The 230,686-nt window shown below is 60.2% G+C and carries 196 protein-coding genes, 4 tRNA genes, 1 pseudogene and 1 riboswitch (1 of these 202 only partly in view); of the genes and pseudogenes, 86 read left to right on the top strand and 115 right to left on the bottom strand.

Annotated elements, in window-relative coordinates:
• Positions 1-83: 83 nt before the first annotated feature.
• The 3 genes from Q0V31_RS09240 to Q0V31_RS09230 all read right to left on the bottom strand — a co-directional run bounded on the left by Q0V31_RS09240 (position 84) and on the right by Q0V31_RS09230 (position 4,187).
• Complete coding sequence (locus Q0V31_RS09240; protein ID WP_298191000.1) at positions 84-2,294, bottom strand: TonB-dependent siderophore receptor; 2,211 nt, start codon at positions 2,292-2,294, stop codon at positions 84-86.
• Between the two features lie 100 nt (positions 2,295-2,394).
• Complete coding sequence (locus tag Q0V31_RS09235) at positions 2,395-3,501, bottom strand: alpha-hydroxy acid oxidase (RefSeq protein WP_298190998.1); 1,107 nt, start codon at positions 3,499-3,501, stop codon at positions 2,395-2,397.
• Between the two features lie 5 nt (positions 3,502-3,506).
• Complete coding sequence (locus tag Q0V31_RS09230; protein WP_298187205.1) at positions 3,507-4,187, bottom strand: Fe2+-dependent dioxygenase; 681 nt, start codon at positions 4,185-4,187, stop codon at positions 3,507-3,509.
• Positions 4,188-4,469: 282 nt separating this feature from the next.
• On the opposite strand from Q0V31_RS09230, the gene Q0V31_RS09225 reads away from it, so the two are divergent.
• Positions 4,470-6,590 (top strand): TonB-dependent siderophore receptor, encoded by a 2,121-nt coding sequence (locus tag Q0V31_RS09225; protein ID WP_298187203.1) that lies wholly within the window; start codon positions 4,470-4,472, stop codon positions 6,588-6,590.
• Between the two features lie 134 nt (positions 6,591-6,724).
• On the opposite strand, the gene Q0V31_RS09220 is transcribed toward Q0V31_RS09225, so the two are convergent.
• Entirely contained in the window at positions 6,725-8,113 is a 1,389-nt protein-coding gene (locus Q0V31_RS09220) for an NAD(P)/FAD-dependent oxidoreductase (RefSeq protein ID WP_298187201.1), read from the bottom strand.
• A 340-nt stretch (positions 8,114-8,453) separates the two neighbouring features.
• Positions 8,454-9,617 carry a type III PLP-dependent enzyme gene (locus Q0V31_RS09215; RefSeq protein WP_298187198.1) on the bottom strand — a complete coding sequence of 388 codons (1,164 nt, stop codon included), beginning with the start codon at positions 9,615-9,617 and terminating at the stop codon, positions 8,454-8,456.
• A gap of 464 nt (positions 9,618-10,081) precedes the next feature.
• Between Q0V31_RS09215 and Q0V31_RS09210 the strand changes: the two genes are divergently transcribed.
• Positions 10,082-11,665, top strand: a complete 1,584-nt coding sequence (locus Q0V31_RS09210) for a peptide chain release factor 3 (RefSeq protein ID WP_298187197.1) — start codon at positions 10,082-10,084, stop codon at positions 11,663-11,665.
• 86 nt (positions 11,666-11,751) lie between these two features.
• The gene (locus tag Q0V31_RS09205; RefSeq protein ID WP_298187194.1) at positions 11,752-12,546 is read left to right on the top strand and encodes a TatD family hydrolase; all 795 of its coding nucleotides are present in this window, start codon (positions 11,752-11,754) and stop codon (positions 12,544-12,546) included.
• 69 nt (positions 12,547-12,615) lie between these two features.
• On the opposite strand, the gene Q0V31_RS09200 is transcribed toward Q0V31_RS09205, so the two are convergent.
• Positions 12,616-14,646 (bottom strand): methyl-accepting chemotaxis protein, encoded by a 2,031-nt coding sequence (locus Q0V31_RS09200; protein WP_298187192.1) that lies wholly within the window; start codon positions 14,644-14,646, stop codon positions 12,616-12,618.
• A 222-nt stretch (positions 14,647-14,868) separates the two neighbouring features.
• On the opposite strand from Q0V31_RS09200, the gene Q0V31_RS09195 reads away from it, so the two are divergent.
• Positions 14,869-15,780 carry an ROK family protein gene (locus tag Q0V31_RS09195; protein WP_298187189.1) on the top strand — a complete coding sequence of 304 codons (912 nt, stop codon included), beginning with the start codon at positions 14,869-14,871 and terminating at the stop codon, positions 15,778-15,780.
• 123 nt (positions 15,781-15,903) lie between these two features.
• Here Q0V31_RS09195 and ampE read toward each other — a convergent pair whose 3' ends face one another.
• The 3 genes from ampE to Q0V31_RS09180 all read right to left on the bottom strand — a co-directional run bounded on the left by ampE (position 15,904) and on the right by Q0V31_RS09180 (position 19,759).
• Positions 15,904-16,740 carry a regulatory signaling modulator protein AmpE gene (ampE, locus tag Q0V31_RS09190; protein WP_298187186.1) on the bottom strand — a complete coding sequence of 279 codons (837 nt, stop codon included), beginning with the start codon at positions 16,738-16,740 and terminating at the stop codon, positions 15,904-15,906.
• Positions 16,737-17,300: a 1,6-anhydro-N-acetylmuramyl-L-alanine amidase AmpD gene (gene ampD / locus Q0V31_RS09185; protein ID WP_298187134.1), complete on the bottom strand. Its 564-nt coding sequence runs from the start codon at positions 17,298-17,300 to the stop codon at positions 16,737-16,739. Before ampD ends, ampE begins: the two co-directional genes overlap by 4 nt.
• A 143-nt stretch (positions 17,301-17,443) precedes the next feature.
• Complete coding sequence (locus tag Q0V31_RS09180; RefSeq protein WP_298187132.1) at positions 17,444-19,759, bottom strand: DUF1631 domain-containing protein; 2,316 nt, start codon at positions 19,757-19,759, stop codon at positions 17,444-17,446.
• Between the two features lie 360 nt (positions 19,760-20,119).
• On the opposite strand from Q0V31_RS09180, the gene nadC reads away from it, so the two are divergent.
• Entirely contained in the window at positions 20,120-20,968 is an 849-nt protein-coding gene (gene nadC / locus Q0V31_RS09175) for a carboxylating nicotinate-nucleotide diphosphorylase (RefSeq protein WP_298187131.1), read from the top strand.
• Positions 20,969-21,036: 68 nt separating this feature from the next.
• Here nadC and Q0V31_RS09170 read toward each other — a convergent pair whose 3' ends face one another.
• On the bottom strand, positions 21,037-22,722 hold the full coding sequence (locus Q0V31_RS09170) for an O-antigen ligase family protein (RefSeq protein ID WP_298187129.1): 1,686 nt from the start codon (positions 22,720-22,722) through the stop codon (positions 21,037-21,039).
• Positions 22,723-22,880: 158 nt separating this feature from the next.
• Positions 22,881-23,285 (bottom strand): prepilin-type N-terminal cleavage/methylation domain-containing protein, encoded by a 405-nt coding sequence (locus Q0V31_RS09165; RefSeq protein WP_298187126.1) that lies wholly within the window; start codon positions 23,283-23,285, stop codon positions 22,881-22,883.
• Positions 23,286-23,507: 222 nt separating this feature from the next.
• Between Q0V31_RS09165 and pilB the strand changes: the two genes are divergently transcribed.
• The 5 genes from pilB to yacG all read left to right on the top strand — a co-directional run bounded on the left by pilB (position 23,508) and on the right by yacG (position 28,351).
• Positions 23,508-25,211: a type IV-A pilus assembly ATPase PilB gene (gene pilB / locus Q0V31_RS09160; protein ID WP_298187123.1), complete on the top strand. Its 1,704-nt coding sequence runs from the start codon at positions 23,508-23,510 to the stop codon at positions 25,209-25,211.
• 3 nt (positions 25,212-25,214) lie between these two features.
• Positions 25,215-26,432: a type II secretion system F family protein gene (locus tag Q0V31_RS09155; RefSeq protein ID WP_298187121.1), complete on the top strand. Its 1,218-nt coding sequence runs from the start codon at positions 25,215-25,217 to the stop codon at positions 26,430-26,432.
• A 3-nt stretch (positions 26,433-26,435) separates the two neighbouring features.
• Positions 26,436-27,305: an A24 family peptidase gene (locus tag Q0V31_RS09150; protein ID WP_298187120.1), complete on the top strand. Its 870-nt coding sequence runs from the start codon at positions 26,436-26,438 to the stop codon at positions 27,303-27,305.
• 234 nt (positions 27,306-27,539) lie between these two features.
• Positions 27,540-28,154: a dephospho-CoA kinase gene (gene coaE / locus Q0V31_RS09145; protein ID WP_298187119.1), complete on the top strand. Its 615-nt coding sequence runs from the start codon at positions 27,540-27,542 to the stop codon at positions 28,152-28,154.
• Complete coding sequence (gene yacG / locus Q0V31_RS09140) at positions 28,151-28,351, top strand: DNA gyrase inhibitor YacG (RefSeq protein ID WP_298187117.1); 201 nt, start codon at positions 28,151-28,153, stop codon at positions 28,349-28,351. The genes coaE and yacG overlap by 4 nt, the downstream gene beginning before the upstream one ends.
• A gap of 6 nt (positions 28,352-28,357) precedes the next feature.
• On the opposite strand, the pseudogene Q0V31_RS09135 reads toward yacG, so the two are convergent.
• Both Q0V31_RS09135 and Q0V31_RS09130 read right to left on the bottom strand, forming a co-directional pair.
• Positions 28,358-28,570 (bottom strand): annotated as a pseudogene (locus Q0V31_RS09135) (hypothetical protein); the annotation flags it as partial.
• Positions 28,571-28,607: 37 nt separating this feature from the next.
• Positions 28,608-29,297 carry an energy-coupling factor ABC transporter permease gene (locus Q0V31_RS09130; RefSeq protein WP_298187115.1) on the bottom strand — a complete coding sequence of 230 codons (690 nt, stop codon included), beginning with the start codon at positions 29,295-29,297 and terminating at the stop codon, positions 28,608-28,610.
• A gap of 143 nt (positions 29,298-29,440) precedes the next feature.
• Between Q0V31_RS09130 and Q0V31_RS09125 the strand changes: the two genes are divergently transcribed.
• The 4 genes from Q0V31_RS09125 to Q0V31_RS09110 all read left to right on the top strand — a co-directional run bounded on the left by Q0V31_RS09125 (position 29,441) and on the right by Q0V31_RS09110 (position 32,181).
• Complete coding sequence (locus Q0V31_RS09125; protein WP_298187113.1) at positions 29,441-30,070, top strand: DUF1780 domain-containing protein; 630 nt, start codon at positions 29,441-29,443, stop codon at positions 30,068-30,070.
• The gene (locus Q0V31_RS09120; protein WP_298187111.1) at positions 30,067-30,558 is read left to right on the top strand and encodes an MOSC domain-containing protein; all 492 of its coding nucleotides are present in this window, start codon (positions 30,067-30,069) and stop codon (positions 30,556-30,558) included. Before Q0V31_RS09125 ends, Q0V31_RS09120 begins: the two co-directional genes overlap by 4 nt.
• Before the next feature lie 84 nt (positions 30,559-30,642).
• Positions 30,643-30,816, top strand: coding sequence for a DUF3094 family protein (locus Q0V31_RS09115; protein WP_298187110.1), 174 nt, complete (start codon positions 30,643-30,645; stop codon positions 30,814-30,816).
• A gap of 63 nt (positions 30,817-30,879) precedes the next feature.
• Complete coding sequence (locus tag Q0V31_RS09110) at positions 30,880-32,181, top strand: NAD(P)/FAD-dependent oxidoreductase (RefSeq protein WP_298187109.1); 1,302 nt, start codon at positions 30,880-30,882, stop codon at positions 32,179-32,181.
• Positions 32,182-32,301: 120 nt separating this feature from the next.
• Here Q0V31_RS09110 and Q0V31_RS09105 read toward each other — a convergent pair.
• The 3 genes from Q0V31_RS09105 to Q0V31_RS09095 form a co-directional block, all read right to left on the bottom strand.
• Positions 32,302-32,377, bottom strand: a tRNA-Lys gene (locus Q0V31_RS09105).
• Between the two features lie 5 nt (positions 32,378-32,382).
• Positions 32,383-32,459: transfer RNA gene (locus tag Q0V31_RS09100), tRNA-Pro, on the bottom strand.
• A 9-nt stretch (positions 32,460-32,468) separates the two neighbouring features.
• Positions 32,469-32,544: transfer RNA gene (locus tag Q0V31_RS09095), tRNA-Asn, on the bottom strand.
• A gap of 213 nt (positions 32,545-32,757) precedes the next feature.
• On the opposite strand from Q0V31_RS09095, the gene Q0V31_RS09090 reads away from it, so the two are divergent.
• Positions 32,758-35,127: a DUF1631 domain-containing protein gene (locus Q0V31_RS09090; protein ID WP_298187107.1), complete on the top strand. Its 2,370-nt coding sequence runs from the start codon at positions 32,758-32,760 to the stop codon at positions 35,125-35,127.
• 9 nt (positions 35,128-35,136) lie between these two features.
• Positions 35,137-35,472 carry a PilZ domain-containing protein gene (locus Q0V31_RS09085; protein ID WP_298187105.1) on the top strand — a complete coding sequence of 112 codons (336 nt, stop codon included), beginning with the start codon at positions 35,137-35,139 and terminating at the stop codon, positions 35,470-35,472.
• A gap of 80 nt (positions 35,473-35,552) precedes the next feature.
• Here Q0V31_RS09085 and clpB read toward each other — a convergent pair whose 3' ends face one another.
• The 3 genes from clpB to rluD form a co-directional block, all read right to left on the bottom strand.
• On the bottom strand, positions 35,553-38,117 hold the full coding sequence (gene clpB, locus Q0V31_RS09080; protein WP_298187102.1) for an ATP-dependent chaperone ClpB: 2,565 nt from the start codon (positions 38,115-38,117) through the stop codon (positions 35,553-35,555).
• A gap of 167 nt (positions 38,118-38,284) precedes the next feature.
• The gene (pgeF, locus tag Q0V31_RS09075; protein WP_298187097.1) at positions 38,285-39,010 is read right to left on the bottom strand and encodes a peptidoglycan editing factor PgeF; all 726 of its coding nucleotides are present in this window, start codon (positions 39,008-39,010) and stop codon (positions 38,285-38,287) included.
• 4 nt (positions 39,011-39,014) lie between these two features.
• Positions 39,015-39,989, bottom strand: coding sequence for a 23S rRNA pseudouridine(1911/1915/1917) synthase RluD (rluD, locus tag Q0V31_RS09070; RefSeq protein ID WP_298187095.1), 975 nt, complete (start codon positions 39,987-39,989; stop codon positions 39,015-39,017).
• Positions 39,990-40,147: 158 nt separating this feature from the next.
• Here rluD and Q0V31_RS09065 point away from each other — a divergent pair, with 158 nt between their 5' ends.
• The 4 genes from Q0V31_RS09065 to Q0V31_RS09050 all read left to right on the top strand — a co-directional run bounded on the left by Q0V31_RS09065 (position 40,148) and on the right by Q0V31_RS09050 (position 44,630).
• Positions 40,148-41,128: an outer membrane protein assembly factor BamD gene (locus tag Q0V31_RS09065; protein ID WP_298187093.1), complete on the top strand. Its 981-nt coding sequence runs from the start codon at positions 40,148-40,150 to the stop codon at positions 41,126-41,128.
• Between the two features lie 337 nt (positions 41,129-41,465).
• Positions 41,466-41,711 (top strand): PP0621 family protein, encoded by a 246-nt coding sequence (locus Q0V31_RS09060; protein WP_298187091.1) that lies wholly within the window; start codon positions 41,466-41,468, stop codon positions 41,709-41,711.
• Positions 41,701-43,290, top strand: a complete 1,590-nt coding sequence (locus Q0V31_RS09055) for an ATP-binding protein (RefSeq protein WP_298187088.1) — start codon at positions 41,701-41,703, stop codon at positions 43,288-43,290. The genes Q0V31_RS09060 and Q0V31_RS09055 overlap by 11 nt, the downstream gene beginning before the upstream one ends.
• Before the next feature lie 2 nt (positions 43,291-43,292).
• Entirely contained in the window at positions 43,293-44,630 is a 1,338-nt protein-coding gene (locus tag Q0V31_RS09050; RefSeq protein WP_298187086.1) for a sigma-54 dependent transcriptional regulator, read from the top strand.
• A 62-nt stretch (positions 44,631-44,692) separates the two neighbouring features.
• On the opposite strand, the gene thiO is transcribed toward Q0V31_RS09050, so the two are convergent.
• Positions 44,693-45,793: a glycine oxidase ThiO gene (gene thiO, locus Q0V31_RS09045; RefSeq protein ID WP_298187083.1), complete on the bottom strand. Its 1,101-nt coding sequence runs from the start codon at positions 45,791-45,793 to the stop codon at positions 44,693-44,695.
• A gap of 89 nt (positions 45,794-45,882) precedes the next feature.
• Between thiO and Q0V31_RS09040 the strand changes: the two genes are divergently transcribed.
• From Q0V31_RS09040 to Q0V31_RS09010, 7 genes are all read left to right on the top strand, one after another.
• Positions 45,883-46,386 (top strand): GspH/FimT family pseudopilin, encoded by a 504-nt coding sequence (locus Q0V31_RS09040; RefSeq protein ID WP_298187080.1) that lies wholly within the window; start codon positions 45,883-45,885, stop codon positions 46,384-46,386.
• 139 nt (positions 46,387-46,525) lie between these two features.
• Positions 46,526-47,035 (top strand): GspH/FimT family pseudopilin, encoded by a 510-nt coding sequence (locus Q0V31_RS09035; protein ID WP_298187076.1) that lies wholly within the window; start codon positions 46,526-46,528, stop codon positions 47,033-47,035.
• Positions 47,036-47,046: 11 nt separating this feature from the next.
• Entirely contained in the window at positions 47,047-47,565 is a 519-nt protein-coding gene (pilV, locus tag Q0V31_RS09030) for a type IV pilus modification protein PilV (RefSeq protein WP_298187074.1), read from the top strand.
• A complete protein-coding gene (locus Q0V31_RS09025) occupies positions 47,562-48,368 on the top strand; it encodes a PilW family protein (protein WP_298187071.1) in 807 nt (268 codons plus the stop codon). Before pilV ends, Q0V31_RS09025 begins: the two co-directional genes overlap by 4 nt.
• The gene (locus tag Q0V31_RS09020) at positions 48,365-49,018 is read left to right on the top strand and encodes a PilX N-terminal domain-containing pilus assembly protein (protein WP_298187069.1); all 654 of its coding nucleotides are present in this window, start codon (positions 48,365-48,367) and stop codon (positions 49,016-49,018) included. Before Q0V31_RS09025 ends, Q0V31_RS09020 begins: the two co-directional genes overlap by 4 nt.
• A 24-nt stretch (positions 49,019-49,042) precedes the next feature.
• Entirely contained in the window at positions 49,043-52,831 is a 3,789-nt protein-coding gene (locus tag Q0V31_RS09015; RefSeq protein WP_298187067.1) for a PilC/PilY family type IV pilus protein, read from the top strand.
• Between the two features lie 29 nt (positions 52,832-52,860).
• The gene (locus tag Q0V31_RS09010) at positions 52,861-53,259 is read left to right on the top strand and encodes a type IV pilin protein (RefSeq protein WP_298187064.1); all 399 of its coding nucleotides are present in this window, start codon (positions 52,861-52,863) and stop codon (positions 53,257-53,259) included.
• A gap of 105 nt (positions 53,260-53,364) precedes the next feature.
• Here Q0V31_RS09010 and ispH read toward each other — a convergent pair whose 3' ends face one another.
• The 6 genes from ispH to murJ all read right to left on the bottom strand — a co-directional run bounded on the left by ispH (position 53,365) and on the right by murJ (position 60,889).
• Positions 53,365-54,312, bottom strand: coding sequence for a 4-hydroxy-3-methylbut-2-enyl diphosphate reductase (gene ispH, locus Q0V31_RS09005; RefSeq protein WP_298187062.1), 948 nt, complete (start codon positions 54,310-54,312; stop codon positions 53,365-53,367).
• Positions 54,313-54,514: 202 nt separating this feature from the next.
• On the bottom strand, positions 54,515-54,955 hold the full coding sequence (locus Q0V31_RS09000) for a peptidylprolyl isomerase (protein ID WP_298190996.1): 441 nt from the start codon (positions 54,953-54,955) through the stop codon (positions 54,515-54,517).
• Between the two features lie 4 nt (positions 54,956-54,959).
• Positions 54,960-55,469, bottom strand: a complete 510-nt coding sequence (lspA, locus tag Q0V31_RS08995; RefSeq protein ID WP_298190994.1) for a signal peptidase II — start codon at positions 55,467-55,469, stop codon at positions 54,960-54,962.
• Positions 55,470-55,476: 7 nt separating this feature from the next.
• On the bottom strand, positions 55,477-58,308 hold the full coding sequence (gene ileS / locus Q0V31_RS08990; RefSeq protein WP_298187060.1) for an isoleucine--tRNA ligase: 2,832 nt from the start codon (positions 58,306-58,308) through the stop codon (positions 55,477-55,479).
• Between the two features lie 33 nt (positions 58,309-58,341).
• On the bottom strand, positions 58,342-59,268 hold the full coding sequence (gene ribF, locus Q0V31_RS08985) for a bifunctional riboflavin kinase/FAD synthetase (RefSeq protein WP_298187058.1): 927 nt from the start codon (positions 59,266-59,268) through the stop codon (positions 58,342-58,344).
• Between the two features lie 76 nt (positions 59,269-59,344).
• The gene (gene murJ, locus Q0V31_RS08980; RefSeq protein WP_298187056.1) at positions 59,345-60,889 is read right to left on the bottom strand and encodes a murein biosynthesis integral membrane protein MurJ; all 1,545 of its coding nucleotides are present in this window, start codon (positions 60,887-60,889) and stop codon (positions 59,345-59,347) included.
• A 195-nt stretch (positions 60,890-61,084) separates the two neighbouring features.
• Between murJ and rpsT the strand changes: the two genes are divergently transcribed.
• A complete protein-coding gene (gene rpsT, locus Q0V31_RS08975) occupies positions 61,085-61,363 on the top strand; it encodes a 30S ribosomal protein S20 (protein WP_298187054.1) in 279 nt (92 codons plus the stop codon).
• A 148-nt stretch (positions 61,364-61,511) separates the two neighbouring features.
• Here rpsT and Q0V31_RS08970 read toward each other — a convergent pair whose 3' ends face one another.
• From Q0V31_RS08970 to rplU, 5 genes are all read right to left on the bottom strand, one after another.
• Positions 61,512-61,976: a CreA family protein gene (locus Q0V31_RS08970; RefSeq protein WP_298187051.1), complete on the bottom strand. Its 465-nt coding sequence runs from the start codon at positions 61,974-61,976 to the stop codon at positions 61,512-61,514.
• Between the two features lie 10 nt (positions 61,977-61,986).
• Positions 61,987-63,105: a glutamate 5-kinase gene (gene proB, locus Q0V31_RS08965; protein ID WP_298187048.1), complete on the bottom strand. Its 1,119-nt coding sequence runs from the start codon at positions 63,103-63,105 to the stop codon at positions 61,987-61,989.
• 69 nt (positions 63,106-63,174) lie between these two features.
• Positions 63,175-64,398, bottom strand: coding sequence for an Obg family GTPase CgtA (gene cgtA / locus Q0V31_RS08960; protein WP_298187046.1), 1,224 nt, complete (start codon positions 64,396-64,398; stop codon positions 63,175-63,177).
• A gap of 175 nt (positions 64,399-64,573) precedes the next feature.
• Positions 64,574-64,831 carry a 50S ribosomal protein L27 gene (rpmA, locus tag Q0V31_RS08955; RefSeq protein ID WP_003176049.1) on the bottom strand — a complete coding sequence of 86 codons (258 nt, stop codon included), beginning with the start codon at positions 64,829-64,831 and terminating at the stop codon, positions 64,574-64,576.
• Between the two features lie 39 nt (positions 64,832-64,870).
• On the bottom strand, positions 64,871-65,182 hold the full coding sequence (gene rplU / locus Q0V31_RS08950; protein WP_298187039.1) for a 50S ribosomal protein L21: 312 nt from the start codon (positions 65,180-65,182) through the stop codon (positions 64,871-64,873).
• A 259-nt stretch (positions 65,183-65,441) separates the two neighbouring features.
• Between rplU and Q0V31_RS08945 the strand changes: the two genes are divergently transcribed.
• Both Q0V31_RS08945 and Q0V31_RS08940 read left to right on the top strand, forming a co-directional pair.
• Positions 65,442-66,410, top strand: a complete 969-nt coding sequence (locus Q0V31_RS08945; protein ID WP_298187037.1) for a polyprenyl synthetase family protein — start codon at positions 65,442-65,444, stop codon at positions 66,408-66,410.
• Positions 66,411-66,554: 144 nt separating this feature from the next.
• Positions 66,555-66,782, top strand: a complete 228-nt coding sequence (locus Q0V31_RS08940) for a hypothetical protein (RefSeq protein ID WP_298187034.1) — start codon at positions 66,555-66,557, stop codon at positions 66,780-66,782.
• A 105-nt stretch (positions 66,783-66,887) separates the two neighbouring features.
• Here Q0V31_RS08940 and Q0V31_RS08935 read toward each other — a convergent pair whose 3' ends face one another.
• From Q0V31_RS08935 to ettA, 8 genes are all read right to left on the bottom strand, one after another.
• Positions 66,888-67,505, bottom strand: a complete 618-nt coding sequence (locus Q0V31_RS08935) for an FKBP-type peptidyl-prolyl cis-trans isomerase (RefSeq protein ID WP_298187032.1) — start codon at positions 67,503-67,505, stop codon at positions 66,888-66,890.
• Between the two features lie 80 nt (positions 67,506-67,585).
• Positions 67,586-67,714 carry a DUF2256 domain-containing protein gene (locus Q0V31_RS08930; protein ID WP_298187030.1) on the bottom strand — a complete coding sequence of 43 codons (129 nt, stop codon included), beginning with the start codon at positions 67,712-67,714 and terminating at the stop codon, positions 67,586-67,588.
• Complete coding sequence (locus Q0V31_RS08925; RefSeq protein ID WP_298187027.1) at positions 67,711-69,246, bottom strand: cryptochrome/photolyase family protein; 1,536 nt, start codon at positions 69,244-69,246, stop codon at positions 67,711-67,713. The genes Q0V31_RS08930 and Q0V31_RS08925 overlap by 4 nt, the downstream gene beginning before the upstream one ends.
• A 12-nt stretch (positions 69,247-69,258) precedes the next feature.
• Positions 69,259-69,564, bottom strand: a complete 306-nt coding sequence (locus Q0V31_RS08920) for a DUF6482 family protein (RefSeq protein WP_298187025.1) — start codon at positions 69,562-69,564, stop codon at positions 69,259-69,261.
• Between the two features lie 140 nt (positions 69,565-69,704).
• A complete protein-coding gene (locus Q0V31_RS08915) occupies positions 69,705-70,193 on the bottom strand; it encodes a TIGR00645 family protein (RefSeq protein WP_298187022.1) in 489 nt (162 codons plus the stop codon).
• Between the two features lie 202 nt (positions 70,194-70,395).
• On the bottom strand, positions 70,396-70,737 hold the full coding sequence (locus tag Q0V31_RS08910; RefSeq protein ID WP_298187020.1) for a hypothetical protein: 342 nt from the start codon (positions 70,735-70,737) through the stop codon (positions 70,396-70,398).
• A gap of 198 nt (positions 70,738-70,935) precedes the next feature.
• Positions 70,936-73,398 (bottom strand): AAA family ATPase, encoded by a 2,463-nt coding sequence (locus Q0V31_RS08905; RefSeq protein ID WP_298187017.1) that lies wholly within the window; start codon positions 73,396-73,398, stop codon positions 70,936-70,938.
• Positions 73,399-73,595: 197 nt separating this feature from the next.
• A complete protein-coding gene (gene ettA / locus Q0V31_RS08900) occupies positions 73,596-75,263 on the bottom strand; it encodes an energy-dependent translational throttle protein EttA (RefSeq protein WP_136663178.1) in 1,668 nt (555 codons plus the stop codon).
• Positions 75,264-75,610: 347 nt separating this feature from the next.
• On the opposite strand from ettA, the gene Q0V31_RS08895 reads away from it, so the two are divergent.
• The 5 genes from Q0V31_RS08895 (at position 75,611) to Q0V31_RS08875 (ending at position 84,121) form a co-directional block, all read left to right on the top strand.
• Entirely contained in the window at positions 75,611-79,798 is a 4,188-nt protein-coding gene (locus tag Q0V31_RS08895) for an EAL domain-containing protein (protein ID WP_298187011.1), read from the top strand.
• Positions 79,799-79,922: 124 nt separating this feature from the next.
• On the top strand, positions 79,923-81,176 hold the full coding sequence (gene glyA, locus Q0V31_RS08890; RefSeq protein WP_298187009.1) for a serine hydroxymethyltransferase: 1,254 nt from the start codon (positions 79,923-79,925) through the stop codon (positions 81,174-81,176).
• 374 nt (positions 81,177-81,550) lie between these two features.
• Positions 81,551-82,348 carry a transporter substrate-binding domain-containing protein gene (locus Q0V31_RS08885; RefSeq protein WP_298187007.1) on the top strand — a complete coding sequence of 266 codons (798 nt, stop codon included), beginning with the start codon at positions 81,551-81,553 and terminating at the stop codon, positions 82,346-82,348.
• Positions 82,349-82,491: 143 nt separating this feature from the next.
• Entirely contained in the window at positions 82,492-83,376 is an 885-nt protein-coding gene (locus tag Q0V31_RS08880; RefSeq protein WP_298187004.1) for an ABC transporter permease subunit, read from the top strand.
• 19 nt (positions 83,377-83,395) lie between these two features.
• Positions 83,396-84,121: an amino acid ABC transporter ATP-binding protein gene (locus tag Q0V31_RS08875; RefSeq protein WP_298190992.1), complete on the top strand. Its 726-nt coding sequence runs from the start codon at positions 83,396-83,398 to the stop codon at positions 84,119-84,121.
• Between the two features lie 152 nt (positions 84,122-84,273).
• Here Q0V31_RS08875 and Q0V31_RS08870 read toward each other — a convergent pair whose 3' ends face one another.
• The 4 genes from Q0V31_RS08870 to Q0V31_RS08855 form a co-directional block, all read right to left on the bottom strand.
• On the bottom strand, positions 84,274-84,417 hold the full coding sequence (locus Q0V31_RS08870; RefSeq protein WP_090249480.1) for a DUF2474 domain-containing protein: 144 nt from the start codon (positions 84,415-84,417) through the stop codon (positions 84,274-84,276).
• A 210-nt stretch (positions 84,418-84,627) separates the two neighbouring features.
• The gene (cydB, locus tag Q0V31_RS08865; protein WP_298187001.1) at positions 84,628-85,635 is read right to left on the bottom strand and encodes a cytochrome d ubiquinol oxidase subunit II; all 1,008 of its coding nucleotides are present in this window, start codon (positions 85,633-85,635) and stop codon (positions 84,628-84,630) included.
• A 2-nt stretch (positions 85,636-85,637) separates the two neighbouring features.
• Positions 85,638-87,077, bottom strand: a complete 1,440-nt coding sequence (locus Q0V31_RS08860) for a cytochrome ubiquinol oxidase subunit I (RefSeq protein WP_298186998.1) — start codon at positions 87,075-87,077, stop codon at positions 85,638-85,640.
• 228 nt (positions 87,078-87,305) lie between these two features.
• The gene (locus Q0V31_RS08855) at positions 87,306-87,860 is read right to left on the bottom strand and encodes a DJ-1 family glyoxalase III (protein WP_298186994.1); all 555 of its coding nucleotides are present in this window, start codon (positions 87,858-87,860) and stop codon (positions 87,306-87,308) included.
• Positions 87,861-88,046: 186 nt separating this feature from the next.
• Between Q0V31_RS08855 and Q0V31_RS08850 the strand changes: the two genes are divergently transcribed.
• Together Q0V31_RS08850 and trmA are read left to right on the top strand one after the other, a co-directional pair.
• Entirely contained in the window at positions 88,047-89,339 is a 1,293-nt protein-coding gene (locus Q0V31_RS08850) for an NCS2 family permease (RefSeq protein ID WP_298186992.1), read from the top strand.
• A gap of 54 nt (positions 89,340-89,393) precedes the next feature.
• The gene (gene trmA / locus Q0V31_RS08845) at positions 89,394-90,482 is read left to right on the top strand and encodes a tRNA (uridine(54)-C5)-methyltransferase TrmA (RefSeq protein ID WP_298186990.1); all 1,089 of its coding nucleotides are present in this window, start codon (positions 89,394-89,396) and stop codon (positions 90,480-90,482) included.
• A 2-nt stretch (positions 90,483-90,484) separates the two neighbouring features.
• Here trmA and Q0V31_RS08840 read toward each other — a convergent pair whose 3' ends face one another.
• A complete protein-coding gene (locus Q0V31_RS08840) occupies positions 90,485-90,871 on the bottom strand; it encodes a DUF4345 domain-containing protein (RefSeq protein ID WP_298186988.1) in 387 nt (128 codons plus the stop codon).
• A 127-nt stretch (positions 90,872-90,998) separates the two neighbouring features.
• On the opposite strand from Q0V31_RS08840, the gene Q0V31_RS08835 reads away from it, so the two are divergent.
• Positions 90,999-91,433 carry a DUF411 domain-containing protein gene (locus Q0V31_RS08835; protein ID WP_298186986.1) on the top strand — a complete coding sequence of 145 codons (435 nt, stop codon included), beginning with the start codon at positions 90,999-91,001 and terminating at the stop codon, positions 91,431-91,433.
• A 55-nt stretch (positions 91,434-91,488) separates the two neighbouring features.
• Positions 91,489-92,361, top strand: coding sequence for a neutral zinc metallopeptidase (locus Q0V31_RS08830; RefSeq protein WP_298186984.1), 873 nt, complete (start codon positions 91,489-91,491; stop codon positions 92,359-92,361).
• A gap of 85 nt (positions 92,362-92,446) precedes the next feature.
• Here the strand turns inward: Q0V31_RS08830 and Q0V31_RS08825 are convergent, their stop codons facing one another.
• A complete protein-coding gene (locus tag Q0V31_RS08825) occupies positions 92,447-93,334 on the bottom strand; it encodes a PA4780 family RIO1-like protein kinase (RefSeq protein ID WP_298186981.1) in 888 nt (295 codons plus the stop codon).
• Positions 93,335-93,648: 314 nt separating this feature from the next.
• On the opposite strand from Q0V31_RS08825, the gene ada reads away from it, so the two are divergent.
• The gene (gene ada, locus Q0V31_RS08820; RefSeq protein ID WP_298186978.1) at positions 93,649-94,677 is read left to right on the top strand and encodes a bifunctional DNA-binding transcriptional regulator/O6-methylguanine-DNA methyltransferase Ada; all 1,029 of its coding nucleotides are present in this window, start codon (positions 93,649-93,651) and stop codon (positions 94,675-94,677) included.
• A 270-nt stretch (positions 94,678-94,947) separates the two neighbouring features.
• Here the strand turns inward: ada and speA are convergent, their stop codons facing one another.
• The 4 genes from speA to Q0V31_RS08800 form a co-directional block, all read right to left on the bottom strand.
• The gene (gene speA, locus Q0V31_RS08815; RefSeq protein WP_298186976.1) at positions 94,948-96,861 is read right to left on the bottom strand and encodes an arginine decarboxylase; all 1,914 of its coding nucleotides are present in this window, start codon (positions 96,859-96,861) and stop codon (positions 94,948-94,950) included.
• A 125-nt stretch (positions 96,862-96,986) separates the two neighbouring features.
• Positions 96,987-97,358: a translation initiation factor Sui1 gene (locus tag Q0V31_RS08810; RefSeq protein ID WP_298190990.1), complete on the bottom strand. Its 372-nt coding sequence runs from the start codon at positions 97,356-97,358 to the stop codon at positions 96,987-96,989.
• A gap of 418 nt (positions 97,359-97,776) precedes the next feature.
• Positions 97,777-98,313: an NUDIX hydrolase gene (locus Q0V31_RS08805; RefSeq protein WP_298186973.1), complete on the bottom strand. Its 537-nt coding sequence runs from the start codon at positions 98,311-98,313 to the stop codon at positions 97,777-97,779.
• Between the two features lie 3 nt (positions 98,314-98,316).
• Entirely contained in the window at positions 98,317-99,390 is a 1,074-nt protein-coding gene (locus Q0V31_RS08800; protein WP_298186971.1) for a DUF2333 family protein, read from the bottom strand.
• Positions 99,391-99,711: 321 nt separating this feature from the next.
• Here Q0V31_RS08800 and Q0V31_RS08795 point away from each other — a divergent pair, with 321 nt between their 5' ends.
• The 24 genes from Q0V31_RS08795 (at position 99,712) to ureC (ending at position 128,586) form a co-directional block, all read left to right on the top strand.
• Complete coding sequence (locus Q0V31_RS08795; protein ID WP_298186969.1) at positions 99,712-101,331, top strand: PleD family two-component system response regulator; 1,620 nt, start codon at positions 99,712-99,714, stop codon at positions 101,329-101,331.
• Between the two features lie 169 nt (positions 101,332-101,500).
• Positions 101,501-103,465, top strand: a complete 1,965-nt coding sequence (locus tag Q0V31_RS08790; RefSeq protein ID WP_298186967.1) for a methyl-accepting chemotaxis protein — start codon at positions 101,501-101,503, stop codon at positions 103,463-103,465.
• 117 nt (positions 103,466-103,582) lie between these two features.
• A complete protein-coding gene (locus tag Q0V31_RS08785; RefSeq protein ID WP_298186966.1) occupies positions 103,583-105,352 on the top strand; it encodes a protein-disulfide reductase DsbD in 1,770 nt (589 codons plus the stop codon).
• A gap of 120 nt (positions 105,353-105,472) precedes the next feature.
• Complete coding sequence (aroQ, locus tag Q0V31_RS08780; protein ID WP_090240152.1) at positions 105,473-105,922, top strand: type II 3-dehydroquinate dehydratase; 450 nt, start codon at positions 105,473-105,475, stop codon at positions 105,920-105,922.
• A gap of 22 nt (positions 105,923-105,944) precedes the next feature.
• Complete coding sequence (gene accB / locus Q0V31_RS08775; protein WP_298186961.1) at positions 105,945-106,409, top strand: acetyl-CoA carboxylase biotin carboxyl carrier protein; 465 nt, start codon at positions 105,945-105,947, stop codon at positions 106,407-106,409.
• 17 nt (positions 106,410-106,426) lie between these two features.
• Positions 106,427-107,776, top strand: a complete 1,350-nt coding sequence (gene accC / locus Q0V31_RS08770; RefSeq protein WP_298186959.1) for an acetyl-CoA carboxylase biotin carboxylase subunit — start codon at positions 106,427-106,429, stop codon at positions 107,774-107,776.
• A gap of 211 nt (positions 107,777-107,987) precedes the next feature.
• A complete protein-coding gene (prmA, locus tag Q0V31_RS08765; protein WP_298186957.1) occupies positions 107,988-108,866 on the top strand; it encodes a 50S ribosomal protein L11 methyltransferase in 879 nt (292 codons plus the stop codon).
• Between the two features lie 90 nt (positions 108,867-108,956).
• Complete coding sequence (locus tag Q0V31_RS08760) at positions 108,957-110,249, top strand: DUF3426 domain-containing protein (RefSeq protein ID WP_298186954.1); 1,293 nt, start codon at positions 108,957-108,959, stop codon at positions 110,247-110,249.
• A gap of 179 nt (positions 110,250-110,428) precedes the next feature.
• Positions 110,429-111,427, top strand: a complete 999-nt coding sequence (gene dusB / locus Q0V31_RS08755; protein ID WP_298186951.1) for a tRNA dihydrouridine synthase DusB — start codon at positions 110,429-110,431, stop codon at positions 111,425-111,427.
• Positions 111,424-111,744, top strand: a complete 321-nt coding sequence (fis, locus tag Q0V31_RS08750) for a DNA-binding transcriptional regulator Fis (RefSeq protein WP_298186949.1) — start codon at positions 111,424-111,426, stop codon at positions 111,742-111,744. Before dusB ends, fis begins: the two co-directional genes overlap by 4 nt.
• A gap of 74 nt (positions 111,745-111,818) precedes the next feature.
• Positions 111,819-113,423, top strand: coding sequence for a bifunctional phosphoribosylaminoimidazolecarboxamide formyltransferase/IMP cyclohydrolase (gene purH, locus Q0V31_RS08745; RefSeq protein ID WP_298186946.1), 1,605 nt, complete (start codon positions 111,819-111,821; stop codon positions 113,421-113,423).
• Positions 113,424-113,672: 249 nt separating this feature from the next.
• The gene (gene purD, locus Q0V31_RS08740) at positions 113,673-114,962 is read left to right on the top strand and encodes a phosphoribosylamine--glycine ligase (protein ID WP_298186943.1); all 1,290 of its coding nucleotides are present in this window, start codon (positions 113,673-113,675) and stop codon (positions 114,960-114,962) included.
• Between the two features lie 149 nt (positions 114,963-115,111).
• Complete coding sequence (locus Q0V31_RS08735; protein WP_298190988.1) at positions 115,112-117,844, top strand: hybrid sensor histidine kinase/response regulator; 2,733 nt, start codon at positions 115,112-115,114, stop codon at positions 117,842-117,844.
• A gap of 75 nt (positions 117,845-117,919) precedes the next feature.
• A complete protein-coding gene (locus Q0V31_RS08730; RefSeq protein WP_298186940.1) occupies positions 117,920-118,516 on the top strand; it encodes a MarC family protein in 597 nt (198 codons plus the stop codon).
• A 381-nt stretch (positions 118,517-118,897) separates the two neighbouring features.
• Complete coding sequence (gene urtA / locus Q0V31_RS08725) at positions 118,898-120,163, top strand: urea ABC transporter substrate-binding protein (protein WP_298186938.1); 1,266 nt, start codon at positions 118,898-118,900, stop codon at positions 120,161-120,163.
• Between the two features lie 141 nt (positions 120,164-120,304).
• Positions 120,305-121,876, top strand: a complete 1,572-nt coding sequence (gene urtB / locus Q0V31_RS08720; RefSeq protein WP_298186935.1) for an urea ABC transporter permease subunit UrtB — start codon at positions 120,305-120,307, stop codon at positions 121,874-121,876.
• On the top strand, positions 121,876-122,967 hold the full coding sequence (gene urtC / locus Q0V31_RS08715) for an urea ABC transporter permease subunit UrtC (RefSeq protein ID WP_298186933.1): 1,092 nt from the start codon (positions 121,876-121,878) through the stop codon (positions 122,965-122,967). The genes urtB and urtC overlap by 1 nt, the downstream gene beginning before the upstream one ends.
• Entirely contained in the window at positions 122,967-123,818 is an 852-nt protein-coding gene (urtD, locus tag Q0V31_RS08710; protein WP_298186931.1) for an urea ABC transporter ATP-binding protein UrtD, read from the top strand. Before urtC ends, urtD begins: the two co-directional genes overlap by 1 nt.
• 115 nt (positions 123,819-123,933) lie before the next feature.
• Entirely contained in the window at positions 123,934-124,632 is a 699-nt protein-coding gene (urtE, locus tag Q0V31_RS08705; protein WP_298186930.1) for an urea ABC transporter ATP-binding subunit UrtE, read from the top strand.
• 94 nt (positions 124,633-124,726) lie between these two features.
• The gene (locus tag Q0V31_RS08700; RefSeq protein ID WP_298186928.1) at positions 124,727-125,566 is read left to right on the top strand and encodes an urease accessory protein UreD; all 840 of its coding nucleotides are present in this window, start codon (positions 124,727-124,729) and stop codon (positions 125,564-125,566) included.
• A gap of 94 nt (positions 125,567-125,660) precedes the next feature.
• Positions 125,661-125,963, top strand: a complete 303-nt coding sequence (ureA, locus tag Q0V31_RS08695; protein ID WP_298186926.1) for an urease subunit gamma — start codon at positions 125,661-125,663, stop codon at positions 125,961-125,963.
• Complete coding sequence (locus tag Q0V31_RS08690; protein WP_298190986.1) at positions 125,963-126,466, top strand: GNAT family N-acetyltransferase; 504 nt, start codon at positions 125,963-125,965, stop codon at positions 126,464-126,466. The genes ureA and Q0V31_RS08690 overlap by 1 nt, the downstream gene beginning before the upstream one ends.
• Positions 126,467-126,470: 4 nt before the next feature.
• Positions 126,471-126,776 carry an urease subunit beta gene (locus Q0V31_RS08685; RefSeq protein ID WP_298186924.1) on the top strand — a complete coding sequence of 102 codons (306 nt, stop codon included), beginning with the start codon at positions 126,471-126,473 and terminating at the stop codon, positions 126,774-126,776.
• Between the two features lie 109 nt (positions 126,777-126,885).
• A complete protein-coding gene (gene ureC / locus Q0V31_RS08680) occupies positions 126,886-128,586 on the top strand; it encodes an urease subunit alpha (RefSeq protein WP_298186921.1) in 1,701 nt (566 codons plus the stop codon).
• A gap of 45 nt (positions 128,587-128,631) precedes the next feature.
• Here ureC and Q0V31_RS08675 read toward each other — a convergent pair whose 3' ends face one another.
• The 6 genes from Q0V31_RS08675 to Q0V31_RS08650 all read right to left on the bottom strand — a co-directional run bounded on the left by Q0V31_RS08675 (position 128,632) and on the right by Q0V31_RS08650 (position 133,045).
• Positions 128,632-129,519, bottom strand: a complete 888-nt coding sequence (locus Q0V31_RS08675) for an AEC family transporter (RefSeq protein WP_298186918.1) — start codon at positions 129,517-129,519, stop codon at positions 128,632-128,634.
• A gap of 139 nt (positions 129,520-129,658) precedes the next feature.
• Positions 129,659-129,925 (bottom strand): DksA/TraR family C4-type zinc finger protein, encoded by a 267-nt coding sequence (locus Q0V31_RS08670; protein WP_298186915.1) that lies wholly within the window; start codon positions 129,923-129,925, stop codon positions 129,659-129,661.
• An 80-nt stretch (positions 129,926-130,005) separates the two neighbouring features.
• Complete coding sequence (locus Q0V31_RS08665) at positions 130,006-130,869, bottom strand: oxaloacetate decarboxylase (protein WP_298186913.1); 864 nt, start codon at positions 130,867-130,869, stop codon at positions 130,006-130,008.
• 90 nt (positions 130,870-130,959) lie between these two features.
• Positions 130,960-131,715, bottom strand: coding sequence for a transporter substrate-binding domain-containing protein (locus Q0V31_RS08660; protein WP_298186911.1), 756 nt, complete (start codon positions 131,713-131,715; stop codon positions 130,960-130,962).
• A 90-nt stretch (positions 131,716-131,805) separates the two neighbouring features.
• A complete protein-coding gene (locus tag Q0V31_RS08655; RefSeq protein WP_298186908.1) occupies positions 131,806-132,753 on the bottom strand; it encodes a substrate-binding domain-containing protein in 948 nt (315 codons plus the stop codon).
• A 76-nt stretch (positions 132,754-132,829) separates the two neighbouring features.
• Positions 132,830-133,045, bottom strand: a complete 216-nt coding sequence (locus Q0V31_RS08650) for a hypothetical protein (RefSeq protein WP_298186906.1) — start codon at positions 133,043-133,045, stop codon at positions 132,830-132,832.
• On the opposite strand from Q0V31_RS08650, the gene Q0V31_RS08645 reads away from it, so the two are divergent.
• The 3 genes from Q0V31_RS08645 (at position 133,044) to Q0V31_RS08635 (ending at position 135,641) form a co-directional block, all read left to right on the top strand.
• Positions 133,044-133,772 carry a VC0807 family protein gene (locus Q0V31_RS08645; protein ID WP_298186903.1) on the top strand — a complete coding sequence of 243 codons (729 nt, stop codon included), beginning with the start codon at positions 133,044-133,046 and terminating at the stop codon, positions 133,770-133,772. The two genes, Q0V31_RS08650 and Q0V31_RS08645, sit on opposite strands and share 2 nt — an antisense overlap.
• A 27-nt stretch (positions 133,773-133,799) precedes the next feature.
• A complete protein-coding gene (locus Q0V31_RS08640) occupies positions 133,800-134,252 on the top strand; it encodes a YqaA family protein (protein ID WP_298186900.1) in 453 nt (150 codons plus the stop codon).
• A 123-nt stretch (positions 134,253-134,375) separates the two neighbouring features.
• Entirely contained in the window at positions 134,376-135,641 is a 1,266-nt protein-coding gene (locus Q0V31_RS08635) for an Hsp70 family protein (RefSeq protein ID WP_298186897.1), read from the top strand.
• A gap of 237 nt (positions 135,642-135,878) precedes the next feature.
• On the opposite strand, the gene Q0V31_RS08630 is transcribed toward Q0V31_RS08635, so the two are convergent.
• The gene (locus tag Q0V31_RS08630) at positions 135,879-138,191 is read right to left on the bottom strand and encodes a YgiQ family radical SAM protein (RefSeq protein WP_298190984.1); all 2,313 of its coding nucleotides are present in this window, start codon (positions 138,189-138,191) and stop codon (positions 135,879-135,881) included.
• Between the two features lie 201 nt (positions 138,192-138,392).
• On the opposite strand from Q0V31_RS08630, the gene Q0V31_RS08625 reads away from it, so the two are divergent.
• Complete coding sequence (locus tag Q0V31_RS08625; RefSeq protein WP_298186895.1) at positions 138,393-140,303, top strand: diguanylate cyclase; 1,911 nt, start codon at positions 138,393-138,395, stop codon at positions 140,301-140,303.
• On the opposite strand, the gene alr is transcribed toward Q0V31_RS08625, so the two are convergent.
• From alr to rnr, 8 genes are all read right to left on the bottom strand, one after another.
• A complete protein-coding gene (gene alr / locus Q0V31_RS08620) occupies positions 140,295-141,383 on the bottom strand; it encodes an alanine racemase (RefSeq protein WP_298186893.1) in 1,089 nt (362 codons plus the stop codon). The genes Q0V31_RS08625 and alr overlap by 9 nt on opposite strands.
• 100 nt (positions 141,384-141,483) lie before the next feature.
• The gene (gene dnaB / locus Q0V31_RS08615; protein ID WP_298186891.1) at positions 141,484-142,878 is read right to left on the bottom strand and encodes a replicative DNA helicase; all 1,395 of its coding nucleotides are present in this window, start codon (positions 142,876-142,878) and stop codon (positions 141,484-141,486) included.
• A gap of 115 nt (positions 142,879-142,993) precedes the next feature.
• Entirely contained in the window at positions 142,994-143,440 is a 447-nt protein-coding gene (gene rplI, locus Q0V31_RS08610) for a 50S ribosomal protein L9 (RefSeq protein WP_298186889.1), read from the bottom strand.
• A gap of 21 nt (positions 143,441-143,461) precedes the next feature.
• The gene (locus Q0V31_RS08605; protein WP_298186886.1) at positions 143,462-144,355 is read right to left on the bottom strand and encodes a hypothetical protein; all 894 of its coding nucleotides are present in this window, start codon (positions 144,353-144,355) and stop codon (positions 143,462-143,464) included.
• 36 nt (positions 144,356-144,391) lie between these two features.
• The gene (gene rpsR, locus Q0V31_RS08600; protein WP_069519637.1) at positions 144,392-144,622 is read right to left on the bottom strand and encodes a 30S ribosomal protein S18; all 231 of its coding nucleotides are present in this window, start codon (positions 144,620-144,622) and stop codon (positions 144,392-144,394) included.
• Positions 144,623-144,650: 28 nt separating this feature from the next.
• Entirely contained in the window at positions 144,651-145,073 is a 423-nt protein-coding gene (rpsF, locus tag Q0V31_RS08595) for a 30S ribosomal protein S6 (protein WP_298186881.1), read from the bottom strand.
• 249 nt (positions 145,074-145,322) lie between these two features.
• On the bottom strand, positions 145,323-146,078 hold the full coding sequence (gene rlmB / locus Q0V31_RS08590) for a 23S rRNA (guanosine(2251)-2'-O)-methyltransferase RlmB (RefSeq protein WP_298186878.1): 756 nt from the start codon (positions 146,076-146,078) through the stop codon (positions 145,323-145,325).
• Positions 146,075-148,612 carry a ribonuclease R gene (gene rnr / locus Q0V31_RS08585; protein ID WP_298186876.1) on the bottom strand — a complete coding sequence of 846 codons (2,538 nt, stop codon included), beginning with the start codon at positions 148,610-148,612 and terminating at the stop codon, positions 146,075-146,077. Before rnr ends, rlmB begins: the two co-directional genes overlap by 4 nt.
• Positions 148,613-148,827: 215 nt before the next feature.
• Between rnr and Q0V31_RS08580 the strand changes: the two genes are divergently transcribed.
• Positions 148,828-148,914, top strand: a tRNA-Leu gene (locus Q0V31_RS08580).
• Between the two features lie 104 nt (positions 148,915-149,018).
• On the opposite strand, the gene Q0V31_RS08575 is transcribed toward Q0V31_RS08580, so the two are convergent.
• The 13 genes from Q0V31_RS08575 to Q0V31_RS08515 all read right to left on the bottom strand — a co-directional run bounded on the left by Q0V31_RS08575 (position 149,019) and on the right by Q0V31_RS08515 (position 164,037).
• The gene (locus Q0V31_RS08575; protein WP_298186873.1) at positions 149,019-150,953 is read right to left on the bottom strand and encodes a methyl-accepting chemotaxis protein; all 1,935 of its coding nucleotides are present in this window, start codon (positions 150,951-150,953) and stop codon (positions 149,019-149,021) included.
• A 136-nt stretch (positions 150,954-151,089) separates the two neighbouring features.
• Positions 151,090-152,385 (bottom strand): adenylosuccinate synthase, encoded by a 1,296-nt coding sequence (locus Q0V31_RS08570; protein ID WP_298186871.1) that lies wholly within the window; start codon positions 152,383-152,385, stop codon positions 151,090-151,092.
• 64 nt (positions 152,386-152,449) lie between these two features.
• Entirely contained in the window at positions 152,450-153,637 is a 1,188-nt protein-coding gene (locus Q0V31_RS08565; protein WP_298186868.1) for an ATP phosphoribosyltransferase regulatory subunit, read from the bottom strand.
• 37 nt (positions 153,638-153,674) lie between these two features.
• Positions 153,675-153,860 carry a DUF2065 family protein gene (locus tag Q0V31_RS08560; protein WP_298186865.1) on the bottom strand — a complete coding sequence of 62 codons (186 nt, stop codon included), beginning with the start codon at positions 153,858-153,860 and terminating at the stop codon, positions 153,675-153,677.
• A 100-nt stretch (positions 153,861-153,960) separates the two neighbouring features.
• Positions 153,961-154,830, bottom strand: a complete 870-nt coding sequence (gene hflC / locus Q0V31_RS08555) for a protease modulator HflC (protein WP_274087237.1) — start codon at positions 154,828-154,830, stop codon at positions 153,961-153,963.
• Entirely contained in the window at positions 154,830-155,984 is a 1,155-nt protein-coding gene (hflK, locus tag Q0V31_RS08550) for an FtsH protease activity modulator HflK (protein ID WP_298186860.1), read from the bottom strand. The genes hflC and hflK overlap by 1 nt, the downstream gene beginning before the upstream one ends.
• Before the next feature lie 96 nt (positions 155,985-156,080).
• The gene (gene hflX, locus Q0V31_RS08545; protein WP_298186857.1) at positions 156,081-157,382 is read right to left on the bottom strand and encodes a ribosome rescue GTPase HflX; all 1,302 of its coding nucleotides are present in this window, start codon (positions 157,380-157,382) and stop codon (positions 156,081-156,083) included.
• Between the two features lie 14 nt (positions 157,383-157,396).
• Positions 157,397-157,657, bottom strand: coding sequence for an RNA chaperone Hfq (gene hfq / locus Q0V31_RS08540; RefSeq protein ID WP_274087234.1), 261 nt, complete (start codon positions 157,655-157,657; stop codon positions 157,397-157,399).
• Between the two features lie 100 nt (positions 157,658-157,757).
• On the bottom strand, positions 157,758-158,735 hold the full coding sequence (gene miaA / locus Q0V31_RS08535; protein WP_298186849.1) for a tRNA (adenosine(37)-N6)-dimethylallyltransferase MiaA: 978 nt from the start codon (positions 158,733-158,735) through the stop codon (positions 157,758-157,760).
• 35 nt (positions 158,736-158,770) lie between these two features.
• A complete protein-coding gene (gene mutL / locus Q0V31_RS08530; protein WP_298186847.1) occupies positions 158,771-160,648 on the bottom strand; it encodes a DNA mismatch repair endonuclease MutL in 1,878 nt (625 codons plus the stop codon).
• Positions 160,645-162,063, bottom strand: coding sequence for an N-acetylmuramoyl-L-alanine amidase (locus tag Q0V31_RS08525; RefSeq protein WP_298186845.1), 1,419 nt, complete (start codon positions 162,061-162,063; stop codon positions 160,645-160,647). Before Q0V31_RS08525 ends, mutL begins: the two co-directional genes overlap by 4 nt.
• Positions 162,064-162,082: 19 nt before the next feature.
• Entirely contained in the window at positions 162,083-162,550 is a 468-nt protein-coding gene (gene tsaE / locus Q0V31_RS08520; protein WP_298186843.1) for a tRNA (adenosine(37)-N6)-threonylcarbamoyltransferase complex ATPase subunit type 1 TsaE, read from the bottom strand.
• Complete coding sequence (locus tag Q0V31_RS08515) at positions 162,538-164,037, bottom strand: NAD(P)H-hydrate dehydratase (RefSeq protein ID WP_298186840.1); 1,500 nt, start codon at positions 164,035-164,037, stop codon at positions 162,538-162,540. Before Q0V31_RS08515 ends, tsaE begins: the two co-directional genes overlap by 13 nt.
• 60 nt (positions 164,038-164,097) lie before the next feature.
• Here Q0V31_RS08515 and queG point away from each other — a divergent pair, with 60 nt between their 5' ends.
• On the top strand, positions 164,098-165,159 hold the full coding sequence (gene queG, locus Q0V31_RS08510) for a tRNA epoxyqueuosine(34) reductase QueG (RefSeq protein ID WP_298186837.1): 1,062 nt from the start codon (positions 164,098-164,100) through the stop codon (positions 165,157-165,159).
• Positions 165,160-165,212: 53 nt separating this feature from the next.
• Here queG and orn read toward each other — a convergent pair whose 3' ends face one another.
• Positions 165,213-165,755 carry an oligoribonuclease gene (orn, locus tag Q0V31_RS08505; RefSeq protein WP_298186834.1) on the bottom strand — a complete coding sequence of 181 codons (543 nt, stop codon included), beginning with the start codon at positions 165,753-165,755 and terminating at the stop codon, positions 165,213-165,215.
• A 125-nt stretch (positions 165,756-165,880) separates the two neighbouring features.
• Entirely contained in the window at positions 165,881-166,654 is a 774-nt protein-coding gene (locus Q0V31_RS08500; RefSeq protein WP_298186831.1) for a class I SAM-dependent methyltransferase, read from the bottom strand.
• Between the two features lie 115 nt (positions 166,655-166,769).
• Between Q0V31_RS08500 and rsgA the strand changes: the two genes are divergently transcribed.
• Positions 166,770-167,801, top strand: a complete 1,032-nt coding sequence (rsgA, locus tag Q0V31_RS08495) for a small ribosomal subunit biogenesis GTPase RsgA (RefSeq protein WP_298186829.1) — start codon at positions 166,770-166,772, stop codon at positions 167,799-167,801.
• 122 nt (positions 167,802-167,923) lie between these two features.
• On the opposite strand, the gene motB is transcribed toward rsgA, so the two are convergent.
• The gene (motB, locus tag Q0V31_RS08490) at positions 167,924-168,937 is read right to left on the bottom strand and encodes a flagellar motor protein MotB (protein WP_298186826.1); all 1,014 of its coding nucleotides are present in this window, start codon (positions 168,935-168,937) and stop codon (positions 167,924-167,926) included.
• Between the two features lie 8 nt (positions 168,938-168,945).
• Entirely contained in the window at positions 168,946-169,797 is an 852-nt protein-coding gene (gene motA / locus Q0V31_RS08485; RefSeq protein WP_298186823.1) for a flagellar motor stator protein MotA, read from the bottom strand.
• Positions 169,798-169,917: 120 nt separating this feature from the next.
• Here motA and Q0V31_RS08480 point away from each other — a divergent pair, with 120 nt between their 5' ends.
• The 5 genes from Q0V31_RS08480 (at position 169,918) to Q0V31_RS08460 (ending at position 177,362) form a co-directional block, all read left to right on the top strand.
• On the top strand, positions 169,918-171,432 hold the full coding sequence (locus Q0V31_RS08480) for an HDOD domain-containing protein (RefSeq protein WP_298186820.1): 1,515 nt from the start codon (positions 169,918-169,920) through the stop codon (positions 171,430-171,432).
• Positions 171,433-171,477: 45 nt separating this feature from the next.
• Positions 171,478-172,293, top strand: coding sequence for a rhodanese-like domain-containing protein (locus tag Q0V31_RS08475; protein WP_298186818.1), 816 nt, complete (start codon positions 171,478-171,480; stop codon positions 172,291-172,293).
• Positions 172,294-172,331: 38 nt separating this feature from the next.
• Positions 172,332-173,192: an archaetidylserine decarboxylase gene (gene asd / locus Q0V31_RS08470; protein WP_298186815.1), complete on the top strand. Its 861-nt coding sequence runs from the start codon at positions 172,332-172,334 to the stop codon at positions 173,190-173,192.
• A gap of 231 nt (positions 173,193-173,423) precedes the next feature.
• Positions 173,424-175,229: a molecular chaperone gene (locus Q0V31_RS08465; RefSeq protein ID WP_298186813.1), complete on the top strand. Its 1,806-nt coding sequence runs from the start codon at positions 173,424-173,426 to the stop codon at positions 175,227-175,229.
• Between the two features lie 63 nt (positions 175,230-175,292).
• On the top strand, positions 175,293-177,362 hold the full coding sequence (locus Q0V31_RS08460) for an EAL domain-containing protein (RefSeq protein WP_298186810.1): 2,070 nt from the start codon (positions 175,293-175,295) through the stop codon (positions 177,360-177,362).
• Positions 177,363-177,415: 53 nt separating this feature from the next.
• On the opposite strand, the gene serB is transcribed toward Q0V31_RS08460, so the two are convergent.
• The gene (gene serB, locus Q0V31_RS08455) at positions 177,416-178,630 is read right to left on the bottom strand and encodes a phosphoserine phosphatase SerB (RefSeq protein ID WP_298186808.1); all 1,215 of its coding nucleotides are present in this window, start codon (positions 178,628-178,630) and stop codon (positions 177,416-177,418) included.
• A gap of 174 nt (positions 178,631-178,804) precedes the next feature.
• On the opposite strand from serB, the gene Q0V31_RS08450 reads away from it, so the two are divergent.
• Positions 178,805-180,343 (top strand): AhpA/YtjB family protein, encoded by a 1,539-nt coding sequence (locus Q0V31_RS08450; protein ID WP_298186805.1) that lies wholly within the window; start codon positions 178,805-178,807, stop codon positions 180,341-180,343.
• 42 nt (positions 180,344-180,385) lie between these two features.
• Here the strand turns inward: Q0V31_RS08450 and Q0V31_RS08445 are convergent, their stop codons facing one another.
• The 11 genes from Q0V31_RS08445 to thiC form a co-directional block, all read right to left on the bottom strand.
• The gene (locus tag Q0V31_RS08445; RefSeq protein ID WP_298186803.1) at positions 180,386-181,090 is read right to left on the bottom strand and encodes an ABC-type transport auxiliary lipoprotein family protein; all 705 of its coding nucleotides are present in this window, start codon (positions 181,088-181,090) and stop codon (positions 180,386-180,388) included.
• 155 nt (positions 181,091-181,245) lie between these two features.
• Positions 181,246-183,504 carry a DNA topoisomerase IV subunit A gene (parC, locus tag Q0V31_RS08440; RefSeq protein WP_298186800.1) on the bottom strand — a complete coding sequence of 753 codons (2,259 nt, stop codon included), beginning with the start codon at positions 183,502-183,504 and terminating at the stop codon, positions 181,246-181,248.
• A gap of 7 nt (positions 183,505-183,511) precedes the next feature.
• Entirely contained in the window at positions 183,512-184,036 is a 525-nt protein-coding gene (locus Q0V31_RS08435) for a TIGR02281 family clan AA aspartic protease (protein ID WP_298186797.1), read from the bottom strand.
• Entirely contained in the window at positions 184,033-185,019 is a 987-nt protein-coding gene (locus tag Q0V31_RS08430) for an esterase-like activity of phytase family protein (RefSeq protein WP_298190982.1), read from the bottom strand. Before Q0V31_RS08430 ends, Q0V31_RS08435 begins: the two co-directional genes overlap by 4 nt.
• Positions 185,016-186,920 carry a DNA topoisomerase IV subunit B gene (gene parE, locus Q0V31_RS08425; RefSeq protein ID WP_298186794.1) on the bottom strand — a complete coding sequence of 635 codons (1,905 nt, stop codon included), beginning with the start codon at positions 186,918-186,920 and terminating at the stop codon, positions 185,016-185,018. The genes Q0V31_RS08430 and parE overlap by 4 nt, the downstream gene beginning before the upstream one ends.
• 15 nt (positions 186,921-186,935) lie before the next feature.
• A complete protein-coding gene (locus Q0V31_RS08420) occupies positions 186,936-187,547 on the bottom strand; it encodes a YqiA/YcfP family alpha/beta fold hydrolase (RefSeq protein ID WP_298186791.1) in 612 nt (203 codons plus the stop codon).
• A 66-nt stretch (positions 187,548-187,613) separates the two neighbouring features.
• Positions 187,614-188,435 (bottom strand): 3',5'-cyclic-AMP phosphodiesterase, encoded by an 822-nt coding sequence (gene cpdA, locus Q0V31_RS08415; protein WP_298186789.1) that lies wholly within the window; start codon positions 188,433-188,435, stop codon positions 187,614-187,616.
• A 136-nt stretch (positions 188,436-188,571) separates the two neighbouring features.
• Complete coding sequence (locus Q0V31_RS08410) at positions 188,572-189,024, bottom strand: DUF1249 domain-containing protein (protein ID WP_298186787.1); 453 nt, start codon at positions 189,022-189,024, stop codon at positions 188,572-188,574.
• On the bottom strand, positions 189,015-189,617 hold the full coding sequence (locus Q0V31_RS08405) for an NUDIX domain-containing protein (protein ID WP_298186785.1): 603 nt from the start codon (positions 189,615-189,617) through the stop codon (positions 189,015-189,017). The genes Q0V31_RS08410 and Q0V31_RS08405 overlap by 10 nt, the downstream gene beginning before the upstream one ends.
• 164 nt (positions 189,618-189,781) lie before the next feature.
• Positions 189,782-191,074, bottom strand: a complete 1,293-nt coding sequence (gene cytX / locus Q0V31_RS08400; RefSeq protein ID WP_298190980.1) for a putative hydroxymethylpyrimidine transporter CytX — start codon at positions 191,072-191,074, stop codon at positions 189,782-189,784.
• A gap of 73 nt (positions 191,075-191,147) precedes the next feature.
• On the bottom strand, positions 191,148-193,040 hold the full coding sequence (gene thiC, locus Q0V31_RS08395; protein WP_298186782.1) for a phosphomethylpyrimidine synthase ThiC: 1,893 nt from the start codon (positions 193,038-193,040) through the stop codon (positions 191,148-191,150).
• A gap of 94 nt (positions 193,041-193,134) precedes the next feature.
• A riboswitch (TPP riboswitch) is annotated at positions 193,135-193,241 on the bottom strand.
• 216 nt (positions 193,242-193,457) lie between these two features.
• Between thiC and Q0V31_RS08390 the strand changes: the two genes are divergently transcribed.
• Positions 193,458-194,897 (top strand): TolC family outer membrane protein, encoded by a 1,440-nt coding sequence (locus tag Q0V31_RS08390; RefSeq protein WP_298186779.1) that lies wholly within the window; start codon positions 193,458-193,460, stop codon positions 194,895-194,897.
• Between the two features lie 80 nt (positions 194,898-194,977).
• On the opposite strand, the gene waaA is transcribed toward Q0V31_RS08390, so the two are convergent.
• Together waaA and Q0V31_RS08380 are read right to left on the bottom strand one after the other, a co-directional pair.
• A complete protein-coding gene (gene waaA / locus Q0V31_RS08385; RefSeq protein WP_298186777.1) occupies positions 194,978-196,261 on the bottom strand; it encodes a lipid IV(A) 3-deoxy-D-manno-octulosonic acid transferase in 1,284 nt (427 codons plus the stop codon).
• A gap of 43 nt (positions 196,262-196,304) precedes the next feature.
• A complete protein-coding gene (locus tag Q0V31_RS08380; protein ID WP_298186774.1) occupies positions 196,305-197,189 on the bottom strand; it encodes a LysR family transcriptional regulator in 885 nt (294 codons plus the stop codon).
• An 84-nt stretch (positions 197,190-197,273) separates the two neighbouring features.
• On the opposite strand from Q0V31_RS08380, the gene Q0V31_RS08375 reads away from it, so the two are divergent.
• The 4 genes from Q0V31_RS08375 to Q0V31_RS08360 all read left to right on the top strand — a co-directional run bounded on the left by Q0V31_RS08375 (position 197,274) and on the right by Q0V31_RS08360 (position 200,647).
• Positions 197,274-197,606: a multidrug efflux SMR transporter gene (locus Q0V31_RS08375; protein ID WP_298186772.1), complete on the top strand. Its 333-nt coding sequence runs from the start codon at positions 197,274-197,276 to the stop codon at positions 197,604-197,606.
• 53 nt (positions 197,607-197,659) lie between these two features.
• Positions 197,660-198,832, top strand: a complete 1,173-nt coding sequence (locus tag Q0V31_RS08370) for an FAD-dependent oxidoreductase (protein WP_298186769.1) — start codon at positions 197,660-197,662, stop codon at positions 198,830-198,832.
• Entirely contained in the window at positions 198,832-199,647 is an 816-nt protein-coding gene (locus Q0V31_RS08365) for an aldo/keto reductase (RefSeq protein WP_298186766.1), read from the top strand. The genes Q0V31_RS08370 and Q0V31_RS08365 overlap by 1 nt, the downstream gene beginning before the upstream one ends.
• Positions 199,648-199,708: 61 nt before the next feature.
• Entirely contained in the window at positions 199,709-200,647 is a 939-nt protein-coding gene (locus Q0V31_RS08360; RefSeq protein ID WP_298186763.1) for a metal ABC transporter ATPase, read from the top strand.
• Between the two features lie 21 nt (positions 200,648-200,668).
• On the opposite strand, the gene hldE is transcribed toward Q0V31_RS08360, so the two are convergent.
• From hldE to msbA, 4 genes are all read right to left on the bottom strand, one after another.
• The gene (gene hldE / locus Q0V31_RS08355; protein WP_298186761.1) at positions 200,669-202,090 is read right to left on the bottom strand and encodes a bifunctional D-glycero-beta-D-manno-heptose-7-phosphate kinase/D-glycero-beta-D-manno-heptose 1-phosphate adenylyltransferase HldE; all 1,422 of its coding nucleotides are present in this window, start codon (positions 202,088-202,090) and stop codon (positions 200,669-200,671) included.
• A gap of 65 nt (positions 202,091-202,155) precedes the next feature.
• A complete protein-coding gene (locus Q0V31_RS08350; protein WP_298186756.1) occupies positions 202,156-203,556 on the bottom strand; it encodes a PIG-L family deacetylase in 1,401 nt (466 codons plus the stop codon).
• 2 nt (positions 203,557-203,558) lie between these two features.
• The gene (locus Q0V31_RS08345) at positions 203,559-204,455 is read right to left on the bottom strand and encodes a GNAT family N-acetyltransferase (RefSeq protein ID WP_298186754.1); all 897 of its coding nucleotides are present in this window, start codon (positions 204,453-204,455) and stop codon (positions 203,559-203,561) included.
• A complete protein-coding gene (msbA, locus tag Q0V31_RS08340; protein ID WP_298186752.1) occupies positions 204,455-206,275 on the bottom strand; it encodes a lipid A export permease/ATP-binding protein MsbA in 1,821 nt (606 codons plus the stop codon). The genes Q0V31_RS08345 and msbA overlap by 1 nt, the downstream gene beginning before the upstream one ends.
• A 187-nt stretch (positions 206,276-206,462) precedes the next feature.
• Between msbA and Q0V31_RS08335 the strand changes: the two genes are divergently transcribed.
• A complete protein-coding gene (locus Q0V31_RS08335) occupies positions 206,463-207,650 on the top strand; it encodes an O-antigen ligase family protein (protein WP_298186749.1) in 1,188 nt (395 codons plus the stop codon).
• Entirely contained in the window at positions 207,650-208,285 is a 636-nt protein-coding gene (locus Q0V31_RS08330; protein ID WP_298186747.1) for a lipopolysaccharide kinase InaA family protein, read from the top strand. Before Q0V31_RS08335 ends, Q0V31_RS08330 begins: the two co-directional genes overlap by 1 nt.
• 12 nt (positions 208,286-208,297) lie before the next feature.
• On the opposite strand, the gene Q0V31_RS08325 is transcribed toward Q0V31_RS08330, so the two are convergent.
• From Q0V31_RS08325 to glnE, 15 genes are all read right to left on the bottom strand, one after another.
• Entirely contained in the window at positions 208,298-208,927 is a 630-nt protein-coding gene (locus Q0V31_RS08325) for a CatB-related O-acetyltransferase (RefSeq protein WP_298186744.1), read from the bottom strand.
• A gap of 6 nt (positions 208,928-208,933) precedes the next feature.
• Positions 208,934-209,818 (bottom strand): glycosyltransferase, encoded by an 885-nt coding sequence (locus Q0V31_RS08320; RefSeq protein WP_298186742.1) that lies wholly within the window; start codon positions 209,816-209,818, stop codon positions 208,934-208,936.
• Complete coding sequence (locus Q0V31_RS08315; protein ID WP_298186738.1) at positions 209,815-210,966, bottom strand: glycosyltransferase; 1,152 nt, start codon at positions 210,964-210,966, stop codon at positions 209,815-209,817. The genes Q0V31_RS08320 and Q0V31_RS08315 overlap by 4 nt, the downstream gene beginning before the upstream one ends.
• Complete coding sequence (locus tag Q0V31_RS08310) at positions 210,963-211,844, bottom strand: DUF6625 family protein (RefSeq protein WP_298186735.1); 882 nt, start codon at positions 211,842-211,844, stop codon at positions 210,963-210,965. Before Q0V31_RS08310 ends, Q0V31_RS08315 begins: the two co-directional genes overlap by 4 nt.
• Before the next feature lie 54 nt (positions 211,845-211,898).
• Entirely contained in the window at positions 211,899-213,029 is a 1,131-nt protein-coding gene (locus Q0V31_RS08305; protein WP_298186731.1) for a glycosyltransferase, read from the bottom strand.
• A complete protein-coding gene (locus tag Q0V31_RS08300; RefSeq protein ID WP_298186729.1) occupies positions 213,016-214,770 on the bottom strand; it encodes a carbamoyltransferase in 1,755 nt (584 codons plus the stop codon). The genes Q0V31_RS08305 and Q0V31_RS08300 overlap by 14 nt, the downstream gene beginning before the upstream one ends.
• A 13-nt stretch (positions 214,771-214,783) precedes the next feature.
• Positions 214,784-216,244, bottom strand: coding sequence for a lipopolysaccharide kinase InaA family protein (locus Q0V31_RS08295; RefSeq protein WP_298186726.1), 1,461 nt, complete (start codon positions 216,242-216,244; stop codon positions 214,784-214,786).
• A complete protein-coding gene (locus Q0V31_RS08290) occupies positions 216,244-216,987 on the bottom strand; it encodes a lipopolysaccharide kinase InaA family protein (protein ID WP_298186723.1) in 744 nt (247 codons plus the stop codon). The genes Q0V31_RS08295 and Q0V31_RS08290 overlap by 1 nt, the downstream gene beginning before the upstream one ends.
• The gene (locus Q0V31_RS08285; RefSeq protein WP_298186719.1) at positions 216,984-217,718 is read right to left on the bottom strand and encodes a lipopolysaccharide kinase InaA family protein; all 735 of its coding nucleotides are present in this window, start codon (positions 217,716-217,718) and stop codon (positions 216,984-216,986) included. Before Q0V31_RS08285 ends, Q0V31_RS08290 begins: the two co-directional genes overlap by 4 nt.
• Positions 217,718-218,524: a lipopolysaccharide core heptose(I) kinase RfaP gene (gene rfaP, locus Q0V31_RS08280; RefSeq protein WP_298186717.1), complete on the bottom strand. Its 807-nt coding sequence runs from the start codon at positions 218,522-218,524 to the stop codon at positions 217,718-217,720. The genes Q0V31_RS08285 and rfaP overlap by 1 nt, the downstream gene beginning before the upstream one ends.
• Positions 218,521-219,642, bottom strand: coding sequence for a glycosyltransferase family 4 protein (locus Q0V31_RS08275; protein WP_298186714.1), 1,122 nt, complete (start codon positions 219,640-219,642; stop codon positions 218,521-218,523). The genes rfaP and Q0V31_RS08275 overlap by 4 nt, the downstream gene beginning before the upstream one ends.
• Positions 219,642-220,643, bottom strand: coding sequence for a lipopolysaccharide heptosyltransferase I (waaC, locus tag Q0V31_RS08270; protein WP_298186711.1), 1,002 nt, complete (start codon positions 220,641-220,643; stop codon positions 219,642-219,644). The genes Q0V31_RS08275 and waaC overlap by 1 nt, the downstream gene beginning before the upstream one ends.
• Before the next feature lies 1 nt (position 220,644).
• Entirely contained in the window at positions 220,645-221,679 is a 1,035-nt protein-coding gene (waaF, locus tag Q0V31_RS08265; RefSeq protein WP_298186709.1) for a lipopolysaccharide heptosyltransferase II, read from the bottom strand.
• Positions 221,680-221,789: 110 nt separating this feature from the next.
• Complete coding sequence (locus tag Q0V31_RS08260; protein ID WP_298186707.1) at positions 221,790-222,713, bottom strand: branched-chain amino acid transaminase; 924 nt, start codon at positions 222,711-222,713, stop codon at positions 221,790-221,792.
• 70 nt (positions 222,714-222,783) lie between these two features.
• Entirely contained in the window at positions 222,784-225,729 is a 2,946-nt protein-coding gene (gene glnE, locus Q0V31_RS08255; protein WP_298186705.1) for a bifunctional [glutamate--ammonia ligase]-adenylyl-L-tyrosine phosphorylase/[glutamate--ammonia-ligase] adenylyltransferase, read from the bottom strand.
• A gap of 266 nt (positions 225,730-225,995) precedes the next feature.
• Here glnE and aceE point away from each other — a divergent pair, with 266 nt between their 5' ends.
• Both aceE and aceF read left to right on the top strand, forming a co-directional pair.
• Positions 225,996-228,641: a pyruvate dehydrogenase (acetyl-transferring), homodimeric type gene (aceE, locus tag Q0V31_RS08250; RefSeq protein WP_298186703.1), complete on the top strand. Its 2,646-nt coding sequence runs from the start codon at positions 225,996-225,998 to the stop codon at positions 228,639-228,641.
• Between the two features lie 11 nt (positions 228,642-228,652).
• Positions 228,653-230,329, top strand: a complete 1,677-nt coding sequence (aceF, locus tag Q0V31_RS08245) for a dihydrolipoyllysine-residue acetyltransferase (protein WP_298186701.1) — start codon at positions 228,653-228,655, stop codon at positions 230,327-230,329.
• A gap of 97 nt (positions 230,330-230,426) precedes the next feature.
• Here aceF and Q0V31_RS08240 read toward each other — a convergent pair whose 3' ends face one another.
• Positions 230,427-230,686, bottom strand: partial view of a hypothetical protein gene (locus Q0V31_RS08240; protein WP_298186698.1) — the final stretch only. It continues 271 nt past the right edge of the window; only the last 260 of its 531 coding nucleotides appear in the window; the start codon falls outside the window, past its right edge; the stop codon is at positions 230,427-230,429.

The following is a 230,686-nucleotide window of genomic DNA, read 5'->3' as shown; positions in this document are numbered from 1 at the left end:
TCTTTACCTCACGCAGCTGTTGAACGAAAAAACCCCGCACACAGCGGAGCAGGGTTTCTCGTTAAACCAGCAAGGCGAGGTAACTAGAAGCGGTAAGTGGCCGACAGCACGGCCGAACGTGCATCGCCATATTCGATGGCTGAAGAACGAGTATTAAGACCAACGTTCTGCCGCACGCTCTGCACATAGTCCTTGTCGAACAGGTTATTCATGTTCAGCTGCAGGTCGAGCTCCTGATTAACCTTGTAGCCGACCATCGCGTTATGCACCCAGTAGGCATCCAGCTTGGCGTTATCGCTGGAGGTCACGTTGCGCTCACTGGCGTAACGCGCACCGTAGCCGACGCGCCAGCCTGCAGGCAGCTCATAGGTGCTCCACAGATTGAATGAGCGCGGCGGGGTATTACCCAATGCCTGGCCTTCTTTGGCGATACCGGCGGCAGTATCCGCCGCCTTGAGGGTTTCACTGTCAAGGAAGGTGTAGTTGGCGTAGACGTTCCACTGCTCGCTAATACGCCCGCTTACACCCAGCTCAACCCCTTGCACGCGCTGCTCACCGGCCAGTTCGGTTGAGCCATCGGCCATGGTTTCACGGGCATTGGTCTTCTCTACGCGAAACAGCGCTGCATCCAACTGCAAGCGGTTGTCCAGCAGCTCCCACTTGGTGCCCAACTCCCAGCTTTTGTTCTCTTCGGGGGCCAACTCGGCGGCGGCGGCGTTCAACGAGCCGGAAGACGCCAAAGCTTCTGCAGCCGGGTTAAAGGAGGTGCCGTATGCCAGGTAGATGCGGCCATTTTCAGCTGGCTTATAGACCACTCCAGCACGCCCACTGAGCTCCTTGTCACGCGAGCTCAGGCGCGTTGTCGTACCAGCGGGCAGCGCGGTGTTCTTCGAATCACCCTTAATCCAGTCATAACGCAAACCCAGGCTTAAGTCCCACTGCTGATTCAGAGCAATGGTGTCGAATGCATAGACGGCCTGGTTCTCAAGCTCGGTCGAGGTTTCGGCCGTGCGGGTCTTGCTGGTCGCCCCAGCGTAATAACCCGGCGGGTTGCCTAGGTCGTAATCCTTGCCGGTAAAGTTGAGCGCGTGATTGTAGGTATTGCGGTAGTAATCCTCACGCGACACCTCGACGCCCGTCACCAGGGTATGGCTCAGGCCCAAGGTATCGAAATACGCGGTCAGGTTGGTCTGGTTGATCCACATCTCGCTGGTCACATCACGGCCATACGCCTGCGGGCCAGCGGGAACATAACGGCCGGCGGAAACGCCAGTAAGGTTAACGTGGGCGGCGGAAATCACCGTATCTCGCTCAACACGGCTGTAACGGCTGAGGTTCTGCAAGCGCAGACTGTCGCTGAAATCGTGCTCGAATTTGACCGTGAAGGCATCGGTCTGGATCTCTTCCTTATCCAAGTTTTTCCAGCCGAAATAAGCATCACGCTCAACCCCGGCGACACGCTTGCCATCGAAGGCCGGCACGCCGTAGTCAGGCATGTTGTTATCGTTTTGATGCAAGTAGCTCAAGGTCAGGCGCGTCGAGTCACTCAACCCCAACAACAGCGAAGGCGCAATGCCCCAGCGCTCACGATCGATCTGCTCGCGGCTCGGTACATCATTCTCATGGGCCATCAGGTTGAGACGAAATGCGCTGCCGGTGCCGACTTCATCCAGAGTCTGGTTAGTGTCCAGCGTCAGGCGGTGGTAGTTATCGGTGCCTAAGCTCGCGCCGATCTCAGTGAAATCGCGCTGGCGTGGCTGCTTGCTGACCTGATTGATGCTGCCGCCAGTGGCGCCCGAGCCGCCAAAAACCGAGTTGGGGCCTTTGATGACCTCGACCGCTTCGATATTGAAGGTGTCGGTACGGTTGTTCTGCGAGCTGTCGCGCAGGCCGTCGATCTGCATATTGGCGTTGGCACTGAAGCCACGGATGTTGATGCTGTCACCCGAGCCGCCACCGCCCTCACCGGCGTTGAAGGTGATGCCGGAAACGTTAGCCAGCACCTGCTTCATGCTCAGCGCCTGCTGCTCTCTGAGCAGCGCCTGCGGCACCACGGTGATGGTCTGCGGGGTATCAAGCAAAGGAACGGCGTACTTGGCGGAGGACGAGGCATCGGTTTTGTAATCTTCGGCCTGCTGGCCCTTGACCGTTACGCTGCCCAGCTCAACCGGCGTCTTGGCTTGCTGCGGTGCCTGCTCAGCAGCCATACCAGCACCCGCCCAAGAGGCGACGGCCAGACCGATGGCCGAAGCCAGAAGACGACGCTGCGGCAAGTTGCCAGCTTGTTTATGCATACCCATGAGAACCACCCCCAGATCAAAACGAGGCGTGATTCTATTTGATAATCATTATCAATCAATAGGTATTTACACTTTTATTCGTAATTAGCTCCATTTAATGCGCACTGACCCGCACACACTCCCCACCAATACTGGCCAGATCGCGACACCCGGTTAGCGCCATGGCAACCTCCAGTTCGGCACGCAGCAGTTGCACCACATGCGCCACCCCACTGGCTCCGGCCGTGGCCAATCCATAGACATAAGGCCTGCCTACCAGCACGGCGTCGGCACCCAGGGCCAGCGCCTTGAACACATCGGTGCCACGGCGTATACCGCCATCCAGCAACAGCGGTACGCGCCCCTGTACTGCAGCGGCAATCTCCGCCAACACCTCGATGGTTGCAGGCTGACCATCCAGGGTACGGCCGCCGTGGTTGGAGACGATGATGCCGTCGACCCCTTCGGCCAGCGCACGCTGCGCATCCTCCGCCGTCATCACGCCCTTGAGCAGAATCGGCAGGCGCGTCAGCGAGCGCAGCCACTGCACATCCGCCCAACCGGGCGCGGCCGCTAATAACGCACCGCCGAGCAACAAGCCACCGCTGGGCTCGGCACTCTCACGCAGTGACTGCATCCCGCGCAGGTTGACCGCCTCGATACCCTCCGGCAAACAGAAGCCCACCCGCTGCTCGCGATTGCGCATCCCGTTTACCGGCGCATCCACGGTTAGCACCAGCGCCTGATAACCGGCAGCTTCGGCGCGCTTGACCAGCGCCTGGGTGAAGGCCCGATCCGGCTGGATATACAGCTGAAACCACAGCGGATTGTGCGCCTGTTCGGCGACCGCTTCCAGGCTCACGCTGGCCTGGGTGCTAAGCACCATACCAGCCTGCACGGCCGAAGCCGCCAGCACCGTGGCCAGTTCGCCATCGGCATGGGCGAGCTGTTGATACGCCACCGGCGCGAGGAAAATCGGGTGGGCAAACGCTTGGCCGAATAGGCTCAAGTGAGTGTTGCCGCCACTCAGGTCGGCCAGCACACGCGTACGCAAACGAATGTGCCGAAACGCGGCCTGGTTGTCGGCCAAGGTCAGCTCATCGGCCGCGCCGCCAGCCATATAAGCCCAGGCCTGGGCACTCATACGCTGACGCGCCAAGGGCTCGTAGTCCGCCACGGCAGCAATACTCGGCGGGATCTGCGTCAGTTTCGCCAGGGGCAAGGTGCTCAAGTGTTGGCCCAATGGCGCAGCAGGTTGTGATAAACGCCGGTCAACCGCGCCAACTCGGCGCTGTCCGGCACCTGCTGAGTCAACGCCTGGATCGCCTTATCCAGCTCCAGCAACATGCTGCGCTGGTTGTCTTCACGCACCAGGCTCTGAATCCAGAAAAACGCCGCATAGCGCACACCACGAGTCACCGGCTCAACCCGGTGCAAACTGCTGCCGGGATACAGCACCAGATGCCCCGCCGGTAACTTCACCCGGTGACTGCCGTAGTTGTCTTCGATCACCAACTCGCCGCCGTCGTACTCATCTGGCTCGCTGAAAAACAACGTGGCCGACAGGTCGCTGCGCACCCTTTGTGGCGTACCCGGCACACTGAAAATCGAGTTATCAATATGGTTGCCATAGCGGCCACCACCGCTGTAGCGGTTGAAACGCGGCGGCAATACCTTGAGCGGCAGAGCGGCGGAGACAAACTGCGGATGACTGCCCAAGCGCTGCACGATGAAGTCACCGACCTGCACTGCCAGCGGATCATCCTGAGCCAGCTGCTGATTAGCCTTGGCTTTGGCGGCCTGATGACCTGCCGTACCCCGTCCATCCTGCCAGCTGGCCTGCTCGAAGGCCTGACGGCATTGCGCCACCTGCTCAGGCGTTAGTACATCGGCAATGCTCAGCATCATATTTACGCCCTCCTCGCCGGCCGTCTCAAACGGCCCAGCCAATCAAATGCAAATGATTCTAAATAGCTGAAGCGCACTATGACAGTGCCGCCTGCCAGGAGATTTAATTTAGCCCCAGCAAACACTGCTGCCGGGAACGCATAGCAGAAGATGCGAATGGCGAAGATGGCGTGAACACGAGCCCATTTCAGCGGCGTGCTAACAAGCAAACTTTACAATCAATTTACATTAACCAATAGCAATGCTTATCATTAATAACATTCTATTGTTTGGAGTTGCTCGGTGACCGCCTCACGCTTAAACCCACTCTACCTAGCCCTGCTGGGCGCTTTCGCCGCGCCAGCAGCACTCGCCGACTCGAACAGCGCCCTGGAGATTCCAGCCGCCACCGTTACCGGGCAGCAACAGCAAAACGGCTACAAACCCAGTCGCAGCACCAGCGCGATGAAGATCGACGCACCGCTGCGCGACATTCCGCAGACGGTCAATGTCATCCCGCAGAGCGTAATCAAGGATCAGGGCGCACAGTCGATGGAAGACGTGTTGAAGAACGTGCCTGGCGTGGGCCTGTCCAACGGCGACGGCCAGCGCGACCAGGTCACCATCCGCGGCTTCAGCGCCATCGGCGACCAGTACATCGACGGCATCCGTGACGACGCGCTGTACTACCGCGACCTGTCGAATATCGAGCGAGTGGAAGTGATCAAGGGCCCAGCCGCGGTGCTCTACGGCCGAGGCTCTTCGGGCGGCCTGATCAACAGCGTGAGCAAGCGCCCAACCTTCGCCCCGGTGCAGGAAGTTGGCGTTTCGGTCGACAGCGAAGGCAAGAAGCGCACCCAGTTCGATGCCGGCTGGGCCGACCAGGAGCACGGTGACAAAGCCCTGCGCGTGACCGGCGCAGTGGAAGACAGCGACGGCTTTCGCGACGACGCCTTCCTTGAGCGCAAGGCCCTGGCCGCGTCGAGTTACTTCAAACTGTCCGATGACCTGGAGCTCAACCTGGGCGCCAGCTACCTGTACGACAAGCGCCTGATCGACTTCGGCATTCCGGCGCTAAACGGCCGCCCGGTGGATGTCGACCGTGAGACCCGCTTCGGCTCCGCCGACCCGGACCAAGACTACACCCGCAGCGAGGTGTTCTCCTTCAGCGCCGGCCTCGAGTACCAGATCAACGACGACTTCAGCCTGTCCAACACCAGCCGTTACTACCACTACGACCTGGATCGCAATAACACCCTGGCGCACACCGATGCCAAGCGCTTCGTCACTGCGGCCAACGGCGAGCTGCTAGTCAAACTGCGCCGCGGCAACGTGCAGCGCAAGGAAGATGGCTGGTTCAACCAGACCGAACTGAAGCAGCAGGCGCAGATTGCCGGTATGCAGCACAGCCTGCTCTATGGGGTAGAACTGGGTCGGCAGAACAAGCACCAGACAGTTTTCAGCCAGAGCGACGTGGCACGGGTGCCGGTGTTCCGCGATGGCTTGGTCGACGTGCCGTTCCAGGCCGCGCAAATGACCTCCAAAGGGCTTAACACCCAGGACACCGCCGGCTTCTACGTGCAGGATCTGGTCGAGCTGGCGCCGCAGTGGAAGGCCCTGCTCGGCGTGCGTTACGACGTGTTCGACCAGGCCTTCGCTGACGACCTGAGCGGCCAAGATATCTCGCGCACCGACCGCACCTGGAGCCCACGGGTCGGCCTGGTCTACCAGCCGGACCAAATTCAGTCCTATTACGTCTCGGTGAGTCGCTCCTACCAGCCGTCAGGCGAAACCTTCCCGCTGAATAACTCGATCAAAGACCTGGAGCCAGAGCAGACCACCAACTATGAGCTGGGTGGCAAATGGGACCTGCTCGATCAGCGCCTGTCGCTCACCGCCTCGGTGTTCCGCCTTGAGCGCACCGACATGAAGACCAGCGATCCAGCCAACCCAGGCCAGACGATCCTCGCCGGCGAGCAGCGCACCGATGGTTTCGAAGCGACCCTAAGCGGCCAGCTCAGCGACAAGTGGCAGGTGTATGGCGGCTACGCCTATCTGGACGCCGAAATCACCAAGTCCACCAGCTTCACCAATGGCGTGGCTAACCAGGGCCAAACGCCCACCCTGACCCCACGCAATAGCGCCAACCTGTGGCTGGTACGCTCACTGAATCAGCAGTGGCGTGTCGGCATGGGCGCCAACTATGTCGACGAGCGTTATACCGCTCTGGACAACGCCACCGTTATGCCCAGCTACACCACCTACGATGCGGCGTTGCTGTACAACCAGCCACAGTGGGACGCAGCCCTGCGCCTGCGTAACGTGTTCGACAAGGAGTATTACGCCTCGGCCCACGGTTCGGTGGACCTGATCACCCCCGGCGCGCCACGCAGCCTGGAGCTGAGCGCCAACTACCGCTTCTGATCTGCGCGCCCACACCGCCGCGGCTTTGCACCTGCGGCGGTGTGGGCAATCAGCGCACGCTGGTTGGGCTCGTCATGTCGACGACCCGGCCAACGTCTTCCCCTCATGCATGGCGCACGATGGCGCGCCAGGACTCAGACGCTGACCTGTTCCTCAGGCTCTGCCACACCATCGGCATAGTCATGGCTGAGGAAGTGCTCCAGCGAATCATCGAGAATCTCCAGCCAAGGGGCTGGCAATTCAGGGGCTGCGGTGCCCGTGACGGTCGAGGTATAGCACTGGTTGCGATAGCCCATGATGTCGAGCTTCTTGTCCTGCTTCCAGCGCTTGAACAGCTCGCCTTGAGCCTCAACGGCAAACTCGGGGTAGTCGGTCGGCTGCAACAGGTCGCGCACATAAGCCGCCTGGAAATCGATTTCCGCACTGGCATTTTCCAGCGCTTCTTCGCGGCTCAGCCAATCGTGCATATCCGCCTGCATCGTTGCGGCATCCGGCAAGGGAATGCGCCCGAGCATGACATCGCGGGCATACCAGGCCTGAGCATCGAACATGTTGAAGGTGAAGTACTGATCCTGCATACCGAGGTAGATCAAGCGCGGATTGCTCTCCCAGAACAGGCCCTTGTACAGGCTCTGCGGGTACAGACGGTTGTGCGTCTGCAGGCGCAGGTCATCCGGCAGGAAGGGGAAGCTGTGCTGGTAACCGGTACACAAAATGATCGCATCCACCGCCTTGCTGCTGCCATCACTGAAATGCGCCACGTTGTCTTCCAGACGCTCCAGCAGCGGCACTTCGGTCATACCCGCGGGCCAGTCGTAACCCAGAGGGCTTGAGCGGTAGCTGAAGGTCACCGACTTCGCGCCGTACTTGTGGCACTGCGTACCGATGTCTTCGGCCGAGTAACTGCTACCGACCAGCAGCAGGTCTTTGTCCTTGAACTCCAGCGCATCGCGGAAATCATGGGCATGCAGAACTCGCCCGGGGAAGCGCTCGATGCCTGGAAAGTACGGCACATTTGGCGTGGAGAAGTGACCAGTGGCGACCACCACGAAATCAAACTCTTCGGTGCGCAGTTGATCTTCGCGGTGATCCATTACCGTCACGCTGAATTTCTGCGTTTGTTCGTCGAAGTTGACCCAGCGCACGGCCGTTTCAAAGCGGATGTACTGACGCACATCTTTGCGCTCGATACGCCCCATGATGTAATTCTTCAGCACTTCACGCGGCGGATAGGAGGGAATCGCGCGACCGAAGTGCTCATCGAAGGAGTAGTCGGCGAACTCAAGGCACTCTTTCGGGCCGTTGGACCAGAGGTAGCGGTACATGCTGCCATGCACCGGCTCACCGTGTTTATCCAGGCCAGTACGCCAGGTGTAATTCCACATGCCGCCGAGGTCATTCTGCTTCTCGAAGCAGACGATTTCAGGCATTTCTTCATGCTCGGCAAGCTGGGCGGAAACAAAAGATCGAAGTTGAGCGAGCCCGCTAGGACCGGCCCCAAGAATAGCGATTTTCAGGGACAAATCTATCTCCTCTCAAGCTGAATGACCTTTTTACCCTAACGCGATAAGCGTGCCAGCAGCAAACTTGATCCCTGAAGTTGACTCCCAACAACCGCTTTTTCCGTGCAAAGTCACGCCACAAGCAAACGGCGCACACGCCCACCTCATAGGCGATCACAGCCGACGTGAACCGCAGGGAGGCAATGAAATATATTTATACAAAAGGCCATGTTGAGCGCCCCAGCACACGCCTGCGCGGGGCGTTGAGAGCGCCTGCTCCGCGAGCTTGGCCACAGCGAAAATCCCGCGGGCAGAAACCAAAAACCCCGCCGAAGCGGGGTTTTAGCAGCGCAATAGCGCCTTACAAGTAGAAGGCCTTCAACGGCGGGAAGCCATTGAACTCCACGGCGCTGTAGCTGGTGGTGTAAGCACCGGTGGAGAGCCAGTAGACACGGTCGCCAATTGCCAGATTGAGCGGCAGGCCGTACTTGTAGTTCTCGTACATGATGTCGGCGCTGTCGCAGGTCGGGCCGGCGATCACCACCTCTTCCATCTCACCCTTCTTCTCGGTGTAGATCGGGAACTTGATCGCCTCGCCCATGGTTTCAATCAGACCGCTGAACAGGCCCACATCGACATACACCCAACGCTCCACTGCGGTGCGCGACTTACGCGCCACCAGCACCACTTCACTGACCAGGATGCCGGCGTTGGCAATCAGCGAGCGGCCCGGCTCCAGGATGATTTCCGGCAGGTCGTCACCGAAGTCTTCTTTAAGGAAGCGGATGATTTCCTCGGCATAGGTTTCCAGGCTGTTGGTACGGGTGATGTAGTTGGCCGGGAAGCCGCCACCCATGTTGATCAGCTTGAGGGTAATGCCGTCTTCTTCTTTCAGACGCTCGAAGATCACTTTGACCTTAGCGATCGCCGCGTCCCACACGGAAATATCACGCTGCTGCGAGCCAACGTGGAACGAGATGCCATAAGGCACCAGGCCCAGGTCGCGGGCGAGAATCAGCAGATCCATGGCCATGTCGGTCTGGCAGCCGAACTTGCGCGACAGCGGCCAGTCCGCGGTAGTCGAGCCTTCAGTGAGGATACGCACATAGATTTTCGAGCCCGGTGCGGCCTTGGCAATGTTGCGCAGGTCGGCTTCCGAGTCGGTGGAGAACAGCCGCACGCCCTTCTCGTAGAAGTAACGGATGTCCTTGGATTTCTTGATGGTGTTGCCATAGCTAATGCGGTCTGGCGTTACACCACGGCTCAAGACCTTATCCAGCTCATAGATCGAGGCGATGTCGAAGCTGGAGCCTTTGTCCTTGAGCAGGTCGATAATCTCGACGGCTGGGTTGGCCTTGACGGCGTAATAGATGCTGGCGAACTCGAAACCGGCGCGCAGGTCGTCATAGGCCTGGCTGATAATTGCGGTATCGATCACCACAAACGGGGTTTCCTGAGTATCAGCAAACGTCTTCATGCGCTGAAAGGTGGCGGGGGCGTAATAATCTTCGACCTTGATCGACATGCTCGACTCCAAATGGCAAAACCAGAAACACAATGATTCGGGCAGCTAAACCGGGCACAGGTTCAACTGAGTTTCAGGGGGCGGCCGCGAACGGCCCGGAACGTCTGATCAGTTTCCCCACTTTGGTTCGCCTACTTCCCAAGGCATGTCGCCGAGTATCGGGATCGATCTCTCGTCGTCAGTACTTGAGCCGGATGGATCGTTGCCAGCATGGACGTTCGGGCGCGAACTTTAGGGCCATGGGAAGCTTAGATCAATCAAAAATGCCGCGCTTTTGACCTGCATTGCCGCCTTATTGATTGATCGTTTTATATTCAAAACAAAACGTCATGGAATGCTGCACAAAGCGCGAAAGCCTGGCGGTTTTATCCGTTGACTACAGGCCGCCGCGCTCGCGGGCGTTTACCGTTATAATCGCCGCCTTTTTTGACAAACCGACTATTCAGTCGACGGGTTCCCGCACAATGACCATCCAGGCCGCCGAAGTCGCCAAACGCCGCACGTTCGCGATCATTTCTCACCCCGACGCCGGTAAAACCACCATTACCGAAAAGCTCTTGCTGATGGGCAAGGCGATTTCTGTCGCAGGCACGGTGAAGTCGCGCAAGTCCGACCGCCACGCCACCTCGGACTGGATGGAAATGGAAAAGCAGCGCGGCATCTCCATCACCACCTCGGTGATGCAGTTCCCCTACCGCGATCACATGATCAACCTGCTCGACACCCCCGGTCACGAAGACTTCTCGGAAGACACCTACCGCACCCTGACCGCGGTGGACAGCGCACTGATGGTGCTCGACGGCGGTAAAGGCGTTGAGCCACGCACCATTGCCCTGATGGACGTGTGCCGCCTGCGCGACACGCCGATTGTCAGCTTCGTCAACAAGCTCGACCGCGACATTCGCGACCCGATCGAGCTGCTCGACGAGATCGAAGCCGTACTGAAAATCAAAGCCGCGCCGATTACCTGGCCGATTGGCTGCTACCGCGACTTCAAGGGTGTTTACCACCTGGCCGACGACTACATCATCGTCTACACCGCCGGCCACGGCCATGAGCGCACCGAAACCAAGATCATCGAGAAGCTCGACTCCGACGAGGCCCGCGCCCACCTGGGCGATGAGTACGAGCGCTTTATCGAACAGCTGGAGCTGGTGCAGGCCGCTTGCCATGAGTTCGATCAAGACGAATTTATGAACGGCCAACTGACCCCGGTGTTCTTCGGCACCGCGCTGGGTAACTTTGGTGTCGATCACGTGCTCGACGCCGTGGTCGACTGGGCACCACGCCCGCTGGCCCGTGTCGCCAATGAGCGCACCGTGGAGCCAGTGGAAGAAAAATTCAGCGGCTTCGTGTTCAAAATCCAGGCGAACATGGACCCCAAGCACCGCGACCGTATTGCCTTTATGCGTATCTGCTCGGGCAAATACAGCCAGGGCATGAAGATGCGCCATGTGCGCACCGGCAAAGACCTGCGCATTGGCGACGCCCTGACCTTCTTCTCCAGCGAGCGGGAAATGCTCGTGGAAGCCTACGCCGGCGACATTATCGGCCTGCACAACCACGGCACCATCCAGATCGGCGACACCTTCACCGAAGGTGAAGCGCTGGGCTTTACCGGCATCCCACACTTCGCTCCGGAGCTGTTCCGCCGCGTGCGCCTGAAAGACCCGCTGAAATCCAAGCAGCTGCGTCAGGGCCTGCAGCAACTGGCCGAGGAAGGCGCGACCCAGGTGTTCTTCCCCGAGCGCAGCAACGACATCATCCTCGGCGCGGTCGGTGTGCTGCAGTTCGACGTGGTCGCCAGCCGCCTAAAGGAAGAATACAAAGTCGAGTGCGGCTACGAGCCGATCACCGTCTGGTCGGCGCGCTGGATCGAGTGCAGCGACAAGAAGAAGCTAGAGGAATTCTGCAACAAAGCGGTAGAAAACCTCGCCCTCGATGGCGGCGGCCACCTCACCTACCTGGCGCCAACGCGGGTCAACCTGGCGCTGATGGAAGAGCGCTGGCCAGACGTGAAATTCCGCGCCACCCGCGAACACCACTAAGCCGAAGTCCGCCTTACCTCTTGCCGTAGCAACAAGAGGTAAGGCGCCAACTGGCGCAATAACGACAAATCGTCGATGCTCTGCCCATGCGCCTGATCGACACCCACACTCATCTGGATTTCCCCGACTTCGATGCCGATCGCGGCGCGCTGTTGCGCCGCTGTCGCGACCTCGGCGTCGAGCGCCTGGTGGTGCTTGGCGTGCATCAGTCCAACTGGCAGCGCCTGTGGGATCTGGCGCTGGCTGAAGATGACGTTTACGCCGCCTTCGGCCTGCACCCGGTGTACCTGGACGAACACCAACCCGCGCATGTGGATGCTCTGCGCGACTGGCTAGCACGCTGTGCCGGGCATCCCAAGCTGTGCGCGGTGGGTGAGTTCGGCCTGGATTATTTTCTTGAACAACTCGATCGCGAGCGTCAGCAACAGCTGTTTGAAGCCCAGCTCACCCTGGCCATTGAGTTCGAGCTACCCGCCCTGCTCCACGTGCGCCGCGCCCATGCCGCAACCATTGCCACGCTGAAACGCCTTAAGCCCTCACGGGGCGGCATCATCCACGCCTTTGCGGGCAGCTACGAGGAAGCCCGCGAATACCTCAAGCTCGGCTTCAAACTCGGCCTCGGTGGCGCGCCAACCTGGCCACAAGCACTACGTCTGCGCAAAGTGCTGGCACAGCTGCCGCTGGAGGCCATCGTGCTGGAAACCGACTCGCCGGACATGGCCCCAGCCATGTACCCCAACCAGCGCAACAGCCCGGAACATCTACCAGACATCTGCACTGCACTGGCCGAACTGCGCGGTATCAGTGCTGAACAACTGGCCAGCGCCAGCAGCCGCAACGCAGCCGAGCTGTTTGGCTGGGAGAATGGCGTAACGCCCTAAAGCTGCGGCCCGAGAGACGAAAACGACAAGGCCCAGCAAATGCTGGGCCTTGGCGTTACGGCAGAACGCTTAAACGCGGAACGCGCTAATCAACTGCTTCAAGCGCGCGACCAACCCAGACAGCTCGCGACTGGCCTGCTCGGTCTGGCTAGCGCCTTCGGCAGTGCGCTCACCGGCCTGGCTGATTTCGACAATGTTCTGGTCGATATCCTGCGCCACAGCCGTCTGCTCTTCGGCAGCAGTGGCGATCTGCTGGTTCTGGTCGACAATCATGCCCACGGCCCCAAGGATATTCTCCAGCGCCTGCTGCACCTTGCCCGACTCATTGACCGTGCTGTCAGCCATCTTGTGGCTGGAGCTCATCGACTTGACCGCCGCACCGACGCCACTTTGCAGCTTGCTAATCATCGCCTCGATTTCTTCGGTGGACTGCTGAGTGCGCTTGGCCAGGTTGCGCACCTCATCGGCCACCACGGCAAAACCGCGGCCCTGCTCACCAGCACGCGCGGCTTCAATGGCCGCGTTGAGCGCGAGCAAGTTGGTCTGCTCGGCGATGCCCTTGATCACATCCAGCACCTGGCTGATCGACGCGCTATCGCTGGCCAACTTGTTGATCACTGCTACCGACTGATCAATTTCCCCAGCCAGACGCTGAATGCTGCCAACTTGCGATTCGACCAGGGCGCGGCCACTGACCGTTTCATCATTCACACTCTGTGCGCTGCCCACCGCCGCCGCCGCACTGCTGGCGACCTCTTGGGCGGTTGCCGACATCTGGTTCATGGCCGTGGCCACCTGGTCGATCTGCCCACGCTGCCCAGCGACAGCCTGGTTACTTTCCCCGGAGATTTGCTGCACACGCTCGGCCTGACGCTCAACCTCGACCACCGTCTGCCCCACACGCTCGATCAACTGGTGAATCTTGCTCACCGTTTCATTGAACACCTGGCCCAGCTCACCCAGCTCATCCTTGCTTTGCGCCTTGAAGCTGACGGTCATATCGCCCGCCGCCACCTGGTTCATCACCTGACCGAGGCTCTTCAGGGTGGCGCGAATCGACACATAAAAGCCGCTGTAGAGGTAAACGATCAGCAGGAACACCACCAGCAGAGCGACCACCAACAACACCATCTGTACGCGGTTCTCTTCCAAGCGCAGCTGCAACTGCCGATCGAGAAACACCAACACGGCGCTATTGAGCTGGTAGGTTTGCTCCATGGCGGCGCTGACATCGTTGTAGAACTGCGCCCAGGGCATATCCAGGCTGTCGGCGATAACCACCTTGTCCTCAAACAGCACCGCCATGCTCTTCAGCGTGCCCAGGCTGCTCTCGCTCTGGCTCGACAACGCGGCACGCGCTTCAGGGCTAGTATTGAGCGAGGCCTGAAGATTTAGACCGTACTCGGCATGCAGCTTTTCCAGCTCCAGTAGCAGGTCGTCGAACGCCGTACTGGCTGACGAGTTGAGGAAGCCCTGCCCCAGCGAGTAAGCCCCCATAGCGCGGCCTTCGCTGAGCGCCGCAGTTACTTTGAGCGTATCCGCCGAAATCAGCTCGACCATCTGCCGCACAGCGGCTTGACGGTCTTGGCTCAAGCCTGCCTGGCTGGCGACCAATTTGATAAACACTTGGGAGGAACCCAGCAGCTTTTCCGCCAGGACACTCTTGCCCTGCAAGGACGTCTCGCGCTGCACCGCCGCCAATGCGGCAATCAAGCCATCACGCGCGCTATTAAACTCCTCGACCTGCTCCGCATCACGCACCACCGCGACCATGCCTTGTATGGCACTGGCGATAGTTTCGTGGAGCTTGCTCTGGCGCGCCTCCAGATCACCCGCCTGCCCAGACTGGCCGATCACCGAGTTGATCTCGATGAGGTCGACATAATCTTCAAGGTTGCGCCGCAGCGTCAGGCTTTCGCCAAGCAGGTCAATACTTTCGAGCGCGGCTTGAGTGCTGACGAATTGACGATAGGAGTCACGCACCAGGTAGAAGTTGGTGACCAGCATGGGCAGAAAGAACAGCACACTGATCAAGCTGAACTTCATGCCGAAGCTGAGGCGATTCATTAGCGCGATGGCCGGATACAGCGCGGTCTTCACAAGACGTCTCCTGTTCTAATTATTGTTGTTGTGTCAGGTCCCAAACAGGCTGCTCAGCATGGCTAATGGCCGCCTAGATGTCCCTTAATGCTCGACCTGCGGCGCTTGGATCAACCGGCCAGATACCGCCCGATTGGCGAGACCAATGTCACAAAATTGCCGCCGAGCATGGCGCCATGTATACCTCTTATCGACTTCAACCTCTGTAACTTAAGGTTAATGATGCACACACCGCTGAAGCTGGGCATTGATTTGGGTGGCAGCAAAGTCGAAATCATTGCCCTGTATGACGGCCGCCAGCTCTTACGCCGCCGCGCTCCAACGCCACAAGGCGACTACCTGCAAACCGTCGAGCTGATCGCCCGCTTAGTTGAGGAGTGCGAGCACGAGTTGGGAAGGCGCGGCAGCGTCGGGGTCGGCATTCCCGGTACACGCTCCCCCGACCACGGGCGGATCAAGAATGCCAACTCCCAATGTTTAATTGGCGAGGATTTGCAGGGCGATCTTGAGCAGCGTTTAAACCGCCCGGTGCGCCTGGCCAATGATGCCGACTGCTTTGCCCTCTCAGAAGCCTGCGATGGCGCCGGGGCGGGAGCCGCTAGCGTTTTTGGGGTAATTCTCGGCACCGGAGTCGGTGGCGGGCTGGTTGTGCATCAGCAACTGCTCAGCGGGCCGAATGGCATCGCCGGTGAATGGGGGCATAACCCCCTGCCCTGGCGGCGTAATGAGGACGGCCCGAGCCGGCGCTGTTATTGCGGTAAGGATGACTGCATCGAAACCTTTTTAAGCGGGCCGGGCTGGGCTGCGCGCAGCAACCTCGGCCTGGATGCGAGCGCCCTCGCGCGCGCGGCTCAAGCCGGCGAGCCGGCCGCGCAGCAGGCGCTTGGGCGTTATTGCGAGCAACTGGCGCGCGGCCTTGCGGCGGTGATCAACCTGATTGACCCACACGTCATTGTCCTGGGTGGCGGGCTGTCCAACAGCAGCGCGCTCTACTCCGAGGTCATCCCGCTGCTACCACGCTACGTGTTCTCCGATCAGGTCAATACGCGCCTGCTACAAGCCCGCCACGGCGACTCCAGCGGCGTGCGCGGCGCGGCATGGCTGTGGAACGACGACCTCAAGTCTGGGTATTAAATACCCGTGACCGCCGGCTTTCGTAGGGTGGGTTAGCGGCCCTAGTGCCCGGCAATTGCCACGCAAACTGGACGCCGCAGGCATCGCACAACCCTCCCGCACGGCTCAATACATAAGAGGGCCTTATATAAGCAGGATCCACACGGCAAACCCCGCATACCAAAACACCGCCGCACGCACCAACAACTGCCATAGCCCGTCCAGGCTGCTGACACCGGCTTCACCAATCACCGGCGCGGGCGTCTCGCCAGCCGCCCGCGCGGTGTTGATGACCAGCTGCGCGGCGCTGATATCCCAGCTGAGCAGCTCATGCAGCAGCGCCCGGCTGACCCCGGCAAAGTTACCGACTAACGCAAAGCTCGCGGCCAGCACACGCACTGGCAGCCAGTCGCAGCCATGACGCAGCTGTACGGCGGCCTCACGCAACGCCGGGACAGTGGCATGCTCGCTGCTCAAGGCGACCAACCGATAACCCAGCGCCGCCACAGGCCCCAGCAGCGCATACCAGAAGATCACCGCAAAAAAGCTCTGGTAGGCCTGCCACACCAAATGCCCCTGCACGCTTTGCAACAGCGCACTCTCATCGTCCGCCTCCAACGCCAGGTCGCGCCGAGCCACCAGATACGCCGCCTCGGCATCACCACGGCGCCAGCTGTCACGAAACGGCCCGAGTGCCGCCAGCAGATCACCGCGCCCCAGGCTGTAAATCACCACCAGCAAATGCACCGGCAACGCCAGCCAGCCGTATGCCACAGGCTCTAACAACAACAGCATCAGCCCCATCAGCAACAGCGGCAGTAGCACGAGCAACGCCAAGGCCAACCAGGGCCGTTCAGCCCACTTCGGCTTGCCCTCCAGCGCCGTCAATAACTGCAACCAAGGGCCGTCGTGTTGAATACGCTTACGCCAGGCCGAGAATTTTTCGACCCAAAGCACCAGCAGTAGCACCAGAAAATTCATTTCAGCTCCTTGTCTTGCTGCAATGCCAGGCGCACAGCCTGCCAGTCGAATGCCGGGCCGGGATCGGTCTTGCGCCCGGGGGCGATATCACTATGCCCACAAATGCGTTCCAGAGTGATGGCTGGGTAGGCCGCCTGCAGCTGCTGAACCAACTCGACCAGCGCCACATACTGCTGCGCAGTGAACGGCAGATCATCGGTGCCTTCAAGCTCAATCCCTAAGGAAAAATCATTGCAGTTTTCCCGCTCGGCAAAGCGTGATTGCCCTGCATGCCAGGCGCGCTCATTGCAGGAGACGAATTGGCTGACGACACCATCACGCTCGATAAAGAAATGCGCGGACACCTGTAGGCTGGCGATGCTGGCGAAATAAGGGTGTTCGTCAGGGTCCAGGCGATTCTGAAAAAACGCCTGGACCTTGCCCGTGCCGAACTGTCCGGGCGGCAAGCTGATGTTATGAATCACCAACAACGAAACCTCACCCAGCGGCCGCTGATTGAAGTTCGGGGACGGGCAGTGCTGAATGCCGTCGCACCAGCCACTGGAAGGGTCCAGCTGCATACAAGCTCCTTGATCGAACGGCCACTCTAGTGCAGCGTCGCCCGCAGGCCAAGACCACACCGCCGAGGCCAATAACCGTGCAGACGCAAAAACGCCGCCAAGGCAGGGCCCAAGCGGCGTTATTGTTACCCGTCAGCGCCTAATCAGGTGCCCTTGAGTTTACGCAGGTTGCCAATCACCGACTCCAGCGCCCGATCAAACAGCAGCGCGTCATCCAGCAAGCGAATGGCCTTGCGGCGGAACTCTACAGCCAGGCCCATGCGCGTTTTCTCCAGCACCTTCATGCCGGTGCGGTTGACGAAGATGTATTTGCCGGTTGGCTTGATCACCGCTGCCAGTTTGCAACGCAGCTTATGCTCTTCATCTTCCTGAAACTCGAGCCAACTGCCGACCCGCAGATTATCAACCAGCAGCAGCGACTCATCATCGTCAGGCAAGCTGGTTTCTGGCTCTGCGACGCGCAGCTCGCCTGGCGCCAGCAGGATGATCTCCTCAACTACCTCGACCATCGCCGGCTCTGCAACGGCCTCTGCAGGCGGCAGTTCCAGCAATGGCAGGTCAATCCCGACCTCAGCCAGCGCCGCGCGTTGCTGGTCATCAATTTCAGCAAGAGCAGGCACATCGGCCTGCGCGCCTTCCTCCACCAGGCTGCGCTTGAAGCGCTGGAAGGCCTGTACATGCAAGGCCTCCAGTTGGCTGAAAAACTCACCGGTGGCGAACGGATCAAACGCCGCGCTGGCCATGCCTTCTCGCAGCGCCTTGAGCAACCCCGGCACCATCTCCAGCAGGCGCATGCGCGCTTGCGGCTCTTCGTGGTGCTCAACGCTCCAGACCAAGTCATCCATAGTGGCCAAGGCGGCCTGCCACTGGGCTGACTCAACGCCGTGCTTCAAGCACATGAGCATCAGCACCTTGCTCCAGGCCTCCTGCAGCAAGCGCACCACCACCTCTGGCAGGGTCTTACCGAGCAAACGCGCATTCAACGCCTGCTCCACCTCACGCCGCGCCAACGCGGCCTTGGCGCTGCCCTCTTCGGCATCGCGGGTACGCTGCTCCAGCAGCTCGCTACGCCGACGCTCGGCACCGGTAAAAGCCAGAAACTCAGCCAACAGCTCGGAGAAAATCAGCGGGTCGTCAACAAAGTCATTGAGCAAGCGCTGCACCACCTGCTCAATCTTCTGATACAGGCTGTCGCGCTGCGCATCATCCTGCTCGCCCCACCCCAGAGCAGCCGAGGCAATTTCATTGAGCAAGCGCCGGGCCGGATGACTGCCACGGCTGAAGAAGGTTTTGTCGATCACCGCTACTTTCAGCATCGGGATCTGCAAGCGGCCGATCAACGCCTTGAGCGAGTCCGGCAACGTACGGTCATCAAGAATGAACTCGAACAGCATCGACACCAGGTTGATGACATCTTCATCAACCTCACCGACCACTCGCGCCTTGCCGGCTTTGGCACTGGCACGGGTGAGCAGGCCTTCAAGCTGCTCACGCAGATCAAAGTCGTCACTGACCTGTACCGGCGTACGCTGCTGCATGTGCGAGAGCAGGCGCATCAGGTCACTGCGGGAAATCGGCATGGCATCCGCTGGCCGCTTACGCGTCGGCACTGCCGTATCGCGCACCTGCGAAAGCAGCTCCTGCAGCGCCCCGAAGACTTCCTGCACACTCTCATCAGCAAACTCAGGCGACAACTCAGCCGCCGCATCCGAACCGGCACCGCCCGCTTGAGCATTGGCGCGCGACGGGTTACGCCGCGCCGGTGCGGACTTCAGCTCAGGCAGCACACCCGCAGCAATCAATGCCTGGTTAGCGTCGGCATACAACTGATCGAGATCACTAAGCACATACTTCTCAAACAGTTTGAGGATGATCAGCTTGACCTTGATCTCCACGCCCAGGCTGCTGCAGGCATCCAGAAACAACTCGCAGAGACTGGTCGGGCCAACCGGGTTGCTCTTGTCATCCAGCTTCTTGCTGACCATGGCGTTGAAGCGTGTAGTCAGATGGCTCAGCGCCGTTGCGTCACGACTGATGACCTTGGCCACCATCGAGTCCAGCGCCACCGACTCTTCCAGCGCATCGTTTTGCACCAACGACAGGGTGTCAAAGGTCACCGCATCCAAGGGTGCGGGCTTGCCGATTTCGTATTGGTTAAGGGTGGCGAAGGCTTCAAAGACCTTCTGCAGAAAGCCTCGTTCGATATTTTTGCGCTTCAAGCGCAGGTCGCGCATCGCCTCAAAGAAGGCATTCTGCTCGGCATTGCTGGTGGCACGGTCGGCCATCTCGAACAATGTATCGTCGGCATTATCAAACAGCGCCTGCAACGCCGCTTTCAGCTGTTGCGCCGCTTTGTCACGTACATTTGTCAGCGCCACAGGCAGTCTTCCTACCGGTGAAGTGGGCGATTGCTCAGGGGCCGCCTTGCTCAGACGCACCACATTCGCATCAGTCTTCATTGCGAGTCTCCTGCAGACTGCCCCTCTTGGGCTAACCGATCTGCACAGCGATCAACTGAGCGTCATCCGTAACGTCAAAGGCCTGGCGTCAACAATTATAAAATGTAAAGTCATTATAGGGATGCGCACGCGCATACCAAGCTGACTTTTCACCCAGACATGACCCAGGTCACAGATGCAGCGCCGCAACCTCCGAACGGTTAGCCGGATGCGACCAACGCCGCAAACTAGGCCGAGCAGACGCACAACTCACGAACAATCAATCAGCATAGCCCCACAGCTACCGGTGAACAGCCGTAAGCACTGCGCAAACGGCCAGCAATCCCTATAATCGGCGCATTCTGCTGACCGGAGCCCACCATGCCTAACCTCATCCTCGCCGACCTCACCAACGAAATAGAGGCCAACGTGCGCCGCGCACTGGCAGAGGATATCGGCAGCAGCGACATCACCGCGCAGTTGATACCCGCCGAACGCTTAGCACACGCCAAGGTCATCACCCGTGAGTCCGCCATCATCTGCGGCACGGCCTGGGTCGATGCGGTATTCCGCCAACTCGACCCGCGTGTCGCGGTGCATTGGCACATCCAGGACGGCCAACGCGCCGAACCCAACCAGGTTCTATTTGAACTGGAAGGCCCCGCCCGCGCCCTGCTCAGTGGCGAGCGCAGCGCGCTAAACTTCCTGCAAACCCTCTCTGCCGTCTCCACTCGCTGCCAACACTATGCGGATCTGGTGCAAGGCACCGCAGTGAAATTGCTCGACACCCGCAAAACCCTGCCCGGCCTGCGCCTGGCGCAAAAATACGCCGTCACCCAGGGCGGCTGCCACAACCACCGCATCGGCCTGTACGACGCCTTCCTTATTAAAGAAAACCACATCGCCGCCTGCGGCGGCATCGCCCAAGCCATAACCGCCGCCCACAAAATTGCCCCCGGCAAGCCAGTGGAAGTCGAAGTGGAAAGCTTGCAGGAGCTGCGCGAGGCACTGGATGCCGGAGCCGACATCATCATGCTTGACGAGTTGAGCTTGGATGAAATGCGTGAGGCTGTTGCCATCAGCCAAGGCCAAGCCAAGCTGGAAGCCTCGGGCGGTGTTAATGAAAGCACATTGCGGGCGATTGCCGAGACGGGCGTGGATTATGTGTCGATTGGCGCGCTGACCAAGGATGTAAAGGCGGTTGATTTGTCGATGCGACTAAGCCTGTAAATCTAATAATTTTCGGGCGGAGCCACGCAATAGGGTTTTCTCTACGAACTAGATAACCTTAGGCCGTCCTAAAAACGTGGCAATAGAGCCATCACATCAGCCAAGACCGGATGATGCTCTTGCATGAGCTGCAATTCGGCAATGCGCTCTTTATAGCGATGGTCCCCGTACAAACCACGCAAAATTAACAGTTGATCTCGAGCAGCCTCAGAATGACCATTAAGCGCCAACGCTTGGGCGTAGCGAAAAAGACTAGGGGGATTAGGATAACGACGCGAGACCCTGCGCATCCACTCCAAGTCGCGAGAACTCATACCCTCAGTAGGAGAAGTACGAGCATAACGAATAAGCTCTCGCAATTGACTCAAGACAACCACATCAGGAGCAACCCGCTCAGCTTTGAGGTTTCCGACTCTCGCATTTTCAAAACGCAGCAGCTGAGTGCTTACTTCAACAATTCGATATTCGCACCAAACCCAAAAAAACAACCCACCCAAGAAACTCATTAAAGCAGCCAACAGCAAACGAGGAAACTTAATTTCATGTGTCGCGCACTGCTCCCCCTGAACCGAGCCGAGCAAAACACCAAGCGGCAATAAAAAATAAGCATACTCTAAGGGAAACTCTAACATAGCATGCACCAACATAAAGCCTGCAGCTATAAGCGAGAACAAACTTTCAACTGTTCGGGCCCGCACTCCTAAACAAAACAACCAAATAGCAACAAATACAACAATCCCCCCACCCAATACCGGACCATTCCACAACAGCAAATCAAGTATAATGTTATGACTATGCTCAGTCATGATCGGAAGCGGATAGGCTAAAGTGACATCGACCTGAGCCATACCTATTTGGTTCCAACCATATCCCCAAAACGGCCCCTGCAAAACAGCAAACCACAACTGCCCCCATATACCTAAACGCTCTAATGCTTGGGCACGCTGACTTAAACCCTCACCTGAAAGAAAAAGCCACTCTGAGATGTGTGGTAGCAACAGCACAAAAAGTGCATATACACCCACCCAAAACAGCAGCGCACGCAAAGTCAAACGAAACTTGAAGGCGAGAGACTTCCAGGCCCAAAATGCACTAACAACCATAATAGCCACCCATGGTGTTCGCGACAAAGTTAAGGCCACCCCAAAAAATAAAAAGCCCGCTAGCAGACTCGCAACAACAGAACCAAGCGAATACCTCTCATAAAGATACAAAGTACCGGCACACCCCAAACAAAGAAGTGTAGCAAGGTTATTGGGCTGCATAAGATTGGCAAAAGGCCTGCCACCCGAGGGTAAATCCACCATCCAAACACTCCCCGGAAGCTGAAGCCATTGCCGAAGAGCGATCCATATAGAAACAATGGATCCGAAAACAAACAACCCAGCAAATATACGAGCAAGGAACTCGCTCAAACCGGGACTCTGCGCCAAATTATAACCAACCAAAAGCATTAAAGAAAAAGCAAACAAATACAAAGAAGCGACCCAAGCATCGCCAAAAAACAATATCAAGCCCATTGAATACTGAAAAAGCGGAATGAATGCCAAAAGAAAAAAAACAACGAAACTTGGTCTAATATGCACAGGCGCAAACAAAACCGAAGATAAAAAAAATAAACCTGCAAAGAAACTAAAAAACTCCTGATAAGCAGACAACCAAGGACTGTAGTGATTAGGTAAAAGCCAAGCCAAGAGCAACATAGTGCCCGCGACCAATAAAACTAACCGCCGCCACCTCTCGCAAGCCAACATAAACACTCCCGTAAAAAACAGCCCAGAGCTGCATTTACTTACTAAAAATACAGCGAAAAATAAAAACGCCCTGCAATTGCAGGGCGCTGGAGTTAAGACCAAGACACTAGCAGTGGCAATTGAAAATCATATCCCAGCCACCAAAAGCATCCTAACCATTAACGGCAAGAACCAGGCATCCACTTTGTCGGTGTACCAGTACAAGCCCACTGACTGATAGTGTTACCCGAGATAGTTGGGGTAAGTGTAATTGTAGCTGTCTCGCTGAGACCCGTACTTGTAGCAGTCACAACACCCGAAGTTGCATTTACAGCCAAAGTACCAACATATTTAGTCGCAGTGAAACTGTTCGCGCAAGTATCCAAGTTGGAAGCCCCTGTAGACTGAACAATTTCAGTCACACATGTACGCGCAGAGCTAGCAGCCAATACAACCTCAGAAACTTTTGCTTTGTTGGTGTAATCCTGATAAGCCGGCAGCGCAACTGCAGCCAAAATACCGATAATCGCAACCACGATCATCAATTCAATCAAGGTAAAGCCTTTCTGCATTTGAGCTTTCATAGAAGCATCTCCTTAGTGTGTATAGGTCGACGACCTAAACCTTACAATGCAGCTCGCATGCCAACTTCCCATACCGCCGTAATCTGGGTTCTCGGATAAGCACGCGGGTCAGCCACCATCACTCCGCCGGCACTAACTGCCGTTTTTTGTCACCTCGCCCTGTTGTATTTGGCACGCATTAGGCATCTAGGCTATAAGGCATGCATAGTTATGGAGCCTGTGATGAACGATAGCGTGTCCCTTACCGGCCTGGCCCGGCAGATGGTGTTGGCGGAACTGCTGGATGAAAGAGCCGCGCAGCAGGCGCAAGCCCAGGCGCAGCGCAACAAGCTGTCGCTGGTCACCTACTTGGTACAAAACAAACTGGTTAAAAGCCGTGTACTGGCCGAGCTGGCCAGCGATCAGTTCGGCGTGTCTTTTGTCGACCTAAATGCCCTCGATAAAGAAAGCCTGCCTAAAGATCTGGTGACCGAAAAGCTGGTGCGCCAGCACCGCGTGCTGCCGTTATGGCGTCGCGGCAACAAGCTGTTTGTCGCGGTCTCCGACCCCACCAACCACCAAGCTATTACCGACATTCAATTCAGCACCGGGATGAACACCGAAGCCATTTTGGTTGAGGATGACAAGCTCGGCGAGGCCATCGATAAGTTTTTCGACTCCGCCGCCAGCGGCATGGAAGACCTGGCCGACATCGACCTCGACAGCCTGGATGTCGAGGCAGTTAATGACGAAACCGAAGCGGCGGGCGACGGCAATTCGGCCGACGATGCCCCAGTGGTGCGTTTCGTCAACAAAATGCTGCTGGATGCGATTAAAAAAGGCTCATCCGACCTGCACTTCGAGCCATACGAGAAAACTTACCGCGTGCGCTTTCGCACCGACGGCATCCTGCAGGAGATCGCGCGACCGCCGATCCAGCTTTCACCACGCATCTCCGCGCGCTTGAAAGTGATGGCCGGCCTGGATATTTCCGAGCGGCGCAAGCCGCAGGACGGGCGTATCAAGATGCGTATCTCGAAAACCAAATCCATCGACTTTCGCGTCAGCACCTGCCCAACGCTGTGGGGCGAGAAAATCGTGATGCGGATTCTTGACTCCGCCAGCGCACAAATGGGCATCGACGCTTTGGGTTATGAGGAGTCGCAAAAAGAGCTGTACATGACGGCGCTCAAGCAGCCGCAGGGCATGATTCTGGTGACTGGCCCAACCGGCTCCGGCAAAACCGTATCGTTGTATACCGGCTTGAACATCCTCAATACCGTTGACGTGAACATTTCCACCGCCGAAGACCCGGTGGAAATCAACCTGGAAGGCATCAACCAGGTCAACGTCAACCCCAAGCAGGGCATGGACTTCACCGCCGCACTGAAGTCCTTCCTGCGTCAGGACCCGGACATCATCATGGTCGGCGAGATTCGTGACCTGGATACCGCCTCCATCGCCATCAAGGCTGCGCAAACCGGGCACATGGTGATGTCGACGCTGCACACTAACAGCGCGGCGGAAACCTTGACCCGCCTTCGCAATATGGGTGTGCCGTCGTTCAACATCGCCACCTCGGTCAACCTGATCATCGCCCAGCGTCTTGCGCGCAAGCTGTGCAGTACCTGTAAGAAAGAAATCCAGATCCCCCGCGAAGCCCTACTTGAGGAAGGTTTCCCGGCTGACAAGATCGGCACCTTCAAGACTTACGAGCCCGTCGGCTGTGAAAATTGTAATGGCGGTTACAAAGGCCGTGTCGGGATTTATGAAGTGGTTAAAAACACGCCGGCGCTGCAGCGGATTATCATGGAGGAAGGCAACTCGATTGATATCTCCATCCAGATGCGCAAAGACGGCTTTAATGATCTGCGAACTTCAGCTTTGCTGAAGGCCATGCAGGGCGTGACCAGCCTCGCTGAAGTGAACCGCGTAACAAAGGACTAACCGATGGCCGTTAAAGCACTAAAAACCAGCACCTTTGCCTGGGAAGGCACCAATAAGCAGGGTGCCAAAATAAAAGGTGAAGTCAGCGGCCAAAACCCCGCATTGGTAAAGGCACAACTGCGCAAGCAGGGCATCAACCCAACCAAAGTCCGTAAAAAATCGATGTCCCTGCTCAGCGCAGGGAAAAAGATCAAACCAATGGACATCGCGCTGTTTGCCCGGCAAATGGCGACGATGATGAAGGCTGGTGTACCCCTGCTGCAGTCGTTTGAAATTATCGCAGAGGGCGTTGACAACCCGAATATGCGCAAGCTGATTGATGACATCAAACAGCATGTGGCGGCGGGTAATAGTTTTGCTGCTTCGCTGCGCACACGCCCAGAGCATTTTGATGACCTGTTCTGCAACCTGGTAGATGCAGGCGAGCAAGCCGGCGCACTGGAAGACCTACTGGACCGAGTAGCAACCTACAAAGAAAAGACCGAAGCGCTTAAAGCTAAAATCAAAAAAGCCATGAACTACCCCATCGCAGTAGTGCTGGTGGCGGTGATTGTTTCAGCTATTTTGTTGATCAAAGTAGTGCCGCAATTCGAATCTGTATTTGCCAACTTTGGCGCTGAGCTACCTGCCTTTACTCAGTTTGTAATCGGCATTTCCCAAGCCTTGCAAGAGTGGTGGTTTATCATCCTGATTGGTTTTTTCGCCGCAGGTTTTTCTTTTGTTGAGGCAAAAAAGCGCTCAGAGAAACTCCGTAACTGGCTCGACCGCACAGCCCTCAAAGCCCCGATTGTTGGCGACATCATTTATAAATCATCAGTGGCTCGCTACGCCCGTACCCTGGCAACCACCTTTGCCGCCGGCGTGCCACTTGTGGAAGCCTTGGACTCAGTCGCCGGAGCAACCGGTAATATCGTATTCAAGAATGCCGTGAATAAAATCAAACAGGATGTTAGCGCCGGTATGCAGCTGAACTTCTCCATGCGCAGCACGGAAGTCTTCCCCTCGATGGCCATCCAAATGACCGCCATCGGCGAAGAGTCCGGCGCACTGGACATGATGCTGGATAAAGTCGCCAGTTATTACGAGGCTGAGGTCGACAATGCCGTCGATGGTTTGACCGCCCTGATGGAGCCGCTAATTATGTCGGTACTCGGCGTACTGGTCGGCGGTCTGATCATTGCCATGTACTTGCCTATTTTCCAACTGGGTGCTGTTGTTTAACCTATGTCAGTCATCGATTTTTTGGCCAGCCATGTGCTGGCCTTTGTTTTATGCGCGCTACTCATTGGCTTACTGGTCGGTAGTTTTCTCAACGTAGTAATTTTCCGCCTGCCGAAAATGATGCAGCGCGACTGGCGCGAGCAAGCGCGTGAGATATTAGAGCTGCCTGGCGAGCCTGAAACAGCCACATTCAACCTGGTACTGCCCAACTCGCAATGCCCGCACTGCGCCCACGAAATAAAGCCTTGGGAGAATATCCCGGTTATTAGCTATCTGTTTCTGCGCGGCAAATGCTCCAGCTGTAAAGCACCTATCAGCCTGCGTTACCCGCTGATTGAGCTGACCTGCGGCTTGCTCTCGGCCTATATCGCCTGGCACTTCGGCTTCACCTGGCAGGCCGGGGCGATGCTGCTGTTGACCTGGGGTTTGTTGGCGATGAGCCTGATCGACGCCGACCACCAGTTACTGCCGGACTCACTGGTGCTACCGCTACTCTGGCTCGGTTTAATTGCCAATAGCTTTGGCCTGTTTACCAGCCTGGAAGATGCACTCTGGGGCGCGGTTGCTGGCTACCTAAGCCTGTGGTCGGTGTACTGGCTGTTCAAGCTGATCACCGGCAAGGAAGGCATGGGCTATGGCGACTTCAAGCTGCTGGCCATGCTCGGCGCGTGGGGCGGCTGGCAAGTTTTACCGCTGACAATTTTGCTGTCTTCGCTCGTCGGCGCGGTACTTGGGCTAATCATGTTGCGCCTGCGCAACGCCGAAACCAGCACACCGATCCCCTTCGGCCCTTACTTGGCAATTGCTGGCTGGATTGCTTTGCTCTGGGGCGAGCGGATCACCTCCAGCTACCTGCAGATTGCTGGTTTCTAATTGTAGGGTCACTCATAGCACCCGCACCGCAGATGGGTTACGGCGCAACTAGCTACGCACCAGCAGATCACCTGCCACCATGCGCCTAACCCATCCTACGAAGCATCGCGTACAACAGGCACCTAAGCAGGGCGGACGATTCAACATAAACGACAGCGTTGCCCGCGCGGTTCGCCACCAGCAAGGTGCCTGCACTACAATCGCGTCTTCGAATGACCGACGCGAGCACGCACCTTGAGCACAAAACCCTGGATTCTTGGCCTTACCGGCGGCATCGGCAGCGGCAAGAGTGCTGTCGCCCAGCACTTTATCGATTTGGGTGTGCACCTAGTGGACGCCGATCATGCGGCGCGCTGGGTGGTCGAACCTGGCAAGCCGGCGCTCGCCAAGATAGTCGAGCACTTCGGCGCGGAGGTCTTGCAGGCCGATGGCCAGCTGGATCGCCCGGCGCTGCGCCAGCGAATTTTCGCCGATGCAGCCGAGCGGCGCTGGCTTGAAGCTTTACTGCACCCGTTGATCGCACAGGAGATCAGCCAGTACCTGGCGCGTGCAGAATCCCCCTACGCCATTCTGGTGTCACCACTACTGGTTGAGTCAGGCCAGTACAAACTAGCCCAGCGCATACTCGTCGTGGATGCGCCCGAGCATCTGCAAATAGCGCGCACCATCGCCCGCGACCAGAGCTCAAGCGAACAGGTGCAGGCCATCCTCAAGGCCCAAGCCAGCCGTGAAGAGCGCCTGAGCCACGCACACGATGTGTTGCTCAATGATCAAGACCTACACGAGCTAAAAGCCGAAGTGGAACGATTGCATACCTTTTATCTGAGCCTACGCGGAGGCCAAGCATGAGCACCCCAACCTTAGTCACCTGCCCCACCTGCAGCGCCCCCGTCGAGTGGGGCCCGCAAAGCCCGAGCCGGCCCTTCTGCTCTGAGCGCTGCAAGCTGATTGACCTTGGCGCATGGGCCTCGGAAGAGCACGCGATCGCTGGCAATCCACTTGAAGACGATTTGTTTTCTGGTGAACTGCCGCCGCGCGAACATTGACCGCCAGGGCCGCATAAAGCTGTACTCACGCTCGCCATCTAAGTTATCGGCGAGAAACTGCAGCTCTGCGGCTAGATCTGTCGCACTGCGCGTGACCCGATTACGTTCGATAGCCGCGTTGAGCAACGCCCGCAACGCTAGCGCCTGATCAAAACCCTGCACCTCAATACCCTGCAAACTTTGCTCGATCACTTGCCTTGCCCACTGATGTACGCCCATCTCACGCCCTCCTGACTGCTAGAGGAACGATGCGCTATTAGCGTGGCAGATCATCATCCTTCCAGGGCGCGGCCAGATAGCGCGTGCGGTTGAAGGTTTCCAGCCAGTCCGGGTAAAACACCACCAGCGCTGTGACCAGCAGGCCATTGATAAAGGCCTCGGGAAAAATCACCAGCCAGAGGTAGCCGATAAAGTCCTCCAACCAGGGCGGCATCGGAAACAATCCATCCAGCCAGAGCAGCGTCAAGGCCGCGACAATACACAGCAATACCGCCAGCGCCGCGGCGAAAAAACCACTGCAGAAGATGTAGACGAACAGGTTGCGCGGCTGCCTTCTCTCGACCCAGAGCGCGCAGACCTCGGTCACCCAGACGGGAATCACCACCAGCAGCACACCATTGACGCCGAGCGCAGCAAAGTCCTGCCGGCCCAGCGCCAGCAAACCCAGCTGAGCAATCAACCCCACCAGCATGGCCAGCGGCCAATCCAGCAACAGGGTGACCGCCGTCATGCCAATAATCTGGTAAGACAGGCCCGAGTCGAAATCACGGCGTATCAGCCACAGCACAAACAACGCCAACGCCGTGCCACCGAGCAGATGCTGGCGCCGCACATCACTGCACAGCTCAACCCAAGGCGTGCGCCAGAGGGCCCAGCACAATAGCGGCAGATAGATCAGCCACCCAACTACCTGGCTGGTGGAAGACAGCAAGTGCGCGGCAATCATCCAGAACAAACTCCCCGTGATCGTGATGCTGCAAGCAGTCTACAACCGCTGCCACAGCGCACGCCCAACCTGACGATAAAAAGCCTGTAGCAAGCGCCGCAGAGGGCTACCAACAAACCAGCTGTGCAGGCTAAGCTGAAGCCATGGATGATTCAGATTACCTGCGCCTGCTCACGCACCAGGCCGAACAAGCTAACGCCTTTCTCTCCAACGCGCGCAAATGGGAACGCGAGCGCTGGGTTTGCCAGCGCCTGCTGCAGGCATTAAATGTCGGCCACCGCCTGGATGAGTTCAGCGCCGCGGGCCATGAACCACCGGACGTATTGTTCCGCGACGCCAGCTTTGAAGTGTTCTTCGTGCTCGACGAAGGCCGTCGCCTGAATGATGAGTGGCGCGCCGAACTGGAACGACGGCGCAGTGCGTTTTCCCTAAGCCAACTGGTGCGCCGTGAAGCCAAGCCTAGGCGCATCGCCGCAGCTGATCTGCAACAGCGACTGACGCCAACCCTGCGCAAGAAAGCCCACAACTATACGGAGCGCGGCCTCGACTTGGGCGAGCTGGACCTGCTCGCCTACGTCAACCTGAAACGCGCCACACCAGACTTCAATAGCCACTTTCCGCCACCAACCGAGTTTCTCCGCCAGGGCTGGCGCTCACTGTCACTGGTGGGGCCCACCTTTGCCCGCGTGCTGTTCGCCCACCCAGACGCGCCAGATTTTCTGCGCAACAACCTCGGCCGCACCGTGCTGTTTGATATAGGCATAAGCCTGTGAGCCCTCTGCACGAACTGCTCGCCGCCGTGCCGCAACAAGGTAGCGTGCGCTGGATTGGCGTACGCCCGGCCGCACGCACAGCGATGCTCGAGCTGGATGCTGTCGAAGCGCGTCGAGAAGCCGGGCTGACCGGCGACCACAGCCGCCCCGGCCCGCACAATGCCAGACAGGTGACACTGATCCAGTGGGAACATCTGGCCGTGATCAGCGCCTTGATGGGCCGCCCTGCCGACAACCCAATTACCGCGTATGAACTGCGGCGCAATATCGCCATCAGCGGCATCAACCTGTTCAGCCTCAAAGGCCGGCGCTTTCGTCTCGGTCAGGCAATCCTGGAAACCACCGGCTGGTGCCAACCCTGCGCGCGCCTGGAAGAACGCCTGGGCCGCGGTACGTTCCAGGCCATGCGCGGCCACGGCGGAATTACTGCGCGCGTACTGCAAGGCGGCATTATTCGCCTGAATGATACCCTGCGCGTTGAGCCTTGATAGGCCGCACGGCTAGAATGCCGAGCACCGCAGCCGGCAATCGACTTTACACATTGCCAACCAGCCCCATTATTCGAGGCACACATGTCCAGTCGCCTGAACCCTGATGATCAAAAACGTGTCGAGCAGTACCTCAGCGCTCCACAGCATCAGGTCGAGCGCCAGCCGTTCAAGGTTTGGCGACTGCTACTGATCATTATGATTGTCGTGATTGGCCTGGGCCTGCTGAGCCGTCTTCTGAGTCGACTGGTGCTATGAGCTGCTTTGCGCTCGCCCACGTCGCCTCACCGCCTTTTCTTAAAAGCCTTGTGAGCGTGTCGAATGACTCATCAAATTGTAATTGTCGGCGGCGGTGCCGGCGGACTGGAGCTTGCTACCCGCCTAGGTAGAACCCTGGGTAAACGCGGCAAAGCCAAGATCACCCTGGTCGATGCCAACCTGACGCACATCTGGAAGCCACTGCTGCACGAAGTCGCCGCCGGCTCACTGAACTCCTCGGGCGACGAGCTGAACTACGTGGCCCAGGCCAAGTGGAATCACTTCGAGTTCCAACTGGGGCGCATGTGCGGCCTCAACCGCACGAGCAAACGCATCAGCTTATCCGCCACTCTGGATGAGCACGCCCAGGTATTGGTGCCCGCTCGCGAGCTGAGCTACGACAGCCTGGTCATCGCCGTGGGCAGCACAACCAATGACTTCGGCACCGCCGGTGCGGCCGAGCACTGCCTGTTCCTCGACACCCGCGAGCAGGCCGAGCGTTTCCACCATCAACTACTCAACCACTACCTGCGCGCCCACGCCAGTCAGAGCGCAACCACTGAGCTGATCAACATCGCCATTGTCGGGGCCGGCGCCACCGGCGTTGAACTGGCTGCCGAGCTACACCATGCGGCACGCGAGCTGGCGGCTTATGGCCTGGATCAGATCAGCCCCGAGAACATGCGCATCACCCTGATCGAAGCCGGGCCGCGCGTGCTACCCGCACTGCCGGAGCGCATCAGCCAACCGGTACACAAAACCCTGGAGAAACTCGGCGTCACCGTACTGACCGGCGCTGCTGTCAGCCAGGCCACCCATGACGCACTGCATACCGCGCAGGGCCAGGTGATCCCCGCCACGCTGAAAGTCTGGGCGGCGGGCATTCGTGCACCTGACTTCCTCAAAGCACTGGATGGCCTGGAAAGTAACCGCATCAACCAACTAAACGTACGGCTGACCCTGCAAACCACCCTGGACGATAATATTTTCGCCTTCGGTGACTGTGCCGCCTGCCCACAACCCGACAGCGAAGGACGCAACGTCCCGCCGCGCGCGCAAGCGGCACACCAGCAGGCGTCTTTGCTGAGCAAATCGCTGAAGCGGCGCATTGAGGGCAAGCCTCTAGCAGAATACCGTTACCGCGATTACGGCTCGCTGATTTCGCTGTCGAGCTTTTCCGCGGTTGGCAACCTGATGGGCAACCTGACCGGCAGCGTCATGCTCGAAGGCTGGCTGGCCAGGATGTTCTATGTGTCGCTCTACCGCATGCACCAGATCGCCCTGTATGGCGTAACCCGCACATTACTGATGATGCTCGGCGACCGCATCGGCCGCAGCACCGAGCCACGCCTGAAACTGCATTAACGCCCTGCGCGGACAAGGCCAAGCCTTGTCCGCCGCCACACAGCCTAGTGACACGGCATAAATCGCAGGCAATAAAAAACCCGCACTAGGCGGGTTTTTTACTTTCAAGCTTGCTTGAAATGGTGGGTCGTGTGGGATTCGAACCTACGACCAATTGGTTAAAAGCCAACTGCTCTACCAACTGAGCTAACGACCCAAAAATGGTCGGGGTAGGGGGATTCGAACTCCCGACATCCTGCTCCCAAAGCAGGCGCGCTACCGGACTGCGCTATACCCCGATGAAAGATTGGCTCCGCGACCAGGACTCGAACCTGGGACCCAATGATTAACAGTCATTTGCTCTACCGACTGAGCTATCGCGGAACTACTTGCTTCCTTTCTCAGAAAAACCGAACCGCTTGTTAATTCGTTTCGCTTGTCTGAGGCGCGCCATTTTACGGTTTATCGCGAAGCTGTCAACCCCTAAAATTGCTTTTAGTACAATGATTTGCAGCTGCGTGATGGGCTGCTATATCTTCCTTATGTCTGTGTTCAATGCAGGACGCATCTGCCGTAAGGCCTCAGCCAGGAAAGTCGATGAGTAACCAGGGCACACCACCAACCCCACCCGCTTCCATGCAGACCCTTGCCAGCCGCGGCATCCAGCCGCGCTTCGGTGAACTGGTGCAAAGCTGCCGCAAGCTGGTGATGAATCGTTTAGCCGAACACCTGACGGGAGTCTTCGCGCAGGTCGACGACACACTATTTGAGTGCGCCGAAAAAGCCGAGAACAATCAGGTGCAAACGCTGTTCTTCGACAACATGCGCGAGATCCGCAGGCAGCGCCCACAAATAGAGCGCAGTTATCACCAGCAGATTGCGCAGAATTTCTCCGACTTCCTCGACGGCAAACTCAAGCCAGCACCCAGCGCCAGCGAGTTGGACGTCGAGCAGCTGGCCCTGGTGCAGAACGAGGATTATGAAGAGAGCCTGCAAGTAACCAATATGGTCAGCCGGGTCAAGGCACGCTGCGCGCAACCGCTATTTGCCTTGGAGCAACGTCTGGCCTTGCTGAATAACGGCCAGAAACTGAGCGAAGACATCAACCCTTTCGGCCCGCAGATGATTGCCCAGGCCTTCCGTGACGCCTTGTCGCCCTGCCCATTCCCTCTGCGTATAAAGGTCATCCTCTACACGCTGTTTGACTCGCATGTCATGCAAAGCCTGGACAGCATCTATACCGCACTCAATCAGCGCCTGGTCGATGCGGGCGTGCTGCCTAACCTCAAGTACACCGCGCAGCGCAACCGCCAACCTGCGCGGCAGAAGACGTCGCCGGCGACTACACCAGCCGAACAACCGACGGAGAGCAGCGCCAGTAGTAACAGTGACAGCAGAAAAACCAGCAGCAGCGTTACCGGGCAACCTGCCGGGCAACAGCATAACGCCGGCAACACCGACCTCAGCGGCCCGCCGCCCAGCGACCCACAGGAGTTGCTGGGCAGCCTGACCGCCCTGCTCGGCGAACATCGCCAGCGCGACATTAATGCGCCCCTGCTCGGCGGCACCCGCAGCATTGCCAGCTTCACCTCACCCGAGGCGACCAGCACCTACAGCGCATCCGCTCTGCTGGACGCACTCAACCGCATGCAGCAACACTCGGCCAGCGACCTGTCGCAGCGCCTGCATCGCCCACAGCCAGTAGAAGGCCTGAAAGCCGACCTGCAGCAGCAGCTGGAGGCCCACAGCGAGCTTCCCGGCCAGCAGAAGGTTTCCGACGAAGAAGCTGATGTGATCGACCTGGTTGGCATGCTGTTCGACTTTATTCTCGACGACGACAACCTGCCCGGCACCTGCAAGACCACGCTCTCGCACCTGCACACCCCCTATCTAAAGGTGGCGCTGCAGGACAAGGCGCTGTTTACCCAGCACCACCACCCTGCCCGCCGCCTGCTCAACAGCATGGCCCAGGCCGGCGTGCTATATGGCGGCGAAGGGGATGAGCGCGGCCTGCTGGCCAAGATGCAGTGGGTGGTCGAGCGGGTCATTAATGATTTCGCTGGTGACCTGCAGCTGTTTGAAGGCTTGCTAGATGAATTCAACGAATTCGTCGGCACCCTCAAACACAAGGTCGAATTGCGCGAGCGTCGCGCAGTAGAAGCCGCCAAAGGCCGCGACAAGCTGCTCGGCGCTCGCCAGCATGCGGTCGATGTCATCGCCAATAGCCTGAACAACCGACAGCCGCCGAGCATCATCCACAACTTCCTCGAACTGACCTGGGCCGATGTGCTGGTATTCGTGTTACTGCGCAATGGCGAGCGCAGCCCCGAATGGCAGCGCGCCTGCGAGGCGGCCGAGCAGCTGGCCTGGAGCGGCACGGTGCTCGACGAGGCTGGGCGCGAGCGCTTGCAGAAGCTGCGCGTGCCACTGCTCGAAGATCTGCGCAAAGGCCTGGAGCTGCTCGGCGGCTACCACGAGGACGGCATTCGCCGCCTGCTACAGGACCTGGTCGCCTGCCAGCATGCTGTGCAAGCCAGGCAACCGCAGGTGGCCGCCAAGCTCAAACCCAGCCTGCCAGAAAGCCCCCTGGCCGCCATGCTCGGTGAAGACGCTGCCCTGGCCACCCTGGCGCCGCGCCAGTCAACACTCTCCACACGCGCTCAAGCACTGGCTAAAGAGCTGGGCCATATCGAGTTCGGCACCTGGTTCGAATTCGTCACGGGCGAGCAAGTCCGTACGCACAAGCTCTCGTGGTTCAGCCCAACCACCCGCAACTACATGTTTGTCGACCAAAGCGGTCAGCGCGTGGCAATCAAGCCACTCACTCAGCTGGCCACTGAAATGGAACAAGGGCTGGCGCGCATCGTCACCTCCGATCGAGGCGCACCACTGGTGGACCGCGCCCTTACCGCTATTTACCGCGTGCTGCAGCGTTTTACCGGGCGCGCGGCTGAGTCTGAAGAATAAGGAACTCGCATGAATGACGAACGTCGCCTGCATAGCCGGCATAACGCCGACGTGCAGCTGGAGGTCTTTGATTTGCACTCAGACCAACGCCTGGGGCGGATTGTCGACCTCTCCGCCGATGGCTTTATGCTATTCAGTGACGCACCACTGGTTGCCGACGAACTGGTGGAATGCCGCATCGTCAGCGAGCAGCTGATTGGTGGCGTGTGTGAAATAACCCTGGGTGCCGACTGCCTATGGAGCCGCCCCGCGGCTGACGGCCAACACTGCTGGGCGGGCTTTCATATCATTGACCTGGCCGAGGACCAGGCAGCCGCATTGGAAGTTTTGCTTCAACACATGTAACCCACGCAAAAAACACCCCGGTCAGCGCGAACTGTACCGGGGTGTTTTTTATTGCGCGGCGTTAATACGACTAGCCACGATCAGTCGAAGACAATCTCGTCACCCTCAACCCGCCCGGTCACGCGACTGCCCGGCGCAAACTTGCCCGCCAGAATCAATTGTGCCAAGGGGTTCTCGATCCAGCGCTGCACGGCACGCTTGAGCGGGCGCGCGCCGTACACCGGGTCGTAACCCACGGCAATCAGCTTATCCAGCGCCTCGTCCGACAGCTCCAGATTCAGCTCGCGCTCAGTCAAACGTTCCCGCAAACGCCCCAACTGGATTTGCGCAATGCCGGCAATCTGATCACGGGCCAGCGGCTCGAACATCACCACCTCATCAATGCGGTTGATAAACTCCGGACGGAAGTGCGTGCTGACCGCATCCATTACGGCGGCACGCTGCGCCTCGCGATCACCGAGCAACTCCTGAATCTGCACGGAGCCAAGGTTAGAGGTCATCACGATAACGGTGTTCTTGAAGTCCACGGTGCGGCCGTGGCTATCGGTCAGGCGGCCGTCTTCCAACACTTGCAGCAGCACGTTGAACACATCCGGGTGGGCCTTCTCCACCTCATCCAACAGGATTACTGAATACGGTTTACGGCGCACCGCCTCCGTCAGGTAACCGCCCTCTTCGTAGCCCACATAACCCGGCGGCGCACCGATCAGCCGCGCCACGGAATGCTTCTCCATAAACTCGGACATATCGATACGCACCAGCGCCTCTTCGGTGTCGAAGAGGAACTCAGCCAGCGCCTTACACAACTCGGTTTTACCAACCCCGGTCGGGCCGAGAAACAGGAACGAGCCGCTCGGCCGGTTAGGGTCGGACAGCCCGGCGCGGGAACGGCGCACCGCGTTGGCCACGGCCACCACGGCTTCATCCTGCCCAATCACGCGCTGATGCAGCAGGCCTTCCATTTTCAGCAGCTTGTCGCGCTCGCCCTCAAGCATCTTGCTCACTGGAATGCCGGTCCACTTCGACACCACCTCGGCAATCTCTTCCTCGGTGACCTTGCTGCGCAGCAGTTGATTGTCCTTTTTACCGTGCTGATCAACCATTTGCAGACTGCGCTCAAGGTCGGGAATAACGCTGTACTGCAATTTGGCCATTTGCTCCAGGTCACTCTTGCGCCGCGCCGCCTCCAGCTCCTGGCGGGCCTGCTCAATTTTCTGCTGGATTTGCGCCGAGCCTTGTACCTCGGCCTTTTCCGACTTCCAGATCTCCTCCAGATCGGCGTACTCACGCTCCAGGCGAGCAATGTCCTCCTTGAGCTTCTCCAGGCGCTTCAAGGCCGCCTCATCATCTTCCTTCTTCAACGCCTGACGCTCGACCTTGAGCTGAATCAGGCGGCGCTCGAGACGATCAAGCACTTCAGGCTTGGAGTCGATTTCCATGCGAATACGACTGGCCGCCTCATCAATCAGGTCGATGGCCTTGTCCGGCAACTGGCGGTCGGTGATGTAGCGATGCGAGAGCTTGGCCGCGGCGATAATCGCGCCGTCGGTAATGGCCACCTTGTGGTGCACCTCGTAGCGCTCCTTGAGGCCACGCAGAATGGCGATGGTGTCCTCTTCGCTCGGCTCATCGATCAGCACTTTCTGGAAGCGCCGCTCCAGGGCAGCGTCCTTCTCAATGTACTGGCGGTACTCGTTGAGCGTGGTCGCACCCACGCAGTGCAACTCGCCACGGGCCAGGGCGGGCTTAAGCATATTGCCGGCATCCATGGAGCCTTCGCCCTTACCGGCGCCGACCATGGTGTGCAGCTCGTCGATAAACAGAATGACCCGCCCTTCCTGCTTGCCCAGCTCGTTGAGCACCGCCTTGAGGCGCTCTTCGAACTCGCCTCGGAACTTGGCACCGGCGATCAGCGCGCCCATATCCAGCGACAACACGCGTTTGTCCTTCAAGCCATCCGGCACTTCACCATTGACGATGCGCTGGGCCAGGCCCTCGGCAATCGCGGTTTTACCCACGCCCGGCTCACCGATCAGCACCGGGTTGTTCTTGGTGCGACGCTGCAACACCTGGATGGCGCGACGGATTTCATCATCACGGCCGATCACCGGATCCAGCTTGCCATCCTCGGCGCGCTTGGTCAGGTCGACGGTGTACTTATCCAGCGCCTGGCGGTTTTCTTCGACGTTGGGGTCATTCACCGCATCGCCGCCGCGCAGGTTAGCCACTGCGTTCTCCAGCGCCTTACGGCTGACGCCCTGACCAAGCAGCAGTTTGCCCAGCTTGGTGCTGTCATCCATCGCGGCCAGCAACACCAGCTCACTGGAGATGAACTGATCACCCTTCTGCTGCGACAGGCGGTCGGCCTGATTGAGCAGACGGGCCAAGTCCTGGGACAGATTGACGTCGCCAGAGGGGTTCTGAATCTTGCCCAGCTGGTCCAGCTCTTTACCCAACGCCAGACGCAGGCTATTAACGTCGAAACCAACCTGCATCAGCAGCGGCTTGATGGAGCCGCCCTGCTGTTCGAGCAGCGCCTGCATCAGGTGCAGCGGCTCAATGGCCGCATGATCAAGGCCCACGGCCAGAGATTGCGCATCGGATAGCGCGAGTTGCAACTTGCTGGTTAAACGATCAATTCGCATAAACAATCACCCTCGTAGTGATGGCAGGCCGGCGCACTGAGTCGCACCTAAACAGAAAGCCTGCGAGATGAAGAGTAGATGAGGTCGATTGTGCGAGTTTCAAGCCAGGCGGCGTTGATGGAGATCAGTAAAGCGTGAGCCCGCGCGATCTGCGTGGGCTCGAGAACTCAGCTACCCAGCCAGATCAGGCTGGCAAAGCGCCCGGTTTGCGCCGAACGGCGATAGGAGAAGAAACGCGGGTCGCTAACGGTACAGAAATCGCCGCCGTACACGGCTTCGACGCCGCAGGCAGCCAGACGAATGCGCGCCAACTGATAGATATCGGCCATAAACTTACCCGGATTGACGCTCGGCTGGAATGCTGCCGCCGCCTGCGCATGCTGACTGACAAAGGCGTCACGCACTTCCGCCCCCACCTCGAAGGCCTGCGGCCCAATCGCCGGTCCCAACCAGACCAACACCTGATCAGCCGGCACGGCGAGCTCATCCAGGGTGGCCTCCAGCACACCGCCAGCCAGCCCACGCCAACCGGCATGCGCGGCTGCCACGCGCGTACCGGCGCGATCACAGAACAACGCTGGCAAACAATCTGCGGTCATCACCGTGCATGCAACGCCTGGCGTGCTGGTCCAACTGGCGTCGGCCTCAAGCACTGCCGCTGGATTGGCCTCAACCGCAGCAACGCCATGCACCTGCTGCAACCACGCCGGCTTGCAACCCAGCAGGCTGACCAGGCGCTGACGGTTTTTCGCGACCGCCTGCGGGTCATCGCCGACATGCTCACCCAGGTTAAGCGTGTCATACGGCGTAAGACTGACACCGCCGCTACGGGTGGTGACACAGGCGTTTACTTTAGCCGGCGCTGGCCATTGCGGCATCAGCCAATCGTGCATGGGGTCACCCAATAAATGCTTCACGATCCTGACGCAACAGCGTCAGCAACCAGACGAAGTCATCCGGCAACGGCGACTGCCATTTCATCCGCTCACCGGTAATTGGATGATCCAACTCGAGGAAGCGCGCATGCAACGCCTGACGCGGGAACTCTTTGAGGGTCTGCACCATGCTCGGGTTGGCGGCGGGCGGAATACGGAAACGCCCGCCGTAGACCGGATCCCCAACCAGCGGATAACCGATATGGCTCATGTGCACGCGGATTTGGTGAGTGCGCCCGGTTTCCAGCTTGACCCGCGCATGGGTGTGCGAGCGATAGCGTTCCAGCACCCGGTAATGGCTGACCGCCGGCTTGCCGCCGTCACTCACAGCCATGCGCTGACGCTGCGAGGAGCTACGACCGATCGGGGCGTTGATCTTGCCGCCGGAGGTGATCACACCAATCACGATGCACTCGTAGATGCGGCTGACCGAGCGCTTCTGCAGCTGATCAACCAGACGGGTCTGCGCTTCAATGGTCTTGGCCACCACCATCAGGCCGGTGGTGTCTTTATCCAAACGGTGCACGATGCCCGCGCGCGGCACGTTGATGATGTCCGGCACGTGGTGCAACAAGGCGTTGAGCAAGGTGCCATCGGCATGCCCGGCAGCCGGGTGCACCACCAGCCCGGCAGGCTTGTCGATGACCAGAATCTGCTCGTCTTCGTAGACGATGTTCAGTGGGATGTCTTGGGCAACCCACTCACCCTGGGCTTCCTGCTCGGCCTTGAGCGCCAGTAGCGAGCCGCCGTGGACGATGTCGCGCGGGCGCAACACCGCACCATCGACGGTCAGCAGACCCTCTTTGATCCAGGCAGACAGACGCGAACGTGAGTGCTCGGCGAACAGGAGTGCGGCGACTTGGTCGAGGCGTTGACCGCCCATGTCATAGGGCACCTCGGCGTTCAGTTCAATAATCTGCTTATTAATAGAGGGCATGCTCGGCAACGGCGGGAAAGTCTGAAAGGTCTAGCCTTTGGTTTCGGCTACACGCTTGTGGTTAAATACGGCGTCTTTGCCCCAGGGGTACCGGGGGCGCTCATCATAACAGGACGGCTTTGCTCAAGACAGCCGCCGTCACAGGGACGCAAGCCGCCATGCAAGTGAAACACCTGCTGCTGATCGCAATCCTCGCCCTCACCGCCGCCTGCTCGTCGAAAGAAGTGGTCGACGAAAACCTCAGCGAGGCCGAACTCTACCAGCAGGCACAAGCCGACCTGGACAATAGTAGTTACACCGCTGCGGTGGCTAAGCTCAAGGCGCTGGAATCGCGCTACCCGTTCGGCCGCTACGCCGAGCAGGCTCAGCTGGAACTGATTTACGCCTACTATAAGAACGTTGAACCGGAAGCGGCAAAATCCGCCGCTGATCGCTTTATTCGCCTGCACCCACAGCACGCCAACGTCGATTACGCCTACTACCTGAAGGGGCTTGCCTCGTTCGACCAGGACCGTGGCCTGATTGCCCGCTTCGTGCCGCTGGACATGACCAAGCGCGACCCTGGTGCCGCCCGCGATTCTTACAACGAGTTTGCCCAGCTCACCAGCCGTTACCCGAGCAGCCGCTACGCCCCAGACGCCAAGCAGCGCATGATTTACCTGCGCAACCTGCTGGCCGCCTACGAAATCCACGTAGCGCACTATTACCTGACCCGCAACGCCTACGTCGCAGCCGCCAACCGCGGCCGCTATGTGGTGGAAAACTTCCAGGAAACCCCGGCAGTCGGCGACGGCCTCGCGGTCATGACCGAAGCCTACCAGCGCCTGACCCTGGACGACCTGGCGGCCACCAGCCTGGAAGCCCTCAAGCTTAACTACCCAGACCACCCAAGCCTGGTCGACGGCCAATTCGTACCGCGCGAAGAAGAAGCCGATACGCGTTCCTGGATGGCCAAAGCCACCCTCGGTCTGATCGAAACCGATACGCCGCTGCCACCAGGCGAAACCCGCGCCAGCCAAGACGTCATCCGCCAGTACGAAGATGCCGAAGAGCTGATCCCGGATGAACTGAAAGCCGACGCCACTGAAGCGCCAAGCCGCTCTTGGTTCAGCTACCTGACGTTCGGCCTGTTCGACTGAGCAAGCGCAACACCCCCAAAGGGAGGCCTCGGCCTCCCTTTTTAGTGCCTGATTTTTATTGCCTGCGCTGCCGGGAGTGATAACTCGCTGCCCCGCGCCCATCAGCACAAGACCTGCTGCCAACCTAGCCAGCGACGGCGTAACTCGCCCGACAACGCGGCGTGCACCTAGGCCGAAACATCGCTCGGTATTGAGCCGATAGCGCTCCGCCGCACAACCGAGCACCGCCCGCAGAAACCGGCCGACACGCATAACCACGCCTGGATCACTGCTTGAGCGCTGGGCGCATGCCGGTGGGTTAGCTAAACTGCCCGCCTGCCAATATGAAGAGAGCACCATGGGCCTTTTCCGCTTGCTGTTCTGGATTGCCATCATTGCCGCCGCCTTCTGGCTGTGGCGCCGCTTTATCCGCTCAACATCGGCGCGCCCCAAAACGCCTAAAGAGGCGCAAAAGCCAGCACCCATGGTGCGCTGCCAACACTGCGGCATCCATGTGCCCCGCGATCACGCCTTGGCTAAAGGCGAAGCCTGGTTCTGCAGTCAGGCCCACCTAGAGCAAGGCTCAAAATCCAGTGGCCACTGACTTCGCCTTGAGCGGAGAGCAAAGCTGGCGGATTCTGCGGCTCTACCACCTGTACCGCCTGATTATCGGCATTGCCTTGGCGTTGCTGGTCTCCAGCAATGTACACACCGAGCTGCTGGACATGGCGCAGCCGGCGCTTTTCCGTAGCGGCAGCTGGCTGTACCTCGCGCTCAACGTTGTGATCATCGCCACCGTGCGCCGCCCCAAACGCCTGGCGCAGGTATTCAGTCTGGCCTTGGTCGATGTGATTCTGCTCTCCGCGCTCTTCTATGCGGCCGGCGGGACGCCTAGCGGTATCGGCAACCTGCTGATTGTCGCCGTGGCCATCGCCAACATCCTCTTGCGCGGGCGTATCGGCCTGCTGATTGCTGCCGTAGCGGCAATTGGCATGATCTACCTGACGTTCTACCTCAGTCTCAGCCGGCCGGCGGCTTCAGCCCAGTACGTGCAGGTTGGCGCGTTCGGCGCACTGTGCTTCGCGGCCGCGCTGTTTGTGCAAGGCCTGACCCGCCGCCTGCAAGTCAGCGAAAACCTCGCCGAGCAGCGCGCCGCCGACGTCGCCAACCTGGAAGCCCTCAACGCGCTGATCCTGCAACGCATGCGCACGGGCATTCTGGTACTCGATGAATTACACCGCGTACTGCTGGCCAACCAAGGTGCCAACAGCCTGCTAGGACACAGCGATCTAACCGGAAAGATACTCGACCCACATTGCCCGCAACTGATCACGCGCATGCAGCAATGGGCGCACAACCCCAGCTTGCGCCCCGTCAGCATCCAAGCCACACCTGATGGCCGGGTGCTGCAGCCGAGCTTTATCGCCCTGCAACGCGACACGCATAAACACACCCTGATCTTCCTCGATGACATCTCGCAAATCGCCCAGCAGGCGCAACAGCTCAAGCTCGCCTCGCTGGGCCGCCTGACCGCCGGCATCGCCCACGAGATTCGCAATCCGCTAGGCGCCATCAGCCACGCGGCTCAGCTGCTGCAAGAGTCGGATGAGCTGCACGGGCACGACCTGCGCCTGGCACAGATCATTCAGGATCATTCGCGACGCATGAACCTGGTGATCGAGAATGTTCTGCAACTCTCGCGTCGCCGCCAGGCCGAGCCGCAATTGCTTGACCTGAAATACTGGCTGCACCGGTTTGCCAGCGAGTTCCGTAGCAGCGCCGCGCCGAACCAAACGCTGCACCTGGAAACCAGCAACGGCAGCATCCAGACCCGCATGGACCCACACCAACTCACCCAGGTACTCAGCAATCTGGTGGAGAACGGCCTGCGCTACAGCGCCAAGAAGCACAAACAGGGGCAGGTGTGGCTAAAACTGTTCCGCGACCCGGACAGCGAACTCCCCATTCTCGAAATACTCGACGACGGCCCTGGTGTTGCCGAGGAGCAACTGCATCACCTGTTCGAACCCTTTTACACCACGGAGAACAAAGGCACCGGCCTGGGCCTGTACCTTTCCCGCGAGCTGTGCGAAAGCAACCAGGCCCGCCTCGATTACAAACCTCGCGACGGCGGCGGCAGCTGCCTACGTATCACCTTCGCCCACCCGCGCAAACTGAGCTGACCATGACCCGCCAGAGAGCCCTGATCGTCGATGACGAACCCGATATTCGCGAACTCCTGGAAATCACCCTGGGACGCATGAAGCTCGACACCCGCAGCGCACGCAACGTCAAGGAAGCGCGCGAATGGCTGGCCAAGGAGCCCTTCGACCTCTGCCTGACCGACATGCGCCTGCCTGACGGCACCGGACTGGAACTGGTGCAGCACATCCTGCAACGCCACCCGCAAGTACCGGTGGCGATGATCACCGCCTACGGCAGCCTGGATACCGCCATTAATGCACTAAAAGCCGGCGCCTTCGACTTTCTGACCAAGCCAGTCGACCTCGGCCGCCTGCGCGAACTGGTCGCTGCCGCCTTGCGCCTGCGCAGCGCCGATGGCGAAGCGCCGCCGGTCGACAGCCGCCTGCTCGGCGACTCGCCGCCAATGCAGACCTTACGCAAACAGATTCTCAAGCTCGCCCGCAGTCAGGCCCCGGTGTATATCAGCGGCGAGTCGGGCAGCGGCAAGGAACTAGTGGCGCGACTGATCCACGAGCAGGGCTCGCGCAGCGAGCAACCTTTCGTACCGGTCAACTGCGGCGCGATCCCGACCGAGCTGATGGAAAGCGAATTCTTCGGCCACAAGAAAGGCAGCTTCACCGGCGCTATCGAAGACAAGCAGGGGTTATTTCAGGCCGCCAACGGCGGCACACTGTTCCTTGACGAGGTGGCCGACCTGCCACTGCCGATGCAGGTCAAATTGCTGCGGGCGATTCAGGAAAAGGCCGTGCGAGCGGTTGGTGGACAACAGGAACAAGTCGTCGACGTGCGCATTCTCTGCGCCACCCACAAAGACCTCGCGGGTGAAGTCGCCACCGAACGCTTCCGCCAAGACCTCTACTACCGCCTCAACGTCATCGAGTTGCGCGTACCTGCGCTACGCGAGCGTCGCGAAGACATCGCCCTGCTCACCGACAGCATGCTCAAGCGCTTAGCCGAAGGTACCGGCCTCAGCGCGGCCAAGCTGGATGAGGACGCACTGGAAAAGCTCAAGAGTTACCGCTTTCCAGGCAACGTCCGCGAGCTGGAGAACATGCTCGAGCGTGCCTATACCCTGTGCGAAGACGACCGCATCTCCGCCAGCGACCTGCGCCTGGCCGACTGCAGCCCCAGCAGTGAAAATGGTGAAACCAGCCTCGCGCAGATCGACAACCTGGAAGACCACCTGGAAGCCATCGAGCGCAAGCTGATCATGCAGGCCCTGGAAGAAACCCGCTGGAACCGCACCGCCGCCGCGCAGCGCCTGGGCCTGAGCTTCCGCTCAATGCGCTACCGCTTAAAGAAGCTGGGCATCGACTGACACCATGAGCCGCAGCGCATGAACTGGGCTTTAGCTACGAAAAGCTAAAGTCCAGCAAGCACTCACCCCGCCAGCCCCAGCCGCCCTGCCGGCGCATAAGGAGTAGGGTCCACAATCGACTCACGCCCCAGCATCAGATCGGCCAGTAATTGGCAGGACGCCGGCGCCAGCACCAAACCATTACGGTAGTGCCCACAATTCAGCCACAGCCCAGCATGCCCAGGCACCGGCCCGATATATGGAATGCCCTCAGGCGAGCCAGGCCGCAGCCCCGCCCAATGCCCTACCCGCTCGGCATCGGCCAATGCTGGCAACAAATCAACCGCCGAGGCCTGCAAGCTGGCCAAGGCATCCTCGGTCGGAGTTTTGTCGAAGCCTGCATGCTCAAGCGTGCTGCCAACCAAAATATGGCCATCACGCCGCGGAATTGCATAGCGCCCCCTGGCCAGCACCATGGCCGGCAGAAAGTCCTCGGCGCACTTGTACAAAATCATCTGCCCCTTGACCGGCACCACCGGTAACTCAATGCCCAGAGTTTTCATCAGCTCACCACTCCAGGCACCGGCTGTGAGCACCACCCGATCGGCCTGCATATCACCCTGCGCCGTATGCACACCGGTGATGCGCCCTCCCTCGCGGATAAAACCACTGACCGCACACCGCTCATGCAGAGTGACATTCGGCATCTGCTGCAGCGCCGCACGCAAGGCCTTGACCAAGCGCGGATTGCGCACATTGGCCACGTTCGCCATTTGCAGCGCACGGCCAAAACCCGCTGTCAACGCCGGCACCGCACGCTGCACACTGGCCATATCAACCGACTGCAGCGCCCGCCCTTCTCGCTGCGCCCAAGCCAGCGCCTCAACCTCATCGTCAAGATCCAGCCAGTACAACCCGGTGACATACACCTCGGGATCAATCTGCGTCTGCGCCAGCAACTGCTCGGCCAAGCGCGGATAAAAATCCTGCGACCAATGCGCCAGAGCCGTCACCGCCGGGCTGTAACGCCAAGGATAAAGCGGCGAAACAATACCGCCACCGGCCCAGGAGGATTCACGACCTGCCTCTCCTGCCTCGACGAGCCCAACCACCTTCCCGGCGACTGCCAATTGCATGGCCGACAGCAAACCGATCACCCCTCCTCCGACAACCAGAACATCCATCACATTCGCCACCTTAAAACTTGCCGCATTTAACAACAGCGTCTAAACAAAAAGAGGCCAGGAAGGCCGACACAATAAGAAGGAATAAAATGAGAAAATCATATCAGTCTGGATTAACACTCGTTGAACTGACACTGACCCTTGCCGTGCTTTCTATCGCGGCCTCCATCGCACTACCCGAACTAAACCAACTCGTGGTCAGCAATCGCAATCAAGCCGCCATGCATGAGCTTCACGCCCTTCTGCAGCAAGCACGCAGCCAAGCGGTAACCCGCAAGCGCACGCTGGAGCTATGCCCAAGCCTCGACGGTTTAAAATGCAGCTCCAATTGGATGCATCCCAGGTTGCTAAGAGTCCGTAGCAGCGGCCAGCCTCTTAGTCACACATCTGCTCATGCGGGTAGCGGCGAGCTTCGCTGGGCCGGCTTTAGCGGCAGCATCCGCTTTTACAACACGGGTATCAGCCCTATCAGCAACGGACGTTTTTTTATTTGTGAAGAAAAGGTCATCAGCCAGCAACTGATCATCAACAAACAAGGACGAATTCGCTGGGGCAGCAAACTGGAAAACCAGCAAGAAAGCACCCGCTGCTAACACCCGAATGTGATGCGGCGCACGCCAATGAAAGCACTGCGGCCAGTCATCCGCGACATTATGCCGGCCATCCCAGCGCAGCAGACAAGCGCTGCTCGGCAAGCCATGCTTATCCTCACAAGACCGATTGGAGTTCAGCATGTCTGCTGCAGGCCGCACACAAGGTTTCACGCTCGTAGAACTGATGATCACAATGGCATTGCTGGCCATCATGGCAATGATCGCGGTGCCCAGTTTCACTCAATTCACTATCAACAATCGGCTGCAGGCCAAAGCTGAGGAGCTGAAAAGCTTCCTGCAAGCTGCCCGCACCGAAGCGGTGGTCAAGCGAGCCGTTATTACGCTGAAGGCCAAAGATGCTGATAAGTGGATCGCTGTGCGCCCCAGCAAAGACTCTAATGCCTCGATAAGAACCTTAGAAATCAACCCGACCGAAGCCAAACTCGCTGCCGCCAACGCCTCAGGCAGCGCCGTTAATGAGCTTACCTACTACGCCAACGGCGTGGTCAAAGCTCCGGTCAACTTCACCATTTGTCATGACAAAAAAACTGAGAGTGGCTATCAGGTCAGCGTCGCCGCCAACGGCAGCATTCACCTCGCCCCACGCGGCAAGCAAAAAGACAACGCAGCCCTCGCCAAGTGCGAATAAAGGAGACGCCCTTGAACAAGCACAACGGCTTCAGCTTGATAGAAGTGCTGGTCACGCTGGTATTGGTGACCGTCGGCATCCTTGGCATGGTCACCATGCAAAGCCGCAGTATTCAGTACACCCAAGAAGCCGTGCAGCGTAATGCAGCGGTTGAGCTAACAGTCCAACTCACCGAGATACTGCGCAGCAACCCCGACGCGCTCTTTTATAAGGAAGACGGTAAAGCATTCAGCCCAGCCTACGCAGAGCCCAGTGCTGCTGACTGCAAAGCCCCCAACACAGCACAAAAAAAACGTGACTGCTGGCTTGAGCGTGTGCAGAAGACCCTACCCGGCGCAGCCGGCTTACTCAGCAACAGCTTTTACATCTGCAAGAGCTTTAGCAGCAGCGCAGTAAAAAAACCTAACTGCGAAGCAAACGGTCCGATCACCGAGATCCAGCTGGCCTGGACCGTCAAACCCGACAGTTGCCCGGACGTCAGGGCTCCCGACAATACCACCTGCATCTATCGCACTCGGATCGAGCTATGAAGACCTACCTACACCATCGAGCCCGACAAACAGGCCTGTCAATGATCGAACTGCTGATTGCTCTTGCCATTAGCTCGTTCTTGATTATTGGTATCACCCAGATCTACATCGACAACAAACGTAATTACGCCTTCCAGCAGTCGCAAGGCGAAATCCAGGAAGGCAACCGCTTTATCAGCCTTATATTTGACAGCTACTTAAACAAGGCCGGTTACAGTCGCGAACCCTACCTTGGTAATGAGCAGGTATTCACCGCTCAGGCCAGCACGGACTACTGCGAAGCGTTCAAAAGTGGTCAAACGGTAACCAAAGCAAAAAAAGGCTCCGGTGTCTGCATTCGCTATAGCCAAGTACGAAGCGAGGAGCTGGATTGCGCGGGTAATAAAACCGCCACGTTCGACGACAGCAATCCTTTTTTAAAGTCAGCACCCGTGGTAACGGCCGCACTGTACGTCGCGAATCAAAGCTTGCGCTGCCAAAGCGGCAATACCGATGCAGAGTTGATGACTGGTTTATCCGGCCTACGCCTGGAGTTTGGCATTAACCCGACCAGCGAAACCATCGTTACTCAAACGCTTTCGGCGGCCGACTGGGACAACAGTAAGGGCCAGATACTGCAAGTGCGCTACGAGGCGTTAGTAGCATCCACTAATAACCAGCGCGGCAAGGGCGACTCGGCGGTACTCGACCACTGGCTCAAGCAAGCCAGCGCTGCGGAAAAAGCGCTGATTCAAGGTGCAGACACCGGCCAGCTGTACCAAATCGCTAGCAACACGGTCACCTTGAGGAACCTCACGCCATGAACCCACGTTTTCCGCAACAACAACGCGGAGTCACCCTGCTTGTTGCCTTGGTCATGCTACTGGTACTAACAGTACTGACCGTCACCAACATGCGCGAAGTGACCCTAGAAACCCGCATGACGGCCAACCGTATGGAAAGCCTAAGCCTGAACAATGCGGCTGAATCAGCCTTACGCGAAGGTGAAGCGCGTTTTTTCAACGCCCTGCGCCTCAGCACCAAACCTGAACCTAATAAAAATTACTGCAAAAAGTCAGTTAAATATAACCGTGTAACCATGTACCCATGCATCGTGGAAATTGAGAAACAAACGGACGGCACTTATGCAGGTAAGATGCGCAACTATGTGCTCGACCCTATTGCCACGGTTAATACGCACATGAGCTGGACCGGTGCCAAAACAGATACAGCGGATAACGACACCTACATTGCCTGGATGCCCTATCGCGGCACGTCCAGCGAGAAATCCGCCGAAGCCACTTTCCCCGCTTACTGGAATACCGCCGAAATGCCGGTAGAAGGTCTCAATGCCAATTATGGCGACGAACTTATCGGCCGCGGTGTTTATTACTACCTCGTCAGCGGCCAAGCCAAGGATGAACTAGCCTTGCAAACTACGATAGCCAAATACTACCCAGGCCCCAGCAACTAAGCTGCCACGCACCGGAGCACTGATATGAAGACCTCATTATATTCCCTGCGCAGTTTAGTTTTTTGCTGTGCTACCAGTAGTCTGTTAGCGGCTGCACTGGATGTACAAGCGGCCATTTCACAAAGCCCACTTAACTTAACTATCGGCGTACCACCGAACCTTATATTAACGCTGGACGACTCAGGCAGTATGGATAGAGCGTACGTACCCGATTCCATACCGGGCGGCTCATCTACCCGCAGGTACAAGTCCGCCTATTACAACCCAATGTATTACAACCCTGCGACTACATACCAAGTCCCGCCGAAATTTAATTTAGATGGCACACTCGCCGCCGATCTCAGCACTTCATTTTCCAAGGCCTGGCTAAATGGCTTTAAAACCTCTAGAGGCGAGGTCAATCTTAGCAACAGCTTCCGCGCAACCACAACATACGATACAAACAGCAAGTCACAGAGCAACGCAGACAACCCAGAACCTGAATTCTTTTTAAGCGCTCGGTATGATGGGAGCATTTCGAACGGAAGCTCATCCCCAACACTAAACTTTAAAAGTGTAAGTTTCAAAATCAACAGAATCAATAACAACACATGCACAGTCACAGTAGAAAAACCACAACCGTATCCAGAGATCAACTGCAGCCGCTCAGATAATAGATATACACTGACCATCTCTGACAGTAGAGATAAAGATGTTCCTGCATACTACTATGTTTACGATGACTCACTTGCTAACTGCCCTACAGACATCACCACACGCAAAGACGATGACAACTGCTACCGGAAAGTTGACGTATCAAGCTCGTCAGGGCAACTTCGCCCAACAGATGCGGCCTCAGGCACTGATGAACGCTCAAACTTTGCCATCTGGTACTCGTTCTATCGCACACGCTCTTTGGCCACTGTAAGCGCCGCCAGTATTGCTTTCGCCGACCTTGCCTCATCCACTCGAATTACTTGGCAAGCACTAAATACTTGCAACTCATTAAATACCTCAAGCAGTTGCCTAGGTAAAGACAACCGCTTCCGCGAATACAATAGCGCGCAGCGTGGCCGGCTTTTTGACTGGATGCAGTCAATGACGTTCAACAACGGCACCCCCCTTCGCGTAGCGCTAGATGAGGCGGGAAAATTTCTAAAAAACAACAATTCACCCGCTTGGGATAAGTTCCCTAACGAAACGGGCAACACAGCAAAAAACAAGTACGCATGCCGCCCCAGTTATCACATTTTAATGACAGACGGCGTATGGAACGGCAATGACGGGAGCCCGTCTGGACGTAGATCAGACACTACCAATTTTAACCTTCCTGATGGCGTTAACTATACTGGACAGCGCAGACCCTATACTGACTCTGCCAATAACACGCTGGCAGACCTAGCCTTTCACTACTGGGCAACCGACCTTAACAGCGACCTTGAAAACAACTTAAAGCCTTATTACAAAGACAAGTCGGGTACCGACACAGACAAGTACTGGAACCCGCAAAACAACCCTGCCACGTGGCAGAATATGGCCAACTTCACCATTGGCCTCGGCTTAACAGCATCGCTTAATCAAGCCGGCCTATCGTGGAACAGTACCGACGGCACATTTGCGAGCCCTGGCTATGTGAATATTTCCAATGGCACGCAGAACTGGCCAAAAGCGGAATCGAACAGTGATAACAACGTGTATGACCTCTGGCACGCGGCCATCAACTCAAGAGGCGACTTTTTCAGTGCGGACAGCCCCGAATCGGTGGTGCAAGCCTTTGCCGATATCATGTCGCGTATTGCCGATCGTAAATCCACTGCTGCCAAGCCAGCGATCAACTCAGGTCAGGTGGTGGTCGATGAAAATGATCCAAATAATAGCAAGCTCGTAACATCGTCCTACCAGACCTCCTATGCTAGCGACGAAAACTGGCTGGGTAACTTGGTGCGCACGAATAAAGAATGGACCGAACTGCCAGCCGGTTCGGGTAAGTTTGAATTGGCACTTAAGGAGAAGTGGAGCGCCAAGGACAAAATGCCCGCTGCGGACGCTCGAAACATTAAGATAAAAAGCACGGGCAGTGGCGGCCTGCAGCCCTTTACCTGGGCCAATGCCGGTAATAAAGACACATCAGGTACATTGGCAAACCTGCTTAGCAAAGACCCAGAAAACGGCAACACCAGCGACAGTAAAGGCGAAGCCCGCCTTAACTACCTACGTGGCGTGCGCACTGGTGAAGGCGCAACATTCCGCTCGCGCAGCGGTATATTGGGCGACTTACTCGCCTCAAGCCCCGCGGTAGTGTCAGGGGGACGCTATCTGGTTGGCGTGGCTAACCGCTTAGAAGGCAATGACACCTACACCAACTTCAAAGAGTCGCAAGCAACTCGTACCCCGCGCGTTTATGTCGGCGGTAACGACGGCATGCTGCATGGCTTTAATGCTGAGACAGGCGTCGAAGAGTTTGCCTTTATTCCAAGCGCGGTATTCCCCAAGCTGAACAAGTTGACCGGAAAGAACTACAGCCACGAGTTTTATGTGGATGGCTCTCCTGTCGTTGCCGATATTTATGATGGCAGCAAATGGCGCACCATTCTGGTCGGCACTCTGCGAGCAGGCGGCAAGTCTATCTTTGCCTTGGACATCACCACACCGGGAAGCGAGAAGCTGTTGTGGGAATTTGATGACAGTAAAATCACCTCCACAGTAAAAATGGGCAACAGTTTCTCCCAGCCCACCATCGCCCGCCTGCACAACGGCCGCTGGGCCGTGGTGTTCGGCAATGGTTATGAGGCGAGCAACCATACCAATGGCAAAGCCGCCTTGTTTATCGTGGATGCGGTTGAGGGCACTCTGGAAAAGAGCTTGGAAGTCACAGGCACCAATGGCATTGCCAATGGCCTGTCCACTCCACGCCTGGCCGACAACAATGGCGACAGCGTGGCCGACTACGCTTATGCCGGCGACCTGCAGGGCAACCTGTGGCGCTTTGACCTACTACCAAGCGCACGCAACGCAGACAACCCACTGGCGCGCTCTGCAACTGAAACCCGCGGCACTGTTAGCCAGTACCAAGTCGCTTACGGCGGCAAGCCGATGTTCTCCGCCGTAGCCTCGAATACGGCGCAAACACCACAACCCATTACTGCACCACCCACGCTTGTTCGCCACCCAACCGGCGTAGGCCATCTGGTTATCTTCGCCACAGGCAAGTACTTCGAAGACACCGACAAGGACGGTAACAAGAACATCGCCCAGACCGTTTACGGTATATGGGATGAGAAGAGCCGTGGCGAAATAAAAGGCACTACCAGCGCACTCGGTATTAGCCGCGCCAAGCTGGTTGAGCAGACCATCGGCAGCCAAGTGACCGCTACCGACTCGAAAGCTCGTAACACCGCTGCACGCATCATTTCGCAGAACGCTATTCCCTGGGGGGATGGAAAGAAAGGCTGGCTACTCGACCTACAGCAGGGCGGCACACTTGATGGCGAAATGGTCATCGAGCCGATGTTCAATATTGGCCAAAGCGTGTACTTCCAGTCACTCGTGCCCAATGACGACCCCTGCGCTGACGGTGCCAAATACTGGACTTACGGCCTTAACGCGTTTACCGGTGGTAAAACGCCTTACAACGCCTTCGATATGCAGCAAGTAAAACCTGATGGCACCACAGCGATTGTTTCGGCGATCAAACAAGATGGCGAAGGTGGCTTGACGGTGACTGACACCCCAGACGGCCTGCAAATCTGTACTGGCCAAGGCTGTGAGGGCATCAAGCCACCGCCAAATATCAATGAGCGCAACTCCTGGCGCCGTGTGGAGGAAACAGAGTGAGAATTGCCATGCCAGCACCGAGCAGAAAAATGCAGGGCTTTACCCTGATCGAGATGATGATAGTCGTGGCTATCATCGGCATCCTGGCAGCAGTGGCCTACCCAAGCTATGCCGAGTATGTAAAGCGTGGTAATCGCAGCGAAGGCCAGGCGCTGCTTAGTGATATCGCAGCCGCACAAGAACGCTATTACTCACAAAACAACCGCTACATCACGGCAACTGGAGACATTGCCAAACTCAACGCCAGCACCACATCCACCACCAGTAAATACACCCTGGCGGTGAGCAGCGTGGCCAGCGACGGCGGCTACACCCTTACGGCCACCCCACAGTTCAGCGATACTGATTGCGGCAACCTGACCCTAAATGCCCTCGGCGCGAGAGGACGTACAGGCACGAAAAAAACCAGAGACGAGTGCTGGCGCTAAAACAAAAAAGCCCAATCAACTGATTGGGCTTTTTTATCTGTCACTGTTTGATGCTTAACTGGGCTCAGGCGCTTTACCTGATAAAGGCGCCCCTCTCATCTCAACTTACTGGCGAGCAATAACCCGCAACTCTTTCGGCATCGAAAAGGTTACATTCTCCGGCCTTCCTGCCAGCTCCTGCGCATTACTCGCGCCCCACACCCCAAGCTGCTTAATCACGCCCTGCACCAGTACTTCGGGGGCAGATGCGCCGGCAGTAATACCGATGCCGCTAACGCCCGAAAACCATTCCTGCTTGAGGTCTTCCGCCCCATCGATCAGGTAGGCGGGTGTGCCCATGCGTTCGGCCAGCTCGCGCAGGCGGTTGGAGTTTGAGCTGTTGGGGCTGCCAACGACCAACAACACATCGCACTCAGCAGCGAGCTGCTTGACGGCATCCTGACGGTTTTGCGTGGCGTAGCAGATGTCGTCCTTACGTGGGCCACCGATGGCGGGGTATTTGCTGCGCAGGGCATCGATCACCTTGCTGGTATCGTCCATCGACAGGGTGGTCTGGGTAACGAAGGCCAGAGCCTGCGGGTTGCGCACCTGCAGTGCCGCCACGTCCGTTTCGTCTTCGACCAGGTAGATGGTGCCGCCGTTGCTGGCGTCGTATTGGCCCATGGTACCTTCGACTTCCGGGTGACCTTCGTGGCCGATCAGGATGCACTCGCGCCCCTCACGGCTGTAGCGCACCACCTCCATATGCACCTTGGTCACCAGTGGGCAGGTGGCATCGAAGACTTTCAGGCCACGCCGCTCAGCCTCGTTGCGCACCGCCTGGGAGACGCCGTGGGCGCTGAAGATGACAATCACATCATCCGGCACCTGGTCCAACTCTTCGACAAAGACCGCACCACGCGAACGCAGGTCTTCCACCACAAACTTGTTGTGCACCACTTCGTGACGCACATAGATGGGCGGGCCGAAGACTTCCAGCGCGCGGTTGACGATCTCGATGGCGCGGTCGACGCCGGCACAGAAACCACGAGGGTTGGCGAGTTTGATATGCATGCTGGTGATCTCGACGCGCGTAAACGAAAGTTGTCGCAGGTTGGGTTAGCGGTATATCGCAGCATGATCCACGAATGCCGCGCAGCCAAACAGCACAGTACCCAACATACCAAGCATGGTGGGTTACGGCGCGCTAAACAACCGGCTCCGGGCTCAAACCGCGCCTGTGCGCCTAACCCACCCTACGAAAATATTGCACTGATCAGAGCGCTTTGACCTCGATGATTTCCACATCAAAGCTCAGCGCCTTGCCGGCCAGCGGGTGATTAAAATCGATGGTGACCTGGCTGTCGTCAAAGGCTTTGACCACCCCAGGCAGCTCGGCATTGGCGGCATCATTGAAAATCACCAGCAGGCCTTCCGACAGCTCCATGTCCTGGAACTGACTCCGCGGCATCACTTGGACGTTTTGCGGATTACCTTGACCGAAGCCCTGCTCCGGGCTGATCTCCAGGCTGCGTTTGTCGCCCGCCTTGAGCCCGTAGATGGCCTGTTCGAAGCCCGGCAGCAGGTTGCCGTCACCGACCTTGAAGGTCGCGGGTTTTTTATCGAAAGTGCTATCGACCACATCGCCGTTGTCCAGCTTGAGGGCGAAATGCAGGGTCACTTCCTTGTCCGGGCCAATTCGCTGCTCTTGGGTGATAGGGTCAGTCATGGGCTGCGTCTCCGGACTTCTCGCCTTTAAACATATCCAGTGCCAACAGGATGGCACCGCCAGTAATCGCCATATCGGCCACGTTGAAGGCCGGGAAATACCATTGCTGGTGCCAGTGCAGCAAGATGAAGTCGACCACATGGCCAAACACCACCCGGTCGACCAAGTTACCCAGCGCGCCACCCAGCACCAGCGCCAGCGCTAGCGCTAGCCAGGTTTCACCGGGCTTGAGACGTTTGAGCCACACCACCAGCACCACGCTGACCACCAGGGCGATTGCAGCGAAGAACCAGCGCTGCCAGCCCGCCGCATCCGCCAGGAAACTGAAGGCCGCGCCGGTGTTGTAGGCCAGGGTCCAGCTGAAGTAATCGGGGATGATCACAATCTGCTGGTACATGGTCAGGCTGTTGTCGAAGTAAAACTTGCTCGCCTGATCGACCACAAACACCAACAGGCTCAGCCACAACCACGCCAAATGCCCGAAACGGCTGGCTTTAGGCAGGCCGTTGTTAAGCATAGTGACGAACCTCGCCAGCGCCTTCGATATTGTCCACGCAACGACCGCAGATTTCCGGATGCGCCGGCTTCACGCCGACATCCTCACGGTGGTGCCAGCAGCGCGCGCACTTGGCGTGAGCGGACTTGAGCACTTTCAATTTGAGGCCGGCCACTTCGGTTACAACTGCATCGCCTGGCGCCGCACTGAACGGCGCCAAGCTGGCGGTGGAGGTGATCAGCACGAAACGCAGCTCGTTGCCGAGCTTGTTCAGATCTGCAATCAAGCTGTCTTCGGCATACAAGGTGACTTCGGCCTGCAGGTTGCCGCCGATGGCCTTGGCCGCGCGCAGGTTTTCCATCTCCTTGTTCACCGCGACCTTGACCGCCATGACCCGCTCCCAGAACTCGCGGCTCAGTTCGAAGTCCTGCGGCAGCTCGCTCAGGCCCTGGTACCAGCCATTGAGCATCACCGACTCATTGCGCTCGCCCGGCAGGTACTGCCAAAACTCGTCGGCGGTGAAGGACAACACCGGGGCGATCCAGCGCACCAGGGCTTCAGCGATGTGGTACAGCGCACTCTGACAGGAGCGACGCGCCACGCTGTCGGCGGCGGTGGTGTACTGACGGTCTTTGATGATGTCGAGGTAGAAGCCACCCAGTTCCTGCACGCAGAAGTTGTGCACCTTCTGGTAGACGTTCCAGAAGCGGTAGCTGTCGTAGGCCTCTTCAATTTCGCGCTGCAGCAGCAGCGCACGATCGACTGCCCAACGGTCCAGCGCCAACATCTCATCGACCGGCAGCAGATGCTGCGCTGGGTCGAAACCGCTGAGGTTGGACAGCAGGAAGCGCGCGGTATTACGGATACGCCGGTAAGAATCGGCGCTGCGCTGCAGGATGACCTTGGACACGGCCATTTCACCGGAGTAGTCGGTGGACGACACCCACAGGCGCAGAATATCGGCACCCAGGCTGTCGTTGACTTCCTGCGGTGCGACCACGTTACCCATCGACTTGGACATCTTGCGGCCGTTCTCGTCGACTACAAAACCATGGGTCAGCAGCTCTTTGTACGGCGCATGGCCGTCGATCGCCGCACCGGTCAGCAAGGAGGAATGGAACCAGCCGCGATGCTGGTCGGAACCTTCCAGGTACAGATCAGCGCGCGGGCCGCTGTCGTGGCCCATCGGGTGCGAGCCACGCATTACGTGCCGGTGGGTGGTGCCCGAGTCAAACCAGACGTCCAAGGTGTCGCTGATTTTGTCGTAGTCGGCGGCTTCATCACCCAGCAACTCGGCAGCGTCGAGCTTGAACCAGGCTTCGATGCCCTCTTGCTCAACGCGCTGAGCGACTTCTTCCATCAGCTCGGCGGTGCGCGGGTGCAGCTCACCCGACGCCTTGTGCAGGAAGAACGGGATCGGCACGCCCCAGTTACGCTGACGCGAGATGCACCAGTCCGGACGCCCGGCAATCATGCTGTGCAAGCGCGCCTGGCCCCAAGCTGGAACGAACTCGGTCTGCTCGATGGCGCTCAATGCACGCTCGCGCAGGGTGTTGCCTTCGTGAGGCTGCTTGTCCATGCCAACGAACCACTGCGCCGTCGCGCGGTAAATCAGCGGCGTTTTGTGCCGCCAGCAGTGCATGTAGCTGTGCTGGATGGCTTCGTGCTTGAGCAGCGCGCCGACTTCTTCGAGCTTGGCGACGATGGCCGGATTGGCTTTCCAGATAAACTGGCCGCCGAAGAACGGCAGATCGCTGACGTACACGCCATTGCTCTGCACCGGACTGAGAATATCGTCATTGCTCATGCCGTAGCCTTTGCAGGAGCGGAAGTCGTCTTCGCCATAGGCCGGGGCCGAGTGCACGACGCCAGTACCGGCACCCAGCTCAACGTATTCCGCCAGATACACCGGGGCGAAGCGCTCGTAGAACGGATGACGGCAGCGGATCAGCTCCAGCGCAGCGCCCGGAGCCGTGGCGATCACTTCACCTTGCAGGCCATAACGGGCCAGGCAGCCTTCAACCAGCTCTTCCGCCAGCAGTAGCAGGCGCTCGCCAGTGTCGACCAAGGCATAGGTAAACTCGGGGTGGACGTTAAGCGCCTGGTTGGCAGGAATGGTCCACGGCGTGGTGGTCCAGATCACGATAGAAGCAGGCTTCGGCAGGCTGGACAGACCAAAGGCAGCGGCCAGCTTGTCGGTATCTTCAACCACGAAGGCCACGTCGATAGCCTCGGACTTCTTGTCCTGATACTCGACTTCAGCCTCAGCCAGCGCCGAACCGCAATCGAAGCACCAGTTGACTGGTTTCAGACCCTTGAACACAAAGCCTTGCTTGACCATCTCGGCCAGCGCGCGGATCTCGCCGGCTTCGTTGGCAAAGTCCATGGTCTTGTACGGATTGCCCCAGTCACCCAGCACGCCCAGGCGGATAAAGTCGGCCTTCTGCCCTTCGATCTGCTCGCCGGCATAGGTCCGGCAGCGCTCACGGGTCAGGTCAGAGGGCTGATTCTTGCCGAAGGTGGTTTCCACCTTGTGCTCAATCGGCAGGCCGTGGCAGTCCCAGCCCGGCACATAGGGGGCGTCATAGCCGGCCAGGGTCTTGGAGCGGGTAATGATGTCCTTGAGGATCTTGTTGACCGCATGACCAATGTGAATGCTGCCGTTGGCGTAGGGCGGGCCATCATGCAGGACGAACTTCGGCCGGCCTTCGCCTTGCGCACGCAGCTTCTGATACAGGCCAATTTCATTCCAACGCTGCAAAATCTGCGGCTCGCGCTGCGGCAGACCGGCTTTCATCGGGAATTGGGTATCAGGCAGATTCAACGTGGCTTTGTAGTCAGTCATTTCAGGCTCTTCTAAGCGGTTGGCGCTATGTGTTTAAGCGCACCAATAGGCGCGGGCGGCGACAATATCGGCAGCAATTGCTGCCTTGAGTGCCTCAAGCGAGGCGAAACGCTGCTCATCACGCAGCTTGCGGTGGAAGGCCACCGTTAAACGCCGGCCATATAGATCACCGGCAAAATCCAGCACATGTACTTCCAGGTGGGCACTGCCATCACCTGTAACACTCGGTCGCACACCAATATTGGCCACACCCGGCCAAGTCTGGCCGTCGATTTCAGTGCTAACCAGATACACCCCGCGCAGCGGCACACGCTTGCGTTTTAGCTGCACATTGGCGGTTGGCGCATCCAGCTGTCGCCCCAACTTCTGCCCGTGCAAGACTCGCCCGGCGATCTGGAAGGGCCGCCCAAGCAAGTGCTGCGCCAGGGCAAAATCGCCGACATCCAGCGCTTCACGCACCCGCGTGCTGCTGACACGAATACCGTCCAGCTCGACCGTGCTGGCTGCCTCGACACTGAAGCCTTCACGCTCACCAGCCTCGGCCAGGAAGGCAAAATCGCCAGCACGATCACAACCAAAACGGAAATCATCACCGACTTCCAGGTGCTGCACACCTAGGCCATCGACCAGCACGCGCTGGACGAACTCGGCGGCGCTCAGCTCGCGCAAACGGGGGGTGAAGCTCAGGCACAACACCTGATCAACACCCTCCGCAGCCAGCAGTGCCAACTTATCCCGCAAGCGAGTTAAACGAGCCGGGGCGCTGTCGGGCGCGAAGAATTCACGGGGTTGCGGCTCGAAAATCAACACACAGCTAGGCACGCCCAGCTCAGCGGAGCGCTCACGCAAACGCGCCAAGATGGCCTGGTGACCACGATGGACGCCGTCGAAATTACCGATGGTGGCGACACAGCCCCGATGCTGGGGCCGCAAATTGTGTAGGCCTCGAACCAGCTGCATAACGCGCTTCTTGCTCATAAAGTGGTCGATTATACGCACACCGGGCAGCAGACAACAGGCGGCAAATCAGCCGCCTTCAGAGCGCGCTGCGCCGGGCGAAGTCACGCAGACGAAAGCCCAGCAGCGCCAACACCGCGAAATAGGCCAGCAGCCCCACGCCAACCAGTCCGGCCAATCGCAGCAAGCGCCAGAGCATGCTGCCGTCCGCCCAAGCCGGCAGCTGCTGCATGACCAACAGCAGCGCCGCCACCATTGCCAGCAACGCCAGCAACAACTTACCAGCAAACATCGCCCAGCCTGGCTGCGGGGTAAACATCTCGCGCTTACGTAACTGCCAATACAGCAGCCCGGCATTCAGACAGGCGGCCAAACCAATCGCCAAGGCCAGCCCGGCATGCGCCAGCGGGATCACGAAGACGAAAAGGATGTTCATGGCCTGGGTTGCCAGCAGCGTCACCAGACCGATACGCACCGGGGTTTTGATGTTCTGCTGGGCGTAAAAGGCGGGCGCGAGGATTTTCACCAAAATAATCCCGACCAGACCGAATGAGTAAGCGATCAGCGCGCGCTGCGTCATCGCCGTGTCGGCCGCACTGAACTTGCCGTACTGGAACAACGAGGCGATCAGCGGCTCGGAGATAATGGCCAACGCCACCGCACTGGGCAGCGCCAACACCAGGCACAGCCGCAAGCCCCAGTCGAGCAGCTTGGAGTAATCCTCGCGACTGGCTCCAGCATGGGTTTTCGACAAGGCCGGCAGCAGAATGGTCCCTAGCGCAACGCCGAGCACGCCAGCCGGCAACTCCATCAGCCGGTCGGCGTAATACATCCACGACACAGAGCCGGCAACCAGAAAAGAGGCGAAAACCGTGTTGATGATCAAGGAGATCTGACTGACCGAGACCCCGAAGATCGCCGGCCCCATCTGCTTCACCACCCGCCAAACACCGGTGTCTTTCAGATTCAGACGTGGCAGCACCAGCATGCCGATCTTGTGCAGGTGCGGCAGCTGAAATAACAGCTGCAACAGCCCGCCCACCAACACCGCCCAGCCCAGCGCCATGATCGGCGGGTCAAAATAAGGCGTCAGGAATAGCGCAAAGACAATCATGCTGACGTTCAGCAAGGTCGGCACAAACGCAGGCACCGAGAAACGGTTCCAGGTATTGAGTACCGCCCCGGCCAGCGACGACAGCGAGATCAGCAAAATATAAGGGAAGGTGATCCGCAACAGATCGGTGGTCAGCTCAAAGCGCTCCGCCTCATCGGCAAAGCCCGGCGCGGAGGCCCAGACGATCCACGGCGCAGCCAGAATGCCGATAAAGGTGACCAGCGCCAGCACCAGGGTCAGCAAGCCAGTCACATAAGCGAGAAAAGTGCGTGCAGCCTCATCGCCCTGCTGAGTTTTATATTCGGCCAGAATCGGCACAAAAGCCTGGGAAAACGCCCCCTCAGCAAAAATACGCCGCAGCAAATTGGGCAATTTGAACGCCACCACAAAGGCGTCCGAGGCCACGCCAGCACCGAAGGTGCGAGCAATAATGGTGTCGCGTACAAAGCCCAGCACACGCGAAAGCATGGTCATGGAGCTGACAGCGGCCAACGACTTGAGCAAATTCATGTAATAATTCGATTTCCGCAAACAAGCACAGCCGCGGAAAACCCGCCGTCGCGCAAAGGCGACGAGTGTAGCGCCCAGCCACTGGTCAGGCCAGCACAGGGAAAAGCCTACGGGGTTGACAGCACGCCCTCATATCGGCATGATTCGCGGCCTTATTTGTTTGTAACCCCCAGAATTTTTTCGAGGAGCTTGACGGTGGCCAATACACCTTCTGCCAAAAAACGCGCAAAACAGGCTGAGAAGCGTCGTAGCCATAACGCCAGCCAGCGCTCGATGGTCCGTACTTACATCAAGAACGTTATCAAGGCTATTGAAGCTAAAGATGCTGCTCTTGCAACAACCGCTTACACCCTGGCTGTGCCGGTAATCGACCGTATGGCCGATAAAGGCATCATCCACAAGAACAAAGCAGCTCGCCATAAGAGCCGCCTGAATGGCCACATCAAAGCACTGAGCCAAGCTGCAGCTGCCTAAGCCGCTAGCGACTCACTGTTAGATGTTAAAAAACCGGCTTAGGCCGGTTTTTTATTGCCCGGAGAAAAGCGCAACCACCCCTGCGAGCCAGAGACCAAGCCGACAAACGACACACAAGAAAAAGCCCGAATCTCTTCGGGCTTTTTCTTTAGGGCTTTTGCGGCCAGGGCAGAATCGGAATCGCCGTCACCGCATTTTGCGGACTCCCTTCGATCACCCGATCGCTGTAGACCAGATAAACCAGGGTATTGCGCTTCTGATCGAAGAAGCGCACCACCTGCATGGTCTTGAACACCAGCGAAGTGCGCTCACGAAAGACCTCCTCACCCTCCTTGAGCTTATCGAGAAAGCTGATTGGCCCGACCTGACGACAGGCAATCGATGCCTCGGCGCGATCTTCAGCCAAGCCCAGGCCGCCCTTGACGCCACCGGTCTTGGCCCGCGACAGGTAACACGTCACCCCCGCCACCTTGGGATCATCAAAAGCCTCGACAACGATCTTGTCGTTCGGCCCCATAAGCTTGAAAACCGTCGACACCTCACCAACCTTTTCCGCCACTGCCAACCCAGGCAGCAACATCAGCGCACCCAGCAATCCCTTTACAGCTCGCATCAGCCTACCCTCAGACCAGAATCAAATTATCCCGATGCACCAACTCAGGCTCATCCACATAACCGAGCAACCGCTCAATGGCATCCGACGACTGACCGATGATCTTCTGCGCCTCAAGCGCACTGTAATTGGCCAAGCCGCGGGCAATTTCGCGGCCATCAGCCGCCACACAAACAACCATCTCACCACGACGAAAGCTACCCTGCACAGCTTTCACGCCAACCGGCAGCAAACTCCGCGTGCCGGTCGCCAGCGCCTTGACCGCCCCCTCATCCAACACCAGAACACCACGGGTCTGCAGATGCCCAGCCAACCACTGCTTGCGCGCCGCCAACATACCGCGCTCGGGCGCAAGTAGCGTACCCAGACGCTCGCCCGCCCTGAGCCGCGCCAGCACCTGCTCGATGGCACCACCAACAATCACTGTATGCGCACCGGAACGCGCCGCCAAGCGCGCCGCACGCAGCTTGGTCTGCATACCACCACGCCCTAACGCACCACCCACACCACCCGCCACGGCATCCAGCGCCGGATCATCGGCGCGCGCCTCATAAATCAGCTCGGCATTGGGGTTATGCCGCGGATCGGCGTTATACATGCCGTCACGATCCGTAAGGATCACCAGCAGATCAGCCTCGACCAGGTTGGCCACCAATGCCGCCAAGGTATCGTTATCGCCGAAGCGGATCTCATCGGTGACCACGGTGTCGTTTTCATTGATCACCGGCACCACATCCAGATCCACCAGCGTTCGCAGCGTGCTGCGCGCATTCAGGTAACGCTTGCGGTCAGACAGGTCGTCATGGGTCAGAAGAATCTGCGCCGTGCGCCTACCGTGCTCGGCAAAGCTCGACTCCCAGGCCTGGATCAGCACCATCTGCCCGATTGCTGCAGCCGCCTGCAGCTCGTGCATGGCACTCGGTCGCGCCACCCAACCCAAGCGACTCATGCCTGCAGCTACCGCCCCAGAGGACACCAGCACCAACTCCACACCCTGCTCGCGCAGCGCAACCATCTGCTTGACCCACACCGCCATAGCCGCACGATCCAGACCACGACCATCTGCCGTTAGCAACGCACTGCCAATCTTCACCACCCAGCGCTGCGCACCGGTTACCTTGTCACGCATGATCATCCAACCCCAGCAGCGACCTGTGATTACAAAAACGCCGCAATTAAGCGGCGTTGTTGTAGTTGCTTAATCCCGGACGTAAATGATTTCCGGGCCATCCTCTTCGTCTTCTTCATCCCAGAAGCTGTCGTCTTCATCGACATCGCTCACCGCGCGAACACCGGAACGACGCAGCGCACGCTTGTCGTCCAAGGCCTGCAACTGGGCACGCGCCTCATCTTCGATGCGCGTATCCAGCTCAGCCAACTCAGCCGCGTACTCTGGGTTTTCCTGAATGCGCTCAGCGCGCGCCTCAAGGAAGTCCATAATGTCATAACACAGCTGCTCAGTCCCCTCGCGAGCCAGGGCAGAGATCACGTACACCGGCCCCGTCCACTCGATCCGCGCGACGATTTCAGCGATACGCGCCTCTTGCTCCTCATCGAGAATCTGGTCGGCCTTGTTCAGCACCAGCCAGCGCTCACGCTCCGCCAGCGACGGACTGAACTTGGTCAACTCATCGACAATTGTTGCCGCCGACTCAGCAGGATCAGTCAGATCCAGCGGCGCCATGTCCACTAGGTGCAACAACAAACGGGTACGCGACAAGTGCTTGAGGAAACGAATCCCCAGACCAGCGCCATCAGAAGCACCCTCGATCAAACCCGGAATATCCGCGACCACAAAGCTCTTGTAGCGATCAACACTGACCACACCCAGGTTCGGCACCAGGGTGGTGAACGGATAATCAGCAACCTTCGGCTTGGCTGCAGAAACCGAGCGAATAAAGGTGCTCTTGCCAGCGTTCGGCAAGCCCAGCAGACCGACGTCCGCCAACACCTTCAACTCCATCTTCAGGTCGCGCGCATCACCCGGCTTGCCCGGCGTGGTCTGCCGCGGCGCACGGTTAGTACTGGACTTGAAGCGAGTATTACCCAGACCGTGCCAGCCACCCTGAGCAACCAGCAAACGCTGCCCAGGCTTGGTCAGGTCACCCATAACCTCCTGAGTACCCGCATCAATGATCGTAGTCCCAACCGGCACCGGCAGAATCAGATCCTCACCCTTGGCACCCGTACAATCGGTACTGCCGCCCTTCTCACCATTCGGTGCCTGGAAGCGGCGGGTATAGCGGTAGTCCACCAAGGTATTGAGATTGGCGAAGGCCTCGATATAAATCGAACCACCATCACCACCATCACCACCGTTGGGGCCGCCTTTTTCGATGAACTTCTCACGACGGAAGCTCATCATGCCGTTGCCACCATCACCGGCCTTTACAGAAATCGATACTTCATCGACGAATTTCATAGGTACGCCTCCCGCAACAAGGCGGGTTATCTAAAACGAGAAACACCAGGTTCTTGCAAAATTGACCTGCATTCAATCTGAACGCCAACACCCAGGGCAGTTTGGCAAGAACCCCAATAATACAGAAACAAAAAAGCCCCGTCGCAAGGACGGGGCTTTCCCAGCAGTCGCGCAATTAAGCCGCAACGACGCTCACGTAACGGCGGTTGAACGCGCCTTTTACTTCAAACTTGATCACGCCTTCGATTTTCGCGAAGAGGGTGTGATCTTTACCCATGCCTACGCCGTAACCGGCGTGGAACTGGGTGCCGCGCTGACGCACGATGATGTTGCCAGGAATGATTTTCTGGCCGCCATACATCTTCACGCCAAGGCGTTTGGCTTCTGAGTCGCGACCGTTGCGGGTACTACCGCCAGCTTTTTTGTGTGCCATGAGTTCAATACTCCTATGAAGGGATCAGACTGAAACGAGTTAAGCCTGGATACCGGTGATTTTGATCTCGGTGTACCACTGACGGTGGCCCTGGCGCTTCATGTGGTGCTTACGACGACGGAACTTGATGATGGTGACCTTGTCGTGACGGCCCTGGGCGATCACTTCAGCTACAACCTTGGCACCTTCAACAACCGGCGCGCCGATTTTAACGTCGTCGCCATTGCCGATCAGCAGAACACGGTCGAAAGTCACAGCTTCGCCAGTGGCCAGCTCGAGCTTTTCGATCTTGAGGAACTCGCCTTCGGCGACTTTGTATTGCTTGCCACCAGTAACAATTACTGCGTACATGGTAAATCTCCGTTAATCCTGCTCACCCAGCGCTTTATAGGAATAAGTGTCGGCTGGCATGGCTGCTTGGGGCCTAAAGAACACCCTTGCAATTGCGTAAGGCAGGGAAATACCCAGGGGGGAAGTTCAGGGTGCGCGATTGTACGCAAGCCCCCCGCGCGACGCAAGGCCCAGGCACTAACAGCCAAGCCAGTTACCTTGACAGCCCCTACCCTGCCCCCTAGCATGCCGCGCAACCCATGAGCAGCAGGTATAAGCGATGCAACCCCAGGCTTTCTACCGCGTGGTGGCGGATGACTTTACCGCCGTCGACGGCATCATCCGCGCCCAACTGGTGTCGCGCGTACCGCTGGTAGAGAAAATCGGCGACTACATTATTTCCGCGGGCGGTAAACGCTTGCGCCCCTTGCTGGTGTTGCTCAGCGGCAAGGCGCTCGGCCTGAACGGTGACAACCTGCGCCTGCTGGCTGCCACCATCGAATTCCTGCACACCGCCACCCTGCTGCACGACGACGTCGTCGACATGTCCGATATGCGCCGCGGGCGCAGCACCGCCAACGCCCAGTGGGGCAATGCGCCGAGCGTACTGGTGGGCGACTTTCTTTATTCGCGCTCGTTCGAAATGATGGTCGAGCTGGGCTCCATGCCCGTGATGAAGATTCTTTCCAAGGCCACGCGGGTGATTGCCGAAGGCGAAGTGCTGCAGCTGTCGAAGATCCGCGACGCCAGCACCACCGAAGAAACCTATATGGAGGTCATCCGCGGTAAGACGGCGATGCTCTTCGAGGCCTCGACCCACAGCGCCGCGGCCCTGGCCAACGCCAGCAGCGCACAAACCGAAGCGCTGCGTACCTTTGGCGACCACCTCGGCGTGGCCTTCCAACTGGTCGACGACCTGCTTGATTACCGCGGCGACGCCAGCGAGCTGGGCAAGAACGTCGGCGACGACCTGGCCGAAGGCAAACCAACCCTGCCGCTGATCTACACCATGCGCGAAGGTACACCTGAGCAAGCCGCGCTGGTGCGCCAGGCCATTCAGAAAGGCGGCATCGAAGATCTAGAGAGCATCCGCGATGCTGTCGAAGCTGCCGGCGCCCTCGACTACACCGCTCGGCAAGCGCGCGCCTACGCCGACCGTGCGATCGCCTGCCTGGACGCGCTGCCAGCCAGCGAATACCGCGACGCGCTCATCGAACTTTGCCGCTTTGCTGTGGCGCGCACACACTAGCCGCCGAGCCCGCTATCAAGAGCCCGCCCACGTGACGGGCTTTTTTTATGCGCGCCATTCAAGCACACGACGAATGGTGCAATTAGCCCTTGCTATAAACATAATAAGAATTATTCTCATCCATCCAATCAAGGGAGACGAGTCATGACCTACCTGATCGACGCGTGGCTGGACCGCCCGCAACCGTATCTACGCATTCTTAACCGCCGCACCGGTGAGGTCTGCGCCGTGCTCAAGGAGGATGCTTTGGATGAGCTGCGCGACCAGGGCGATCTGGATCTGCATGAACTGAACTCCAGCGAACCGCTGGTGCTCAAGGAGCTGGTGCGTAATCTGTTTCTGTATTGCTACGCCCGGGCATTGCGCCCCTGACGACCTGAGCATAAACGCATCGTGGGCATGGGCCACTCCTACTCCAGCCATGCTGGAACTGCGTAGAAGCGAGCCATGCCCGCGAAGTAGACGCGACTCTAGTGGTTAGAGAACGTCGAGCAGCTCCACATCAAACACCAGTACGCTGTGCGGCGGGATGCTGCCGACGCCTTGCTCGCCATAGGCCAGCTCGCTCGGCACATACAAGCGCCACTTGCTGCCGGCATTCATCAGCTGCAGGGCTTCGGTCCAGCCGGCGATTACACCGCCCACTGGAAACTCAGCCGGCTGGCCACGATCGTAAGAGCTGTCAAACACAGTGCCGTCGATCAGGGTGCCGTGGTAGTGCGCGCGAATGGTGTCTTCGCGGGTTGGCATGGCGCCAGTGCCAGTGTTCAGCACTTCGTACTGCAGGCCGGAAGCCAGCGCAGTAATGCCTTCACGCTTGGCGTTTTCGGCGAGGAAAGCCAGGCCGGCGCCAGCAGCCGCTTCGGCCTTGGCCGCCGCTTCTGCCTGCATGATGTCGCGGATCACTTTGAAGCTGGCCGACATCTCGTCTTCGCTGACACGGCTTTGCTGACCATTGAAGGCATCAGCCAGGCCAGCAACGATGGCGTCCAGGCTCACGCCCGGCGGCGGGTTGTCGCGCAGTTGACCGCCCAGTTGACGGCCAATGCCGTAGCTGACGCGGGTTTCATCAGTCGAGAGATTGATTTCGGACATAGCACGGCTCCGCTAGGGGCTAAAAAAGGGCGGCCAGCCTAGCACAAAGGCTCGACTCACCCTAACCAGCCCCCCCGACCCTAACGTTGGCGGCGACAGCGCTCGGAGCAATACTTCACCTCCTCCCAGCAACGCGCCCACTTCTTACGCCAGGCGAAGGGCAAGCCGCACACTTGGCAGGCCTTAACGGGCAAGTCGGCTTTCTTCACAGCGCCTCACCGGCATCCAAGCGTGCCAATAGCTGCTCGCCGCGCGCCCAAAGGCCTTGCTGCTTGGCCTCAGTCATTTTATCCAGGCCGCGGTAGATCATGCTCAAGCGATGGTTGCCGGCCAGCTGCTCGCGATGACGCATAAGAAAGTGCCAGTACAGCGCATTGAAGGGGCAGGCCTGCTCACCCACGCTTTCAGTGACCTTGTAGGCGCAATCGCCACAGTAGTTGGACATACGCTTGATGTACTGGCCACTGGCGCAATACGGCTTGGAGCCCAGATAACCGCCATCGGCGTGCATGACCATGCCAAGGGTGTTGGGCAACTCGACCCAATCAAAGGCATCCATATACACCGCCAAGTACCACTCACAGACCTGGCTGGGTTGAATACCGGCCAACAGGGCAAAGTTACCGGTGACCATCAACCGCTGGATATGGTGGGCATAGGCATGCTCCAGAGTCTGGCCGATGGCTTGGCTCATGCACTTCATGCGGGTTTTGCCGGTCCAGTAAAACTCAGGCAGCGGCCGCCTATTACCGAAGGCATTGCGCTCGGCGTACTCCGGCATGTGCATCCAGTAGATGCCGCGCACGTACTCACGCCAGCCAAGCAACTGCCGAATAAAGCCCTCAGCGGCGTTCAACGGCACATGCCCACACCAGTAGGCGGCTTCGACATCCGCACAGACACGGCGCACATCCAGCAGGCCAATATTCAGCGCCGCACCGATGCGTGCATGAAACAAATACGGCTCACCCAGCGCCATGGCATCTTGATAGTCACCAAAGGCCGGCAGGGCAAATTCAACAAAGTGCTGCCACAGCGCTTCGGCCTCAGCCTGAGTGACCGGGTAATCAAAGGACTCCAGGCTGCCGTAGTGATGACTGAAACGCTCAGCCACCAGCACCAGCACCTCTTCAGTGATCGCATCCGCCGGGAAGCGCGCACTCATCGGCGCTTTAATCTGCTTGGGCAGCGTCTTACGGTTTTCTGCATCAAAGTTCCAGGCGCCGCCCACCGGCGTGCCGTCGCCGTTCATTAACAAACCTGTCTTACGGCGCATCTCGCGGTAAAAAAACTCCATGCGCAACTGCTTGCGACCCTCAGCCCAGCGGGCGAACTCATCGCGTGCGCAGACAAATCGGCTGTCGGCATGCCAGGTGATCGGCACCGCGCAGGTGCGCAGCGCCTGCTCCAATCGCCACTCGCCGCACTCGGTTATGTGCACTTCGGTGGATTGCAGCAGCGCCGCCCAACGCTGCAGCTCACCCGGTAGCGAGCCACTGTTGTGCGGGTCATCCAATTTGACGTAATGCACCTGCCAGCCGCGCTCACGCAGCGCGTTGGCAAAGTGGCGCATGGCACTGAAGATCAGCGCAATTTTCTGCGGATGGTGCGGCACGTAGTCGGTTTCCGCCGCCACCTCGGCGAGCAATACGGCATCGTGCTGTGGGTCTAGCGCCTGCAGGCTGGGCAGGTCAAAGGACAACTGATCACCGAGCACCAGGGCAAGCCGACGAATAGACATAGACGACTATGGTTACCAGGAAGAATTAAAGGACATTGGCACGCGCAGAACCTCTTGGGCGCCGTCTTGCATGCCGCACATCTCGTCATGCACCACTGCATGCACGAGGTGAAACGGTATGGGCGGGATATCGCTGAGCAGATCACGTGCATGCTCAACCGAGCGCAGGTGCAGGGTTTTACCGTGGTCATCACGAAGCGGATGGGCACGACCATCCATGTGCGCCTCCAGCAAGTAGATACCGCCCTCAATAGAAATCAGGTTGAGCGCATCGATATGCCCGGCATGGGCGTGCTGCGATAGGCTTTGTAGATTCATGATCACCACCTCAGGCGAGCGAAGCTATACAAATAATCATATAAATACAATTCTTGTACAAGAACACAAAAGTACAAGGCAAAACGCAAACCGCCCGTCCGTTTTGCAACGGCCGGGCGGTGAATGACAGCAAAACCGATTTAGTGCTTGGTCAGCTTATCCAGATAGCCCATGGCAAAGGCCGACAGCACAAACGCCATATGAATGATCACGTACCACATCAAATATTCCGTCTCGATGTTCTGCGCATTCATAAACACTTTGAGCAAATGGATCGAGGAGATCGCCACGATGGAGGCGGCCACCTTCATCTTCAGTGAGCTGGAGTCCATTTTGCCCAACCAGCCGAGCTTTTCGGTGCCCTCGGTTATATCCAGTTGGGACACGAAGTTCTCGTAACCGGAAATCATCACCATCACCAGCAAACCGCCGACCAGGGCCATATCGATCAACGACAGGATCACCAAAATCAGATCGGCCTCAGCCATGGAGAAAACACTGGGCAGTAAGTGGAAGACTTCTTGAAAGAACTTCAGCGCCAAGGCCAGCAGGCCGAGCGAAAGGCCGAAGTAAATGGGCGCCAGCAGCCAGCGGGAGGCATACATGGCGTTTTCGATAAAGCGTTCCATAGGGGCTCTCTCAGGGTTTAAAACTGGCGGCGAGTATACTCAGCGCCTTCGCTCAGACAACCCTGGAGTGTGGCAATACATGACAAGCCAGGTTATCCCCGGCAACTGTGGATAACCTTGTGCGCAGGCTTAGGATCAATGGCTGAAAGCCAGCCATCTGTAGGGGTTGCGACGACTGGTCAAATACTCACCAAGTGCCCGCTCAGCTCTCCGGCAGAAACTGACTATCACCCAGGTGGTGGCCACGCGCGGCGTTTAGCCGGCGCAGTTCGGCCTGAATATGCAGCCGCCAGATCGGCACGTCCGTACAGGGCTCGTAGCCCATGCCACGCAAGTTTTCGGCGATCTCGGCGAGGACATCCTCTGCGGCTAAAGCCCCGCAGAATGGGCCCTGCGCCTTGATAGCCGAGGGCTGCGCAGCGGCCATGCCGGCGGCGAAGATCAGCGTCCAGAGGCCATTATTACCAGCCAGCGGCAGCACCACACATTCGATGCGGGTATCCAGGCCTAGGCAGTGACGGGTGAGATTGAGGTTGCGCGACATGGCGACGACCCTCTCGGTAGCTGTACTTCAGCCTACACCCGAGCGAGCATCAGAGGGAAGCCAACAGTTAACCCCACATACTGTGGATAACTGTGTGGATTAAGTGAGGAAAAGCCCTCCACAGCGAGGCGCATCGGCGGGCAGCGACACTCGCTCAGTGACTGACCAGCCACCGAGCGAACAGCCGCAGCGCAATGGTCACTCGAGCACAGGCTTTTTCGCCCGCGGCTTCTTCTCCTTGACCACAGCAGCAGGCTCTTCCTTTTTCGGCTCGTCCTTGTCGTCGTCTTCCATGCCGATCGCGGCGATATCACGCAAGCGCTCAACCACCCGAGCATTGACGCTGCCCGCCGGGAATTGCCCCTGTTCATTAGGTGAGCCGGCATCCGCACCCACCAGCAGGCTCAGCGCCTCATCGACCTGGCGCACCGCATAGATATGGAACTGCCCGGCGCGTACCGCCTGCAGCACCCGCTCATCGAGCATCAGGGTGGTGACGTTGGAGTGCGGGATGATGGCACCCTGCTCGCCGGTCAGGCCGCGCGCCTCGCAAAGGCGGAAGAAGCCTTCAATCTTCTCATTCACCCCGCCGACCGCCTGCACCTCACCAAACTGGTTGATCGAACCAGTGATGGCGAAACACTGCTTGAGCGGCGTGCGTGACAACGCCGAGATCAGCGTGCAGACCTCACCCAAGGACGCGCTGTCACCGTCGACATAACCATAGGACTGCTCCAGGGCGATGCTCGCGGAGATTTCCAGGGGAAACTCCTGGGCATAACGGCTGCCCAGGTAACCGGTGAGAATCATCACGCCCTTGGAGTGGATCGGCTGGCCGAGGTTGACCTCGCGCTCGATGTCGACAATGCCGCTGCCGCCCGGATACACCGTGGCGGAAATCCGCGCGGGCACACCAAAGGCAGAGTCGCCGACTTCCAACACGGTCAAACCATTGCACTTGCCGACAGCGGCACCGGCGGTGTCGATCAGGATAATTCCGGCGAGCATGTCGTCGATGATTCGCGCCGAGACCCGCCCGGTGCGGGTGGCCTTGGCTTTCAGCGCACGCTCGATATGCCCGGCGTCAGTGACCTCATCATTCGCCAGGCTACGGATAAAGTCCGCCTCACTGACCAACTGAAACAGATCGCCAATGCGCGCCGACAAGCGCCCCTGGTGTTCAGCCAAACGCGCACTGTAGGTTGCCACGCGCGCCACGGCGGCGGCGGTCAGCGGTGCCATGCCCTCTTCCGAGGTGCGGGTTTTCATCAGCTGGGCGAACTGTTCCAGGCTGTCGTCGGCCAGGGGGATTTCCTCATCGAAGTCGGCCAGTACGCGGAACATCTCCTGAAAATCCGGATCGAGGTCCTGCAGCGTATAATACAGCTGACGCGAACCGATGATCACCACCTTGAGATGCAGTGGAATCACCTCAGGCGTCAGGGTCACTGTGGCGATGCGGCCGAGGTCACCCAGCGGCGACTCCATCTTCAACTGCCGCGATTGCAGGGCACGCTTGAGCGCATCCCAGACAAACGGCTCACCGAGCATCTTCTCCGCTTCGAGAATCAGGAAGCCGCCGTTGGCGCGGTGCAAAGCGCCGGGGCGCAGTTGCCGGTAACTGGTGTAAAGCGCACCCTGATCGGTGTTGTACTCAATGCGCCCGAACAGGTTGTCGTAGGTCGGGTGCGACTCAAACACCACCGGCGCGCCGCCCTGGGCGTGATGCCCCACCACCAGGCTCGGGCAGTACTGCTCTTCGAGCAGCTTGCGTGTTTGCGCATCGATCTTGTCGACCTCGACCAACTGCTCAACCACGGTTTTCAGCAGATTGACCTGCACCGCCTGCAGGTAGGCACAGACGCCGGCGTTCTCCGCGTATTTCTCCGAAAGCGGCGCCAGTAACGGCTGCAACGCCACGGTGATGGTTTCTTCATTGAGCTGACGCAGCAGGTTGCTCGACTCACGCTTCCATTGCGGCAGGCTGGCCAGCTCCTCGTTAAGGCGCTCTTCCAGGGCGGCGATATCGGCATGAAAGCGCTCACGGTCGGCTTCCGGCAACTGGGCGAACTCAGCCTCATCCAGCGCCTTGCCTTCCAGCATGGGGGTAAACGCGATATTGCTGCTGTCGCGGTACAGGGCAATGCTCTTTTCCAGCGACAGCCGCTCGATGATGTCCAGCGCCTGGTCGTAACGTTTATTGAACGCACGGTCGATGGCGTTCTTCTTCTGCTGGAACGAGGGGTGCTCGAACACCGCAGGAAAGGTCGCCAGCAGGTTGTCGATCAGCCCGTTGATATCCGCGAGAAACTCCGCCGCGGTGCCGGACGGCAGCTCCAGAGCGCGGGGCTCGCGTGGCTCATCGAAATGGTTGACGTAAAACCGGTCCGCCGGGGTTGCCAGCCGCTTGGCTTCCGCCTTGAGGTAGCGCTTAACGAAGGAGAACCGACCGGTGCCGGGCTCGCCCATCACAAATACGTTGTAGCCGGGGCGCGGCATCGCCACGCCGAACTGCAGCGCCTCAACAGCGCGCTCCTGGCCTAAGACGCCGCGAAAGGGCTCTAGATCTTCGGTGCTGGTGAAGTTGAACTGCTCAGGAGAAAACGGCCGGGTAAGTGCTTCGGGAGCCAAGCGCAAATGGGCGGCGACAGAGTCTGGCATTGTAAATCCTTGGACGGAAACCTGAGGGAAATCATGGCCGCATCGGCCGCGCTCCACAAGCCATAAGCGCGATCCGCCAGCCGCTTACCGCGCTTTATTGCCGGTGAACCCGCACCAACGCCGGAAACACTCCACTCAAGTGAAAACCCAGAAACAAAAACGGAGCCCTAAGGCTCCGTTTTGCAGTACAGCGTGGCTTACTGCGCCAGCTTCTTGTAACGCACGCGGTGCGGCTGGGCGGCCGCATCACCGAGGCGTTTTTTACGATCGGCTTCGTACTCGGTGTAGTTACCTTCGAAGAACTCGATGTGCGAGTCATCTTCGTACGCCAGGATGTGGGTGGCCACGCGATCGAGGAACCAACGGTCGTGAGAGATCACAATCGCCGCGCCCGGGAAGTCGAGCAGCGCCTCTTCCAGCGAGCGCAGGGTTTCCACGTCGAGGTCGTTGGACGGCTCATCCAGCAGCAGCACGTTGGCGCCCTCTTTCAAAGTCAACGCCAAGTGCAAGCGGCCACGCTCACCACCGGAGAGGTCCTTGACGAACTTCTGCTGGTCGCCGCCCTTGAAGTTGAAGCGCCCGACGTAGGTGCGCGACGGCACTTCATAGTTGCCGATCTTGATCATGTCGGAGCCACCAGACACGGCTTCCCACACGCTCTTGCTGCCGTCGAGGTCGTCGCGGCTCTGGTCGACGCAGGCCAGTTGCACGGTTTCACCGATCTCGATGCTGCCCGAGTCCGGCTGCTCCTTGCCCATCAGCATGCGGAACAGCGTCGACTTACCGGCACCGTTACCGCCGATCACGCCGACGATGGCGCCCTTGGGCATGCTGAACGACAGGTTGTCGATCAGCGCGCGGTCGCCGTAGCCCTTGCTGACGCCCACAAAGTCGATGACCTTGTCACCCAGACGCGGGCCGACCGGGATATAGATCTCGTTGGTCTCGCTGCGCTTCTGGAATTCCTGCGACTGCATTTCCTCGAAGCGCTGCAGGCGGGCCTTGGATTTCGACTGGCGGGCTTTAGCGCCTTTGCGCACCCATTCCAGTTCTTCCTTCATGGCTTTTTCATGCGCCGACTGCTGCTTGGATTCCTGGGCCAAGCGGTTGGACTTAGCCTCCAGCCAGCCGGAGTAGTTACCCTCGTAAGGAATACCCGCGCCGCGGTCGAGTTCGAGAATCCAGCCAGCGACGTTATCCAGGAAGTAACGGTCGTGGGTAATCGCCACCACAGTGCCCTGGAAGTCATGGAGGAAGTGCTCCAACCAAGCCACCGAGTCGGCGTCCAGGTGGTTGGTTGGCTCATCCAGCAGGAGCATGTCGGGAGCCGACAGCAGCAGGCGGCACAGCGCCACGCGGCGCTTCTCACCACCGGAGAGCACGGCAACTTTGGCGTCCCAGGCAGGCAGGCGCAGGGCGTCGGCGGCGACTTCCAGCTGACGCTCCAGGTTGTGGCCGTCGCTGGTTTGCAGGATGGCTTCGAGCTTGGCCTGTTCGGCGGCCAGCTTATCGAAGTCGGCATCCGGCTCGGCGTACGCGGCGTAGACCTGATCCAGACGCGCCTGGGCATCTTTAATGTGGCTAACCGCCTCTTCCACCACTTCGCGCACGGTTTTGCTTGGATCAAGCTGCGGTTCCTGCGGCAGGTAACCGATATTCAGCTCCGGCATCGGCCGCGCTTCACCGTTGAACTCGGTATCGACACCCGCCATGATTTTCAGCAGGGTGGACTTGCCCGAACCGTTGAGACCGAGTACGCCGATCTTGGCGCCAGGGAAGAACGACAGGGAGATGTTCTTGAGAATTTCCCGCTTCGGCGGCACTACTTTGCCGAGCCGATGCATGGTGTAAACGTATTGAGCCATGATGACCTTGATTCTGGAATGAAACGAAAGAGAGTCGCCAACTAATGCGTGCAGCGTGAAACTGCACGGCGGGGACGCAGCCGCCAGGCGACGCCAACGCACTGAACTTAAAGAGTCGCGCGCGCGTAACGGGCAAAGCTACCGGAATGCGCCGGGTAGGGCAAACCACGCTCGTCGGCGGCGCTGGCACTTCGCCACAATTATGGCATTCTACCCGCCCCCTGTTTGCCAGCCGTACCGCGCACCTGCCAGGGGGCCATCGCCGCCCAGCCCGAGGATGCACGTCGTTGCCAGCAGTTACGCCTCCGACCTCAGCGCACGCTCACCGCGCAGCACCGGCTAAGGTAATGCGCGGGCCGGCACGTGGCGTGCTGGTGGCGCTGGTACTGGGCATGCTGGTGCTGCTGATCTGGCAGCTGCGCCAAGAGTCCCAACAGCTGCTGGACAACCAACGTCAGTTGGCCTTGGCCTATAGCTCGCAGCTGGCCAATCACCTCGCGCTGAACATGGACCTCAAGGCCAGTGCCGGCCAGGCCTTACTGCAGGCCCACGCGCTGCCGCCGGAGAGCGCCGAGGCGCAGGCACAACTGCTGCAATCCTTACGCGGCGTCTTTCCAACATTACTCAGCCTGGCCTGGCTGAATGAGCAAGGGCAAATCCTCGCCGACAGCCATGCGCCCAACGAGGACGCGCTGTACCTCGATGAACTGCTGCAGCGTGGCCGCACGCAAAGCTTTTTTTACGCGTTCAGCGCCAACGACAACGGGCGTATCTACCTGTTGCTCCGACATAGCCCCGGCAGCGCCGTCAGTGGTTATTGGGTGCTGCGCATGACCAATCAGGCGCTGAGCAGCTGGCTGCATGAGCGCCATCAAAGCCCGCACCAATGGCTGCTGGAAGACCGTAACGCAAAGCGCGTCATTGCCAATAACGGGGCGCAGCGCACTAGCGACTCAACGATTGCGCCGCCCGTGACGGCAGAGAACCTCGACCAAAGCCTGCTGGAAGTTCCGCTCAAAGGCAGTGACTGGCAACTGCGTGCGCTGTTCAATGAGCGCAAGGTGCGCGCTCAGCAGTTGCCGCAACAGGCCAGCAAGCTGCTGCTGTTTATTATCTGCGCGATCCTGACGCTGCTCGCGCTGTATCGCTTACTGCGCGAACAACGCAACCTGCAGGCGCTCAATGCCGCCTCGCGGCGCTCGCTGCAACAGGCCGCCAGCGTGCTCAGTGCCATCGAAGAGCGCGTGCTGGTCACCGACTGCTACGGCCAGCTGCAATACCTCAACCCGCAGGCCGAGGCCATGTTTGGCCTAAGCAATAACGAGGCAGACGATTGGCACTTGCTCAAGCTGCTGCCACGCCTTGACCCGCTGCTGCTGCATGACACCGCCCTGCACAATGACCAGGGGCCTGACCTGGTGGAAATCCAGCAGAACGGCACCACCCACCTGTACGACATCAGCCGCAGCGACCTCAGCGAAGACAATCGCCGCACCGGCTTTGTCTGGGTGCTGCGCGATGTCACCGAAGCACAGCACGCCTCGCAGGCTCTGCAGGAAACCCGGCGGCGCTACCAGGACATTTTTGATGGCACCGGCACTGCTTTGTGCGTACTTGACCTGAGCGAACTACGGCGCTTCCTGCAAGCGCAACAACTGCACAGCATCAGCGCTCTGCAGCACTGGCTGGATACCGACCCACAGCATCATGCACAACTGTCGCAGCGCATGCGCCTGACTGAAACCAACCAAGTGGCGCTGCAACTGCTCGGCGTCGACTCCAGCGCGCAGGCCCGCGAGCACTTATTCAACAAGGACCCGCTGCGCCCGGACGGCTTCCGCCTGCAGCTGCTGCACGCCCTGCTCACAGGCAGCGGGCAGCTGGAAATGGAACGGCAGATCATCACTCCGCAAGGCACGGAGCGGCACCTGTGGCTATTGCTGCGCCTGCCGGAAAGCCGCGACGACCTGCAAGCCGTGACCTTAAGCATCAGCGACATCACCAACCGCAAGCGCATCGAATCCTCGCTGATCGAACGCGAGCGTTTCTGGTCTGATGTCATTAGCGCGGTACCCGATACCATTTATGTGCATGACATTGCCGGCAAGCGGTTGATGTACAGCAACAACCACCTGGGCGCGCAGCTTGGTTACAGCAAGGCGGAAATGCGGCAGCTCGGCGAACGCCTCTGGGAAAAACTCTTACACCCAGACGATGTCGAGTTGTACCTGCGCATACGCTCTATTCAGCAGGTGCTGGGCAAGGGCCAGCTGATGCAGTTCGAGCTGCGCTTGCGTCACCGCGATGGCAGCTGGCACTGGTTTGATATTCGCGAGCAAGCCCTGGCGCGCAATGACAAGTCCCGGGTCAGCCGGCTGATTGGTGTGGCCAAGGACATCAACGAGCAGGTCACCCACAGCGAATCCCTGCGCTCCAGCGAGCAGCGCTACCGCCTGCTGGCGGAAAGCATCAGCGACGTAATTTTCTCAACCGGCAGCGACCTGCAGCTCAACTACGTCAGCCCCTCGGTCATGGCCGTGCTCGGCTATGACAGCGAGTGGGCGCTGAGCAATGGTTTCCATAGCCTGGCCACCAACCCACGGCAACTGAGCGGCTTCTACGCCTTGCTTGAGCGCGTGCGCAACGCCCTCGGCGACCCGCAGCGGCTGGCCGAACTGCGCAGCCACTTTGTACCGCAACTGTTCGTGTTTGACGCCCTGCGCGCCGATGGCAAGAAAATCCCGATTGAACTGCGCCTGGTGCCGATGTGGGACGACAGTGGGCGCTTCGAGGGCCTGCTTGGCGTTGGCCGCGACATCAGCCTGCAGCGCCGCGCCGAGAAAGACCTGCGCATGGCCGCCACGGTGTTCGAACACTCCACGGCGGCGATTCTGGTCACCGACCCGGCCGGTTATATCGTTCAGGTTAACCATGCCTTCAGTCGCGTCAGCGGCTACAGCTCCAAGCAGATCCTCGACCAGCTACCGGGCATGCTCACCGCCGATACCCAGCAGGCCAACCACCTGACCTATGTGCTCAAACAGCTCAACCAGCAGGGCAGCTGGGAAGGTGAGTTGTGGCTCAAGCGCAAAAGTGGCGAGAAGTTCCCGGCCTGGGTCGGCATTACCGCGGTCAAGGACGAGGAAGGCGACCTGGTCAGTTACGTGTGCTTCTTCAGCGACATCAGTGAGCGCAAGGCCAGCGAGCAGCGCATCCACCGCCTGGCCTACTACGACGCCCTGACCCAGCTGCCCAACCGCACCCTGTTCCAGGACCGCCTGCACAGCGCACTGCAGCATGGTGAGCGACATCAGGAATGGGTGGCGTTGATGTTCCTCGACCTCGACCGTTTCAAACCAATCAACGACTCCCTCGGCCACGCTGCCGGCGACCGCATGCTCAAGGAAGTCGCCGTGCGCCTAAGCGCCTGCGTTGATGGTGACGACACCGTGGCGCGCATGGGCGGCGACGAATTCACCCTGCTGCTGCAATCCCAGGCCCAACGCGAGGGGGCACTGACCCGCGCCATCCATGTCGGAGAACAGATCCTCACTAGCCTGGAACAGCCATTTATCCTCGAAGGCCGCGAGTTCTTCGTCACCGCCAGTATCGGCATTGCCCTCAGCCCGCAGGACGGCAACGAGCTGAGCCAGCTGATGAAGAACGCCGACACGGCGATGTACCACGCCAAGGAGCGTGGCAAGAACAACTTCCAGTTCTACCAGGCCGACATGAACGCCAGCGCCCTGCAGCGCCTGGAGCTGGAAAGCGACCTGCGCCACGCCCTGGAACAAAACGAGTTCAAACTGTATTACCAACCGCAGTTCTCCAGCGACGGCAAGCGCCTGACCGGGGCCGAAGCGCTGCTGCGCTGGCAGCATCCACAGCGCGGCCTGGTGCCGCCGAATGATTTTATTCCGGTGCTCGAAGAACTCGGCTTGGTGGTGCAAGTCGGCGACTGGGTGCTGCGTGAAGCGTGCCGGCAGCTGGCCGAATGGCGCCAGGCGGATATTCGCGTACCGAAGATCTCGGTCAACCTGTCAGCCCGCCAATTTGCTGAAGGCGACCTGCATCAGCGGATTGCGCAGATACTCGAGCAGAGCGACATCCCGGCTACCTGCCTGGAACTGGAGCTGACTGAAAGCATCCTCATGGAAGACGTGACCAATGCCATGCAGACCCTCAGCAGCCTAAAACAGCTCGGGGTGTTTATCTCCATCGACGATTTCGGCACGGGTTACTCTTCGCTGAACTACCTCAAGCAGTTCCCCATCGACGTGCTGAAAATCGACCGCAGCTTTGTCGATGGCCTACCGCATGGTGAGCAGGACGGTCAGATTGCCCGCGCCATCATCGCCATGGCCCACAGCCTGAACCTCACGGTGATCGCCGAGGGCGTGGAAACCCTGGCCCAGCTGGACTTCCTGCGCGATCACGATTGCGATGAAGTACAGGGCTTCCTGCTCGGCCGGCCGATGCCGGCACAGCAATTCACCGCGCTGTTCGCCGGCACCGCGCTGTTTATCCTGGGCTGAGCGGCCCCACGCATGAGCCCCGCTTGTCCGCTGGATGACCACGCTTCATATGCCTGTTTAGTATGGATGGGGTAGAATTCGCCCCCTCTTTCTACCGCCCAGCTGATTTTCTCAGGGGAATGCCATGTTCAGCCGTGATTTGACTATCGCCCGTTATGACGCCGAATTGTTTGCCGCGATGGAGCAAGAAGCCCAGCGCCAGGAACATCACATCGAGCTGATCGCCTCGGAAAACTACACCAGCCCAGCGGTGATGGAAGCCCAGGGCTCGGTACTGACCAACAAGTACGCCGAAGGCTATCCGGGCAAGCGTTACTACGGTGGCTGCGAATACGTCGACATCGTCGAGCAACTGGCCATCGACCGCGCCAAAGAACTGTTCGGCGCCGACTACGCCAACGTCCAGCCGCACTCCGGCTCGCAAGCTAACTCAGCTGTGTACATGGCCCTGCTGGAAGCCGGCGACACCGTACTGGGCATGAGCCTGGCCCATGGCGGTCACCTGACCCACGGCGCCAGCGTCAGCTTCTCCGGCAAGATGTACAACGCCGTGCAGTACGGCATCACCGATGCCGGCCTGATCGACTACGACGAAGTCGAGCGCCTGGCCGTTGAGCACAAGCCGAAGATGATCATCGCCGGCTTCAGCGCCTACTCGCAGATCCTCGACTTCCCGCGCTTCCGCGCCATTGCGGACAAAGTCGGTGCCTACCTGTTCGTCGACATGGCTCACGTCGCCGGTCTGGTTGCTGCGGGCGTGTACCCGAACCCGGTGCCGTTCGCCGACGTGGTCACCACCACCACCCACAAAACCCTGCGCGGCCCGCGTGGCGGTCTGATCCTGGCGCGTGCCAACGAAGCGCTGGAGAAGAAATTCAACTCCGCGGTCTTCCCAGGCGGCCAGGGCGGCCCACTGGAGCACGTGATTGCCGGTAAGGCCGTGTGCTTCAAAGAAGCGCTGCAGCCAGAGTTCAAGGCTTACCAGCAGCAAGTGATCAAGAACGCCCAGGCCATGGCCAGCGTGTTTATTGAAAACGGCTACGACGTGGTTTCCGGCGGCACCGAGAACCACCTGTTCCTGCTCTCGCTGATCAAGCAAGACATCACCGGTAAAGATGCCGACGCCGCCCTGGGTCGCGCCTTTATCACCGTGAACAAGAACAGCGTACCGAACGACCCACGTTCGCCGTTCGTCACTTCGGGCCTGCGCATCGGCACCCCAGCCGTGACCACTCGCGGTTTCAAGGAAGACGAGTGCCGCGCACTGGCGGGCTGGATCTGCGAGATCCTCGCCAACCTGGGCGACGACGCTGTTGAAACACGCATCCGCGAGCAGGTTAAAGCGGTCTGCGCCAAGTTCCCGGTTTACGGCAACTAAACCGTAACGCTGGAAAAAGCTCGACCAATGCCAGTCAGTGCCCCTGACTGGCATTTTTGTTTTTAACCGGGTACTTCCATGGTTTCAGCCGTATCGCGCGAAGATAAACGCGCCCCAACGCCGACGCGGCAACACGCACTACCGTGCTGCCACCCGCCACGTCCACCCGGTATTTGGGCTGCCCCCGCAGTGTTCGGCGCAAGCGAGACCAACCAGCCCCCATTACTTCTGCCCCAGTTCTTCGCGCGATGGCGGCAGTGGCCTTGGACTTTTTCATTCAAGGCCTAACCTGTTATAACCAATACGTTTTTTACAAAAGATCGATGCCAACGAATAAGAACGCACTACTGCGCTCAAAAAATAAGGACTTCCCCATGCGAAAGCTTTTCACCGGTCTGGCTATTACTGCCAGCCTCCTAGGCGCTTCCATTACCGCTCACGCCGGGCCCGTACTGGACGAAATCGTTAAATCCGGCGAGCTGAAAGTTTGCTTTGATGCGGGTTACATGCCCTTTGAAATGAAAAGCAAAAACGGCCAATTTATCGGCTTTGATATCGACGTGGGTAAACTTCTCGCCAAACAAATGGGCGTTAAATACGTCCCGGTCAACACCGCCTGGGACGGCATTATCCCCACGCTGCTGACGGGCAAGTGCAACATGATCAACGCGGGCATGACCATTAACACCCAACGCAACATGCGCGTGAACTTCTCTGACCCCTATATCGTTATTGGCCAGAGCATTCTGTTGAGCCCTAAGCTCAAGGGTAAGATCAAGGACTACAAAGACCTTAACGACCCGCAGTACACCATCACCACCAAACTCGGCACGACTGGCGAACAAGCGACCAAGCGCATGCTCAGCAAAGCCAAGATTACGGCCTTTGAAACCCAGTCTGACGCGGTGCTCGAAGTCACCAACGGTAAAGCTGATGCGTTCATTTACGACTTGCCGTTCAACGCCATCTACACCGCGCAGAACAAAGACAAAGTCGTTCACCTGAACAAGCCATTCACCTATGAGCCGCTGGGCTGGGCCGTTGCCCAAGGCGACCCGGAAATGCTCAACCTGCTGAACAACTTCCTGCGTCAGATCAAAGGTGAAGACACCTACGATCGCCTCTACGCGAAATGGTTTGAAAGCGACGCCTGGCTCGATCAGGTTCAGTAAGACCACAGGCCAGACTCACCCTCTGGCCTGACTTTCAGCTCCCCCGCGCAACCGTAAACTTACTTTTTCAGGAGGTCACTTTGTTGACCAGCCCCCGACGCTGGCTTTGGCACGGCTTATCCGTACTTATTATTGCGGGCCTAATGGGCACGCTGTACATGGCCTCAAAGCAGATTAACTACAGCTGGCAATGGGCTCGTGTCCTGCCTTACATCGTCAATACCGCGCCGCTCGACCTGCGCGCCAGCGGTAATGGCACCATCACTGAAGTCACGCAAAAAACCATCACCCTCACCCTGGATGACGGTGGCAAGACCCAAGTATTCAAAACCTTTGACCAGGCCGTAGCGGCCCAAGGTGACCTGATCTTTGAGGGTGATGTGGTTGCCCGCAGCGTTGATTGGCGCGCCGGCCCGCTGCTCAATGGTTTGTGGGTAACACTGAAGATCTCAGTGATCTCGCTGTTCTTCGCCACCCTGCTCGGTTTAATCGCTGGCTTGATGCGGATTTCGACTAATCCGGCCTGTCAGAATCTGGCGTTTGTTTACATCGGTTTGATTCGCGGAACGCCGCTGCTGGTACAGATTTTCATCATGTACTTCTTTGTCGGCACCATGCTCAACCTCGACCGCTTCTCTGCCGGGGTCATGGCCCTGTCGATCTTTACCGGCGCTTACATTGCCGAAATCGTGCGCTCGGGCATCCAGTCGATTTCACCTGGACAAATGGAAGCGGCGCGCTCCCTCGGCATGTCGTATCCCAAGGCGATGACTCACGTCATTCTGCCGCAAGCATTCAAACGCACCCTGCCGCCCATGGCCGGCCAGTTGATCAACCTGATCAAAGACTCCTCACTGGTCTCGGTGATTGCCATTACCGACCTGACCAAAGCCGGCCGCGAAGCCATCAGTGGCAGCTTTGCTACGTTTGAAGTGTGGATCACCGTGGCCGGCCTGTACCTGATTCTGACCACCCTGCTGTCGTGGGTTATTCGCCGCATTGAAAAGAGGTTAGCCGCCAGTGACTGAGGCCTATACCGGCAACGACATGATCATTGCCAGCAACGTCAACAAAATCTACGCCAACGGCTGCCACGCCTTGAAGAACGTCAGCGCGACCATTGCTCGCGGCGAAGTGGTGGTGATCATTGGTCCATCGGGCTCGGGTAAATCGACGTTCCTGCGCGCCCTTAATCAGCTGGAGCAGATCAACGACGGGCAAATCGTCATCGACGGCATCAACATGTATGCCTCAGGCACCAACATCAACAAACTGCGCGAGCGCGTTGGCATGGTGTTTCAGTCGTTCAACCTGTTCCCGCACAAAACGGTGAAAGGCAACGTCATGCTGGCACCGATCAAAGTCGCCAAGCGTGAGCCGAAACAAGCCGAGCACGATGCCGAGCAACTGCTCAAACGCGTGGGTTTAAGCGACAAGCTCAATGTCTATCCCGCGCAGCTCTCTGGCGGCCAACAGCAACGCGTCGCCATTGCCCGCGCGCTGGCGATGAATCCCGATGTCATGCTGTTTGATGAGCCAACCTCAGCGCTCGACCCGGAAATGGTCGGCGAGGTGCTGGATGTCATGAAGAGCCTGGCCCATGAAGGCATGACCATGGTGGTGGTCACCCATGAAATGGGCTTTGCCCGCGAGGTGGCTGACCGGGTGATGTTTATGGAAGACGGCGAGCTGTTGCTCAGCGATACGCCAGACAACATCTTCAACAGTTCCAAGCACCCGCGCCTGCAACAGTTTTTGTCGAAGCTGCTCTAAGCGAGAACAACCCCACCCAGTAAAAAGCCTGCATATTGCAGGCTTTTTACTGGGTGGGTGTTTGGTCTGAACCCGCGAGGCCGTCACACTGAAATCTGTGCTGCTCAAGGCGATCAGCTAACCCCGCTACGCCCATCAGCAGGCGTAACGCACTACGGCGTGCCCATCCCAGCCGCCTGCATAAACAGGCGCAGCAGGTAGGACACCGCACCCAAGGCCAGCACGCTGCCGGCCCAGATCGCCACTAGCCAGCCAAGGCGCTGCCACAGCGGCTTTTTTTCTTCTACATCGTTCATCTTGCGCCGCCTCATAACTTACTCGAGGTCTCGCGAGCTAGAGCCCTGCAAGACAAAAACAGGCGAGGAAGCGGAGTGTACTTTTGTACATGAGCATTACTCGTTTCACTCGCCCTTCGGGCCGCGCTAAAGCGCGTTAGCCTCAAGCGGCTTTCGAGCCTGTTTTTAACACCGCAGGGCCGACGCGCACAGCAGACCGGAAACAGGGCCTCAGTGATAGCCATCTTCTTCTGTGACCTTGCCGCGGAACACGTAATAGCTCCACGCGGTGTACATCAAGATAAACGGGATGATGAACAGCGCCCCGACCAAGATAAAGCCCTGGCTCTGCGGCGGTGCCGCGGCCTGCCAAATGCTCACTGACGGCGGAATGATGTTCGGCCACAAACTAATCCCCAGCCCACTGTAGCCGAGAAAAATCAGCGTCAGGGTCAGCAGGAACGGTGCGTAGTTGGCATTTCTGGCCACGGCCTTGAGCAGCGCCCAGGTACACAGCAACACCAACAACGGCACCGGCATAAACCAGAAGATATTCGGCAGGCTGAACCAGCGCTCGGCGATCTCAGTATGCGCCAAGGGCGTCCACAGGCTGACAATGCCGGTGACACCGAGCAGCACGAACACCAACGGCCGCGCCATATCGTGCATCTGCTGCTGCAGGCGACCTTCGGTTTTCATGATTAGCCAGGTGCAGCCGAGCAAGGCGTAAGCGGCGATCAGCGCCAAGCCGCAGAACAGTGAGAACGGCGTCAGCCAGTCCAGCGCGCCGCCGGCATAGGCCCGATCAACCACCTCGAAGCCGTCGATATACGCCCCCAGCGCCACCCCCTGAAAGAAGGTCGCCGTTAGCGAACCGCCGATAAACGCCTTGTCCCAGAGATGGCGCTTGGCCGTCTTGGCCTTGAAGCGAAATTCAAAGGCTACACCGCGAAAGATCAGCCCCAGCAGCATAAAGATCAGTGGCAGATAGAGCGCGCTGAGCACCACCGCATAGGCCAGCGGGAAGGCGCCGAACAGCGCCGCGCCGCCGAGTACCAGCCAGGTTTCATTACCGTCCCAGACGGGGGCCACGGTGTTCATCATCACATCGCGCTCGCCCGCGCTTTTGACGAAGGGAAAGAGGATGCCGATGCCCAGATCGAAACCGTCCATGACCACATACATCATCACCCCGAAGGCGATGATCACGGCCCAGATCAGCGAAAGATCAATGCCCATGTTCAAGTCCTCTCAGCCAGTGAATCACTTTCGCCTTCTTCCAGGCCTTCTTCAGCCGCGGACAGCGGACGCGCCGGTGTACGTTTCTGGCCCGGGCCGCCCTCGGCGGTTTGCTTGCCTTCGTCGATGATCGGACCTTTGCGCACCAGGCGCATCATGTAGCCAATACCCGCGCCAAACAGGGCGAAGTACACCACCACAAACAGCACCAGGGTCAGGCTCATCTGCGCGAAGCTGTGCCCCGAGGAAGCATCAGCGGTACGCATCAGCCCCTGAATCACCCAGGGCTGGCGGCCAATTTCCGTGGTGTACCAGCCGGCGAGGATGGCGATGATCCCCGATGGCCCCATCCACACCGCCAGGTGCAGAAACGGCCGCGACTGGAACAGTTTGCCGCGCGAACGCAGCCACAGTCCCCAAAGACCGGTGAGGATCATCAGCATGCCGATAGCGACCATCACCCGGAAGGTCCAGAACACCACGGTCGAATTGGGGCGGTCTTCCTTGGCAAACTCCTTCAGCGCCGGCACTTGCTTATCCAGGCTGTGGGTCAGGATCAGGCTGCCAAGGGCGGGAATCTCGATCTTGAAACGAGTTTCTTCTCGCTGCATGTCCGGCCAGCCGAACAGGATCAACGGGGTCGGCTCGTCGCCATGGTTTTCCCAGTGGCCTTCAATCGCGGCGATTTTCGCCGGCTGGTACTTGAGGGTATTGAGGCCGTGGAAGTCGCCGATCATCGCCTGGATGGGCGCGACGATCAGCGCCATCCACATGGCCATCGAGAGCATCTTGCGGATCGCCGGGTTGTCGCGCCCGCGCAACAAATGCCAGGCCGCCGACGCGCCGACGAAGAACGCAGTGGCGAGGAACGCCGCGGTGGCCATATGCGCCAGGCGGTAGGGGAATGATGGGTTGAACACCACGGCGAACCAGTCCACCGGAATCACCCGACCGTCGATGATTTCGAAGCCCTGCGGGGTGTGCATCCAGCTGTTGGAGGCGAGAATCCAGAAGGTCGAGATCAGCGTACCGACCGCCACCATCACCGTGGAAAAGAAGTGCAAGCCGGGCCCAACACGGTTCCAGCCAAACAGCATGACGCCGAGGAAGCCCGCCTCCAGGAAGAATGCGGTGAGCACTTCATAGGTCAGCAACGGGCCGGTGACGGCCCCGGCAAAGTCGGAAAAGGCGCTCCAATTAGTGCCAAACTGGTAAGCCATGACCAGGCCGGAGACCACGCCCATGCCGAAGTTGACCGCAAATATCTTCGCCCAGAAGTGGTACAGGTCGCGGTACACCTCCTCCCTGGTCTTCAGCCACAACCCTTCGAGCACCGCCAGGTAACTGGCCAGGCCGATGGTGATGGCCGGGAAGATGATGTGGAAGGAGATGGTAAAGGCAAACTGGATACGGGCGAGGTCGAGCGCCTCCAATCCGAACATGGTGCGTCCTCAGTCAAGTAAAACAGCCTACTGCCCAGCACATACGCCGCAGGCAGTCATCGGACAGCGCGCCCTTGGCCGATAACAGCACGGCCACATGTCGCCCCCGACAGCCCTGATCCTGATCAAGGCATGCTCAAAGAATATCGCCCGTGCGGGCAAGTACCGCTGTGGTTGATTGTCGCGTGACAGCCTGCCACGTGCGTTGCGGCCCATCACTCGCCGCACTCAGGGCACCAGCATGGCCTCGGCCACCTGCTTGCGCAGCGCCTTGCCGCACAGCTGCTCGACCAGCGTCAGGGCGAATTCCAGCGCGGTGCCAGGGCCTTGGCTGGTGATGCAGTTGCCATCGACCACCACCGGCTGGTCGACAAACACACAACCGCTCAAACGGTCGCTGAAGGCTGGATAACAGGTCATGCGCCGCTGCTTGAGCACTCCATACTGTTGCAGCGCCAGCGCCGGAGCGGCGCAAATGGCAGCAAACAGCTTGCCGGCCTTGGCCTGCTCCCGTACCCGTTCGGCCAACGGTTCATGCTCGGCCAAGTGCTGGGCACCCGGCATACCCCCCGGCAGCACGATCAGGTCAAAGGGTTGGGCCAGCACATCCGCCAACATAGCGTCGGCGGTCAGCCGCGTGCCACGGGCGCAGGTGATCATCCGCCGGCTTTCGACACTGGCCACAACCACCTCAATCTCGGCACGCCGTAAGACATCGATCAGGGTCACGCATTCGAGGTCTTCGACACCATCAGCAACGCTAATCAGGGCTCGCGCAGTCATTCCGCTCTCCTTAATGAGGCTGTACGTAAACTGCCTGATCGGTCATAAATTCACCACACCCAGACGAGCTGATATGATGCGCGCCTTTTTCCAGATCACCAGCAAAAACATGCGCATTGCTGCGGATGTGCTTTGCTTTCAGTTTGCATAAATACGGCGCACAGAGCCGTTATTGGGGAGCTCCACATGCTGGAAAGACTGTTCCAACTCAAGGCCCACAACACCACGGTGCGCACCGAGATGCTGGCAGGGCTGACCACCTTCCTGACGATGGCCTACATCCTCTTCGTCAACCCCAATATGCTCGCCGAAACCGGCATGGACAAAGGCGCAGTATTCGTTGCCACCTGCCTGGCAGCCGCCATCGGCTCGGCCATCATGGGCCTGGTCGCCAACTACCCGATCGCCCTGGCACCGGGCATGGGCCTCAACGCCTTCTTCACCTACACCGTGGTGCTGACCATGGGCCACACCTGGCAGGTGGCACTGGGCGCGGTATTCCTCTCGGGGGTGATCTTCTTCCTGCTGTCGATTTTCAAGATTCGCGAGTGGATCATCAACAGTATCCCCATGGCGCTGCGCGCCGGGATTGCCGCCGGCATTGGCCTGTTTTTGGCGATCATCGCGCTGAAAAACGCCGGCATCGTGGTGGACAACCCGGCCACCCTGGTCGGCCTCGGCGACCTCAGCCAAGGCGCCCCGCTGCTGGCCTGCATGGGTTTCTTCATGATTGCCGCGCTGGCCTACCGCCGCGTAACCGGCGCGGTGATGATCGGCATTTTGCTGGTCACTGGCCTGTCGATCGTACTCGGTTTGTCGCAGCTCGACGCCGTGGTCTCGATGCCGCCGTCGCTGATGCCGACGTTGCTGCAATTGGACATTATGGGCGCGCTGGATATCGGCCTGCTCAGCGTGATCTTCGCCTTCCTCTTTGTCGACCTGTTCGACACCTCCGGCACCCTGGTTGGCGTCGCACAGAAAGCCGACCTGCTCGACAAAGACGGCAAAATGCCCAAACTCGGCCGCGCCCTGCTGGCCGACAGCACCGCAACCATGGCCGGTGCCGCGCTGGGCACCTCGACCACCACCAGCTATATCGAATCGGCTGCGGGCATCAGCGCCGGCGGCCGCACTGGCTTGACCGCGTGCGTGGTTGCCGCGCTGTTTTTACTGAGCCTGTTCTTCGCCCCGCTGGCCGGTGCCGTACCGGCCTTCGCCACCGCCCCGGCCCTGCTGTTTGTCGCGGTGCTGATGATGAGCAGCCTGGCGCAGATCGATTGGGATGACCTGACCGTCGCCGCCCCTGTGGTAGTCGCCGCCCTGGCCATGCCGCTGACCTTCTCGATTGCCAACGGCATTGCCTTCGGCTTTATCGCCTGGACCCTGATCAAGTTGCTGGCGGGCCGCTGGCGCGACCTCAACCCGGCACTGGTAGTGTTGTCGGCATTATTCGTGATCAAACTGGCGTACTTCGCCTGATGACCTCGCGGGTGGCACCAGCGCCACCCGCCTCCTTTTTGAAAAGAGCCCCGCATGAGCCGTTCCCAGTTCGATCCCGCCAACTACGCCGCCCAGCTTGCTGAAAAGCAGCAGCGCCTGATCGAGCTGCTGGCGCCGTTTGCTGCCCCCGCTCCCGAAGTATTCGAGTCAGCGCGCGAGCACTATCGCCTGCGTGCTGAGTTCCGCCTGTGGCGCGAGGGCGATAACCGCCACTACGCCATGTTCGAAGCCGGCGATAAACACACGCCGATTTTCTTCGAAGACTTCTCCATCGCCAGCGCGCAGATCAACACCCTGATGCCACGCCTGAAAGCCGCCTGGCAAGCCAGTAGCGCGCTGAGTTTTAAACTGTTCCAGGTCGAGTTCCTCACCACCCTGGCCGGCGACGGGCTGATTACCCTGTGCTATCACCGCCCACTGGATGACGCCTGGCAGACCGCCGCCGAGCAGCTCGCCGCCGAACTGCAGGTGAGCATCATCGGCCGCTCCAAAGGCAAGCGCATCGTGATTGGTAAGGACTATGTCGAGGAACAGCTCAACGTCGCCGGTCGCACCTTCAGCTACCGCCAGCCGGAAGGCGCCTTCACCCAACCCAACGGTGAAGTGAACCAGAAGATGCTGAACTGGGCCTTTGACGCACTGGGCGAACGCCAGGACGACCTGCTGGAGCTGTATTGCGGTAACGGCAACTTCACCCTGCCGCTGGCCACCCGTGTGCGTAAGGTGCTGGCCACCGAGATCAGCAAGTCATCGGTGAATGCAGCACTGGCAAACCTGGATGATAACGGCGTGAACAACATCACCCTGGTGCGGCTGTCCGCCGAAGAGCTGACCGAAGCGCTGAATGAAGTGCGGCCGTTCCGCCGCCTGGCCGGTATCGACCTGAAAAGCTATGACTTTGGTTGCGTGTTCGTCGACCCGCCACGTGCTGGCATGGACCCGGACACCTGCGAGCTGACCCGGCGCTTCGAGCGCATCCTATATATCTCCTGCAACCCGGAGACCCTGGCCGCCAACATCGCCCAGCTCAGCGACACGCACAAAGTCACGCGCTGCGCGCTGTTCGACCAGTTCCCCTATACCCACCATATGGAATCGGGCGTGTTGCTGGAGCGCCGCTAGCCTTAGCCGCGCGGCAAGCCGCGCAGCGCCCAGGAGCACAGCCCCACCGACACCAGCTCAAGCAGCAACGCATAGAGGTTGAAAGTCTGCTGGGCGCCGCCATCCAGCCACAGGCCGCCGATGCGCGCCAACGCCAGCGAGCTGTACAGCAGCACCAGCAGGGTCAATGCCGCGCGGGTCAGGTCCAGGCGACTGAGGGACAAGCCGATAAATGCCGCCAGGCCGATCTGCAAACCGCCGTAGAAGGCGCGCATATCAGTGGCCGCGGCCGGCGACATCAACAGCATGCCGCTGAGGTTGGCCATTTCATGGGGGCGGATAAAATAAACCAGGCCCAGCCCGCCCAATGCCAGTAGCTGAACAACCAGTACAACGCGTGCAAGCAACATGGACCGTATCCTTAGCCGGTAATTGAGCACGCAGCATAAGCCGCGCCCAAGCGTTTCGGAAATCGGCTGTGGTTGCTCGGCAAATCGGCCGGTATGCTTTCAGGCACTTACTCTAGGAGCCACCGCCATGCGTCAGCTGATTGTTCTCGCCGCGCTGTTCAGCAGCCTCAGTGTTGCCGCCGAACCGCTCAACATCGACGTGCACCGCGACCCCAATTGCGGTTGCTGCAAGGCCTGGATCAGCCACCTGCAGGAAAACGGCTTTAGCGTCACCGACCATGTCGAAGCTGACATGAGCGCGGTCAAACAGCGCCTGGGAGTACCGCCACGCCTGGCCTCCTGCCATACCGGGGTGATCGATGGCCAGTTTGTTGAGGGCCATGTACCGGCTGCCGACATCCTCAAACTACGCCAACAGCCCAACCTGCGCGGCGCGGCCGTACCGGGCATGCCCACCGGCTCGCCCGGCATGGAACACGGCAACGTGCGCGACGCTTACCAGGTCATCGGCCTGGACAAACAAGGCGCCGAGCAGGTCATCAGCGAATACCCAGCCAACTGAGGCTCGGCTTACCGGACCATCACGCCACTTCGCCAATTAGCACAGGACGACAACCATGCGCTGGAAACGCGGCAGACGCAGTGACAACGTAGTGGACGCGCGCAGCAGCGGCGGACGGCGTATGGGTGGCGGCAAGGGCCTGACCCTCGGCGGCGTAGCCATCGTGGTGGTCATCGGCCTGCTCAGCGGCCAGGACCCGCTGCAGATCCTCGGCCAGCTGGCCGGTCAGGCCATGCAAAGCGGCTCAGTCAGCACACCACAGGGCTCAGCACCGGCCAGCAATGACCCGCAATCGGAGTTTGTGCGCGCGGTGCTCGGCGACACCGAAGACACCTGGCGGGAAATCTTCCAGGGGGCCAATCAGCAGTACCGCGACCCAACGCTGGTGCTGTTTAGCGGCGGAGTTAACTCTGCCTGCGGCTTCGCCAATTCGGCGGTCGGGCCGTTTTATTGCCCAGGTGATCAGCGGGTGTATATCGACTTGGCGTTCTTTCGCGAGCTGGAACAGCGTTTCGGTGCCGCCGGCGACTTTGCCCAAGCCTATGTGATTGCCCATGAAGTGGGGCATCACGTGCAAACCCTGCTCGGCGTCTCGGCCAAGGTCAACGCCGCCCGCCAGCGTGGCGAACGGGTCGCAGGTGCCAGCGGCTTATTGGTGCGCCAGGAGTTGCAGGCCGACTGCCTGGCAGGCGTCTGGGCCTACCACGGCCAACGCCGACACGACTGGCTGGAGCCCGGGGATATCGAGGAAGCGCTGAACGCGGCCAACGCCATTGGTGATGACCGCCTGCAGCAGCAGGCCCGTGGCCAAGTGGTGCCGGACTCTTTCACCCACGGTACGTCCGAGCAACGCGTGCGCTGGTTCAAGACCGGCTTCGACGGCGGTAATGTAGGCCGTTGCGACACCTTCAAGGCTGCCCGCCTCTAGGCACGACTCCCACAATAGCTCGACCATAAAAAATGCCGTTCACTGCTGAAGTGAACGGCATTTTTATAGCGAGCCGCGCGTGTGTTTACTGCGCCCAGGGTGGCGGTGGCTCTTCGCCTTTGGGCGCTTCCTCGGCGTTAAGCAATGCCTGTCGGCGCTCTTCGTCGGCCAATGCGGCCTTGATTTCGCGCATCACCGCGTCGATGTCGGCGTCTTCCTCCGGGTCATCAAACTCACCAGTCAGCGGGCTTTCCGGGGTCAGCTCACCGGCCTCGAAGAGCGCCCACATTTCCTTGGCGTACTTGGTAAAGCGCAGCTCCGGGGCGAACTGGCCGAAGTACTCGGACATGTTGCGCACATCACGCTCAAGCATCTTGAAAGCATGGTTATTACCGGCAGCATCAACGGCTTGCGGCAAGTCGATAATCACCGGGCCTTCGGGGCCGAGCAGCACGTTGAACTCGGAAAGGTCGCCATGCACCAAGCCGGCGCAAAGCATCTTCACCACTTCCTCGATCATAAAAGCATGGAACTCGCGGGCATCGTCTGGGTGCAGGTCGACATCATTGAGGCGCGGCGCGACATCGCCCTCGCCATCATTGACCAGCTCCATCAGCAGCACGCCTTCGAGGAAGTCATACGGCTTCGGCACCCGCACACCCGCGTTAGCCAGGCGGAACAAGGCCGCGACCTCGGCGTTCTGCCAGGCATCTTCCTGGCCCTTGCGGCCATACTTCGAGCCCTTGGCCATGGCCCGCGCATCACGGCTGTTGCGTACCTTACGGCCTTCCTGATACTCGGCGGCCTGGCGGAAACTGCGTTTATTGGCTTCCTTGTAGACCTTGGCGCAGCGCAGCTCATCACCACAGCGCACCACATACACTGCGGCTTCTTTACCGCTCATCAGTGGGCGGACCACTTCATCGACCAGCCCGGCCTCAACCAGAGGCTCAATACGTTTTGGCGTCTTCATCAGCTTTAATCAGGGGTCCTGTGTTGCCCAAGTCGGCTCTGCCGCCCCTTATACGTCAATCCGTGCCAAGCGCCCACCCTCATCAGCGCAGGGCCGCTCAGCGGAGCAGCAAATGCTGGCGTAAAGCCTCGATAACGGCATGCTTTTAGCAGCCCGCGTATCGCGCGCAGACGGCCAACAAACCGATCGTCCAGGGTCTGCCCGCCGCGCCAAGACCACAGCCATTGGCCGCCGCACAGCTTTGAAAGTCAGAAGTGGATTGGCAGGTCGTCAGCCGCGGCCGACAATCAGCTCAGGTTCTAGGAGACTCGCCCATGCTCGACACAGCTCTCTGCTGGCAAGCCGTATGCGCACGCGATGCCGCGCAGGACGGGCGCTTTGTGTTTGCCGTGCGCAGCACCGGTATTTACTGCCGACCCAGTTGCCCAGCGCGGCGACCCATGCGTAACAACGTCAGTTTCCATGTCGATGCCGATGCCGCAGAGGCCGCCGGCTTCCGCCCCTGCAAACGCTGCTCACCGCACGGCCAGAGCCCGGTCGAGCAGCTGGATGCGCTGGTCATCGCCGCCTGCAGGCTCCTCGATAGCAGTGAACAGCCACTCACCCTCGCACAGTTGGCCGCACGCATCGGCTTGTCCGCCTCGCACCTGGCGCGCGCGTTCAAGGCGCGTACCGGGCTGACGCCGAAAGCCTGGAGCGCCGCCCAACGCCGCGCCCGCCTGGAACAGCAGCTGCCCGTCGCCGATAGCGTGCTGGATGCCGCGCTGAATGCCGGCTACCCGAGCACCCGCGCGCTGTATCAACAACCGACAGCCTTGAGCCCGACGCAACGCCGCCAACGCGGCGCGGGCGAACGGCTGCGCTACAGCATCGCGCCCTGCCCGCTCGGTCAGCTGCTACTGGCCAGTAGCAGCAAGGGTATTTGCGCGCTGCTGTTGGGCGACGATCCGGCGGCGCTGCTGACCGAACTGCAGCAACGCTTTGCCGCCGCCGAGCTAGAGGCTGATGAGCTCGCTTTGGCTAACGCCCTGAATCAGGTGCTGGCGCAGCTCCGCGAACCGCTGCGCGCGGCGCAGCTGCCGCTGGATATTCGCGGCACGGCCTATCAGCAGCAGGTATGGCGCGCCTTGCAGCAGATCCCTGCCGGGCAAACGCGCAGCTACGCCGAACTGGCCAGGCAACTCGACAGCCACCCGCGCGCCATAGCCCGTGCCTGCGCCAGTAACCCACTGGGCCTGCTCATACCCTGCCACCGCGTAATCGCCAGCAACGGTAGCCTCAGCGGCTACCGCTGGGGGCTCGAACGCAAGGCCGCGCTGCTCAAGCGTGAAGCTGGCTCGTAGCGCTAGGGATTACTGCGCCCCTGATTTTCAGGCAAAAAAAGAGCGGCACCACCTCGGTGGGCCGCTCCAAATCACGGAGTTGCGTACATCACGCTGCTACGCAAATCGGTAGCAACGTGATGTTGGATTACTTTTCCAGAGTTGCAGTCACACCCGCCATCTGCGGCAGCGCACTAGGGCATGAAAACTCGCAGCGCCTAACGCCCTAAACGCAAACGGCCCCGCACTAGGCGGGGCCGCTGCAGTTACATCAGCGCGTGTTGGAGCCGATTAAGACGACAGGTAGGACGAACGGGTCAGGCCAAGACGCAAAGCGTCGAGGAACTGGGTGCGCTCACGCGGGCTGATCTTGGCGCTGGCGACCTTGTCGCGGTAGTGGGTCATCAACTCCTCCGGCGACAGGTGCACGTAGCGCAGCATGTCCTCGATGGTGTCGTGGGTCTCGATACCGGCGTGATACACGCTGCCGTCCTGGTTCTGGTAAATGTTCACCGAGTCGGTATCACCGAACAGGTTGTGCATGTCACCGAGAATTTCCTGATAGGCACCGACCAGGAAGATCCCCAGCAGGTAGTCCTCACCTTCACGTACTTCATGCACCGGCAGACTGGTTTCGATGCTCTGCTCGTCGACGTACTGGCGGATCTTGCCGTCGGAGTCGCAGGTCAGATCCTGTAGCACGGCGCGACGCAGCGGCTCCTCGTCGAGACGGTTGAGCGGCAGAATCGGCAGTACCTGGCCGATGGCCCAGGTGTCCGGCAGGCTCTGGAACACCGAGAAGTTACAGATGTACTTGTCCGCCAGCTTGTCATTCAGCTCATCCAGCACCTGGCGGTGCGAACGCTGACGCGCCTTCAACGAGTTGTGCAGGCGGCGGCACACGGCAAAGTAGCACTGCTCGGCCAGGGCTTTCTCGGTCAGGCTGAGTTTGCCGTCGGCATACTGGCTGGCCACGTCGCTCATATAGTGGGTGGCGCGCCAGTAGGTTTCAGTGACCATCTCGATATCGGTCGGGCCGAGCAGTTCAACCAGATAGCGCACGGTTTCCGGCAGGCTGGTGACGTCCTCGACTTTCGGGATCTCGTCGTTGTGCTTTTCCACGTCAGTGACCTGCACCACCAGGAGAGCGTGGTGCGCGGTCAGCGAGCGGCCGCTTTCCGAGAAGATATGCGGATGCGGCAGCTCCTGCGCATCGCAGAACTCCTTCAACATGCCGACCACCACGCCGGCGTAGTCATCCATGTCGTAGTTGATCGAGCTGGCATTGCGCGAGTGGGTGCCGTCGTAATCCACGCCCAAGCCGCCGCCGACGTCGATATGGTCAACCGGCAAGCCGAGGCCGCGCAGCTCGCCGTAATAGCGGATAGCTTCCTTGAAGCCGTGCTGGTAGTCGGCCAGATTGGCGATCTGCGAACCCATGTGGAAGTGCAGCAGGCGGATGCCCTGATCCAGCTTGGCCGCACGGAAACGCTCGACCACCGACAGCAGTTGCGCCGCCGACAGGCCGAACTTGGACTTCTCGCCGCCGGTATCGGCCCACTTGCTTGAGGCCAGCGAGGACAGGCGCACGCGCAGGCCGATCTGCGGGGCGACCTTGAGTTCGGCCGCCTCCTCGATCACCAGCTGCACTTCGGATTCTTTCTCGATGACGATAAACACGTTGTGACCGAGCTTCTGCCCCATCAACGCCAGCTTGATAAATTCACGGTCCTTGTAACCGTTGCAGACGATGGTACCGCCCTTCGGCGCCAGCGCCAGCACGGCCATCAGCTCCGGTTTTGAACCGGCTTCCAGGCCAATGGAGACGTTCTGCGTGGCGATGATGTTCTCCACCACCGCTTCCTGCTGGTTGACCTTGATCGGGTACAACGCGGTGTACTGGCTCTGGTATTCCAGGCGCGCGATATTGGCGTCAAACGCCCCGGTCAGCTGGCGCACGCGGTCTTGCAGAATGTCGGGGAAGCGCACCAACAATGGCAGCGACAAACCGCTGGAGCGCAGTTCATCGAGCTGCTCGTAGAGGTCGATTGGCGTGCTCTGCGGGCCATTCGGGCGAACTTCGACACGGCCCTTGTCATTGATCGCGAAGTAACCCGCGCCCCAATGGCGGATGCCATAAACGCTGCGGCTGTCCGCTACGGTCCACTGGCTGCCGTCATCTTTGCGTGTGCGTCGTGCAGACATTGAAGTCTCCCTTACTGGCGATAGTGGCCCTGGCATGGCCAAGGCGCGTACAAATTAAACTCTGGAAATGACCATAGCCCGGCAATTGACAGTGCAACTGCCGAGCAAGTTTAGAAAAGACTGGATTAGCCGCCGGACTTTTTGGCTTTGAAGCCACGCTTGATCAGCTCGGCAATCAGCAACTCGACGTGATCACCCTGGATCTCGATCACCCCGTCCTTGAGCGAGCCACCGCAACCGCAACGCTTCTTCAGCGCGGCAACCAGCTCTTTCAGCGGCTCTTCGGCCAGCGGCACGCCGCTGATGCTGGTCACCGTCTTGCCGCCACGCCCCTTGGTTTCGCGGCGCACGCGGGCGATGCCATCACCGTCGGGGATCTGTGTTTGTTTGCAGGTGCAGGCGTCCACAGGCTGACTGCAGCCTGGGCAATGCCGGCCGCTGTCGGTGGAATACACCAGGCCGCTGAGGGCGGCAAATGGAGAAGCTTTCTTGACCACCGGTTTGTCCTCGAAGGGGTCAGGATAGCGACTGGCCGACTGAAAACCGGTTAGGGCGTCGACCGCGAAGCCCCACTCTGGCAGGGGCAGCGCGCCTTGGCTATACAAACCAAGGCTTGAAGGCGGCGCAGTGTAACGGCAAAAAACGCTGCTGCTAAGGGTAAAAGTGCGCCATTACTTGGTGGATTAGCGACGCTGTGCAGGATGCCGAACGAAACGTCCAAAAAAACCCGCACAAAGCCAGTAAAGGCGAGGGTTGGGCTCGCCGGACTGCGGCTGTAGGATGGGTTGAGCAGAGCGACAATACAGCAGGATGCCGTATTGCACAGCTTTAGCTGCCCGCAGGGTGAGGGACATGGATGTCCTTCATGATAGCCATGCTGCCAACATGATGGGTTACACCTACGGCTAACCCATCCTACGCAATAGCTGCCAGATAGCGCTGCAAGGCCGCCAGGGAGTCCGGGCAATACGGCAGGTGCCGGGTCTCCGCCAGCGCCTGTTCGATGGAGATAAAGCGCGCTTCCAACACTTCCTCTGGCTGCAACACCAGCGGCGCATCGGACACCGCCGAGTAAGCCATGCACCACAAACGGCTTTCCGGTGCGTCGTAGCGAAAGTGGGCGTGTTCGACCAACGCTGCATCACCGATGCCCAGCTCTTCCGCCAGCTCGCGCGCGGCGGACTCGGCATAGCTTTCGTCTTCCAGCACCATGCCGCCAGCGGCCACATCCCAGTAACCGGGGTACAGCGCCTTGCTCAGGGTGCGCCGATGCACGCAGAGCAGGCCGGCACTGTTGAACAGCAAGATATAGGTGCCCCGGCCGCGTAAATGCCGCTGGCGCAGTTCGCTGCGCAGCACGCCGCCCAACAGTTGGTCATCCTCGTCAACCCAGGCAACGCGCTCGCTGTCCGAGGCAGCGCGGTGCGCCACCTCGGCCTCGGTCCAGGCCACTGATCAGCCCTGCGACAGCAGTTGGCGCAGATCGATCAGGCCGGCATTGGCCCGCGAAATATAGTTGGCCATCACCAGCGAGTGGTTGGCCAGCAGGCCGTAACCGCTGCCGTTGAGGATCATCGGGCTCCACAGGGTTTCCTGCGCGGCCTCTAGCTCACGGATGATCTGACGCACGCTGACGGTGGCATTTTTCTTCGCCAGTACATCGGCGAAATCCACCTCAATGGCGCGCAGCAAATGCGCCAGCGCCCAAGCCTGACCACGGGCCTCGTAGAACACATTGTCGATCTGCAGCCATGGCGTTTCGTAGTTCACGCCCTCGACAAAGTTCTCTTGCGAGACACTGCCGGCCAGTGTCGGATCGACTTCATTGGTATTCAGTCGGACCTGGCCAACGCTGGCCGAGAGGCGCTGCGACAGCGAACCCAGACGTGTCGCGGCATCACCCAGCCAGTTGTTCAGGTTGTCCGCGCGGGTGTAGAACTGCGAACCCGAGCGGGTCGGGTCAGATAGACGGGCCAGGTAGCGCTCCAGCGACTTGATGCCTTCAGCGTACTCGGCTTCCGAGGCGGGCAGCGCCCAGCTTTTGTGGTCGAAGTGAAAGCGTGGCTCGGCCTTGGCCAAGTCCGGGTCTTCAGTGGATTGCGACTGCGAACGGGTGAAGTCCTTGCGCATCGCCCGCGACATGTCGCGCACCTGCACCAGCACACCAAACTCCCAGCTCGGCATATTGTCCAGCCACAGGCCCGGCGGCGCGAGGTCGTTGGACAGGTAGCCACCCGACTTATTCAACAGGGTGCTGGCGACTTGCCTGAGGGTTTCGCCGGTGGTGTAGCCATTCACCAGCTTGTGCCCGCGCGCCTGGGCGGCGGCTTCGGCGCGCTGCTGCACGGAAAACTGCGCAGGCTCCTGACTCCAGTACCAACCGACGACCAGCGCCAGCAGCAATAACAGTCCGAGCAAGCCACCCACGGCGCGTACTACCCAGTTGCTCGAGGATTTGTCGGGGGTACTGTTGGCTGAGCCGCTTGCACCAGCAGGCGCAGCGGCAGTTCGATTCTTCCAATCCAGCATGGCATTGTCCTTTTTTACTCAAGTAGCGAAGCCGCCTGGGCTAACCCGGCGTTGCCGCAGGGCCGTGCACAGACTGCTCGTTCGACCACAATCCCCTCGCAGGGTTGCGCGACTGCCTAGCACTATAAGTGAAGCGCAGCCGAGTGCGCAGCGAAGAACGGCAATCTTAACGCCAGTTACCCACTGCCATATCTGTGAACCCATAGACAGAAGGCCGACGCCAGGAGATCGTCGGTGCTCGCAAAAACCAATGACGGTGTTAGCATTGCTAGCAATAAGCCATCATTTACCGGCAAATGCCGCCCTAATCGAACCCGCGCCATGATCGAGCACGAAGACCCCAGCAGTGACCGCCTCAAGCAGCACTTCGCCCAACGCGTGATCAATCAGGCACGCCAGGTACTGGAAGTCTGGCAGCGCCTGCAGCGCAGCGAGTGGAGCGAACCTGGGATGGCCGAGTTGCGCGAAGCGACACAGTTGCTGCAACGCTACGCCCAACGCTTCGACCAGGCCGAGCACCGTCAACTGGCCGAGGAAATCGATGCCTGCCTGCAGCAGGTTGCCGACAACCGTGGCCGCCTCAATAGCCAACTGATCAGCCAGCTCAACCTGCTGCTGCAGCGCCTGTCACGCACCGGCCTGCGCCACGGTGACCGCTTTGAGCAAACCGTGCTGCCGCCACTGCGCAAACCGGTCTATCTGGCCTTGCAACATATGGAGCGCGCCGAACAACTGGTGCAGCGCCTGGAGTTCTTCGGCATGACCGCCATCGCCATGGACAACGCCAACGCCTTTCGTAACGCCATGCTCGAACGCCACCCGGCGGCCATCTTGATGGAAGTCGACTTTTCCGGCCCCGGTTGCGGCCTGCAACTGGCGCAGAGCGTGCAGGAAGGCCTGGAGCACAAGATCCCGCTGCTGTTCTTCAGCGCCGCCGATACCGACACCATGACCCGCCTAGCGGCCGTGCGCGCCGGCGGCCAGGAGTTTTTCACCGGCAGCCTGGATGCCTCGAATCTGTTCGAACGCATAGAGGTGCTGACCCACGTTGCCCAGTACGAGCCTTATAAGGTGCTGATCATCGATGACTCGCGGGCTCAGGCTACGCACACCGAGCGTGTACTCAACAGCGCCGGGATCGTCACCCGCACACTGATCGAGCCAATCCAGGCGATGAGCCATCTGGCCGATTTTCAGCCGGACTTGGTCATCCTCGACATGTACATGCCCGAGTGCAACGGCCCGGAGCTGGCCCAGGTGATTCGTCACAACGACCGCTATGTCAGCGTGCCGATCATCTACCTGTCAGCCGAAGACGACCTCGACAAGCAGCTCGATGCCATGAGCGAAGGCGGTGATGACTTTCTCACCAAACCGATCAAGCCACGCCATCTGATTGCCACCGTGCGCAACCGCGCCGCCCGCGCACGCAACCTCAAGGCACGCATGGTGCGCGACAGCCTGACCGGCCTGTACAACCACACCCACACCTTGCAACTGCTCGAAGATGCACGCTTTCGTGCCGAGCGCGACGGCCTGCCGCTGAGCTTTGCGATGATCGACATCGACTTCTTCAAGAAGGTCAACGACACCTACGGCCACCCCATGGGCGACCGGGTGATCAAAAGCCTGGCGCTGTTTCTCAAGCAGCGCCTGCGCAAGAGCGACCATATCGGCCGCTACGGCGGCGAAGAATTTGCCGTAGTCATGCCCGGTACAGACGCCGAATCAGCCCGCCGGGTGCTCGATGAAATCCGCCAGCGCTTCGCCGAAATTCAGTTCTCGGCACAACCCCACGACCTGTCCTGCACCTTCAGCGGCGGCATCGCCCAACTAACCCCCGACCTGGACGGCAAACTGCTCTCGCAACAGGCCGATGAGGCGCTGTATGTAGCCAAGCACGGCGGGCGCAATCAGGTGGCGATCTACCGCGCGGACTGAATCATTTCGCCCTGATGCACCTGAGCATCACGCCAACCGTCCCACAGAAAACTGTGACGCGGTTGGCGTCGTCATATTAGCGTCACGAAAAAGCAATAAATTCTGAGGCTTAGCAGCCGCCCTGACGCATGCGTCGGCGGCCGAAACCGTTCGCTATCGGTCGAGCCTTATGCGCCTTAGATCCCTCACCAACCTCAACACCCTGCTGCTGGTTACCGTCTGCGTGGCGCTGGCGGCCACGCTTTGGTGGTCGCAGCGTGCCCTGGAGCGTCCTTATTTGCTGATGGCGCGCTACCTGAGCCTGGCGCAGCAATTCCAGGGCGAGACCGCGCAAAACATCAATACCTACCTGAAAAGTGGCGATGCTCTGCGCCACCGCGCAGCTCTGCAGGCGCTGGAGAGCCTCGAACAGGCGACGACCGAGCTACCGCCTCAACTGGCAGCCAACCTGCGCACCAGCCTCGGCGAACTCAAGGCATTCAGTGCCAACCAGCTGCTGGCCGCCGGCAAGCTTTCCGCCGACCCGCAAGGCCTATTGCTGCAGGCCGAGCGGGAAATCGACGCCGCCCTTGAGCAACTGGCGCAATACGCCGACAGCAGCGAAGCCAGTGCCGCTGCCCCTTATCGCCGCCCGCTGTTCAGTGCTGCCCGCCACCTCACGCGCTTGGCCCATGCCCGCGACAGACTGGTGCGCAGCGGCCGCAGCGAACTGGTCAGCGAGGTAGAGCGTGAGCTGGCGGCCCTGGACGAACACGCCCAAGCGCTCAACGCCTTGCCGCTGCTCGGCGTAGCCGAGACCCGTCAGTCGTCCAATCTCTCGTTTGCCGACATGCTGGGGCTAGACGCCAACAGCGAAAGCAGCCAAGCCGAAGACCATGGCATCGCTCTCAAGCGTGACCTGGCCAGCCTACTCAAGCGCTACCCTGGCGAACTGCAGCGCACCCGCAGCCTGATCGAGCAGCGCGCGGCACTGGCCAGCAGCACCCGCGTACAAGTCGAGCAAGTGCAGCAGGCACTCGCCGCGCTGGAACCGCGGGTGCGCGCCGAACACGGGCGCATCCAAGGCGAAGTGCAGCTGATCCTCGGCCTGATGATTGGCCTGATTCTGTTGATTGCGCTGATCATCGACACCCTGCAGCGGCGCCTCACCCGCGTACTCACACACCTGGCCCCGGCCCTATCGACCTGGGCCCAGGGCGACTTTGCCGCAGACATTCAGCTGGGCTCACGCACCCAGGAATTACGCGACATCGAAGAATCGCTGAATCGCCTGCGCGCCTATCTGGTTGATCTGGTCGGCACCATTCGCCAGCACGCCGAACAGGTGGTCGGCTCCAGCCGCACCCTGGCCGACCTCAGCGGCGGCTTGCATGGCGGCGCCGAACGCCAAGCCGGCGATACCGCGCAGATTCGCGACGCACTGGGCGAGTTACAGACGACCATTCAGCAAGTGGCCGGCGACGCCAGCCAGGCCGCGGAGGCCAGTCGCGACGCCAACCGCGCCCTCGAACAGGGTCAGCAGGTGATCGGCCACAGCCTTACCGGCCTGCATGCGCTGGTCGATCAAGTCCAGGGCAACGCCCAGGCCATCGAACGCCTGGCCGAAGAAACAGCGACCATCGGCAATGTCCTGACGGTGATTCGCGGGATTGCCGAGCAGACCAATCTGCTCGCGCTGAATGCCGCCATCGAGGCGGCGCGCGCCGGGGAGTTGGGCCGTGGCTTTGCCGTGGTGGCCGATGAGGTGCGCTCGCTATCGCAACGCACCAGCGGCGCGACGGCTGAGATTCAGGAGCTGATCGGCCGCTTGCAACAGGCCGCCCGGCAATCGGTACAGGCCATGCGCAGCCAGGTCGAGCATGCAGAAACCACCGCCAGCCAAGCCGCCGCCGCCGATGGCGCGCTGGATGAAATTGTCGCGGCGATCCGCACCATCTCCAGCATGGCCGAGCGCATCGCCGACGCCACCGCACAACAAAGCGGCGCGGTCAGCGACATTCGCGGGCACAGCGAGCGCATCCACACGCTGGGCGGCGACAACCTGCAACGTATTGGCCAGGGCCGCCAGCAAGGTGAGCAACTGTTGCAACTCGGCGGCCAGCTGCACACCGCCGTGCAGGCATTCCGGGTCTAAACGCGGCAATCTGTCGCGCACCATTTAGTGCGCAGACAAGACCGCTTACAGGCTGGAGCATGCACGGAGTCTTGCGCCTCCGTTATGATGCGACGACTCCCGTATCACGAGCCTGCCATGCACCGTTTCCTCAGCTTGCTTCTGCTTCTGGTCGTACTGCCCGCCAGCGCTGGCCTGTTCGACAAGCCACCCGCCCCTGCGCAGCTGGGCACAGCGCTGAACAACAGCGCTGAGTTTTTGCCGGTACGCGAGGCCTTCAAGCTGAGCCTGCTCAGCAGCTCCAGCGAGTCGGTCAAACTGCGCTTTGTCGCTGCCGAGGGTTACTACCTCTATAAGCATCGCTTCAGCTTCAGCAGTACGCCGACTGATGTCCAGCTAGGCCAGGCGATTCTGCCGGCCGGCCAGGCCAAGCACGATGAGTACTTCGGCGATGTGGAGGTGTACTACGAGGTGCTGGATGTCGAGGTGCCGGTCAACAACCCGGACAACCGAGCATTCAACCTCAGCGTCGACTACCAGGGCTGCGCCGATAAAGGCCTGTGTTACCCGCCAGAAACCGAGGTGCTGAAAATTGGCGACGGCGCAGCGTCCAGCAGTGCCAGCGCAGCAGATGCCGCGACACCCTGGAGCTGGACTGATCTGGCGCTGTTTTTCCTCGGTGGCCTGGCCCTGACCTTCACCCCCTGCGTACTGCCGATGCTGCCGATTCTCACTGGCGTGGTGCTGCGCGGCCAACCTGGCGGCCTGCGCAGCCTGGTGCTGGCGCTGGCCTATGTGCTGCCGATGGCACTGAGCTTTGCCATCCTCGGTGCGCTGATGGGCCTGTTTGGCGCCGAACTTAATTTACAAGCGCGCCTGCAATCGCCCTGGGTACTGGTGCCCTTTGCAATTTTCTTCGCCCTGTTCGGCGCAGCCAGCCTGGGCTTCCTCGAACTGCGCTTGCCAGCGGCTATCGATGGCCCGCTGCAGCGCCTGAGCCAGCGCCTGCACGGCGGTACGGTATTCAGCGCTGCCGCGCTTGGCGTGCTCTCCAGCGTACTGGTTTCACCCTGCGTTTCCGCACCACTGGCCGGCGCGCTGCTGTACATCAGCGCCAGTGGCGACGCCCTCGGCGGCGGCCTCAAGCTGCTGGCTCTGGGCCTGGGTATGGGCGCACCGCTGGTGTTGTTCGCGGTCGGCGGCGGCGCATTACTGCCGAAATCCGGAACCTGGATGATTACGGTGCGCAACCTGTTCGGCGCCTTGCTGATGGCTGTGGCCATCTGGCTGCTCGAGCGCGTCGTACCCGGCCCGGTCAGCCTGGCGCTGTGGGGGCTGCTGGCGGCCGGAGTAGCACTCTGGCTTGGCGTGCTGGAACTCACCCCGAAAACCCATCACCAAAAATTCGCGCAATTACTCGGCCTGCCGCTACTGGTCTATGCCCTGGTGGCTTGGGTCGGTGCGCTGCAGGGCCAGGATGACCCATTGCGCCCACTCGGGCGCACGCTCAGCAGCGCCGAGGCCACACAGGTGCAAGCCGGCCAATGGCAGACGGTCACCACCCCTGCCGAGCTGGATGCGGCCTTGCTCACGGCGCAACGCAACGGCCAGCCACTGCTGCTCGATTGGTACGCCGACTGGTGCATCAGCTGCAAAGTGATCGAACGCGAAGTGCTCGCGGCACCCGAAGTTGGCCGCCAGCTGGGCGACTATAAACTGCTGCGCTTCGACATCACCGACAGCAATCCCGCGCAACGCGCCCTACTCGACCGCTACCAGCTGTTTGGCCCGCCGGCCATTCTGCTGTTCGACGCTCAAGGTGACGAATGGCGTGATTTGCGTGTCGTAGGTGAGGTGGATGCGGCGACCTTCGCCGCTCGCCTGACAACTGCACGCGAACGATTTTAGCCTCGCCAGTCACATACTTGTCGCATCATGCGGTCATCGTGTCGACTATTGCTGAGAACTGGACAGATTTTTGCTATCGCTGCATAGTCCTGCGCAGTAGCAAAACAAGGAAGCACCGCCATGGCGACCCTACTGGTATTGCACGGCCCCAACCTCAACCTGCTCGGCACCCGCGAGCCGGGAGTCTACGGCGCCGTCACCCTGGAGCAGATCAACCTCGATCTGGAGCGCCGCGCCCGCGAGGCCGGCCATCATCTGCTGTACCTGCAGAGCAATGCCGAATACGAACTGATTGAGCGCATTCACGCCGCACAGGGTGAAGGGGTCGACTTTATTCTGATCAACCCTGCCGCTTTTACTCACACCAGCGTCGCATTACGTGACGCATTGCTGGCGGTGAGCATCCCATTCATCGAAGTGCACTTGTCCAACGTGCACAAACGCGAAGCTTTCCGCCATCACTCCTATTTTTCAGATGTTGCGGTAGGAGTGATCTGCGGCCTTGGCGCCAGCGGTTATCGACTGGCCCTGGAGGCCGCACTCGAACAACTTGAACTTAAGCGCCCCTGACCTCACTGGGAGTTGAACCACTATGGATATTCGTAAAGTCAAAAAACTGATCGAGCTGCTGGAAGAGTCCGGCATCGACGAGCTGGAGATTCGCGAAGGCGAAGAGTCCGTGCGCATCAGCCGCCACAGCAAGCAGCCGGCCTTTATGCAACAGCCGATGTACGCCCCAGCGCCTGCCGCCGCACCAGCCGCACCTGCGGCTGCGCCCGTCGCCGCCGCCGAAGCCGCCGCCCCAGCTGCAGCCAAACTGAACGGCACCGTGGTGCGCTCGCCAATGGTCGGCACTTTCTACCGCGCCTCAGGGCCAACCTCGGCCAACTTCGTCGAAGTCGGCGCGAGCGTGAAGAAAGGCGACATCCTCTGCATCGTCGAAGCGATGAAGATGATGAACCACATCGAGGCTGAAACCAGCGGCGTGATCGAATCCATCCTGGGCGAAAACGGCCAGCCGGTGGAATACGATCAACCCCTGTTCACTATCGTTTGAACCGCGGAGAGCCAGCGATGTTGGAAAAAGTTCTGATCGCCAACCGCGGCGAGATCGCCTTGCGCGTCTTGCGCGCCTGTAAAGAGCTGGGTATCAAGACCGTCGCGGTGCATTCCACCGCCGACCGTGAATTGATGCACCTGGGCCTGGCCGACGAGTCGGTATGCATCGGGCCGGCCTCTGGCGCGCTGTCTTACCTGCAGATCCCGGCGATTATCGCCGCCGCCGAAGTGACTGGCGCGACTGCCATCCACCCCGGCTACGGCTTCCTCGCGGAAAACGCCGATTTCGCCGAACAGGTGGAAAACTCCGGTTTCGCCTTTGTCGGCCCGACAGCCGAGACCATCCGCCTGATGGGCGACAAGGTTTCTGCCAAAGACGCCATGAAGCGCGCCGGCGTACCGGTGGTACCCGGCTCCGACGGCCCGCTGCCGGAAGACGAGGAAACTGCTCTGCAGATTGCTCGCGAAGTCGGCTACCCAGTGATCATCAAGGCCGCTGGTGGCGGCGGTGGTCGCGGTATGCGCGTGGTCTACAAGGAAGAAGACCTGATCAAATCGGCCAAGCTGACCCGCAGCGAAGCCGGCTCGGTATTCGGCAACCCAATGGTCTATCTGGAGAAGTTCCTCGGCAATCCGCGTCACGTGGAAGTCCAGGTGCTGTCCGACGGCCAGGGCAACGCCATCCACCTCGGTGACCGCGACTGCTCGCTGCAGCGCCGCCACCAGAAGGTCTTGGAAGAAGCGCCGGCACCGGGCATTGATGAAAAAGCCCGCACCGAAGTACTGCAACGCTGTGTCGATGCCTGCATCGAGATCGGCTATCGCGGCGCTGGCACCTTCGAGTTCCTCTACGAAGATGGTCGTTTCTACTTTATCGAGATGAACACCCGCGTGCAGGTGGAGCATCCGGTATCGGAGATGGTCACCGGCATCGACATCGTCAAGGAGATGCTCAGCATCGCCGCTGGCAACAAGCTGTCGTTCAAGCAGAGTGATGTAGTGATTCGCGGCCACTCGCTGGAGTGCCGGATCAACGCCGAAGACCCGGACAACTTCATGCCCTGCCCCGGTAAGGTCAAGCACTTCCATGCCCCTGGCGGCAATGGCGTGCGGGTGGATTCACACCTGTACAGTGGCTACACCGTACCGCCGCACTACGACTCACTGATCGGCAAGGTCATCACCTACGGTGCGACCCGCGACGAAGCCATGGCGCGCATGCGCAATGCACTGGATGAGATCGTGGTAGACGGGATCAAGACCAATGTTCCGCTGCACCGCATGCTGGTCCGCGACAAAGGCTTCTGCGAAGGCGGGATAAATATCCACTACCTAGAGAAAAAACTGGGTATGGATAAGCACTAGGCTTCGGCGTAGCGCACAGACAAGGGCTGCCATTAGGCGGCCCTTGTCGTTTCCGCCAACCCCGCGGTGGCAAACCGCAAAGCGTTTGCCACCGCCGCACGCCGCTAGATGTAGCAAGCGACATCCACCCCACACTGGCAGCACGCAGCCCCGTTCAAGTAAGCTGCGCGCCTATTTGCACCATCACGCCATACTGCTTACGAGGTTTCCCATGCCCTGGTTACAAGTCCGTCTCGCCATCACCCCGGAGCAAGCGGAAACCTACGAAGACGCACTGCTGGAAGTGGGCGCCGTATCGGTGACCTTTATGGACGCCGAAGACCAGCCGATTTTCGAGCCGGACCTGGGCACTACGCCGCTGTGGTCGCACACCCACCTGCTCGCCCTGTTCGAAGCCGATACCGACGCCAACGCGGTATTCGCTCATTTACAGTTGCTGACCGGCACCGACCTGCCGGAGCACCACGCCGAAGTGATTGCCGATCAAGACTGGGAGCGCAGCTGGATGGACGGCTTCGAGCCGATGCGCTTCGGCCAGCGCCTGTGGATCGTGCCGAGCTGGCACGCCGCACCGGAGCCAGATGCGGTCAACCTGCTGCTCGACCCGGGCCTGGCTTTCGGCACCGGCACCCACCCGACCACCGCGTTATGCCTGGAATGGCTGGACGGCCAAAACCTGCAAGACTGCAGCGTGATCGACTTTGGTTGCGGCTCGGGCATTCTGGCCATTGCCGCCCTGCTGCTCGGCGCGCCGCAGGCAGTGGGCACCGATATCGACATTCAGGCCATCGAAGCCTCTCGCGACAATGCCGGCCGCAACGGCATCGAGCCCGCGCGCTTCCCGCTCTACCTGCCCGAGAACATGCCACAAGAGCCTGCCGACGTGGTGCTTGCCAATATCCTCGCCGGACCTCTGGTAGCCTTGGCTCCGCAGATCACCCGCCTGGTCAAAGCAGGCGGCCGCCTGGCATTGTCAGGCATCCTCGCCGAACAAGCCGAAGAGGTGCGCGCCGCTTATGCCGAGGCCTTTATCCTCGACCCGACGGCCGACAAAGACGGCTGGGTGCGCATCAGCGGCGTACGCCGCTAACCGCTCGAGTGTGCACAGCTGCTGCATTGCTAAGCACTTGCGTTAGACTAACCGCCTTGTTTCGCCTGAGCGCAGGCCGCCGGATCCCGCATGACCCAGAGCTTCGTCACCCAGTGCCCCCATTGCCGCACCAGCTTTCGCGTGAACCTCACGCAGCTGGGTGCTGCCCATGGAGCCGTGCGCTGCGGAGCCTGCCTGCAGGTGTTCAATGCCGCGCAGCAGCTGCGTGAACAGGGCCAGCAGCTGCCCGCCAACCCAGCACCAGCCACACCTGCGCCAGCACCCGTGCCGCAGCCCAGCACAACGCCAGCACCACCCGCCGCACACCAGGCGGTGCCGAGCGACACAGCGCCGACCAGCCAGAAAGCCAGCGACAACCTGTGGATCCATGACGACCTGGATCTCGACAACCTCGACCTGGATGAAGAGCTGGCCAAGCTTGAGGCCCAGGAACAACAGCTGTCCAAGCAGTTTCTGGCAATCGATGACGCGCCGAAATACGCCGAAAGCTTCCTCACCCCACAAGCCGCAGAGCACGACCCGCACGACGAGCGCTGGGCCGAAGCCCTGCTGCACGATGAGCTGAACACACCCACTGCCAGCCTGACCGTCAAACCGCAAACAGTGACGCCGCCAGCCGCCGCCAGCCGCGCAACCGATGACGAGTCGCCAGCCAAGTTTGAGGTCAGCGATGACCACAATCCGGCACTCGACGCTGAGCAGGTTGAGCTGCAGGCCGAGCGCGAGCCGTTTAGCGAGCCCGCAGACAGCCCACTGGATGAACAACCGCGCCCCACCGCGACAAAAAAGCCCGAGCGTAACGAGCCGGAATTGCGCGACGAGCACCTGTTCGAACTGGATGACGAACCCTTAGAACTGGACTGGCAGCCACCGAAGAAACCCTGGGGCCGCTGGCTCGGCTGGGGCCTGCTGAACCTGCTCGGCGCGAGCGCCCTGGCCGGCCAATACGTGATTTATCACTTCGACGAGCTGGCGCGTCAGGACCAGTACCGCCCCTGGTTTGAACAACTGTGCCCGGCCATCGGCTGCCAGCTGCCGTCCAAGGTTGATATCAACCAAGTCAAGAGCAGCAACCTGGTGGTGCGCAGCCATCCTGAGTTCAGCGGCGCGCTGGTAGTCGACGCCATCCTTTACAACCGCGCCGCGTTCTCGCAGCCCTTCCCGCTGCTGGAAATACGCTTTGCCGACATCAACGGCCAGCTACTCGCCAGCCGTCGCTTCAAACCCAGCGAATACCTGGCCGGCGAACTGGCCGGTAACGCGGAAATGCCGCCGCAAACGCCAATCCACATTTCCCTGGACATCCTCGACCCAGGCACCCAGGCGGTGAACTACAGCCTGAGCTTCCACTCGCCGGAATAGCCCGCACAAAGCGGATTGCTTGGGAATCCGGCGCAACCAAACCCTTCGCGATAAGCCGACAGCTGTTCATAATTTGTTCAAAACAGCCTTTCTCCGGTCATCCAGAGCGGGTATCATGCCCACCCTTTTTCGCACTCTCCTATTTGTTCAGCAGCTGGTCTCTTGAGCAGGGAAGCCCTATGTCGGCGCTATGCATCGGCCCATACACATTGCCAAACTCGCTGATCCTCGCCCCCATGGCGGGCGTCACAGACCAGCCGTTTCGTCAGCTGTGCAAGCGCATGGGCGCCGGCCTGGTGGTCTCGGAAATGGTCACTAGCGACATGCGCCTGTGGCATACCCGCAAGTCGAGCCTGCGCATGATTCACGACGGTGATCCCGAGCCGCGCTCGGTACAGATCGCCGGCGGTGATCCGCAGATGCTTGCCGATGCGGCACGCAAGAACGTTGAGCTGGGCGCGCAGATTATCGACATCAACATGGGCTGCCCGGCCAAGAAGGTGTGTAACAAGGCCGCGGGTTCGGCATTGTTGCGAGATGAAGGATTGGTTCGCGAGATTGTTCAGGCCGTGGTCGCCGCTGTGGATGTACCGGTGACCCTGAAGATCCGCACCGGCTGGGACCGCGAGAACAAGAACGGCGTCACGGTGGCGAAGATCGCCGAAGACGCCGGGATTGTTGCGCTGGCCGTGCACGGCCGTACGCGTGCCGACCTGTACATGGGCGACGCCGAGTACGACACCATTGCCGCGATCAAGCAGGCGGTGTCCATTCCGGTACTGGCCAATGGCGACATTGACTCGCCACAGAAGGCCAAAGCTGTACTGGCCGCCACGGGCGCCGACGGCCTGTTGATTGGCCGCGCGGCGCAGGGGCGGCCGTGGATATTCCGTGAGATCGAGCACTACCTGCGTACCGGTGAACAGCTCCCGGCGCCCAGCTTGTGCGAGGTGGAACGCATTCTGCTTGAACACCTGGCTGCACTGCACGTCTTCTACGGCGATGTAATGGGCGTGCGTATCGCCCGCAAGCATGTCAGCTGGTATCTCGCAACCTTGCCGGGCGCCAAGGAGTTTCGCGCCCAATTCAATCGTCTGGACAGTACGGACGCGCAGTGCGCCAACGTTCGCGAGTTCTTCAGCGAACGACATAACAATGGAGAAGGGGTGGCCGCATGACGATGTTGACCGAGACTTTAGGAAGTGACATGGCTCCTGCGAGTGAAACCAGTAGTTTAAAGCAACACCTCAATACGCCGAGTGAAGAGGGGCAAACCCTGCGCGGCAGTGTTGAGAAGGCGTTGCATAACTACTTCGCCCACCTTGAGGGCGCTGACGTCTGTGACGTCTACAATCTGGTGCTGACCGAAGTGGAAGCACCGCTGCTGGAAACCGTGATGAACTACGTTAAGGGCAACCAGACCAAGGCCTCCGAGCTGCTCGGCCTGAATCGCGGCACCCTGCGTAAAAAGCTCAAGCAATACGACCTGCTGTAACCCCTAACTCCCGAAAAGGGCGGCCCACATGAGCCGCCCTTTTTGCTAATACTTCCGCCCTGATGGACTCTGAAATGACCGACCAGACCACCCGCCTCCCCGTTCGCCGTGCCTTGATCAGCGTTTCCGACAAGACCGGCATCCTTGAGTTTGCCCGTGAGCTCGTCGCCCTCAACGTGGAAATCCTCTCCACCGGTGGCACCTACAAGCTGCTTAAGGACAACGGCGTCCCAGCCGTGGAAGTGGCCGACTACACCGGCTTCCCGGAAATGATGGACGGTCGCGTCAAGACCCTGCACCCGAAAATCCATGGTGGCATCCTCGGTCGCCGCGCCCTCGACGGCGCCGTGATGGACGAGCATGGCATCAAGCCGATCGACCTGGTGGCGGTCAACCTCTACCCGTTCGCCGCCACCGTAGCCAAGCCTGGCTGTGACCTGGCCGACGCCATCGAAAACATCGACATCGGCGGCCCGACCATGGTCCGCTCCGCGGCGAAGAACCATAAAGACGTGGCCATCGTGGTCAACGCTGGCGACTACGCCGGCATCGTCGAAAACCTCAAAGCCGGCGGCCTGAGCTACGCCCAGCGCTTCGACCTGGCGCTAAAAGCCTTTGAGCACACCGCCGCCTATGACGGCATGATCGCCAACTACCTGGGCACCATCGAGCAGAGCCGCGAGACGCTGTCGACCGCCGAGCGCAACCTGTTCCCGCGCACCTTCAACACCCAGTTCATCAAGGCGCAAGACATGCGCTACGGTGAGAACCCGCACCAGCAAGCCGCGTTCTACGTTGAGCATGCCGACGAAGCTTGCGTGGCGACCGCCGTGCAGCTACAGGGCAAAGAGCTGTCGTTCAACAACGTGGCCGACACCGATGCCGCGCTGGAGTGCGTGAAGAGCTTTGTTAAGCCCGCCTGCGTCATCGTCAAGCACGCCAACCCGTGCGGCGTGGCCGTGGCCCTGGACAGCGAAGGCGGCATCCGCCAGGCCTACGAACTGGCCTACGCCACCGACACCGAGTCGGCCTTCGGCGGCATCATCGCCTTCAACCGCGAACTGGACGGCGCCACCGCCCAGGCCATCGTCGAGCGGCAGTTTGTTGAAGTCATCATCGCACCGAAAATCAGTGCCGAAGCCCGCGCAGTGGTGGCTGCCAAAGCCAACGTGCGCCTTCTCGAGTGCGGCGAATGGCCGGCCGAGCGCAGCCCTGGCTGGGACTTCAAGCGGGTTAACGGCGGTTTGCTGGTACAGAGCCGCGACATCGGCATGATCAAGGCAGAAGACCTGAAGATCGTCACCCAGCGCGCGCCGAGCGAGCAGGAAGTGCACGACCTGATCTTCGCCTGGAAAGTGGCCAAGTTTGTTAAATCCAACGCCATCGTCTACGCCAAGAACCGCCAGACCGTCGGTGTCGGCGCCGGCCAGATGAGCCGCGTCAACTCCGCACGGATTGCCGCAATCAAGGCTGAGCATGCCGGCCTGCAAGTCGCCGGTTCGGTGATGGCGTCCGACGCCTTCTTCCCGTTCCGCGACGGTTTGGATAACGCCGCAGCCAATGGCGTTACTGCGGTGATTCAGCCAGGTGGTTCGATGCGCGATGCAGAAGTCATCGCTGCAGCAGACGAAGCAGGCATCGCCATGGTGTTTACCGGCATGCGCCATTTCAGGCACTAAAACGGTCGCGCTCAAACAGGCGCCTGCTGTGTTGCGGCTGGCTTCGATAATGCTCATTGCCAATCGGCAACTGCGCTTATCGAAGCCAACCGCGCCTTGCATCCACCCGTTTGATCGCAACCTCGATAGTCGTCACAGTTTTTGTAGGTTGGGTTGAGCACAGCGATACCCAACACCGTTTAGTAGGATGGATAACGTTTTGTTTATCCACCAAACGGGCACAAGGCCCGCCTCCACAAGGAGACAGACATGAACGTATTGATCATCGGCAGTGGCGGTCGTGAACACGCCCTGGCCTGGAAAGTGGCGCAAGATAAGCGCGTCGCGAAAATCTTCGTCGCCCCCGGCAACGCCGGCACCGCCACTGAAGCCAAGTGCGAAAACGTCGCCATCGACGTGCTGGACATCCAGGCCCTGGCCGACTTCGCCGAGAAGAACGTGCAGCTGACTATCGTTGGCCCGGAAGCACCGCTGGTCGCCGGCGTGGTTGACCTGTTCCGCACGCGCCAGCTGGATATCTTCGGCCCCACCGCCGCCGCCGCGCAGCTGGAGGGCTCCAAAGCCTTCACCAAAGACTTCCTCGCCCGTCACGCAATTCCGACTGCTGACTATCAGAACTTCACCGAAGTCGAGCCGGCTCTGGCGTACCTGCAAAAGGTCGGCGCGCCCATCGTAATCAAGGCTGACGGCCTGGCGGCGGGTAAAGGTGTGATCGTCGCCATGACCCTGCAGGAAGCTGAAGACGCCGTGCGCGACATGCTCGCTGGCAATGCCTTTGGCGAAGCCGGTTCACGCGTGGTCATCGAAGAGTTTCTCGACGGCGAAGAAGCCAGCTTTATCGTCATGGTCGACGGCGCCAACGTGCTGCCGATGGCCACCAGCCAGGACCACAAGCGCGTCGGCGACGGCGACAGCGGCCCGAACACCGGCGGCATGGGTGCCTACTCACCGGCACCGGTGGTGACTGCCGAGATTCACCAGCGGGTGATGGACGAAGTCATCTACCCAACCGTGCGCGGCATGGCCAGCGAAGGCAACGTCTACACCGGCTTCCTCTACGCCGGGCTGATGATCGACAAAGCCGGCCAACCGAAGGTGATTGAATTCAATTGCCGTTTCGGCGATCCGGAAACCCAGCCAATCATGGTGCGCCTGGAGTCGTCCCTGGTGTTGCTGGTCGAGGCTGCACTGGCCAAGGCGCTGGATAAAGTCGAAGCCACCTGGGATCCGCGCCCGACGGTTGGCGTGGTCATCGCCGCCGGTGGTTACCCCGCCGATTACGCCAAAGGCGATGTGATCGAAGGGCTGGATGACGCCGCGCAACTGGACGGTAAAGTCTTCCACGCCGGCACCGCGCTCAAGGACGGTCAGATCGTCACCGCCGGCGGCCGTGTGCTTTGCGCCACTGCCATCGGCCGCACCGTTGAGGAAGCTCAGCAGCAGGCCTACCGCCTGGCCGAGAAGATTCGCTGGAACGGCAGCTTCTACCGCACCGATATCGGCTACCGCGCGATTGCCCGCGAACACGAAGAAAAGTGAAGAAAAAAATGACCATGGTGGCTAAATGGCCACCATAGTCATATTACCCGGACGAACAGCTTGGCTATAATCCGAGCACTTATTCTTGAAGGGAATTCATTGTGCGCCGGCTGAGGATTGCCACCTACCTGCTACTCAGCACCCTGCTAATGGCGCTCACTGCAGCGTCAGCGCAAGCAGGCACACAGGGCTCTTGGTCAAGCCTTAGTGACCCCAGCGCCGAGTTGCAACTCAACGACGTGCGCAGCCCCGAGCGCCAAGCGCAGTTTCGCCCTACCGATCTAACCCAGCTCTACACCCCTGGCGGCAACAGCGCGCTGTGGCTGCATTACCGTCTGCCGGCCAGTAGCGATGCACAGATGCTGCGTTTATTCGCTCCGTACCTGTCCTATCTCGATCTCTACGTGCTGCAAAACGATCAGCTGATCGCGCAGGAACATACCGGCAACAATCTACCGTTCGCCAGCCGACCACTGGCCAGCCGCGACTTTATCCTGCCGCTGCCAATAGCCAAGCAACCGCTGGATGTGTATCTGCGCCTGGCCTCGGAGCATGCATTACGCCCCAGCATCACCCTGCAAAGCGCCCAAGCCATGGCAGTCGACGATAGTCGCCCGCTGCTCTTCGGCCTGCTGCTCGGCGGCCTGGCTATGCTGGTGGCTTATAACCTCGTACGCTATGCCTATATGCGCGCCGCCAGCAGCCTCTGGTTGGCCGCTACGCAAACCTGCCAAGTGGTCGCGGTGGTCAGCCTGCTGGGTATCAGCACGCCGTGGCTGAATGAGTGGCAAAGCTTGCAACCGCAGATCGCCAACCTGTCGATGCTGCTGGCTGCGCTCTGCGCGCTGTGTTTTACCGCCAGTTTCTTCCATAAGGTCTGCCCCAATACCCCACTGAATTATCTGCTCAGCGGCGAGGTGGGGCTGATCGGTATGGTCTGCGTGGTGCTGCTGGTAGCCACCAACCTGCAGTTCAACCAAATGGTATACCTGCTCAACGCGGTTGCGGGCTTGAGCATCCTACTGGTCTCGCTCACCCACTGGCGGCATGGCTACCAACCGGCGCGCCTGTTTAGCCTGGCGGCACTGCTGTTCTGCGTGGCCTTCATCTGCGCCCTACCAATTTTCTTCGGTTATTGGGCGGTGCAGAGCGAATTGATTGCCTACGGCCTGCTGACCGCAACCGTCATCAGCGGTTTTATGCTCAGTCTGGCCGCCAGCGAACGGCAGCGGCGCATCCTGCAGGAGCAGTTCAACACCAGCAACGCCCTCGCCGCCAGCACCGCTGAACTGAAAGCCAAGGCGGAGTTTCTCGCCAAAATCAGCCACGAAATTCGCACCCCAATGAATGGCGTGCTGGGCATGACTGAGCTGTTGCTCGGGACGCCGCTGTCTGCCAAGCAGCGCGACTATGTACAAACCATCCACAGCTCGGGCAATGAGCTGCTAACCCTGATTAACGAGATCCTCGACATTTCCAAGCTGGAGTCCGGACAAATTGAGCTGGATGACGTGCAGTTCGACCTCAACGCACTGATTGAGGATTGCCTCGACATCTTCCGCGCCAAGGCCGAGCAGCAGAAGGTTGAGCTGATCAGCTTTATGCAGCCGCAAGTGCCGCGCGTGATCAGCGGCGACCCTACGCGCCTGCGCCAGGCCCTGCTGAGCTTGCTGGACAACGCCTTCAAGCAGACCGATGAAGGCGAAATCCTGCTGGTGGTGGCCCTCGACAACAATGCCGACACTCCGCGCCTACGGATTGCCGTGCAGGACAGCGGCAAGCCGCTGGACGCCAGCGAACGTGATGCCCTGCTGACTGCCGAGCTGCACAGCAAGGACTTCCTCGCGGCGACTAAGCTGGGCGGCCGCCTCGGCCTGATCATCGCACGCCAGCTGGTGCGCCTGATGGACGGCGAGTTTGGTATCCAAGGCGGCAACAGCCGAGGTTCAACGCTGTGGCTGACCCTGCCGCTGGATGCGGCGCGCCTGGAGCTGCCCACCGCCGACCTCGACGCCTCACTACAGGGCGCGCGCCTGCTGGTGGTGGATGACAACGACACCTGCCGCAAGGTCCTGGTGCAGCAATGCAGCGCCTGGGGCATGCAGGTCAGCGCCGTCCCTTCGGGCAAGGAAGCGCTGGCCTTGCTGCGCACCAAGGCGAACCTGCGCGAGTACTTCGATGCCGTGCTGCTGGATCACGACATGCCCGGCATGACCGGCATGCAACTGGCCGCACGGATCAAGGAAGACGCCAATATCAACCACGATATTCTGCTGATCATGCTCACGGGCATCAGCCATGCACCGAGCAAGATCATCGCGCGCAATGCCGGGATCAAACGCATCCTGGCCAAACCCGTGGCGGGCTATACCCTGAAAACCACCCTGGCCGATGAGCTGGCCCAGCGCGGCAAGAGCGACTCACCTATGTTCAACCCGGCCCCGGCGAGCACGCCGCTGAATCCGCCGAGTGATTTCCGCATTCTGGTGGCCGAAGACAACACCATCTCCACCAAGGTGATTCGCGGCATGCTCGGCAAGCTCAACCTGCAGCCCGATACCGCGAGCAACGGCGAAGAAGCCCTCAGTGCCATGAAAGCCCAGCACTATGACCTGGTGCTGATGGATTGCGAAATGCCGGTACTCGATGGCTTCTCCGCCACCGAGCAGCTGCGCCAGTGGGAAGCCGCCGAGCAGCGCTCGCGCACCCCGGTGGTGGCGCTCACCGCGCACATTCTGGTTGAGCACAAGGAGCGCGCGCGCCAAGCCGGCATGGATGGGCACATGTCCAAACCGGTGGAAATGTCGCAGTTGCGTGAACTGATTGAACACTGGGTGGCCGAGCGGGAAATCCGTCGCCAGCGCGACTCCCTGCCATCCTAATAGAGCGGCCGGGATTGCCCGGCGGCCTCTACACTCGTACCCTGCCTCCCTTATTTACTGAGACGAGTCCTCTCCATGGCGGCCGCGCTGTTCAGCTTGTATTTGAAACTGTTGGTGCTCTACAGCCCATTTTTTGTGCTGTCGTGCTTTATTGGTTTGAGCCGTGGCTACACGGTCAAGGAGCGCAAGCGCCTGGCCTGGAAAGTCGCGCTCGGGGTCTTGATCTCCAGTGTGCTGCTGTACCTGTTCGGCAAACACATCTTCACCCTGTTCGGCATCACCATTGATGCCTTCCGCATCGGTGCCGGCAGCGTGCTGTTTATCTCGGCGCTGGGCATGGCCCAGGGCAAGTCGGCGGTGCAGAGCGACAACGTGCAGCAAGACGTCACCATCGTGCCGCTAACCATCCCGCTGACCGTCGGCCCCGGCACCATCGGTGCGTTGCTGCTGATGGGCGCCAGCCAACCGGACTGGGGCGATAAAGCCGTGGCCGTGCTAGGTATCGCCCTGGCCAGCCTGACCGTCGGCATCGTGCTGTACCTGTCCAACCAGTTCGAGCGCCTGCTCGGCGACCAGGGCCTGCAAATCGTCAGCCGCCTGATGGGCCTGTTCGTTTGCGCCCTGGCCGCGCAAATCATCTTTACCGGGGTCAAAAACTACTTGATGGGTTGAGCCTAAGCGCAGCTAACGCCTTGCCCCATCACAGTACACCCCCCGCACCACACGCCCCTCCCCGCACCTGCATGGTGCAACCCTCAACACCGAAGCCAACCGCGCCGGCGATTTACGCCGCTGGCGCGGCTGGCTGTTGGCGTCTCTTCTGCCCCGCCATTTCAGGCTAGCACGCGCTCTTGCAGCGCGCGGGCGAGCGTTTTGGCCGGTCCCGATTGGCGAGTTTGAGCAAACAGGCACAGCAATTGCTCTAGCCCTACCGAGGGCAGCACTGCGCTGTCGCCGACTGCGGGTGCAAGCCATGACCCGTTGCGTCACGGCCAAGACCCATAAGCCCGAACCAGCCGTTAACACAGCACATTCGTGAATGGAGATCGCACCATGCAACGTCGTAATCTGCTCAAGGCCTTCACCCTGTCCGCCTCCATCGCCGCCATGGGCATGACCTGGACCGTGCAAGCCGCCGAGACCATCAAGGTCGGTATCCTGCACTCGCTGTCCGGCACCATGGCCATCTCGGAAACCTCGCTGAAAGACATGGCGCTGATGACCATCGATGAAATCAACGCCAAGGGCGGCGTTAACGGCAAGCAACTGGAAGCCGTGGTGGTCGACCCTGCCTCCAACTGGCCGCTGTTCGCCGAGAAAGGCCGCCAGCTGCTGACCCAGGACAAGGTCGATGTAGTGTTTGGCTGCTGGACCAGCGTGTCGCGCAAATCGGTATTGCCGGTATTCGAAGAACTCAACGGCCTGCTGTTCTACCCGGTGCAGTACGAAGGCGAAGAGATGTCGCCTAACGTTTTCTACACCGGGGCTGCGCCAAACCAGCAAGCCATCCCGGCGGTTGAATACCTGATGAGCGAAGACGGCGGCGCCGCCAAGCGCTACTTCCTGCTCGGCACCGACTACGTGTACCCGCGCACCACCAACAAAATCCTGCGCAGCTTCTTGATGGCCAAAGGCGTCGCCGAGAAAGACATCGAAGAGGTCTACACCCCGTTCGGCCACAGCGATTACCAAACCATCGTCGCCAACATCAAGAAGTTCTCCGCCGGCGGTAAAACCGCGGTGATCTCCACGGTAAACGGTGACTCCAACGTGCCGTTCTACAAGGAGCTGGCCAACCAGGGCATCGACGCCACCGACATCCCAGTGGTGGCTTTCTCGGTCGGTGAGGAAGAACTGCGCGGTATCGACACCAAGCCACTGGTCGGTCAACTGGCGGCGTGGAACTACTTCCAGTCCGTGGAGAACCCGGTCAACACCGAGTTCGTTAACAAGTGGAAGGCCTACGCCAAGGCCAAGAACCTGCCGGGCGCGGACAAGGCCGTGACCAACGACCCGATGGAAGCCACCTACGTCGGCATCAACATGTGGGCGCAAGCGGTCGAGAAAGCCGGCACCACGGACGTCGACAAGGTACGTGACGCACTCGCCGGTCAGACCTTCGCCGCGCCCAGTGGCTACACCCTGACCATGGACAAGACCAACCACCACCTGCACAAGCCAGTGATGATCGGCGAAGTACAGGAAGACGGGCAGTTCTCGGTGGTGTGGCAGACCGAAGGCCCGCTGCGCGCGCAGCCGTGGAGCCCGTACATCGAAGGCAACGACAAGAAGCCGGATTACGCGGTTAAGTCGAACTGATCCGACGGGCCTCGCCCGCTTCAATCCTGTAGGAACCTGCTTGCTGACGATCAGCAGTACTCGGTGCGTTATCGAGTCCGATTGCCAGCAAGCTCGCTCCCACAGTGTCCCGCCTTTAACGGGATACCCAAGGACTGCCCTATGCCCACTGCCTTTAGCCGAATTCTATTCAGCCTGCTGCTGATGCTGCCTCTGGCCGCCCAAGCAGGTGACGCCAATGATTTTGCCGCCGCCAACCCCGCCAAGCAGGCCAGCCTGCTGCAACAATGGTCGGCCAACCCTGACGGCGACCGCTTGCCGTTGCTCGAAGCCCTGCAACAAGGTCGTGTGGTGGCCGACAGCAGCAAACAGGCCTTTATTGAACACGACGGTGCCTACCAAGCCGTCGAAGGTGATGCCGCCCCCACTGGTGCCACCCGTAAACTGCGCCTGAATAACCGCCTGCGCGGCTTGATCAGCACCGCCATGGCCAGCCACCAGTTACTAGCCGACGACCCGGCGCTGCGCCTGGCCGCCGCCCAGCAATTACAGAAAAGCGCCAAGCCGGCGCAGCTGCCGTTGCTGGAGGCCAGCGTTGCGCGCGAGACCGATGAAGCGGTGCGTGACGCGCTGACCCTGGCGCTGGCCAACCTGCAATTGGTCGACAGTGATGCCAATGTGCGTTTGGCCGCCGTGCGCCTGCTCGGTGAAACCGGCGACCCGCTGGCGCTCACTCGCCTGGAAGCCCTGCTTGATCCCGACGTCGAGAGCGACCCCAGCGTGCGCACCGCCGCCGAGACCAGCCTGGCGCAAGTTAAACGCAAACTGCTGGTCGGCGAGCTGCTCGGCCAAGCCTTTAGCGGCCTCAGCCTCGGCAGTATTTTGCTGCTGGCGGCGCTGGGCCTGGCCATCACCTTCGGTTTGCTCGGGGTGATCAACATGGCCCACGGCGAGATGCTGATGCTCGGTGCCTACTCCACGTACATGGTGCAGGTGCTGTTCCAGCGCTTCGCCCCGGAGGCCCTGGCCCTGTACCCGCTGGTGGCGCTGCCGGTGGCGTTCTTCGTCACCGCGGCCATCGGCATGGCGCTGGAGCGCACGGTGATCCGCCACCTCTACGGTCGCCCGCTGGAAACCCTGCTGGCCACCTGGGGCATCAGCCTGATTCTGATCCAGCTGGTGCGGGTGCTGTTCGGCGCGCAGAACGTCGAAGTAGCCAACCCCTACTGGCTGTCCGGTGGCATTCAGGTATTGCCCAACCTGGTGCTGCCGTATAACCGCATCGTGATCATCGGCTTCGCGCTGTTTGTGGTGGTGCTCACCTGGCTGCTGCTGAACAAGACCCGCCTCGGCCTCAACGTGCGCGCCGTGACGCAGAACCGCAACATGGCCGCCTGCTGCGGCGTGCCCACCGGCCAGGTGGATATGCTCGCCTTCGGCCTCGGCTCTGGCATCGCCGGGCTTGGCGGCGTGGCCCTGAGCCAGATCGGCAACGTCGGCCCGGACCTCGGCCAGAGCTACATCATCGACTCCTTCCTGGTGGTGGTACTCGGCGGCGTTGGCCAACTCGCCGGTAGCGTCATGGCCGCCTTTGGCCTAGGCATTGCCAACAAGATTCTCGAACCGCAGATTGGCGCCGTACTCGGCAAGATCCTCATCCTCGCGCTGATCATTCTGTTTATCCAGAAACGCCCGCAAGGTCTGTTTGCGTTGAAAGGACGGGTGATCGACTAATGACTATGCCACTCAATCAAACCCTGCTGGCCCGTGCCAGCGCCAAGCTCGGCCCGCAAGCCTCGATGGCCATCGGTGCACTGGTGCTGGCGGTACTGCTGGCCATGCCGTTGCTGCACCTGCTGCCGGCAGACAACGCCCTGCATATCTCGGCCTATAGCCTGACCCTGGTCGGCAAAATTCTCTGCTACTGCATCGTCGCCCTGGCGCTCGATCTGGTCTGGGGGTACGCCGGCCTGCTCTCGCTCGGTCACGGCCTGTTCTTCGCCCTCGGCGGCTATGCCATGGGCATGTACCTGATGCGCGAAGCCGCCGGCGATGGCTTGCCAGCCTTTATGAGCTTCCTCGCCTGGACCGAGCTGCCCTGGTATTGGTACGGCACCGACAACTTTCTCTGGGCACTGTGCTTGGTGGTTTTGGCGCCCGGGTTGCTGGCACTGGTGTTCGGCTACTTCGCCTTCAACTCACGGATCAAGGGCGTGTATTTTTCGATCATGACCCAGGCCCTGACCTTCGCCGGCATGCTGCTGTTCTTTCGCAACGAAACCGGCTTTGGTGGCAACAACGGTTTTACCAACTTCAGCACCATCCTCGGCTTCGACATCACCGCGACCCATACCCGCGCGGTGCTGTTTTTCGCCACCGTGCTGCTGCTGGTCGCCAGCCTGTATTTGGGCTGGACGCTGGCACGTAGCAAGTTTGGCCGGGTGCTGACTGCACTACGCGATGCGGAAAACCGCCTGATGTTCTGCGGCTACGACCCGCGCGGTTACAAGCTGTTTATCTGGGTACTCAGCGCGGTGCTCTGTGGCCTGGCCGGGGCGTTGTATGTACCGCAGGTGGGCATCATCAACCCCAGCGAAATGTCACCGACCAACTCCATCGAAGCCGCCGTGTGGGTCGCTCTCGGCGGGCGTGGCACGTTGATCGGCCCACTGCTTGGCGCGGGGCTGGTCAATGGCATGAAGAGCTGGTTCACCGTGGCCTTCCCCGAGTACTGGCTGTTCGCCCTGGGTTTCCTGTTTATCGTCGTGACCCTCTTTCTCCCCAAAGGCGTGATTGGCCTTCTGCGTAAAAAAGGAGAGCAATGATGCGCGCCACTCCGACACCCGAACTGATGCTCGAACCAGCCTTCGACCCCGCCGGCAGCAGCCGTGATGCGCTTGGTGCCAGCAGCCTGGCCAACAAGGGCTTGAACACCCGCCACGGCACCATACTGACCCTGGAAGACATCAACGTCAGCTTCGATGGTTTCAAGGCGCTGACCAACCTGACCCTGTACATCGGCGTCGGTGAGCTGCGCTGCATCATCGGCCCCAACGGTGCCGGCAAGACCACCATGATGGACGTGATCACCGGTAAAACCCGCCCGGATAACGGCGTGGCGTATTTTGGTGAAACCCTCGACCTGACGCAGATGAGCGAAGTGGCAATCGCCCAGTCCGGCATCGGCCGCAAGTTCCAAAAGCCCACGGTGTTCGAGGCGCTTAGCGTATTTGAAAACCTCGAACTGGCGCAGAAAACCAACAAATCGGTGTGGGCCAGCCTGCGCGCCAAACTAACAGGCGAGCAGCAAGACCGCATCGATGAAGTGCTGCAGACAATCAAGCTCGACAGCGCACGCCAGCGCCCGGCCGGGTTGTTGTCCCACGGGCAAAAGCAGTTCCTCGAGATCGGCATGCTGCTGGTGCAAGACCCACAACTGTTGCTGCTGGACGAGCCGGTGGCCGGCATGACCGACGCCGAAACTGAGTTCACCGCCGAGCTGTTCAAGTCGCTGGCGCGCAAACATTCGCTGATGGTGGTCGAGCACGACATGGGCTTCGTCGGCTCAATCGCCGACCACGTCACCGTGCTGCACCAAGGCAGCGTGCTGGCCGAAGGCTCGCTGGAGCAGGTGCAGGCCGATGAGCGGGTAATTGAGGTGTATCTCGGCCGTTGATCAGGCGAGCGGGCGGGTAATTCACCCAGGCGGGAAGGGCTTTAACCGCGATGCCTCAGGGGTTGAACAGCTCGCGGCTAAAGCCCCTCCCACAACACGAATCAAGGACACAACCATGCTGCAAGTCCAACACCTGCACCAATACTACGGCGGTAGCCATATCCTCCGTGGCCTGTCATTCGAGGCCAAGGTCGGCGAAGTTACCTGCCTGCTCGGGCGCAACGGCGTGGGCAAGACCACCTTGCTGAAATGCCTGATGGGCCTGATCCCCGCCAAAGAAGGTGCCGTGCAGTGGGAGGGCCAAGCGATCACCGCCTTCAAGCCGCACCAACGCGTGCACACAGGCATCGCTTATGTGCCGCAAGGCCGGGAGATTTTTGCTCGGCTGACGGTGGAAGAGAACCTGCTGATGGGCTTGTCGCGCTTCCCCGGCAGCGAAGCCAAAGTCGTGCCGGAATTTATCTACGAGCTGTTCCCGGTGCTGCGCGAGATGAAGCTGCGCCGGGGTGGCGACCTTTCCGGCGGCCAGCAGCAACAGCTGGCCATCGGCCGCGCGCTGGCGAGCAAGCCGCGCTTGCTGATCCTCGATGAGCCCACCGAAGGTATTCAGCCGTCGGTAATCAAGGAGATCGGTGTGGTGATCAACAAGCTCGCCGCACGCGGCGACATGGCCATTCTGCTGGTCGAGCAGTTCTATGACTTTGCCGCCGAACTGGCCGATCAGTACCTGGTGATGAGCCGTGGTGAAATCGTCCAACAGGGCCGCGGTGCAAGCATGGAAAACGACGGTGTGCGCGGACTGGTGGCGATTTGAAACTCGCGGTAGGGTGGATGACGCGCCGCTCATCGCACCTGACATTAACAACTGGTGGATGGATAAAGCGCCATTCACCCTACGAAAAGCCCCTATGAACGCACCCGTCCCCACTGCGCTGTTCACCCCGAGCTGGCAGGCCGAGCTGGAACTGGCTTACGGCCATGACGGCGCGGCCACACGCCCCACGCTGCGTCGCCATAAAGGTCCGCTGCGGGTGCAAAAGCACCTGTACGCCGAAGGCCCGCACGTGTGCCAGCACATTATCGTCCATCCGCCAGGCGGGATTGCCGGCGGTGACCGTTTAGCTATTTGCGCCACGGTCGGCAACAACGCTTGGGTGCAACTGACCAGCCCAGGTGCCGCCAAGTGGTACCGCGCCGCCGGCCCGGCCTATCAACAACTCAAGTTGCGCGTTAAAGCGGGCGCGACGCTGGAATGGCTGCCGCAGGAAACCATCATCTACTCGGGGGCCCAGGCCGAACTCACGACCGAGATCGACCTGGAGGGCGATGCCAAGCTGCTGTATTGGGACATCATCGCCCTCGGCCGCCCGGCCAGTGCTGAGCGCTTCGACGCCGGCCACTTCCAGGCCGGGCTGAATATCCGCCGTGACAGCCAACTGCTCTGGCACGAGCGCCAACGCGTAGCCGGCGCAGACGGCCTGCTCGACTCGCCCATCGGCCTGGACGGCAAACCGGTATTCGCCACGCTACTGATCAGCGGCGAAATCGACAGCGAACTGCTCGAGCGCTGCCGCGAACTGCCCAGCCAGGTGCGCGGCGATCTGACTCAACTACCGGGCCTGCTGGTGGCCCGCTGCCTGGCCAACGAAGCGCTGCATGCCCGCGCCTGGCTGATCGACCTCTGGCAGCTGCTGCGCCCAGAGTTGCTCGGGCGCACCGCTGTACCCCCAAGAATCTGGAGCACGTAGGGTGGACAACCGCGCAGCATTGTCCACCACCAACAGGTGGATGTAAAAACGACATCCACCCTACGAACTGACCTGAATAACTAAAGGACTCGCCATGGACCTGACGCCGCGCGAAAAAGACAAACTGCTAATTTTCACCGCAGGCCTGGTGGCCGAGCGCCGCCTGGCCCGCGGGGTGAAACTCAACTACCCGGAGGCCATGGCTTACATCTCCGCCGCCCTGCTGGAAGGCGCCCGCGACGGCCAGACCGTGGCTGACCTGATGCACTTTGGCACCACCCTGCTCACCCGCGATCAGGTGATGGAGGGCATCGCCGAAATGATCCCAGAGATTCAGGTTGAGGCCACCTTCCCGGATGGCACCAAGCTGGTCACCGTCCACCAACCCATTGCGTAATCAGCATGCCTATTCTTGACGCCACGCAAGCCGACCTGCCCGCCATCCTGGCCATTTATAACGATGCGGTCGAACACACCACAGCGATCTGGAACGAGAGCCAAGTTGACCTGGCCAACCGCCAAGCGTGGCTGGCCGAGCGCCATGCCGCCGGCTTCCCGGTGCTGGTCGCGCATGATGATGCCGGTAGCGTGGTCGGTTATGCCAGCTACGGCACCTGGCGCGCCATCCAAGGCTTCCGTCATACCGTCGAACACTCGGTGTATGTGCGCAGCGACCAACGTGGTCAAGGCCTTGGCCCACTGCTGATGCAGGCGCTAATTGAGCGCGCGAAACATGCAGGCCTGCACGTGATGGTCGCCGCCATTGAAAGCGGCAACAGCGCCTCGATCCGCCTGCACGAGCGTCTTGGCTTTGTCACCACCGGGCAGATGCCCCAGGTCGGGCGCAAATTCGACCGCTGGCTCGACCTCACCTTTATGCAATTGATGCTGGAGCAATAGCGCAATGATCCCCGGCGAATACCAGATCCAGGACGGCGACATTGAACTCAATGCCGGCCGACGCACCCTCAGCCTGACGGTGGCCAACAGCGGCGACCGCCCCATTCAGGTCGGCTCGCACTTTCACTTTTTCGAAACCAACGATGCACTGGCCTTTGACCGCGAGTCCACGCGCGGTATGCGCCTGAATATTCCGGCCGGCACTGCGGTGCGCTTCGAGCCGGGGCAGAGCCGCGAAGTCGAGCTGGTCGACCTGGCCGGCGCACGCCGGGTGTTCGGCTTTGCCGGGCGGGTGATGGGCGAGCTCTGATCTCGCCATGCATTTGTAGGATGGGTGGAGCGCAGCGATACCCATCGCCCCATACCCCTGATGGGTTACGTCGCTACGCGCCTGACCCATCCTACGGAAAAGACAGCCTATGAAGATTTCCCGCCAAGCCTACGCCGATATGTTCGGCCCCACCGTCGGCGACAAGGTGCGCCTGGCCGATACCGAGCTGTGGATCGAGGTGGAAAAAGACTTCACCACTTATGGCGAGGAAGTGAAATTCGGCGGCGGCAAAGTCATCCGCGACGGCATGGGCCAAGGCCAACTGTGCGCCGCCGATGTGGTCGATACGCTGATCACCAACGCGCTGATCATCGACCACTGGGGCATCGTCAAAGCCGACGTCGGCCTGAAAGACGGCCGTATCGCCTCCATCGGCAAGGCCGGCAACCCGGATATCCAGCCCGATGTGACCATCGCTATCGGCGCCAGCACCGAAGTGATCGCCGGTGAGGGCATGATTCTCACCGCCGGCGGCATCGACAGCCATATTCACTTTATCTGCCCACAGCAGATTGAAGAGGCCTTGATGAGCGGCGTCACCACCATGATCGGCGGCGGCACCGGGCCGGCCACCGGCACCAACGCCACCACCTGCACCCCTGGCCCTTGGCATATGGCGCGCATGCTCCAGGCTGCGGACGCCTTCCCGATGAACCTGGGCTTTACCGGCAAAGGCAACGCCTCGCTGCCGGAGCCTTTGATCGAGCAAGTCAAAGCCGGCGCCATCGGCCTCAAACTGCACGAAGACTGGGGCACCACCCCGGCGGCGATCGACAACTGCCTGAGCGTGGCGGATCAGTACGACGTTCAAGTGGCGATTCACACCGACACGCTCAACGAGTCCGGCTTCGTCGAAACCACCCTAGGCGCGTTCAAGGGCCGCACCATCCACACCTATCACACCGAGGGTGCCGGCGGCGGTCATGCGCCGGACATCATTAAAGCCTGTGGTTTCCCCAATGTGCTGCCCAGCTCGACCAACCCAACCCGGCCGTTCACCCGCAACACCATCGACGAACACCTCGACATGCTGATGGTTTGTCACCACCTCGACCCGAGCATCGCCGAGGACGTGGCGTTCGCCGAATCGCGGATTCGCCGTGAAACCATCGCCGCCGAAGACATCCTGCATGACCTCGGCGCGTTCAGCATGATCAGCTCCGACAGCCAGGCCATGGGCCGCGTTGGTGAGGTAATCACGCGCACCTGGCAAACCGCCGACAAGATGCACAAGCAGCGCGGTCCGCTGCCCGGCGACGGTGCAGGCAACAGCAACTTCCGGGTTAAGCGCTATATCGCCAAATACACCATCAACCCAGCGATTACCCACGGCATCAGCCATGAGGTCGGCTCGATTGAAGTGGGTAAGTGGGCGGACTTAGTGCTCTGGCGTCCGGCGTTCTTCGGCGTGAAGCCGACGTTGATACTCAAGGGCGGGGCGATTGCTGCCAGCCTGATGGGCGACGCCAACGCCTCGATCCCCACCCCGCAGCCCGTGCACTACCGGCCGATGTTCGCCAGTTACGGCGGCAGCCGCCACGCCACCAGTTTCACCTTTATCAGCCAGGCGGCGTTCGATGCCGGGGTGCCCGAGCAGCTTGGATTAAAGAAGAAGATTGGCGTAGTCAAGGGCTGTCGTGAGGTGCAGAAGACTGACCTGATCCACAACGATTATCTGCCGAACATTGAGGTGGATGCGCAGAACTATCAGGTCAAGGCTGACGGCCAGTTGCTCTGGTGTGAACCCGCTGAGGTGCTGCCGATGGCCCAGCGTTATTTCCTGTTCTGACCGGCCTTCTTTCGCGCCAGACGATTCTGGCGCGGCCCATGCAGCTCAACCATGTCCTGCGGCAAACAGCAGCCCCAGCACCACGGGCATGACCGCCACGCTACCCAAGTTGCCAATCAGTACCAGGGCCGCGACCTTGTGCGGTTCTTGCTGGAATTGCTCAGCCAGCATGTAGTTGAGGACGGCCGGAGGTAAGGCCGCAAACACCCATACGGCCGCCAGTTGCACGCCTTGCAGATCCAACAGCAGAACCATTGGCCAGGCCAGTAGCAAACCACTGGCAGGACAGGCAACAGCCCCGAGCAACCCCAGCTTCCAGGCTGAAAAGTCCACTTCCAGCAGGCGCACGCCAAGGGCGAACAGCATCAGCGGCACGCACACTCCACCGAGCATCCGGCATGCCTCAAGCAGCCAACTCGGCAAACCGACGCCCAGCATATTCACCGCCACCCCGGCGATGCTGGCCACCACCACCGGCACACGCAGCAGGCTCAGCAATCGTGTACGTGGATTGAGCACGTAGAGCCCGACCGAAAAGTGCAGGAGCATTTCCACGATGAACAACACCACGGCCGCCGGCAGCGCTTTCTCGCCGAACGCCAGGACCATCAAGGGCAGGCCCATATTGCCGGTGTTGTTGAACATCATCGGCGGCAGGAAGGTGCGCACATCAAGCTTAAGCAGGCGCGCCAACGGCCACAGCAGCAGCCCAGAACCGAGAACGATCACCGTCGCGGCCAGCGCCAAGTCGGCGTAATCCTGCAGCGGCGCTTTGCGTTCGGCGAGAACCGCAAACACCAGCATGGGCACAAACAGCTCCATGTTCAGGCGGTTAAGCACACCGATGTCAGGCGAACGCACACGGCCATAGAGCGCACCGCAACCGGCGATCAGGAATACCGGCAGCAGTGTCGAGAGAATCTGGGAAAACATCAGGGCTCCATAGGCCGAGCAGGCTACGGGAAAACCGTTAGCTTCGTACGTATCAGCGCAATCAGGCAAGCCCAGATAGGTCGGGCGCGGCCAATCGACGGCGCTCTCCCGCGGCTACCCGCGTCACAGCAGAGGCACCCTAGCGCAACTGACTGTCTTTGCTGCCTCGACGGTTGTAGCCGCTGAATTTGCCTTGCGCTTGGTCATGCTCGCTCTGACAGGCCACACACAGGCGCACGCCGGGGATTGCCGCGCGCCGCGCCTGGGGAATCGCCGCCGCGCATTCTTCGCAGTGCGTCAGGCTGTCACCGCTGGGCAGCTGGCTACGGACACGCTGGATAGCATCCTCAATGCTGCTGTCGATCTGCTCCTGTACCGCACCGTCATTACTCCAGCCACCGGCCATGACCGCCTCCACACGCGTTGTACTGATGCAGGAGATATGGACGCCAAAGAGCCGATTTACAAGCGCAGTTGATCGGCAACCTACTCTTTCACATTCATAAACTCTTCAGCCCAGACGATGTAGTCCTCCGGCTGGGTGTAGGTGTGCGTCAGTTCAGTCGCACTGAGGTCGCTGGACTGCGCCCCGCGCTGCTCGCGCAGGCAGTCGTAGGTGGCTTTGATGGCAGCAAAGTAGGCCGCATGGCCGTTAACCACGATACGCACGCCGAGCTTGGCCAGACGCTCGTTATCACGCAGCTTGGGGTTGCCGTAGGTGACCAGCATCAGCGGGATGCTCAAGGCCGCGGCAATCTGCTCCAGATGGGCAAAGTCCTCAACCCCGACGATGCAAATCGCATCGGCGCCGGCAGCCTGATAAGCCTGGGTGCGGCGAATCACCTCGTCGACGGCCAGCACGCCGGCATGGGTGCGGGCAATAATGGCCAGATCCGGATCGACCCGCGCCTCAAGCGCAGCACGGATTTTACCGACACCCTCGTCAATGCTGATCAGGTCGCTGGACTTGCGCCCAAACTGCGCCGGCAGCAGCGTGTCTTCGATGGTCAGCGCGGCAATCCCCGCACGCTCCAACTCGACCACCGTACGCATCACATTAAGCGCGTTGCCATAGCCATGGTCAGCATCGGCGATTACCGGCAGACGGCTAACCCGGCCAATGCGGGTGGCCTGCTCGACAAACTCGCTGAGGGTAATCAGGGCAAAATCCGGCGCGGCCAAAACTTGTAGTGAAGCTACAGAGCCGCCCAAAATCCCCACTTCAAAACCGAGATCCGCAGCGATACGCGCCGCCATCGGGTCGAACACCGAGGCGGTGTGATAGCAGCTATTTGAAGAGAGAAGCGCACGAAACTGCGCGCGAAGGTCATGATGCGAGGCTCTTTGCATGGAAATGCACCACCAGTCAGAATCGGCTTTAGGCGGGCAATTATGTAGTAAAACTACAAAATCAGCCAGCTCGACCGGCACCGCGCATCGCTACGGCGCTAAAGCCTCCAAGCTATAGGGCTCGCTGAACCAGCGCTGGTGAACACGCTGCAAGCTGCCATCACGGTTCAGCTGCTCAAGCGCTTGCTGCCAGCGCTGCACCAGCGCCGGATCAGTGCGTTTGGAAAAGCCGATATAGGAATTGTTGTCCATAAAGGTGTACTGCAACTCGACCTCATCACGGCGCATGCCCTGCTGCGCGAGCATGTCGTCCAAAACCAGGTTACTCGCCACCAGTAACTCAATACGGCCATGCTTGAACATCTTCACCATATGCTGCGGCGTCGGCACACCGTAGAGGTTTTTCAGGCCCTGGCCGCGAAGGTACTCGTAGGAATACCACTGTTTGGGCACCACCAAGGTACTGAAACGCTCGACATCCTTTAACCGATGTATTGTCAGCCCGGCACCACGCCGCGCATAGACACTGGTGCGCCCCTGGGCAATCGGCCCAACCCACTGGAACAAAGCCTCACGCTCAGGGGTGCGTACCATGGCGAACAAGCCGCTGTTGGCTTCGTGCTGTACCCGGTAATAGCCACGGGTCCAGGGCTCCAATTTTATGCGCGTATCCTGCCCGGTACGCTGGATCAACATCTCGGCCACTTCCACCGCCATACCGGTGAGTTTGCCATTCTCGATATAGCTAAGCGGGCGATATTCCTCGGTATACAGGCGCAACTCGACCGCCAGTGCTGATGTGCAGTAGCCAAGTAACAACACACCAAAACACAACTTCAATCTCATGGAGCTACCTGAAATACATAAAGACCATGGCCCGAGGCGGCGACCAGGCTGCAATAGATACAGCCTTGCAGCGAATCAGTACAAGCGAGATTAAGGTCTGGTTGACCGGTCTAATTCTAACGCCTGCGCGCGCTGCCATTGCGCCAGATTGGTGCGATTTACGCGCTTGACCTGCAGCACCACGCTCACCGGCTGCAACGGCAGCTCACCGCGCAAGCCCTGCGCGGCTAACTGCACAGCCTGATAACCAATGGCATGAGGCTGCTGAACCATCAGGCTGTGGATCTCGCCCTTGCGCAACGCATCAATCAACAAGTCATCCGCATCGAACCCGACATGCACTAACTGCCCCGCCTGGCCGAGACGACGCAGCGCTGCCAAGGCTGCGCGGGTACTGTTGCTGTTCGGGGTAAACACCCCCTTGAGCTGCGGTAGCTGGCCCTGCAGTGCATCCACGGCCGCCTGGCTGTCTTCACCAATATAGCTATCAACCACAATACTCAGCCCACCCGCCTCAGCGCCCCGGCGAAAGCCACGCTCGCGCTCGCTGGTTGAGGGTACATCGGCCTGCAGACGCAACAGCGCGACCTGGCCGCGCCCGCCAAGCGCCGCAGCCAACGCTTGCCCGGCCTGTACTCCGGCAAACAAGTTATCGGTGGCCACAACGCCGCGCACCGCGCTGCCGGGCAAATTACGGTCGAAATAAATGCTGATGACGCCATTGGCCGCCAACTGCCGGACTCGCACAGCAATTTCATCACCGCCAGGGGCGATAACCAACGCTTTACAGCCGCGTTCCAGCATCCAATCAATCATCTGCAGCTGCGTTGCGACCTGCCCTTCGCGGCGTGGCCCGCGAAAATACAGGTCCAGCCCCTGCTCTTTGGCAGCCTGTCGCGCACCGCCCTCTACCTGCAACCAAAAAGGCGCCGCGCCGGCCGCCACGACGCCAATGCAATCCTTTGCCGACGCCAGAGTTGCCCAACTGCTTAGCAGAACAATTAGTAGTACATTTCTCGAAACGCATAGGCCGTACATCAGCATCACTCCCGGAACGTCGTCATCGCACGCGGAACCAAATAGCGCCACAAGCGTCCCTGCAGAGTTACTGATATCACTTTAGCATCATGTAATTAGATTCGCCGAATGCCGTACGACCAATCAGCCGCCAGAAAACCGTGAGCACGTGCCAGCCCAGCCTGACAGCCGACCTTGCGTAACGCTTAAAGGGCCTTCTAGGCATTTTTTCACGCCGCAGGCGACCGCTGGGCTGGTAGACGCCGCCCAAGCAGGCGATGATCGCGGTTCTTTCCTGCACCTTGAATGACATGACCGATACCACGCACAGCACTCACGCCACGCACAAACCACGCCCACTGATCGATTTACTGGTCAGCATCGTGATCCCGTCCCTGATTCTGATGAAGCTCAGCGGCGAGGCCAGACTCGGCGCCGACGGCGCACTGATACTGGCGCTCGCCTTCCCGCTGGGCTGGGGCAGTTTCGAGCTGCTCAAGTACCGCAAATTCAACTTTATCGCCCTGCTCGGCTTGGTCAGCGTGCTGCTTACCGGCGGTATCGGCCTACTCAAGCTGGACAACCAGTGGCTGGCGATCAAGGAAGCGGCGATCCCAGGAGTGATCGGCATCGCGGTGCTGGCCTCAACCCGCACGCGCTACCCGCTGATTCGCACCATGCTGTTCAACAAGAACGTGCTCAACGTCGACAAAATTCATGAGCGCCTGGAGCAAGCCGGCAATACCGAGCAGTTCGAGGCGCGCCTGCTCAGGGCGACCTACTGGCTGAGCGGCACCTTCTTCTTTTCCTCGGCAATGAACTACGCGCTGGCCAAGTGGATTGTCATCAGCCCGGCTGGCAGTGAAGCCTTTAACGCCGAACTGGGCCGGATGAACCTGCTCAGCTACCCGATGATCGCGATTCCCTCGATGATCATGCTGATGGCCGTCTTCTACTACCTGTGGCGCACCATCCACGGCCTCACCGGCCTCAAACTGGAAGACGTGATGGCCAATGCCGAGCAGGAGAAGCAGTCCTAATAAGCGCACCTGACCGGCACGCCACGGATGCTGACGCTCTCCGCCTACCTCGGCCTGTTTCTCTCGGCGCTGGGGGCGGCCACGCTGCTGCCGCTGCAATCGGAAAGCGTCTTGGTGGCCCTGCTGCTCAGCGGCGCTTATTCGCCCTGGGCACTGCTCGCAGTGGCCAGCACCGGCAATATCCTCGGCGCGCTAATCAACTGGCTACTGGGGTGCTACCTGGAACATTTCCGCGGGCGCCGCTGGTTTCCGCTCAATGACGCGCAGTTGCAGCGGGCGCAACACTGGTATGCCCGCTACGGGCGCTGGACGCTGCTGCTCAGCTGGCTGCCGATTGTCGGTGACCCGCTGACGCTGGTCGCCGGCATCATGCGTGAACGCCTGTGGGTCTTCCTGTTGATCGTCAGCCTGGCGAAGAGCCTGCGCTACGCCGCGTTAATCGTGCTGACCCTCGGCGTGGACGCATTCGTCGCCAGTTAGGCAATCCACAGAGCATTTACTGGGCGACTCGCATAGAATGCGCGGCCGTTTTTACGGCCAGCCGCCATGGCGGCCTCTGCGGGGTCTCACTTGCTCGGTCACTTTTCAGGAACAGCGCGCCGCATGACTCTCTCCTCTCCCGCCCGCGCCTGCGGCATCGATTTCGGTACATCCAACTCCACTGTCGGCTGGCTGCGCCCCGATAGCGAAACCCTGATTCCGCTGGAAGACGGCAAGATCACCCTGCCCTCGGTAGTCTTCTTCAACATGGAAGAGCGCCGCCCGGTTTACGGCCGCCTGGCGTTGCAGGAATACCTGGAAGGCTATGAAGGCCGCTTGATGCGCTCGCTGAAAAGCCTGCTGGGCAGTAAGTTGCTGAAGAGCGAAACCACCGTGCTCGGTAGCGCTCTGCCCTTTAAAGATTTGCTCGGTTTCTTTATCGGCGAATTGAAAAAGCGCGCGGAGAATACGGCCGGCCGGCCGTTTGAAGAAGTGGTGCTGGGCCGCCCGGTGTTCTTCGTCGACGACGATCCGGTGGCTGACCTGGAAGCCCAAAACACCCTGGTAGCCGTAGCGCACAAGCTCGGCTTCAAAGACGTGTCATTCCAGTACGAGCCAATTGCGGCGGCCTTCGACTACGAGTCGGGGATCAACCAGGAAGAGCTGGTATTGATCGTCGATATCGGCGGCGGTACTTCGGACTTCTCCCTCGTGCGCCTGGCACCGGAGCGACGCAGCGTCGCCGACCGCCATGACGACATTCTCGCCACCGGCGGCGTGCATATCGGCGGTACCGACTTCGACAAGCAACTCTCGCTGGCCGGCGTAATGCCGCTGTTTGGCTACGGCAGCCGGATGAAAAGCGCCGCACCGATGCCCACCAGCACCCACCTAAACCTGGCCACCTGGCACACCATCAACGCGGTCTACTCGGCGCAGTCGCAACGCCAGTTGCAAAGCATGCGCTATGACATCGTCGACCCCACGGGAATCGACCGCCTGTTTCAGCTAATTGAGCGACGAGACGGCCATTGGCTGGCCATGCAAGTGGAAGACAGCAAGATCGCCCTCACCGAACAGGATGCACGCCCCATCGACCTCAGCCGCCTGGAAGACGGGCTGGTCGCCGAGCTGACTCGCGAGCTTTTTGAAGAGGCCATCGAGCCGCTGCTCGAGCGCGTGCGCGCCAGCGTCACCCAGCTGCTCGGCGATGCCGGCGTAGGGGTTGCCCAGGTCGATACGGTGTTCTTCACCGGCGGCTCCAGCGGCATTCCGGCATTGCGCCAGAGCGTTGCAGCAATGCTGCCCAACGCACGCCACGTCGAAGGCAATACCTTCGGCAGCATCGGCAGCGGCCTGGCCATCGAAGCGCAGAAACGCTACGGCTGAGGCCGTAGGGTGGATGGCGCCTTTCTCATCCACCATCAGCGGCGCGGTGGTGGATGGATAAAGCGTCACCCACCTTACAGCCATAAAAAACGCCAGCTCTAGGCTGGCGTTTTTTATGGTCGCTACATCAGTTCGTAGGATGGGTGGAGCAAAGCGACACCCATCAACACGCCGAAAAATGATCGATGGGTTACGCCGCTGCGCGACTAACCCATCCTACGATTGATCACATTCTAATCAGCGCGGCACGGCCGGCTTCTTCACTGGCTTCTTGCCTTTACCTTTGGCCGCATCGGAGCGCTCCTTGGCCGCCTGCTGGTTACGCGCCTGCGCCGCCGCTTTGGCCTGCTCGCGCTTGTCCCATGGATTACCGCCAGCAGCACCGGTATCACGCGGTGGCAAACCGGTGTGCTGAGTCAGCATCGGCTTGCTCTTGGCGGCCCCGGCGACTTTCTTGCTGCCCGCCGGCGTCGAGTTCTTGCGCCGCGCACTCTGGTAACCGTCGGTAGCGGGCTGATGCAGCGGGATCAGTTGGTTCTTGCCCGGGCCGATCAGGTCGGCACGGCCCATACGGGTCAGTGCTTCACGCAGCATTGGCCAGCCCTTCGGGTCGTGATAACGCAGGAAGGCTTTGTGCAGGCGGCGCTGCTCTTCGCTCTTGACGATGGCCACGCCGTCGCTCTTGTAGCTGACCTTGCGCAGCGGGTTTTTGCCCGAGTGGTACATCGCTGTAGCGGTGGCCATTGGCGACGGGTAGAAGGCCTGCACCTGGTCGGCACGGAAGCCGTTGCCCTTGAGCCACAGGGCCAGGTTCATCATGTCTTCGTCAGTGGTGCCCGGGTGCGCAGCGATAAAGTACGGGATCAGGTACTGCTCTTTGCCCGCCTCTTTCGAGTACTTCTCGAACATGCGCTTGAACTTGTCATAGCTGCCAATGCCCGGCTTCATCATCTGATTCAGCGGGCCTTCCTCGGTGTGCTCCGGAGCGATCTTCAGGTAACCACCAACGTGGTGGGTGACCAGCTCTTTCACATACTCCGGCGACTCCACGGCCAAGTCATAACGCAGGCCGGAGGCAATCAGAATTTTCTTCACGCCTGGCAAGGCGCGGGCGCTGCGATACAGCTGAATCAACGACGAGTGATCGGTGTTCAGGTTCGGGCAGATACCGGGGAACACGCACGACGGCTTACGGCACGCGGATTCGATTTCCGGGGTTTTGCAGGCGATGCGGTACATGTTCGCGGTCGGTCCGCCGAGGTCAGAAATCACCCCGGTAAAGCCCGGCACCTTGTCGCGGATCTCTTCGATTTCGCGGATGATCGACTCTTCCGAGCGGTTCTGGATGATCCGCCCTTCGTGCTCGGTGATCGAGCAGAAGGTGCAGCCGCCGAAGCAGCCGCGCATGATGTTGACCGAGAAACGGATCATGTCGTAGGCCGGGATTTTTTCCTTGCCGTACGCCGGGTGCGGAACACGCGCGTAGGGCATGCCGAACACGTAGTCCATTTCTTCGGTGGTCATCGGGATGGGTGGCGGGTTAAACCACACATCCACCTCGCCATGCTTCTGCACCAGCGCGCGGGCGTTGCCTGGGTTGGTTTCCAGGTGCAGCACGCGGTTGGCGTGAGCGTACAGAACCGGGTCGTTACGCACTTTTTCCATCGACGGCAGACGGATCACCGTCTTGTCGCGGGTCATCCGCGGGCTGTCCAGTAACTGCACAACCTTGGCTTCGTTGGGGTCTTCAACCGGACCTTTTTCCTGCTCGATGGCGCAGGCCTGGGTGTCCTGAGTGTTGACGTAGGGGTTGATGATCTTGTCGACCTTGCCCGGCCGGTCGATCCGCGTGGAATCCACTTCGTACCAGCCCTGCGGTGTATCGCGGCGGATAAACGCGGTGCCGCGCACATCTGTGATGTCTTCGACTTTCTGCCCGTAGGACAGACGCTGGGCCACCTCAACGATGGCGCGCTCGGCGTTGCCATACAGCAGGATGTCGGCGCTGGCGTCGATCAGGATCGAGTTACGCACGCGATCCTGCCAGTAGTCGTAGTGGGCAATACGGCGCAAGGAGGCTTCGATGCCACCGAGCACAATCGGTACGTGTTTATAGGCTTCTTTGCAGCGCTGGCTGTACACCAGGCTGGCGCGATCCGGCCGCTTACCGGCCATGCCGCCAGGGGTGTAGGCATCGTCCGAACGGATCTTCTTGTCGGCGGTGTAGCGGTTGATCATCGAGTCCATGTTGCCGGCTGCGACGCCGAAGAACAGGTTCGGCTCGCCAAGCTTCATAAAGTCGTCTTTCGACTGCCAGTTTGGCTGGGCGATGATGCCCACGCGAAAGCCTTGCGACTCCAGCAAACGACCAATAATGGCCATGCCGAAAGAAGGATGATCGACATAGGCGTCACCGGTGACAATGATGATGTCGCAGCTGTCCCAGCCAAGCTGATCCATCTCTTCCCGGCTCATTGGCAGGAAAGGCGCAGGGCCGAAACACTCGGCCCAGTACTTTGGATAATCGAATAACGGCTTGGCGGCTTGCATAGACATGGAAAGTGACCGGTGCTGGCGAAAGGGAAGGTAAATCGCGGCCGCAGAATATAGCACAAAAATTAACCAAACCCGACTCAAACACTAGGATTAACCGCTAACGTACGACCGTCGCCACCTCAGCTTCTGCGTAGCAACTTGCAGCTATACTCGGCCAGCAAGATCACCAGCGAATAGCCGGGACAGGGAGTGCACATGGCGCAACGCTTAGTCTTTTCGACCCTATTATTGCTGAGCCTCGCCTTTACGAGCGGTATGCCACAGGCCGCCACTGTGCTGACCGCATCAAGCAGTGGCAGCTCACTCAACGAGCAGATCGAGCTACTGGAAGACGTCGGCGCACAACTGACCATCACCGACATGGCAGACCCGACCATCCAAAGCCGCTTCCAACCTGCGGCAGGCCGCGCCAGCGTCGGCCAGAGCCGCAATCCCTGGTGGATCAAAGTTACGCTGCAACGCCGGGCTGACGCGCCGCCCCATTGGTGGCTGCAAATCAGCTCGGTGACACAACACGACATGCGTATTTATATGCCTGACGCCGGTGGCCGCTGGAGCGCTCGCCAGTCGGGCGAGCTTGTCGCCCACCGTGACGGTCGTGACCGCGAGTCCCGACACATGCTGTTCAAGCTGCCGCCGCTGGGCCAGACTCCATTGACGTTCTATGTGCGCGCCTTCGACCCTGCAGGCAACTCATTTCCTATGCACGTATGGCAATTAGACGATCTTACTCAGCAGGCCGCCGAGGAAAACCTCGCGCTCGGCATGGTCTACGGGATTATCGCCGCCCTGCTTTTGTACAACCTGTTCATTTACCTCAGCCTGCGCGACTCAGCCTATTTTTGGTACGTGATGACGACCGCCACCGCGCTGCTGATGATTCTCAGCATGAGCGGTCATGGCTTCCAGTACCTGTGGCCGGACAAGCCAGTACCATTCTGGCTGGATCGCATTACCCTACCGTCGCTGTGGGGTTTCTGCGCCTGCCGCTTTACCCAGCGCCTCATGCAAACCCGCACTCACGTGCGCTGGGCTCATCACCTATTGAACCTGGCCTGTATCTGCTACGTCATCGCGCTGACTCTCGAGAGCATTGGCCAGCGGCATTCGGCGGCCTGGATCATTGCCCTACTGTCGCTCACCAGCATCCCAGCCGCTCTTGGCTGCGCACTTATTCGCTGGCGACAGGGTTATTTCCCTGCCTTTCTCTACCTCTGTGGTTACGGCCTGATCCTCGGCAGTATCAGCCTGGCACTGCTGCGGGCCACGGGTGTCGTGCAACCCGCTAACTGGAATGCATATGTATTCCCCCTCTCGGTGGCGGCCGAGTCGATTTTGTTCTCCTTTGCCTTGGCGTACCGCATTCAAACCCTCAAGCAAGAAAAAGCCGAGGCCCTGATACAGGCTGACCGTGAAAAAACTGCACGCCTGACGCAGATACAGAACAGTGCCGATGAGCTGCACAGCGCGGTCAAATTGCGCACTGCTGAACTGGCTGCGACCAACCAGCAACTCTGTGAGCGTGAAAGCCAGCTGATGCAGGCCGCCTTCCACGACCCCTTAACTGAGCTGCCCAACCGGCGCTATTTGATCGAACGCTGCGAGGCGGCGCTGGCCCACGCACAGCGCCATCACGAAACGGCGGCTCTGCTGCTGATCGACCTCGACCACTTCAAGCCAATCAACGACAAACATGGTCACGATGCCGGCGACCTGATGCTGCAGCAGATCGCCCTGCGCCTGCGCGAGCATGTTCGCGCAGGCGATACGGTGGCCCGCCTGGGTGGCGATGAATTTGCCGTGCTGGTGTGCGGCGCGGATGCCGAAGTGCACGCCCGAGACGTCGCCAACCGCCTGCTTGGCGAACTGGCCAAGCCGGTGATCTATCGCGCAGAGCGGCTGACCGTGACCATCAGTATCGGCGTAGCGCTGTACCCGCAACATGCCAGCACCTTTACCGCGCTGTACAAGGCGGCCGATGAAATGCTCTACCGCGTCAAAGCCCGCGGCCGTTCAGGCTCGGCGGTGTGCGGTGAAGACGGCGCGCTAAGCAACAGCACCCGCCTGCACCTGGATGTACTCAGTGTACCCAGCGGCTTAGTGTGACCGAGTGGCGGCGTAACGCCTTGGCACCCGCGCCGTGACCTTGCTGAGCAGCTCGTAGCCAATGGTGCCGGCGGCACGCGCGACTTCATCCACCGGCAACTGCGCGCCCCACAACTCCACCACATCGCCCACGGCGGCATCGGGCAGGTCGGTCAGGTCGACCGTCAGCATATCCATGGACACCCGCCCGACCAGCGCCACGCGCTGACCTTGCACCAGCACCGGGGTACCCGCCGGGGCATGGCGCGGATAGCCATCGGCATAACCGCAACTCACCGTACCGATACGCGACGGACGCTCGGCGCACCAGCTGCTGCCATAACCGACGGCCTCACCAACAGCCACATCGCGGCAGGCAATCAGCTGCGCAGTCAGGCTCATGGCCGGACGCAGGCCCAACTCAGCCACGTCGAGGTCGGCAAATGGCGTCGCGCCGTAGAGCATGATGCCGGGGCGCAGCCAATCCATATGCGCCGCCGGAATGGTCAGAATCGCCGCCGAGTTGGCCAGCGAGCGCTGGGCAAAATCCAGATCCAGCAGTTCGAGAAACTGTTCAAGCTGCAGCTCGGTGACGTCACTGCCGCGCTCATCCGCGCAGGCAAAATGGCTCAGCAAGCTCAGCTCACCTATCTGCGCCGCGCCCTGTAAATGCCCGTACCACTCACGCAGCTCGGCGGCGCTGAAGCCCAGGCGATGCATGCCGCTGTCGAGTTTCAACCAGACATTCAGCGGCTGGCTCAAGGTCGCTGCGAGCAGCTGCTGTGCCTGCAAGGCGCTATGCAGCACCACATCCAGATCCAGTTGCGCGGCAAACTGATATTCATCCGCCGTAAAGCAGCCTTCCAGCAACAGAATACGCGCCTCGCCGTGTAAGGCACGCACCTCGGCGGCTTCCTCCAGGCAGGCCACGGCAAAACCGTCAGCCACATCATGCAGGGCCGTCACCACCTCGCGCACACCGTGCCCGTAGGCATTCGCCTTGACCACTGCAAACGCCTGACGCCCCGGTGCACAGCGCTTGGCCACGGCATAATTGTGAGTAATCGCAGACAAATCGATGGTGGCAACAAGCGGGCGCATGACGGCAATGTCCTGAAAAAAACGGGCGACCAGTTTAACCACTGGCCGCCCGTTTTTTATTGATCTGGCTCGCTAAGACGCTGCGTTGCACGCCATAGCGTCAATCTTCGTCAAACTGGTAACTGCCCGGTGCAAGGTTTTCGAAGCGCGAGTATTTGCCGAGAAACGCCAGCCGCGCAGTGCCCAGCGGGCCATTACGCTGCTTACCGATGATGATCTCAGCCACGCCCTTGTACTCGGTTTCGGGGTGATACACCTCGTCACGGTAAACGAACATGATGATGTCGGCGTCCTGCTCGATCGCTCCGGATTCACGCAAGTCTGAGTTGATCGGGCGCTTGTTCGGGCGCTGCTCAAGACCACGGTTGAGCTGCGACAGGGCGATGACCGGACAGTTGAACTCCTTGGCCAGGGCCTTCAACGAGCGGGAGATTTCAGAAATCTCATTAACGCGGCTGTCGCCGCTGGAGCCGGGGATCTGCATCAGCTGCAGGTAGTCGACCATGATCAGGCCGATCTCGCCGTGCTCACGGGCCAAACGGCGTGTTCGCGCACGCATCTCCGAGGGCGAAATACCGGCGGTGTCGTCGATGAACAGCTTGCGGTCATTGAGTAGATTGACCGCCGAAGTCAGGCGCGGCCAATCATCATCATCCAGGCGGCCGGCGCGCACCTTGGTCTGATCGATGCGCCCCAGGGACGCTAGCATACGCATGACGATGGAATCGGATGGCATCTCTAGGGAATACACCATCACCACCTTGTCGCTGCGCATCAGGGCGTTTTCCACCAGGTTCATGGCGAAGGTGGTTTTACCCATGGACGGACGACCGGCGACGATGATCAGGTCGGCTGGCTGCAAGCCACTGGTCAGGTCGTCCAGCTCATTAAAGCCGGTGGACAGACCGGTGATCGCATCCCCGCTATTGAATAGGGTATCGATTCGGTCGATGGCCTTGACCAGAATATCGTTGATCCCGACCGGGCCACCGGTCTTCGGCCGCGCCTCGGCGATCTGAAAAATCAGGCGCTCGGCTTCATCGAGAATTTCCACCCCGGTGCGGCCTTGCGGCATATAGGCGCTGTCGGCGATTTCGCCGCTGATGCCGATCAACTGGCGCAAGGTGGCGCGCTCACGAATGATCTGCGCATAGGCCTTGATGTTGGCCACCGAGGGGATGTTTTTCGCCAACTCACCGAGGTAGGCCAGCCCACCAACTTGCGACAGCTGCCCTTCCTGATCCAGCTGCTCGGACACGGTCACCACGTCGAAGGGGTGGTTGCGCTCGGCCAGCTTGAACACCGCACGGAAGATCAGGCGGTGGTCATGCCGATAGAAGTCACCATCGGACACCGCATCCAGCACCCGCTCCCAAGAGTTGTTGTCGAGCATCAAGCCGCCCAGCACGGCTTGCTCAGCCTCGATCGAGTGCGGCGGCACCTTCAAGGCAGAGGTTTGCAGGTCGTACTGTTCGGGCAGGCTGATGTCGTTCATAAGGCTCGGGAAAAGAATTCTGTGTTTGAAAAACAAAGGGCACGGCATCGCTTTCGCAATGCCGTGCCCGATGTTAGCGAGCCTGCACCTAAGTGCAAGCCCGTTGAGCTGCCCGTTAGGCGGCTACAACAACAACCTTAACGGTTGCTTCAACGTCGCTGTGCAAGTGCACGGCTACGTCGTATTCGCCAAGCTGACGAATGGTGCCGTTCGGCAGACGCACTTCAGCTTTAGCCACTTCAACGCCGGAGGCGGTCAGGGCTTCAGCGATGTCGTGAGTACCGATCGAACCGAACAGTTTGCCTTCATCGCCCGCGGTAGCGGTGATGGTGACTTCCAGTTCAGCCAACTGAGCAGCACGGGATTCAGCGTAAGCTTTCTTCTCGGCAGCCAGTTTTTCCAACTCGGCGCGACGTGCTTCAAACGCAGCCACGTTGGCTGGGGTTGCAGCAGTTGCTTTGCCGAATGGCAGCAGGAAGTTACGACCGTAACCGGCCTTAACGTTCACTTTATCGCCCAGGTTGCCCAGGTTGGCGACTTTTTCCAGCAGGATCAGTTCCATTTGGTAATAACCTCTTAACTTTTAACCTTCACCGTTCGCAGGGCCCGAGCCTTGTTTGCGCTCAAAGCGACCACGAAAATCAAACAGACTGTCGACAATGGCCAAAACCACCAGTAACGGATAAGTCAGCTGCATAAACAGCAACAGCGTGATGTACACCCCAACCAGCCAGAACTTGCCCAACCGACCTTGCGCCACCACCCCATGCAACAGGGCGATACCGGCAAACGCTAGCGGCACACTGCACAACGGCGTCAACATGGCCATTTGTGGGCCCAGATTGGGCCCTAACAGCATGCCAACCAGCAGCAACATCGCCAGCGGTGGTGGGAGGCGTAGCGCGCGAAACTCGCGACCAAAACCACCCGGGTTATACAACTGCGCCTGCCAGAAGCGCCCAAGCATCAGGCTCAACAGACTGACTATCTGCAACAACGCCGCGATCAAACCGGTCAGCACCGGTGCAATCAGGCTATCCAGACGCGCTCGCTCATCCACCGACAACTGCTGGTGAACCCCATCGAGCATTTGCGGCATGAGCTTTTGCAGCTCAAGCGCCATTGCCTCGATGGGTTCGCGGAACACCGCGCCCAAGACCACCCCATACACCAGGCCCAATGCCACGCTGCAAAGCAGCACACGATTCCAGGACAGATTAGCGCGCAACAACAACGCCAACCCCAGCGCACCGAGCAACACCAACAGGGTGCGCGGCTCACCAAAATACCACCAGCCAATGGCCGGCAGCAGGGCCCAGGCGAGGATGCCAACGGCATCACTCCAACCGCGCCGCAGAAGCACCAGGCTTCCAGCGGCAGCACTTAACCAGAACAACAGCGGCAATGCCGCAGAAACCACCACTACGAGAGTGGCCTGCATACGGCCGCGCATAATGAATTCAGCTAAGGCGCGCATGCGATCTATCCCTTACTTCTTGTCGAACATCCGGTCTCAGCGGCCGTGGCTGTCGGTGTAAGGCAGCAGGGCCAGGAAGCGGGCGCGCTTGATAGCGGTAGCCAGCTGACGCTGATAACGAGCCTTAGTACCGGTGATACGGCTAGGAACGATCTTGCCGGTTTCCGAGATATAAGCTTTCAGCGTGTTGAGATCTTTGAAATCGATCTCTTTCACTTCTTCTGCGGTGAAACGGCAGAATTTACGACGACGGAAGAAACGTGCCATGAGAGTGGCTCCTCAATAGATCCGTGGATTACTCGTCAGCGTTGTCGCTGTCGTTGTTGTCGCTGTCATCGCTATCGTTGGAATCAGCGTTTTCAGGACGGTCACGACGCTCACGGCGCTCACTGCGGTTTTCTTCGGCCTTGAGCATCTCGGACTGGTCGATAACGGCCTCGTCGCGACGGATGACCAGGTTACGGATCACGGCATCGTTGTAACGGAAGTTGTCTTCCAGCTCAGCCAGGGCCTTACCAGTGCACTCAACGTTAAGCATCACGTAGTGAGCTTTGTGGACGTTGTTGATGGCGTAAGCCAGCTGACGACGACCCCAATCTTCCAGGCGATGAATCTTGCCGCCGTCTTCTTCGATCAGCTTGGTGTAACGCTCAACCATGCCGCCGACTTGCTCGCTCTGGTCCGGGTGAACCAGAAAGATGATTTCGTAATGACGCATAAATGCTCCTTACGGGTTGTAGCCTGCCGCGAAATGCGGTCAGGCAAGGAGTGAATTTCACTTGTTTGTCTTGCAGAAACAGAAAGGCGCAAACGCGCCTGCCGTTGCGGCAAGGGGCGACATTCTAGTGAAGCCCCCTGCCACACGCAAGACGAACTGGTGATTATTTGAACAACTAAGCGCCAGCGAGCAAAGCAAGCCGCCGGCCACTCAAGCATGCCGAGCGCCGCTGAGCGCCCGGCACAGGCATTACTTCTTCTTGCCGCCAGCCTTGCGCTGACGCAATGCTTCAAACAGGCAAACACCGGTCGCCACCGAGACGTTGAGACTGCTGACGCTACCCGCCATCGGCAACTTGACCAGATAATCGCAATGCTCACGGGTCAAACGGCGCATACCCTTGCCCTCTGCGCCCATGATCAACACGGTCGGCCCGGTCAGGTCATGCTCGTACAACTCCATCTCAGCCTCACCGGCGGTACCGACAACCCAAAGGCCACGCTGCTGGAGCTTCTCCAGGCTGCGCGCCAGGTTGGTCACCGCCACTAGGGGAATCACCTCGGCGGCACCGCAGGCCACCTTACGCACAGTGGCATTGAGCGTGGCGGACTTGTCCTTCGGCACGATCACCGCCAACGCACCGGCGGCATCGGCAGTACGCAGACAGGCACCAAGGTTATGCGGGTCAGTCACACCATCGAGCACCAGCAACAACGGCGCGCCTTCGGTGCGGTCAAGCAGCTCATCGAGCATTGCCTCACCCCAGACCTGGCTAGGACTGACTTCAGCCACCACGCCCTGATGCACGCCCTCAACCCAAGAGTCCATTTCACGGCGCTCGCACTGCCCCACGGCAACCCGCGCATCCGCTGCCAGCGCCAGGAGAACCTGCACCCGCGGGTCATTGCGCCCCTCGGCCAGCCAGACCTGCTTGACCCGCTTCGGGTGATGGCGCAATAGCGCCTCTACGGCATGCACACCGTAGATCTTTTCCAGCTGACTCATGACTTCGCCTTACGCTTGCGCGGTCCAGCAGAGCTCGGCGCGCCACCGGTAGCGCCGCCCTTGCGATGCGCGCCAGACTTGCCCGACTTACCGGACGCCTCACCCTTAGGCGAGCCCTTGGCGGACTTGCCCTTCGAATCACTCAGCAGCGACTTTTTCAGCGCGCGGCTTTTCTCTACATCCGAACCAGCGGGCGCTTTACGCTCACCACGACGACCCGTTTTACCTGCAGCCGACTCAAAACCACCGCGCCGCGCACCGGCAGGTGCTGCAACTTTGTCTTCGGCCAGCTCGAAATCGATCTTGCGCTCATCAAGATCGACGCGCATGACCTTAACTTCGATGCTATCGCCCAAGCGGAAACTACGACCACTGCGCTCACCCGCCAATCGGTGATGCACGGGATCGAAGTGGTAGTAGTCGCCCGGCAAGGCCGTGACATGCACCAGCCCTTCGACGTAGATGTCTTTCAACTCGACGAACAGACCGAACCCCGTAACGGCGGTAATCACACCCGGGAAGGTCTCACCGACGCGGTCTTTCATGAACTCACACTTGAGCCAGTTCACCACATCGCGAGTCGCCTCATCGGCACGACGCTCGGACATCGAACACTGCTCACCGAGCTGCTCGAGAATCGCCTCATCGTAGGGATAAATACGCGCGCGCGGCATGATCGCCGCACCAGCACGCTTAACATGCGGAGTATCGAGCTTGGAGCGCACCACGCTACGAATCGCCCGATGGATCAACAAGTCCGGGTAGCGGCGAATCGGCGACGTGAAGTGCGCATAGGCCTCGTAGTTCAGACCAAAGTGCCCCTGATTGTCGGCGCTATAAACCGCCTGACTGAGCGAGCGCAGCATCACGGTCTGGATCAGATGGTAATCCGCACGGCCGCGAATGCTTTCCAGCAACTGCTGGTAGTCCTTCGGCGTTGGGCCATCTTTGGATTTGCCGCGATGCAGCGACAGACCCAGCTCGGTGAGGAACGCCTTGAGCTTTTCGACACGCTCTGGCGGCGGACCGTCATGCACACGATACAAGGCCGGAATTTCATGCTTCTGCATAAACGCCGCAGTCGCGACGTTGGCGGCCAGCATGCATTCTTCGATCAACTTGTGCGCATCATTGCGCTGAGTTGGGCAGATATCCGAAATCTTGCGGTCCGCACCGAAGATGATCCGGGTTTCCTGGGTTTCAAAGTCGATGGCACCACGCTCATGTCGCGCCGCCAACAACACCTGATACAGCGAGTAGAGCTGCTTAAGATGCGGCACTACTTCTTTGTACTCGCTACGCAGGGCTTTGCCTTCCGTGCTTTTCGGCTGCTCAAGCATGGCACTGACCTTGTTGTAGGTCAGCCGAGCATGGGAATGGATCACCGCCTCATAGAACTGATAGTCGGTCATCTTGCCGGTTTTCGAGAGAGTGATCTCGCACACCATCGCCAGGCGATCGACATGCGGATTCAACGAGCACAAGCCGTTGGACAACTCTTCCGGCAGCATCGGGATAACCCGCTCAGGGAAGTACACCGAGTTGCCGCGCACCTGCGCCTCGGCATCCAGCGCCGAATCGACTTTCACATAATGAGAAACGTCAGCGATGGCGACATAGAGCTTCCAGCCGCCGGAGAACAGGCGCCAGTTGCTGCCGTTTTTCTCGCAATACACCGCATCATCGAAGTCACGGGCATCCTCACCATCGATGGTGACGAACGGCAAGTGGCGCAGGTCAACACGCTTCTCTTTGTCTTTTTCCTCGACCTCCGGCTTGAGCTTGCTCGCCTCCTTCACCACGGCCTCAGGCCAGACGTGAGGAATATCGTAGCTGCGCAGGGCAACATCGATTTCCATGCCCGGCGCCATGTAGTTGCCAACAACCTCGACCACATCCCCTTGAGGCTGGAAACGTGTAGTCGGCCAGTGGGTGATTTTCACCTCTACAAACTGACCCTGCTTGGCACCTGCGTTACGCCCCGGCGTCACCAACACTTCCTGCTGGATCTTCGGGTTATCGGCGACAACAAAGCCGACGTCACTTTCTTCGTAGTAACGACCGACGATGCTTTCATGGGCGCGGAAGATCACTTCCACCACCGCACCTTCACGACGCCCGCGTCGATCGAGGCCGGAAACCCGCGCCAACGCACGGTCGCCATCGAACACCAGGCGCATCTGCGCAGGACTCAGAAACAGGTCATCACTGCCGTCATCCGGCACCAGAAAACCAAAACCATCGCGATGCCCGCTGACGCGACCCAGAATCAAGTCGAGCTTATCTACCGGGGCATAGGTGCCACGACGGGTATAGATCAGCTGACCATCACGTTCCATCGCGCGCAGACGACGGCGCAAGGCTTCCAACTGGTCATCTGTACTCAGGGAAAATTCAGCAGCCAGCTCTTCGCGAGCGGCAGGAGAGCCACGCTCATCCAAGTGCTGCAAAATCAGCTCACGACTAGGGATGGGGTTTTCGTATTTTTCCGCTTCACGAGCGGCCTCGGGATCGAGGGATTGCCAATCGGCCATTAGAGGTAATTCACCTTATCTACACAAATTCGGTTTGCCATGTGCCTATTGAAGCGCGAAACCACTGTCCAGGTCAGCACAGCACACAGAATAAAATATTTTAACCACAGGGGTTTACAAGTAAAAACTCGATCCGTATTATGCGCGCCACAACGACGGGAAACGAAGTTAACCAAGTTGTAGTTGATCGCAAATAAGCAAATTTTGCAATCAATGCCCAGGTGGTGAAATTGGTAGACACGCCAGCTTCAGGTGCTGGTGACCTTACGGTCGTGGAAGTTCGAGTCTTCTCCTGGGCACCAATTCAAAAAAACCGAGCCACTGGCTCGGTTTTTTATTGCCTGTAATTTATCGGCAACTCAAAACACTCAAAACAGCGGACACTAGAACGCCCGCCGCCCTGGATTTAGACGCGGAATTGCCCGAGGCTGGCCTTAAGCTTCTTCGCCAACCCATCCAGCACCCGCCCGCTATTGGCTGTAGCCGCCACCGCTTCCGCCGCACGCTGCGCCTCGACATGGATGACCTCGACGCGACCACGCACCGCACCCGCGCCATCAGCCTGATGCGCCGCCGCCTGAGTCGCGGCATTGATTGCACCGTGCACCTCCTCCACTGCCTCACGCACCGCCTGCTGCACCTGCGCACTTTCACGCAACGCCACCAGCCCCTGATCCGCCTGCTTGCCAGCCTGAGCAATCGCCTCAACGGCTTCGCGCGCACCCTGCTGCAGCGCACCGATATGCGCCTGGATATCGCCCGTCGATTGCTGCGTCTTGCTGGCCAAGGCGCGCACCTCATCAGCCACCACGGCAAAGCCACGACCGCTTTCACCCGCACGCGCCGCCTCAATCGCGGCATTCAAAGCCAACAGGTTGGTTTGCTCGGCAATGGAGCGAATCACCGTCAGCACCACCTCAATCTGCTCGCTTTGCGTGGCCAGCCGCTCAATCACCGCCGCACCTGTTTCCACACGGCGCACCAACTCCTCGATCGAACCACCCACACGCAGCGCAATCGCCGCATTCTCGTCCGCCGCCTGGCGAATCGCCCCGACACGCTGCAGCGCCTCGCGCATGGCCTGACTTTCCGCCTGCGCCTCACCCGCCATTTCGGCCAAGGCCTGCAAGCTACCCGCCACTTCATCACGCTGACGCTCTGCCGCCGACTCGGCCGCCGCACTGCGCGAAGCCAGATGACCAATTTCCTGCCCAGTGAGCGAGGCTACTTCACCCGCCTCACGGACAATCGGTTGCAGCTTGGCGACGAAACGATTGACCGCCGCCGCCATGTCACCAATTTCATCACGACTATCAAGCTCTACCCGACGCGTCAGGTCACCCTCGCCCGCAGCCCAGTCATCCAACACCGCAATCAACGTATGCAGCTTGCTGACCACTCGCCGCCCCAGCACAAGCGCCAGCACCAGCAGAATTACCAGCGCCACCACCACCAACCCCACACTGATACTCCAGCGCAACCCGGCTGCCGCCTGCCGCACCAACTCACGACTGCCGTGCTCCATACCTGCAGCCGCATCACGGGCAACACTCAAACGCGCCGCCAAGGCGTCCGCACTGCTGGTGGCGGCACCACTTAAACTGTCTGAAACCAACCGCCCACTGCTGCCGATCAGATCGACAAAACGCGCATCCAGCTTCGCCAACTCTTCATCCACCGAGGCAGTGGAAACCCCCAGCAGAACTTTACCGATATCCGAGCCCATCGGACTGATCGTCGCCTCAGCGATATACACACCCGAATCACTGACTGCAGCCTGCAGCACTTTATCCAGCGCACCACCGCTGCCACCCTTGGCCAGCAGCGCGCGCACGCGGGAATCCTGGCGATTGAGGTGGCGCGTCAGGCGCTCACCCTGCGCATCGAGATACACCACAAACAGCACTGATGGATTGCGATGTGCGCCGCGCACCAGCTCAGTCAACGCAGGCACATCTGCATCCCAGATCGCTTTCGGCGCAACGGCCGCCAACAACTGCGCCAGCTCATCCGCAGAACGCTTGAGGTTGCTATCCAGCACCGCACGGATTTGCCCCTGCTCCTCACCCAGTCGTGCGGAAAGCCCTTTGGCCAGCTGCGCCTGAGTACTGACGGAAAGGCTATCCAGCCCGCCACGCACCTCGTCACTAGCCTTCGCCAACTCATCCAGCAAGCGCGCCGTATCGGCCTGCATGCCCTTGCCGAGATCGCCCTCAAGCGTCGCCACCGTGGTACGCGTCAACGCCACCGCCACCACCACTTGAACCAACAAGGCCACGCCCAGCGCCAGAAACACCGGCAGCAGCAAGCGACTGCGCAACACTGAAATAATGGCAAACACGGCAGACACTCCTGAAACGTTACTACCTATAACGGCTGGAACACCGACTTATGAAGGCCAGCGCAGATATTTTTATCCACGCCAGAAACGACAAAGGGCCGCCAATTGGCGACCCTTTGTGCACTGCCTGCGACTATCAGGCAAACGGATGACGCAACACAATAGTCTCGTTGCGATCCGGGCCGGTGGAGACGATATCAACCGGCGCACCGACCAACTCTTCCACACGCTTGATATACGCACGCGCAGCCGCCGGCAACTCCTCCAGGGTTTTGGCACCCAAGGTCGACTCACTCCAGCCCGGCATTTCTTCGTACACCGGCTGCAGACCCAGGTAGCTGTCAGCATCAGTTGGCGCATCAACCAGCACATCGCCATTCTGGTCCTTGTAACCGACGCAGATACGAATGGTTTCCAGGCCGTCGAGCACGTCAAGCTTGGTCAGACACAGGCCGGAGATGCTGTTGATTTCGATGGCGCGACGCAGGATCACCGCGTCAAACCAGCCGCAACGACGCGCGCGACCCGTGGTGGAACCAAACTCATGGCCGCGCTTGGCGAGGAAGGCGCCGGTCTCATCAAACAACTCAGTCGGGAACGGACCCGAACCCACGCGCGTGGTGTAAGCCTTGGTGATACCGAGGATGTAATCCAGGTACATCGGACCAAAACCGGAACCGGTGGCGATGCCGCCAGCCGTGGTGTTGGAGCTGGTGACGTAGGGGTAGGTGCCGTGATCGATGTCCAACAGCGAGCCCTGGGCGCCCTCGAACATGATGTCCTTGCTCTCGCGACGCATGTCATGCAGCACCGCGGTCACGTCAGTCATCATCGGCTTGAGCAGCTCGGCGTATTCCATGCACTCGTCGAGCGTCTTCTGGAAGTCGATGGCCGGTTCTTTGTAGTAATTAACCAGCACGAAGTTGTGGTAATCCAGCAACTCGGCCAGCTTGGTGGCGAAACGCTCAGGATTGAACAGGTCGCCAATACGCAGGCCACGACGCGCCACCTTATCTTCATAGGCCGGGCCAATGCCACGACCGGTGGTGCCAATCTTGTCATCGCCACGCGCCTTCTCACGCGCCTGATCCAGGGCCACGTGATACTGCAGGATCAGCGGGCAGGACGGGCTGATGCGCAAACGCTCACGCACCGGCACGCCCTTCTCTTCCAGCTTGAGAATTTCACGCATCAACGCATCGGGTGCAACCACCACGCCGTTGCCAATCAGGCACTGCACGTTTTCGCGCAGGATGCCGGAGGGAATCAGGTGCAGAACGGTCTTCTCGCCGTCGATCACCAGAGTGTGGCCCGCGTTGTGACCACCCTGATAACGCACAACAGCTGCAGCCTGTTCGGTCAGCAGGTCGACGATCTTGCCTTTGCCCTCATCGCCCCACTGGGTGCCCAGGACTACGACATTCTTACCCATAACACTAACCCTCTTCGCAAACTTGATGCCGGCCACAGCCGACGGAATCTTTTCGCACGACTAATCAGATGGTCAGCGTAGCCAACTGCCAACGCCCATCACGCAACAACAGCTGGCGATCACAACCTGCAGCCTCAGCGTCAGCCGTGGACTGCCCAGGCAACGCCTGAACCACACGCAACCCATCGAGACGCAAGCGCTGAATCGCCTGCCACAAAAACACATCATGGTTATCTGGTGCCCAGACACCGGCCGGCACCTCCCCCAACTGCATCTGCCCCAGGCTGACCAGGGTTTTCAGGTCGGTGGAGAAGCCTGTCGCCGGACGTGCGCGACCAAAGTCAGCACCGATATCGTCGTAACGACCACCCTGGGCAATCGCATAACCAACACCCGGGACAAACGCGGCGAACACCACACCCGTGTGGTAGTGATAGCCGCGCAGCTCGCCGAGATCAAAGTACAGCGGCAGCTCGGGGTAGCGCAGGCTCAATGCATCGGCTATCGCCATCAGATCATCCAGCGCCGCATGCACATCGTCCGGTGCATCGACCAGACAAGCCTGGGCCAGATCCAGCACCTCACGCCCACCACACAATTCGCTGAGCGCACGCAGCATCTTACGCAGGTCACCCGGCAGCGCTTCGGTCAGCTCGGCGACCTCATCCATTGCCTTACGCTGCAGCGCATCGAACAACTGCTGCTCGACCGCCCCAGACAGCGCGGCGGCGCGGGCCAAGCCACGGTAGATGCCCACATGACCAAGGTCCATGTGCACATCCGGCACCGCCGCCAGCTCAAGGGTATTGACCAGCAGGCTGATCACCTCCACATCACTGGCCGGGCTGGCGTCGCCATACAACTCCGCGCCCAACTGAATCGGGCTACGCGAAGTGGTCAGCGCACGCGGCTGAGCGTGTACCACGCTGCCGGCATAACACAGACGGCTAGGCCCTTCCCGGCGCAAGGTATGCGCATCAATGCGCGCCACTTGCGGTGTGATATCTGCCCGAAAGCCCATCTGCCGACCGGACAGCGGGTCGGTCACTTTAAAGGTACGCAGATCCAGATCCTGACCCGCGCCAGTCAGCAGCGACTCAAGATATTCGATGTGCGGCGTTACCACGAATTCATAGCCCCAGCGCTGGAACAGGTCCAGCACCTGACGGCGCGCCACTTCAATACGCCCCGCGTACGGCGGCAGTACTTCTTCGATGCCATCTGGTAGCAGCCAGCGGTCTACCGTTGCCATTTCGCCATTCCCCTCTTGGATCGGGCAGCACAAGCGTTCAGTGAAGCCAGTAAAGGACGGTTGCTCCCAGCAGCATGCTGGCCAACCCGATCAGACCCAGCCGTCGGTCAAACAACTGTGTCGGTTGTAAAAGCGCGTCACGCCAACGGCGCAGACATAGGAAGAGCAGGACGCCCTCGAGCACCAGCACAAGACATAATGCGATGGCCAAGCCCTGCCACATGCTTCCCACAGACGCAAAAAAGCCGGGATTTCCCCGGCTGCCGCATCATACCACGTTTTCCATAAGGATCACCCCGACGGCTGCCCGCCGGGGCGATGACTTAAGGCTTGGACTTCTCGAGGTAACGGAAGAAGTCGCTACTCGGATCCAGCACCAGCACATCACGCTTATCGGCGAAACTCTCGCGATACGCTCTCAGGCTGCGATAGAACGAGTAAAACTCCTGATCCATGCCATAGGCCTTGGAATAAATCGCAGCAGCCTGGGCATCACCCTCACCGCGCAACTCTTCAGCCTGACGGTAGGCGTCAGCCAGCAACACGCGACGCTGACGATCGGCATCAGCGCGGATACCCTCGGCAAGCTCGCGACCTTTGGCACGATGCTCACGCGCCTCACGCTCACGCTCAGAACCCATACGGTCGAATACGCTGCGGTTGACTTCCTTCGGCAGGTCGATGGCCTTGACGCGCACATCCACCACTTCGATACCCAGCTCTTTCTGCGCAGCCCGATTCAAGGAGGCCGTCACGTCAGCCATCAAGGCATCACGCTCACCCGACACCGACTCGTGCAAGGTGCGCTTACCGAACTGGTCACGCAGCGAAGCCTCAAGGCGACGTGCCAGACGCTCGTCGGCAATCTGCTTAATACCAGATGTAGCCGTGTAGTAACGCTCAGCATCCAGCACGCGCCACTTGGCGAAAGCGTCGACCATCAACGCCTTCTTTTCCAGCGTGAGGAAGCGCGAGCTGGTGGAGTCCAGTGTCAGCAGGCGCGCGTCAAACTTACGCACCTGATTGACGTATGGAATCTTCACATGCAGCCCCGGCTGCACATCTGGCTGCACGATACGACCGAACTGCAACAGCACCGCCCGCTCAGTCTGCGCGACGATATAGAAGCTATTCCAGGCGACGATCGCCAGCACAACGCCAACAATAAGGGCGATCAGTGATTTATTGCTCATCAGCGACTCTCCCTTGTACGCAGCTCAACCTGACGCGGATCAACTACGCGCGCCCCAGTATCCGCACTACTCGCAGCCCCGGAGATTGAGCTAGGCGCAGACGAACCACGACCATCGACCATCTTGTCCAGCGGCAGGTAAAGCAGGTTGTTCTGCCCCTTGTCGCCCGTTACCAGCACTTTGCTGGTGTTGCTCATCAGCTCTTGCATGGTGTCCAGATACAGACGTTCACGCGTCACCTCTGGTGCCTTGCGATACTCCGCCACCAGCGCGGTGAAACGATCCGCCTCACCCTGTGCGCGCGAGACCACTTCATCACGGTAACCACTGGCATCTTCAATCAGACGCTGGGCCTGACCGCGCGCCTCTGGCACTACGCCATTGGCATAGGTTTCTGCCTGGTTCTTCTCGCGCTGCTCGTCTTCACGGGCACGGATTACGTCATCAAACGCTTCCTGCACTTCACGCGGCGCGGCCGCGCTCTGCAAGTTGACCTGAGTGACCGCAATACCGGTGCGGTAGTTGTCGAGGAAACGCTGCAAGCGCTCCTTGACCTCACTGGCCATCAACTCACGACCTTCGGTCAGCACCTGATCCATCTCGGTGGAGCCCACGACGTGGCGCACGGCACTGTCAGTGGCGTGCTGCAGACTGATTTCCGGCTGATCAACGTTAAGCACGAAATCCTGCAAATTGCTGATTTTGTACTGCACCGTCAGCGGCACTTCGATGATGTTCTCGTCCTCGGTCAACATCTGCCCCTGCTTGCTGTAAGCACGCTCGCGGGTGACGTTTTCCTGAAACTTGCGATCAATCGGCGGGAAATAGATATTCAGGCCCGGCCCAACTGTTTCGTAGTACTTGCCGAAGCGCAGCACCACAGCCTGCTCCTGCTCATCGACGACATAGATCGCGCTGTACAGCCAGACCGCAGCGAGCAGCCCCAAGCCTACGAACAGCAAGCCGAAACCGCCGCCACTGCCTGAGCCAGCGTCGCTGCCTCGTTTTTTGCCGCCACCAAACAGCCCATTCAGGCTCTCTTGTAGCTTGCGGAAGGCCTCATCGATATCCGGCGGCCCCTTGCGATCACCGTTCTTACGGCCACCCCATGGGTCCTGATTATTCGAGTTGCCACCCGGCTCATTCCAAGCCATAGCGCTCTCCATCTGATAAAGCAAAGACGCACCCGCGGCGCGTCAGCCAATGCTACAGAATGCATGCATCCAGCGGCAAAGTCGCTGGTGCAGGCTTTATTGCAAAGTGTGTTGCTCGATAAATTCTTGTGGCTCAAGCCCAGCGCGACTAACCAGCCGGTTCAACTCGATACGCGGTAAACGCACCACCAGCAGACTACTGCCATCCTCGTTATACGACTCACTCTGCACCACGCCCAAGGCAAAAAACTGCGCACGCAGACGAGCAAGCTGTTGCGGCATCTGCAATGTACCGACAAACAGGTCATCACCCAACAGTTCAGCGACGGCCTGTCGCAACAAGGGCAAACCACGCCCGTCACGCGCCGACAACCAAACCCGCTGCGGCTTACCATCGGCATCGCGCTGAATCTGCGGCTCCACGCCCTCAAGCAAGTCGAGCTTGTTGTAGACCTCAAGCATTGGCAGATCCTGCGCGCCGATCTCACCCAGCACCGCCAGCACCTGCTCAATCTGCTGATCACGCTCTGGCTCGTGGGAGTCAATCACATGCAGCAGCAAATCTGAGTTACTCGACTCTTCAAGCGTCGCGCGAAACGCCTCAACCAGCTTGTGTGGCAAATGGCGGATAAAGCCCACGGTATCGGCGAGCACAATCGGCCCCAGATCATCGAGATCGAGGCGACGCAAGGTCGGGTCGAGGGTAGCGAATAACTGATCGGCCGCGTAAACGTCCGAGGAGGTCAACGCATTGAACAGCGTCGACTTACCCGCGTTGGTATAGCCCACCAATGACACAGACGGGATATCCGCACGCTGACGCCCGCGCCGCGCCTGATCGCGCTGACTGCGCACTTTTTCAAGCTTTTGCTTGATCTGACGAATCCGCACGCGCAACAAGCGGCGGTCGGTTTCAAGCTGCGTTTCACCCGGGCCGCGCAGGCCGATACCACCTTTTTGCCGCTCAAGGTGGGTCCAGCCGCGCACCAGCCGCGTACTCATGTGATCAAGCTGTGCCAGTTCGACCTGCAGCTTGCCTTCATGGGTACGCGCGCGCTGGGCGAAAATATCGAGAATCAGACCGGTACGGTCCAACACCCGACACTCGAACGCACGCTCAAGGTTGCGCTCCTGGCTGGGCGTCAGCACATGGTTGAAGATAACCAGATCCGCTTCACAGGCCTTGACCTGATCACGCAACTCTTGAACCTTGCCACTGCCGATCAGGTACTTGGCCGTTAGCCGATTACTCGGAATGCTGAAAAACGCGACAGCATCAGCGCCGGCAGAAAGCGCCAGCTCCTGAAACTCCTGCGGGTCTTCACGCGCCTCGGAGTTTTGGCCGTCCAGATGCACCAGGATAGCCCGATCCCCACCTTCATGACGCTCGAAGAACAATACAGCCTCCTAAATCAGGCGTTGCCAAGCTCAGCTTCAGCTTGTTCGGTTTCACTTGCGCTCGGCAGACGAACCGGGCGGCTAGGCACCACAGTAGAAATAGCGTGTTTGTAAACCATCTGGCTGACAGTGTTTTTCAGCAGAATCACGAACTGGTCGAAGGACTCGATCTGGCCTTGCAGCTTAATGCCGTTAACCAAATAGATAGACACCGGGACGCGTTCTTTGCGCAAGGTGTTCAGGTAAGGGTCTTGTAGCGAATGCCCTTTTGACATGTGCCGCACTCCTTTAAGGATCAATTTTCAATAATTTAAGTAAACCAACGAACGGCTTAAAGCCGTCATACCTCAAGGATAGACGGCTAGCGGCAAGATCTCAGGTCAATATGGAGACCGCTGCCAAGTATTTCAAGGCGCGCGGCAGATTGTCGCAATCAGCGCTATCGAGCCAATGCACATCCTGCTGCCAGCCACGCAACCAGGTGAACTGTCGCTTGGCCAATTGGCGCGTGGCGATAATCCCGCGCTCCTGCATTTGCTCAGCGTCAAGCTTGCCTTCCAGATAATCCCAGACTTGCCGATAACCCACCGCCCGTATAGACGGCAAGCCAACGTGCAAGTCACTTCTCTGACGCAGGCCTTCGACCTCGGCAACCAGCCCCTGTTCCAGCATCAAGCGAAATCGCAGGGCAATTCGCTCATGCAACAGCTGCCTTTGCGCCGGCGCGATGGCCAATTGCGCGACAGTATAGGGGAATTGCCGGCCCACCGATGCGCCGCCGCCAGTATTTTCTGCTGCCTGGCGCAAGCGATGGGCTGTCATGCTTTCGCCACTCACACGATAGACCTCAAGGGCACGAATCAAGCGCTGCGGGTCATTAGGGTGGATACGCGCAGCCGATTCAGGATCGACCGCTCGCAATTCGGCGTGCAGCACATCCCAACCTTCAACGTGGGCGCGCGCTTCCAACTCAGCACGCAACGCCGCATCCGCGCTGGGCATCTGCGCCAAACCTTCGAGCAACGCCTTGAAATACAACATGGTGCCGCCCACCAGCAGCGGGATGCGCCCACGCGCGGTGATCTCGGCCATCGCCGCCAAGGCGTCGCTGCGAAACTCCGCCGCCGAATAGCTTTGCGCCGGATCACGAATATCAACTAGCCGATGGGGGAACTCGGCCAGGGTGGCTTTATCGGGTTTGGCTGTACCGATGTCCATACCACGATAAATCAGCGCAGAGTCGACGCTAACCAACTCGCAGGGCAGCACCCGCGCCAGCTCAATGGCCAGATCGGTCTTGCCGGCGGCAGTCGGGCCCATTAGAAAAATCGCCGGAGGCAGGCGCTCGGACATACTCAAAAAGTCTCTAAATGACTGGGCGCGGCGACTTAACGGCCACGCAAGAACAGCTTGTCGAGGTCATCCATGCCCATTTGCGTCCAGGTTGGACGCCCATGATTGCATTGACCACTGCGCTCAGTGTTTTCCATGTCGCGCAGCAAGCCGTTCATTTCCGGCAGAGTCAGCCGTCGGTTAGCCCGCACCGCGCCGTGACAAGCCATGGTCCCGAGCAGTTCATTGAGATGCGCCTGAATACGATCGGTGGTGCCATATTCGAGCAGATCACCGAGCACATCTTGCACCAGACGAGTGGCCTCGGCCTGCTTGAGCAACGCGGGAATCTGTCGGATCGCCAGGGTTTCCGGGCCTAGTCGTTGCAGCTCAAAACCAAGCCGCTGGAACCATTCGGCATGCTCTTCGGCGCAATCGGCCTCACGCTGACTGACGGCAATCGACTCCGGCACCAGCAACGGCTGACCACGCAGGCCTTCACTGGCCATGGCCACCTTCAGGCGCTCATAGGTGATGCGCTCATGGGCCGCGTGCATGTCCACCACCACCAAGCCCTGCACATTCTCGGCGAGGATATAGATACCCTTGAGCTGCGCGATGGCGTAACCCAGCGGCGGAATATCCCCCTGCGCCTCTGGCAGGCTGGCCGGAGTCGGCGCAGTAGACATCGGCGCGAAAAACTCACGGTAGGCGCCCTGGGCTTCGGCCGCCGGCAACGCCGCTTCGGGGCGTGCGCCCTGATAGCCGGCACCCGGCGAGCGCCAGACCGAAGCATTCGGCGCAGACTGCAGCAAACTGGCCGCCAAGCCGATTTCACCCTGCGGACCAAACTCGCCCGCTGCCTGACCACTCGGGCGCACCACCTCACTGACCGCCGCCGGAGCGGCCAACTGATCCTCGGGGCGCACCTCACCTAACGCACGATGCAGCGTGCCGTAGAGGAAGTCGTGCACCATCCGCCCGTCACGGAAACGTACTTCGTGCTTGGTCGGATGCACGTTGACATCGACCACCGACGGATCGATTTCCAAAAACAACACGAAGGTCGGGTGACGACCGTTGAACAACACGTCGCGATAAGCCTGGCGCACCGCATGCGCTACCAGTTTATCGCGCACCATGCGTCCATTCACATAGAAATACTGCAGGTCAGCCTGGCTGCGCGAGAAAGTCGGCAAGCCGACCCAGCCCCACAAATGCAGGCCGTTGCGCTCGATATCGATGGGCCGCGACTGCTCGAGGAAGGCCGCCCCACAGACCGCCGCGACACGCCGCGCGCGGGTACTTTCATCCAGCGCTTCGTGCAGGCCGAGCACGGTTTTACCGTTGTGGCGCAAGTGGAAGGCCACATCGAAACGCGCCAGCGCCAGGCGCTTGATCACTTCTTGCAGGTGGTCAAATTCGGTTTTTTCGGTTTTAAGAAACTTGCGCCGCGCCGGGGTGTTGAAGAACAGGTCGCGCACTTCCACCGAGGTACCGACCGGGTGAGCCGCGGGCTGCACCCGCGGCTGCATGTCGCGCCCCTCGGTCTCGACCTGCCAGGCCTGCTCGGCCCCTTCAGTGCGCGAGGTCAGGGTCAGGCGCGCCACCGAACTGATCGACGCCAGCGCCTCACCGCGAAAGCCCAGGCTCATCACTTGCTCGAGATCCTCAAGCTCGCGAATCTTGCTGGTGGCATGCCGCGCCAGCGCCAGCGGCAGGTCATCCGGGGAAATACCACTGCCGTTGTCGCGCACCTTGAGCAGCTTGACGCCGCCTTGCTCGACATCCACCTCAATGCGCTTGGCACCGGAGTCCAGACTATTTTCCAGCAGTTCCTTGATTACCGAGGCAGGTCGTTCGACCACTTCACCGGCAGCAATTTGGTTCGCCAGCCGCGGACTGAGCAGCTGGATACGCACAGCATCACTCATGGCTGTGCAGCCAGAGCAGTCGCAGGAATTTGAATACGTTGCCCCACTTTAATAACGTCTGTTTTTAACGAGTTGGCACTGCGCAGTGTCGCCAGATTGATCTGATAACGCTGGGCAATCAGCGCCAGGCTTTCCCCCGAGCTGACCACATGCTCGCGTGGCCCCAGGGTGATTTTGCCGCTGTCGCGCAACCAGGCCACATAGGTGCCAGGCGGCGGATTCTCATGGAAGAACTGCCGCACCCCGGTAAGGATCGAACGCCCCAGCGCCTGTTGGTGACTGGCGCTGGCCAGCTTGCGCGCTTCATTGGGATTGGAGATGAACCCGGTTTCCACCAGGATCGACGGAATATCCGGCGACTTCAGCACCATAAAGCCAGCCTGCTCCACCCGGCGCTTATGCAGCGGGGTGATCCGGCCCATATTACCCAGCACTTTATTGCCGACGTTGAGGCTGGAGGACAGCGATGCGGTCATCGACAAATCGAGCAGCACACCGGCGAGCATGCGGTCCTTGTCATCCAGACTGACGTTACCGGCACCACCGATCAGGTCAGACTGGTTTTCCGAGTCAGCCAGCCAGCGTGCGGTTTCCGAGGTGGCACCACGGTCCGACAGGGCATACACCGAGGCACCAAAGGCTGCGGCACGCGGCGCGGCATCGGCGTGAATAGACACAAATAGATCCGCGCCCTTCTTGCGGGCGATCTCGGTGCGTTTGCGCAGCGGAATAAAGTAATCGCCAGTGCGCACCAGCTCAGCCCGGAAGCCCTTCTCGGCATTGATCTGACGCTGCAGCTCCTTAGCAATCGCCAGGGTCACATGCTTTTCATACTGGCCCTTGACTGGCGACAGCGCGCCCGGGTCTTCGCCGCCATGGCCGGCATCGATGGCAATCACGATATCGCGCTTGCCATTGGGTACTGGGGTCAACTTGGGCGGCGCTTGCGTCGGCGTGACCGGCACCTGAGGCGCAGTCGCCACGCTGGTAGACGGCAGGCTAGGTGCAGCGCCCGACTCCTGATCAAACAGATCAACCACCAGGCGATGACCGTATTGCTGATTAGGCGCCAGGGTGAAGCTTTTCGGCGTGACCGCTGCCGAGAGATCAATCACCACTCGCAAGTCTTCCGGGGTACGCTGGGCCGAACGCACACCGGTAATGGGCGTATTGCTCAGGGCCAGCTGTTCAAGATTGGTCGCCAGCTTGGCACCATTCACATCAATAACGATGCGGTTGGGCGCAGACAGCTGGAACACGCTGTGCTGTACCGGCCCGGACAAGTCAAACACCAGGCGGGTGTTATCCGGCGCACGCCACAGCCGCACACTGCGCACATCCGAAGCGGCCATTACATCAGCGGCCAAGCCCACCAATGCCACTCCAATTGCGATGAAACGCGCGCTTATGCGCATAGCCAACCCCATAATTGATTCATGCCCCGATGGCCAACGCGGCGCACCAGGCGGTGCCGCGCTCGCCTTGCGCCTGCAACCGCAGCGCTCGGCCAGCCCCTTGCGGGCTAATGGTAATGTCCATGTCGGCCTTTGGCAAAACGCCGGCACCGCGCTGCGGCCACTCGACCAGGCATAAAGCATTGCCGTCGAAATAGTCGCGAACGCCCAGGTACTCCAACTCCTCGGCATCCACCAGGCGGTAGAGGTCGAAGTGAAAGGCCCGCAGCACGCCTATCTCGTAGGGTTCAACCAGGGTAAAGGTCGGGCTTTTCACTGCGCCGACATGACCTAGGCCACGAATAATCCCGCGCGACAAGGTGGTTTTTCCGGCACCGAGATCGCCATGCAGATAGATCAAGCCAGTGCCACCACTCGCCTCGGCAATCCGCGCACCCAGCGCCAGCATCGCCTCTTCGTCGGCGACAAACAGTTCTAATTCAGACACGCAGACTGCTCCTGCAATAATTCACGAATAACCGCACACAAATCGCCGGCGGCCAGGCCACGGCCCTGCACTGCCAGCCGCTCACCGGCACAGGCATGCAGATAGACCGCCAGCTTGGCCGCCGCCAACGCGGGCAGGCCTTGCGCCAGCAGCGCACCGACAAAGCCCGCCAACACATCCCCCAACCCCGCACCCGCCATGACCGGATGACCACGATCACACAGCCACAGCCCACCATCTGCCGCAGCGATCAAAGTGCCCGCACCTTTCAACACACAAATCGCCTGATAACGCTGCGCCAACGCGCGCGCCGCCGCCGGGCGATCCGCCTGCACCTCGGCATTGCTGATGCCCAATAACCGCGCTGCTTCGCCAGGGTGCGGCGTGAGCACCACAGCAGTGGGCAACTGGACCGCTGCTTGCGCCAGCAGGTTCAGTGCGTCGGCATCCCAAACCTGCGACCCGCCACTGACCGCCGCCGCTGACAGCAAGCTGCGCGCCCATGCCCCCTGGCCAAGCCCCGGCCCAACCACCCAGACACTGGCTTTAGCAGCCAAGGCCAGCAACTGGTTGGCCGAAGCAACGCCGACCGCCATCACCTCAGGCAAACGTGCCTGCGCCGCCGGCAGGTGCTCACTGCGCGTCGCCAGGCTGACCAAACCGGCACCGGCGCGCAGCGCACTTTGCGCAGCCAGCAAGCCCGCACCGGCAAAGCCACGCTCACCGCCGACCACCAGCACATGCCCTAACTGGCCCTTATGCACGCCGCATGAGCGCGCCGGCAGCTGGGGCAATCCTGCCTGCACCAGTCGCTGCGCGGTGTACGCTTGCGCGTCGACAATCTGACCATCGGCCTGCAGATCATCGAAATGCAGCTCACCCCGACAATCCGCCGCCTGCCCGGTAAACAGCCCCACTTTCAGCCCGATCAGGGTCAGCGTCAGCTCGGCACGCACCGCAACGCCTAGCGCCTGACCGGTATCGGCACAAAGCCCGGAAGGGATGTCCACCGCCAGCACCGGCAAGCCACTGGCATTCAACAGGCGGATAGCCTGGGCATAGGGCTCACGCACCGCGCCCTGCAAGCCGGTGCCGAGCAAGGCATCCAAGACCACACCGCGCAACTCGGCACACTCAGCCCAAGACTGAACCGACACGCCGGCCGCAATCGCCTGATCGCGCGCCGATGCGGCATCACCCTGCAACTGGGCGGCCTCCCCGACCGCCAGCACTTGCACCCGCCAGCCCGCACGCAACGCCAGCGCCGCAACCAGGTAACCGTCACCGGCATTGTTGCCGCGCCCGGCCAGCACGGTCAGCACGCCCGCATCCGGCCAGCGCCTGCGCAGCGCCCGCCAAATGGCATGCGCTGCGCGACTCATCAGCTCGAAACCCGGCGTACCGGCAGCGATCAGCCGCGCATCCAGCTCGCGCATTTGCGCGGCACTGTAAAGAGGCTGAGGAAGATTGTCAGGAGAATGCGGCATGCGTGGGCTCCGATGTCTGGCAGAATTATACCCACCTCCGCTCCGGTTACTCGTCTTCATATGAACAGCGCTGCCCTCGACCTTGCCGCCCTCGCCCAATCGATCAAAGACTGGGGCCGCGAGCTGGGCTTCCAACAGGTCGGGATTGCCGACGTGCAGCTGGGCGAGCACGAGGCGCACCTGCAGCGCTGGCTGGAGGCCGGCTACCAGGGCGAGATGGACTACATGGCGGCCCACGGCAGCAAACGCTCGCACCCGGACGAACTGGTGCCCGGGACCCTGCGCGTGGTCTCGCTGCGCATGGACTACCTGCCCGGCGACACGCAGATGGCCAAGCGCCTCGCCCAACCGGAGAAGGCGTATGTATCGCGCTATGCCCTGGGCCGCGACTACCACAAATTGATTCGCAAACGCCTGCAGCAATTAGCTGAGCGTATTCAGCAGCAAATCGGCCCCTTTGGCTTTCGCGCCTTCGTCGACAGCGCCCCGGTGCTGGAAAAAGCCATCGCCGAGCAGGCCGGGCTTGGCTGGATCGGCAAAAACACCCTGGTGCTCAACCGCAAAGCCGGCAGTTATTTCTTCCTTGGCGAGCTGTTTGTCGACCTGCCGCTACCGGTGGATGAGCCGCACAGCAGCGAACACTGCGGCCGTTGCACCGCCTGCATGGACATCTGCCCCACTACGGCCTTCGTCGGCCCTTATGTGCTGGATGCGCGGCGCTGTATTTCCTACCTGACCATCGAACTCAAAGGCCCCATTCCTGTCGAGCTGCGTGCACCGATCGGCAACCGGGTATTCGGCTGTGATGACTGCCAAATGGTCTGCCCGTGGAACCGCTTTGCCAAACCCACCGAGCAAAGCGACTTCCAGCCGCGTCACAGCCTGGATAATGCCGCACTGGCCGAGCTGTTTTGCTGGAGCGAGGACGAGTTTCTCAGCCGCACTGAGGGCTCTCCACTGCGCCGCGCCGGTTACGAACGCTGGCTGCGCAACCTAGCGGTTGGCCTGGGCAACGCGCCCTCGAGCATTCCAGTACTGGAAGCGCTCAAAGCGCGCCGAGAACACCCTTCGGCGCTGGTGCGCGAGCATGTCGAATGGGCCCTGGCGCAACACGGCCTATAAGCCGCGCAACTGCCAGACAAACAAAAGCCCGCCGAAGCGGGCTTTAAAGGATGTCACACCTTCAGCAAGTGCTGACGGTAGTGCTGCAGCTCAGCGATAGACTCGCGAATGTCGTCCAGCGCCTTATGTGTACCCTGTTTGTGGAACGATTCCTTGACCTGCGGCGCCCACAAGCCCGCGAGGATTTTCAGGGTCGACACATCCAGCGCGCGGTAGTGGAAATAGGCGTCCAGATTCTGCATGTACTTGCACAGGAAGCGCCGATCCTGACCAACACTGTTGCCGCAGATCGGCGACTTACCCTTCGGCACCCACTGCTCGAGAAAGGCGATGGTCATGGCCTCGGCCTCGGCAGGGCCAATCTTGCTCTCGCGCACCCGCTGCGTCAGCCCGCTGCCGCCGTGAGTGCGGGTGTTCCACTCATCCATGCCAGCCAGCAGCTCATCACTCTGGTGCACGGCAATCACCGGCCCTTCAGCGAGGATGTTCAGGTTGCTGTCGGTCACAATGGTGGCCATCTCGATGATGACGTCTGTTTCGGGCTCCAGACCGGTCATTTCCAGGTCGATCCAGATCAAATTCTGTGGGTTCTGCATGCGGGGATCCTCGGCTAAGGCCGACAGTTTAACAGGCCGCCGAAAAACTACTGCGCTCGGCTATGCGGCGCTGAACTCGGCCTAGCCGTCGCTCGCTACATTTTTCAACGAACTGTACGAATAAATTAGCCGCGCATGCGCCACAGCAGCAGGCGCGACTTGCGCCAGTCATGCAAGTCGACTTGCTGATCGGGCGGCTGACCGGGTACCTCGAAGGTATTGCTGATCAGCAGACTGCCAAGCGGCATCTGCGCGCGCGCCTTAGTCCACAGCTCAGGCATGGGGGCAGGCGAGAGGAAGCAATACACCACATCGAAGCCTGACAAATCCGTGCGCCAGAGGTTTTCATAGCGGATCTGGCAGTTGCTCCGACCCAAGGCTCGCAACCAGGCCAACGCAAACGACAACGGCGCGGTTTCCACCCCGACAAATTGCGCCTGCGGGAACTGCCGCGCCAGACTCAAAAGCATTCCGGCCGGGCCACAGCCCAGGTCGATAAACCGAAAATGCTTCGGCTGTAGCTGCAGCAGCGCCAGCAACTCTTTACGCGCGCCACCACCGGTCAGATACAGCGGCACTTGCTCGCCAAAACTGTTCCAGTTAAGCAACAGCAGCAGCACGAAACCGCCGAGAAACACCCAGGACGGCAGCGGCGCACCGCTGGCCAACAGCAACGCGGGCACAAACAGCAGGTTCATCCCGCACCACCAGCGCGACAAGCCGAGGTAACGGGCTAACCCGGCAGCCAGCAAGCCTTGCGTCAGGCCGACCGCCAGCCAGGTTGGCCGCCAGGGCGCCACCTGCGCTACCAGATACAACGCCAAGCCAACCAGCAGTGTCGCGCCCAATTGCGCACACAAGGCCCGCAGCGCCGGGTATTGCCGAACAACGCGCAGCATGCCGACCCCGCAACAGATTGATAGTACGCCGCAGTTTAGCCGCGCCAGCAGCTCAATTGGCAGCCCGTGCTAAACTCGCGGCCGTTTATTGCGCAATTCAACTCTCGGAAGCCCCATGGCCAAACGCCAACTCAACCGCCGGCAAAACTGGCGTATCGAAAAAATCCAGGGCGAGCGTGCCGCCCGCGCCGCTAAGCGCGAATCGCAGGCCGTACAAATTCTCGAAGGCGGCGATCTAGGCCCGGAACAGACTGGCTTGGTGATTGCCCACTTCGGCGTGCAGATCGAGGTTGAAGCATTGGACGGCGAGCTGGCCGGCCAGGTATTCCGCTGCCACCTGCGCGCCAACCTACCAACCATGGTGACCGGTGACCAGGTCGTCTGGCGCGCCGGTAACCAGGGCATTGGCGTAATCGTCGCGCAACTGCCGCGCAGCACCGAGCTGTGCCGCCCGGACACCCGTGGCCAGCTGAAACCGGTCGCGGCTAACGTCGATTTGATCGTGATCGTCTTCGCCCCGCTGCCAGAACCGCACGCCAATCTGATTGACCGCTATTTGGTGGCCGCCGAGCACTCAGGCATCCGCCCACTGCTGCTACTGAACAAGGCCGACTTGATCGACGAGCAAAATGGTATCGCGCTTAACGCCATGCTCGACGTTTACCGCCAACTGGGCTACCCGCTGCTGGAAGTATCGGCGCATCACGGCGATGGCATGGAGCAGCTCAAGCAACAGCTCGATGGCAACGTCAGCGTCTTCGTCGGCCAGTCGGGGGTCGGCAAGTCATCGTTGGTCAACACCCTGCTACCGGACGTCGACACCCGCGTCGGCCCGCTTTCTGAGCTTTCCGGCCTGGGCACTCACACCACCACCACAGCACGCCTGTTCCACTTCCCCGGTGGCGGCGAGCTGATCGACTCCCCGGGGATTCGTGAGTTTGGCCTGGTGCACGTCAGCCGCGATGACGTCGAGGCCGGTTTTATCGAATTCGGCGAGTTGATCGGGCAATGCCGCTTCCGCGATTGCAAGCATGACCGCGAGCCGGGCTGCGCCCTACTCAAAGCTCTGGAAGACGGTCGCCTGCACCCGCAGCGCATGGCCAGCTACCGGCAAATCCTCGCCAGCCTGCCGGAAGCCGACTACTGAAAAATCGCCGGGAGCGATTTTTAACGTCGCGCCGCGACGGCCAACAGGGTGGCCGCCAGGGATGGCAGGTCATCAACAAAAAAGGCCGCGACATGTCGCGGCCTTCTGTTTAGCCTTGAATCCTATTCTGCCGGCTGATCGAACCGGAGCACGCCGTCCTCGAAAATATTCAGCCGCTCACGCAACGGTTCATCGGGTAACGGGGCGGCCGGCGCCCTCGGTTCCGGCACGCCAGCCGGAGCGGCAGCCGGAGCGGCAGGCTCTTTAGGCGCATCACCGCTTGCATCACCCTCGATAGCCCGCTGGGCTTTCTTGGTCAGCACCACGATATCGATACGCCGGTTAACCGGGTTGAGCGGGCTCTCTCGATCAAACAACGCCGAAGAGGCGTACCCCACCACCCGCGCCACCTGACTGTCGGCATAACCGCCGGCTATCAGCACTCGCCGCGCCGCATTGGCACGATCCGCGGACAGCTCCCAGTTACCGTAGCCACCACGCCCGACAAAGGGCTGGGCATCGGTATGGCCGCTGACACTGATCTTGTTCGGCACCGCCGCAATGGTATCGGTCAACGCCAGCAAGATGTCCTCGAAGTAGGGTTGCAAGCGCGCGCTACCGGAGGCAAACATCGGCCGGTTCTCAGCGTCCATAATCTGGATGCGCAGGCCGTCCTGGGTGATTTCGAAAAGAATTTGATCCTTGAAGTTCTGCAACTGAGGGTTTTCCTCAACCTTGTTCTGCAGCTCCTGCAGCAACAACTCCAGGCGCTCGCGCTCAACTTCTTCGGCGATCGACTCGGCTTGCTGTTGATCGATTTCGCCTTGCGCCTCACCGGCCGGATCGTCGTCATCTTTGGCCTCGGGATTCAGGGTTTTATCCGGAGCTGGCGTAGGCGTGCCACCGAGGTCGATCACATAAGGACTGGCACTTTCGGAAAAGCCGACGGGGTCTTGAAAGTAGCCGGAGATGAGTTTTTTCTGCTCGGGCGTAGCCGATGACATCAGCCACATCACCATAAAGAACGCCATCATCGCGACGGCAAAGTCAGCAAAGGCGATTTTCCAGGCACCACCGTGATGGCCACCAGCAACCTTCTTGACCCGCTTGACGATAATCGGCTGGTTATTCTCCATGCTGCGCTTTAGCTCCCACGCATGGCTTGCTCAAGCTCGGTAAAGCTCGGGCGGTGCGCGGGGAAGAGCACTTTGCGCGAGAACTCGACCGCCAGCGAGGGCGGCATGCCTGAGGCTGAGGCCACCAGGCCGGCCTTGATCGCCTCATACACGTTCAGCTCTTCCTTGGCGTCGTGCTCCAGTGAGCCGGCCAGCGGACCGAAGAAGCCATAAGACGCCAAAATCCCGAGGAAGGTACCCACCAACGCGGTGCCGACTTTCTCACCGATCTGCGCATTATCTGCATCAGCAAGGATCGACATGGTAATCACGATGCCCAGCACCGCCGCCACGATGCCCATGGCAGGCATGCCGTCGGCAATCTTCGCCACGGCATGCGCCGGGTGATCGAGTTCTTCCTTGAGACTGGCGATTTCCATGTCGAACAGCCCTTCAAGCTCATGTGGGGCCATGTTGCCGGACGACATGATGCGCAGGTAATCGCAAATAAAGGCGGTCATCCGCTGATCTTTGAGGATGCCGGGGTATTTGCTGAATATCGGGCTGGCGGCAGGGTCTTCAACATCGGCCTCGATGGCCATCATGCCTTCGCGGCGACTCTTGTTGAGAATCTCGTAAATCAGTTTGAGTACATCGAGGTAGTAAGTATGGGTGAAGCGTGAGCTGAACATACTCAGCGACTTCTTGAACACCTGCATAAACATGCTGCCAGGGTTGGCCTGCAGAAAAGCCCCCAACGCAGCGCCGCCAATGATCATCACCTCAAAGGGATGAACCAACGCCATAAACTTACCGCCAGAGAGAATAAACCCGCCTAACACGCTAGCGAATACAACAATGATGCCGATGATTTTTGCCATATAAAAGAGACTTGCCAGAGAGAGTAGAAAGGGGCTTTGTAAAACAACCCTTCTATTTATCGGAAGATTTGCGCGAGACTATAGCCAGTTAAGGTCAAAAGCCAGCTTGTCTCAACCCTCATGCCAAAGCCTATTCACTATCCGCGCACCCTGACAGACTGGCTGAAACAGCTGGACAACCAGCTATTGCCTGCATCCATCGACAGCCTGCAGAGGCTGCGCCGAGCGCTGGCGGACAGCAATCGCTCAATGCGCGAACTGGCGGAGTTAATGCAAGGCTGCCCGGCACTGGCCCTCAGCGTAATGCGCACGGCTAACCGCAAGAGCAGCGGACTCAGTGAGCAGACCGACAGCCTCGAAGCCGCCATCAACCGCCTCGGCATCAAACGCACTGAAGAGTTGCTCAACCGCCTGCCAGCCCTGCCCGAGCAGGAGTTACCCAAAGCCCTTGGGCAGATCCTACTGATCAGCCAGCATGCCAGCCAGCAGGCCAACGGCCTGTTCGCCGGTCGCCTGGCGCGCCTATGGCAAGAAGTACACTGGGGCAGCCAGCTATTTCTCGCACCCATCTGGACGTTATTGGCCGCCCACCCCGAGCTGTTCGAGGCCTGGCAGCAGCGGGTACTGGTCAAAGGCGAAGCGGCGGCCAAGGTCGAAGATGAACTACTCGGCGTGCCTTTGTTGACGCTATGCCTGGCACTGAGTGAGCAGTGGAACTTGCCGGAGTGGATCACCCTGGGCTACCGCCTACTGGTCAACGACCGGCGCTTACTGGTCAAAGCCCTGCATATTGCCCGCGACAATCAACATCCCCTGCACCAGCAGCAGTGCCTGGACGCTGACAGCAACTTGCGCCGCTGGCTGACCCAGCCGGCCAACAGCATTCTGCTGGCCAACGGCTTGGCGATTTCCGCACACTACGCTTGGAACAGCCCACACAGCCTGCGCTGGCAGCGCCTGACCGGTTTATTCTTGCAACTGCCGCTGGCAACCGTGCAGCAGTCGCTGCACCAAAACGCAGTCACCAGCGCCCGAAACCTCCCCAGCACAGAACTCTGGCACCCGGCTGAAGCGTTGATCTGGCCGTGGCAAACGCGCCACCTGCACGCCTTGGTTGAACCGCCCAAAACCGCAGTGGTGAGCGCGTGGCGCCAGCAATGTGCGCAGTTGCTGGCGCAACCCAGTGCGTTTGCCAACGTGCTGCAACTCACCGCCTGCGCCAACCTGGCGCTGCAGGCCTGCGGAATGTCGCGCGTACTGATCCTACTGGCCGACCGCAACCACACCCGCCTGGTCGCGCAACAACACAGCGGACTGGATAAAACAGCCGCCAGCCTCAGCCTCGACCCACAACACAGTCAGGTGCTGCGCCGCCTGCTGAGTGCCCCGGCGCAGTTAAGGTTGAACCCGGCCAATATGGCGCAGTTCTCTGCCATGCTACCTGGCACGCTGAAAAGCCTGTTCCCCAGCGAGCACCTGCTAATTCGTTCAATTGCCAGCAACAATCGCGTGGTCATGCTGGTCTTCGCCGACCAAGCGGGTCATGCCCTAAGCGAGGCAAGCGTGCAGGGCTTCGGCAAAACCGTGCAATGCATTGAGCGCGCCCTGGCCAGCTTTGCCAACCGCGGGCGCTAGGCTTTCCGCTACAATCCGTCCTTTTCATTACCACAGAGGCCCGGCATGACCGCTTTCGCTGAGTTGCCCTTGCTGATCGAACCTGCCCAACTGGCCAGCCGCCTGAACGCTTCCGAGCTGATTCTGGTCGACCTGACCAGCCAGGCGCGCTATGCCGCCGGGCATATCCCTGGCGCGCTCTTTGTCGACCCCAAGCGCACCCAGCTGGGCCAGCCTCCAGCACCAGGCCTCTTGCCGTCGCTCGAGCAGCTGGAACAGCTGTTTACCGAGCTTGGGCACAACCCCGATGCCGTCTACGTGGTGTATGACGACGAGGGCGGAGGTTGGGCCGGGCGCTTTATCTGGCTGCTGGATGTGATCGGCCACCGTCACTACCACTACCTTAATGGCGGACTGCTGGCCTGGCAGGCAGAAAGCCGCGAGCTGAGTACCGGCGTGCCGCCTGCCGGCACCCAAGCCGTCAGCCTGAATATCGACCCCGCCCCCACGGCCACCCGCGAGTACCTGCAAAGCCGTCTCGGCGCGACCGACCTAGCGATCTGGGATGCGCGCTCGCCCGGCGAATACAGCGGCGAAAAAGCCCTCGCCCAGAAAGCCGGGCATATCCCTGGCGCGGTCAATTTCGAATGGACCGCCGGCATGGACCCGTCACGCGCCTTGCGGATTCGCCAAGACATTCAGGCGCAGCTCAACAGCCTCGGCATCACCGCCGACAAAGAAATCGTCACCCACTGCCAGACCCACCACCGCTCGGGCTTTACCTACCTGCTGGCCAAGATCCTTGGTTATCCACGGGTAAAAGCCTATGCCGGCTCTTGGGGCGAGTGGGGCAACCATCCAGATACCCCGGTCGAGCGTTGAACAAACGCCAGCCCGCCAGTCACCTTTAAGGAACATCCATGAAAGATCGCCTGTTTATCCTCAGTCAGTACTTGTTGCCGCACCACCTGCTCTCACGTCTGATCGGCTGCGCCGCCGAATGCCGCGCCGGCTGGTTTAAGAACCGCCTGATCGGCTGGTTCGCCAAGCAGTACCACGTCAACATGAGCGAAGCGCAGGTCGAAGACCTGACGGCCTTTGCCCACTTCAATGACTTCTTCACCCGCGCCCTGAAAGACGGTGCTCGGCCGCTCGACAGCACCCCAGGCGCAGTGCTCTGCCCTGCCGACGGCGCGGTCAGCCAGCTGGGAAAAATCGAACAGGGACGGGTTTTTCAGGCTAAAGGTCATAGCTTCAGCGTGATCGAGCTGCTGGGTGGCGACAGCGAGCGCGCGGCTGCCTTTATGGGTGGTGATTTCGCCACCATCTACCTGTCGCCCAAGGACTACCACCGCGTACACATGCCGCTGGCCGGCACTCTGAAAGAGATGGTTTATGTGCCGGGCCGGCTGTTCTCGGTTAACCAGACGACCGCGGAAAATGTGCCTGAGCTATTTGCCCGTAACGAGCGCGTAGTGTGCTTGTTCGATACCGAGCGCGGCCCGATGGCCGTAGTGCTAGTCGGCGCGATGATCGTGGCATCGATCGAGACCGTCTGGGCCGGTTTGATAACCCCACCGAAACGCGCCCTGAAAAGTTTCAAGTACGACGACGCCGCGCGCGCGCCGATCAGCCTGGAGAAAGGTGCGGAGTTGGGCCGCTTCAAGCTAGGCTCCACCGCTATCGTGCTGTTTGGCCCGGAACAGGTACAGTGGGCCGAAGCGTTGGCGGCCAACAGCGCAGTACAAATGGGACAGCGCATTGCTGCTCCACGCGGCTAACCGGGCAAAGCCGGCACTGCCAGCAGTTACTGACAGTGCCAAGTCGACTGAACAGAGTTAACCACTACCCATGAAACCTGCTACAACAGTGCTCTCCAGCTAATTAACCTGTCACGCCAGCCTGGCGATACCGCCAAGGACATGGCTGCGATGCCTGTAAGATACTGCTAGAGTCGAGACCTCATGCTTAGATTCACCTGCCTTGCCTGGGCGCTGGAGTATCCGATTTAGATGGCTACACAGAATTCTCACTTGCTGCTGCGCGTCACCTCGCCGGACAAGCAAAGCCTGTCATTCTGCGACGCCAGCCCCCGTGACTTGCAAAAATGGGTCGACGGCCTGCCCAAAGCCAATATTGGTGAAACCGCGCGCCAGCTTTACCAGGCCATGGTCGAGCTCAATCAATTACTGACGCCCTCAGACAATCGCCTGCAGCTGCTGGAAATCCTTCGCCCGGAAATCTACTTCGTTTGTAAGCAACTGGAAAAACACTTCCTTAAGCAGGCGATCGTTCTTGATGAGCGCCCACGCAAGGTTGCCAATCTCTGCCAGGCGCTGCAGAACCACTTGGCCGTTGGCTACAAACTGATTGTCGCGCGCCAGATTACTCAGCCTGGCCGCGAGCGCCATCAGTTGCTGGCGATCGCCCTGCAGCGCGCTACGCACAGCCTTTGCGGCCCACTGATTCGCGCCAGCCAACTGTACTGCCCGGTTCCCGAAGGGCTCTGGCTGGAGCTGCACCAGCTGTACCAAATCGCCCTGGCGCGTGACCTGCACAAAACCACGATTCGTGATACCCAAGCCTTGCACACCCAAGGCCTAAGCACCGAGCAAAGCTATCTGGTCGCTCTGCTGCTCGGTTGTGCACGCTGCAACCAGATGCGCCAGAGCGCAATTGCACGCCTGGCCGAAGTGCTCGAGCCCTGGAGTACGCAGGTCACCCTGCAGGCCGGCGACAAACCCTCCAGCCTGTTCGCGATTGCTCCGCAGCTGGATGGCCCGCCCCGGTACATCTCGCTGTTCCAGCAGAGCGAACTGCACAACGCGCTAGGGATTGACCCCAGCCAGCTGGTGGACACAATCAAAGAACACCTGCTGCTGCCGGCCGAAAGCCTTGCTCAGTCGCGCTTGACCGTCCCCAACGGCTTCAGCCACGACATGCTTCAGCACCTGGCCGCGGCCTGGGGCGATATCGCCGAGCGCACCTTCCAGCGCAGCAAGGGCCAGGGGACATTGACCCTGTGCATCGGCATGAGCGCACTGCATTTCTACTTAGCAGGCCAGCGCCCATTCCATGACGTGTTACAGCTACCCGCTGCCACCAATGCGGCGGTATTCAAGGCCGGAACGGGACCGCAGGACATCTGGTCGAACGCCTTCGACGCACAGAAAAACAACTCGTGGGAAAATGGCTTACCTTTCGAGGAAATCCAGTACCACAAGCCGGAAACAAATCCCGCCGGTTTAGACAGCGAGGAAGCCGATAGCTACCCCACCTTTGAAGTAGCCATTGTCAACATCAGCCCCGGCGGCTACTGCCTGTCGTGGCCGAAAGAGGTGCCCAGCCAACTCCAGGCCGGCGAGCTGCTCGGCATCCAAAGCCTGCCACAGCAAGGCTGGAGCATTGCCGTGGTGCGCTGGATTCGCCAGGTGCGCGGTGGCGGCACGCAAATGGGCATCGAACTGATCGCCCCGCACGCCCAGGCCTGTGGCCTACAACTAGTGCGTAAAGCTGAGCAGAGCAGCCAGTATCTGCGTGCACTTTTGCTACCGGAAATCAGCGCCATTTCGCGTCCGGCCAGCCTGATTACCGCCCGCCTGCCGTTTCAGGAAGGCAACAAGGTCAGCATCAACCTAAATGGCAGCGAACACCGTGCGGTGCTCAGCCGTCGCCAAACCAGCACCGGCAGCTTTAACCAGTTCGAATACCGCGGCGTCGAACAGGCTGGCAGTGAGCAAGGGAAGCCTGTCACAGCGCCGCAAAGCCGTACGCCAGGCGGGGAGGAAGACTTTGACTCACTTTGGAAGTCGCTGTAGATTGCCGGCGCACGCCCTTTCATCGCCTTTTCGCGCCCGTTCGGCGCAGACTTGATACCCACCATGGCCATTGAAAAAAAAACCATTCGGCTACTGATACTCGAAGACTCGCAGAATGAAGCCGAGCGCTTGGTCAGTCTGTTCCGTAATGCAGGACGGGCAACCCGGGTACAACGCCTGAGTTCCAGCGACGACCTCAACGAGGCCCTACAGCAAAGCTGGGATCTGCTGATCTGCGCACCGAGCAGCGAACAGCTTGCTCCCGGCGAAGCGATTGGCGCGATCCGCCGCCAGGCCAAGGATATTCCGGTCATTCAGCTGCTCGCCGACAACGACTCCGACAGCATCACCGAAGCCCTGATGCTCGGTGCTCAAGACGCCCTGCCGCAAGGTGAGGACGAGCGCCTCGTCTTGGTGGCCAAGCGCGAACTGGCCAACCTGGAAGAACGCCGCGCCCGCCGCGCCTCGGAAGTCGCCCTGCGCGAAGCGGAAAAACGCTGCCAACTGCTGCTCGAAAGCTCTGTCGATGCCATCACCTACGTACACGAAGGCATGCACATCTATGCCAACCGCGCCTACCTTGAGCTGTTCGCCTACGTAGATGCTGACGAGCTGGAAGGCATGCCGATGATCGACCTGATCAGCAGCAGCGACCAGGCCAGCTTCAAGGACTTCTTGAAGAGCTATCAGCACGCCGAAGGGCATGCCGAATTGAAGTGTCACGGGATGAAGGCCGACGGCCAGAGTTTCCCGGCACAAATAAGCTTCTCGCCTGCCACTTACGACGGCGAACCCTGCATTCAGGTGGTAATTCGCGCCGAAACCAGCAATGCCGAACTGGAAGAGAAGCTGCGCGAAATCAGCAGCCAGGACCTGGTAACAGGCCTGTTCAACCGCACGCACTTCCTTGAGCTGATGGATAAAGCTGCCGAGCGCGCGGTGAATGTGGGTCAGCCATCGACCCTGGCGTACATCCGCGTCGACCACTACGCCAGTCTGCTCGCCGATGTCGGCCTGGCGGGCATCGACATCCTGCTCACCGACCTGGCCAACCTGCTGCGCGCGCACTTCAGCGCCGACGCACAACTGGCACGCTTTGGTGATGACGTGTTTGCCGTGCTGCACCCCGGCGTCAGCCCGGAAAGCACCCGTGAGCAGCTGACCAGCTTGCTGAAAAAGGTCGAAGGCCATCTGTTCGACGTCAGCGGCCGCACCGTGCAAAGCACTCTGTCGATAGGTGTCGCCGGACTCAACGAGACAACCCCCAAGGCCCAAGAAGTAGTCAACCGCGCCCACCGCTGCGCCGACGAGCTGAGCGATGGCAACGCCATCAAACTGTTCAACCCGGCCGACGAACTGGCTGCAGCCGCCAGCCGTGGCAACATCGCCGCGATGGTGCAACAGGCACTGGAGAAAAACAGTTTCCGCCTGCTGTTCCAGCCGATCATCAGCCTGCGCGGCGACAGCTTTGAACACTATGAAGCGCTGCTGCGCCTGATTGGACCGCAGGGCGAGGAAATCCCGCCGAAAGAGCTGTTCAGCGCCGCGAAAGATGCCGGGCTTGCCGAGAAGATTGACCGCTGGGTGATTCTCAACTCAATCAAGCTGCTCGCCGACCACCGTAGCAAGGGCCACAACACCCGCTTGTTCGTGCACCTGTCGAGCGCCAGCGTACAGGATCAGACCCTGCTGCCATGGCTCAGCGTCGCCTTGAAAGCCGCCCGCCTACCGGCGGACTCACTGGTTTTCCAGTTCAGCGAACCGGACGCGATCGCCTACCTCAAGCAGGCCAAAGCGATTACTCAAGGCCTCAACGAACTGCACTGCCAAACCGCGCTGACGCAATTCGGCTGCTCGCTCAACCCCTTCAATACCCTCAAGCACCTGCATGTCGACTTCGTCAAAGTCGACAGTTCCTTCTCCCAGGACCTGAGCAGCCCGGAGCATCAGGAGGCGCTGAAAACCCTGCTGGCCAGCCTGCACGCCCAGGCCAAGCTAACCATCGTGCCCTTCGTCGAGACGGCCAGCGTGCTGGCCACACTTTGGCAGGCCGGGGTTAACTACATTCAGGGGCATTACTTGCAGGGCCCGAGCCAGTCGATGGATTACGACTTCGCCGCCGAGGACGAGTAGCCTCGCGCAGAGAGCAAAAAGCCGCCCTCGGGCGGCTTTTTTGAGCCTGTAATTTACTCCAGCCCGTCGCGATCGCGAAAGCCCAGCAAATACAGGATGCCATCCAAGCCCAGAGTGGAAATCGCCTGCTTGGCCGACTGTTTCACCAGCGGCTTGGCGCGGAACGCCACCCCGAGCCCAGCAATCGCCAGCATTGGCAAATCATTGGCCCCATCGCCCACGGCAATCGTCTGCTCCAGGCGTAAACCTTCCTTAGCCGCCAGCTCACGCAGCAGATCGGCTTTGCGCTGAGCATCGACGATCGGCTCGACCGCGACGCCGGTGACCAAGCCGTCAACAATCTGTAGCTCATTGGCAAAGACGTAATCGATGCCGAGTTTGGCCTGCAGTTGCTTGGCAAAGTAAGTGAAACCACCCGACAGGATCGCCGTCTTGTAGCCCAGACGACGCAACTCACTGAACAAGGTTTCTGCACCTTCGGTCAGCCGCAGCGAAGCGCCGATATCGGCCAACACCGTTTCTGGCAGATCTTTAAGCAGCGCCAGGCGCTCGCGGAAGCTGGCGGCAAAGTCCAGCTCACCACGCATCGCCCGCTCGGTAATCTCGGACACCTGCTCACCGACGCCCGCCGCCTTGGCCAGCTCGTCAATCACCTCAGCCTCAATCAGCGTCGAGTCCATGTCGAACACCGCCAGCCGACGGTTACGGCGGAACAACGAATCACGCTGGAAGGCGATATCGACGTTCAATTCCTGCGCCACGCTGAGGAACTCGGCGCGCAAGGCCGCCGGATCCGCCGGTTCGCCACGCACCGAGAACTCAATGCAGCCCTTGCCTTGCTCAGCCGGCATATCCAAAGGCATGCGCCCGGAAAGGCGATCGATATGGTCAATATTCAGCTCATACCGCGCGGTAATCGCACTGACGCGCTGCAGCTGCTCGGCCGTGACCTTACGCGTTAGCAGGGTAACGATATGCCGGGCCTTGCCCTGACCGTTGACCCATTGCTGATAATCCATTTCGGAGACCGGGGTAAAGCGCACTTGCTGGTCGAGTTTGTATGCGGTGAACAGAATGTCTTTGAGCACCGATGAGGCGCGCTCGGTATCAGGTATCTCGACCAGAATGCCAAACGACAGCGTGTCATGGATCACCGCCTGGCCAATATCGAGGATATTCACCCCGCCCTGGGCCAGTACGCCAGTGATGGCAGCGGTCAAACCGGGACGGTCTTCACCGGTGATATTGATCAGGACGATTTCGCGCAAGGCTCGGTCTCCAGTACAGCGGAAGGGGCAGCGGCCTGCAGAACAAACCACAAGCCGCAGAAAAGGCGCACATTCTACCCATTTCCTGCGATAAACAGCCACGCACGGCGCTTTGCCCACTGCTGAGGCACCGCTATACTGCGCGCCATCTTCAGTCGACATGAGCCGAGCTCTGTGAACCGGCCCGCCCCCGTAAAGCCCGACAATTTCTTCCTTTTGCTGTTCCAGGCCCTGCGCCAAAAGCGCATCCCCCTGGCGCTGCGCATTGTCTGTCATAGCTTGCTGCTGGTGACCCTCGCCCTGGTGATCTATGGCTGGGTGATCGGCATGCAGTTTAAATATGCCATGCAGCAGCAAGCCGAAGCCCTGGGCACCAGCCTGATTACCCAGACGGCCACCTCGGCCACCGAACTGCTGGTGTCCAACGACATCCTCAGCCTCAATGTGTTGCTGAATAACCTGGTGAAAAACCCGCTGGTCGCCCATGCGGCGATCTACAGCGTGGACAACCGCATCCTCGCCGAGGCCGGTTCACGCCCAAGCCAGAGCATGCTTGGCGAAACCCAAGGCCTGTATTCCACACCGATCACCTTTCAGGAAGTGATCGCCGGGCAACTGCGCATCAGCCTGGACATGCAACAGTTCCAACAGCCGATGACCATCAGCCTGCAAAGCATGGGGATTCTCAGCCTGATTCTGCTGGCCCTGGCGCTGTCGCTGAGCATGCGCCTGGGACGGCATATCTCTACTCCGCTGCTGCAACTGCGCGTCTGGCTACGTGACCCGGATGACCCGGCCCCGGGCAGCGGTCGCCAGGATGAAATCGGCGACCTGGCGCGCCAACTCCAAGCCCGCCTGGTGCCGGAGAAACCGGCGCAGCCGCAAGAGCAGCCATTCTACGATGAGCAAGCGAACGCAGAAGACGCTTACGACTACCTCGATGAGTCGTACGATGATGAGCCCGACTTCGAGGTGCGTAACCTGCACGATGAGCGCTTCGATGAGCAGGATGAACCGCTTGAGTCCCTGCACACCGACGCCGAGCCCTACCTCGACAGCGCAGTGGATGACCCGTTTTCCGACCTGCGTGATAACGTCGAACCGCAGCCCGCGCCTGCCCCGGTGGCCCCGGTGGCCCAACAGCCACTGCCCAGCGCCGTACTGGCGATCCAACTGGGCGCCCAGGAACAGCTGCGGCGCCTGCCGCGCGCGCGCTTGATGGAGTTGCTACAACGCTACCGTGACTGCCTCGACCGGGCTGCCAGCCTGTATCAGGGTGAGCTGCATACGCTCAGCGATGGCAGCAGCCTGATGCTGTTCCACCAGCGAGAGTGCGGTGAGGACTATCTGACCCATGCCATCTGCTGCGGCGAACTGATGCGCGCCCTCGGCCATGCCCTGCAAATCGAAGTAGCGGACAGCGGCATCACCCTGCAACTGCAACTCGGCCTGACCCTGGGTGAGAGCCTCAGCAACCTCGGCCAGGGCGACCTGCTGCTGAGCGAGACCGCGCAGAGTGCGCTGGCGCTTTCACAGCACAGCCGCAACCTGCTGTTGGTCGAACGCAAAGTGGCCGACGACGCACTGATCAGCCAGCGTGCGCGGATTCGCGCCATCGCCAGCCCCCAGGGTGCTTGTTGTGTGGAGCGCTTGCTGGAGCCTTACCCATCACTACTGGAGCGCCAACTGGCGCACCTGCACGAAAGCCACTAGGCGCCTGACAGAACCGCTCAAACGCCTAGGGAGGGTGTACTGCTAGAAGCGGAAGACCTCGCCTTCCCCGCGCATCGGCTCAACCACTGGAATACGCGGCGCAGCGGGCGGCGCAGGCTTTACTGGTGCTGGTTTGCGCACCGCCGCGGGGGCCTTAGGCGCTGGCTTACCCTGGGTTTCCACGGCCACGGCCAATTGCTCGACCAACTGCTGCACCACCAAACTCTGCGCCCGCACCTGATCGACGATGCTGCCGTTATGGCCTTCTTCCAGGTGCACCAAGCGCCCGTCGATCAGCTTGCCGTCAGCACCGGCCAGTCGCCACTGCGCTTCCAGCACTGCCGGGCGCTGCGGGCCGGAGTCTAGGCGGGTAATCGACAGGCCCAAACGCACCTGTGGCACGAACCCCGCCGTAGCCGGCGCCAACACCAAGCGCTGGCTGTCCAGCCGCGAGGCCAGCTGGCGAATTAACTGCTGATCAATATCAGCCGCCAGGCTACCGGCCCAGCTTGCATTGTCCGCAGCAGTCAGGCTGCCATCGGCCTGACGCTGTAACAGCGCCTCACGCTGCAGATAATCAGCAATCGCTACCGGGCCAAGTAACACGGCAACGCCCTGCTCGGCTGTGGGCACGCGGATGTCGCCACTGTCGAGCTGGTACAGCGACGCTTGTTGATGGCGCACACAACCCGTCAGGCCAAGCATGCCAACCAGCAGTAAAATCCCGGGAAAACGCAGTGCAGTCATCTCTCTCATCCAGCCGGTAAATCTGCCGGCGTGCATATCAAAATTAGGCCCATGCGGGTCGCTCAAACCGACCCGCGTTGCGGCTGCGTATCATCCTTGAAAGCCACTCACGACTCCAGCGCAGTACGCTGAGCCGCCAGGCGTGGCTCGAACCCTTAGCCCTGGACTTCGACCAACAGGCTGTCGACGCGCTGAAAGCCACGCGGCAGTTTGTTCCCACGGCGTCCGCGCTCGCCCTTGTAGTGTTCCAGATCATCAGCCTTGAGCGACAGCGTGCGCTTACCCGCCTGTAGCACCAAGGTTGCGCCGACCGGTAACACGGCCAGATCAGTAAGGTACTCCTCACGCGCCGCGACCCGCTCTCCGGGGATGCCAATGATCTTGTTGCCCTTACCCTTGCCCAATTGCGGCAGGTCCGCGACCTTGAATAGCAGCAGCCGACCTTCGGTGGTCACCGCCGCCAGCCAGTCCTCCTCACGATTGGCCAACGGTTTCGGCGCTACCACCCGCGCACCGGCAGGCAAGCTAAGCAGTGCCTTGCCGGCCTTGTTCTTGGCCTGCAGGTCTTCACCTTTAACCACAAAGCCGTAACCGGCATCCGAGGCGATTACATACAGCGCATTGTCATCCGGCAGCAGCACGCACTCGAAGGTCGCCCCTGGCGGCGGGGTGAGCCGCCCGGTCAACGGCTCGCCCTGACCACGGGCAGACGGCAGCGAATGCGCCGCCAGCGAATAGCTGCGCCCGGTGGAGTCGATAAACACCGCGTACTGATTGGAGCGGCCGGGGGCTGAGATCTTGAAGCCATCACCGGCCTTGTATGACAGCCCGGTTGCGTCGATATCGTGACCCTTGCCGCAGCGTACCCAGCCTTTCTCCGAAATCACCACGGTGACCGGCTCAGTCGGCATCAGCTCGGTTTCGCTCAGCGCCTTGGCTTCAGCGCGAGCGACGATCGGCGAACGGCGGTCGTCGCCGTACTTCTCGGCGTCTTCCAGAATCTCTTTGCGTACCAACTTCTTCAGTTTGGCTTCGCTGCCGAGCAAGGCCTGCAGCTTGTCGCGCTCCTTGGCCAGCTCGTCCTGCTCGCCGCGGATCTTCATTTCCTCAAGGCGCGCAAGCTGCCGCAGGCGAGTGTCGAGGATGTAGTCAGCCTGAATCTCGTCGAGGCCGAAACGCGCCATCAGCACCGGCTTGGGCTGGTCCTCGGTACGGATGATGTGGATCACTTCATCCAGATTGAGGAAGGCCGTGAGTAAACCGTCCAACAGGTGCAGACGCCGCTCGACCTTATCCAGGCGGAACTGCAGGCGGCGGCGCACGGTATTCACCCGGAACAGCAGCCACTCGGTGAGCAAGGTGCGCAGGTTTTTCACCGCCGGCTTGCCGTCCAGGCCAATCACGTTGGTGTTGACCCGGTAGCTGGACTCCAGCTCGGTGGTGGCGAACAGGTGCTGCATCAGCTCAGCGGCATCCACCCGATTAGAGCGCGGAATAATGACGATGCGGCACGGGTGCTCGTGGTCCGACTCGTCACGCAAGTCGGCGACCATCGGCAGCTTTTTGGCCTGCATCTGCGCGGCGATCTGCTCCAGCACCTTGGCCCCGGAGACTTGGTGCGGCAGTGCGGTGACGACAATGTCGCCATCCTCGACGCGGTACACGGCGCGCATGCGCACCGAGCCTTTGCCGGTCTCATAAATTTTCAGCAGGTCCGCGCGCGGGGTGATGATCTCCGCCTCGGTCGGATAATCCGGCCCCAGCACATGCTCGCAGAGCTGTTCGACCGTGGCATTCGGCTCGTCCAGCAAGCGAATGCAGGCCGTCGCCACCTCACGCAGATTATGCGGCGGCACGTCAGTGGCCATGCCCACGGCGATGCCGGTGGTGCCATTGAGCAGCAAGTTGGGCAGCCGCGCCGGCAGCGTCGCCGGCTCGTTCATGGTGCCGTCGAAGTTCGGCACCCAATCCACGGTACCCTGGCCCAGTTCGCTCAGCAGTACTTCGGCATAGCGTGACAGACGCGCCTCGGTGTAACGCATGGCGGCGAAGGATTTCGGGTCATCCGGCGCCCCCCAGTTACCTTGACCATCGACCAGGGTGTAGCGGTAGCTGAACGGCTGCGCCATCAGCACCATGGCCTCATAACAGGCGCTGTCACCGTGCGGGTGGAATTTACCGAGCACGTCACCGACGGTACGCGCCGATTTCTTGTGCTTGGAGTCGGCGTCCAAGCCCAGCTCGCTCATGGCGTAAATGATGCGCCGCTGCACGGGTTTGAGGCCGTCACCGATATGCGGCAACGCGCGGTCCATGATCACGTACATGGAATAGTTGAGGTAAGCCTGCTCGGTAAAATCGGCAAGGGAACGGCGCTCAACACCGTCCAGGCTCAAATCGAGGGAATCGCTCATGCGTGCCTCATTGCAAGGTTGATTGGCGCAGCATCAAGGTGCCGCTGCGCTGAGTAAATTCGAGTTGTTTCAGGGCACTCATGCCCAGCAATACGTCATCGCCACCCATACCGGGGGCAATCAAAGCGTCTACATCGGTGAGCACGATATCGCCCAGCTGCAAGCGTTGCAGGCGCGTACGGTGCGCCGTAGCGCGACCATTGGCGGTGTTGATGGTGACCGCTGCACCGGCCTGCAGGCCCAGGCGCTGGGCCACCGCGACCGGCACCGCGACTGAAGTCGCGCCGGTGTCGAGCAGGAAGGTCACCGCCTCGCCATTGATCTTGCCACCTGCCATGTAATGCCCTTGGCGGCTACTGGCCAGGTGCACCTCTACATAGTCACTGCCATGCACTGACGCGGGCGTGGCGTTAGGGTTGCGCTGGGCATCCTCCCAGTCGCCAAAGAACTTGGTCGCCAGCAACAGGGCCGCACCCCAGGCCAGCACCAGCATCACCCGACCGGCACGCTTTCCTGCTGGCTGGCTGCTCACGGCGTCGTGCCCCAACCGCCTTTAGGCGCGGCAAAACGCCAGATAATCGGCCGCGTCTCACCATCGGCACGACTGAAACCGCCGTTATCGATACCCACCCAAGCACCGTCTTGATCCACCCACAGCGCTTCGGCCAAACCATAGGATGGCGGATAGCGACGCTCTGGGGTCAGCGCCTCAGCGGCAAACGACCAGCAGCGCTCGACCTGCGCATCGCCCAGGCTGCGCCGACAAATACGGTGCGCCTGACGCTCAAGGGTGAAGAGCTTTTCGCGATGGAAGGCCAGGCCGGAGAAGTCTCGCGGCTGCTCTTGCGCACCTAACAGCGCAGGCGCGGGCTCCGTGCCAGACTCACTCAACAGCACGCAGCCGCCGATGCAGCGCCACGTAGAGCGCTGCTTGTGCACCACCAGCAAGCCGCGGCGCATGCGCTCTGCCGCCAGGTACAGGCGCTCGCCCGCCGGATCAACGGCAATGCCTTCCAGCAGCGAGTTGTAATGCAACAGCATGCCGCTGGCACGCGCTTGGCGCACCAGACTCTGGGGCAGCTTCAACCAGCTAGGCTCGCCTATCACGGGCAACTGCAGCACGGCAGCACGGGCCTCGCTGAGCAAATAGCGGTTACCGGCGGCATCGCAGCTCAGGCCCTCGAAATCCAGCTCGCCGCCGCGCACCAACCCTGCGCCCCAACTACGCGCACGTAGCCCCCAGGGCAACGCTACGTTCGGCGCGGGCGGTGCGATAAAGGGCTCGGCCGTGGCCTGCCACTGCGAATCGCTCGACTGCAACCGATAAAGCTGCTGGTCATCACGATCCGAAACCGCCCACAACGCGCCGTCGCACCATGCCAGCCCGGACAAGTTGCCACCACTGATGCCGACAACTGGCTGCTCATTCAGCAGCTCCAGCTCTTCCAGTGCCGCCGCACTGACCAGCACAGGCGCGCAAAGCAGTAAGCAAGCAGCCAACAAACGCTGCATCAGAGCAGCACCTCGGCCAGGTTGCCCTTGGACTCCAGCCAGGATTTACGGTCGCCGGCGCGTTTTTTCGCCAGCAGCATGTCCATCATTTCCTGGGTGCCTGGATAGTCTTCCAGGGTCAGCTGCACCAGACGCCGGGTGTTCGGGTCCATGGTGGTTTCGCGCAGCTGCGGCGGGTTCATCTCACCAAGGCCTTTAAAGCGGGTGACTTGCGGCTTGCCCCGACGCTTCTCGGCCACCAGACGGTCGAGAATGCCGTCGCGCTCGGCTTCATCCAGCGCATAGAAAATCTCTTTGCCCAGGTCGATGCGATACAGCGGCGGCATCGCCACATAGACGTGGCCGGCATCCACCAGCGGGCGGAAATGCTGGACGAACAAGGCGCAGAGCAAGGTGGCGATGTGCAGCCCGTCGGAGTCGGCGTCGGCGAGGATGCAGATTTTGCCGTAGCGCAGTTGGCTGAGGTCGCTGGAACCCGGATCGAGGCCAACCGCCACGGCGATGTTATGCACTTCCTGACTGGCCAGCACTTCACTGCCGTCGACTTCCCAGGTGTTCAGAATCTTCCCGCGCAGCGGCAGGATCGCCTGGAATTCCTTGTCGCGCGCCTGCTTGGCCGAACCGCCGGCGGAATCACCTTCCACCAAAAACAGTTCGGAGCGCATCGGGTCCTGCCCCGCGCAATCGGCCAGCTTGCCCGGCAACGCTGGACCCTGGGTGATGCGCTTGCGCTCAACTTTCTTGCCGGCCTTGAGGCGGCGGTTGGCGTTACTGATCGCCAGCTCGGCGAGCTGCTGCCCCAACTCCGGGTGAGCGTTAAGCCACAGGCTAAAGGCATCTTTGACCACACCAGAGACAAAGGCTGCCGCTTCCCGCGAGGACAAGCGCTCCTTGGTCTGCCCGGAGAACTGCGCGTCCTGCATCTTCATAGAGAGGACGAAGGCGATGCGCTCCCAGATATCTTCCGGGGCCAGCTTGACCCCACGCGGCAACAGGCTGCGGAACTCGCAGAACTCGCGCATGGCATCCAGCAGGCCCTGACGCAGACCGTTGACGTGGGTGCCGCCCTGGGCCGTGGGAATCAGGTTGACGTAGCTTTCCTGCACCGCATCGCCGCCTTCCGGCAGCCACAGCAGCGCCCAATCCACCGCCTCTTTATTACCCGCCAGGCTGCCGCAGAAGGGCTCATTGGGCAGGCGCTCAAATTCGCTGACCGCATCCACCAGGTAGGAGCGCAGGCCGTCTTCATAAAGCCACTCGACTTTCTCGCCGCTGGCCTTGTCTTCGAAGCTGACGGCCAGGCCCGGGCACAGCACAGCCTTGGCTTTGAGCACATGTTTGAGGCGGCTGACCGAAAATTTGAAGGCGTCGAAATATTTAGGATCCGGCCAGAAGTGCACGCTGGTGCCGGTATTGCGCTTGCCGACCGAGCCGACAATCGCCAGATCGCTGGACTTGTAGCCATCGGCAAAGCTCATCTGGTACTCGTTGCCGTCACGCTTGACCGTGACAACCACGCTGGTCGACAGCGCGTTGACCACCGAGATACCCACACCGTGCAGGCCGCCGGAAAACTGGTAGTTCTTGTTGCTGAACTTGCCGCCGGCGTGCAGCTTGGTAAGGATCAGCTCGACCCCCGGCACACCCTCCTCCGGGTGAATATCCACTGGCATGCCACGACCGTCGTCGAGCACTTCCAGCGAATTGTCCTCATGCAGGATCACCTGGATCGACTTGGCATGCCCAGCCAGCGCTTCGTCGACGCTGTTGTCGATGACTTCCTGGGCCAGGTGGTTGGGCCGGCTGGTGTCGGTGTACATGCCCGGGCGCTTGCGCACCGGGTCGAGGCCGGAAAGGACTTCGATGGCATCGGCGTTGTAGGAGCTAGAACCTTGCTGGGCCATGGGGTCTCTTGTTCGTCAATTGAGAGCGGAAAAGTCGATATCCTGCCACAAATGGCGAGGAATACCGGCGAAAGCGAAAAGCATCGGCAGGCGTTCGGCAAATCCCTGAAAACCATGGTCGCCACCGGCCTGGATACGCAGCGCGCTGGCCCGGTAATACGCCTGGGCATCACGGTAATCGAGGGTTTCGTCGGCCGTCTGCAGCCACACCTGATAACGCGCCGGGTCTTGCAGTACCGCAACGTCCAGCTCGGCCAGTGCCGCCACATGGTCGGTGGTCAGCTCCCAGGTTTCCTCGTTGTAATAGTTCTTCTGCGGGCCCAGGTAGCCAGTGAAATGCAGATGGGGGCGTACGGCGGGATTGATCAACAGCGCAGGCAGCCCGTGGCGTTCAGCTAAATGGGTCGCATAGTAGCCGCCCAGCGAGCTGCCAACCAGCACGGGCCGACCAAGCTCGCCAATCAGCGCCTCGAGCTGGGCAATCGCCTCACGTGGATGATGGTGCAGGGCCGGCACGCGCAATTGCTCTGCCAGGCCAAGCTGCTGCATGGCCCGGCGCAATAGGCTGGCCTTGAGCGATGCGGGTGAGCTGTTAAGCCCGTGAAGATACAGAATCGATGTGGTCATGGGGCGGGAGGCTAACCGTTAGCGGCGACTGGCTGCAACCGCTTAGCCGCCATGTGGGGCGACGCCTTAATAGCCTTTGATGGTGTAATCGATTTCGAAGGTGATACCGGTAACCCGCGACACGCCGGTCTCCAGGCGGCCATCATCGAACAGACGCAGCCAGCGATAACCGGGAGCGCTTTGATCGACCTGAAATTCCTCACTCCCCGGGGCGAACTGCACGCAGGTCGACGGCGACGCCAGCAGACGAGTCGCGCCGCGCTGCTGGTCAAACTCCTGATGGATGTGCCCCCACAACACTGCACGCACATTGTTGAAGCGCTGCAGCACGGCAAACAGGGCATCGGGATTGCGCAAACCAATGGGTTCCATCCATTTGCAGCCGATGGACACCGGATGGTGGTGCAAGCAGATCAGGTGATGGCGATCTGGCGCCTCGCTCAGCGCGCGCTCCAACTGCGCCAGCTGCTGATCATCGAGATAACCAGGCACCGCGCCAGGGATGGAGGAGTCGAGCAGGGTCACGCGCCAGTTACCCAGATCAATCACCGGGTCGAGCAAATCGCTGCCGACACAGGCGGCTTGCATGGCGGGAATTTCATCGTGGTTTCCGGGAAACCAGCGCGCCGGCGCGGGAATCGCCGCAGTCATTTCCCGGAAGCGCTGATAAGACTCGACACTGCCATCCTGCGAGACATCGCCACTGGCCAAGATCAGGTCGACCTGCGGCTGTTCTTGCAGCACGCACGCAATCACCCGCTGCAAGCTGTCCCGGGTATCCATACCCAATAGCTTGCCCGCCTGGTCGGCAAACAGATGACTGTCGGACAGCTGCACCAGCAGTACCGAGCGATCAACAGCAGTGGTGTTACTCAGTGCGCTCGGCAAGGCCTTCTCCTTGAGCGGAATGCATGAATTATGCTGGCAGCCCGGTCGAGGGTAAAGCCACGAACGGGGAATAGGTCACAGAACGCCAGCGGTAAATCCAGGGATTGCAACAGCTTATCGGACAATCGTGCACGCACTAGCGCACCGGCGCCAATTCATGGCCGCACGCCAGGCAATGACTTAACCACTCCCCGAGAAACAGGTTGAGCTGGGTCTTTTCATCCGGCTGGTGCATCGCGGCATTCGGATAGGGGTAACGACCATGGAAGCGCCGCGCGCTTTGCGCACCCACCACCTCAGCCATGCGCGCATCGTGATACACCCGCACTTCCAGCTGCGGCAGCGGTAACCAGTCCAGGTTGGGCTCTTGGCGCACGGAGAGGGTCGAGGTGTAGGGGCACGTCTCCAGCACAGCTAGCGTCAGCACGCCGAACTGCTGCTCGCCTTGGCTCAAAGCCACATGCCGCGCCTCACCGCCTTCACGCATCGCCGGCAACAGCTGCATCAGGCGCGCATAGTTGGCCTCGCAAGCGGCTTGCAGCTCGACCAGGTCGACCCGATAGCGCTCGCGCAGCAGATTCATGACCATAGCCCCCTGACTTCAACCAGGTTCAGTGCCAGCCACTGCAGGGCAATGATGCTCGCGGCGTTGTCGATACGCCCGTCCTTGACCGCATCCAGGGCATCTTCCAGCGGCCAGACATGCACGCGAATGTCCTCGCCTTCTTCCGCCAGGCCGTACACACCGCCAGCCCCCTCGCTGTCACAACGACCGACGAACAGATGCACGCGCTCATCCGAGCCGCCAGGTGACGGGTAGTACTGAGTGATCGGCCACAACGAGCTCAGCGCCAGGTTGGCCTCTTCCAGCGCCTCGCGGCGCGCCACTTCTTCCGGCACCTCGTCCTTGTCGATCAACCCTGCCACCAATTCCAGCAGCCAGGGATTGGTACTTTTATCCAGCGCGCCGATGCGAAACTGCTCGATCAACACCACGCAATCGCGCTGTGGGTCGTAGGGCAGTACACACACCGCTTCGTGGCGCACGAATAATTCACGACTCAACTCTGGGCCCATGTCCCCGGCAAACTGGCGATGGCGCAAACGCAGACGTTCGAGCTTATAGAAGCCACTGAAACAGGCTTCGCGCTCGATCACTTGAACATCATCTTGTGCATTCATCGCTGACTCCAAACCTGACTGACGCGACCAGCGACGGCGTTGCCAGCCTGCGTATTCAGCACAGCTTACACGCTGTTTCTAGGCGTCTGGCAAGCAGCCATTGCGCCTGCCAGGCAAACAGCGGTGCAGCCATGCCGCACTGCTGCCGCTGCAAATCGCGCCGCTCAGCTAATTGCAGCCAGGCGCTTGCGGCTCAGGCCACCCAGCAGCAACTGCAGCACCGCCGCCAACAGGAACGCTGGCAGGGTGGCACCGATTTCCGGCGCGTAATGGCTGAGCAGGTGATACATCACCGCGCCACAGCCCCACGCCAGCAAGGTATCGCCACGCCAGGCGCAGGCAGGCGCCAGTTCGGCACGCCGACGGCGCAGAATAAAGTGATCAACCAGCACCACGCCAAACAGCGGCGCAAATACCGAGCCGATCAACAACAGGAAGTTCTGGTACTCGGCCAGCGGCGCCAGCCCGGCAATCAGGGTGCACAGCACGCCAATCGCCAGGGCCAACTGCTCAACCCGCAGCGGCAGCACGATACCCGCAGACACCGCCGCAGAGTGGATATCGGCGAAGGCGTTTTCCGACTCATCGAGCAAAATCAGCAGCAGCGGAATGCCCAAGCCGGCACCAGCCAGCGCCAACAGCAGCGCGTTGGCCTCGGCACCCGTGGCAAAGGCCAGGGTGTAGGCCACGCCCAGGCTCATCAGCCAGACGTTGCCGAGGAAGAAGCCCAGCGCCGTACCACCAAACACCCGTACCGCACTCTTGCCGAAGCGCGAATAGTCGGCAATTAGCGGCAACCAAGACAACGGCATGGCAATCGCAATGTCAAAGCCCAGGGCAAACGGCATCGAACCATCCCCGGCACGCGCCCAGATGCTGGCCAGGTCGGCCTTGTCGAACAGGTTCCAGGTCAGCCACAGGCAGGCGCCGAGCAACAACCAAATGCCCCACTTGCGCAATATTTTGCGCACGAAGGTCAGCGGCCCGGTGACCGCCAGCAATGTCGCCAGCGCGCCAAAGAACAACGTCCACAGCAGCGGGTTACTCCAGCCAGTGCCAGCCCCGAATGCACGCTCAGCCAGCACACCGGCAGCATCACGCATCACGATGATCTCGAACGCGCCCCAGCCAACCAGCTGCAGCACATTGAGCAAGGCCGGCAACAAAGCCCCTTTACTGCCCAGACTGAGCTTCAAGGCGGCCATGCTCGAACGCCCGGTGTCACTGCCAATTACCGCCACCGCGCCGAGCAACAGCACGCCGACTGCCGTGCCGCAGGCAATCGCCAGCAACGCGCCACTCATGCCCAACCCCGGTGCCAGCAAGGCGCCGAGCTGTAAGACCATCAAACCGATCCCGAGGGAGAACCACAGGGAAAACATGTCCCGCGCACCCAGTACGCGCTGGTTACTGGCCACGCTCTGGTGCGGCGAGTAGGTGTTGGTCGTCATCACGATAAAAGCCACCTCAAAAAAATAAAAACCACCCAGGGCGCAAACCGTGGGTGGTGTTTCGATCAAACCAACTCAATCAAACCTTGTGGTACAGCTCACTGCCTTGCGCCTTGAACTCCTCGGCCTTGGCTTGCATACCCGCTTCAGCATCCAGGTCGAGCGCGGCAATGCGCTGCTCTTCGGCGTACACGCGCACTTCCTGGGTGATCTTCATCGAGCAGAATTTCGGCCCGCACATGGAGCAGAAGTGCGCGACCTTGGCCGAATCCTTGGGCAGGGTTTCGTCGTGGTAACTGCGCGCCGTGTCCGGATCGAGACCAAGGTTGAACTGGTCTTCCCAGCGGAATTCGAAGCGCGCCTTGCTCAGGGCGTTGTCGCGGATCTGCGCGCCCGGATGGCCCTTGGCCAAGTCGGCGGCATGGGCGGCGATCTTGTAGGTGATGATGCCGGTCTTCACGTCATCCTTGTTCGGCAGGCCCAGGTGTTCCTTGGGCGTGACGTAGCAGAGCATGGCGCAACCGAACCAGCCGATCATCGCCGCACCGATGCCGCTGGTGATGTGGTCATAGCCCGGGGCGATGTCGGTGGTCAGTGGGCCGAGGGTGTAGAACGGCGCCTCGTCACAGCACTCCAGCTGCTTGTCCATGTTCTCTTTGATCAGCTGCATCGGTACATGACCGGGGCCTTCGATCATGCACTGCACGTCGTGCTTCCAGGCGATTTTGGTCAGCTCGCCGAGGGTTTCCAGCTCGCCGAACTGCGCTTCATCGTTGGCGTCGGCAATCGAGCCCGGACGCAGGCCATCACCCAGCGAGAAGCTGACGTCGTAGGCCTTCATGATTTCGCAAATATCTTCGAAATGGGTGTAGAGGAAGTTCTCTTTGTGGTGCGCCAGGCACCACTTGGCCATGATCGAGCCGCCACGCGAGACGATGCCGGTGACGCGCTTGGCGGTCATCGGCACATAGCGCAGCAATACCCCGGCGTGGATGGTGAAGTAGTCCACGCCCTGCTCGGCCTGCTCGATCAGGGTGTCGCGGAACAGCTCCCAGGTCAGTTCTTCGGCGGCGCCGCCAACTTTTTCCAGGGCTTGGTAAATCGGCACGGTACCGATTGGCACCGGCGAGTTACGGATGATCCACTCGCGGGTTTCGTGAATGTGCTTGCCGGTGGACAGGTCCATCACCGTGTCCGAGCCCCAACGAATACCCCAGGTCAGCTTGGCCACTTCTTCTTCAATCGAAGAGCCCAGCGCCGAGTTGCCGATGTTGCCGTTGATCTTCACCAGGAAGTTACGGCCGATGATCATCGGCTCCAATTCGGTGTGGTTGATGTTGGCGGGGATGATCGCGCGACCGCGAGCGATCTCGTCACGGACGAATTCCGGAGTGATGATTTTCGGCACGCTGGCACCGAAGCTGTGACCGGCGTGTTGCTGCTCGAGCAGACCCGCTGCGCGGGCCACTTCCAGCTTCATGTTCTCGCGGATGGCGACGTATTCCATCTCGGCGGTGATGATGCCTTTGCGCGCGTAGTGCATCTGGCTGACGTTGGCCCCGGGCTTGGCGCGGCGCGGGTTATTCACGTGGGCGAAGCGCAGCTTGGTCAGCTCGGCATCCGCCAGGCGCTGCTGGCCGAAGTTCGAGCTGAGGCCGCTCAGACGCTCGGTGTCGCCGCGCGCCTCGATCCACGGCGAACGCACATCGGCCAGGCCTTTGCGCACGTCGATAATAACGTTGGGGTCGGTGTAAGGGCCGGAGGTGTCGTAGACCACCACAGGCGCGTTGACCTCGCCGCCAAAGTCAGTGGGGGTAACGTCCAGGCTGATTTCACGCATCGGCACGAGAATGTCCGGGCGCGAGCCCTGCACATAGACTTTTTGCGAGCGCGGGAAGGGTTGAATCGACTGCTGGTCGACCTGGGCTGACTCACTCAGCATTGGGTTCAGGTTTTTTTCTTGTGTGCTCATCGGCGGCTCTCCAGGGCTAGATGTCGGAGCGAACCTGGACGGATGAGCGGCGTGAGGCGCACCTGGAGTGGTGCCAGAGGCTCACCCAGAGGAAAGGCGAGCACATCTTGTTCCCTACGCAGGCTTTAACCTGATCAGGTTCAACGGGATCCGGCAGCTGCCAATCTCAGCCCCGCAATTGGGGCACCCCGACAAGAACGCGGCCAGTCTAATCAACCCCGGCGAATAAAACCAACCCACGAGTCAAAAACTATGACCCGCACGTCGCTTTGTGACGAAACAGCGCGAGCTATTTAATTGTTGCACTCAGGCAACATAGCTTGCTGCAAACTACACTGCAGCGGCCGTAACGGCCCTTGACCCCCTGGGCACGGCCCCTTAGCCTTGCCGATTACCGCCAAAAACCAGGATCACCTCATGTTGCGCAGACTTTCTCTGGCTCTCGCTGTGGCCGCCGCGTCCAACGCAATGGCCTGGGCTGACCAAGCCCCACTGTCCACCAAAACCGACCTGGTCACGGTGTACCAAGAAGCCGCCGCCAACAACGCTGATCTGGCCGCCGCCCGCGCTGACTATAAAGCGCGCAGCGAAGTGGTACCCCAGGCCCGCGCCGGCCTGCTGCCAAACCTCTCGGCCGGTGCCAACCTGAGCGACACCCGCACCCAGGTTGACTCGCCCGCCAACACCAGCTCGCGCAGCGGTATGGTCTACCAGGCCAACCTGAGCCAACCACTGTTCCGTGCGGACCGCTGGTTCCAGCTGCAAGCGGCACAAGCGATCGACGAGCAAGCGGCGTTGGAGCTGTCGGCCACCGAGCAGAACCTGATTCTGCAGAGCGCCGAAAGTTACTTTGCCGTGCTCCGCGCTCAGGACAACCTGGCATCGACCAAGGCCGAAGAGGCCGCGTTCAAGCGCCAGCTGGACCAGGCCAACGAGCGCTTCGATGTCGGCCTGTCGGATAAAACCGACGTGCTGGAAGCCCAGGCGGGCTTCGACACCGCCCGCGCCAACCGCATCATCGCTCAACAGCAGGTAGAGAATGCCTTCGAAACGCTGATCACCCTGACCAACCGTGACTTCGTCGCCTTGGAAGGTATCGAGCACAGCCTGCCGATCCTCGCGCCGACGCCGAACGACGCTAAAGCTTGGGTCGACACCGCTGCTGCGCAGAACCTCAACCTGCAAGCCAGCAACTACGCCGTTGAAGCCGCGGAAGAAACCCTACGCCAGCGTAAATCCGGCCACGCGCCGACTCTGGATGCGGTGGCCAGCTATCAGAAGGGCGACAACGACAGCCTGGGCTTCAGCAACAGCGCCGCCACCGTCAACCGCTTCAGCGGTGATGTCGAGCAACGCTCGATTGGCCTGCAATTGAATATCCCGCTGTACAGCGGCGGCCTGACCAGCTCGCAGGTACGCGAGTCCTATCAGCGCCTGAATCAGAGCGAGCAGCTGCGTGAAAGCCTGCGCCGCCAGGTGGTGCAGAACACCCGCAACCTGCACCGCGCGGTCAACACCGACGTGGAAACCGTGCAGGCGCGCAAGCAGTCGATCATCTCCAACCAAAGCGCCCTGGAAGCCACCGAAATCGGCTACCAGGTCGGCACGCGCAACATCGTTGACGTACTGGATGCCCAGCGCCAGCTGTACAGCTCGGTACGCAACTACAACAACGCGCGCTACGACTACATCCTCAACAACCTGCGCTTGAAGCAGGCGGCCGGCACCCTCAGCCCGGACGACCTAAGCGCGCTGGAGCAGTACCTGAAGTCCGATTACAACCCGGATAAAGACTTCCTGCCGCCGGACCTGGCCAAAGCCGCCGAAGCGCAGCTGCGCGGCAACTCAGACTACTGAGTTTGCTACACAAAAAGCCCGCGAGTTCAGCGGGCTTTTTGTGTATACGGCTTTTACCCCCAGACCATATCTGCAGATGACTAGCCCAACAACCGCCCAAGGCCTGCCAGCAGCCGCGCCAGCGCGCCTTGGTTGGCCTGCATCACGGCCAGCCCTGCAGTGCGCATGGCCTCTGCGGTTTCAGGCTCACGCCATAACTGCGCCACACGCTGCGCCAGCGCGTCAGCATCTGCCACTTCGCTCAGCGCCCCAGCGGCGCGCAACTGCGCGGCAATCTCGAGGAAGTTGAACAGGTGCGGGCCACTCAGCACCGGCATGCCTAGCGCCGCCGGCTCCAGCAGGTTATGTCCGCCATTAGCGACCAAACTGCCACCGACGAAGGCGCTATCGGCCAGCGCATAGAGAAACAGCAACTCGCCCATGGTGTCGCCGAGTAGCACCTGATCATCTGCCTGCACGGCGTCTGCCGTGGAGCGGCGACGGGTGCTAAAGCCTTGCCGTTGGCACAACTCAAAAACCGTATTGAAGCGCTCAGGATGGCGCGGCACTAGGATCAACAACGCATCTGGCTGGTGCTTGAGCAACTGGCGATGAGCGGCGAGAACGCTCTCATCCTCACCGGCATGGGTGCTGGCGGCGATCCACACCGGGCGCGACTCGGCTTGCCACTGCTCGCGCAACAGCGCGGCACGACTGAGCAAGGCGGGATCAATGGTCAGGTCAAACTTGATCGAGCCAGTGACCTCGACGCACTCGTCACGCGCGCCAAGGCTGCGAAAACGCTCGGCCTCAAGCGCCGTTTGCACGGCGATCAAATCCAGTTCGGCGAGCATCGGCGCAGTCAGTTTGGCAAAGCGTGCATAGCCGCGCGCCGAGCGCTCGGACAACCGCGCATTGGCCAGCGCCAGCGGGATACCGCGCAGGCCACACTGATGAATATGGTTGGGCCACAGCTCGGTTTCCATAATCACCGCCAGCTTGGGCTGCACACGGTCGAGAAAGCGCGCGGCCGCCCACGGCAGGTCATAGGGCAAATAGCAGTGCTGCACACGGCCGGCATACTCCGCGCCGCCGAACATGGCCTGAATGCGCTCCGAGCCGGTCGGCGTCATACAGGTGATGGTGATCGGCATATCCGGGTAGCGCGCCAGCAACTCACGCACCAGCGGCGCAGCGGCGATGCTCTCGCCCACCGACACCGCATGCAGCCAGATACCGCCGGGCTTGAGTGCGGGCAGGCCCACGGCAAAACGCTCGCCGATGCGCTTGGCATAGGCCGGCGCTTGCCAGGCGCGCCAAGCCAAACGCCCGGCGACCAGCGGCAGACCAAGATGAAACAACAGGGTGTAGAGGCTTCTATTCATGGCGCGCAGCTTATGCACTTTAGGAAAAGCCGTCGAGTCACGCTCAGCCAATCGCCTGCAGGTGCGTGGCAAAACACTCGGCCAGCCACAACGCCGCCGGCCCATGTGCTTCATCGCGACGGCAGACCAGCTCCACCACCAGTGGTGGCGGGGTCCAGTCGCTGCTCAGCTCAACCAACTGGCCCTGATAGGTCGGGTACTGCGCCACATGGCGCGGCAGCCAGGCCCAGCCCAGATTGCGCATCAACAGTTCCGCCATGGCGTAGAAACTGTCAGCCCGCCAAACCGATGGGCTGATTTGCTCACCGCCCGGGTAATGACTGTCCTGAGGGGCCATGAGCAATTGCCGGTGGCGCGCCAGTTCGCGCCGATCAGCATGACCCATACCCGCCAGGGCATGTCCGGCACCGCACACGGTAACCATCTCGATGGTGCCCAAGCGCTGGCGCTCCAAGGCGTCAGGCATGTGCTCGTGGTGGAATAACAGACCAAGATCGGCGCGATGCTCCAGCAACTTGCGTGCAACATCCCCCTGGGCACCGCTGGCCAGTTGCACTTCCAACAGCGGGAACTGCTGGGCCAGCGCCTCCAGGCTGTCGAGTACCGGCTGATAAGGCATCGCCTCATCCTGAGCCAGGCGCAAGCGCACTTCCTCGCCACGCGCCAGACCCAGCGCACGGCCATCCAGGCGCTGACACTGGCGCAGCACCTCGCGCGCCTCCTCCAGCAACGCCGCCCCGGCATCGGTCAGGCGCGGCTGGCGGCCGCTGCTGCGGGCGAATAGCAGCACACCAAGATCATCTTCCAATTGGGCGATCGCGCTGCTCACCGCCGACTGCGCACGCTGCATCTGCCGCCCAACAGCAGAGAACGACTGCCCTTCGGCCACACTGACAAACAAGCGGATTTGCTCAAGGTTCCACTGCATACCCATCTCCAAATCAGATAGGCAATCACTTTATCCCATCAGCCCAGCCACTAGAATGGTCGCAACCTACTTGGAGGCCTGCACATGAGCGGCTATCTCTACCTCGCTGTTGCCATCACCGCTGAAGTCATCGCCACCACCTCAATGAAGGCCCTGGATGGCTTCAGCAAGCCCCTCCCCTTACTGCTGGTGGTGGTTGGCTATGCCATCTCGTTCTGGATGCTCAGCTTGGTGGTGAAAACCATCCCGGTGGGCGTCGCCTATGCCGTCTGGGCCGGCCTGGGCATCGTCCTAGTGAGCATCGCTGCGGTGTTTCTCTACCAGCAGAAGCTGGATCTTCCGGCCATGCTCGGCATGGGCCTGATCGTCGCCGGCGTGGTGGTGATTCAGCTGTTCTCTCACAGCGTCGGGCATTGACCCAGACGCGAGCGGGTTATACTGCGCGCCTGTTTTCCCGGTGAGACGCATGCATGTCCCAGGCATTAAGCACTGATGTTTTGATCGTTGGCGGCGGTGTGGCCGGCCTCTGGCTGAATGCGCGCCTACGCCGCCAGGGCTTTGCCACCGTGCTGGTGGAGAGCGCCAGCCTGGGCGGCGGGCAAAGCGTGAAATCCCAGGGCATCATCCACGGCGGCGCCAAATACGCGCTGCATGGCGCGCTAACCGGCGCTTCCGAAGCGATCGCCGACATGCCACGGCGCTGGCGTGAGGCCCTGACCGGCAACGGTGAGCTGGACCTCTCTGGCGTGCGCCTGCTCTCTGACGCCCACTACCTGTGGTCGCCCGGTAGCCTGGCCGGCAATATCACCAGCTTTTTCGCCAGCAAGGCCGTGCGCGGTCGCGTCGATCAGGTCAAAGGCGAGCAACTGCCGCCGGCCCTGCAGCACCCAACATTCAAGGGCAAGGTCTACCGCCTGGCCGAACTGGTGCTGGATGTGCCGAGCCTGATGAGTCGGCTGAGCGAATTAGCCGGTGATGGTTTGCTGGCTGGCGAACGCATCCTGCCGCTGCGAGAGAATGACGTACTGGTCGGCCTGATCATCGATGGCCGCGAAGTACGCGCACAGCGCATTATCCTCAGCGCCGGGGCCGGCAACGCCGACCTCCTCACTGCGCTTGGCCTCAGCCAGCCGGCGCAACAACTGCGGCCGCTGCATATGGTGCTGGTTAAAGGGCCAACCCTGAAACCGCTGTATGCCCACTGCCTGGGCGGCGGACCGAAGCCGCGCGTGACCATTACCACCCACCCGGCCGCCGATGGCCAGTGGGTCTGGTACCTGGGGGGCGACCTGGCCGAAGCCGATGGCGTGGCCCGCGATGAGGCCAGCCAGATCAAGGCAGCACAGAAAGAGCTGAGTGACTTATTGCCTTGGGTGGATCTATCCGCCGCGCAGTGGGCCAGCCTACGCGTGGATCGCGCCGAGCCGGCACAATCCGGGCTGGTTCGCCCGGACAATGCCTTCCTACACGAGCAAAACCATCTGCTGGTCGGTTGGCCGACTAAACTGGCCTTGGCGCCGGACTTCGCCGACCGCGTGCTGGCTACACTTAACCGGGACGGCATTCAGCCGGCGCAGCATGCACCGCTGCCTGCCCTGCCACGGCCAGCCATCGCGCCACCTGCCTGGGAGGAACTGTTCTGATGCATCCACTGCACAGCCTGCACAACCTGCATCGCCCACTGGGCGCCACCGAGCTGCTGGTTTCGCCACTGGGCCTGGGCACGGTCAAGTTGGGCCGCGACCAGGGCGTGAAATACCCCAACGGCTTCACCATTCCTGATGATGCCGCCGCCCGTGAACTGCTGGCGCAAGCCCATGACCTGGGCATCAACCTGATCGACACCGCACCGGCCTACGGCACCAGCGAAACTCGCCTCGGCCCGTTGCTGCGTGGCCAGCGGCAGCAGTGGGTGATTGTCAGCAAAGTCGGCGAAGAGTTCGACAATGGCCAGTCGCACTTCGACTTCAGCCCGGCGCACACCCGTTTCTCCGTGGAGCGCAGCCTCAAACGCCTGGAAACCGACTTTATCGACCTGGTGCTGGTGCACTCCGACGGCAACGACGTGGCGATACTGCGCGACAGCGGGGTGTACCAAACCCTCGCCGAGCTCAAGCGCGAAGGCAAGATTCGCGGTTTCGGCCTCTCCGGCAAAACCGTCGAGGGCGGCCTGCTCGCCCTCGAACACGGCGACTGCGCGATGATTACCTACAACCTCAAGGAACAAGCCGAGCAAGCCGTGCTGGATTACGCCGAACTGCACGGCAAAGGCATCCTGATCAAAAAAGCCTTGGCCAGCGGCCATGCCTGCCTAGCAGGTGAAGACCCGGTACGCGCCAGCTTCGAGCTGATTTTCAATCACACGGCGGCTACCAGCGCCATCATCGGCACGATCAACCCGCAACACCTGGCGCACAACGTCGCCACTGCGGCCGCGGTAATTCAGGATATTGCCTGACAGCCCTCGGCCGAATATCTGTGCCAAGCTTTCAGACCGCCCCTCGCCGCGAGCAGCTGCCATGCCACGCACCCTGATCCGCAAAGACCCCGGCACCTTCAAAACCCTGCAGTTATTAGTCGACGCCAGCCCGGAAGGCCTGAGCTACCAGGGCCAGGGCATGCCGCTGAACTTTGCGCAGATGCTGGCCAAGCGCAAGCCGATAGACATCGCCGATAGCCAGCGCTTTAGCGTGGCACTGGCCAACCTCGGGGTTTCGGTGCGCCTGACCCTCAATTTGCAGGGCCGCGAGTATTGGGTACTGGTGCGTCAGCGCCGTGCCGATCGTGGCGATGTGGTGCTCAAGCTGATCTCCGGCTACGTACCGGCGCATGAGCTCAACCTGCCGCTGCTGACCGCCCTGCAGGAGGTGGCCGAAGAATGCCTGCTGGAAACCCCGGAAGGCTGGCTGAGCGGGCGCTTTGGCGACACCTGGCTGCCAACGCCCTACCAACGCAGCCTGCGCTACCGGGAAAGCGCCCACTTCAACCTCAGCGCGCTGTCTGGCGCGGCGCGGCCAGTACAATGTGGCAACCTCAAGCTACTTGAGCGCCCGCGCGCCTACGTGCACCTGCCGACTGCTTCACTGCAGCTGGTCTATGACCTACGTTTGGACCTGCCCAAAGAGACTCGAGAGCTCAGCCTGCTGCATGTCGACGAGCATCTGGAAGATGGTCAACTGATCGCCTGCCTCAACCGCGCCCGCCCCGACCTGTTTCTGATCCCGCTGGAGCAGGGCCGGCCGAGCGCAGAGCTGCTGACCCTGAAGCAAGGCCAACTGTCGCCCACAGGTACCCGTGGCTTGTGGCTGGCGGAAAGCTTTGCCGCGCAGGACGGCTGGCTGGTGCGCGATGAACGCATCCGCTGGCAAGACTGGCTGAGCCAACAAAGCGCGCCGCCACAAAAAGCCCCGCCTAAGCGGGGCTTGAGAGACCTCAGCAACTGCCGGCTGACGGATTAACCAGCCCGCTGCCATAGCGCTTTAACGGCTGCGGATTTTCTCGACTATTGCGGTGGTCGAGCTGTTCTCCACCAACCCCAGCACCCGCACTTCACCGCCATAGGCGCGGACAATATCGCCACCGACCACGCCTTCGATGCCGTAATCGCCGCCCTTGACCAGCACATCCGGTTTTACCGCTCGCAGCAGATTTTCCGGGGTGTCTTCACTGAAGCTCACCACCCAGTCCACTGCGCCAAGCCCGGCAAGCACGGCCATGCGCCGATCCACCGAATTGATCGGCCGACCTGGGCCCTTCAAGCGGCTAACCGAGGCGTCATCATTGACCGCCAGCACCAGTCGATCGCCTTGGGCGCGCGCCTGCTCCAGGTAGGTCACGTGGCCGGCATGCAGAATATCGAAACAGCCATTGGTGAAGACAATTTTTTCGCCATGGGCGCGGGCGTCTTCGATGGCCAACAGCAGTTGATCAAGGCTCAGCACGCCGCGCTCGGAACCGGCTTCACGCTGGATCGCGCGGCGCAACTCGGGCGCACTGATCGCGGCGGTGCCCAGCTTACCCACCACAATACCGGCGGCAAGATTGGCCAGCGCCACCGCATGCGGCAACTCCTCGCCCGCAGCCAGACTAGCGGCCAGGGTGGAAATCACCGTATCACCAGCGCCGGTGACGTCGAATACTTCACGGGCACGCGCCGGCAAATGCAGCGCCGGATGCTGTGGGCGCAGCAGGGTCATGCCGTGCTCGCCACGGGTGACCAACAGCGCGCCCAGCTCCAGCTCGGCCATCAGTGCCGCGCCTTTGGCGACCAATTCGGCTTCATCACTGCAAGCGCCGACGATGGCCTCGAACTCGCTGAGGTTCGGGGTAATCAGGCTGGCGCCGCGATAGATGGAGAAATCCTTGCCCTTGGGGTCGGCCAGCACGGCAATGCCTTTGCTGCGCGCCAGCTGCACCAGGGTCTGATGGTTCTGCAGCGCGCCTTTGCCATAATCGGAAAGGATCAACACCTTGATGCCGTCCAGCTGCGCCTCAACACTGGCGGCGAGCGCGGCGCTATCGGTACGGAACAGCTCTTCAAAATCCATGCGCAGCAACTGCTGATGACGGCTCATCACCCGCAACTTGACGATGGTCGGCTGATCCTTGATGCACTGAAACAGGGTCTTCACCCCCACCGCCTGCAGGCTGTTACTCAGGCTATCCGCGGCCTCATCCTGCCCCGTCACACCGATCAAGACTGCCGGCGCACCGAGCGCGGCGATGTTCAACGCCACGTTGGCGGCGCCGCCCGGACGATCTTCGATCTGCTCGACCTTAACCACCGGCACTGGCGCTTCCGGAGATATCCGTGAAGTGCCGCCATGCCAATAACGATCGAGCATGACATCGCCCACCACCAGAACGGCGGCCTGGTCGAAACGTGGCATGGACAATTTCATAAACACTCCAGAAGCGGCTAATGCGAATCGCGGCAGATCATAACATTTGCAGGCCAATACTCCGGCTAGCCGCCGAGCGTACGCACCCAGAATAATTCATGGCGGCGCACCGCCTTGCGGAAGAACTCATCCTCGCCGGTTGCCGGCCAACGACGCCCCACCAGCAGACGCTGGAGCAGCCGGCGGATGCGCCGCTTGAGCGGCAATGCGCCTTGTAAATCGTGCTGCATGGCCAAGGCCATGGCTTTATCCAGTTGCTGCGCAGCATCCAGAGCCGAGCTCCACACGCCATCTGCCGGCAGCGCCTCAATCGCGGGCGGCAAGGCAATGCCGAAGCCTGCTGGGCCCATGGGCCAGCGGTCATTATCGTGCAGATGGTTGGCGTACAGCAGCAGGGTTTTCGGCTTCCAGCTGCTCAGTTCAATCGCCTCCAGCAGCGCCTCGGTGCTGGCCACATGATCGCTGTGCGGGTCGAGCTGCGGGTGTGGCGTGACCACCACCTCAGGCTGGAAGTACTGCAGGCTCGCAGCTAAATCAGCGACGAGGTTGCGCCAGCTGGGCACCCCATCGGCATCGCCTGGCAGCTGGATTGAGTTGGCACCACGCACGCTACGGATATCGTCCTCGCCCGACTCACGCGAACCCACGCCCAGCTCGGGCTGCGCCTGCATCGCCGGCAACTGCAGGCAGTAATAGCCCAGCTGCACACATTGGCTCTGTGGCACGCCGCCCCAAAGCGGAACTGCCAGGCTATCCCAGCTGCGCAAGCGGCCTTTGAGCCGGGCAGCCGCGGCCTGCTCCAGGCCCAGCGTCTGGTAGGGTTCGGCCTCAATTTCACCCTGGGTCAGGGTCACAATGCTGACATCGCGCGCCCGGCTGTACAGACCAAAGGCCGCCAACTCCGCATCATCGGCGTGCGGCGCAATAACCATTAAGCGCTGCTCGGCGTAATCCGGGTTGCTCAGGGCATACAGGGTCACGGCCGGTTCAATGCGGCAGAAGCGGCCGCGAATCTGCAGCGCGCCGCGCGCCAATAATTCGTGCTGACCAGAGAGGTTCAGATATCGACGACCGTTTACGCCCCGCTCAAAGTCCTGCCGATCAGCACCAATCAGCACATAGGGGTCCAGCCAGCGCCCTAGCCAATTGGCCTTGAGCCGTACCTGCAAAAACAGGGTATCGGCCGCACCACTATCACCGTCCAGCAGCAGGCACCCGGCTTCGATGCGCCCGGTAAACGAGGGCGCTACGCCGGAGAAGTTGTAGTTGTAGTCATCGCTGGGGGCGTAAAACAGGTGATCGGCAAACCAGGCCTCATGCACCACCCAGCCTACCAGCAGGAGCAATGGCAGCCACCACCACGCGACAAACACCCCCGCCAGCAGCAACACCAGCGCAGCCAGGAGCAAAGCAATACGTTTTTGCCGACGGTGCTGCCTGAGCAGAGCCTGTTTGCGTCCCGACATAATCAAACCTGATAGACCGGCACGCGGTTGCACCAGCGGTCTTTGTATTCGCGATCAGCCCGGCCGAAGGAGTAACGCAGCGGCTTACCAATAGCTCGTGCCTCAGCCCAGGCTGTTTGGGTATTGATAAAACTGAGCACGCTGCCTGGACTGAACTCGCGGTTTTGCGGATCAACGCCACCGTTGATGTACTCCAGGCTGACCCACTGCGGGGCCTCGACGCGGTAAAGCACCTGGATCGCCACCGGCTGATCGTTCAGATAAATCAGCGAGCCGGTCATAAAATCGCGCATTAGGCTAAACACCTCAGCCAGGTGCGCCTTGCCGGTCGCTTCAAACCCCCAGCGGCGCTGAAACAGATCGGCATAGGCCAACGCCTGCTCGCTGGCAGACAGCTCCAACATCGGCCGAATAACCCCTCCAGCTTCCTCCAGCAGACGCTGCTCGCGGCGCTGGTTGTAGCGGAATTTTTTGCTGTACTCCTCCGGCTCACGGGCCAGCGCCAGACCTTCCGGCTGCTCACGACGGCCAAGCACCTGCTCGGCATTCAGGGCCGACAGGTAGCGCGCCTGATGCCGCACGGGTACGCGCGCCTCAGCGGCGAGCGGCAGGATGACTTCGGCATTGCCCAAATCAAACAAGCCGCGCTTACCCTGCTGTTTCAGCACATCCTTGGACAACGCCAAGTATCGGCCCCAAGTCGGTATGGCAGCCTGCAACTCACCGCCGGAAAACCAGCCGAGGTAGCGCACCTGAATATCCGCCAGACCTGCCAGGCGCTCGACTACCTGCGGATGAGTCGCCACACTGCCGCCAAACCGCTGCCAGGCCTCGGCGTAAGTAACGGCATCAATCGGAGCCCAACCACGCTCACGCCAGGCACGTAAATAACTGAGCATCAGGCGTCGCGCTCAAACGTCACAGCGTCATCGCCTTCAACAAAGTCTTTTTCATGCAGGCGTGCGTAATAACCATTACGCGCCAGCAATTCGGCATGCGTGCCGCGCTCGACGATACGCCCCTGGTCCATCACCAAAATCAGGTCGGCCTTCTCGATAGTGGACAGGCGATGGGCGATAACCAACGTGGTACGCCCCTTCATCACCTCATCCAACGCGCCTTGAATATGCCGCTCAGACTCGGTGTCGAGCGCCGAGGTGGCCTCGTCGAGAATCAATAGCGGAGCGTTTTTCAACAACGCCCGAGCAATGGCCAGGCGCTGGCGCTGACCGCCGGACAACAGCACACCATTTTCACCCACCAGGGTGTCGTAGCCTTGCGGCATCTTCTCGATAAACTCGGCGGCATAAGCCGCCTCCGCCGCCTGACGCACCTCATCCAGCGGCGCACCCTGCAGGTCGCCGTAGGCGATGTTATTGGCCACAGTATCGTTGAACAGGGTGACATGTTGGGTCACTAGAGCGATATGACGACGAAGGTTAAGCAGCTTGTACTCTTCGACATCCAGACCATCGAGCAAAATCTGTCCCTGGTCATGGTGGTAAAAGCGCGGAATCAGGTTGGCCAAGGTCGATTTACCGCTGCCCGAGCGGCCCACAAGAGCAACCATCTGCCCAGGCTCGGCAACAAAACTGATGTCATCCAGAACCGGCTTGTCACTGCTGGCGTATTGAAAGCTCAGGTTATTGACTTCCAAGCGCCCGCTAACCCGCTCACGCGCCTGAGTGCCGCGATCCACCTCGGGGGTTTCATCCAGCTGTTCGAAAATACTCTCCGCGCCAGCCACGCCCTTTTGAATGGTTGAGCTCACCTCAGACAGCTGACGAATCGGCTTCGGCAGCAGGCCCGCCAGGGTGATGTAGGCGACCAGGTCACCTGCCGAAGCATCACCACGCATAAACAGCACCAAGAACATCAGAACCGCCATGGCGCTATAAATCACCAGTTGCAACATCGGCGTATAAACCGCCGATGTCTTGGTCATGCGCAGCTGTTTTTCCGTGTTACTGCTACTGGCTTCCAGAAAGCGCCCTTGCTCGTAGGTTTCGCCACCAAAACTGCGCACCACTCGATAACCTTGAATGGTTTCCGAAGCCACGTGGGTGACATCACCCATCGCCACTTGAATTTTCTTGCTCTGCTTGCGGAATTTCTTGCTCGCGCTACTCACCATTAAACCGATCACCGGAAGAATGGCGACCATCACCAAGGTCAACATCCAGTTCATCCACAACAAGGTGGCGAACAGGAAAATCACCGTCATGCCTTCACGGATGACCACTTTGATCGCATCAGTTGCCGCCCCGGTAACCATGGTCACGTTAAAGGTAATGCGCGAAATCACATGCCCGGAGTTGTGGCTATCAAAATAACGATTAGGCAGCGTCAATAAATTATTGAACAGCGCCACGCGCAGGTCATGCACCAGCCCCAGCGACACCTTGGCCAGGAAGTAATTACCCAGGAAAGAACCCACCCCCTGCCAAAACGCGATCAATACAATCAGCAGCGGCACTGCCTGCACCAATTGCAGATCCTGCAGGTATGGCACGTCAGGAAACAAGCTCGCGGCCGGATTGGAAAGGCCATCGACAAAATACTTGAGGATGTAACCGAGCATTGGCTGGGTCGAGGCAAAGATTAAAAACCCCAGAATACTCAGCGCAAAAAAACCTAGGTAAGGACGGATATAAGAGAGCAAGCGCAGATAGATTTTCAGGCTCGATGAAGCGTCCTGGCTTGCAGCTTTTCCACTCATAAACCCGCCCATAATCGGTAAAAGCGGGATATTAACATAGCCCACCCGGGCTGCGATTAGGCCCTCTTGGAACAACTTAGCGACTAAAGCCTCCAAGCTGCCTGGAAGAAAGCTGGGAGAGCCAAGGAAAGGCCTTACTTGATCCTGTAGAATCGCAACTCAACCGCCGGACTGGACTTACACCTAGATGCACACACAGATCGACTCACGGACGCAGCGAACTTACTCTTTCATCTGCAATTGGTTACTGCCTCTAGGCTTTGTCGTGTTGCTCGTCGGGCTGGCCGCGCTGCCGGAACGCAGCCTTTACCACAAGATGTTCTACGCGCTAATTGCCGCGCCCACTCTAATTGCCCTAGCACTGCGTCCTCGTACCGGCCTAGCGCTCTTACGAGACCCCGTGATCATCACCTTCTTGATGTTCTCAATCTGGGCCTTGATCAGCTTCAGCTGGTCGGACACCGAGCTGCCCTTCGGCACGCTATTCAAGCGCCCGCTGTATATCCTGATGCTCTTTTCTGCTTGCGCACTGATGGCACTGCAAACCAATGCGCGACTAGCCCAAAGCACACTGCTCTCCGCCGTATTGATATTGCCCCTAACCACTTATAGCCTGGTGATGTTCATTGCCAGCTGGACACCAGGAGAACGGTTTATTGGGCACGGCGCGCTCGACAACCCCCTGCTGAGTTCGCACTTGTTCGGCTTTTTTTGCGCCTTCTGGCTGGCGTTGAGCATGATCCTCAAACCTCGCCACAGCGGGCTCGCACTAGCGGCAGCGTTACTGATGGGGCTGGCATTACTGGCCACAGGCTCACGCACGCCGCTTGTGGCAACAGCACTGGTATGTGCCTGGTTGATAATTGCATGTTGGAGCAAACGCTCAATCTGGCTACTGCTCTCTGGAGTATTCGCAGTGCTGGCCCTCGCCCTGCTCTATCCAGAAGCTGTATCCAATCGGGGCCTGTCATATCGGCCTGAGCTGTGGGCACAAACCCTCAGCATGGTTGCTCAACAGCCTTGGCAAGGCTTTGGCTTTGGTGCACAGCTGGCGATACTTATCGCCGATCTCAACACGAACTTTAGTGAGCCCCACAACTTTGCGCTGGGGGTGCTGTATTACACCGGCATTATCGGCTTGGCCATTTGGCTCGTCATGCACGGTCTCGCGCTCTTCCAATGCTGGAAGCACAGAAGCAACTACTTGTTCATTGTGTGTGGTGCGCTGCTGGTTTATGGCATCGGTGCAGGTTTGACGGAGGGCGGCGGTATCCTGCCAAGACCCAAAGAGCACTGGCTGGTGACCTGGATCCCTCTGGCACTGATTGCGGCCCTCAGCATCCGTACGCGGCAAACACAAGGAGTTCAGCGCTGATGCAAACGCTTTCCCAGCCCGAGCTGAATGCACTCTCAGCCAACGCTCGCGTGCTTGAGCTCGATGGCCTTGGGCCAAAAGTGCTGAAGTTAACCGACGGCAGTTTTCTCAAACTGTTTCGTAAGCGGTCATTATTTTCCCGCGAAACCCTCAAGCCCTATGCCAAGCGCTTTGCAGAGAACGCCGAACGCTTGAAGCGCTTAGGATTCAACAGCCCAGAAATCATTCAGGTGTATTGGCTGGTTGACCCAATCAACAAAACTGCCGTGCATTATTGGCCGCTACCTGGGGAAACCTTGCGCCAGGTGCTGCGTAATAGTCCTGGTGAGCGCCGCCAGGCGCTAGTGGAACAGTTTGGTGAGCTGCTGGCCAAGCTGCATGCCACTGGCGTGTACTTCCGCTCGGTGCACCTGGGCAACGTACTGGTGCAACCTGACGGAAAGCTGGGCTTGATTGACCTCGCCGACATGCACATCAGCCACTTCGCACTTAGCCTGCACAAACGCCAACGCAACCTCAAGCACATGCGCCGCTACGCTGACGACCAAAAGTGGCTGTTCGAAGAGCACCGTGACGCGCTAAAAACAGGTTACAGCCGTATCGCCAAGAAGCAGGCAGCCAAACTGTTTGCTTAACGCGCATGCAACCTAAAGCGGCTGCGCAGCACGCCGCTGTGCATACTGCAGAAAGTTATCAAACTGGTCAGTGCACAGCAGTGGGCTGATGCTGCGCACTTCCTGCTCTGGCCATTCCCACCAAGCGGTCTCAAGCAATGCCGCACAGACTTCAGGTGGAAAACGCCAGCGCACATGCCGTGCCGGATTACCTGCCACTATCGAGTAAGGGGCCACATCGCGACTCACCACCGCCCCGGCAGCAACCACTGCGCCATGCCCAACCGTGACGCCAGACAGGATCACCGCATTGCTGCACAACCAAACATCGCTGCCAATCACTACATTCCCTCGACTCACTGCATAACCTTTAATTCCGGATGCCTCAGAAATCAGAGCAGGAAAAGGGTAAGTACTGACCCATTCAGTGCGGTGGTGACCGCCCAGAAATATCTCCACGTTCATGGCAATTGATGTGTAGCTGCCGATTTTGAGTGATGTTCCTTCCTGCCAGTCATGCACGGCGGGCACGCCGTAGGTGCCGACACCCATTTCATACTGCGGATAGCGCTGCAGGAATCTAGCGGGACCACGCTCGAACTTGGGTAGCCGGCGAATCTGTTTTTTGGCGCGGTTTTCCAAGAATCTTTTCCAGAACCCCATCGCGAATCAACCCTTTTCCAACGGTGAGAAATACAGGCGCGCCAAGCCACGCCAGGTTTTCTTCGACCACTGTTTAAACGGAATTTGCGCCAACAACTCGCGGGCCAACTGACGGTCACGATTGGAGCACTTGAGAAACATTGAGCTGAGAAAGCGCGTGCGCACAAACTCATACTGCGGATGATCGCGGTACAAGGCATAAATGCGCAGGATGCTGTCGATCATAAAACGATGGTTCTTGTACGAGTTAGTGGCGTGTTTGCGGTACCGCGCCAACACCTCGCCCAAGCAATCGATGGTGTAACCGGCATGGGTGATCTTCAGCTCAATCGCCAGGTCTTCCAGGCGAATCTCCGGATCAAAGCCGCCCACTTCCGCCAAAGCCTGTTTGCGGATCATCAGGGTTGTGGCGGGTGCGTAGGGTTTACGCTCCATAAACACATCATCGAAATCCATCCGCCGAAACGGCACATCACGGCGCTGGCGGGCCTCGGGAAATAGCACGCCCTGCGAATCGATCAGCTCGATATTGCCGGCACAAATCCCTACCTCAGGCTTATCCGCCATATAGGCCACCTGCTTGGCCAGGCGTTCGGGCAACATCACATCATCCGAGCCGAACGGCACAATCAACTCACCTTTGGCGCGAGCGATTGCCGAGTTCAACGTCCGGGTCAGCCCTTGGTTTTTCTGGATCTGAAAGTCGAAGCCATGCTCGGCCTGCAAGCGCCGAATACGCTCAACGCTGTCATCGGTGGAGCCATCGTCCACGACCAACAACTCGACATTCGGGTAGGTTTGCCCCAACACACTGAGGATGCACTCCTCAATATATGGCGCGTGGTTGTATGAGGCGATGATGACGCTGACCAGCTCGGAATTTTGACTCATTGGGAAGCACTCGCCTGACTCAGCGACTCATCAATGAGTTGCCGATACTGCTGACGGAAGGTTTCGATATCGTGGTGGGCACACAAGTAGGCATAGGCCTGCTCACCTTTTGCCTGCAACTGCTGATCGCTCAACTGCAAATAACTGTCTAGTGCCTGAGCCAAGGCATCAACGTCAGCCGGGGGCACAGCCAATCCGTCAGCGCCCTCGATCAGCGGCAGCATTGCCGGCACATTCGAGGCGATTACCGGCAAATGCCCACTCATACCCTCTAGCAAGGCCAAGCCTAGGCCTTCAGCCAGCGACGGCATGGTCCAGATATCAAAAGCGCGCACATACTGCAGCGCATTTTCACGAAAGCCGAGCAGGTGAACCCGCCCACCAAGGCCAAGCCGCTCTACCTCAGCCAACAGCCGCGACTCTTCGCGACCTTTACCAATAATCACCAGTTGCACCTGGGGGTAAAGGTCTTTGAGCCTGGCAAACGCCTGGAGCAGGTAGATATGCCCCTTAACCGGCACCAGACGCCCAAGAGCCCCCACCAGGCGCACATTGGGGTCAAGCCCCAGCAAGCGCCGAGCGTCTTCGCGCGAATGTTGCAAGGCGGCGGCCTGCTCGATATCGATGGCGTTGGTGATGGCCACGGTATTGCGCTCGCTAAATCCGCACGCGCAGTCCAGCAGGTATTGCTTGACTGCCGGCGATACGCCGACGAAGCGCCAGGCCTTGTCGATCAAGCGCTTGGCTTGCCGGCGACGGTAAAAGCGGTCGTATTCGCCAAAGCCGTGAGAAATACCGATGCACAGCGGCACCTTTAACCAGCGGTTCAGCTGCAACATCATATTGACCGGCTTAAAGCGGTTGCAGATCACCACATCGAATTGCTCGGCGCGACAAAACTGATAGAGCTGCCACATCGCCCACAACCGCAGTCCTTTAAGTTGCTTATCGGCGAACTCAAAATACACCGAGCGCGCGGCTCGACTTACCGGCTCGCCCGGCTGCGGCTTACCACGCAGGAATGCCGCGACCACGTCATAACGCTCGCTCGGCAACGCCTTAACGATCTGCTCGGCCAAGTCGGCGAAGTCATGCGCTTTAACGTTGTAATCGGGCTGCAGCTGTAAAACCTTGATTCGCCTGTTCATCGGTTCTCCTGCGCAAACCCCTGTGAGCTGATCCGCCATTCCGGCTGCTTGGCCAACGCTTGCAGTGTATCGGCTGATGGCTCGCCAAGTGCGGGCCAGGCATCACGCTTCCACACCACGAAATGGAAATAGGGAAACGCTCGGCCCTGATCAAGGTCATTGCTCAAGCGCCCTTCGCGCCAATACCAGCAGGTCGGAAACTCGGCGCTGCCATCGATCCAGGGAATACACCCCGAAGGCGTACTGAACGCCTCGACGAACTCACTGCGACGGCGCCACGGGTTGAACAGCCCAACGAGGCGAAACAACGGCTGCGGGAAGTTCTTGCGCCAGAGAAAAATCCGGCTGAACGCGCCTTCGTCCAGAGCATGATGCTGCTGATCGCAGAAACGCGCCTGCCAGTTCGGCATCCGCATAAAGGCTTCGCGCATGCGCGGCACATTACGAATCAGGCATAAATGCCCAGATACTCGCCGCTCATGGGTGGAGAACAGGTCACAGCGCGCTAGACGCTCGGCAGTGAAGTAATCGCGTATCTGGCCGAAGACCAGATCAATGTCACCGAAGGCCCAGAAATCATAGCCCTGCAGACGATCCTGATGAATAAAGCCCAGCGCCGGTTTGATATCGCAGAGTTTGTAGGCGTTCTCCGGCGCAAACGGAATGCCCAGACGCTGGCCAACCAAGGCGCAGTAGTCGGCGTAACTGATGCTTTCAATCCGCACATTACTCGGCAGCTCGACCGGCACGCCACAGTCACTGAACAGCAGCCAGTCTACATCTGGGTTGCGCCGGCAGCTCTCGAGGAAAAACGGCATCCAGAAAGGCCAGCGCCCGAAATAGGGAATTACGAAACAAATACTTGGCTGCGTCGTCATAGCGCTCCTATCGCCCACCAAGCCCTTGGGGCTCGGTGGCTTTGTGTGTTGCCGTTAGCCGCCGAGCAGACCGAGGCGCCAGAACGCCTCACGCACGGCATGATCGGAGAAGCCGGCTTCGAGCCGTTGCAACATAAGCAAGGCACACAGCTCACGCTGCTCAGCATCCAGCCCGGCCATGTGGCGCATGGCGGCAGCCAGCGCGGGTATATCGCCCAACGGAAACAATACGCCGACGCCCTCGACCACCTCACGCCCACCACCGCAGTCGCTACCGATCAGCGGCACACCGGCCGCCATCGCCTCCAGCAGCACCATGCCGAAGGGCTCGTGATCGGAGGTCAGAGCAAAGGTATCGAACGCTTTGAAGTAACGCCGGCCATCCGCAACCTGACCGAGAAAACGTACCGAGTCAGTCACTGCCAACTCGTCAGCGAGCGCTTTCAGCGCAGTTTCCAGCCGGCCGCTGCCCATGATGACCAACAGACTGCCCTGCGGCAGCTGCGGTAGCGCCTGGGCAAAGCCATGGATCAGAGTGGCCTGATCCTTGTCTGGATGCAGGCGCCCAACATTGCCGACAACCCAGGCATCCTGCGGCAAGCCGAGGTGCTCGCGGGCGGCGCTGCGGGAAACCTGCCCAGCCTGCACCGCGGCGATATCGATGCGGTTGTACAGGGTCTGAATGCGCTCAGCCGGCCAGCCCGACAAACAAGCCCGCATGTCATCGCGCACCGCATCGGACACCCCGAGCAGCGCCAAACGCCCCTTGAAGGCATTGGCAAACAGCCGACGCGACAGGCGTTGATAATCACCAAACGCATGGTGCACGCCGATCACCGGCAAGCTACTGCCCAGTAAGGCGATATACACCGGCTTAAAACGATGGGCGATACACAGCTTGAAATCATGCCCAGCGACAATGCGCTTGATATCGCGAATCGCCTTGAGCTTGAGACCACGCACATCGCGACTGGAGTAGTCGAGAAAGATCACCTCGTCAGAAGCTGAGCCCTGCTCGACCTCTGCGCTCGGCTTGCCGGTCAGATAGACCGTGCAGACCTTATAACGGGTGCCGGCAAACAGCGCGGCGTACTGCCGCGCACAATCGAGGAAGGGGCCATCGTAGCCGTGGCAGAACTGCAAAATCCACGACTGAGCAGCTCCAGGCGCCTCAGACGTTGTCATACCAATCCTTGCCATCCTTGACCACCAGGATGTCTTCCATGATCAGGTACTGCAGGTCCGAGCCGTAGAACATGTTCAGCGCGTCGGTCGGCGAGCAGATCATTGGTTCGCCGCGGCGGTTGAGCGAGGTGTTCAGCGACACGCCGTTGCCGGTGAGTTTTTCCAACTCCAGCATCATGTCGTAGTAGCGCGGGTTGTACTCGCGCTTGAGCACCTGAGCGCGCGAGGTGCCGTCTTCGTGCACCACTTCGCCAACGCGGGTCTTCCACTCATCATTCACCTCGAAGGTGAAAGTCATAAACGGGCTCGGATGGTCGACCTTGAGCATTTGCGGGCCGACGGTGTCGAGCATCGACGGGCAGAAGGGCCTCCAGCGCTCGCGGAACTTGATCTGTTCGTTGATCCGATCCGCCACGCCCGGCACGCTTGGGCAACCGATGATCGAACGACCACCGAGGGCGCGCGGGCCGAACTCCATGCGGCCCTGGAACCAGGCCACCGGGTTGGCGTCGACCATGATCTTGGCGATGCGCTGCGGCATGTTGTCGATCTGCTTGAACACCGGCTTGCTTGGATGGCGGGCGCAGGCGGCGATCACGTCTTCGTTGCTGTAGGACGGGCCGAGGTAGACGTGCTCCATTTTCTCCACCGGCACACCGCGCTGGTGCGAGATGTACGCTGCGGCACCGACGGCGGTGCCAGCGTCACCAGAAGCCGGCTGCACGAACAGCTCTTTGACGTCATCGCGGGCAATGATCTTCTGGTTGAGCTTAACGTTTAGCGCACAGCCGCCGGCGAAGGCGATCTTGCCGGTTTCACGGATGATGTCGCCGAGATAGTGCTCCATCATCTGCAGCGCCAGCTTCTCGAACAGCGCCTGCATGCTGGCGGCGTAGTGGATATAAGGGTCGTCGGCGATATCGCCTTCGCGCTTAGGCCCCAGCCACTCGATCAGCTTCTTGGAGAAGTAGAAGCCCTTGCCGTTTTCTTTGTAGCGGCGCAATCCGATGACGTTGGCGTACTCGGTATTGATCACCAGCTCGCCATTCTCAAATTTGGCCAGGCGCGAGAAATCGTACTTGCTGGCATCGCCGTAAGGGGCCATGCCCATCACTTTGAATTCGCCGTCGAGCATCTCGAAACCGAGGAACTCGGTGATCGCGCCATAGAGGCCGCCCAACGAGTCCGGGTCAAAGAACTCTTTGATCTTGTGGATCTTGCCGTTCTCGCCGTAGCCAAAGAAGGTGGTGGCGTACTCGCCCTTGCCGTCGATGCCGAGGATCGCGGTCTTCTCGGTAAAGCCCGAGCAGTGGTAAGCGCTGGCGGCGTGGGCCAGGTGGTGCTCGACCGGCTCGATCTTGATCTTCTTCAGGTCGAAGCCGAGCTGCTGCAGGCACCATTGAATGTGCTTGTAGTAGCGCTTGTAGCGGCGGTTGCCCATGAGGATCGCATCGAGCGCACGGTCAGGGGCGTACCAATAGCGCTTGGCATACTGCCAACGCGCTTTCTCGAAAATGCTGATCGGGGCAAACGGAATGGCCACCACATCAACATCGGACGGATTGATCCCAGCCTGCTCCAGGCAGAACTTGGCCGACTCATAGGGCATGCGATTTTTCGCGTGCTTGTCGCGCACGAAGCGCTCTTCTTCGACAGCGGCGATCAGCTTGCCGTCGATATACAGGGCGGCGGAAGGGTCATGGCTGAGGGCGCCGGACAGGCCGAGAATGGTCAGTGCCACTGGTTTTGCCTCTTTAGTCTGCTGAGCCGACGGCGGGCGTCAGCGGTATACGTTGGTCGAGCAACTGGTACAGCGCCGAATCGGCAGGCCAGTTGCGCAGGAATCGGGCGCGGTCGCGGGCATAGGCCCTAGCGAAACTGCGCGCACTGCGGTGCTGCTGCATGGCGTCGAGGTCGATCAACGACCAACAACCCAGCTGTGCATCCCAAAACAGATTGTGCCCTTTGAAGTCACCGTGGCTGATGCGCTCGCGCAGCAAAGCGGCGAACAAACGATCCAGCGCCAACAGCTCGGCTTCCGGGGGCGATCCGTCGTGATAATGCTTAAAGCGCGCGATTATATCCTGCCCGCCGCAGTATTCGGTAATCAGGTAGGCGCGCCCACGTAGCCAGCACCAGCGCTGCTCGAGTACGGCTAACGGCTGCGGGGTGGCAATGCTCAGCAACTGCAAGCGGTTGCCCTCGACCCAGCTGTGCCAGGCGCGACTGGGCCGCCAAAAGCGCTTAAGCCAGTGCGCGACGCTCTTCACGTTGTAGCGTTTGACCACCAAGGGCCGCCCACTCAGCTCGACCCGCGCCACCGTGGCCGCGCCACCGGTTTTGTAGATATGACCTTGCTCGGTGAGCTGATCCAGGTTCGCCAGCAACGGCAGCAAGCCTGGCTCATCCTCACGGCGCACCACGCGCAAGCCAAAGCCCCCCACTTTCGCGGCGAACAAGCTGCAATCACGGGCGACTTTGCGCAGATAATCGCGCACACGCCATTTACGCACCTTGCTTACCTCGTTGAGCAGCGCCTCCAGCGGCAAGGCATGCTCGCCGTTGGCCAGCAGGTAATGCACCAGCAGCTCTTCGATAAAGGGCGTCAACTCGGCGGGCAACTGGGCGAAGAACACCCCAAGATTTTCCAGCACCTTGGCGCGCGATAACGGCTGCCCGGCCACCTCAACCTGCACACCGCCGCCATCGATCACCCATAACTGGCCGTCGTGCCGCAACAGGTTGTCCAGGTGCAGATCGGCCTGCCACAAACCCTTGGCATGCATCTGCGCGATGCTGCTCAGCGCATCTGCCAGCACGGCCTGCTGATCGGCACTCAAGAGCGGCTGGTTGGCCACTGCGCGCCAGGCGTCCCAGAGACTCTCGGCACCGTCGAGGTACTCAAACAGCAGCCAGCCACCCTCGTCTTCGCGCAAGCCGTCTGCGAGTAACTGCGGCGTAGGCAGCCCCTGTTCAGCCAGCAGCTGCGCACCCGCCAGCTCACGCTGAAAATGCCGGGCAGCCTTGTTACCGACCAGCAGCTTGGCCAGCACCGGACGCCCGCGCCACTCGGCCTGAGCGACATAGCGCTGGCCGGGCAAGACACGCAACAGCTGCTGCAAGGTCAGCGCAGCTGTACCGGCGGCATCGGCCAGCTCAAGGGTCAGCGGCAGTGCCGGAGCACGCCCAGCCTGACCGAGCCTCGCCAGGCTCATCAACGCGCCTCCTTGTTGCGCCGGCGCGCGCCGAGGCGATTGCTCCAGGCGTCGAGCTCAGCACCCACACCGAGATAGGCCATCAGCAACACACGCACCTCGACCTCACTCCAGATGCTAGCGCGGCGCAACAGGGGTTCCAGATCCTTGATCCGATCACGCCGACCGAACAGCAGCGGCCGGGTTTTCTCCAGATCGATCAATTGCGCGTCGAAACAGCCAGAAGTCTCGCGCAGGAAAATATGCTTGGGGTAGAAGCAGCCGTGCATTTGCCCGGCGTCGTGCAGTTGCCGCGCCAGCGTGCCACAGGCCTGCAAAATAGCCGTGCGCTGTGCCTCGCTGCGCTCGGGCCAATCCGCCAGCAGGCTATCCAAATCGCACCAGCCGTCCAGCGCGCGCGTTAGCAAAATCGCCCGCTGCTCGCCCCGGACTCGTCGCTGGGCGAAAAACGCCGCCTGCAACGCCGGAATAGCCAGGCACTGATAGCGCTGAATATTACGAAACTCGCGAGCAAAGGTCGGCTCACCGAAGGGATGCAGCAGGCTGCGGGTCAAGTGGTTGCTCTGCCGCTTGAGGTAAAACGCTGCCTCGCCCAAATCCAGGCGATAGACGCTGCTCCAGCCGCCACGCTCGGTATTGGGCTCATCCACAGCGACGAGCTTCAGTGCCCACAGCGCAGCAAAACTGGCAAGACCGTGCTGTTCAAGCAAGGTACGATCCTGCACCGCGATAAAGTCGGTCATTCACGGCCCTCAAAAAAACCCACAATCCGCCGGATACGCTGCTTGTCGCCGGCATTCAAGGCGCTACGCCCACGGTATTGCAGGTAAAACCGTAAGCGCTGGGTACGTGACAACTTGTACTTGGCAACCTTATCCAGGCAAGCCAGGTCCTTGATGATGCGATAGCGCAGTAAAGGCCCCCACCAGAACGTGCCTGTCGGGCAATCGATGAGGAATAACTCGACCCGCTCATTGACCAGCAAGTTGCGCCATTTAAGGTCGTTATGGGTGAAATGGTGCTCATGCAAAATTCGCGTGGCGCGTGCCAGCTGACGACTGACGGTATCGACCCAACCAGGCTCCTGCAGGCGCGGATCATCGTTATTGGCCAACAACCCCAGGTCTTCGGTATTGCTGATCTCGCGGGTAATCAACGCGCCACGGGCAAAGCGGCCGAACTGACGTTCCAGGCCGAACGCGACAATCGGCGCGGTGGCCACGCCCCACTTGGCGAAGTACTTCAGGTTCTGCCACTCCGCCTTAACCCGCGGGCGGCCGATATAACGGCGCAACCCTTTGCCACCGCCCCAGTAGCGCTTGACGTAATAGCGCACGCCCGCGCGCTCGATGCGAATCACTTCAGACAGCGGGTCTTTAGTCAGGCGCTCACCTTGCAAGGCAAACACCGCGTCCAGGCTACCAAAATCCTCAGCCAGTGCTTGGTACTGCGTATCCAGCGTCCAACCCGCCATCAGAGCGCATCCCCGTAACGCTGCTTGCGCGCATACAGCGCGTCCGCCTTGCGCTCCAGCCAGCCCAGCAGCGAGCGCTCGTTACTGAGCGTCTGGCGCAACGGCTGTTGAAAATAATCACGCAGGAAGCGCAGCTTATCGCGGCGGCTCAGACCAATATCCAGCACCGAAAAATACAGCGCCGCCAGGTCTTTATTGCGCCAGCGCAACGGCAGCGTGCGACGCACTTGAGCGCGGTGCAGGTCGATCACTGACAGGCGGAAATCATCCGCCGTCACCGGCTTATCGGTGTGCAGCAAAAAGTGGCAGATGTAGCAGTCGCGGTGGTTGACCCCCGCACGGTGCATGCTGCCGACCATGTTCGCCACTTCCTTGATCAGCGCCCACTTCAGGCGTGGCTCAGGCGGCTGCTGCACCCAGTTCAGGCTCAGTTGTTCCAGGTCGGTGGTCGGCGCCAACTCTTCGGTGACGATAAACGAGTGCTGCGCCGCAGGATTACCACCGCGCTCGCCGTAGGCCACCGCGGTCATGGTCGCTACGCCGGCTTCATGTAAGCGCTCGATAGCCTGCCATTCCTGGCGCGCACCGAGCACCGGCAGCTTGGCAGTCAGCAGATTTTTAACGATCTCGCCCCAGCCGATGCCGCGATGAATTTTCACGAAGTAACCACGCCCCTCAACTTCGGTGCGCAACGTGCGGCGGCCTTCCAGCTCGCGATAGACCTGCCCCTGCAGGGCCTCGACGGCAGCAAATGCATCGCGACCAGCCCACAGGCTTTTAAAGGGTTCAGCCAGGACCAACTTCATGAGCGCGTCGCCAGAATGATATCGGCCGCATGTTGCGGCATGGAATACAGGTCGGCGCGGTCAGCGTACGCCAGACCATTGCGTGACCAGAGCGCTCGGCGCGAGGCGTCTGCGAGCATATCGGCGAGCAGCTGATCAAGTTTCGCCTGTTCGAACGGCCCGCTGAGTACCCGCCCGGCATCCGCCTCGGCGATGTAGTGGGCATAGCCGCAAACATCGGTGACCAGCACCGGCAAGCCAGACACCAGCGCCTCGAGCAGCACCGTGCCGGTGTTTTCGTTGTAGGCCGGGTGGATCAGCAGATCAGCACCGAGCAGGAAGCGTGGGATATCGCTGCGACCCTTGAGAATCTGCACCTGCTCAGACACGCCCAGGGCCTTGGCCTGCAACTGGAATGCGCGCGGGTCATCCTGGCCGATGGCAATCAGCCGGGTACGCTGCTTCAGCTCACGGGGCAAGGCGGCCAACGCCTTGATGCTGCGGTCCAACCCCTTGGTCTTGAAGCCTGAGCCGATCTGCACCAGCAGCAGATCGTCGTCGGCCAGTTTGAACTCGGCACGGAATTCGGCACGAATCTCGGCGGCATTGGCCGGCGCGCGGCGGTCTTGGGCAATGCCCGGGGGCAGCAGGTGAAAGCGCTGCAGCGGGGTGCGGTAATGCTTGATAAACAGCGGCTGCTGCACTTCGGAGATCATCAGAATCTCAGTCTTCGACTCGGGGGCAAACACCGCGCGCTCATACTCGGCAAAGTGTTTGTAACGCCCCCAATACTTGTACAGCGGGTTGCGCAGGGTCTGCGCCTTGTCTTCGTAGCAACCATCGGCAGCGTAGTAGACATCCAGACCCGGCATTTTGTTGAAGCCAACAACTCGATCTACCGGGCGCTTGGCCAGGTCGGCGTCGACCCAGGCGGTGAGCTTTTCATTGCGCTTGTGATTGAACAGCGCCTTGACCGGCACCACCACCACCTCAAAACCGGCCGGCACTTCGCCTTCCCAGATTGGCGTGTAGACGCGAATGGCATGACCACGCGCCTGGCACTCCAGAGCAATGCGCATAAAATCGCGCTGCAGGCCACCGAAGGGAAAGTATTTGTAAAGGATAAAAGCCAGTTGCATCAGACAACTTCCTCGGCCAGCAACAGGGCCTTAAGTTCGGTGGCGACGCGCTCGGCATCCAGCCCCTCGAAACAGAATGTATGGCGATCACCACTGCCCGCATGCGGGCCCGTGGCACAGAGGTGCACCTGACCGCGACCATAGGCCCCCACTCGCCCCGGCAGTGTCGGGCCGTACAGGGAGATGCTCGGCACATCCAGCGCGGCCGCCAGGTGACCCAAGCCGGTATCCACCGCCACACAGGCGCTGGCTCCGGCGATCACCTTGGCCACACCGGCCAAATTCAACTTGGGCAACACGGCGGCGTGTTCAATCCCCTCAGCAATCCGCTCAGCACGGGCTTTCTCGCTGTCATTGCCCCACGGCAGGCGCACCGCCCAACCTTGCGCACTCATCTGCTCAGCCAACTCACGCCAGTGAGCCTCCGGCCAATGCTTGCTGGCCCAAGTGGTGCCATGCAGGAACAACACATAAGGCTGAGCGTGAGCGGCGGCCAATTGCGCGCGGTTGAGGCCGTAATCACCGAGCCCGACTGGCAGCGCATAACCCAGTGCCTGGGCAAAGAGCTGACGGGTGCGCTCAAGCGCATGCTGCTCGCGCGGCACGCTATAACGTCGGTCATAAAAACGACTGGCCAGTGGCTCACGCGCCGAGTCGCGATCCAGGCCGGCCACTGGCGCGTTGACATAGCGGGTCAGCCAGGCACTTTTCAGCAAGCCTTGAGCGTCGATCACCAAATCATAACGGGTCTCGCCCAAGCGTTGCTTGAAGCGCTGCCACTCGCCACTTTTCAGGGTTTGCCAGAGGTGCTTGCGCCAACGGCGGATGGCCACCGGAATCACCTGAACCACGGCCGGGTGCCAGGCGGGAATTTCCGCGAAACCCTCCTCCACCACCCAGTCGAACTGGATACCGGGAATCGCCCGCGCGGCATCGGTGAGCGCCGGCAAGGTGTGCACCACATCGCCCAGCGAGGACGTTTTAATCAACAGAACCCGCAACCTATTCCACCTCGACCGGATCACCGACCAGACGCTCCAGCGCCTCGATCACCGCACGCGGCTTGAGCTGACCCAGGCAGTTGTAATGCCCGAAGCGACACGTGCGGTCGAAGCACGGGCTGCACTCCAGCCCGAGACGCACGACCTCTACCTGCTCGGCCAGCGGCGGAGTGAACGCCGGCGAGGTCGAGCCATAGACAGCCACCAGCGGACGGTTCAGCGCCGCGGCCACATGCATCAGCCCGGAGTCGTTGGACACCACAGCATTGGCACAGGACAGCAGATCAATCGCCTCGGCCAGCGCAGTCTCACCGGCCAGATTACTGGCCTCTTCACGCAGCCCTGGGATCAGGCGACTGCGAATATCTTCGCCAACACCATGGTCGCTCTTCGAGCCAAACAACCACACCTGCCAACCCGCACGAATCTTGATCTCGGCGACTTTCGCATAATGCTCGCTCGGCCAGCGCTTGGCCTCGCCGAACTCGGCACCCGGGCACAGCGCCAGCACCGGACGGTCCAGGCTCAGGCCGAACTTGCGCAGCGCCGCCTCACGGCTTTGCGGGTCAATCTGCAGGGCCGGACGCGGATAGGGTTGCGGCAACGCGTCGCCCGGCTCAAACGCCAGCGCCATAAAGCGCTCGATCATCAGCGGGTAGCGCTGTTTATCCAGAATACGCAGGTCATTGAGCAGACCGTAACGCAGCTCGCCTTTCCAACCGGTACGCTTGGGAATACCGGCAAAGAATGGCACCAGCGCGGACTTCAACGAATTGGGCAGCAGAATCGCCTGATCGTACTGGCCGGCCAGGGATTTGCCGATCTTACGCCGCGTCGCCAGCTCCAGCACGCCATGGCCGAGCGGAAAACTCAGGGCCTGACGCACCTCGGGCATGCGCTCAAGAATCGGCCGACTCCACTCGGGAGCCAACACATCGATTGCACAGCCAGGGTGGCGCTGCTGCAGGCACTGAAACAGTGTCTGCGCCATCACCATGTCACCCACCCAACTGGGACCTACGATCAGTATTTTCATGCCTATTCCAGAAACGACCGGGGAGGCTTTCGCCTCCCGGACAGACTCAACACGCGGCTAACAGCCTAGCCTCACTGCCGCACGGAGCCCCGCACGACAGTCACAGCCGCTTATTTAACCAGGGTGCGCCATTCAGCGTGGGCAGCGGTTTTACCGGTGACCAGATCGAAATATGCGGTTTGCAACGTTTCGGTAATCGGACCACGACGGCCCTCACCAATCTGTCGGCCATCGACCTCACGAATCGGCGTGACTTCCGCGGCGGTGCCGGTGAAGAAGGCTTCGTCGGCGATGTACACCTCATCACGGGTGATGCGCTTCTCGATGACCTGAATGCCGTGCTCGGCGGCCAGGGTCAGAATGGTGTTACGGGTGATGCCATTCAGGCAGGAGGTCACTTCCGGGGTATAGATCACGCCATTGCGCACCAGGAAGATGTTCTCACCCGAACCTTCGGCCACATAGCCTTCGGTATCCAGCAGCATGGCCTCGTCGGCACCACCGGAGATGGCTTCCTGCAAGGCCAGCATCGAGTTGATGTAGTTGCCGTTGGCCTTGGCGCGGGTCATGGAGATGTTGACGTGGTGACGGGTAAAGGAGCTGGTGCGCACCTTGATGCCAACCTGCAGGGCTTCGTCGCCCATGTAGGCACCCCAGTTCCAGGCCGCGACTATTACCTGGGTTTTCAAACCGCTGGCACGCAGGCCCATGGCTTCAGATCCGTAGAACACCATCGGGCGGATATAGGCGCTTTCCAGGTTGTTCTCACGCACGGCGGCGCGGGTGGCTTCGTTGATCTCGTCTTTGCTGTACGGAATCTTCATGCCCATGATGTGGGCCGAGTCGAACAGGCGGTCGGTGTGCGCTTGCAAACGGAAGATCGCCGTGCCTTGCGGGGTGTTGTAGGCGCGCACGCCCTCGAACACGCCCATGCCGTAGTGCAGGGTATGGGTCAGCACGTGGGTGGTTGCGTTGCGCCACGGCACCAGCTCACCGTCATACCAGATCACGCCATCACGATCGGCCATCGACATAGTTGCCTGCTCCTCATATTCGTTTGGTACCACATTGGCCGGCCACCCGAAGTGCCCGACATTCTGATCTTCAGTTCAAACCAAGCGCTTGCCAGATGCGCATCACCGTGCGCCGTTCCTCGGCAAACTGTTCACCACTCACCACCCCAGGCTGCTTTTGCAGGGCCTGACGATGCGCCGCTGAGCGGTAAGCCTTGTAGATATCTTGCAGTAAGCGGGCATCTTCGCCCGGCAACAGACCAACCCGCTCCAGCCTTTCCAGAATGCGAATATTGTCAGTGAACTCAAGCAATTCCGGGTACTGACGCGACCAGGCCAGGGCCGCGTATTGCACCATAAATTCAATATCGACGATACCTCCGGCGTCCTGCTTGAGGTCGAACGGGGCCGCAGCCTCGAAGGCATTGCTCGCCGTTCCGGCCGCCGTGGCCTTACTGCCGAGGTTGTCGCGCATCTTCGCGCGCATCTCGCTGACCTCACCACGCAGCGCGTCCAGGTCACGCTCACGCCCCAATACACCGGCGCGCACCGCCTCAAACGCCTTGCCAACCCGCGCACAGCCCACCAGTACCCGCGCACGCACCAACGCCTGGTGTTCCCAGGTCCAGGCCTCGCCCTGCTGATAGCGCTCAAAAGCGCCCAGCGAGCTGACCAGCAGGCCTGCCGCCCCCGAAGGGCGCAGGCGCATGTCTACTTCATACAGCTGACCGGAGTTGGTCTGGGTGGTTAGCAGATGAATGATCCGTTGACCCAGACGATTGAAGAATTGCGCGCCGTCGATGGACTTCTCGCCATCGGTTTCGGCCTGCGAATCGCCGTCATGAATGAACACCAGATCGAGATCCGAGCCGTGGCCCAGCTCGATACCGCCGACCTTGCCATAGCCAACAATGACAAAATCCGGGTCGCAGACACTACCATCGGCGCGGCGTGGCGCACCGTATTTACTCACCGTATGGTGCCAAGCCAGGGCCAGCACCTGCTCAAGAATCGCCTCGGCCAGCCAGGTCAGGTAATCGCTGACCTTCATCAGCGGCAAGGTGCCGGTAATTTCCGAGGCCGCCACGCGTAAGCGGTGCGCCAGCTTGAAGTGGCGCAGCGCCTCCATCTGCTGCTCAAGGTCTTCTTCGGGAATACGCATCAACCGCTCGCGCAATTCCGCTGCCAGCTCAGGCGCCAGCGGCGGACTGAACAGGCGCCCCTCATTGAGCAGCTCATCCAGCAGCAGCGGGAAGCGGCTGATCTGTTCGGCGATCCACGGGCTGGCGGCGCACAAGGTCAGCAGCCGCTGCAGCGCACTGGGGTTTTCCGTGAGCAACACCAGGTAAGCCGAACGCCGCGCCACCGCCTCGATCAGCGGCAACACGCGCTCCAGCACCAAATCGGGGTTGGCGTGTTCCACCGCTTGCGCCAGCAACCGTGGCACAAAGGCATCCAGGCGCTCGCGTCCAAGGCGCTGCATGGCGCGCACCTGGTTGCTATTGCGCAGCCCCGCCAAACGCCGCCAGGCCGCTTGCGCCTCGACGAAGCCGGCCTCAGCCAGCTGCCGGCAAGCAGCCTCTTCATCCTGCATATCGTTCCAGAGCGGCAACCACTCGCCACCCACAGCCTCTTCAGCCGGCGCGCCGCCCTCCTCATCCGGGTCAGCGATGACCTGGCGGAAGTGCCAATCGACCCGCCCGCGCCAGTGCATCAGCTGCTCGTGAAACGCCGACCAGCTGTCGAAGCCCATGATAAAGGCCACCCGCGCGCGATCCTGATCGTTGTCCGGAAGCATCTGCGTTTGCCGGTCATCGATGGCTTGCAGGGCATGCTCGGCATAACGCAGGAAGGCATAGCCATCGCGCAGCTCATCGGTCACAGTGCTTGGCAGGTAGCCCTGGTCACGCAACGTGTTGAGCACCGCAAACAGCGAGCGCTGCTGCAGGCTGAGATCTCGCCCGCCATGAATCAGCTGGAAAGCCTGAGCAATAAACTCCACTTCACGGATACCGCCAGAACCCAGCTTGATGTTCTCGGCCATACCCTTGCGCCGCACTTCCTGCTGAATCAGCTGTTTCATGGCGCGCAGCGCTTCAATCGCCGAGAAATCCAGATAACGCCGATAAACGAAGGGCCGCAGCATCTCCAGCAGCTGTGCGCCGGCCGCCTGATCACCGCCGACCACCCGCGCCTTGATCATCGCGTAGCGCTCCCAGTCGCGCCCTTGATCTTGGTAGTACTGCTCCAGCGCATTGAAGCTGAACACCAGCGAACCGGAGGAGCCGTAAGGGCGCAGGCGCATATCGGTGCGGAAAACGAAGCCGTCGACGGTGATCACATCCAGCGCCTTGATCAGCTTCTGGCCGAGGCGGATAAAGAATTCCTGATTATCCAGCGGGCGCTTCACACCCTCAGTCTCACCGCCTTCGGGGAAGCCGAAGATCAGGTCAATATCCGACGACAGGTTGAGCTCATGCGCGCCCAGCTTGCCCATGCCAAGGATCACCATATGCTGCGGCTCGCCAGAGCGGCGACCCATCGGCGTGCCGAACTGCGCGCAGTGCTGCGGATAGAGCCAGGAGTACGCCTGGTCAATGCAGGCATCGGCCAGGTCAGACAGGTCACGGCAGGTTTCGATCAGGTCGGCCTGGCGACTGATATCACGCCAGATAATGCGCACCTGCTGGCGATTACGGAAGCGCCGCAAGCGTCGCCCCAGCTCATCCTCATCGCCGCATTCAGCCAAGGCCGCAATTAGCTGAGCGCGCATCTCGCCAGCAGCGAGGCTGCGCTCCAGCTCACCGCTGGCAGCCAGATCGAGTAGCATCTGCGGGTCGCGCTCGCCCTGCTGCACGACGAAATCGCTGGCGGCAGCCACGCGCTGCAAGGCCACGCGGCGCTCGCTCGGCCAACCTGCGAAAGCCGCTGCAGCCTCAGCGCAGAGCCCCGCGCAAGCCTGCTGCAGGGACTGCTCGGCACGTGTCGCAAGCGGGGCGAGGGCGGCGGGTAAAGAGGCCAGCGCGGGCAGGCTCATGGTCTATCCTTTTTAGCGAACTGCTAGCGTCCCGACCATAGATGGCAAACACCCACTCTAGAGCCTGGCAAACACTGGCAGAAAAATAATTGTAGTTTTACTACCAAAGATTGTATCCAAAAGGCTGAAATCGGCGTCGTAATGTAGTAAAACTACACGTAGCCGGTCCTACCCCCGGTCAATCCAAGAATTCACGCGGCCACTCACGAAGTCGTCCGCGAAACCTGGCCTCCGATTCTGGAAGCCTTTCCGCCCTGGAGCAAGCCATGCAAGACCTCGATCCCGTCGAAACCCAGGAATGGCTGGACGCCCTGGAATCGGTTCTCGACAAAGAAGGCGAAGACCGCGCCCACTATCTGATGACCCGTATGGGTGAACTCGCGACCCGCAGCGGTTCGCAATTGCCCTACGCCATCACTACGCCCTATCGCAACACGATCCCGCTGACCCACGAAGCACGCATGCCTGGCGACCTGTTTATGGAACGCCGCATTCGCTCGTTGGTGCGCTGGAACGCCTTGGCGATGGTCATGCGCACCAACCTGAAAGATTCCGATCTGGGTGGCCACATTTCCAGCTTCGCCTCCTCGGCGACGCTGTACGACATCGGTTTCAACTATTTCTTCCAGGCACCGACCGAGGAGCATGGCGGCGACCTGATCTTCTACCAGGGCCACGCCTCACCGGGGATTTATGCCCGCGCCTTTATGGAAGGTCGCATCACTGAAGACCAGATGAACAACTTCCGCCAGGAAGTCGATGGTCAAGGCCTGTCGTCCTACCCACACCCGTGGCTGATGCCGGACTTCTGGCAGTTCCCGACTGTGTCCATGGGCCTCGGCCCGATCCAGGCGATCTACCAGGCGCGCTTTATGAAGTACCTGGAAGCGCGCGGCTTTATCCCGGCCGGCAAGCAGAAAGTCTGGTGCTTTATGGGCGACGGCGAGTGCGACGAGCCGGAATCCCTCGGTGCAATCTCCCTGGCTGGCCGCGAGAAGCTGGACAACCTGATCTTCGTCATCAACTGCAACCTGCAGCGCCTCGACGGCCCAGTACGCGGCAACGGCAAGATCATCCAGGAACTCGAAGGCGTGTTCCGTGGTGGTGGCTGGAACGTCAACAAGGTGGTCTGGGGCCGTTTCTGGGACCCACTGCTGGCCAAAGACGTCGACGGTATCCTGCAGCGCCGGATGGACGAAGTGATCGACGGCGAGTACCAGAACTACAAGGCCAAGGACGGCGCGTTCGTCCGTGAGCACTTCTTCAATTCGCCGGAACTCAAGGCGATGGTGGCCGATCTGTCCGATGACGAGATCTGGAAACTCAACCGTGGCGGCCACGACCCGTACAAGATGTATGCGGCGTACCACCAGGCGGTGAACCACAAAAACCAGCCGACCGTGATTCTGGCCAAGACCGTTAAAGGTTATGGCACCGGCGCCGGCGAAGCGAAAAACACCGCACACAACACCAAGAAAGTCGACGTCGACAGCCTCAAGCACTTCCGCGACCGCTTCGACATCCCGGTCAAAGATGACGAGCTGGAAAACCTGCCGTTCATTAAGCCGGAAGAAGGCAGCGCCGAAGCGCGTTACCTGAGCGAGCGCCGCGCGGCCCTGGGTGGTTTTGTGCCTCAGCGCCGGGCCAAGAGCTTCAGCATCCCGACGCCGCCGCTGGAAACCCTCAAAGCCATTCTCGATGGCTCGGGCGACCGTGAAATCTCCACCACCATGGCCTTCGTGCGCATCCTCGCGCAGCTGGTCAAGGACAAGGACATCGGCTCGCGCATCGTCCCGATCATCCCGGACGAAGCACGCACCTTCGGCATGGAAGGCATGTTCCGCCAGCTCGGCATCTACTCCTCGGTCGGCCAGCTGTATGAGCCGGTGGATAAAGACCAGGTAATGTTCTACCGCGAGGACAAGAAGGGCCAGATTCTCGAAGAAGGCATCAACGAAGCGGGCGCGATGAGCTCGTTCATCGCCGCCGGCACCTCGTACTCCAGCCACAACCAGCCGATGCTGCCGTTCTACATCTTCTACTCGATGTTCGGTTTCCAGCGTATTGGTGACCTGGCCTGGGCCGCTGGCGACAGCCGTACCCGTGGTTTCCTGATCGGCGGCACCGCCGGCCGTACCACGCTGAACGGCGAAGGCCTGCAGCACGAAGACGGCCACAGCCACATCCTGGCAGCAACCATCCCCAACTGCCGCACCTATGATCCGACCTACGGCTACGAGCTGGCGGTGATCATTCAGGACGGCATGCGCAAGATGACCGAGCTGCAACAGGACGTCTTCTACTACATCACCGTGATGAACGAGTCCTACCAGCAGCCAGCCATGCCGGCCGGTGTCGAGGACGGCATCATCAAGGGCATGTACCTGCTCGAAGAGGACAAGAAGGAAGCCGCGCATCACGTGCAGCTCCTCGGCTCCGGCACCATCCTGCGTGAAGTACGCGAGGCGGCGAAGATCCTGCGTGACGAGTTCAACGTCGCCGCAGACGTCTGGAGCGTCACCAGCTTCAACGAACTGCGCCGCGACGGTCTGGCGGTGGAACGCAGCAACCGTCTGCATCCGGGCCAGAAGCCCAAGCAGAGCTACGTCGAAGAGTGCCTGAGCGGCCGCAAGGGCCCGGTGATTGCCTCTACCGACTACATGAAGCTGTTCGCCGAACAGATTCGCCAGTGGGTACCGAGCAAGGAATTCAAAGTCCTGGGCACCGACGGCTTCGGCCGCAGCGACAGCCGCAAGAAGCTGCGCCACTTCTTCGAAGTGGACCGCAACTGGGTCGTGCTGGCTGCCCTAGAAGCCCTTGCCGACCGTGGTGATATCGAACCTAAGGTGGTGGCCGAGGCCATAGTCCGGTTCGGCATCAACGCGGAAAAACCCAACCCACTGGACTGCTAAGGAGCGAAACGATGAGTGAATTGATTCGCGTACCCGACATCGGTGGCGGTGAGGGTGAAGTGATCGAGCTGTTCGTCAAGGTTGGCGATCGCATCGAAGCTGATCAAAGCGTGCTGACCCTCGAGTCGGACAAGGCCAGCATGGAAATTCCCGCGCCGAAAGCCGGTGTGGTGAAAAGCCTGAAAGTGAAGCTCGGTGATCGCCTGAAAGAAGGCGACGAGCTGCTCGAGCTGGAAGTCGAAGGTGCTGCAGCCGCCGCACCTGAGGCTGCCGCAGCCGCACCAAGCGAAGCGCCAAAAGCCGCTGCTGCACCTGCAGCCGAAGCTGCGCCTGCACCGGCTGCAGCCGCTCCAGCCAGCAGCAGCGTGGAAGATATCCACGTGCCAGACATCGGCTCGGACGCTAAAGCCAAGGTTATCGAGGTTCTGGTCAAGGTCGGTGATACGGTCGAAGTCGACCAGTCGCTGATCACCCTGGAGTCAGACAAGGCGAGCATGGAAATCCCTTCGCCGGCTGCCGGCGTGGTGGAAAGCATCGCCGTGCAGCTGGATGCCGATGTTGGCACCGGCGACCTGATCCTCAAGCTGAAAGTCGCAGGTGCTGCTCCGGCAGCGGCGCCAAGCGCTGCAGCGCCAGCGGCTGCCCCTGCTGCCGCCAGCGATGTGCATAAAGTACCGGCGGGGGCTAACCCCGCGATTGCCGCAGAAGTCAGCGCGATTGCCTCGCTTTCGGCGGCAGCGGCCAATGTTGCGGCCATGCCTAAGCGCGACGGTGCCAAGGTGCATGCTGGCCCGGCCGTACGTCTGCTCGCTCGCGAGTTTGGTGTCGAGCTAACGGCTGTAGCGGGTAGCGGACCAAAAGGCCGCGTGCTCAAAGAGGACGTACAGGCCTACGTCAAGGCGATGATGCAGAAGGCCAAGGAAGCTCCGGCCGCCGGTGCAACCGGTGGCGCAGGCATCCCGCCAATTCCGACCATCGACTTCAGCAAGTTTGGTGAAATCGAAGAAGTGGCCATGACCCGCCTGATGCAGGTCGGTGCCAACAACCTGCATCGCAGCTGGCTCAACGTGCCGCACGTGACTCAGTTTGATACGGCTGACATCACCGAGCTGGAAGCCTTCCGCGTCGCGCAGAAAGCGGTGGCGGAAAAGGCTGGGGTGAAACTCACCGTCCTGCCGCTGCTGCTCAAGGCCTGCGCCTTCCTGCTCAAGGAACTGCCGGACTTCAACAGCTCGCTGGCACCGAGCGGCAAGGCGATCATCCGCAAGAAGTACGTGCACATTGGCTTTGCCGTGGACACCCCGGATGGTTTGCTGGTCCCCGTGATCAAGAACGTCGACCAAAAAAGCCTGCTACAGCTGGCCGCCGAAGCCGCCGCACTGGCGGAAAAAGCGCGCAACAAGAAGCTCTCGGCTGACGACATGCAGGGTGCCTGCTTCACCATCTCCAGTCTCGGGCACATTGGCGGTACCGGCTTTACGCCGATCGTCAACGCGCCGGAAGTGGCGATTTTGGGTGTGAGCAAAGCAACCATCCAGCCGGTCTGGGATGGCAAAGCCTTCCAACCCAAGCTGATGTTGCCGCTGTCGCTGTCCTACGATCACCGGGTGATCAACGGTGCCGCTGCGGCGCGCTTCACCAAGCGCCTGGGTGACGTACTGGGCGACATCCGCACCATGCTGCTGTAACGCATCAACTTTCGAGCCGCCACGCTCGTATCCTCAGCCCCGCCCTTTTGGCGGGGTTTTTTTTAGCTCAGCGGCAGCCCGAATGAATGCACCATACTCAGCCCTTTTGCAGGTTACGGATCAGAAAACTCAAGGCCTTGGCCAGCTCGGCCGCGCCCTGGTGATCACGCACGATGCTCAGCAGCGGGCTGCCATCATTGGGGTTGTGCAGCACACAACTGATGCCGCTACTCGGGCACTCGTAACGTACAAAGGGATCAACGCCAAACACCGACACCCGCTGATTACGCACGGCAATATCAGTGCCCTGCTGGCCACGGATTTCCTCACGCAGCAACAGTTCGCCGGACTCGCCCA

The organism is uncultured Pseudomonas sp. (assembly GCF_943846705.1).
Lineage (GTDB): Bacteria > Pseudomonadota > Gammaproteobacteria > Pseudomonadales > Pseudomonadaceae > Aquipseudomonas.
The sequence above is the reverse complement of the archived record's forward strand: the minus strand, read 5'-3'. Positions and strand labels throughout refer to the sequence as shown.

Bases quoted from the DNA above. Each gene is read 5' to 3' on its own strand.
- Q0V31_RS08730 (WP_298186940.1), top strand. From the start codon at position 117,920: ATGGCGGCCGCGCTGTTCAGCTTGTATTTGAAACTGTTGGTGCTCTAC.
- rpsF (WP_298186881.1), bottom strand. From the start codon at position 145,073: ATGCGTCATTACGAAATCATCTTTCTGGTTCACCCGGACCAGAGCGAG.
- Q0V31_RS09215 (WP_298187198.1), bottom strand. From the start codon at position 9,617: ATGTCGATCAAGGTCGAAGATTATTACGCCCCCGCCACCTTTCAGCGC.
- Q0V31_RS09060 (WP_298187091.1), top strand. From the start codon at position 41,466: ATGGGCCTTTTCCGCTTGCTGTTCTGGATTGCCATCATTGCCGCCGCC.
- Q0V31_RS08905 (WP_298187017.1), bottom strand. From the start codon at position 73,398: ATGCCAGACTCTGTCGCCGCCCATTTGCGCTTGGCTCCCGAAGCACTT.
- purH (WP_298186946.1), top strand. From the start codon at position 111,819: ATGACCGACCAGACCACCCGCCTCCCCGTTCGCCGTGCCTTGATCAGC.
- Q0V31_RS08285 (WP_298186719.1), bottom strand. From the start codon at position 217,718: ATGGCGGGTTGGACGCTGGATACGCAGTACCAAGCACTGGCTGAGGAT.
- Q0V31_RS08500 (WP_298186831.1), bottom strand. From the start codon at position 166,654: ATGCTGCGCGTTGTTCGGCAATACCCGGCGCTGCGGGCCTTGTGTGCG.
- Q0V31_RS08420 (WP_298186791.1), bottom strand. From the start codon at position 187,547: ATGACCACATCGATTCTGTATCTTCACGGGCTTAACAGCTCACCCGCA.
- Q0V31_RS08445 (WP_298186803.1), bottom strand. From the start codon at position 181,090: ATGACTGCACTGCGTTTTCCCGGGATTTTACTGCTGGTTGGCATGCTT.
- ribF (WP_298187058.1), bottom strand. From the start codon at position 59,268: ATGCAGCTGGTTCGAGGCCTACACAATTTGCGGCCCCAGCATCGGGGC.
- Q0V31_RS08855 (WP_298186994.1), bottom strand. From the start codon at position 87,860: ATGACTGCGCGAGCCCTGATTAGCGTTGCTGATGGTGTCGAAGACCTC.
- Q0V31_RS08860 (WP_298186998.1), bottom strand. From the start codon at position 87,077: ATGTTCGGATTGGAGGCGCTCGACCTCGCCCGTATCCAGTTTGCCTTT.
- ureC (WP_298186921.1), top strand. From the start codon at position 126,886: ATGAAGATTTCCCGCCAAGCCTACGCCGATATGTTCGGCCCCACCGTC.
- Q0V31_RS08465 (WP_298186813.1), top strand. From the start codon at position 173,424: ATGGCTACACAGAATTCTCACTTGCTGCTGCGCGTCACCTCGCCGGAC.
- purD (WP_298186943.1), top strand. From the start codon at position 113,673: ATGAACGTATTGATCATCGGCAGTGGCGGTCGTGAACACGCCCTGGCC.
- Q0V31_RS08790 (WP_298186967.1), top strand. From the start codon at position 101,501: ATGCGCCTTAGATCCCTCACCAACCTCAACACCCTGCTGCTGGTTACC.
- Q0V31_RS08850 (WP_298186992.1), top strand. From the start codon at position 88,047: ATGCTGGAAAGACTGTTCCAACTCAAGGCCCACAACACCACGGTGCGC.
- Q0V31_RS08350 (WP_298186756.1), bottom strand. From the start codon at position 203,556: ATGTCGGGACGCAAACAGGCTCTGCTCAGGCAGCACCGTCGGCAAAAA.
- Q0V31_RS09195 (WP_298187189.1), top strand. From the start codon at position 14,869: ATGCACACACCGCTGAAGCTGGGCATTGATTTGGGTGGCAGCAAAGTC.
- Q0V31_RS08410 (WP_298186787.1), bottom strand. From the start codon at position 189,024: ATGGTCATGAATCTGCTGCGCGAGCGCTATCGGGTCGACCTGGTCGAG.
- Q0V31_RS08940 (WP_298187034.1), top strand. From the start codon at position 66,555: ATGACCTACCTGATCGACGCGTGGCTGGACCGCCCGCAACCGTATCTA.
- Q0V31_RS08640 (WP_298186900.1), top strand. From the start codon at position 133,800: ATGCTGACGCTCTCCGCCTACCTCGGCCTGTTTCTCTCGGCGCTGGGG.
- Q0V31_RS08295 (WP_298186726.1), bottom strand. From the start codon at position 216,244: ATGAGCCTGGCGAGGCTCGGTCAGGCTGGGCGTGCTCCGGCACTGCCG.
- Q0V31_RS08375 (WP_298186772.1), top strand. From the start codon at position 197,274: ATGAGCGGCTATCTCTACCTCGCTGTTGCCATCACCGCTGAAGTCATC.
- glnE (WP_298186705.1), bottom strand. From the start codon at position 225,729: ATGAGCCTGCCCGCGCTGGCCTCTTTACCCGCCGCCCTCGCCCCGCTT.
- miaA (WP_298186849.1), bottom strand. From the start codon at position 158,735: ATGTCCGAGCGCCTGCCTCCGGCGATTTTTCTAATGGGCCCGACTGCC.
- Q0V31_RS08320 (WP_298186742.1), bottom strand. From the start codon at position 209,818: ATGAGTCAAAATTCCGAGCTGGTCAGCGTCATCATCGCCTCATACAAC.
- Q0V31_RS08700 (WP_298186928.1), top strand. From the start codon at position 124,727: ATGAACGCACCCGTCCCCACTGCGCTGTTCACCCCGAGCTGGCAGGCC.
- glyA (WP_298187009.1), top strand. From the start codon at position 79,923: ATGTTCAGCCGTGATTTGACTATCGCCCGTTATGACGCCGAATTGTTT.
- rlmB (WP_298186878.1), bottom strand. From the start codon at position 146,078: ATGAGTCAGCTGGAAAAGATCTACGGTGTGCATGCCGTAGAGGCGCTA.
- thiC (WP_298186782.1), bottom strand. From the start codon at position 193,040: ATGAGCACACAAGAAAAAAACCTGAACCCAATGCTGAGTGAGTCAGCC.
- mutL (WP_298186847.1), bottom strand. From the start codon at position 160,648: ATGAGTGATGCTGTGCGTATCCAGCTGCTCAGTCCGCGGCTGGCGAAC.
- Q0V31_RS08830 (WP_298186984.1), top strand. From the start codon at position 91,489: ATGCGCTGGAAACGCGGCAGACGCAGTGACAACGTAGTGGACGCGCGC.
- dnaB (WP_298186891.1), bottom strand. From the start codon at position 142,878: ATGAACGACATCAGCCTGCCCGAACAGTACGACCTGCAAACCTCTGCC.
- rluD (WP_298187095.1), bottom strand. From the start codon at position 39,989: ATGCCCTCTATTAATAAGCAGATTATTGAACTGAACGCCGAGGTGCCC.
- Q0V31_RS08565 (WP_298186868.1), bottom strand. From the start codon at position 153,637: ATGGCAACGGTAGACCGCTGGCTGCTACCAGATGGCATCGAAGAAGTA.
- Q0V31_RS08370 (WP_298186769.1), top strand. From the start codon at position 197,660: ATGTCCCAGGCATTAAGCACTGATGTTTTGATCGTTGGCGGCGGTGTG.
- Q0V31_RS08260 (WP_298186707.1), bottom strand. From the start codon at position 222,713: ATGTCGATGGCCGATCGTGATGGCGTGATCTGGTATGACGGTGAGCTG.
- Q0V31_RS08735 (WP_298190988.1), top strand. From the start codon at position 115,112: ATGGCGCTCACTGCAGCGTCAGCGCAAGCAGGCACACAGGGCTCTTGG.
- rplU (WP_298187039.1), bottom strand. From the start codon at position 65,182: ATGTACGCAGTAATTGTTACTGGTGGCAAGCAATACAAAGTCGCCGAA.
- Q0V31_RS09020 (WP_298187069.1), top strand. From the start codon at position 48,365: ATGAACCCACGTTTTCCGCAACAACAACGCGGAGTCACCCTGCTTGTT.
- asd (WP_298186815.1), top strand. From the start codon at position 172,332: ATGAAAGATCGCCTGTTTATCCTCAGTCAGTACTTGTTGCCGCACCAC.
- ispH (WP_298187062.1), bottom strand. From the start codon at position 54,312: ATGCATATCAAACTCGCCAACCCTCGTGGTTTCTGTGCCGGCGTCGAC.
- speA (WP_298186976.1), bottom strand. From the start codon at position 96,861: ATGTCTGCACGACGCACACGCAAAGATGACGGCAGCCAGTGGACCGTA.
- motB (WP_298186826.1), bottom strand. From the start codon at position 168,937: ATGGAGAATAACCAGCCGATTATCGTCAAGCGGGTCAAGAAGGTTGCT.
- Q0V31_RS08920 (WP_298187025.1), bottom strand. From the start codon at position 69,564: ATGAATCTACAAAGCCTATCGCAGCACGCCCATGCCGGGCATATCGAT.
- Q0V31_RS09015 (WP_298187067.1), top strand. From the start codon at position 49,043: ATGAAGACCTCATTATATTCCCTGCGCAGTTTAGTTTTTTGCTGTGCT.
- proB (WP_298187048.1), bottom strand. From the start codon at position 63,105: ATGCGTGACAAGGTAACCGGTGCGCAGCGCTGGGTGGTGAAGATTGGC.
- nadC (WP_298187131.1), top strand. From the start codon at position 20,120: ATGCCTAACCTCATCCTCGCCGACCTCACCAACGAAATAGAGGCCAAC.
- clpB (WP_298187102.1), bottom strand. From the start codon at position 38,117: ATGCGAATTGATCGTTTAACCAGCAAGTTGCAACTCGCGCTATCCGAT.
- hflC (WP_274087237.1), bottom strand. From the start codon at position 154,830: ATGAGCAATAAATCACTGATCGCCCTTATTGTTGGCGTTGTGCTGGCG.
- Q0V31_RS08895 (WP_298187011.1), top strand. From the start codon at position 75,611: ATGCGCGGGCCGGCACGTGGCGTGCTGGTGGCGCTGGTACTGGGCATG.
- Q0V31_RS08650 (WP_298186906.1), bottom strand. From the start codon at position 133,045: ATGTCATTCAAGGTGCAGGAAAGAACCGCGATCATCGCCTGCTTGGGC.
- Q0V31_RS09035 (WP_298187076.1), top strand. From the start codon at position 46,526: ATGTCTGCTGCAGGCCGCACACAAGGTTTCACGCTCGTAGAACTGATG.
- waaA (WP_298186777.1), bottom strand. From the start codon at position 196,261: ATGAATAGAAGCCTCTACACCCTGTTGTTTCATCTTGGTCTGCCGCTG.
- Q0V31_RS08560 (WP_298186865.1), bottom strand. From the start codon at position 153,860: ATGTGGCAGGGCTTGGCCATCGCATTATGTCTTGTGCTGGTGCTCGAG.
- Q0V31_RS08630 (WP_298190984.1), bottom strand. From the start codon at position 138,191: ATGCAAGCCGCCAAGCCGTTATTCGATTATCCAAAGTACTGGGCCGAG.
- Q0V31_RS09165 (WP_298187126.1), bottom strand. From the start codon at position 23,285: ATGAAAGCTCAAATGCAGAAAGGCTTTACCTTGATTGAATTGATGATC.
- motA (WP_298186823.1), bottom strand. From the start codon at position 169,797: ATGGCAAAAATCATCGGCATCATTGTTGTATTCGCTAGCGTGTTAGGC.
- Q0V31_RS09150 (WP_298187120.1), top strand. From the start codon at position 26,436: ATGTCAGTCATCGATTTTTTGGCCAGCCATGTGCTGGCCTTTGTTTTA.
- Q0V31_RS08635 (WP_298186897.1), top strand. From the start codon at position 134,376: ATGACTCTCTCCTCTCCCGCCCGCGCCTGCGGCATCGATTTCGGTACA.
- Q0V31_RS08675 (WP_298186918.1), bottom strand. From the start codon at position 129,519: ATGTTTTCCCAGATTCTCTCGACACTGCTGCCGGTATTCCTGATCGCC.
- Q0V31_RS09050 (WP_298187086.1), top strand. From the start codon at position 43,293: ATGACCCGCCAGAGAGCCCTGATCGTCGATGACGAACCCGATATTCGC.
- Q0V31_RS09110 (WP_298187109.1), top strand. From the start codon at position 30,880: ATGACTCATCAAATTGTAATTGTCGGCGGCGGTGCCGGCGGACTGGAG.
- Q0V31_RS09180 (WP_298187132.1), bottom strand. From the start codon at position 19,759: ATGAAGACTGATGCGAATGTGGTGCGTCTGAGCAAGGCGGCCCCTGAG.
- Q0V31_RS09115 (WP_298187110.1), top strand. From the start codon at position 30,643: ATGTCCAGTCGCCTGAACCCTGATGATCAAAAACGTGTCGAGCAGTAC.
- Q0V31_RS08885 (WP_298187007.1), top strand. From the start codon at position 81,551: ATGCGAAAGCTTTTCACCGGTCTGGCTATTACTGCCAGCCTCCTAGGC.
- Q0V31_RS08645 (WP_298186903.1), top strand. From the start codon at position 133,044: ATGACCGATACCACGCACAGCACTCACGCCACGCACAAACCACGCCCA.
- Q0V31_RS08325 (WP_298186744.1), bottom strand. From the start codon at position 208,927: ATGGGGTTCTGGAAAAGATTCTTGGAAAACCGCGCCAAAAAACAGATT.
- Q0V31_RS08460 (WP_298186810.1), top strand. From the start codon at position 175,293: ATGGCCATTGAAAAAAAAACCATTCGGCTACTGATACTCGAAGACTCG.
- pilB (WP_298187123.1), top strand. From the start codon at position 23,508: ATGAACGATAGCGTGTCCCTTACCGGCCTGGCCCGGCAGATGGTGTTG.
- Q0V31_RS08925 (WP_298187027.1), bottom strand. From the start codon at position 69,246: ATGTCTATTCGTCGGCTTGCCCTGGTGCTCGGTGATCAGTTGTCCTTT.
- Q0V31_RS08480 (WP_298186820.1), top strand. From the start codon at position 169,918: ATGCCAAAGCCTATTCACTATCCGCGCACCCTGACAGACTGGCTGAAA.
- Q0V31_RS08825 (WP_298186981.1), bottom strand. From the start codon at position 93,334: ATGAAGACGCCAAAACGTATTGAGCCTCTGGTTGAGGCCGGGCTGGTC.
- rsgA (WP_298186829.1), top strand. From the start codon at position 166,770: ATGGCCAAACGCCAACTCAACCGCCGGCAAAACTGGCGTATCGAAAAA.
- aceE (WP_298186703.1), top strand. From the start codon at position 225,996: ATGCAAGACCTCGATCCCGTCGAAACCCAGGAATGGCTGGACGCCCTG.
- urtC (WP_298186933.1), top strand. From the start codon at position 121,876: ATGACTATGCCACTCAATCAAACCCTGCTGGCCCGTGCCAGCGCCAAG.
- murJ (WP_298187056.1), bottom strand. From the start codon at position 60,889: ATGAATTTGCTCAAGTCGTTGGCCGCTGTCAGCTCCATGACCATGCTT.
- yacG (WP_298187117.1), top strand. From the start codon at position 28,151: ATGAGCACCCCAACCTTAGTCACCTGCCCCACCTGCAGCGCCCCCGTC.
- Q0V31_RS09205 (WP_298187194.1), top strand. From the start codon at position 11,752: ATGCGCCTGATCGACACCCACACTCATCTGGATTTCCCCGACTTCGAT.
- Q0V31_RS08330 (WP_298186747.1), top strand. From the start codon at position 207,650: ATGCAAACGCTTTCCCAGCCCGAGCTGAATGCACTCTCAGCCAACGCT.
- cgtA (WP_298187046.1), bottom strand. From the start codon at position 64,398: ATGAAATTCGTCGATGAAGTATCGATTTCTGTAAAGGCCGGTGATGGT.
- rfaP (WP_298186717.1), bottom strand. From the start codon at position 218,524: ATGAAGTTGGTCCTGGCTGAACCCTTTAAAAGCCTGTGGGCTGGTCGC.
- Q0V31_RS09230 (WP_298187205.1), bottom strand. From the start codon at position 4,187: ATGATGCTGAGCATTGCCGATGTACTAACGCCTGAGCAGGTGGCGCAA.
- urtD (WP_298186931.1), top strand. From the start codon at position 122,967: ATGCGCGCCACTCCGACACCCGAACTGATGCTCGAACCAGCCTTCGAC.
- Q0V31_RS08570 (WP_298186871.1), bottom strand. From the start codon at position 152,385: ATGGGTAAGAATGTCGTAGTCCTGGGCACCCAGTGGGGCGATGAGGGC.
- Q0V31_RS09010 (WP_298187064.1), top strand. From the start codon at position 52,861: ATGCAGGGCTTTACCCTGATCGAGATGATGATAGTCGTGGCTATCATC.
- Q0V31_RS08870 (WP_090249480.1), bottom strand. From the start codon at position 84,417: ATGAACGATGTAGAAGAAAAAAAGCCGCTGTGGCAGCGCCTTGGCTGG.
- Q0V31_RS08335 (WP_298186749.1), top strand. From the start codon at position 206,463: ATGCACACACAGATCGACTCACGGACGCAGCGAACTTACTCTTTCATC.
- Q0V31_RS08290 (WP_298186723.1), bottom strand. From the start codon at position 216,987: ATGACCGACTTTATCGCGGTGCAGGATCGTACCTTGCTTGAACAGCAC.
- Q0V31_RS08605 (WP_298186886.1), bottom strand. From the start codon at position 144,355: ATGCGCGCCTTAGCTGAATTCATTATGCGCGGCCGTATGCAGGCCACT.
- Q0V31_RS08345 (WP_298186754.1), bottom strand. From the start codon at position 204,455: ATGCTCAGTTATTTACGTGCCTGGCGTGAGCGTGGTTGGGCTCCGATT.
- Q0V31_RS08800 (WP_298186971.1), bottom strand. From the start codon at position 99,390: ATGCTGGATTGGAAGAATCGAACTGCCGCTGCGCCTGCTGGTGCAAGC.
- trmA (WP_298186990.1), top strand. From the start codon at position 89,394: ATGAGCCGTTCCCAGTTCGATCCCGCCAACTACGCCGCCCAGCTTGCT.
- Q0V31_RS08665 (WP_298186913.1), bottom strand. From the start codon at position 130,869: ATGCAAAGAGCCTCGCATCATGACCTTCGCGCGCAGTTTCGTGCGCTT.
- prmA (WP_298186957.1), top strand. From the start codon at position 107,988: ATGCCCTGGTTACAAGTCCGTCTCGCCATCACCCCGGAGCAAGCGGAA.
- parC (WP_298186800.1), bottom strand. From the start codon at position 183,504: ATGAGCGATTCCCTCGATTTGAGCCTGGACGGTGTTGAGCGCCGTTCC.
- urtB (WP_298186935.1), top strand. From the start codon at position 120,305: ATGCCCACTGCCTTTAGCCGAATTCTATTCAGCCTGCTGCTGATGCTG.
- ettA (WP_136663178.1), bottom strand. From the start codon at position 75,263: ATGGCTCAATACGTTTACACCATGCATCGGCTCGGCAAAGTAGTGCCG.
- pgeF (WP_298187097.1), bottom strand. From the start codon at position 39,010: ATGCACGATTGGCTGATGCCGCAATGGCCAGCGCCGGCTAAAGTAAAC.
- Q0V31_RS08970 (WP_298187051.1), bottom strand. From the start codon at position 61,976: ATGCGAGCTGTAAAGGGATTGCTGGGTGCGCTGATGTTGCTGCCTGGG.
- fis (WP_298186949.1), top strand. From the start codon at position 111,424: ATGACGATGTTGACCGAGACTTTAGGAAGTGACATGGCTCCTGCGAGT.
- Q0V31_RS08380 (WP_298186774.1), bottom strand. From the start codon at position 197,189: ATGCAGTGGAACCTTGAGCAAATCCGCTTGTTTGTCAGTGTGGCCGAA.
- Q0V31_RS08625 (WP_298186895.1), top strand. From the start codon at position 138,393: ATGGCGCAACGCTTAGTCTTTTCGACCCTATTATTGCTGAGCCTCGCC.
- Q0V31_RS08835 (WP_298186986.1), top strand. From the start codon at position 90,999: ATGCGTCAGCTGATTGTTCTCGCCGCGCTGTTCAGCAGCCTCAGTGTT.
- Q0V31_RS08525 (WP_298186845.1), bottom strand. From the start codon at position 162,063: ATGCGCATAAGCGCGCGTTTCATCGCAATTGGAGTGGCATTGGTGGGC.
- Q0V31_RS08760 (WP_298186954.1), top strand. From the start codon at position 108,957: ATGACCCAGAGCTTCGTCACCCAGTGCCCCCATTGCCGCACCAGCTTT.
- Q0V31_RS08390 (WP_298186779.1), top strand. From the start codon at position 193,458: ATGTTGCGCAGACTTTCTCTGGCTCTCGCTGTGGCCGCCGCGTCCAAC.
- Q0V31_RS08945 (WP_298187037.1), top strand. From the start codon at position 65,442: ATGCAACCCCAGGCTTTCTACCGCGTGGTGGCGGATGACTTTACCGCC.
- Q0V31_RS08660 (WP_298186911.1), bottom strand. From the start codon at position 131,715: ATGAGATTGAAGTTGTGTTTTGGTGTGTTGTTACTTGGCTACTGCACA.
- orn (WP_298186834.1), bottom strand. From the start codon at position 165,755: ATGCAGAACCCACAGAATTTGATCTGGATCGACCTGGAAATGACCGGT.
- aroQ (WP_090240152.1), top strand. From the start codon at position 105,473: ATGGCGACCCTACTGGTATTGCACGGCCCCAACCTCAACCTGCTCGGC.
- Q0V31_RS09040 (WP_298187080.1), top strand. From the start codon at position 45,883: ATGAGAAAATCATATCAGTCTGGATTAACACTCGTTGAACTGACACTG.
- Q0V31_RS08915 (WP_298187022.1), bottom strand. From the start codon at position 70,193: ATGGAACGCTTTATCGAAAACGCCATGTATGCCTCCCGCTGGCTGCTG.
- waaF (WP_298186709.1), bottom strand. From the start codon at position 221,679: ATGAAAATACTGATCGTAGGTCCCAGTTGGGTGGGTGACATGGTGATG.
- Q0V31_RS08655 (WP_298186908.1), bottom strand. From the start codon at position 132,753: ATGTACGGCCTATGCGTTTCGAGAAATGTACTACTAATTGTTCTGCTA.
- rplI (WP_298186889.1), bottom strand. From the start codon at position 143,440: ATGGAACTGATCCTGCTGGAAAAAGTCGCCAACCTGGGCAACCTGGGC.
- Q0V31_RS08405 (WP_298186785.1), bottom strand. From the start codon at position 189,617: ATGAATGCACAAGATGATGTTCAAGTGATCGAGCGCGAAGCCTGTTTC.
- Q0V31_RS09125 (WP_298187113.1), top strand. From the start codon at position 29,441: ATGGATGATTCAGATTACCTGCGCCTGCTCACGCACCAGGCCGAACAA.
- aceF (WP_298186701.1), top strand. From the start codon at position 228,653: ATGAGTGAATTGATTCGCGTACCCGACATCGGTGGCGGTGAGGGTGAA.
- ada (WP_298186978.1), top strand. From the start codon at position 93,649: ATGCTCGACACAGCTCTCTGCTGGCAAGCCGTATGCGCACGCGATGCC.
- dusB (WP_298186951.1), top strand. From the start codon at position 110,429: ATGTCGGCGCTATGCATCGGCCCATACACATTGCCAAACTCGCTGATC.
- hldE (WP_298186761.1), bottom strand. From the start codon at position 202,090: ATGAAATTGTCCATGCCACGTTTCGACCAGGCCGCCGTTCTGGTGGTG.
- Q0V31_RS09210 (WP_298187197.1), top strand. From the start codon at position 10,082: ATGACCATCCAGGCCGCCGAAGTCGCCAAACGCCGCACGTTCGCGATC.
- Q0V31_RS08875 (WP_298190992.1), top strand. From the start codon at position 83,396: ATGATCATTGCCAGCAACGTCAACAAAATCTACGCCAACGGCTGCCAC.
- Q0V31_RS09025 (WP_298187071.1), top strand. From the start codon at position 47,562: ATGAAGACCTACCTACACCATCGAGCCCGACAAACAGGCCTGTCAATG.
- hfq (WP_274087234.1), bottom strand. From the start codon at position 157,657: ATGTCAAAAGGGCATTCGCTACAAGACCCTTACCTGAACACCTTGCGC.
- accC (WP_298186959.1), top strand. From the start codon at position 106,427: ATGTTGGAAAAAGTTCTGATCGCCAACCGCGGCGAGATCGCCTTGCGC.
- Q0V31_RS09130 (WP_298187115.1), bottom strand. From the start codon at position 29,297: ATGATTGCCGCGCACTTGCTGTCTTCCACCAGCCAGGTAGTTGGGTGG.
- Q0V31_RS09240 (WP_298191000.1), bottom strand. From the start codon at position 2,294: ATGCATAAACAAGCTGGCAACTTGCCGCAGCGTCGTCTTCTGGCTTCG.
- urtE (WP_298186930.1), top strand. From the start codon at position 123,934: ATGCTGCAAGTCCAACACCTGCACCAATACTACGGCGGTAGCCATATC.
- Q0V31_RS09155 (WP_298187121.1), top strand. From the start codon at position 25,215: ATGGCCGTTAAAGCACTAAAAACCAGCACCTTTGCCTGGGAAGGCACC.
- Q0V31_RS09065 (WP_298187093.1), top strand. From the start codon at position 40,148: ATGCAAGTGAAACACCTGCTGCTGATCGCAATCCTCGCCCTCACCGCC.
- urtA (WP_298186938.1), top strand. From the start codon at position 118,898: ATGCAACGTCGTAATCTGCTCAAGGCCTTCACCCTGTCCGCCTCCATC.
- Q0V31_RS08365 (WP_298186766.1), top strand. From the start codon at position 198,832: ATGCATCCACTGCACAGCCTGCACAACCTGCATCGCCCACTGGGCGCC.
- Q0V31_RS08795 (WP_298186969.1), top strand. From the start codon at position 99,712: ATGATCGAGCACGAAGACCCCAGCAGTGACCGCCTCAAGCAGCACTTC.
- Q0V31_RS08785 (WP_298186966.1), top strand. From the start codon at position 103,583: ATGCACCGTTTCCTCAGCTTGCTTCTGCTTCTGGTCGTACTGCCCGCC.
- ureA (WP_298186926.1), top strand. From the start codon at position 125,661: ATGGACCTGACGCCGCGCGAAAAAGACAAACTGCTAATTTTCACCGCA.
- Q0V31_RS08275 (WP_298186714.1), bottom strand. From the start codon at position 219,642: ATGCAACTGGCTTTTATCCTTTACAAATACTTTCCCTTCGGTGGCCTG.
- cydB (WP_298187001.1), bottom strand. From the start codon at position 85,635: ATGGGCATTGATCTTTCGCTGATCTGGGCCGTGATCATCGCCTTCGGG.
- rnr (WP_298186876.1), bottom strand. From the start codon at position 148,612: ATGGCCGATTGGCAATCCCTCGATCCCGAGGCCGCTCGTGAAGCGGAA.
- Q0V31_RS08840 (WP_298186988.1), bottom strand. From the start codon at position 90,871: ATGTTGCTTGCACGCGTTGTACTGGTTGTTCAGCTACTGGCATTGGGC.
- alr (WP_298186893.1), bottom strand. From the start codon at position 141,383: ATGCGCCCGCTTGTTGCCACCATCGATTTGTCTGCGATTACTCACAAT.
- Q0V31_RS09090 (WP_298187107.1), top strand. From the start codon at position 32,758: ATGAGTAACCAGGGCACACCACCAACCCCACCCGCTTCCATGCAGACC.
- msbA (WP_298186752.1), bottom strand. From the start codon at position 206,275: ATGAGTGGAAAAGCTGCAAGCCAGGACGCTTCATCGAGCCTGAAAATC.
- Q0V31_RS08880 (WP_298187004.1), top strand. From the start codon at position 82,492: ATGGGCACGCTGTACATGGCCTCAAAGCAGATTAACTACAGCTGGCAA.
- ampD (WP_298187134.1), bottom strand. From the start codon at position 17,300: ATGCAGCTGGACCCTTCCAGTGGCTGGTGCGACGGCATTCAGCACTGC.
- Q0V31_RS08910 (WP_298187020.1), bottom strand. From the start codon at position 70,737: ATGTCGCGCAACCTCAATCTCACCCGTCACTGCCTAGGCCTGGATACC.
- Q0V31_RS09170 (WP_298187129.1), bottom strand. From the start codon at position 22,722: ATGTTGGCTTGCGAGAGGTGGCGGCGGTTAGTTTTATTGGTCGCGGGC.
- hflK (WP_298186860.1), bottom strand. From the start codon at position 155,984: ATGGCTTGGAATGAGCCGGGTGGCAACTCGAATAATCAGGACCCATGG.
- Q0V31_RS09085 (WP_298187105.1), top strand. From the start codon at position 35,137: ATGAATGACGAACGTCGCCTGCATAGCCGGCATAACGCCGACGTGCAG.
- Q0V31_RS08935 (WP_298187032.1), bottom strand. From the start codon at position 67,505: ATGTCCGAAATCAATCTCTCGACTGATGAAACCCGCGTCAGCTACGGC.
- rpmA (WP_003176049.1), bottom strand. From the start codon at position 64,831: ATGGCACACAAAAAAGCTGGCGGTAGTACCCGCAACGGTCGCGACTCA.
- thiO (WP_298187083.1), bottom strand. From the start codon at position 45,793: ATGGATGTTCTGGTTGTCGGAGGAGGGGTGATCGGTTTGCTGTCGGCC.
- Q0V31_RS08305 (WP_298186731.1), bottom strand. From the start codon at position 213,029: ATGACAACGTCTGAGGCGCCTGGAGCTGCTCAGTCGTGGATTTTGCAG.
- Q0V31_RS08670 (WP_298186915.1), bottom strand. From the start codon at position 129,925: ATGGCCGGTGGCTGGAGTAATGACGGTGCGGTACAGGAGCAGATCGAC.
- rpsR (WP_069519637.1), bottom strand. From the start codon at position 144,622: ATGGCACGTTTCTTCCGTCGTCGTAAATTCTGCCGTTTCACCGCAGAA.
- parE (WP_298186794.1), bottom strand. From the start codon at position 186,920: ATGGCCCAGCAAGGTTCTAGCTCCTACAACGCCGATGCCATCGAAGTC.
- Q0V31_RS08515 (WP_298186840.1), bottom strand. From the start codon at position 164,037: ATGCCGCATTCTCCTGACAATCTTCCTCAGCCTCTTTACAGTGCCGCG.
- ampE (WP_298187186.1), bottom strand. From the start codon at position 16,740: ATGAATTTTCTGGTGCTACTGCTGGTGCTTTGGGTCGAAAAATTCTCG.
- accB (WP_298186961.1), top strand. From the start codon at position 105,945: ATGGATATTCGTAAAGTCAAAAAACTGATCGAGCTGCTGGAAGAGTCC.
- Q0V31_RS08315 (WP_298186738.1), bottom strand. From the start codon at position 210,966: ATGAACAGGCGAATCAAGGTTTTACAGCTGCAGCCCGATTACAACGTT.
- queG (WP_298186837.1), top strand. From the start codon at position 164,098: ATGAACAGCGCTGCCCTCGACCTTGCCGCCCTCGCCCAATCGATCAAA.
- Q0V31_RS08360 (WP_298186763.1), top strand. From the start codon at position 199,709: ATGCCACGCACCCTGATCCGCAAAGACCCCGGCACCTTCAAAACCCTG.
- Q0V31_RS08310 (WP_298186735.1), bottom strand. From the start codon at position 211,844: ATGACGACGCAGCCAAGTATTTGTTTCGTAATTCCCTATTTCGGGCGC.
- ileS (WP_298187060.1), bottom strand. From the start codon at position 58,308: ATGACTGACTACAAAGCCACGTTGAATCTGCCTGATACCCAATTCCCG.
- Q0V31_RS08685 (WP_298186924.1), top strand. From the start codon at position 126,471: ATGATCCCCGGCGAATACCAGATCCAGGACGGCGACATTGAACTCAAT.
- Q0V31_RS08475 (WP_298186818.1), top strand. From the start codon at position 171,478: ATGACCGCTTTCGCTGAGTTGCCCTTGCTGATCGAACCTGCCCAACTG.